The sequence below is a fragment of the Ignavibacteriota bacterium genome, assembly GCA_016708125.1.
Classification (GTDB): Bacteria; Bacteroidota; Ignavibacteria; order Ignavibacteriales; family Melioribacteraceae.
Genome location: JADJGF010000001.1, coordinates 1 through 230686 on the forward strand (window position 1 = coordinate 1; position 230686 = coordinate 230686).

At 28.8% G+C, this 230686-nt stretch carries 217 protein-coding genes, 1 tRNA gene and 5 pseudogenes (1 of these 223 cut by a window edge); 22 read left to right on the forward strand and 201 right to left on the reverse strand.

The features are described 5' to 3' along the window. From IPH62_00005 to IPH62_00025, 5 genes are all read right to left on the reverse strand, one after another. A partial coding sequence (locus IPH62_00005) for a linear amide C-N hydrolase (protein MBK7103654.1) occupies positions 1 to 834 on the reverse strand: 834 nt, incomplete at its 3' end. Positions 835 to 1093: 259 nt separating this feature from the next. Beyond that, positions 1094 to 1681 carry a hypothetical protein gene (locus IPH62_00010; GenBank protein MBK7103655.1) on the reverse strand — a complete coding sequence of 196 codons (588 nt, stop codon included), beginning with the start codon at positions 1679 to 1681 and terminating at the stop codon, positions 1094 to 1096. A gap of 366 nt (positions 1682 to 2047) precedes the next feature. Next, positions 2048 to 2563, reverse strand: coding sequence for a hypothetical protein (locus IPH62_00015; protein MBK7103656.1), 516 nt, complete (start codon positions 2561 to 2563; stop codon positions 2048 to 2050). A gap of 298 nt (positions 2564 to 2861) precedes the next feature. After that, positions 2862 to 3173, reverse strand: coding sequence for a type II toxin-antitoxin system RelE/ParE family toxin (locus tag IPH62_00020; protein ID MBK7103657.1), 312 nt, complete (start codon positions 3171 to 3173; stop codon positions 2862 to 2864). A gap of 2 nt (positions 3174 to 3175) precedes the next feature. Continuing rightward, positions 3176 to 3460, reverse strand: a complete 285-nt coding sequence (locus IPH62_00025) for a type II toxin-antitoxin system Phd/YefM family antitoxin (GenBank protein MBK7103658.1) — start codon at positions 3458 to 3460, stop codon at positions 3176 to 3178. A gap of 365 nt (positions 3461 to 3825) precedes the next feature. On the opposite strand from IPH62_00025, the gene IPH62_00030 reads away from it, so the two are divergent. Then, complete coding sequence (locus tag IPH62_00030) at positions 3826 to 4098, forward strand: type II toxin-antitoxin system Phd/YefM family antitoxin (protein MBK7103659.1); 273 nt, start codon at positions 3826 to 3828, stop codon at positions 4096 to 4098. Beyond that, the gene (locus IPH62_00035) at positions 4085 to 4393 is read left to right on the forward strand and encodes a type II toxin-antitoxin system RelE/ParE family toxin (GenBank protein MBK7103660.1); all 309 of its coding nucleotides are present in this window, start codon (positions 4085 to 4087) and stop codon (positions 4391 to 4393) included. Before IPH62_00030 ends, IPH62_00035 begins: the two co-directional genes overlap by 14 nt. 246 nt (positions 4394 to 4639) lie before the next feature. Here the strand turns inward: IPH62_00035 and IPH62_00040 are convergent, their stop codons facing one another. The 22 genes from IPH62_00040 to IPH62_00145 all read right to left on the reverse strand — a co-directional run bounded on the left by IPH62_00040 (position 4640) and on the right by IPH62_00145 (position 20962). Next, positions 4640 to 5356, reverse strand: a complete 717-nt coding sequence (locus tag IPH62_00040; GenBank protein ID MBK7103661.1) for a caspase family protein — start codon at positions 5354 to 5356, stop codon at positions 4640 to 4642. A gap of 10 nt (positions 5357 to 5366) precedes the next feature. Further along, the gene (locus tag IPH62_00045) at positions 5367 to 5798 is read right to left on the reverse strand and encodes a hypothetical protein (GenBank protein MBK7103662.1); all 432 of its coding nucleotides are present in this window, start codon (positions 5796 to 5798) and stop codon (positions 5367 to 5369) included. Between the two features lie 1435 nt (positions 5799 to 7233). Beyond that, on the reverse strand, positions 7234 to 7512 hold the full coding sequence (locus IPH62_00050; protein ID MBK7103663.1) for a BrnA antitoxin family protein: 279 nt from the start codon (positions 7510 to 7512) through the stop codon (positions 7234 to 7236). Continuing rightward, complete coding sequence (locus IPH62_00055) at positions 7481 to 7798, reverse strand: BrnT family toxin (GenBank protein MBK7103664.1); 318 nt, start codon at positions 7796 to 7798, stop codon at positions 7481 to 7483. The genes IPH62_00050 and IPH62_00055 overlap by 32 nt, the downstream gene beginning before the upstream one ends. Positions 7799 to 8085: 287 nt before the next feature. Continuing rightward, positions 8086 to 8565, reverse strand: a complete 480-nt coding sequence (locus tag IPH62_00060; GenBank protein MBK7103665.1) for a hypothetical protein — start codon at positions 8563 to 8565, stop codon at positions 8086 to 8088. Positions 8566 to 8904: 339 nt separating this feature from the next. After that, on the reverse strand, positions 8905 to 9216 hold the full coding sequence (locus tag IPH62_00065; GenBank protein ID MBK7103666.1) for a type II toxin-antitoxin system RelE/ParE family toxin: 312 nt from the start codon (positions 9214 to 9216) through the stop codon (positions 8905 to 8907). A 2-nt stretch (positions 9217 to 9218) separates the two neighbouring features. Continuing rightward, positions 9219 to 9503 carry a type II toxin-antitoxin system Phd/YefM family antitoxin gene (locus tag IPH62_00070; protein MBK7103667.1) on the reverse strand — a complete coding sequence of 95 codons (285 nt, stop codon included), beginning with the start codon at positions 9501 to 9503 and terminating at the stop codon, positions 9219 to 9221. Positions 9504 to 9824: 321 nt separating this feature from the next. After that, the gene (locus IPH62_00075) at positions 9825 to 10103 is read right to left on the reverse strand and encodes a type II toxin-antitoxin system RelE/ParE family toxin (protein ID MBK7103668.1); all 279 of its coding nucleotides are present in this window, start codon (positions 10101 to 10103) and stop codon (positions 9825 to 9827) included. Next, on the reverse strand, positions 10096 to 10338 hold the full coding sequence (locus tag IPH62_00080) for a CopG family transcriptional regulator (GenBank protein ID MBK7103669.1): 243 nt from the start codon (positions 10336 to 10338) through the stop codon (positions 10096 to 10098). The genes IPH62_00075 and IPH62_00080 overlap by 8 nt, the downstream gene beginning before the upstream one ends. Positions 10339 to 10654: 316 nt before the next feature. Beyond that, positions 10655 to 11374, reverse strand: a complete 720-nt coding sequence (locus IPH62_00085; protein MBK7103670.1) for a hypothetical protein — start codon at positions 11372 to 11374, stop codon at positions 10655 to 10657. A 236-nt stretch (positions 11375 to 11610) separates the two neighbouring features. After that, on the reverse strand, positions 11611 to 12378 hold the full coding sequence (locus IPH62_00090) for a hypothetical protein (protein MBK7103671.1): 768 nt from the start codon (positions 12376 to 12378) through the stop codon (positions 11611 to 11613). Positions 12379 to 12625: 247 nt separating this feature from the next. Further along, positions 12626 to 13027, reverse strand: a complete 402-nt coding sequence (locus IPH62_00095; protein ID MBK7103672.1) for a carboxypeptidase-like regulatory domain-containing protein — start codon at positions 13025 to 13027, stop codon at positions 12626 to 12628. Positions 13028 to 13316: 289 nt separating this feature from the next. Continuing rightward, the gene (locus IPH62_00100; GenBank protein ID MBK7103673.1) at positions 13317 to 13538 is read right to left on the reverse strand and encodes a hypothetical protein; all 222 of its coding nucleotides are present in this window, start codon (positions 13536 to 13538) and stop codon (positions 13317 to 13319) included. A gap of 189 nt (positions 13539 to 13727) precedes the next feature. Beyond that, entirely contained in the window at positions 13728 to 14156 is a 429-nt protein-coding gene (locus IPH62_00105; GenBank protein MBK7103674.1) for a hypothetical protein, read from the reverse strand. 284 nt (positions 14157 to 14440) lie between these two features. Next, positions 14441 to 15946 (reverse strand): hypothetical protein, encoded by a 1506-nt coding sequence (locus IPH62_00110; GenBank protein ID MBK7103675.1) that lies wholly within the window; start codon positions 15944 to 15946, stop codon positions 14441 to 14443. Between the two features lie 317 nt (positions 15947 to 16263). After that, positions 16264 to 17163, reverse strand: coding sequence for a T9SS type A sorting domain-containing protein (locus tag IPH62_00115; GenBank protein MBK7103676.1), 900 nt, complete (start codon positions 17161 to 17163; stop codon positions 16264 to 16266). A gap of 248 nt (positions 17164 to 17411) precedes the next feature. Further along, a complete protein-coding gene (locus tag IPH62_00120) occupies positions 17412 to 17882 on the reverse strand; it encodes a DUF4279 domain-containing protein (protein ID MBK7103677.1) in 471 nt (156 codons plus the stop codon). A 251-nt stretch (positions 17883 to 18133) separates the two neighbouring features. Further along, the gene (locus tag IPH62_00125) at positions 18134 to 18655 is read right to left on the reverse strand and encodes a hypothetical protein (GenBank protein MBK7103678.1); all 522 of its coding nucleotides are present in this window, start codon (positions 18653 to 18655) and stop codon (positions 18134 to 18136) included. 308 nt (positions 18656 to 18963) lie between these two features. Next, positions 18964 to 19323 carry a hypothetical protein gene (locus tag IPH62_00130; protein ID MBK7103679.1) on the reverse strand — a complete coding sequence of 120 codons (360 nt, stop codon included), beginning with the start codon at positions 19321 to 19323 and terminating at the stop codon, positions 18964 to 18966. Between the two features lie 249 nt (positions 19324 to 19572). Continuing rightward, positions 19573 to 19992, reverse strand: a complete 420-nt coding sequence (locus IPH62_00135) for a hypothetical protein (GenBank protein MBK7103680.1) — start codon at positions 19990 to 19992, stop codon at positions 19573 to 19575. A 246-nt stretch (positions 19993 to 20238) separates the two neighbouring features. Beyond that, positions 20239 to 20391, reverse strand: coding sequence for a hypothetical protein (locus IPH62_00140; GenBank protein MBK7103681.1), 153 nt, complete (start codon positions 20389 to 20391; stop codon positions 20239 to 20241). Between the two features lie 13 nt (positions 20392 to 20404). After that, on the reverse strand, positions 20405 to 20962 hold the full coding sequence (locus tag IPH62_00145) for a hypothetical protein (protein ID MBK7103682.1): 558 nt from the start codon (positions 20960 to 20962) through the stop codon (positions 20405 to 20407). Between the two features lie 917 nt (positions 20963 to 21879). Between IPH62_00145 and IPH62_00150 the strand changes: the two genes are divergently transcribed. Further along, positions 21880 to 22050, forward strand: a complete 171-nt coding sequence (locus tag IPH62_00150) for a hypothetical protein (protein ID MBK7103683.1) — start codon at positions 21880 to 21882, stop codon at positions 22048 to 22050. Between the two features lie 1000 nt (positions 22051 to 23050). On the opposite strand, the gene IPH62_00155 is transcribed toward IPH62_00150, so the two are convergent. The 4 genes from IPH62_00155 to IPH62_00170 form a co-directional block, all read right to left on the reverse strand. Then, positions 23051 to 23320 carry a hypothetical protein gene (locus IPH62_00155; GenBank protein ID MBK7103684.1) on the reverse strand — a complete coding sequence of 90 codons (270 nt, stop codon included), beginning with the start codon at positions 23318 to 23320 and terminating at the stop codon, positions 23051 to 23053. Continuing rightward, positions 23298 to 23471 (reverse strand): hypothetical protein, encoded by a 174-nt coding sequence (locus IPH62_00160; GenBank protein ID MBK7103685.1) that lies wholly within the window; start codon positions 23469 to 23471, stop codon positions 23298 to 23300. The genes IPH62_00155 and IPH62_00160 overlap by 23 nt, the downstream gene beginning before the upstream one ends. Positions 23472 to 24284: 813 nt before the next feature. After that, complete coding sequence (locus tag IPH62_00165; GenBank protein MBK7103686.1) at positions 24285 to 24974, reverse strand: hypothetical protein; 690 nt, start codon at positions 24972 to 24974, stop codon at positions 24285 to 24287. A gap of 279 nt (positions 24975 to 25253) precedes the next feature. Next, positions 25254 to 26255: a hypothetical protein gene (locus IPH62_00170; GenBank protein MBK7103687.1), complete on the reverse strand. Its 1002-nt coding sequence runs from the start codon at positions 26253 to 26255 to the stop codon at positions 25254 to 25256. Positions 26256 to 27262: 1007 nt separating this feature from the next. On the opposite strand from IPH62_00170, the gene IPH62_00175 reads away from it, so the two are divergent. Then, positions 27263 to 27445, forward strand: coding sequence for a hypothetical protein (locus IPH62_00175; protein MBK7103688.1), 183 nt, complete (start codon positions 27263 to 27265; stop codon positions 27443 to 27445). A gap of 335 nt (positions 27446 to 27780) precedes the next feature. Here IPH62_00175 and IPH62_00180 read toward each other — a convergent pair whose 3' ends face one another. Continuing rightward, positions 27781 to 28251 carry a DUF4279 domain-containing protein gene (locus IPH62_00180; GenBank protein ID MBK7103689.1) on the reverse strand — a complete coding sequence of 157 codons (471 nt, stop codon included), beginning with the start codon at positions 28249 to 28251 and terminating at the stop codon, positions 27781 to 27783. Positions 28252 to 30347: 2096 nt separating this feature from the next. Then, positions 30348 to 30875 carry a hypothetical protein gene (locus IPH62_00185; GenBank protein MBK7103690.1) on the reverse strand — a complete coding sequence of 176 codons (528 nt, stop codon included), beginning with the start codon at positions 30873 to 30875 and terminating at the stop codon, positions 30348 to 30350. Between the two features lie 851 nt (positions 30876 to 31726). Between IPH62_00185 and IPH62_00190 the strand changes: the two genes are divergently transcribed. Together IPH62_00190 and IPH62_00195 are read left to right on the forward strand one after the other, a co-directional pair. Then, on the forward strand, positions 31727 to 32017 hold the full coding sequence (locus IPH62_00190) for a BrnT family toxin (protein MBK7103691.1): 291 nt from the start codon (positions 31727 to 31729) through the stop codon (positions 32015 to 32017). A gap of 1 nt (position 32018) precedes the next feature. Continuing rightward, entirely contained in the window at positions 32019 to 32228 is a 210-nt protein-coding gene (locus IPH62_00195) for a BrnA antitoxin family protein (GenBank protein ID MBK7103692.1), read from the forward strand. Positions 32229 to 32470: 242 nt separating this feature from the next. Here IPH62_00195 and IPH62_00200 read toward each other — a convergent pair whose 3' ends face one another. From IPH62_00200 to rhaM, 62 genes and pseudogenes are all read right to left on the reverse strand, one after another. Then, positions 32471 to 33196, reverse strand: a complete 726-nt coding sequence (locus tag IPH62_00200; GenBank protein MBK7103693.1) for a T9SS type A sorting domain-containing protein — start codon at positions 33194 to 33196, stop codon at positions 32471 to 32473. Between the two features lie 254 nt (positions 33197 to 33450). Beyond that, positions 33451 to 33933: a hypothetical protein gene (locus IPH62_00205; protein ID MBK7103694.1), complete on the reverse strand. Its 483-nt coding sequence runs from the start codon at positions 33931 to 33933 to the stop codon at positions 33451 to 33453. Positions 33934 to 34188: 255 nt separating this feature from the next. Further along, positions 34189 to 34872, reverse strand: coding sequence for a hypothetical protein (locus IPH62_00210; protein MBK7103695.1), 684 nt, complete (start codon positions 34870 to 34872; stop codon positions 34189 to 34191). An 824-nt stretch (positions 34873 to 35696) separates the two neighbouring features. Then, positions 35697 to 35930, reverse strand: a complete 234-nt coding sequence (locus tag IPH62_00215; protein ID MBK7103696.1) for a hypothetical protein — start codon at positions 35928 to 35930, stop codon at positions 35697 to 35699. Positions 35931 to 36217: 287 nt separating this feature from the next. Next, entirely contained in the window at positions 36218 to 36784 is a 567-nt protein-coding gene (locus IPH62_00220) for an outer membrane beta-barrel protein (GenBank protein MBK7103697.1), read from the reverse strand. Between the two features lie 30 nt (positions 36785 to 36814). Next, positions 36815 to 37144 carry a hypothetical protein gene (locus IPH62_00225; protein ID MBK7103698.1) on the reverse strand — a complete coding sequence of 110 codons (330 nt, stop codon included), beginning with the start codon at positions 37142 to 37144 and terminating at the stop codon, positions 36815 to 36817. A 359-nt stretch (positions 37145 to 37503) separates the two neighbouring features. After that, positions 37504 to 37923 (reverse strand): hypothetical protein, encoded by a 420-nt coding sequence (locus tag IPH62_00230; protein ID MBK7103699.1) that lies wholly within the window; start codon positions 37921 to 37923, stop codon positions 37504 to 37506. Positions 37924 to 38744: 821 nt separating this feature from the next. Beyond that, positions 38745 to 39473 carry a hypothetical protein gene (locus IPH62_00235; protein ID MBK7103700.1) on the reverse strand — a complete coding sequence of 243 codons (729 nt, stop codon included), beginning with the start codon at positions 39471 to 39473 and terminating at the stop codon, positions 38745 to 38747. 253 nt (positions 39474 to 39726) lie between these two features. Further along, positions 39727 to 40380 carry a hypothetical protein gene (locus IPH62_00240; GenBank protein MBK7103701.1) on the reverse strand — a complete coding sequence of 218 codons (654 nt, stop codon included), beginning with the start codon at positions 40378 to 40380 and terminating at the stop codon, positions 39727 to 39729. Between the two features lie 577 nt (positions 40381 to 40957). Beyond that, positions 40958 to 41131, reverse strand: coding sequence for a hypothetical protein (locus tag IPH62_00245; protein ID MBK7103702.1), 174 nt, complete (start codon positions 41129 to 41131; stop codon positions 40958 to 40960). A gap of 669 nt (positions 41132 to 41800) precedes the next feature. Beyond that, positions 41801 to 42157: a hypothetical protein gene (locus tag IPH62_00250; protein MBK7103703.1), complete on the reverse strand. Its 357-nt coding sequence runs from the start codon at positions 42155 to 42157 to the stop codon at positions 41801 to 41803. A gap of 53 nt (positions 42158 to 42210) precedes the next feature. Further along, complete coding sequence (locus IPH62_00255; protein MBK7103704.1) at positions 42211 to 42639, reverse strand: hypothetical protein; 429 nt, start codon at positions 42637 to 42639, stop codon at positions 42211 to 42213. An 893-nt stretch (positions 42640 to 43532) separates the two neighbouring features. Then, positions 43533 to 43898 carry a hypothetical protein gene (locus IPH62_00260; GenBank protein ID MBK7103705.1) on the reverse strand — a complete coding sequence of 122 codons (366 nt, stop codon included), beginning with the start codon at positions 43896 to 43898 and terminating at the stop codon, positions 43533 to 43535. 271 nt (positions 43899 to 44169) lie between these two features. Beyond that, on the reverse strand, positions 44170 to 44787 hold the full coding sequence (locus tag IPH62_00265) for a hypothetical protein (GenBank protein MBK7103706.1): 618 nt from the start codon (positions 44785 to 44787) through the stop codon (positions 44170 to 44172). Between the two features lie 286 nt (positions 44788 to 45073). After that, the gene (locus IPH62_00270) at positions 45074 to 46870 is read right to left on the reverse strand and encodes a hypothetical protein (GenBank protein ID MBK7103707.1); all 1797 of its coding nucleotides are present in this window, start codon (positions 46868 to 46870) and stop codon (positions 45074 to 45076) included. A gap of 268 nt (positions 46871 to 47138) precedes the next feature. Then, the gene (locus tag IPH62_00275) at positions 47139 to 47648 is read right to left on the reverse strand and encodes a hypothetical protein (GenBank protein MBK7103708.1); all 510 of its coding nucleotides are present in this window, start codon (positions 47646 to 47648) and stop codon (positions 47139 to 47141) included. Between the two features lie 275 nt (positions 47649 to 47923). After that, a complete protein-coding gene (locus IPH62_00280; protein MBK7103709.1) occupies positions 47924 to 48526 on the reverse strand; it encodes a transposase in 603 nt (200 codons plus the stop codon). Then, positions 48514 to 49068, reverse strand: a complete 555-nt coding sequence (locus IPH62_00285) for a transposase zinc-binding domain-containing protein (protein ID MBK7103710.1) — start codon at positions 49066 to 49068, stop codon at positions 48514 to 48516. The genes IPH62_00280 and IPH62_00285 overlap by 13 nt, the downstream gene beginning before the upstream one ends. Before the next feature lie 280 nt (positions 49069 to 49348). Next, on the reverse strand, positions 49349 to 49741 hold the full coding sequence (locus IPH62_00290) for an energy transducer TonB (GenBank protein ID MBK7103711.1): 393 nt from the start codon (positions 49739 to 49741) through the stop codon (positions 49349 to 49351). 263 nt (positions 49742 to 50004) lie between these two features. After that, a complete protein-coding gene (locus IPH62_00295; protein MBK7103712.1) occupies positions 50005 to 50238 on the reverse strand; it encodes a hypothetical protein in 234 nt (77 codons plus the stop codon). A 275-nt stretch (positions 50239 to 50513) separates the two neighbouring features. Continuing rightward, positions 50514 to 50717, reverse strand: a complete 204-nt coding sequence (locus IPH62_00300; GenBank protein MBK7103713.1) for a hypothetical protein — start codon at positions 50715 to 50717, stop codon at positions 50514 to 50516. A 20-nt stretch (positions 50718 to 50737) separates the two neighbouring features. After that, positions 50738 to 51163, reverse strand: coding sequence for a hypothetical protein (locus IPH62_00305; protein ID MBK7103714.1), 426 nt, complete (start codon positions 51161 to 51163; stop codon positions 50738 to 50740). A 250-nt stretch (positions 51164 to 51413) separates the two neighbouring features. Next, the gene (locus IPH62_00310) at positions 51414 to 51947 is read right to left on the reverse strand and encodes a hypothetical protein (protein MBK7103715.1); all 534 of its coding nucleotides are present in this window, start codon (positions 51945 to 51947) and stop codon (positions 51414 to 51416) included. Positions 51948 to 52237: 290 nt separating this feature from the next. Continuing rightward, positions 52238 to 52669, reverse strand: coding sequence for a hypothetical protein (locus IPH62_00315; protein MBK7103716.1), 432 nt, complete (start codon positions 52667 to 52669; stop codon positions 52238 to 52240). A 248-nt stretch (positions 52670 to 52917) separates the two neighbouring features. Then, a complete protein-coding gene (locus tag IPH62_00320) occupies positions 52918 to 53277 on the reverse strand; it encodes an SdpI family protein (GenBank protein ID MBK7103717.1) in 360 nt (119 codons plus the stop codon). A gap of 300 nt (positions 53278 to 53577) precedes the next feature. Beyond that, positions 53578 to 54006 carry a hypothetical protein gene (locus tag IPH62_00325; protein MBK7103718.1) on the reverse strand — a complete coding sequence of 143 codons (429 nt, stop codon included), beginning with the start codon at positions 54004 to 54006 and terminating at the stop codon, positions 53578 to 53580. A 259-nt stretch (positions 54007 to 54265) separates the two neighbouring features. Then, positions 54266 to 54664 (reverse strand): GIY-YIG nuclease family protein, encoded by a 399-nt coding sequence (locus IPH62_00330; GenBank protein ID MBK7103719.1) that lies wholly within the window; start codon positions 54662 to 54664, stop codon positions 54266 to 54268. 276 nt (positions 54665 to 54940) lie between these two features. After that, entirely contained in the window at positions 54941 to 56086 is a 1146-nt protein-coding gene (locus IPH62_00335) for an IS91 family transposase (GenBank protein MBK7103720.1), read from the reverse strand. 269 nt (positions 56087 to 56355) lie between these two features. Then, positions 56356 to 56715 (reverse strand): tyrosine-type recombinase/integrase, encoded by a 360-nt coding sequence (locus IPH62_00340; protein MBK7103721.1) that lies wholly within the window; start codon positions 56713 to 56715, stop codon positions 56356 to 56358. A gap of 52 nt (positions 56716 to 56767) precedes the next feature. After that, complete coding sequence (locus IPH62_00345) at positions 56768 to 57094, reverse strand: tyrosine-type recombinase/integrase (protein ID MBK7103722.1); 327 nt, start codon at positions 57092 to 57094, stop codon at positions 56768 to 56770. Positions 57095 to 57156: 62 nt separating this feature from the next. After that, on the reverse strand, positions 57157 to 57357 hold the full coding sequence (locus IPH62_00350) for a phage integrase N-terminal SAM-like domain-containing protein (protein MBK7103723.1): 201 nt from the start codon (positions 57355 to 57357) through the stop codon (positions 57157 to 57159). Positions 57358 to 57826: 469 nt separating this feature from the next. Continuing rightward, the gene (locus tag IPH62_00355; protein MBK7103724.1) at positions 57827 to 59776 is read right to left on the reverse strand and encodes a T9SS type A sorting domain-containing protein; all 1950 of its coding nucleotides are present in this window, start codon (positions 59774 to 59776) and stop codon (positions 57827 to 57829) included. Positions 59777 to 60016: 240 nt separating this feature from the next. Further along, positions 60017 to 60508 (reverse strand): hypothetical protein, encoded by a 492-nt coding sequence (locus IPH62_00360; protein MBK7103725.1) that lies wholly within the window; start codon positions 60506 to 60508, stop codon positions 60017 to 60019. A 50-nt stretch (positions 60509 to 60558) separates the two neighbouring features. Beyond that, complete coding sequence (locus IPH62_00365; GenBank protein MBK7103726.1) at positions 60559 to 60771, reverse strand: hypothetical protein; 213 nt, start codon at positions 60769 to 60771, stop codon at positions 60559 to 60561. Positions 60772 to 61368: 597 nt separating this feature from the next. Beyond that, positions 61369 to 64539 carry a DUF4981 domain-containing protein gene (locus tag IPH62_00370; GenBank protein ID MBK7103727.1) on the reverse strand — a complete coding sequence of 1057 codons (3171 nt, stop codon included), beginning with the start codon at positions 64537 to 64539 and terminating at the stop codon, positions 61369 to 61371. Between the two features lie 133 nt (positions 64540 to 64672). After that, positions 64673 to 66319: an alpha-L-fucosidase gene (locus tag IPH62_00375; GenBank protein ID MBK7103728.1), complete on the reverse strand. Its 1647-nt coding sequence runs from the start codon at positions 66317 to 66319 to the stop codon at positions 64673 to 64675. Positions 66320 to 66481: 162 nt separating this feature from the next. Then, on the reverse strand, positions 66482 to 67534 hold the full coding sequence (locus IPH62_00380) for a zinc-binding dehydrogenase (protein MBK7103729.1): 1053 nt from the start codon (positions 67532 to 67534) through the stop codon (positions 66482 to 66484). Between the two features lie 32 nt (positions 67535 to 67566). Next, positions 67567 to 68568 carry an aldo/keto reductase gene (locus IPH62_00385; GenBank protein ID MBK7103730.1) on the reverse strand — a complete coding sequence of 334 codons (1002 nt, stop codon included), beginning with the start codon at positions 68566 to 68568 and terminating at the stop codon, positions 67567 to 67569. A 260-nt stretch (positions 68569 to 68828) separates the two neighbouring features. Then, the gene (locus IPH62_00390) at positions 68829 to 69965 is read right to left on the reverse strand and encodes a galactose mutarotase (GenBank protein MBK7103731.1); all 1137 of its coding nucleotides are present in this window, start codon (positions 69963 to 69965) and stop codon (positions 68829 to 68831) included. 50 nt (positions 69966 to 70015) lie between these two features. Beyond that, positions 70016 to 71986, reverse strand: a complete 1971-nt coding sequence (locus tag IPH62_00395) for a glycoside hydrolase family 127 protein (protein MBK7103732.1) — start codon at positions 71984 to 71986, stop codon at positions 70016 to 70018. Positions 71987 to 72025: 39 nt separating this feature from the next. Continuing rightward, a pseudogene (locus IPH62_00400) lies at positions 72026 to 72888 on the reverse strand (hypothetical protein). Positions 72889 to 73015: 127 nt separating this feature from the next. Further along, entirely contained in the window at positions 73016 to 75040 is a 2025-nt protein-coding gene (locus IPH62_00405) for an alpha-N-arabinofuranosidase (protein ID MBK7103733.1), read from the reverse strand. 58 nt (positions 75041 to 75098) lie between these two features. Then, entirely contained in the window at positions 75099 to 77285 is a 2187-nt protein-coding gene (locus IPH62_00410; protein MBK7103734.1) for a sodium:solute symporter family protein, read from the reverse strand. A 28-nt stretch (positions 77286 to 77313) separates the two neighbouring features. After that, positions 77314 to 78699 (reverse strand): glycoside hydrolase family 28 protein, encoded by a 1386-nt coding sequence (locus tag IPH62_00415; protein ID MBK7103735.1) that lies wholly within the window; start codon positions 78697 to 78699, stop codon positions 77314 to 77316. A 32-nt stretch (positions 78700 to 78731) separates the two neighbouring features. Further along, on the reverse strand, positions 78732 to 79745 hold the full coding sequence (gene iolG, locus IPH62_00420) for an inositol 2-dehydrogenase (GenBank protein MBK7103736.1): 1014 nt from the start codon (positions 79743 to 79745) through the stop codon (positions 78732 to 78734). An 18-nt stretch (positions 79746 to 79763) separates the two neighbouring features. After that, the gene (locus tag IPH62_00425) at positions 79764 to 80663 is read right to left on the reverse strand and encodes a TIM barrel protein (GenBank protein ID MBK7103737.1); all 900 of its coding nucleotides are present in this window, start codon (positions 80661 to 80663) and stop codon (positions 79764 to 79766) included. 19 nt (positions 80664 to 80682) lie between these two features. After that, positions 80683 to 82152 carry a CoA-acylating methylmalonate-semialdehyde dehydrogenase gene (locus tag IPH62_00430; GenBank protein ID MBK7103738.1) on the reverse strand — a complete coding sequence of 490 codons (1470 nt, stop codon included), beginning with the start codon at positions 82150 to 82152 and terminating at the stop codon, positions 80683 to 80685. Between the two features lie 14 nt (positions 82153 to 82166). Further along, positions 82167 to 84026, reverse strand: coding sequence for a 3D-(3,5/4)-trihydroxycyclohexane-1,2-dione acylhydrolase (decyclizing) (gene iolD / locus IPH62_00435; GenBank protein MBK7103739.1), 1860 nt, complete (start codon positions 84024 to 84026; stop codon positions 82167 to 82169). Continuing rightward, the gene (iolC, locus tag IPH62_00440) at positions 84026 to 85045 is read right to left on the reverse strand and encodes a 5-dehydro-2-deoxygluconokinase (protein ID MBK7103740.1); all 1020 of its coding nucleotides are present in this window, start codon (positions 85043 to 85045) and stop codon (positions 84026 to 84028) included. Before iolC ends, iolD begins: the two co-directional genes overlap by 1 nt. Continuing rightward, positions 85038 to 85931, reverse strand: coding sequence for a 5-deoxy-glucuronate isomerase (gene iolB, locus IPH62_00445; protein ID MBK7103741.1), 894 nt, complete (start codon positions 85929 to 85931; stop codon positions 85038 to 85040). Before iolB ends, iolC begins: the two co-directional genes overlap by 8 nt. Before the next feature lie 56 nt (positions 85932 to 85987). Beyond that, a complete protein-coding gene (locus tag IPH62_00450) occupies positions 85988 to 88228 on the reverse strand; it encodes a GH92 family glycosyl hydrolase (GenBank protein ID MBK7103742.1) in 2241 nt (746 codons plus the stop codon). A 296-nt stretch (positions 88229 to 88524) separates the two neighbouring features. Then, entirely contained in the window at positions 88525 to 89556 is a 1032-nt protein-coding gene (locus IPH62_00455; protein MBK7103743.1) for a LacI family DNA-binding transcriptional regulator, read from the reverse strand. A gap of 67 nt (positions 89557 to 89623) precedes the next feature. Continuing rightward, on the reverse strand, positions 89624 to 91240 hold the full coding sequence (locus IPH62_00460) for a glycoside hydrolase family 28 protein (protein ID MBK7103744.1): 1617 nt from the start codon (positions 91238 to 91240) through the stop codon (positions 89624 to 89626). Between the two features lie 52 nt (positions 91241 to 91292). Beyond that, positions 91293 to 92990: a T9SS type A sorting domain-containing protein gene (locus tag IPH62_00465; protein ID MBK7103745.1), complete on the reverse strand. Its 1698-nt coding sequence runs from the start codon at positions 92988 to 92990 to the stop codon at positions 91293 to 91295. A gap of 47 nt (positions 92991 to 93037) precedes the next feature. After that, positions 93038 to 96034 (reverse strand): TonB-dependent receptor, encoded by a 2997-nt coding sequence (locus tag IPH62_00470; GenBank protein ID MBK7103746.1) that lies wholly within the window; start codon positions 96032 to 96034, stop codon positions 93038 to 93040. A 387-nt stretch (positions 96035 to 96421) separates the two neighbouring features. Further along, a complete protein-coding gene (locus IPH62_00475; protein MBK7103747.1) occupies positions 96422 to 97672 on the reverse strand; it encodes an MFS transporter in 1251 nt (416 codons plus the stop codon). 63 nt (positions 97673 to 97735) lie between these two features. After that, a complete protein-coding gene (locus tag IPH62_00480) occupies positions 97736 to 100429 on the reverse strand; it encodes a hypothetical protein (protein ID MBK7103748.1) in 2694 nt (897 codons plus the stop codon). 143 nt (positions 100430 to 100572) lie between these two features. Next, positions 100573 to 101853, reverse strand: a complete 1281-nt coding sequence (locus IPH62_00485; protein MBK7103749.1) for a glycoside hydrolase family 88 protein — start codon at positions 101851 to 101853, stop codon at positions 100573 to 100575. Positions 101854 to 101861: 8 nt separating this feature from the next. Further along, entirely contained in the window at positions 101862 to 103640 is a 1779-nt protein-coding gene (locus IPH62_00490) for a hypothetical protein (protein ID MBK7103750.1), read from the reverse strand. A 682-nt stretch (positions 103641 to 104322) separates the two neighbouring features. Further along, positions 104323 to 104535, reverse strand: a complete 213-nt coding sequence (locus IPH62_00495; protein MBK7103751.1) for a hypothetical protein — start codon at positions 104533 to 104535, stop codon at positions 104323 to 104325. 145 nt (positions 104536 to 104680) lie between these two features. Beyond that, positions 104681 to 105601 carry an alpha/beta hydrolase gene (locus IPH62_00500; protein MBK7103752.1) on the reverse strand — a complete coding sequence of 307 codons (921 nt, stop codon included), beginning with the start codon at positions 105599 to 105601 and terminating at the stop codon, positions 104681 to 104683. 20 nt (positions 105602 to 105621) lie between these two features. Next, positions 105622 to 105935 (reverse strand): annotated as a pseudogene (rhaM, locus tag IPH62_00505) (L-rhamnose mutarotase). Between the two features lie 264 nt (positions 105936 to 106199). Here rhaM and IPH62_00510 point away from each other — a divergent pair. Beyond that, the gene (locus IPH62_00510; GenBank protein MBK7103753.1) at positions 106200 to 108302 is read left to right on the forward strand and encodes a hypothetical protein; all 2103 of its coding nucleotides are present in this window, start codon (positions 106200 to 106202) and stop codon (positions 108300 to 108302) included. A 53-nt stretch (positions 108303 to 108355) separates the two neighbouring features. On the opposite strand, the gene IPH62_00515 is transcribed toward IPH62_00510, so the two are convergent. The 7 genes from IPH62_00515 to IPH62_00545 form a co-directional block, all read right to left on the reverse strand. Beyond that, complete coding sequence (locus IPH62_00515) at positions 108356 to 111487, reverse strand: hypothetical protein (GenBank protein MBK7103754.1); 3132 nt, start codon at positions 111485 to 111487, stop codon at positions 108356 to 108358. A 113-nt stretch (positions 111488 to 111600) separates the two neighbouring features. Then, entirely contained in the window at positions 111601 to 113439 is a 1839-nt protein-coding gene (locus IPH62_00520; protein MBK7103755.1) for a chorismate-binding protein, read from the reverse strand. A 90-nt stretch (positions 113440 to 113529) separates the two neighbouring features. After that, positions 113530 to 116559, reverse strand: a complete 3030-nt coding sequence (locus tag IPH62_00525) for an efflux RND transporter permease subunit (GenBank protein MBK7103756.1) — start codon at positions 116557 to 116559, stop codon at positions 113530 to 113532. A gap of 51 nt (positions 116560 to 116610) precedes the next feature. Continuing rightward, on the reverse strand, positions 116611 to 116973 hold the full coding sequence (locus tag IPH62_00530) for a four helix bundle protein (protein ID MBK7103757.1): 363 nt from the start codon (positions 116971 to 116973) through the stop codon (positions 116611 to 116613). 104 nt (positions 116974 to 117077) lie between these two features. Then, positions 117078 to 118112, reverse strand: coding sequence for an efflux RND transporter periplasmic adaptor subunit (locus IPH62_00535; GenBank protein MBK7103758.1), 1035 nt, complete (start codon positions 118110 to 118112; stop codon positions 117078 to 117080). Between the two features lie 50 nt (positions 118113 to 118162). Continuing rightward, positions 118163 to 119533, reverse strand: coding sequence for a TolC family protein (locus tag IPH62_00540; protein ID MBK7103759.1), 1371 nt, complete (start codon positions 119531 to 119533; stop codon positions 118163 to 118165). A gap of 57 nt (positions 119534 to 119590) precedes the next feature. After that, the gene (locus IPH62_00545) at positions 119591 to 120226 is read right to left on the reverse strand and encodes a TetR/AcrR family transcriptional regulator (GenBank protein MBK7103760.1); all 636 of its coding nucleotides are present in this window, start codon (positions 120224 to 120226) and stop codon (positions 119591 to 119593) included. Between the two features lie 139 nt (positions 120227 to 120365). Between IPH62_00545 and IPH62_00550 the strand changes: the two genes are divergently transcribed. Continuing rightward, positions 120366 to 120590, forward strand: a complete 225-nt coding sequence (locus IPH62_00550; GenBank protein ID MBK7103761.1) for a hypothetical protein — start codon at positions 120366 to 120368, stop codon at positions 120588 to 120590. Further along, on the forward strand, positions 120550 to 120993 hold the full coding sequence (locus IPH62_00555) for a PIN domain-containing protein (GenBank protein MBK7103762.1): 444 nt from the start codon (positions 120550 to 120552) through the stop codon (positions 120991 to 120993). The genes IPH62_00550 and IPH62_00555 overlap by 41 nt, the downstream gene beginning before the upstream one ends. Positions 120994 to 121023: 30 nt before the next feature. Here IPH62_00555 and IPH62_00560 read toward each other — a convergent pair whose 3' ends face one another. Both IPH62_00560 and IPH62_00565 read right to left on the reverse strand, forming a co-directional pair. Then, positions 121024 to 121872, reverse strand: coding sequence for a fructosamine kinase family protein (locus IPH62_00560; protein ID MBK7103763.1), 849 nt, complete (start codon positions 121870 to 121872; stop codon positions 121024 to 121026). A 55-nt stretch (positions 121873 to 121927) separates the two neighbouring features. Further along, entirely contained in the window at positions 121928 to 122422 is a 495-nt protein-coding gene (locus IPH62_00565; protein MBK7103764.1) for a low molecular weight phosphotyrosine protein phosphatase, read from the reverse strand. A 239-nt stretch (positions 122423 to 122661) separates the two neighbouring features. Between IPH62_00565 and IPH62_00570 the strand changes: the two genes are divergently transcribed. The 4 genes from IPH62_00570 (at position 122662) to IPH62_00585 (ending at position 125860) form a co-directional block, all read left to right on the forward strand. After that, on the forward strand, positions 122662 to 124104 hold the full coding sequence (locus IPH62_00570; protein ID MBK7103765.1) for an ATP-dependent DNA helicase RecQ: 1443 nt from the start codon (positions 122662 to 122664) through the stop codon (positions 124102 to 124104). A 48-nt stretch (positions 124105 to 124152) separates the two neighbouring features. Next, positions 124153 to 124596, forward strand: a complete 444-nt coding sequence (locus IPH62_00575; GenBank protein ID MBK7103766.1) for a hypothetical protein — start codon at positions 124153 to 124155, stop codon at positions 124594 to 124596. A 10-nt stretch (positions 124597 to 124606) separates the two neighbouring features. After that, positions 124607 to 125077 (forward strand): hypothetical protein, encoded by a 471-nt coding sequence (locus IPH62_00580; GenBank protein ID MBK7103767.1) that lies wholly within the window; start codon positions 124607 to 124609, stop codon positions 125075 to 125077. A gap of 117 nt (positions 125078 to 125194) precedes the next feature. Then, entirely contained in the window at positions 125195 to 125860 is a 666-nt protein-coding gene (locus IPH62_00585) for a septal ring lytic transglycosylase RlpA family protein (protein MBK7103768.1), read from the forward strand. Positions 125861 to 125911: 51 nt separating this feature from the next. Here the strand turns inward: IPH62_00585 and IPH62_00590 are convergent, their stop codons facing one another. The 10 genes from IPH62_00590 to IPH62_00635 are packed head-to-tail and all read right to left on the reverse strand — an operon-like array spanning position 125912 to position 133926. Further along, positions 125912 to 126130, reverse strand: a complete 219-nt coding sequence (locus IPH62_00590; GenBank protein ID MBK7103769.1) for a hypothetical protein — start codon at positions 126128 to 126130, stop codon at positions 125912 to 125914. Next, positions 126130 to 127191: an FAD:protein FMN transferase gene (locus IPH62_00595; protein ID MBK7103770.1), complete on the reverse strand. Its 1062-nt coding sequence runs from the start codon at positions 127189 to 127191 to the stop codon at positions 126130 to 126132. The genes IPH62_00590 and IPH62_00595 overlap by 1 nt, the downstream gene beginning before the upstream one ends. Further along, the gene (locus IPH62_00600; protein ID MBK7103771.1) at positions 127160 to 127624 is read right to left on the reverse strand and encodes a CBS domain-containing protein; all 465 of its coding nucleotides are present in this window, start codon (positions 127622 to 127624) and stop codon (positions 127160 to 127162) included. Before IPH62_00600 ends, IPH62_00595 begins: the two co-directional genes overlap by 32 nt. A gap of 54 nt (positions 127625 to 127678) precedes the next feature. Further along, on the reverse strand, positions 127679 to 128071 hold the full coding sequence (locus IPH62_00605) for a DUF4870 domain-containing protein (protein MBK7103772.1): 393 nt from the start codon (positions 128069 to 128071) through the stop codon (positions 127679 to 127681). Positions 128072 to 128109: 38 nt separating this feature from the next. Then, complete coding sequence (gene nqrF / locus IPH62_00610; protein MBK7103773.1) at positions 128110 to 129345, reverse strand: NADH:ubiquinone reductase (Na(+)-transporting) subunit F; 1236 nt, start codon at positions 129343 to 129345, stop codon at positions 128110 to 128112. Between the two features lie 11 nt (positions 129346 to 129356). Beyond that, the gene (gene nqrE / locus IPH62_00615) at positions 129357 to 129968 is read right to left on the reverse strand and encodes an NADH:ubiquinone reductase (Na(+)-transporting) subunit E (protein ID MBK7103774.1); all 612 of its coding nucleotides are present in this window, start codon (positions 129966 to 129968) and stop codon (positions 129357 to 129359) included. A 3-nt stretch (positions 129969 to 129971) separates the two neighbouring features. Further along, on the reverse strand, positions 129972 to 130592 hold the full coding sequence (locus IPH62_00620; GenBank protein MBK7103775.1) for an NADH:ubiquinone reductase (Na(+)-transporting) subunit D: 621 nt from the start codon (positions 130590 to 130592) through the stop codon (positions 129972 to 129974). 1 nt (position 130593) lies between these two features. Then, positions 130594 to 131385, reverse strand: a complete 792-nt coding sequence (locus IPH62_00625; GenBank protein MBK7103776.1) for a Na(+)-translocating NADH-quinone reductase subunit C — start codon at positions 131383 to 131385, stop codon at positions 130594 to 130596. Further along, positions 131372 to 132577 (reverse strand): NADH:ubiquinone reductase (Na(+)-transporting) subunit B, encoded by a 1206-nt coding sequence (locus IPH62_00630; GenBank protein ID MBK7103777.1) that lies wholly within the window; start codon positions 132575 to 132577, stop codon positions 131372 to 131374. The genes IPH62_00625 and IPH62_00630 overlap by 14 nt, the downstream gene beginning before the upstream one ends. After that, positions 132577 to 133926: a Na(+)-translocating NADH-quinone reductase subunit A gene (locus tag IPH62_00635; GenBank protein MBK7103778.1), complete on the reverse strand. Its 1350-nt coding sequence runs from the start codon at positions 133924 to 133926 to the stop codon at positions 132577 to 132579. The genes IPH62_00630 and IPH62_00635 overlap by 1 nt, the downstream gene beginning before the upstream one ends. A gap of 213 nt (positions 133927 to 134139) precedes the next feature. Here IPH62_00635 and IPH62_00640 point away from each other — a divergent pair, with 213 nt between their 5' ends. Both IPH62_00640 and IPH62_00645 read left to right on the forward strand, forming a co-directional pair. Next, a complete protein-coding gene (locus IPH62_00640) occupies positions 134140 to 135612 on the forward strand; it encodes an aminotransferase class V-fold PLP-dependent enzyme (GenBank protein ID MBK7103779.1) in 1473 nt (490 codons plus the stop codon). A 122-nt stretch (positions 135613 to 135734) separates the two neighbouring features. After that, positions 135735 to 136987: pseudogene (locus tag IPH62_00645) on the forward strand (IS256 family transposase). Between the two features lie 25 nt (positions 136988 to 137012). On the opposite strand, the gene IPH62_00650 reads toward IPH62_00645, so the two are convergent. The 6 genes from IPH62_00650 to IPH62_00675 all read right to left on the reverse strand — a co-directional run bounded on the left by IPH62_00650 (position 137013) and on the right by IPH62_00675 (position 141877). Beyond that, on the reverse strand, positions 137013 to 137249 hold the full coding sequence (locus tag IPH62_00650) for a hypothetical protein (GenBank protein MBK7103780.1): 237 nt from the start codon (positions 137247 to 137249) through the stop codon (positions 137013 to 137015). A gap of 262 nt (positions 137250 to 137511) precedes the next feature. After that, complete coding sequence (locus tag IPH62_00655; protein MBK7103781.1) at positions 137512 to 138942, reverse strand: hypothetical protein; 1431 nt, start codon at positions 138940 to 138942, stop codon at positions 137512 to 137514. 854 nt (positions 138943 to 139796) lie between these two features. After that, on the reverse strand, positions 139797 to 140252 hold the full coding sequence (locus IPH62_00660; GenBank protein ID MBK7103782.1) for a GyrI-like domain-containing protein: 456 nt from the start codon (positions 140250 to 140252) through the stop codon (positions 139797 to 139799). A gap of 263 nt (positions 140253 to 140515) precedes the next feature. Then, the gene (locus IPH62_00665; GenBank protein MBK7103783.1) at positions 140516 to 141004 is read right to left on the reverse strand and encodes a hypothetical protein; all 489 of its coding nucleotides are present in this window, start codon (positions 141002 to 141004) and stop codon (positions 140516 to 140518) included. Between the two features lie 295 nt (positions 141005 to 141299). Then, entirely contained in the window at positions 141300 to 141674 is a 375-nt protein-coding gene (locus IPH62_00670) for a type II toxin-antitoxin system VapC family toxin (GenBank protein MBK7103784.1), read from the reverse strand. Next, positions 141671 to 141877 carry an AbrB/MazE/SpoVT family DNA-binding domain-containing protein gene (locus IPH62_00675; GenBank protein ID MBK7103785.1) on the reverse strand — a complete coding sequence of 69 codons (207 nt, stop codon included), beginning with the start codon at positions 141875 to 141877 and terminating at the stop codon, positions 141671 to 141673. Before IPH62_00675 ends, IPH62_00670 begins: the two co-directional genes overlap by 4 nt. A 429-nt stretch (positions 141878 to 142306) precedes the next feature. Here IPH62_00675 and IPH62_00680 point away from each other — a divergent pair, with 429 nt between their 5' ends. Beyond that, a complete protein-coding gene (locus tag IPH62_00680; protein MBK7103786.1) occupies positions 142307 to 142477 on the forward strand; it encodes a hypothetical protein in 171 nt (56 codons plus the stop codon). A 434-nt stretch (positions 142478 to 142911) separates the two neighbouring features. On the opposite strand, the gene IPH62_00685 is transcribed toward IPH62_00680, so the two are convergent. From IPH62_00685 to IPH62_00765, 17 genes are all read right to left on the reverse strand, one after another. Continuing rightward, positions 142912 to 143427, reverse strand: a complete 516-nt coding sequence (locus IPH62_00685; GenBank protein MBK7103787.1) for a hypothetical protein — start codon at positions 143425 to 143427, stop codon at positions 142912 to 142914. A gap of 287 nt (positions 143428 to 143714) precedes the next feature. Beyond that, positions 143715 to 144023, reverse strand: a complete 309-nt coding sequence (locus IPH62_00690; GenBank protein MBK7103788.1) for a hypothetical protein — start codon at positions 144021 to 144023, stop codon at positions 143715 to 143717. A gap of 229 nt (positions 144024 to 144252) precedes the next feature. Then, complete coding sequence (locus IPH62_00695; GenBank protein ID MBK7103789.1) at positions 144253 to 144564, reverse strand: type II toxin-antitoxin system RelE/ParE family toxin; 312 nt, start codon at positions 144562 to 144564, stop codon at positions 144253 to 144255. 2 nt (positions 144565 to 144566) lie between these two features. Further along, complete coding sequence (locus IPH62_00700) at positions 144567 to 144851, reverse strand: type II toxin-antitoxin system Phd/YefM family antitoxin (GenBank protein MBK7103790.1); 285 nt, start codon at positions 144849 to 144851, stop codon at positions 144567 to 144569. A 308-nt stretch (positions 144852 to 145159) separates the two neighbouring features. Continuing rightward, complete coding sequence (locus tag IPH62_00705; GenBank protein MBK7103791.1) at positions 145160 to 145657, reverse strand: hypothetical protein; 498 nt, start codon at positions 145655 to 145657, stop codon at positions 145160 to 145162. A gap of 261 nt (positions 145658 to 145918) precedes the next feature. Then, on the reverse strand, positions 145919 to 146317 hold the full coding sequence (locus IPH62_00710; GenBank protein ID MBK7103792.1) for a hypothetical protein: 399 nt from the start codon (positions 146315 to 146317) through the stop codon (positions 145919 to 145921). A gap of 429 nt (positions 146318 to 146746) precedes the next feature. Next, positions 146747 to 146971, reverse strand: a complete 225-nt coding sequence (locus tag IPH62_00715; protein ID MBK7103793.1) for a hypothetical protein — start codon at positions 146969 to 146971, stop codon at positions 146747 to 146749. Between the two features lie 647 nt (positions 146972 to 147618). Further along, complete coding sequence (locus IPH62_00720; GenBank protein ID MBK7103794.1) at positions 147619 to 147813, reverse strand: hypothetical protein; 195 nt, start codon at positions 147811 to 147813, stop codon at positions 147619 to 147621. A gap of 327 nt (positions 147814 to 148140) precedes the next feature. After that, positions 148141 to 149247: a hypothetical protein gene (locus tag IPH62_00725; GenBank protein MBK7103795.1), complete on the reverse strand. Its 1107-nt coding sequence runs from the start codon at positions 149245 to 149247 to the stop codon at positions 148141 to 148143. Between the two features lie 838 nt (positions 149248 to 150085). Beyond that, positions 150086 to 150733 (reverse strand): hypothetical protein, encoded by a 648-nt coding sequence (locus IPH62_00730; protein MBK7103796.1) that lies wholly within the window; start codon positions 150731 to 150733, stop codon positions 150086 to 150088. Between the two features lie 251 nt (positions 150734 to 150984). Further along, positions 150985 to 151491, reverse strand: coding sequence for a hypothetical protein (locus IPH62_00735; protein MBK7103797.1), 507 nt, complete (start codon positions 151489 to 151491; stop codon positions 150985 to 150987). A gap of 248 nt (positions 151492 to 151739) precedes the next feature. Next, entirely contained in the window at positions 151740 to 152243 is a 504-nt protein-coding gene (locus IPH62_00740) for a hypothetical protein (protein ID MBK7103798.1), read from the reverse strand. A gap of 801 nt (positions 152244 to 153044) precedes the next feature. Next, a complete protein-coding gene (locus IPH62_00745) occupies positions 153045 to 153905 on the reverse strand; it encodes a hypothetical protein (GenBank protein MBK7103799.1) in 861 nt (286 codons plus the stop codon). A gap of 390 nt (positions 153906 to 154295) precedes the next feature. Then, entirely contained in the window at positions 154296 to 154688 is a 393-nt protein-coding gene (locus IPH62_00750; GenBank protein MBK7103800.1) for a hypothetical protein, read from the reverse strand. 297 nt (positions 154689 to 154985) lie between these two features. Next, positions 154986 to 155528, reverse strand: coding sequence for a hypothetical protein (locus IPH62_00755; protein ID MBK7103801.1), 543 nt, complete (start codon positions 155526 to 155528; stop codon positions 154986 to 154988). A 261-nt stretch (positions 155529 to 155789) separates the two neighbouring features. Beyond that, positions 155790 to 156053, reverse strand: coding sequence for an antitoxin (locus IPH62_00760; GenBank protein MBK7103802.1), 264 nt, complete (start codon positions 156051 to 156053; stop codon positions 155790 to 155792). 1 nt (position 156054) lies between these two features. Continuing rightward, entirely contained in the window at positions 156055 to 156333 is a 279-nt protein-coding gene (locus tag IPH62_00765) for a DUF4258 domain-containing protein (GenBank protein MBK7103803.1), read from the reverse strand. Positions 156334 to 156757: 424 nt separating this feature from the next. Here IPH62_00765 and IPH62_00770 point away from each other — a divergent pair, with 424 nt between their 5' ends. Then, positions 156758 to 156940: a hypothetical protein gene (locus IPH62_00770; protein MBK7103804.1), complete on the forward strand. Its 183-nt coding sequence runs from the start codon at positions 156758 to 156760 to the stop codon at positions 156938 to 156940. A 454-nt stretch (positions 156941 to 157394) separates the two neighbouring features. Here the strand turns inward: IPH62_00770 and IPH62_00775 are convergent, their stop codons facing one another. The 39 genes and pseudogenes from IPH62_00775 to IPH62_00965 all read right to left on the reverse strand — a co-directional run bounded on the left by IPH62_00775 (position 157395) and on the right by IPH62_00965 (position 192695). Beyond that, complete coding sequence (locus tag IPH62_00775; GenBank protein ID MBK7103805.1) at positions 157395 to 158399, reverse strand: hypothetical protein; 1005 nt, start codon at positions 158397 to 158399, stop codon at positions 157395 to 157397. A 265-nt stretch (positions 158400 to 158664) separates the two neighbouring features. After that, a complete protein-coding gene (locus IPH62_00780) occupies positions 158665 to 159102 on the reverse strand; it encodes a hypothetical protein (protein MBK7103806.1) in 438 nt (145 codons plus the stop codon). Positions 159103 to 159363: 261 nt separating this feature from the next. Further along, the gene (locus IPH62_00785) at positions 159364 to 159834 is read right to left on the reverse strand and encodes a DUF4279 domain-containing protein (GenBank protein MBK7103807.1); all 471 of its coding nucleotides are present in this window, start codon (positions 159832 to 159834) and stop codon (positions 159364 to 159366) included. 249 nt (positions 159835 to 160083) lie between these two features. Further along, entirely contained in the window at positions 160084 to 160476 is a 393-nt protein-coding gene (locus tag IPH62_00790; protein ID MBK7103808.1) for a hypothetical protein, read from the reverse strand. 306 nt (positions 160477 to 160782) lie between these two features. Next, positions 160783 to 161466, reverse strand: coding sequence for a hypothetical protein (locus IPH62_00795; protein ID MBK7103809.1), 684 nt, complete (start codon positions 161464 to 161466; stop codon positions 160783 to 160785). Positions 161467 to 161716: 250 nt separating this feature from the next. Then, positions 161717 to 162859, reverse strand: coding sequence for an AP2 domain-containing protein (locus tag IPH62_00800; GenBank protein ID MBK7103810.1), 1143 nt, complete (start codon positions 162857 to 162859; stop codon positions 161717 to 161719). Between the two features lie 809 nt (positions 162860 to 163668). Next, on the reverse strand, positions 163669 to 164532 hold the full coding sequence (locus tag IPH62_00805) for an NAD(P)H-binding protein (protein MBK7103811.1): 864 nt from the start codon (positions 164530 to 164532) through the stop codon (positions 163669 to 163671). A gap of 271 nt (positions 164533 to 164803) precedes the next feature. Then, entirely contained in the window at positions 164804 to 165280 is a 477-nt protein-coding gene (locus tag IPH62_00810) for a hypothetical protein (protein ID MBK7103812.1), read from the reverse strand. Between the two features lie 242 nt (positions 165281 to 165522). Further along, positions 165523 to 165918: a PIN domain nuclease gene (locus IPH62_00815; protein ID MBK7103813.1), complete on the reverse strand. Its 396-nt coding sequence runs from the start codon at positions 165916 to 165918 to the stop codon at positions 165523 to 165525. After that, entirely contained in the window at positions 165915 to 166109 is a 195-nt protein-coding gene (locus IPH62_00820; GenBank protein ID MBK7103814.1) for a type II toxin-antitoxin system VapB family antitoxin, read from the reverse strand. Before IPH62_00820 ends, IPH62_00815 begins: the two co-directional genes overlap by 4 nt. 859 nt (positions 166110 to 166968) lie before the next feature. After that, positions 166969 to 168804 (reverse strand): protein kinase, encoded by a 1836-nt coding sequence (locus IPH62_00825; protein MBK7103815.1) that lies wholly within the window; start codon positions 168802 to 168804, stop codon positions 166969 to 166971. Positions 168805 to 168806: 2 nt separating this feature from the next. Continuing rightward, a complete protein-coding gene (locus tag IPH62_00830) occupies positions 168807 to 169457 on the reverse strand; it encodes a hypothetical protein (GenBank protein MBK7103816.1) in 651 nt (216 codons plus the stop codon). Positions 169458 to 169709: 252 nt separating this feature from the next. Continuing rightward, positions 169710 to 170225 carry a hypothetical protein gene (locus IPH62_00835; protein MBK7103817.1) on the reverse strand — a complete coding sequence of 172 codons (516 nt, stop codon included), beginning with the start codon at positions 170223 to 170225 and terminating at the stop codon, positions 169710 to 169712. Between the two features lie 226 nt (positions 170226 to 170451). Further along, entirely contained in the window at positions 170452 to 171459 is a 1008-nt protein-coding gene (locus IPH62_00840) for a hypothetical protein (protein ID MBK7103818.1), read from the reverse strand. A gap of 250 nt (positions 171460 to 171709) precedes the next feature. Next, the gene (locus tag IPH62_00845; GenBank protein MBK7103819.1) at positions 171710 to 172102 is read right to left on the reverse strand and encodes a hypothetical protein; all 393 of its coding nucleotides are present in this window, start codon (positions 172100 to 172102) and stop codon (positions 171710 to 171712) included. 809 nt (positions 172103 to 172911) lie between these two features. After that, positions 172912 to 173379, reverse strand: a complete 468-nt coding sequence (locus IPH62_00850; GenBank protein ID MBK7103820.1) for a hypothetical protein — start codon at positions 173377 to 173379, stop codon at positions 172912 to 172914. A 362-nt stretch (positions 173380 to 173741) separates the two neighbouring features. Continuing rightward, on the reverse strand, positions 173742 to 174647 hold the full coding sequence (locus IPH62_00855) for a hypothetical protein (GenBank protein MBK7103821.1): 906 nt from the start codon (positions 174645 to 174647) through the stop codon (positions 173742 to 173744). Between the two features lie 240 nt (positions 174648 to 174887). Further along, positions 174888 to 175085, reverse strand: a complete 198-nt coding sequence (locus tag IPH62_00860; protein ID MBK7103822.1) for a hypothetical protein — start codon at positions 175083 to 175085, stop codon at positions 174888 to 174890. Continuing rightward, entirely contained in the window at positions 175082 to 175321 is a 240-nt protein-coding gene (locus tag IPH62_00865; GenBank protein ID MBK7103823.1) for a hypothetical protein, read from the reverse strand. Before IPH62_00865 ends, IPH62_00860 begins: the two co-directional genes overlap by 4 nt. Positions 175322 to 176134: 813 nt before the next feature. Next, positions 176135 to 176710, reverse strand: a complete 576-nt coding sequence (locus IPH62_00870; protein ID MBK7103824.1) for a hypothetical protein — start codon at positions 176708 to 176710, stop codon at positions 176135 to 176137. A 2-nt stretch (positions 176711 to 176712) separates the two neighbouring features. Continuing rightward, positions 176713 to 177192, reverse strand: coding sequence for a DUF4352 domain-containing protein (locus IPH62_00875; GenBank protein MBK7103825.1), 480 nt, complete (start codon positions 177190 to 177192; stop codon positions 176713 to 176715). A gap of 268 nt (positions 177193 to 177460) precedes the next feature. Further along, complete coding sequence (locus tag IPH62_00880; protein ID MBK7103826.1) at positions 177461 to 177985, reverse strand: GNAT family N-acetyltransferase; 525 nt, start codon at positions 177983 to 177985, stop codon at positions 177461 to 177463. Between the two features lie 255 nt (positions 177986 to 178240). Beyond that, positions 178241 to 179404 (reverse strand): transposase, encoded by a 1164-nt coding sequence (locus IPH62_00885; protein ID MBK7103827.1) that lies wholly within the window; start codon positions 179402 to 179404, stop codon positions 178241 to 178243. Then, positions 179382 to 179708, reverse strand: coding sequence for a hypothetical protein (locus tag IPH62_00890; protein MBK7103828.1), 327 nt, complete (start codon positions 179706 to 179708; stop codon positions 179382 to 179384). The genes IPH62_00885 and IPH62_00890 overlap by 23 nt, the downstream gene beginning before the upstream one ends. A 310-nt stretch (positions 179709 to 180018) precedes the next feature. Beyond that, positions 180019 to 180795, reverse strand: a complete 777-nt coding sequence (locus IPH62_00895; protein ID MBK7103829.1) for a LamG domain-containing protein — start codon at positions 180793 to 180795, stop codon at positions 180019 to 180021. Between the two features lie 283 nt (positions 180796 to 181078). Continuing rightward, a complete protein-coding gene (locus IPH62_00900) occupies positions 181079 to 181579 on the reverse strand; it encodes a hypothetical protein (protein ID MBK7103830.1) in 501 nt (166 codons plus the stop codon). Positions 181580 to 181902: 323 nt separating this feature from the next. After that, positions 181903 to 182076 carry a hypothetical protein gene (locus tag IPH62_00905; GenBank protein ID MBK7103831.1) on the reverse strand — a complete coding sequence of 58 codons (174 nt, stop codon included), beginning with the start codon at positions 182074 to 182076 and terminating at the stop codon, positions 181903 to 181905. Between the two features lie 65 nt (positions 182077 to 182141). Beyond that, positions 182142 to 182408: a hypothetical protein gene (locus tag IPH62_00910; GenBank protein MBK7103832.1), complete on the reverse strand. Its 267-nt coding sequence runs from the start codon at positions 182406 to 182408 to the stop codon at positions 182142 to 182144. Between the two features lie 282 nt (positions 182409 to 182690). Continuing rightward, entirely contained in the window at positions 182691 to 183167 is a 477-nt protein-coding gene (locus IPH62_00915; protein ID MBK7103833.1) for a hypothetical protein, read from the reverse strand. 247 nt (positions 183168 to 183414) lie between these two features. Continuing rightward, complete coding sequence (locus tag IPH62_00920) at positions 183415 to 183942, reverse strand: hypothetical protein (GenBank protein ID MBK7103834.1); 528 nt, start codon at positions 183940 to 183942, stop codon at positions 183415 to 183417. Positions 183943 to 184278: 336 nt separating this feature from the next. Further along, positions 184279 to 184605: a hypothetical protein gene (locus IPH62_00925; GenBank protein ID MBK7103835.1), complete on the reverse strand. Its 327-nt coding sequence runs from the start codon at positions 184603 to 184605 to the stop codon at positions 184279 to 184281. A 342-nt stretch (positions 184606 to 184947) separates the two neighbouring features. Continuing rightward, positions 184948 to 186093 carry an IS91 family transposase gene (locus tag IPH62_00930; GenBank protein ID MBK7103836.1) on the reverse strand — a complete coding sequence of 382 codons (1146 nt, stop codon included), beginning with the start codon at positions 186091 to 186093 and terminating at the stop codon, positions 184948 to 184950. A 305-nt stretch (positions 186094 to 186398) separates the two neighbouring features. Continuing rightward, entirely contained in the window at positions 186399 to 187544 is a 1146-nt protein-coding gene (locus tag IPH62_00935; protein MBK7103837.1) for an IS91 family transposase, read from the reverse strand. Between the two features lie 268 nt (positions 187545 to 187812). Continuing rightward, complete coding sequence (locus IPH62_00940) at positions 187813 to 188280, reverse strand: DUF2569 family protein (protein ID MBK7103838.1); 468 nt, start codon at positions 188278 to 188280, stop codon at positions 187813 to 187815. Positions 188281 to 188555: 275 nt separating this feature from the next. Then, the gene (locus tag IPH62_00945; GenBank protein MBK7103839.1) at positions 188556 to 190118 is read right to left on the reverse strand and encodes a DUF4105 domain-containing protein; all 1563 of its coding nucleotides are present in this window, start codon (positions 190116 to 190118) and stop codon (positions 188556 to 188558) included. Between the two features lies 1 nt (position 190119). Continuing rightward, positions 190120 to 190737, reverse strand: a complete 618-nt coding sequence (locus IPH62_00950; protein ID MBK7103840.1) for a PEGA domain-containing protein — start codon at positions 190735 to 190737, stop codon at positions 190120 to 190122. Between the two features lie 330 nt (positions 190738 to 191067). After that, entirely contained in the window at positions 191068 to 191388 is a 321-nt protein-coding gene (locus IPH62_00955; protein MBK7103841.1) for a hypothetical protein, read from the reverse strand. A gap of 306 nt (positions 191389 to 191694) precedes the next feature. After that, a pseudogene (locus tag IPH62_00960) lies at positions 191695 to 191912 on the reverse strand (tyrosine-type recombinase/integrase). An 18-nt stretch (positions 191913 to 191930) separates the two neighbouring features. Continuing rightward, positions 191931 to 192695 (reverse strand): integron integrase, encoded by a 765-nt coding sequence (locus tag IPH62_00965; protein ID MBK7103842.1) that lies wholly within the window; start codon positions 192693 to 192695, stop codon positions 191931 to 191933. A gap of 474 nt (positions 192696 to 193169) precedes the next feature. Between IPH62_00965 and IPH62_00970 the strand changes: the two genes are divergently transcribed. Both IPH62_00970 and IPH62_00975 read left to right on the forward strand, forming a co-directional pair. Beyond that, entirely contained in the window at positions 193170 to 193367 is a 198-nt protein-coding gene (locus IPH62_00970) for a hypothetical protein (protein ID MBK7103843.1), read from the forward strand. 89 nt (positions 193368 to 193456) lie between these two features. After that, positions 193457 to 194371 (forward strand): hypothetical protein, encoded by a 915-nt coding sequence (locus IPH62_00975; GenBank protein MBK7103844.1) that lies wholly within the window; start codon positions 193457 to 193459, stop codon positions 194369 to 194371. 132 nt (positions 194372 to 194503) lie between these two features. Here the strand turns inward: IPH62_00975 and IPH62_00980 are convergent, their stop codons facing one another. The 5 genes and pseudogenes from IPH62_00980 to IPH62_01000 all read right to left on the reverse strand — a co-directional run bounded on the left by IPH62_00980 (position 194504) and on the right by IPH62_01000 (position 199845). Then, the gene (locus IPH62_00980; GenBank protein ID MBK7103845.1) at positions 194504 to 194767 is read right to left on the reverse strand and encodes a hypothetical protein; all 264 of its coding nucleotides are present in this window, start codon (positions 194765 to 194767) and stop codon (positions 194504 to 194506) included. Positions 194768 to 194969: 202 nt separating this feature from the next. Further along, positions 194970 to 196672: pseudogene (locus IPH62_00985) on the reverse strand (AMP-binding protein). Between the two features lie 221 nt (positions 196673 to 196893). Beyond that, a complete protein-coding gene (locus tag IPH62_00990; protein MBK7103846.1) occupies positions 196894 to 198348 on the reverse strand; it encodes an aminoacyl-histidine dipeptidase in 1455 nt (484 codons plus the stop codon). Between the two features lie 27 nt (positions 198349 to 198375). Next, positions 198376 to 199455: a redox-regulated ATPase YchF gene (gene ychF / locus IPH62_00995; protein ID MBK7103847.1), complete on the reverse strand. Its 1080-nt coding sequence runs from the start codon at positions 199453 to 199455 to the stop codon at positions 198376 to 198378. Between the two features lie 81 nt (positions 199456 to 199536). Then, the gene (locus tag IPH62_01000) at positions 199537 to 199845 is read right to left on the reverse strand and encodes an ATP-dependent Clp protease adaptor ClpS (GenBank protein ID MBK7103848.1); all 309 of its coding nucleotides are present in this window, start codon (positions 199843 to 199845) and stop codon (positions 199537 to 199539) included. Between the two features lie 94 nt (positions 199846 to 199939). Between IPH62_01000 and IPH62_01005 the strand changes: the two genes are divergently transcribed. Continuing rightward, entirely contained in the window at positions 199940 to 200542 is a 603-nt protein-coding gene (locus IPH62_01005) for a bifunctional nuclease family protein (protein MBK7103849.1), read from the forward strand. Positions 200543 to 200549: 7 nt separating this feature from the next. On the opposite strand, the gene IPH62_01010 is transcribed toward IPH62_01005, so the two are convergent. From IPH62_01010 to IPH62_01105, 20 genes are all read right to left on the reverse strand, one after another. Next, positions 200550 to 202019, reverse strand: a complete 1470-nt coding sequence (locus IPH62_01010) for a DUF2851 family protein (GenBank protein MBK7103850.1) — start codon at positions 202017 to 202019, stop codon at positions 200550 to 200552. Between the two features lie 73 nt (positions 202020 to 202092). Next, complete coding sequence (gene pyrF, locus IPH62_01015) at positions 202093 to 202914, reverse strand: orotidine-5'-phosphate decarboxylase (protein MBK7103851.1); 822 nt, start codon at positions 202912 to 202914, stop codon at positions 202093 to 202095. Between the two features lie 15 nt (positions 202915 to 202929). Next, on the reverse strand, positions 202930 to 204159 hold the full coding sequence (rodA, locus tag IPH62_01020; GenBank protein ID MBK7103852.1) for a rod shape-determining protein RodA: 1230 nt from the start codon (positions 204157 to 204159) through the stop codon (positions 202930 to 202932). 2 nt (positions 204160 to 204161) lie between these two features. Further along, complete coding sequence (gene mrdA, locus IPH62_01025) at positions 204162 to 205949, reverse strand: penicillin-binding protein 2 (protein MBK7103853.1); 1788 nt, start codon at positions 205947 to 205949, stop codon at positions 204162 to 204164. A 1-nt stretch (position 205950) separates the two neighbouring features. Continuing rightward, entirely contained in the window at positions 205951 to 206415 is a 465-nt protein-coding gene (gene mreD / locus IPH62_01030; GenBank protein MBK7103854.1) for a rod shape-determining protein MreD, read from the reverse strand. 17 nt (positions 206416 to 206432) lie between these two features. Beyond that, the gene (mreC, locus tag IPH62_01035) at positions 206433 to 207269 is read right to left on the reverse strand and encodes a rod shape-determining protein MreC (protein ID MBK7103855.1); all 837 of its coding nucleotides are present in this window, start codon (positions 207267 to 207269) and stop codon (positions 206433 to 206435) included. Further along, positions 207269 to 208294, reverse strand: a complete 1026-nt coding sequence (locus tag IPH62_01040; GenBank protein ID MBK7103856.1) for a rod shape-determining protein — start codon at positions 208292 to 208294, stop codon at positions 207269 to 207271. The genes mreC and IPH62_01040 overlap by 1 nt, the downstream gene beginning before the upstream one ends. Positions 208295 to 208302: 8 nt before the next feature. Continuing rightward, a complete protein-coding gene (purH, locus tag IPH62_01045) occupies positions 208303 to 209817 on the reverse strand; it encodes a bifunctional phosphoribosylaminoimidazolecarboxamide formyltransferase/IMP cyclohydrolase (protein ID MBK7103857.1) in 1515 nt (504 codons plus the stop codon). 2 nt (positions 209818 to 209819) lie between these two features. Further along, the gene (locus tag IPH62_01050; GenBank protein MBK7103858.1) at positions 209820 to 210443 is read right to left on the reverse strand and encodes a phosphoribosylglycinamide formyltransferase; all 624 of its coding nucleotides are present in this window, start codon (positions 210441 to 210443) and stop codon (positions 209820 to 209822) included. A 59-nt stretch (positions 210444 to 210502) separates the two neighbouring features. Continuing rightward, complete coding sequence (locus IPH62_01055; protein ID MBK7103859.1) at positions 210503 to 211996, reverse strand: tetratricopeptide repeat protein; 1494 nt, start codon at positions 211994 to 211996, stop codon at positions 210503 to 210505. Further along, the gene (locus IPH62_01060; protein MBK7103860.1) at positions 211993 to 213621 is read right to left on the reverse strand and encodes a CTP synthase; all 1629 of its coding nucleotides are present in this window, start codon (positions 213619 to 213621) and stop codon (positions 211993 to 211995) included. Before IPH62_01060 ends, IPH62_01055 begins: the two co-directional genes overlap by 4 nt. Positions 213622 to 213722: 101 nt before the next feature. After that, a complete protein-coding gene (locus IPH62_01065) occupies positions 213723 to 218495 on the reverse strand; it encodes a GNAT family N-acetyltransferase (protein MBK7103861.1) in 4773 nt (1590 codons plus the stop codon). A gap of 102 nt (positions 218496 to 218597) precedes the next feature. After that, positions 218598 to 219917, reverse strand: coding sequence for a citrate (Si)-synthase (locus IPH62_01070; protein MBK7103862.1), 1320 nt, complete (start codon positions 219915 to 219917; stop codon positions 218598 to 218600). Between the two features lie 129 nt (positions 219918 to 220046). Then, positions 220047 to 221333, reverse strand: coding sequence for an oleate hydratase (locus IPH62_01075; protein MBK7103863.1), 1287 nt, complete (start codon positions 221331 to 221333; stop codon positions 220047 to 220049). After that, a complete protein-coding gene (locus IPH62_01080) occupies positions 221318 to 222175 on the reverse strand; it encodes a phytoene/squalene synthase family protein (protein ID MBK7103864.1) in 858 nt (285 codons plus the stop codon). Before IPH62_01080 ends, IPH62_01075 begins: the two co-directional genes overlap by 16 nt. Then, complete coding sequence (gene hpnC, locus IPH62_01085) at positions 222175 to 223047, reverse strand: squalene synthase HpnC (protein MBK7103865.1); 873 nt, start codon at positions 223045 to 223047, stop codon at positions 222175 to 222177. Before hpnC ends, IPH62_01080 begins: the two co-directional genes overlap by 1 nt. A 34-nt stretch (positions 223048 to 223081) precedes the next feature. After that, positions 223082 to 223165 (reverse strand) — tRNA-Leu (locus IPH62_01090). A 117-nt stretch (positions 223166 to 223282) separates the two neighbouring features. Continuing rightward, the gene (locus tag IPH62_01095; protein ID MBK7103866.1) at positions 223283 to 225568 is read right to left on the reverse strand and encodes a PBP1A family penicillin-binding protein; all 2286 of its coding nucleotides are present in this window, start codon (positions 225566 to 225568) and stop codon (positions 223283 to 223285) included. Beyond that, positions 225568 to 226290 (reverse strand): UDP-2,3-diacylglucosamine diphosphatase, encoded by a 723-nt coding sequence (locus tag IPH62_01100; GenBank protein MBK7103867.1) that lies wholly within the window; start codon positions 226288 to 226290, stop codon positions 225568 to 225570. The genes IPH62_01095 and IPH62_01100 overlap by 1 nt, the downstream gene beginning before the upstream one ends. 64 nt (positions 226291 to 226354) lie before the next feature. Beyond that, positions 226355 to 228064 carry a M1 family metallopeptidase gene (locus tag IPH62_01105; protein ID MBK7103868.1) on the reverse strand — a complete coding sequence of 570 codons (1710 nt, stop codon included), beginning with the start codon at positions 228062 to 228064 and terminating at the stop codon, positions 226355 to 226357. A gap of 107 nt (positions 228065 to 228171) precedes the next feature. Here IPH62_01105 and glgC point away from each other — a divergent pair, with 107 nt between their 5' ends. Next, positions 228172 to 229407, forward strand: a complete 1236-nt coding sequence (gene glgC / locus IPH62_01110) for a glucose-1-phosphate adenylyltransferase (GenBank protein MBK7103869.1) — start codon at positions 228172 to 228174, stop codon at positions 229405 to 229407. A gap of 74 nt (positions 229408 to 229481) precedes the next feature. Continuing rightward, a protein-coding gene (locus IPH62_01115; GenBank protein MBK7103870.1) for an excinuclease ABC subunit C crosses the window boundary here: on the forward strand, positions 229482 to 230686 show its 5' portion. It continues 628 nt past the right edge of the window; 1205 of the gene's 1833 nt are visible here — the first part of the coding sequence; the start codon lies at positions 229482 to 229484; the stop codon falls past the right edge of the window.

Consider the following 230686-nt stretch of genomic DNA (forward strand, 5'->3'; position numbering starts at 1 on the left):
GGTTTCTATTATAGTAGGTGTTTCAAAAATCTTAAAATATACTTTCAGATTTTTAATGTCATATACTATACTCCACTTAGTGCTGTAACCTTGTGCAACAGATTTTAGAATATCAAATGAATAAGCAATATCATCACTAACTTTATTACTTGAATAATTCTCAATCATCTTGGAAGCTGTGCAAAAGTTATATAATGACCTATCATAAGTGGTGTTTGCTTTTGTGACAAAAGATGTTATCGATTCCTCATAAGTGCTATTAGCCAACGCTGCCAAGGAAAGCTGCTCTCCAGCTTTTACTACCATTGTGCCGTTCAAAAATTCTATTACTGCAACGTTTCCTAGTCTATCGCAAATGAGAAAATGAAATAACGATATTTTATCAACAATTCTTAAAAACTTATCACTATTAATTACATCTTCAATTGTAGCGCAATTATCGAGTTGATATTGTATCCATTGACAAGCTTGTATTGATTGACGATTATCCTTTGCTGGATACTTTGTTTTTGGTAATGACATATGTTCGACAACCAAACCGACTTCATTCATTCCTCCATATGGAAGGTCTCTCCCTACTTGATTAAATGTTATACTTCCATATTTTGAAATCCACTTAATTGGATTTTCAACTGAATCAACCAAAGCTACTTTTTCAATATTTCTTTGATTAGTAATTAATAGTCCAGTGCCGATATGCCAATCAAGGTTTCTGCCAAATAGAAGACTTCTATCATTTTTTAAAACGAATGTCGTACAAGGATAAACCCAAGAATAATTGAACAGAAGTAGAATACATATAAGAATTAAAAGTAAATTATTTTTCTTTTTCAATTTTAAACTCCGATTTTATTAAGCATATAACGGCGGCGCAAATAACCCGTCCGCCAAAAACTACAATTTTATTTAATAACGAATGATTTATTTAAAGAGCAGTTTTTATTTTTCATCAGCAAAAACTGCGACTCACTTTTCTGAATTGTTCTACACTTTTACAAAAAAACTAAAATTAACTTTCCAACTTTCTGTTTACAAACCAAACCAGTATTGAGCGAAGCGGTCGGGTTGATTTGTTTGTTATATAGCATTTATTTTATTTGTTTTGGTAAATACTATTTTGCCAACCATCACCACCACAATTTTCACATTTTTCTTCATGTTTTAAATATAAAGAAGTTGTATAGTTATGATTTTTCCCAGTTCCATCACAAGAATAACAAGTACTTTCTATATTTTCAATTAACCAATCTATATCAATTTTTGTTAAAGTATACTTTTCCATAATTAATACTTTTTCATGATCCAAACCAGAAGTCATACTATTTGTTTTTACAATAACAATTGCTCTTGAATCACTCTGAATTTCAACATTATCAATTGAATTGTTTTCTGAAAATATTTTCATATTCTTTTTTAAACGATCATTTTCAATGTTTTTTAAAGTATCTGAAGCTTCTTTTATAAAAGTGGAATATAATTTTAAACGATTTTCTAACAAAAATTTTTGCAGAATATTAATTGAACTTGTATCAATCCATGTAGAATATTTTAAATAAGATTTAACAGTTTTATCTGGAGTCGAAGTATCAATTTCTGGATAATTGACAGAATTAATTTCTGAGTTTTCACTCTTGCATGAAAATATTATAATCATAAAAACGATTAGAATTATATTCTTCATATATAATCTCCAAATATGCTATATAACGGCGCACGCTGCTAAGCAGATTGGCTGCTTAATTCTGCTTGAGCAGTTGGTTATCCATAGCCTCTGGCGATGGATAGTTTACAACTGCTGTAAGGTTAGCTAAAGTATCAAAAATTTGAATGCGTAAAGACGTTAATTATTCAGCATCATATAAATTTTACAAAATATATTATTTAAGTGGAAACAAAATAGTGGATATTAAAAAACTTTCAACAAATAAATTTAGGCAAAAAGCATTAAAATTTTTTAGCAGCGTGCGCCGTTATCCACAGGCTCAGACACGGTCAGTTATTTGCCTAATCGTTATCTAAAAACCATAGGAGCAAAGCGATGTTAAATTCAATAGTCAAAAACGTTCCAATCATTTTTTATACGTCGGCTATTGACGTGTGGTTCATACTTATAATTTTGATTTTCAATTATTATCTCATTTTTACATTGGGGACAATAATAAATATGATTAGGGATGTTTCCTTTTTTTTGAATTTGCAAAATAGATTCCTTCGCCTCATTGTTGAAACAATTCGTACAAAGCCAATGAGTAGTTTGGGGAGATTGCACACTTTCCTCAAGGATATAGACAAAAGAACCGAAAGCTATATTATACAATACATATTTCTCCTTTGTGCGATTCCAATTTTTCATCTTCATAATCTTTTGTTCAAGTTTTGTTTTACTTTGAACAATATTGTCATAAGAAGATTGGAAGTCAGACATCTTAGATTGGAGAGTGAGAATGATATTATTTAATTCAACTTTAGCAGAAGAAACTTCGGCATCTGTTTTCAATGCAGAAATATTTTTTATAATGGATAAAGCTCCATTTATGGAGGTAATAAATAAGGTTAAATCCATAATCAAATTCCTATATGATTTTTATATAACATCGCTTTGCTTGCCAATGCGTAACGATAACGGCAGAGGCTGTGGATAACGGCGTGGCAAATAACTTGCCGCCCAATACTAAAATTTTATTTAATAACGAATGATAAATTTACCAAAAGCAGTTTTTAATTTTAATCAGTAAAAACTGCGACTCACTTTTCTGAACATTGTTCCACTTTAACAAAAAACTAAAATAAAACTTCCAAACTTATTTTTTACAATTTCCTCCAAACCAGAACGGCGGTCAAGTTGATTTGTTTGTTATGTGTTAATTACTTTTAATTTGATTAACTAAGTTTTCTTTGTCCAATAATTTATGACCTTCAAACACAGTCAAAATATCAATCGAATTTTTCTTAATTAAATAAACTATTCTATAATTTTTATGTAATATTTCTCTTATTTGACTTATAGATAATTCTGGGACTATTCTTCCTTTTTCTGGAAATTCTATTAAGTCTTCAACAAGTGAAATTAGTTTGTCAGTTAATTTAATTGCAGCATTAGGATTATCTTGAGAAATGAAATCTTCAATTTCTTGAAGATTAAGAAGTGATTCTTTTGTCCAATTAATTTTCATTTTTATTTTATAACTCTGTGTTTTTTCAATTCAGTTCTTAATTGAGAAGTAGATAAAACTTCTCCATTTTCTGAATTTGCTAGTCCTCTTGAAATTGAATCAATAAATAGTTTTGTTTCTCTGAGTTCATCAAATTCTTTTGGTGAAACTAAAACTCCAGCTGGTTTTCCATTTTGCGTAATAATTAAAGAATTTTTACGAATTTGTAGATCCTTTAAATACTTCGCCAAACTAGACTTAAATTGTCCTACTGGAATTATGTCAGTTGAAACTGATATATTTCTCATTTTATGCCTTTCTATTTGCCTAAATTTTAACTCTAATTTAATGCTAAATTACGACTTAAACAATAACATTTTTAACACATAACGGCGGCGCAAATAACCCGCTGCCCAAAACGACAATTTTATTTAATAACGAATGTTTTATTTAAAGAGCAAAGTTTAATTTTTCTTTAGCAAACTTTGCGACTCACTTTTCTAAATTGTACTTTACTTTAACAAAAAACTTAAAATTACTTTCTAACTTTTATTTTGCACAAAACCCAAGCCGGAACGGCGGTCGGGTTGATTTGCTGGTTATATTGCTATTTTTTAATATTGACTTTAGCATAATTATGATATATTTTTGATACATATTTTTTGGAGTAAATATGCCAATAATTAAACCAATTTCTGATTTGCGAAACAAATCAAATGAGATTTCTGAATTAGCTCATAATTCTAACGAACCAATTTACATAACGAAAAATGGTGAAGGTGATTTGGTTGTTATGTCAATAAATCATTATTCAAATATGCAACTTAAACTTAATCTTCTTTCTAAACTTTCTGTAGCCCAAAATCAAAAAGCTAATGGAGATTCTGGAACTTCACTTAAACAAGTTATGATTAATATTCGGAAATCAATTAATGTCGGGAAATAATTACCAAATTAAACTTCTGAAAATTGCAGAAGAAGATTTCACAGAAATTGTTTCTTATATTGCAGTCGATAATTTCAATGCTGCAAATTCACTTGCTGACAAAATTGAAAAGAACTTAGAATTATTATCAGAAAATCCAAACTTAGGAAGAATTCCAAGAGATGAAGAAATTCGAAATCTTGGATATAGATATTTAATTGTTCAAAATTATCTTATTTTTTACACTATTGAAGAAAGAACAATATTAGTACATAGAATTCTACATAGTGCAAGAAATTATAAATCACTTCTTTAATTTCTTAGCAATATAACGGCGTGGCAAATAACCCGTCCGCCCAAAACTACAATTTTATTAAATAACGAATGGTTTATTTTACAAAGCAGTTTTTATTTTGCTTTTAACAAAAACTGCGACTTACTTTTCTAAATTGCACTTCATTTTAACAAAATACTAAAATATACTTTCACACTTTCTGTTTACAAACCAAACCCAATTGAGCGAAGCGGTCGGGTTGATTTGTTTGTTAGGCTACATAATAATTTAAAAATATTTACTTTTACGCAAAGATGGATTAATACTCAAGATTAATTCTTGACTAGACAAACATCTTGGTAGTATTGCATCCGGAGTTTGATTAGGTTGTTCTTTCTTTGTCAAAATTTTTGCCACCTCATGTGCTTTTCCAACTGACATAAAATCTGTATCTATTGATCTTGCTGCTTTAAGTAAATTCTTTGAATAAACTCCACCTTCTGAAGTGTCGTTTGCAGTTTCTCCAACAGAACAAGCATATAGACTTATTTGTTGTTGTATAGCTTCCATTATTCGCTTTTCATATAATTGTCTAATTTCAGAACTAATATGAGCTGACTTATAAAGGACTCTGTCATAACTTTCAGAAAATTCAGTTAATGAATAAGCTCTGCAACAATCATAAATAGTAATTTGGCGTGTTGAAATATTTTTTAATTCAGATTCATAAATAGTTTCATTTTTTTCATTAATTTCTAAAATTGTCTCTCTTTCTTGACCAGCATGCCCACTAAATATTACAATAATAAAATCAAGGTAACTATTTTTAAGATTCTTAATTTCATCTTGTAAATCACTTTTTTTAGGGTTCATTTTAGAAATAATTTCATTTTCATACCAATTCCCACCTATTTCGCTCATAAAAAAAGACTGATAATTTAAAAAGTCCTTTTGAACTCCAGGCAATCCGTTATTATTACCAATAAGTAAAATTTTCTTTTTCATATTTCTCCTTTCATTTTAAATAATAATTTATGAATTCTCTAAACTTTTCATCATAACTATCAATATTTTCATAAGATGTTTCTGGATTCTGCCAATAATCTTTATGAATTCTGATCCAATCTTTAATTGCAATATAATTTTCAATTTTCTTTTTATCGTATTTATAGAATGCCGAAACACGGGATAGAAAATTGAACAATAAAATGCAGTAAGCATCATATCGAAGATATTCTTCCTTATTAGAATTTTTATTAGGAATCCATGTCGTAGTAAAAGTTAAACTTTCTAAGTAAGGATATTGAATTGATATTTTGATTATTGCATCTAGTTGATCATCAATATGTCTTTTCTTATTGTCGTTACTCAATAATAAAGTTACTAAAGCTGAAGTTAAAGCAGATATTAAAGTTGCAATCGCAGCGGATGTAATTGTAAATTCCATGTAACTCTCACATAAATTTGGATAATTAAAGAATTTTATTATAAGAATATATTTTATTATCATTCTTGTAGCCTAACGGCGTGGCAAATAACCCGTCCGCCAAAAACAACAATTTTATTAAATTACGAATGATTTATTATAAAGAGCAGTTTTTAATTTTCATTTACAAAAACTGCGACTTACTTTTCTGAATTGCACTACACTTTAACAAATTACTAAAATGAACTTTCAAACTTTTTATTTACAAACCAAACCAGAATAGAGCGAAGCGGTCGGGTTGATTTGCTTGTTATACACTTTTATACAAATTTTTTGTTTTAACTTTTTTTAGAAAATTTATTTAACAGATTTTTTTTAATCTTTTACGAAATATTAATTTATTTGAAAATTTTAACAGCTCTAAATTTTAAATACATTTTTTGAGTGAAAAACTTGAACAGCAATTTTACGTTTTGAAAAATGTAAAACTTAGAAAAATGTTTAGCAAAAATATTCAAAAGAACGAAAACTAATTTTTAGAAATATTTTACGAATTTATATTTTTGCAAAAAACTAAAATATGATTTTACAAAAGTTTGAAAACATAAAATTTTACAAAACTTTAAAGATAATTTTAAATAATTTTCAAACCGTGTATAACGGCGGCGCAAATAACCCGTCCGCCAAAAACATTTAATTTTATTAATAACGAATTTAGAATTTTACAAAACAATGTTTAACTTTTTTCACAAACATTGTTTTGAAAACTTTATGAATTGTACTTCACTTTAGCATAAAGCTAAAATTGACTTTCAAAATTTCTATTTACAAACCAAACCCAAACGAGCGAAGCGGTCGGGTTGATTTGCGTGTTATACACTTTTATACAAATTTTTTGTTTTAACTTTTTTAGAATATTTATTTAACAGATTTTTCTTAAATCATTTTGAAAACATTTATTTATTGAAATATTTTAACAGTTCTAAATTTTAAATACATTTTTGAATTGAAATACATGAACAGTAATTTTAAGTTTTAGAAAAATGTAAAACTTAGAAAAATGTTTAACAAAAATATTTAAAAGAACGAAAACCTAAATTTTGGAAGAAATAACTTTTTAAATACTTTACAACAAAATTAAAATTTGATTTTACAAAAGTTTGAAAACATAAATTTTTACAAAACCCAAAAGACAATTTTAAACTGATTTTAAGCCGTGTATAACGGCGGCGCAAATAACCCGTCCGCCCATAACAACAATTTTATTAAATATCGATTGATTTATTTTAAAGAGCAGTTTTTAATTTAGTTTTACAAAAAACTGCGACTAACTTTTCTAAATTGCACTTCACTTTTACAAAAAACTAAAATTGACTTCTAAACTTTCTGTTTACAAACCAAACTGGAATTGAGCGAAGCGGTCGGGTTGATTTGTTTGTTATATGGCATTTTTATATTAAGCAGAATTTCTTAATTCAAAATCTATTTTTTCTTTTAAGATTATTTTTATTAAAGATTGATATGGTACATCTCTTTTATTTGCAATTATTTTTAAGTCATTTAATAAAAATTCTGGTAGTCTTAATGAAATTGTTCTTGTGGATGGTTTAAGATTTGGAAAAGATGTCGATTTGGATTTCTCCCAATTAATATATTCTGTAGAGTCATTTTTTGACCAAAACTCTCTTTCTTCTTCTTCTGTTTTAAATTTTGGAATATTTTTTAATTTCTTCATTGTATTTTCTTTTCTCTTTTTTATTCATATCTCTTGCTGAAATTATTCTAATTAAGTTTTTTCTTATTGTAAAAACAGTAAATATTTTTCTATCTGAATCTGTTCTTCCTAAAGCGAACCAACGATTTTCTTTTTCTGAATGATTAACATCATCTGCAACAATTAATGGTTCATTGAAAAATATTTGTTCACATTCAATATGTAAAACTTGATGTTTTAACCAATTTTTCTCAATGTTTCCATTATCCCATTGAAATCCTTCAATATTATCAAAAGTATTTTTCATACAGCTGTATATTATAAAAACATACTTAATTTTGCAATACCAATTTTCTTATTTGCCATATAACGACGTTGCGCTTAACCCGCCGCCCATAACAAGGAAGCCGAGTAAAACACAACTGATAAATATTTAACAGCCGTTGCGTAAATTGCGTCAGCAACGCAAACGGCTGTAAGTTAATTAATTAGAACGAACACTTAGAACAAAATGCTTAACAAAAACCAAACGCCAATAATTACAAATTCGCCGAACTAAAACGGCGGTCGGGTTGAGGCGCTGGTTAGGTGGTTTTATTTTGTACAACAACTATTAATGCTTAGTAAATTTTCAAATGAAGAATCTTGAAATATATGCAAATCATTTTCTGTGCATTTCACACTATCCTCATTTTCATAATTTGTCGCTAACAAAGAATCTATTTTCAACTTAACTAACAATTTGTTTTTATTTTCTATAAATAATGAATCGTTAAATATTAATTCGCCAATGAACTTATCGACTTTTATAGAATCTAAATTATTATTCTTTGGGCTTGAAGTAATTTGCTCAGAGAAAGGAATTAATTCAAAATTATATTTTAAAGAATGCTTACTTATTGAAGTTAATACGAGTTTAGAAAAAATTGAATCGCTTCTGCTAGTAAAATTCAATGAATCAAGGAAATTATTTAATTCAATATCATCCTTTGGAAATCTATTATAGGTTTTATAATAGCAAGATATATTTTCTTCTAAATAATTTAATTTAGAATGGCTTACGAACATCACCATCATTATTCGAGTGTTGTTTTTATAAAGCCCATTAAAAACACCACAACTAAGAAAAATGAATGGAATAAAAAATATTAAAATTAATATTTTTGTTTTTCTTGGATTCATAGCCACCTAACGGCGTGGCAAATAACCCGTCCACCCAACACAACAATTTTATTAAATAACGATTGGTTTATTTTAAAGAGCAAAGTTTAATTTTTATTTAGCAAACTTTGCAACTTACTTTTTTGAATTGCACTTCACTTTTACAAAAAACTAAAATTGAAAACTAAGCTTTCTGTTTACAAACCAAACCAGAATTGAGCGAAGCGGTCAGGTTGATTTGTTGGTTATGTGTTAATTACTTTTAATTTGATTAACTAAGTTTTCTATGTCCAACAATTTATGACCTTCAAACACAGTTAAAACATCAATAGAATTTTTCTTAATTAAATAAACTATTCTATAATTTTTGTGTAATATTTCCCTTATTTGACTTATTGATAATTCTGGAACTATTCTTCCTTTTTCTGGAAATTCTATTAAGTCTTCAACAAGTGAAATTAGTTTGTCAGTCAATTTAATTGCAGCATTAGGATTATCTTGAGAAATGAAATCTTCAATTTCTTGAAAATTGAGCAGAGATTCTTTTGTCCAATAAATTTTCATAATTATTTTGTAAATCTATGTTTTTTCAATTCAGTTCTTATTTGAGAAGTTGTTAAAACTTCTCCATTTTCTGAATCAGCAAGTCCTCTAGAAATTGAATCGATAAATAATTTTGTTTCTCTGAGTTCATCAAACTCTTTTGGCGAAACTAATACTCCAGCTGGTTTTCCATTTTGTGTAATGATTAAAGAATTTTTACGAATTTGTAAATCCTTTAAATACTTTGCTAAACTTGATTTAAATTGTCCAACTGGAATTATGTCACTTGAAACTGATATATTTCTCATTTTACACCTTTCTTTTTGTCTAAATAATATCTCTAATTTAGCTCTATATTACGACTTAAGCAATAAACATTTTTTAACACATAACGGCGTAGCAAATAACCCGACGCCAATAACTACAATTTTAATAAATAACGAATGGTTTATTTTAAAGAGCAGTTTTTATTTTTCCTTGGCAAAAAACTGCGACTCACCTTTCTAAATTGTACTACACTTTAACAATAAATTAAAATGAACTTTCAAACTTATGATTTACAAATTCCCGCCAAATTAGCGGAGCGGTCGGGTTGATTTGCTGGTTATACCTTTAAAGATTTTTAATATTTAGTAAGCATCTTTTCTTTGATCAATCGAAAGTATATATATTATTTTTTCTTCTTCATCAATAACATAAAATAATCTATACTTTCCAATTCTATATCTCCATGTTTCAGGATTGTAATTAACCAACTTTTTAATGTTATTTCCATAATGAGGTTCTTCTTTTAACTGAGGGAATATATATTCGGTTAGTTTTTTCTTAATGAATACTTGATCACTTTTTGTAACTTTTTCAATTTTCTTTATGAATTCATCCGTTTCAAAAATTCTATATTTAATCAACGAATTGTCCCTTTTTTGATTTCATATCTGATAAACCTTTTTTAATACTTTTATTTAATTCAGTATTATTTCTAATTTCTTCCATTTCAAATTCATCGACATAAATATTATGTTCAATAAATCTTTTTACCGCTGTTTCTATAAAATTTGAAATTGGTCTATTATCTCTATCTGCAAGTCTTTTATATTTTTTGTAATTATCGTCACTTAAACGAAGAGTTATTGTTTTAGACATTTAATTTACCTTGAATGATTATCATTTTATTGTATTCTAATGTATTCATATTTATTAATATTTTCAATAAATTTTTTCAAAAAGGTATAACGGCGTGGCAAATAACCCGACGCCCTAAACAACAATTTTATTAAATAACGATTGATTAAATTTTTGAAGCAAAGTTTAACTTTTCTTTAGCAAACTTTGCGACTCACTTTTCTGAAGTGTAATACACTTTAACAAAAAACTTAAATGAACTTTCCAACTTTTTGTTTACAAACCAAACCGGAATTGAGCGAAGCGGTCAGGTTGATTTGCTGGTTAGCTGGTTTTTTTAAAATCTTAAAGTATCTTCTATAAAATCATATGGATCAATTAATTTACTTACAAAGTACTGTTCCAAATTATTACATAAATTGGTCATAATCTTTTTTAACATTCCCATCGGATATAACAAATGTAAAGAAGGTTCATTAATATATGAATGATAAATTGGGAAATCCTTCTCATAACTCATAAATTCCATACCGTAACCAGGTTTTCTTGCTTCATGTACTAAATAATTTCGATATCTATAAAGAATTGAAAAATGTTGATAAAATAATATTGCCTCTTCTTCTTTTTCATTTAAAGCATATGAATTCAGCTCGGAAACTGATAAATCTATTTTAGAAGCTCTTAACCAATTACCTTTGTATTCATTTTTCTCCATCAGAGATTTTAATTCATTAAACAACAACCCATTCAAATTTTTTGTTTTAAGATGATCAAATAGAAATGGAACTGAGACAAGTTCTCCTTCAATCCAATCTGAATATTCAGTTAGTAATCTAACAAATCTTTCTCTATGACGTCTTGCAAATTGAGGATAGTTCTGTTTGTTAAATCTTGCATTTGAAAGGCTATCAATTAAACTAACTAATAAAGTTTGTTTTTCAACATAAAGTTTATCTGAACCTTTAATATTTGTTGTAAGTCCATCAATAACATTAATTTGATTTCTGAAGTAATCAAAAAAATATTTTATTTCAGCTATTTTTTCTTCTTTTGTCATATCCATCCAGCTAACGGCGGCGCAAATAACCCGTCCGCCAAAAACTCAATTTTACTAAATAACGATTGGTTTATTTTACAAAGCAGTTTTTAATTTGTCTGTAGCAATAACTGCGACTCACTTTTCTGAATTGTACTTCACTTTAACAAAAAACTTAAATTTACTTTCAAACTTTTTGTTTACAAACCAAACCCACACGAGCGAAGCGGTCGGGTTGATTTGTTGGTTATGCAATTTTACTTACCAAATGAAATATATAACCCAAATGTGTTTCTATTATTAATTGCTAAATATTGAAAACGAACTCCTATTAACATTTCATAATATTTTATTTTTAAACCTAATCCCGGTGAAAAATAAAAATCACTTTTTGTTGATGTATCAATATATTTAATATCGTAATGATTTGTCGATACTTCATTCCCAACTTGATATGTTCCTTCTCCAATACTTAAAGTTGGTTCAAAAACTAAATTTTTTGTATCTATTCTAATTCCAATTTCTGGTCCCCATAAAAATAAAGTACCATATCCATCCAATGATGAAACATCTTGAATCCCCAAATGATAAATTGATGTTGCTCCAAGTTCAAATATATCTGAAATTAAAATATTTGCTCTGACTCCAAAACCAATAAATCTTTCATAATTAAATCCTTTACCCATCATGAATTCTGCCGACAAATTTTCTAAAAATGTTTCTTTTTTAATTTTTGGAGCTGGTAGAACTATAAATGATTTATTTTCTTGTAACGAGTCATAAACTTCAATTGATGAAATAAAAGATATTTCATTCCAATAAATTTTCTTTTCTCCAATATTTTCATTTTTTAAAATTAAATATTGTTGATTTGTATAAGTAATTTCTCCTTTTAATCTACCTCCATTATTTAATCGAACCAATAATGTGTCAGTTTGATTTGCAAAACAAACTAACGGGAAAAAAATATTTATAAAGAAAAACTTCATTAAATTCATTTTAAAATCGTCCTCGATATTATTCATATTTTTTTTGTTTTTTTAATTGCATAACGGCGTGGCAAATAACCCGACGCCCTAAACAACAATTTTATTAAATAACGATTGATTTATTTTAAAGAGCAAAGTTTAACTTTCTTTAGCAAACTTTGCGTCTTACTTTTCTGAATTGCACTACACTTTTACAAAAAACATGAATTTACTTTCAAACTTCTTATTATGCACAAAACCCAAGCCGGAACGGCGGTCGGGTTGATTTGTTGGTTATACATAATTAATTTTTCTTAATGTACTCATTATAAATATTTTGAATATTTATTATTTTTTTATTGTAAAAAACATATGATATTTCGATTGAATCATATTCTGATAAATCAAAGTTAAGATTAAATTCCCCTTTTAAGTCAGTTGATGTTCCTTCAACATTTTCTTTTCTAGGTGATAAAAGTAAATTTGCTCCAACAACTGCTTCTTTGTTTTTCTGATTTATTAATTTGCCGCTCAATTCTAAAATATTAGTTTCTGAATTATATTTTGTTGAATTAATTAAAAACTCAAAGTTCCCATATTTTGATGGATCTACATTTTCATCAAATGTTATAATATTTTTTTTTGAACAACATGACATACTAATAATTGTAAGAAAAATCCAAATGATAATATTTATTTTTTTCATTATGTATAACGGCGTGGCAAATAACCCGTCCGCCCATAATTGCAATTTTATTTATTAACGAATGATTTATTTTAAAGAGCAGTTTTTATTTTTCTTTTACAAAAACTGCGACTTACTTTTCTGAATTGTACTACACTTTTGCAAAAACCTTAAACTTACTTTTCAACTTTCTGTTTACAAACCAAACCCAAATTAGCGAAGCGGTCGGGTTGATTTGTTTGTTATACCGTTTTTATTAGAATTGTTTAATCATTATAAATTTTTCATTAACAAAGTTACTAAAAGTAGTCTATCTCAAAGTATGTCCACAAAGCGGACAATGTAAATGTCTACTTGCACAAGAATGACAGATATAGTGGCCTTTGGAACAAGACTTACCGCCAGATGTATCTTTATCCTGACCACAATTGTCACAGACACGATGACCCATTTCTACCATAATATTGTTGTTATGAATTTGTAAAGATTCCATTTCAAAAGCTATAAATTCATGAGTATCAATCTTTTTCATAGCACTCCCTTGATTTAATAAATAATTTATAAATTATAGTTATAATTACCTTATTTTTTTTAGCAAAATTAGCATCATTAAATAACCAATATTTGATGTAAATAAAATTAAAATAAAGAAGATTCTTTATTTTCACATTATATTCTTTTAAATAGAACATACTGAAATCAAATTGACTATTTACATCAATTACAAATTCAATCCCTTTCGCGGGTCATTTTCCACACGATACCGACTAACAGCGAGATTTACAGCCTCAGATACACTTATAGCAATTTCTTTTGGGAACATTCGTTTATTGTCAGTACCTTCATCAATGGTTGATCCAGATTTTAGAAAAATAAATACCCAGTATTTATTTTTCACAAAGAATACGAGAATTGGATTACTTAATAACAATAAACCAAGAATACTCCATAAACTAAATGTTGTCACTAACCAGAGGCCAATCACACCAAAAACAACAGCAAGAAAATATTCTTTTGCACCATCAGAATTAGACCAAGAGGCATGTTTAATAGATTCGATATTAGTCACTTCCTCACCATATATTAATCTTTTGTTAGTAACGGTTACCTTATGGGTATCACTATTGAATAATACTTCTTCGTTTGACATATCTACTCCTTTTTTTGTTTACGGTATAACGGCGGCGCAAATAACCCGCCCGCCCAAAACACAATATTATTTAATAACGATTGGTAAATTTACCAAAGCAATGTTTAATTTTTCTTGCAAACATTGCGTCACACTTTTTCCTTTAATTGCACTTCACTTTAACAAAAAACTTAAATTAAACTTTCAAACTTATTGTTTACAAACCAAACCCGAATTGAGCGAAGCGGTCGGGTTGATTTGCTTGTTATAACACATACTTATAAACTAGGAGGAAAGATTTTGTTTTAATATTCACGTACTTCTATTAATTTTATGTAACCGGAAAATGCACCTATGCCAGCACAAATTACAGCACTAAGAATAATTGTTATAAACCAAGTGCCGACATCCATAGAGAATGTGCTTATGGTACAACCTCTGAAAAATCCAACAACAAAACCAATTGCTCCACCCAAAAACATTCCAGTCGAAGCATTGTCTTTAATAAAAATATTTTTAAGCTCCTCTTTAAGTGCTTCTAAATCATTTGCACTTTTATTCTCGTTATTTATTAAATCAATTATTTTTATAGGTCGATTTATTATTGTATTTCTTATATTCGTTCCTCCGATTGAATAATTTGGATATGGAATTTGATAATCCTTGTCCAACAAATCTAAAGCATACATACCAGCTAAATAGTTATTCTTATTAATTTGATGACCAATAATATCTAAAACCTCTTTTGCTTTGCTATTTGTGCTTATAATAGATTGACATTTTTGATATCGGTTTTGAGCGGTTAAGATAGTTCCCTCCTTGAAATTTTTAAGAAGTTTAAGAACCAAATGTTTAGAAGTAAGGTCTCTATCCGAGAGAGTTTTAACAGAATAATAGCGATCTTTTTTTATAACGGTTTCTAACACTTTTACGCATTCTTCAATTTGATCATTAGCTGCAAGGTATTTTGCTTGTTCAAATCCAGCTTCAATAAAATCGGGAATCAGCACATATGCTTTTTCAGAATATTTTATTGCATCAGTTAATTTTTGTTGCAAGTAACAAGTTCGACTTGCATAAAGATAAGCTTCTGCTGTTGCTGACTTAAAATAATCTTGTGATGACTGTATAGAATTATATCCAGAAGGGGATAAATTATTTGATGTAGTTGTCCCACCAACATTAGCTTCAGCAAATGCTTCTCTTGCCGATTTTAAAAAATATTCCTCAGATAAAGGAATATTCATATGTTTCTCTGAAAAAAGAAAAATTTGTCCAATCCTATTTAATGTAATAAAATCTTTACGTTCAATTCTTTCTGCTTCCTTAAAACTCTCGATTGCATCGTCGTAAAAAGAACTACTAATACCTTCAATAATTGCATTTTTGAAATACTTTAAACCTTGCTCAATATGATAGACTCGCTGCTTTTGGCTATCTGGTATTCTAAGAAGTTGTGCAATATTGCCTAACAATTGATTTGTGAGACGCTGTTCTTCAATTAGCATCGAAAGTTTCCAATCTAGCATTGAAGACATAGCACTAATTTCACTTCTTAATTCACCTAACTCATATTTGATATCATTAAGATGAGAACTGATCAGCCCAAACCCATCTTCAAGATTTCCACATACTTTTTGTATGACATCTTTCTGTTCAGCAGAAGCTGATTGAATTGTCAATTGAAGTTCTTGTTTGTTTTTTGAAATAATCCCATCAATATCTTTGATATAAGATTGAGTTTGTAGGTGTTTTGTCCACTGTGAATAAATATTATCAGTTGAAAAACTATCATAATAAAATGTAGCCATTTTCATTCCCCTTGTATTGGTGAACAGTATTGAAAATACTTATACTCAATTCATTATATATTTTAATGGTGTTATAACGGCGGCGCAAATAACCCGTCCGCCCTAAACAACTATTTTATTTAATAACGAATGGTAAGTTTTACAAAGCAGTTTTTAATTTTTCTTTAGCAAAAACTGCGACTCACTTTTATAAATTGTACTTCATTTTAACAAAAAACTAAAACTTGCCTGCTGCAAGCAGGTTTACTTTCAAACTTTTGATTTACAAATTCCCGCCAAATTAGCGAAGCGGTCGGGTTGATTTGCTGGTTAGGCAACTATTTTAATAGTAACATTTTCCTAATTAAAGTTACATCCTCATTTTGAACTACATAATAATATATTCCACTTGAATATTGAATTCCATTGAATTCGACTTCATAAAAGCCGGGATTTTTATAGTCATCAATTAATGTTTCAATAATTTCCCCGAGTGGATTATATATTTTTAATTTAACATTCTGTCCTTTTCTAAGAGTAAAACTTATTGTTGTATTAGGATTAAATGGATTTGGATAATTTTGGTTCAATATAAAATTATTTGATATAGTTTTTTCTAATTCCACTGAAACTAATTCTCCATATTCATTCCCACTTATTTTTGCATATACCAAGCCGTATTCATACTTTTCCATTTGAGTAGCATCTCCATAATAGGTGTATGTAAGTCCTAAACCTTGTGAGATTTCCCATCCATAATAATCATAACTTGAAACCCAATATGGAATATAGCGTTTTGTTAGTCTCTCATTTCCAAGAATATTTTTTGTTGTTAAGTCAACTAATCTGAAGTAATGTGTAGAGTCATCTATATTTGCTAATAAACTATCAACTACATATTCATCATCTGTTGTACTTTTACCATAAACTATTCCACTGGTTGAATCTATCCTTAAGTACTTTGTTTTTAAATGGTCTAGAACATAATAGTTGTTCATATTCTCAAACTTTTTTTGAAAATATCTTTTCCCATTTTCTAAAACTGTGTCTCCAACAATTTCAATACTTGCATATCCAACATGCTCATAATTAGAACCGGCTAAGTGAGACTTAGTTAGACTATATTTCCAATAATCCCCAATATGTAAAGGATAATATAATATGGCTTCATTAAGTTCATTATTTTGAGGAAAAATAATGTTCAAATTTAGAAATATTAGAATGATTATTTTTTTCATAAAGTTGCCTAACGGCGTGGCAAATAACCCGTCCGCCCAAATCCGTCAGCTGACGGAACAATTTTATTAAATAACAATTGGTAAATTTTAAAGAGCAGTTTTTATTTTGCTTTTAACAAAAACTGCGACACACTTTTCTAAATTGTACTTCACTTTAACAAAAAACTAAAATTTACTTTCAAACTTTTGATTTACAAACCAAACCGGAATTGAGCGAAGCGGTCGGGTTGATTTGTTTGTTATGTGTTTTATTTAATATTTCTGAATTCAAAATAATTTGAATATTCCAATAACTCTTTTAGTAATTCAGATTCAGCACCTAAACCAAAATATTTTTCATTTATTTTAAGATAAACGAAAATAGATATTTGAGTATTCTCTGAATCTTGTAATAATTGCTTAATTTCATCTTTAACTTTCCTAATTCTTTTTAGTAAATAAAAAGCATGATTTTCGAAGCGTTGAACTTTAATTTTATTTTCAGTGGAATAAACCCAAAGTGTAAACTGACGAATCTTTTTTACTTTTTTTACTTTTTTAGATTCTTCATCTAATTCTTTTCCAAAATAAATTTCACCTTTATTAAAATATCTAAGGGGTTTTAATTTTAATATTTTAGAAAGTTCATTCTTTTTATAAGTATTTGAATGTATACCATATTCAATATGAATTTCATTATAATCATAAAAGCTAAATTCTTGCAATAATTTTGTTTTCATAAGATTCTCTTTTTAAAACACATAACGGCGTGGCAAATAACCCGTCCGCCCAAAACAACAATTTTACTAAATAACGATTAATTAAATTTTTTAAGCAAAGTTTAAATTGCCTTTATCAAACTTTGCGACTAACTTTTCATAATTGCACTTCACTATAACAAATATCTAAAATTTACTTCCCAACAATTTATTTACAACCAAAACAGAACTGAGCGAAGCGGTCGGGTTGATTTGTTTGTTATAATGCATTTTTATTTTTTAAGTTTTTTCGCAATTACCAATAAAATTCTTGAATCAAATCTTACATCGTATTTTTTATTAGTTCCTCCACTTGATATAATAAATGATTTTTCTATTTTGTTTATTGTATAGTCTAAGATTGTTGGTGTATTTAACCCTATTGATGAGAACATAGGTAAAAATGATCCGAGATATATTCTTTCTCCTTTTGCAACCAAAATGAATGGTATACCAAAAACTTTAGAAAATACTCTTGTTGAATCTTTGCCAAGATAATTTGAAAGATTATTTCTAAGAAAAACTTTATGATTTTCAAAATCATACAATACTATATCATCATATGTCAAAATTGGTTCTGATCTCAATTCTAGCTTATTGATTGATATGTTTTCAACATCATTTGTTCGTAATGAATCTTCTTTCAGTAAATAAATTGCAAATCTTTCATCAAATTCTGGAGAAACTGAATTACTACAAGAAAAAGAAATAATTATTATAAATTGAGCAATCAATATTTTCAATATTATTTTCATATTTATCTCTTATTTGCATTATAACGGCGGGGCAAATAACACGCCGCCCATAATTACAATTTTACAAAATAACGAATTTTTATTTTTACAAAACAATGTTTAACTTTTTGCCACAAACATTGTTTTTTAATTTGCTGAATTGCACAAACTTTAACAAAAAACTTAAATTAAACTTCCAAACTAATTTTTTACAAAATTCCGCCGAACAAAAACGGCGGTCGTGTTGATTTGTTTGTTATGCGTTTATTAATTTATTTTTTTATTAAGTTTTTTCAATTTTTCAAGATTTGTATCTGATGCTGAAATCCTTATAAGTTTAACCCAAGAAAAATAACTGCATCAAAACCACCACTTTTAATTTTTTCTGCTTCATTTAAAATTACTAATTGGTCATACGACAAATTATCATACTGCCTATCTAATCTATCTTTAATGCTATCAAAATAGTCCCTTTTAGTAATTAGATGTTGTCCTTCAGTTCCAGTAAAAAATCCTATTTTTTTATTTGTAAAATCAAAAGATTTCCGTTCCTTTTGAAAGGAATTATTAAAATAATCAGATTCATATTTTGTTAATACTAAATTACTATCTAATCCAAGAAGATTAAAATCTTGAGAATAAGTTTTATTATAAATAAGTAATAAAAGAATGATAAAATATATTTTCATAATGTCACCTAAAATTGACGCATAACGGCGGCGCAAATAACCCGTCCGCCCAAAACAACAATTTTATTTAATAACGATTGGTAAAATTACCAAAGCAGTTTTTAATTTGCCTTTGGCAAAAACTGCGACTCACTTTTCAGAATTGTACTTCACTTTTACAAAAAACTAAAATTTACTTTCTAACTTTTATTTTGTACAAAACCCAAACGAGCGAAGCGGTCGGGTTGATTTGTTGGTTATGTGTAATTTTTAATATTTCATTTTGGAAATAATAATTTTATTGTTCTCTACTTTAACAATTGGTTTCTTTGTTATAAATAATTTATTTGTAAAATAAATAGATGTAATTATTATTAATATTGTTGGAAAGAAAATTAAAATAATTGTTTGCTTTGGAATTTGATTTAGTAATGGATCTAATAATATTTTTATCAAAACATACGAAAAATATATTGCTGCGATTGGTAAAATAAAAAGTAATATTTTTCTTATAATTTGTTGTGAATTAGTTAAAGATATTTTTTCAATTTCATTGTTAACTTTTATCAATATTTCATTCATTTCAATTTGATTATCATTTTCAACAATAAATTGTTCATTCGATTTAAAAAGATTTATGAGATTTTTATTCCAATTTACAGAAGAAGTTTTTAATAAAACATCACTCATAATTTCTCCATTTTATTACACATAACGGCGTTGCAAATAACCCGCCGCCCAACACTACAATTTTATTTAATAACGATTGATAAATTTACCAGAGCAATGTTTAATTTTTCCATAACAAACATTGCGACTTAACTTTCTGAATATTGTTCCCTTTAAACAAAAAACTTAAATAAAACTTTCGAACTTTCTATTTACAAATTCCGCCGAACAAAAACGGCGGTCAAGTTGATTTGCTTGTTAGGCAGATTATTTTCTTAATTTATCATCATTATCACTTTTCTCAAGAATATCATTCTCAGGTTGAATGTCCCAATCATCATTTGATATTTCTTCAGTGTCATCATTTTCATTAACTTCTTCGTCATCTGAACTATTGTTAAATTTTATTTCTTCAGTCATATCAAACCTCTTTTTATTTTAAATAAATTATTATTGAATATAAAACTAAATTTGCTAAAACTAAAAACAGTGAAATTTTTAACCAAATCGAAATTAATTTTACCTTTTTTGATTTTTGAATATTTATTTCTCTAACATTTTCTTCAGAATCTGATAACGAATTAATTATATAAATAATTAATTTTCTTTGACTTTGCTTTTCAGTTTTTTCAATATTTCTTAAATAATTTTTAACTTTATTAATTTTTGAAGGGTCAACTACTTTTTTTATTGAAAGAGCACTTAATGAAAAATAAAACGAAGTCGAAATTGCAATTAGTAATAATAAAATTAAAAGAAGCCAAATAATATAATGACAATTTAATTCTTTAATTGATTGGAAAAATTCAGATGTTAGACTTTGATAAACAAATCCAGAAATAACTGTAAATAAAATTCCAATAAAAGTAGTTAATCTTGAACTTTTAGAATCTAAACTTTCAAAAAAATTATGTTGAATATGATACTTTTGCCAAGAATAATCTAAAAGTATTTTAAGTTCATCAATATTTTCTGAGTATGTTTTATTCATAGTTTTATAAAGCTGCCTAACGACGTGGCAAATAACCCGTCCGCCAAAAACAACAATTTTATTTAAAAACGAATTTTATAATTACCAAAGCAAAGTTTAACTTTTCTTTAGCAAACTTTGCGACTAAACTTTTTGAATTGAACTTCACTTTAACAAAAAACTAAAATTTACTTTCCAAATTTCTGTTTACAAACCAAACCCAAACTGAGCGAAGCGGTCGGGTTGATTTGCGTGTTATACACTTTTATACAAATTTTTTGTTTTAACTTTTTTGATAATTTATTTAACAGAATTTTCTTAAATCATTTTGAAAACATTTATTTATCGAAATATTTAAACAGCTCTAAATTTTAAATACATTTTTTGTATAGAAAAACCAAAACAGCAATTTTACGTTTTGAAAAATGTAAAACTTAGAAAAATGTTAAACAAAAATTATTAAAAGAACGAAAACTAATTTTAAGAAATTTTTTACGAATTTATATTTTTACGAAAAACCAAAATATGATTTTACAAAAGTTTGAAAACTTAAAACTTTACAAAACTTTTAAGATAATTTTAAATAATTTTTAAACCGTGTATAACGGCGCACGCTGCTAAGCAGATTGGCTGCTTAATTCTGCTTGAGCAGTTGGTTATCTGACAGGCGATGCCGTCAGATAGATTCTAAACTGCTGTACGATTAGCCAAAGTATCAAAAATTTGAATGCGTAGAGACGTTAATTATTTAGCATCATATAAATTTTACAAAATATATTATTTAAGTGGAAACAAAATAGTGGATATTAAAAAACTTTCAACAAATCAATTTAGGCAAAAAGCATTTAAATTTTATAGCAGCGTGCGCCGTTATCCACAGGCTCAGACACGGTCAGCTTTATGCCTAAGCATTATTAAAAAACCATAGGAGCAAAGCAATGGACTACTTAATATTATTAGCTATAATTGGGTTGTACTATTTAATAATCAAAAATTCTAAGAAAAATATTTTAATAACCACGAAAATGACAATGGGACAAAGGGAAAATTTTATTCGTGGTTTTGAAAATTATATTTCAAATAATCCAAAAATTGATGGTAATCATTAATTAACTCATTATAGATGGAGTTTTCTTCTTTATCCTCCAATTTAGAGATAATCTTAGATTGGACTTTAAGGACAAACTCAGTGTTAGCTATGATAAAATTTCCTAATTCAGTCATATTGAAATGGATTTCTTGTTTCATATTATTCCTCAAAATATAAGAGACATTGCTTTGCTTAGCCAATGCGTAACGATAACGGCAGAGGCTGTGGATAACGGCGTGGCAAATAACCCGTCCGCCCGAAACAACAATTTTACTAAATAACGAATTTGTAATTTTACAAAACAATGTTTAACTTTTTTCAAAAACATTGTTTTTAAACTTTCTGAATTGCACTTCACTTTAACAAAAAACTATAATTTATTTTTAAACTTTTTGTTTACAAACCAAACCGGAATTGACCGAAGCGGTCGGGTTGATTTGCGTGTTATACACTTTTATATAAATTTTTTGTTTTAACTTTTTTTAGAAATTTTATTTAACAGATTTTTCTTAAATCATTTTGAAAACATTTATTTATTGAAATATTTTAACAGTTCTAAATTTTAAATACATTTTTTGAATTGAAATACATGAACAGCAATTTTACGTTTTGAAAAATGTAAAACTTAGAAAAATGTTTAACAAAAATAATTAAAAGAACGAAAAACTAAATTTTGGAAAAATTAACTTTTTGAAAACTTTACAACAAAATTAAAATTCGATTTTACAAAAGTTTGAAAACAAAAATTTTTACAAAACCTAAAAGACAATTTTAAATAGTTTTTAAACCGTGTATAACGGCGGGGCAAATAACACGCCGCCCATAATTACAATTTTACAAAATAACGAATTTTTATTTTTACAAAACAATGTTTAACTTTTTGCCACAAACATTGTTTTTTAATTTGCTGAATTGCACAAACTTTAACAAAAAACTTAAATTAAACTTCCAAACTAATTTTTTACAAAATTCCGCCGAACAAAAACGGCGGTCGTGTTGATTTGTTTGTTATGCGTTTATTAATTTATTTTTTTATTAAGTTTTTTCAATTTTTCAAGATTTGTATCTGATGCTGAAATCCTTATAAGTTTAACCCAAGAAAAAATAACTGCATCAAAACCACCACTTTTAATTTTTTCTGCTTCATTTAAAATTACTAATTGGTCATACGACAAATTATCATACTGCCTATCTAATCTATCTTTAATGCTATCAAAATAGTCCCTTTTAGTAATTAGATGTTGTCCTTCAGTTCCAGTAAAAATCCTATTTTTTATTTGTAAAATCAAAAGATTTCCGTTCCTTTTGAAAGGAATTATTAAAATAATCAGATTCATATTTTGTTAATACTAAATTACTATCTAATCCAAGAAGATTAAAATCTTGAGAATAAGTTTTATTATAAATAAGTAATAAAAGAATGATAAAATATATTTTCATAATGTCACCTAAAATTGACGCATAACGACGTGGCAAATAACCCGTCCGCCAAAAACAACAATTTTATTTAAAAACGAATTTTATAATTACCAAAGCAAAGTTTAACTTTTCTTTAGCAAACTTTGCGACTAAACTTTTTGAATTGAACTTCACTTTAACAAAAAACTAAAATTTACTTTCCAAATTTCTGTTTACAAACCAAACCCAAACTGAGCGAAGCGGTCGGGTTGATTTGCGTGTTATACACTTTTATACAAATTTTTTGTTTTAACTTTTTTGATAATTTATTTAACAGAATTTTCTTAAATCATTTTGAAAACATTTATTTATCGAAATATTTAAACAGCTCTAAATTTTAAATACATTTTTTGTATAGAAAAACCAAAACAGCAATTTTACGTTTTGAAAAATGTAAAACTTAGAAAAATGTTAAACAAAAATTATTAAAAGAACGAAAACTAATTTTAAGAAATTTTTTACGAATTTATATTTTTACGAAAAACCAAAATATGATTTTACAAAAGTTTGAAAACTTAAAACTTTACAAAACTTTTAAGATAATTTTAAATAATTTTTAAACCGTGTATAACGGCGTTGCGCCTAACCCGCCGCCCATAACAAGGAAGCAGAGCTAAAACGAAATGCCAATGATTAAACAAACTGCACTTAACTTGCATCAGCAAGTGCAGTTTGTAAGTTAATTAATTAGAACGAACACTTAGAACAACAAACTATAACTAAAACACAATTTCAAAAATCACAAAATCGCCGAACTAAAACGGCGGTCGGGTTGAGGCGCTGGTTATAGTACCTTTAAGAAGAAACGATTTTATCTGATTTTTCTTTTGAACTTTTTTTTATTTCTTCCATTTCTTTTTTAAGTAACAGCAGTTCTGCATCATATTTTTTATGGAATGATTTATCATAACCTTTATAATTTTTTTTGAATATTTTTCTAAAAAAGGAAGCCTCTTTTTTTAAGAGAACTCTACAACGAGCAATTATGAATTCTGTTCTTTCCATCGAGTCAACACAAAATTTTCTAAAAAGTTTAAGACTTTCTGCAAATCGTAACATATTTTCGTTATAATTCTCTGGGGTTATCTGGCCAGTTAAGCGTGCCATTTTCATTGATTCGTGGAAATGGTTGATATTAGTAACATCATTATTATGTCTATCTACTAAGATAATGTAAGAGAAATATTCATTAATAAAATCATCACTTTGCAAATCTAGGATGATATCTTTATCAATCGATATTTTATCCAGTCGATTTGCTGAAAAAGGATTTTGTGACTTTTCGTTTGCTAATTTAATGACACCTAAAATCTGATCTATATTATAAAGTGTATCGTATAATGAATTATAATTTTCATTGCCAAATAATTGAATTTTACCTAAAGCTCTTATGTTTGATTTTTTCTTTTCTTTCTTGGCTTTTACTCTTTCTGCTAATCGAATAAATAAATAGGCAAATAATGCTCCAGCAAATGGTGCAATCAATAACTTTATTACTTCGTATGTGTTGTCGTGATTATGCATATTTAGGTACTATAACGGCGTGGCAAATAACCCGTCCGCCGAAAACAACAATTTTATTAAATAACGAATGGTTTATTTTAAAGAGCAGTTTTTAATTTTGTCAACAAAAAAACTGCGACTAACTCTACAAAATTGTACTAAACTTTAACTAAAAACTTAAATTAACTTCCCAACTTTTTGTTTACAAACCAAACCAGAATTGAGCGAAGCGGTCGGGTTGATTTGCTGGTTATACACCTTTTAATTACTAAAATAATTTTTCAAATCCTCATTCCACACAAAAAACGATGATGCGACATTACTCCATTTTTCGACATCAACTTCAGAATCAACCTGGAAAACCTTAACTCGTTTACCAATTTTTCCAACGTCTTTTACGTGACAATTTATTCTTTTTTCAATCTCAGACTTATTATAAATTCTTATTGCACCATCAAAATGTTCAATTTTATTAGTTTCTTTATTAAAAATTGTATGAAAATATCTGCTTGCACGACAATCATAAAAATTAGTTTTGGGAACTTCTTCAAAAATAATATGTACTTCATTTTCTTTTGGAATCCACACAGCATCTGTAAATTGTGTTTGAGAAAAATCATAACGATCATCCATCCATCTAACATGGGTTATCTCTTTTAAAGAATTAAATGAATTTAACTCTGGAGGTTTTCCATAAATGAACATTCTATAGTTCATTTGACTAAAGCTATCTTTATCAAAAACCAAAAACGGATCCAATCTGACTTTTACCTCACATGTTTTACTCAAAGTAAATAAATGCCCTGCACACCAATACATAGAATTTGGAACGGGTAATGTTAAAAGAATTTGAAATACTTTTTTACTTGATTTAAGAATTTCATGCATTTTTGAAATTGAGATTAATTTATTATCGTCAATTTCAACTTCTCTAAACTCTGACAAATCATAAGGCGGAGTGGGATTACTATCATCATTCAACAGAAAATCTAAACGAAATCTTCCAACCTCTTTATCTAAATTTAATTTTGCGTAAGAGATTTTTGCATTATCACTCCAACTTAATAGTTTCATTTGTTTCCCAAATAATTTGTATTCTTTATTTGAAAGAATTTCATTTATTTCGGTATCACCAATATTTTCTAAATAGTAATCTAAGTTTTCTTTTTGTGGATGGTTATTGTGAAATACTATATCATTAATTTCAAAAAACAATGGTTTATCAATTGATGCTAAATATTTTATTAACTCAATATTTGACATATTTTTACTGGTGTATAACGGCGTGGCAAATAACCCGACGCCAATAACTACAATTTTAATAAATAACGAATGGTTTATTTTAAAGAGCAGTTTTTAATTTTGTTTTACAAAAAACTGCGACTTACTTTTCTGAATTGTACTTCATTTTAACAAATAATTTTAATGAACTTTCAAACTTTTTATTTACAAACCAAACCGGAATTGAGCGAAGCGGTCGGGTTGATTTGCGTGTTATACACTTTTATACAAATTTTTTGTTTTAACTTTTTTAGAAATTTTATTTAACAGATTTTTCTTAAATCCTTTGAAAAAATTTATTTATTGGAAATTTTAACAGCTCTAAATTTTAAATACATTTTTTGAATAGAAAAACTGGACTGCAATTTTACATTTTAGAAAAACTAAAACTTTGATAAATGTTTAAAAAAATTAATAAAAAGAACGGGAACTAATTTTTAGAAATATTTTACGAATTTAATTTTTTGCGAAAAACCAAAATATGATTTTACGAAAGTTTGAAAACTTAATATTTTATATAACTTTAGAGATAAAGTTAAATAATTTTTAAACCGTGTATAACGGCGGCGCAAATAACTTGCCGCCCATAATTTAAATTTTATTAAATAACGATTTTATAATTACCAGAGCAAAGTTTAATTTTTCTTTAGCAAACTTTGCGACTCACTTTTCTGAATTGAACTTCACTTTAACAAAAAACTTTAGTAAACCTTTCGAACTTTCTTTTTACAATATTCCGCCAAACCAGAACGGCGGTCAAGTTGATTTGCTGGTTAGGTGTACTATATAATATTATCACAGAAAACATAATTATCTGTGTGCTATATTTTCAAAACGTAATAAATGCAAATAGCGGGCATAAGAAATAGAATAGTAAGACCATAATATTTCCATACAAGGGTTCATCATTTTTATATTTTTTAAATAGAGTAGGATAATTGTTTTTGATAATGAAATTTCTGTAATTGAGATAATAAATGGAAACGAATATGATAGAAACAATTATTTTTAAAACAATTTCATTGATAATGTCAACTTTAAGATTTAATTCATTAGTTAGAATGATTATAAGTAATATTAAATATAAAGATATGATAAATGTTACAAGCGACATTGCTTTAAATTCTACTTCAAAATCTCCAATTTTCTTCATTGTTGAACAAGTTTTATAAAAAAGATAATTATAATAATTGTGCATAATTTTTAGCCAATTGATTTTATAATTTTATGAATATAATTTGCAAATCTATTTAATATTTGAATACACCTAACGGCGTGGCAAATAACCCGTCCGCCCAAATCCGTCAGCTGACGGAACAATTTTATTAAATAACAATTGGTAAATTTTAAAGAGCAGTTTTTATTTTGCTTTTAACAAAAACTGCGACACACTTTTCTAAATTGTACTTCACTTTAACAAAAAACTAAAATTTACTTTCAAACTTTTGATTTACAAACCAAACCGGAATTGAGCGAAGCGGTCGGGTTGATTTGTTTGTTATGTGTTTTATTTAATATTTCTGAATTCAAAATAATTTGAATATTCCAATAACTCTTTTAGTAATTCAGATTCAGCACCTAAACCAAAATATTTTTCATTTATTTTAAGATAAACGAAAATAGATATTTGAGTATTCTCTGAATCTTGTAATAATTGCTTAATTTCATCTTTAACTTTCCTAATTCTTTTTAGTAAATAAAAAGCATGATTTTCGAAGCGTTGAACTTTAATTTTATTTTCAGTGGAATAAACCCAAAGTGTAAACTGACGAATCTTTTTTACTTTTTTTACTTTTTTAGATTCTTCATCTAATTCTTTTCCAAAATAAATTTCACCTTTATTAAAATATCTAAGGGGTTTTAATTTTAATATTTTAGAAAGTTCATTCTTTTTATAAGTATTTGAATGTATACCATATTCAATATGAATTTCATTATAATCATAAAAGCTAAATTCTTGCAATAATTTTGTTTTCATAAGATTCTCTTTTAAAACACATAACGGCGTGGCAAATAACCCGTCCGCCCAAAACAACAATTTTACTAAATAACGATTAATTAAATTTTTTAAGCAAAGTTTAAATTGCCTTTATCAAACTTTGCGACTAACTTTTCATAATTGCACTTCACTATAACAAATATCTAAAATTTACTTCCCAACAATTTATTTACAACCAAAACAGAACTGAGCGAAGCGGTCGGGTTGATTTGCTTGTTATACACTTTTATACAAATTTTTTGTTTTAACTTTTTTTAGAAAATTTATTTAACAGATTTTTTTTAATCTTTTACGAAATATTAATTTATTTGAAAATTTTAACAGCTCTAAATTTTAAATACATTTTTTGAGTGAAAAACTTGAACAGCAATTTTACGTTTTGAAAAATGTAAAACTTAGAAAAATGTTTAGCAAAAATATTCAAAAGAACGAAAACTAATTTTTAGAAATATTTTACGAATTTATATTTTTGCAAAAAACTAAAATATGATTTTACAAAAGTTTGAAAACATAAAATTTTACAAAACTTTAAAGATAATTTTAAATAATTTTCAAACCGTGTATAACGGCGTGGCAAATAACCCGTCCGCCAATAACAATAATTTTATTAAATAACGAATGATTTATTTTTAGGAGCAGTTTTTAATTTATCTTTTGCAAAAACTGCGACTCACTTTTCTGAATTGCACTTCACTTTAACAAAAAACTAAAATAGATTTCCAAACTTTTTGTTTACAAACCAAACCAGAATTGAGCGAAGCGGTCGGGTTGATTTGTTGGTTATATAGCATTTTTAGTAATTGCTCTTTCTCATAATATTAATCCGGCATTAACATTACGAGAGTTTTTATAAACAATATGATTGAGAATATAAATGTTAATGAGCTAATTAACATTAAATATTTCTTTTTATGGGTAAATCCGATTAATAAATTTATTGCAGTTGAAATTCCTATTCCTAAAATCAAATAAGTAAAAAAACGAATTGATGATAAATTTTCAGAAGCAAATGTATGAAATTCAGATAACATTGATAATTTTTGTAATCTAAATAAATCGGAATAAAGTAAATAATAAAAACTACGAAAAGAATGAATCCAACAAATGTTAAAAATGTTGCTAATGTTAACATTGAAAATATTCTTGAAATTACTGAATTTGAATGATTATCATCCAATGAGAAATGGATAGATTTAGAGTTACCGATCATTTGATCACCTCTTTTTATAAATATATATTTATTTAATCTTTCAATTCATATTTGCTATATAACGGCGTTGCAAATAACCCGTCCGCCAAAAACTACAATTTTATTTAATAACAAATGGTTTATTTTAAAGAGCAGTTTTTAACCTTGCCTACCGGCAGGCAGGTTTGGTTTTACAAAAAACTGCGACTTACTTTTCTAAATAGCACTTCTCTTTAACAAAAAACTTAAATTTCCTTTCAAACTTTCTATTTACAAACCAAACCAGAATTGAGCGAAGCGGTCGGGTTGATTTGCGTGTTATACACTTTTATATAAATATTTTGTTTTAACTTTTTTTAGAAATTTATGTAACAGATTTTTTTCATTTTTTTTTGAAAACTTTTATTTATTGAAATTTTAAACAGCTCTAAATTATAAATACATTTTTTGAATTGAAAAACTTGAACAGCAATTTTACATTTTAAAAATCTTAAAATTTGAAAAATGTTAAACAAAAATATTTAAAAGAACGAAAACTAATTTTTAGAAATGATTTACGAATTATAATTTTTGCAAAAAACTAAAATTTGATTTTACAAAAGTTGGAAAACTTAAAACTTTACAAAACCTAAAAGACAATTTTAAATATATTTTAAACCGTGTATAACGGCGGCGCAAATAACCCGTCCGCCAAAAACAACAATTTCATATAATAACAAATAGTTTAATTTTAAGAGCAGTTTTTAATTTAGTTTTACAAAAAACTGCGACTTACTTTTCTGAATTGCACTTCACTTTAACAAAATACTTAAAATTACTTTCTAACTTTTATTTTGCACAAAACCCAAACGAGCGAAGCGGTCGGGTTGATTTGCTTGTTATACAACTATTTTATTATTAAGTCAGTATTTGGTTTTGAACAATAATTTGAAAAATTAAATTTTATCTTTTGCATATTTGTATCCATTGTTAGATTTATCCATGCAGTATAAAAAGAATCTCTGCTATAGATTTGAAGACCCAAATATGTAGTTTTACCAGGAAGTGATCCTAACCAATAATGAAATGAATCAATATTTCTCCTAACAGCGATAGTTGAATCAATTGTTGACCAATTATAACTTTCTGAATATTTAATTGTGTCTCCAATGTTGAGTTTAGCAATTCTGTTATCTCTATGAAATATTTTAGTTTTATCTTGTAATAATAATAGATATTTCTGATCAACTGTATCAACTCCAGTAAAAGTTAATACTGATTGAATGTCTTTTACTCCATTGCCATCTATATCAATTTTAGTTTCATTATTATAATATTTTTTTTCAACTTCATAATTATGAATAGTTTCATTTGGATTTTCTGAACATCCATAAATGAAAAATATTATTGTGATAATATGTTTTATTAATTTCATATTCTTTTTAGTTGTATAACGGCGTGGCAAATAACCCGTCCGCCCAAAACAACAATTTAACTTAATAATGTATGATTTATTTTAAAGAGCAGTTTTTATTTTTCCTTTACAAAAAACTGCGACTTACTTTTCTGAATTGCACTTCACTTTAACAAAAAGCTAAAATTAACTTTCAAGTTTTCTGTTTACAAACCAAACCAGAATTGTGCGAAGCGGTCGGGTTGATTTGTTTGTTATACACTTCTATACAAATTATTTGTTTTAACTTTTTTGAAAATTTAATTTAACAGATTTTTCTTAAATCTTTTTGAGAACATTTATTTATTGAAATTTTTAACAGCTCTAAATTTTAAATGCATTTTTTGTATTGAAAAACTTGAACTACAATTTTACATTTTAGAAAAACCTAAACTTTGAAAAATGTTTAACAAAAATATTAAAAAAAACGAAAACTAATTTTTAGAAATGATTTACGAATTTATATTTTTGCAAAAAACCAAAATATGATTTTACAAAAGTGTGAAAACTTAAAACTTTACAAAACCTAAAAGACAAATTTAAATAGTTTTTTAAACCGTGTATAACGGCGTGGCAAATAACCCGTCCGCCAAAAACTACAATTTTATTAAATAACGATTGGTTTATTTCACAAAGCAGTTTTTATTTTTCATCAGCAAAAACTGCGACTCACTTTTCTAAATTGCACTTCACTTTTACAAAAAACCAAAATTTACTTTCAAACTTTTTATTTACAAACCAAACACAAATTAGCGAAGCGGTCGGGTTGATTTGTTTGTTATGTGCTTTTTTATTAATTTATTTCATCATTATAATATCATTATATAATCTATATGAATAATATTCATTTTCAATGGGATCAAAAGAAAAATATTGAAAATATTAAGAAACATAAAATTTCTTTTGAAGAAGCCAAAACTGTTTTCTTTGATGAAAATGCAAGGGTTATTTCAGATCCAGAACATTCCATTAATGAAGATAGATTTATCATTTTAGGCTTTTCAACAAAACTTAATCTCCTAGTTGTTGTTCATACTTATAGAGAAAATGATGAAATTATTAGAATTATTTCTGCTAGAAAAGCAACAAAAACAGAAAGTAAATATTACCAAGAGGTAAAATAATATGAAAAAAGAATATGATTTTTCAAATTCCATAAAAAATCCTTACATCAAAAAACTGAAAAAACAAATATCAATTCGTATTGAAGATGATACAGTAGAATATTTTAAGAAATTGTCAACAGAAATTGGAATTCCATATCAAAATTTGATGAATATGTATTTACGTGAATGCGCTGATAAAAATATGAAGCCAAATATTAATTGGCAATAATTTAATCTTTTATTTAGCACATAACGGCGTGACAAATAACCCGTCCGCCCAAAACAACAATTTTATTAAATAACGAATTTATATTTTTACAAAACAATGTTTAACTTTTTCTTACAAACATTGTTTTTAAACTTTCTGAATTGACTTCACTTTAACAAAAAACTTAAAATTACTTTCTAACTTTTATTTTGCACAAAACCCAAGCCGGAACGGCGGTCGGGTTAATTTGTTGGTTATGCGTTTTATTTTAATACTATAAATTTTTGAATTTTTGTATATTTATTTGAGCTTACTTTTATAAAATAAATTCCACTTCTTAAATCATCTACTGAAAATTGCAATTTATAATTTCCAGCTACAACTCTTGTTTCACTAAGGATTTTTATACTACGTCCAAGAATATCAATAATTTCTATTTTTATATTTGTTTCCTTGTTAACTGAATATTCAATAATAGAAATTGGATTACAAGGATTGGGATAAATATTACTAATATTTAATTCATCTTTCTGTTCTTTTTCAATTGATGTTGACAATTCAGAAACTGTAAACTCATTTGATTTTAATGAATCATAATTTGTTAAATTCGAATCTAAATTGTAAAAAAATACTAATCTGTAAATTCCAGGTTCATAAAATATTGTAAAATATGATGAATAATATTTTCCCGCTTCAACTTTTATATTTTGATAAGCACTAAAACCATCACAAATAACTCCACCAAATCTTTCCCAAATATTATCCTTTCTTTTTTGGATTTCAAACTTGATATTACCACAAATAAAAAAATATACATCTTCAGTAGAATTATTTATTATAGAGAAATAACTCATTGAAGAATCTTTTCTAATATATTCTGTTGTATCTGTTAAGATAATCAACTCGCTTAAATCAGAATTTTGTGCATATATTTGAGAATAGATCAATGTAATAAAAAGTATAAAAATAATACGTTTTAATTTTTCCATATTATCTCCACTTTTATTAACGCATAACGGCGGCGCAAATAACCCGCTGCCTAAAACAGCAATTTTAAGTTTATTTGTTTCCGCCAAAGTTTATAAAAACTGTTGTTAATTTATTTTCTGCAACAACAGTTTTTTGGTTATTTAAATTTACTTTCAATATTAAACAACAATTTTAAACGAACTTTCCATTTTATTTTTTACAACAAATGCCAGACTGCGCACGCAGTCGGGTTGATTTGTTGGTTATGTTGCTTTTAAATTGAAATACCAAACGAAATTACAATTGGACTTACTTTGTTTATTTCATCTATACCAAAAAATCCTTTGCCAATCGATATAATTTTTTTCTGATAAAAATATATTCTTGGTTCAAAAAATATATAAGTATTTTCATTTAAATCGAAAGATAATTGCATTCCCAAAATTCCAACAATTGAAAAAGGCATTCCAAAAGTTAATCCAGCTCCACCTTGAAAAGTAGTTTTAATATCGGAATTAATTCTAAAATTAAATCTATATGTACCAGATGCAATTGGTAATCCTAACATTATCAACTCTTGTGAAATTGAAATATATTTTGAAAAATAGAAATTTCTTCCAATTCCAAATGTTGGTACAGTTCGATTTATTTCTGCCCCAATTTTGATTTCATATTTATTTAAATAATCATAACTATTTTGAGAAAATATTGGATTGTTAATTAAAAGAAAAATGAATTGAAGAATTATTATTTTCATATTTTTTTAGCAGCATAACGGCGTGGCAAATAACCCGTCCGCCCGAAACTACAATTTTATTTAATAACGAATTTCAAATTTTACTAAAACAATGTTTATTTTGATTTTCTAAAAACATTGTTTTTAAATTTGCTGAATTGTACTTCACTTTAACAAAAAACTAAAATTTACTTTCCAACTTTTATTTTGCGCAAAACCCAAGCCGGAACGGCGGTCGGGTTGATTTGCTGGTTATGCCATTTTTATAATTTGAAATTACTTATCTATGATTTTTACTTCACTTAGAACTTTCTTAACCCTTGTAACACCATGCCAAATTTCTTCTCTGCCAATAAATCCTAATTTTGGAGAATAATATGTTCTTGCTCCAGTCTCAGAAGAATCTTTAAATTCATAAACAATGCAATCAATCTCACCAAATGGTGTCAAAAAAGGCTTGTTTAATGCTAAACATTTTACCTCTGTGCTACCACTTGTATAAAAAGCAGTATCTTGTGTCGTCACATACATGTTATAATACCAATCCCAAGTTTCATTTTGATTTATTGGATATTTAGCATATAAAGAAAGTGGATCATAAATAGTTGTATCATTTCCTCGTATACTTCCATATAAGTTAAATCCAAACTCATTATTTGCGCATAAAAACTTAGCTGAGTCTATTGAATTAGACCACTTCCAAGTATAAAGTGTATTCTTCTCTCCATTAATAAATAATTCTACAATTTCTGTCACTTTGACACTTGAATAACTAATTCCCGTATATACGCCATCAATATTAAAAATCGAGTCAATATATTTCCATTCATTACCTACCGTTAAAGGAACTATCTCCCCATCTTGAACATTTGGAATGTCTTCAATTGGATTTGAATCATCGCCACATGACCAAATTATAATAAATAAAATGATGATTGTGAAATTCTTAATATTTTTCATATTTTTTTCTTTTATGGCATAACGGCGGCGCAAATAACCCGTCCGCCAAAAACATTTAATTTTATTAATAACGAATTTAGAATTTTACAAAACAATGTTTAACTTTTTTCACAAACATTGTTTTGAAAACTTTATGAATTGTACTTCACTTTAGCATAAAGCTAAAATTGACTTTCAAAATTTCTATTTACAAACCAAACCCAAACGAGCGAAGCGGTCGGGTTGATTTGCGTGTTATACACTTTTATACAAATTTTTTGTTTTAACTTTTTTTAGAATATTTATTTAACAGATTTTTCTTAAATCATTTTGAAAACATTTATTTATTGAAATATTTTAACAGTTCTAAATTTTAAATACATTTTTTGAATTGAAATACATGAACAGTAATTTTAAGTTTTAGAAAAATGTAAAACTTAGAAAAATGTTTAACAAAAATATTTTAAAAGAACGAAAACCTAAATTTTGGAAGAAATAACTTTTTAAATACTTTACAACAAAATTAAAATTTGATTTTACAAAAGTTTGAAAACATAAATTTTTACAAAACCCAAAAGACAATTTTAAACTGATTTTAAGCCGTGTATAACGGCGGCGCAAATAACACGCCGCCTTTAATTTAATTTTTGCTAAATAACGAATTTCTAATTTTACAAAACAATGTTTAACTTTTTTCACAAACATTGTTTTTAAACTTTCTGAATTGCACTAACTTTAACAAAAAAGCTTAGTTAAACTTCCAATATTTCTGTTTACAAATTCCCGCCAAGTGAAAATGGCGGTCGTGTTGATTTGTTTGTTATACCGTTTTATTTTAGTGAATTTCAATTTCCATTTTCTTCAATAATTTTATCAATCAAATCATTTTCTCCAACTATATTTTCATTTCCCAAAAATCTTGAAACTTCCATATGTCCATCTTCAAAAACGTCAATTTCTGTTCTTTCTCCAACAAGAGTTAAAGTAACAAGAATTGTATCTGGTCTTGATCTTCCTAACGTAAAAAAAATATGAGCGTCTTCAAGTTTTTTTAGCAGTTCATAAATTGGATGAATCATTTTTTGTCCAAATTATTGGTATGAAATAATATATATATTAATAATTTTTTCAACGGTATAACGGTGTTGCCGATAAGCGGCGCCCCAGAACAGGGATGCCACTTAAAAAACAACTGCCGATAATTTAGCAAACTGTGCTTAATTTTCATCGTAAGCGCAGTTTGCAACAATGTTATTTAATAGAACTACCTTTAAAAAGTTAGCCGAAACGGAACAACTAACTTTATAATTACTAAAATGCCAAATGCGAAAACGGCGTCCGCTTGATTGGCTTGTTATACCGTTTTCTAAAACAAACCGAAATTTACTCCAGCATTTATTCCGAAATAAGAAGTTTTTATATCGGAATTTTCTAAATTTTTGGTAATATAATTGTAGTTAACATTTAAGTCTAAATAGATATTATCATCTATTTCAAACTCGTAGCCAAATCCACTTGAAATATTAAAATTTTCATCTGAAGCAGAGGATGAATAAGAACTTTCCATAAATGAATAATTTACTTCATAGCTTAAAAAATGCATTCCAAATGTAGCGAAGAAATAAGGTCCAACTTCATCAGGTATAAAATTTACCTTTAAACCAGTATTTAACAAAAATGAGTTAAAACTTATATGATTTTTTTCAGACCAAGTTATGTAACCAGCTTCACTTTGCCAGCCAACATTTTCACTGAACATCCATATATATTTCGCTTTTATACCATATCCAGTTCCAGCATAATCACTAAAATCACCAGTCGGAATACTCAGGACAGCACTAGCACCTAATGCAGATTCATAATTTCCCCATTGTGAAAATAGAGGAGAATTATAAAATAATATTATAGTAAGAAAAAGTAAGATAGATTTCATTGTTACTCCATTTTAAAAAATGTTTTTAAATTATCTTGTAATTCTTCCAACAGAGCCCATTATATCAGTCTTTAATGTCGTTAATAATCGGGTATCATAACCAACATAATCTTTGTAGAAAGCTTCTGATTTTACATCTACACTTTTGCGATGTTCAGGAAACTTTACTGTAACTCTGACGCGGTAGTAATCAGTATATTTGCCAGTCCAAGTGTAAATCCAACCAGTTCTAATATATCCATTTTCCTTTTGTGCAATTTCAATATCAAATGTTCTACTTAACAAATCATATATGCTTGTCCAAGCTTTATCGTAAGAAACATCTTCTCGTAATTCAATTGTAGTCCAACCAGGTTCCATAGTCCTAATAAATGTTTCTGGTGTCCTACAACCACTTAAAATTACAACTGAAATAAAGAGAATTGAAAAAAAAATAAAAGATTTCATTTTTTACACCTTTCGTTTATTGAATATTATTATTTGAATTAACGGTATAACGGCGTGGCAAATAACCCGACGCCTTAAACAACAATTTTATTAAATAACGAATTTTATAATTACCAAAGCAAAGTTTAATTTTATTTTAGCAAACTTTGCGACTTCATTTTCTAAATTGCACTTCACTTTTACAAAAAACTAAAATGAACTTTCATACTTTCTGTTTACAAACCAAACCCAAATTAGCGAAGCGGTCGGGTTGATTTGTTTGTTATATTGTTTTAATATTTTGAATTTTCTGAAAATATTTCCTTTGAGTTAATTTTTTCACCTTTGATGTTATGAAATATTTCACCAGCTTTTAAGGTCATTTCTCTATAAGATTCCAAACCATAAATTTCATTATCTATTAAAACCTTAAAATATTTTATTGCTCTTTCAACAATTATGGAAGAAACATAAATCAAAAGATATTTTTGATTTTTATTTGTGTTCCACTTTTTCTTTTTACTTCTTTCTGATGGTGTAGATAATATAAATTCTTTAACTTCTTCACAGTTGTATTCATACCATTTATCTAATTCAGTTTTGTCTAATGAAAAGATATGTTCTTGAGCTTCAATTTTTTCGTTTTTATTTAGAATTTTATGAAGTTCATTGTATTGCGATTTACAATTTCCATGATAAAGGCGAATATCCATTTCAATTTTATACCTTATTATAAACAATATAACGGCGTGGCAAATAACCCGTCCGCCTAAAACAACAATTTTACTAAATAACAAATGTTTAATTTTAAAGAGCAAAGTTTAACTTTTCTTTAGCAAACTTTGCGACTTAATTTTTTGAATTGTACTTCACTTTTACAAAAAACTTAAACTTACTTTCCATAATTTGATTTACAAATTCAGCCCAAACAAGCGAAGCGGTCGGGTTGATTTGCTTGTTATACACTTTTATACAAATTTTTTGTTTTAACTTTTTTGAGAAATTTAATTTAACAGATTTTTCTTAAATCATTTTGAAAACATTTATTTATCGAAATATTTAAACAGCTCTAAATATTAAATACATTTTTTGAATAGAAAAACTTGAACAACAATTTATAATTTTAGAAAAACTAAAACTTTAAAAAATGTTAAACAAAAATATTTAAAAGAACAAAAACTAATTTTTAAAAATATTTTACGAATTTAATTTTTGCGATAAACTAAAAATTTGATTTTACAAAAGTTAGAAAACTTAAAACTTTACAAAACTTTAAAGACAAATTTAATAGATTTTAAACCGTGTATAACGGCGGCGCAAATAACCCGTCCGCCCAAAACTACAATTTTACTAAATAACGATTGGTAAAATTACCAAAGCAGTTTTTAATTTTCACTCACAAAAACTGCGACTCACTTTTCTGAATTGTACTTCACTTTAACAAAAAACTTAAACTTACTTTCCAGCTTTCTATTTACAAACCAAACCAGAATTGAGCGAAGCGGTCGGGTTGATTTGTTTGTTATGTGTTTATTTATTTATTTATTAAATGTTCTTTTAATTTTTCTTCATAATCATCAAGCTTATATAAGTATGGATATAATAACTTTGCCCTTTTATCAGACCATACTCTTTTAAATGCGCGTGTATTTAATAAAACTGTATCAATATTACTTGTTGCATATACTTTAATTTCTAAGTCTGATTCAAATAAATAAACATATTGAATCCTTAAAATTTCAGTAATAGTGATTAATAAATCATTAATCTCTTCATTGCTTAATGGGAACTTAATGTAAAGATCATTGGGATCATTAAAATATTTTGCATCTGAATGAGCAAGAGCTTTGTCACGTCTTCCCTTAATACGCTCAATAATATCTTTTTTTGAATTGATTATTTCTGATTGTTCAGTAACAATTTTTTGATATTCTTCACTTTTTATAATTTCTCGTTTGTTAGTGTCCGAATTATAAATTGTTGGTTCAATAACCTTTGAATTTTCTTTAGCTTTAGATAACCAATCTAATAAGCATTTATTTTCTCTATCGTCCAATAGCATACATAATTCTATTAGTATTGTTCTATTAAAACTAAAAGAAACAAGCTTAAAGAAATATGCTCCAGTTTCCAATGCTATCATTCGGTTTGGTGTTTCCCACTCTTTCAATAACTCTAATTGGTAATTCAATCCTTTGATGAATAATAAACGATGAATAAGTTTTTTTAAATATTCTCTTAATTCAACTTTTGGATTTAGCATATTAAAATACCTTTTATCAAACACATAACGGCATTGCGCCTAACCCGCCGCCCATAACAGGGAAGCCAAGCTAAAACACAAATGATAAATATTTAACAAACTGTACTTAACTTGCATCAGCAAGTGCAGTTTGTAAGTTAATTAATTAGAACGAACACTTTGAACAACAAACTATAACTAAAACACAATTTCAAAAATCACAAAATCGCCAAACTAAAACGGCGGTCGGGTTGAGGCGCTGGTTATATAACCTTTAAAGATTATAGCAAATACCTATTGAAAAATTACTTTGTAAAAAATTAAAATTATAATCGTTCAATTTTCTTTCACCGCCAATTTTCCATACCGAATACAAATATCGTAATCTAAGATTACTAAGGATTGAAATTCTTCCGTCATCAGCAAATGGTAATCTAAATTGGACTAAACCATTTGCTCCTAAAGCAAATAAATTTATTTTATCTTCTAAAGGTTCACGATTAAATGGTTGATTTGTTGTAATAGTGTGATTGATTCCTTCAAATGATAAACCTAATCCTACATCAAAATGTTCTAATAAATTTTTTGAAATAGTTATGTCGAAGGGAAATGAATATTGCGTTAAATCGAAATCATATTTTAGTGCATCGAATTGAGTAAAATAGGTAACAGTTGATACATCGCTTGCCTTCGAAAAATAATAACCAGTTTCTAAAATCAGCTTATATTCAGTATTAAGATTATGAATTACTCCAATATTCGTTCCAAAACCATAGTTTAAATTTTTGTCTTGAGTAATTGGTAGTGAATTGTCATAGTGGTAAACAAAATTACCAACTGTTCCGTTTACATAAATTGAATTTTGTGCGTAGCTGATATTGCAAAGTGTAATTAGAAATATTGAAAAAACTAAAAATTTATTTCTCATCTGTATACCACGATGTAAGTAGAACGTTTTACAAATTTCTGATTAATATAAAGCTCGATATAATAGGTACCTTCAACTATTTTATTTTTGTTTTGGTCCTCAAAATTCCAATGAACCTCATAAATCCCAGTGTTATTGTAGAAGGAGTCAACTAATGTTACAATGAAAGTATTGTAAGAATTAATTACGTTAACCTTAACATTTGATGGTTCGCTTACATTAAACCGATAAGTCGATGAAGTACTCAGTACTAAATTTGGGTCAGTAACTTCACAAGCGACAAGTGAAATTAGTAGACTGATTGCAATTAAATGCTTTGTTATCATTCATTTCCTCAGGTTATATAACGGCGTGGCAAATAACCCGTCCGCCAAAAACTACAATTTTATTAAATAACGAATGGTTTATTTTAAAAGCAGTTTTTAATTTTGTTCTACAAAAAACTGCGACTCACTTTACTTAATTCCACTACACTTTTATAAAAAACTAAATTAAACTTTCAGACTTTAATTTTGCACAAACCCCAAACGAGCGAAGCGGTCGGGTTGATTTGTTGGTTAGCTGTATATTTAAAATATTATTTATAAAACTCTTTAAAGAAAGTTTTTTCCATGAAATCTACAAATTCTGGAAATGTAAGATAATCTTCGCGTATGCCCCATTTATCCCAAAATTCCCATAAACCCTTATTATCTGTAGTTACTTCACTAAGTTCTATACCTCCAACTTCATTTTGAATATTTTCTTCCAATTTAAAACTTCTGAAATATGTACCAATTATTATAGCTGAAAATGCCCTTCTTTTTAGAAAATCTATTAATGTATTCTTTTCTGAGAATTGTTTTTTAATATATGAAAAGTTTCTGGTTCAATCCATAATTCACTCATTTCAGGATGTTGCAACATATACTCATCAATTTTTAACCAAATCATTGCGAAGTCATTTTTTGTTTTAATATTTCTTTCTTCTCTCATTAGCGTTATTTGTTTATTTACTTGTTTGATGCTTTTGTTAAAAAATAAACAGTAATCACTATTAATACTAAATTTAAAGAAGTCATTATTATACTTATTAAGTCCATACTAACACCTTATATTATATTATTTTATATATTTATTTATAATGTTGTATACAGCTAACGGCGTGGCAAATAACCCGTCCGCCCATAATTGCAATTTTATTTATTAACGAATGATTTATTTTAAAGAGCAGTTTTTATTTTTCTTTTACAAAAACTGCGACTTACTTTTCTGAATTGTACTACACTTTTGCAAAAACCTTAAACTTACTTTTCAACTTTCTGTTTACAAACCAAACCCAAATTAGCGAAGCGGTCGGGTTGATTTGTTTGTTATACCGTTTTTATTAGAATTGTTTAATCATTATAAATTTTTCATTAACAAAGTTACTAAAAGTAGTCTATCTCAAAGTATGTCCACAAAGCGGACAATGTAAATGTCTACTTGCACAAGAATGACAGATATAGTGGCCTTTGGAACAAGACTTACCGCCAGATGTATCTTTATCCTGACCACAATTGTCACAGACACGATGACCCATTTCTACCATAATATTGTTGTTATGAATTTGTAAAGATTCCATTTCAAAAGCTATAAATTCATGAGTATCAATCTTTTTCATAGCACTCCTTGATTTAATAAATAATTTATAAATTATAGTTATAATTACCTTATTTTTTTTAGCAAAATTAGCATCATTAAATAACCAATATTTGATGTAAATAAAATTAAAATAAAGAAGATTCTTTATTTTCACATTATATTCTTTTAAATAGAACATACTGAAATCAAATTGACTATTTACATCAATTACAAATTCAATCCCTTTCGCGGGTCATTTTCCACACGATACCGACTAACAGCGAGATTTACAGCCTCAGATACACTTATAGCAATTTCTTTTGGGAACATTCGTTTATTGTCAGTACCTTCATCAATGGTTGATCCAGATTTTAGAAAAATAAATACCCAGTATTTATTTTTCACAAAGAATACGAGAATTGGATTACTTAATAACAATAAACCAAGAATACTCCATAAACTAAATGTTGTCACTAACCAGAGGCCAATCACACCAAAAACAACAGCAAGAAAATATTCTTTTGCACCATCAGAATTAGACCAAGAGGCATGTTTAATAGATTCGATATTAGTCACTTCCTCACCATATATTAATCTTTTGTTAGTAACGGTTACCTTATGGGTATCACTATTGAATAATACTTCTTCGTTTGACATATCTACTCCTTTTTTTGTTTACGGTATAACGGCGGCGCAAATAACCCGTCCGCCAAAAACATTTAATTTTATTAATAACGAATTTAGAATTTTACAAAACAATGTTTAACTTTTTTCACAAACATTGTTTTGAAAACTTTATGAATTGTACTTCACTTTAGCATAAAGCTAAAATTGACTTTCAAAATTTCTATTTACAAACCAAACCCAAACGAGCGAAGCGGTCGGGTTGATTTGCGTGTTATACACTTTTATACAAATTTTTTGTTTTAACTTTTTTTAGAATATTTATTTAACAGATTTTTCTTAAATCATTTTGAAAACATTTATTTATTGAAATATTTTAACAGTTCTAAATTTTAAATACATTTTTTGAATTGAAATACATGAACAGTAATTTTAAGTTTTAGAAAAATGTAAAACTTAGAAAAATGTTTAACAAAAATATTTAAAAGAACGAAAACCTAAATTTTGGAAGAAATAACTTTTTAAATACTTTACAACAAAATTAAAATTTGATTTTACAAAAGTTTGAAAACATAAATTTTTACAAAACCCAAAAGACAATTTTAAACTGATTTTAAGCCGTGTATAACGGCGTTGCAAATAACTTGTCCGCCCTTAATTATAATTTTACAAAATAACGAGTGGCAAAATTACGGGAGCAATGTTTAATTTTCCTTGCAAACATTGCGACTTAACTTTTCTTTAATTACACTTCACTTTAACAAAAAACTTAAATTGGATTACTAAATTCTCTATTTACAAATTTCCACCGAACCGGAACGGCGGTCAAGTTGATTTGCTGGTTAGGCAGCATTTTACTTTATTTGAGTTATTATTCATTATCTTAAATCTATTTGTAAATAGTAATTATGGATATTAATTACTAACTAAAATTCAAACTCTTCAACTTTTTCCCCATTAATAAAGATACTAATTCGATAATCTGTCTCTGTGCTTGTTGCATTATTGCCCGTATAAACTTCATAACTTTTTTTATATCCACTCATAACTATTTTTCTTTCTTGAAATACAGCACTTTTCTCAAAACTTTTACTGAATAATCCAAAAGACTCCTCTACTACTTCAATATCATTTATCTTACAGATAAAAGAATTTGTAATAGGCATTTTTACAACAGAAATTTTCCAAGGAGATGCTTCTTCAGTTGGTTTATAAAAAGCAAGTTGCGAAGAAGAACATGAAACTATAAAAAATACGACTAAAGCTATAATCAATAGAAAATAATTTTTCATACATTTGCCTAATAAAAATGATATACATAATAAATATATTTTGATGCCTAACGACGTTGCGCCTAACCCGCCGCCCAGAACAAGGAAGCCAAGCAAAACACAACTGATAAATATTTAGCCGAAGGTGCGTAACTTGTTTTCATACGCACCGAAGGCAAGTTAATTAATTAAGTAAGAACACTTAGAGCAAAATGCCGAACAAAAACAAAACGCCAAAAATTATAAATCCGCCAAACTAAAATGGCGGTCGGGTTGAGGCGCTGGTTAGGCATTAATTATTTAAACTTTTATTCTGCAAATCATATATAAAATAATGTGTTGTATCAATTCCGTTACCCGTAGTAAAAACAAGCTTATGTCTTATTAAACCAATATTGACTGCGAAATACATAAAAGGGAAATATGGATTTAAGTTCTGATTTATATATCCATAACAAATATAATTTTGATTGCCGATTATTAGGTTTTGCTTCTTAACTGTAATATTCAGAATACTATCGGTATTCGGAATTTGATATTGATAAGTCTCGTTGTCTTCAGCAGGGTATTTATAAAAGAAAGGAGAAACAAAGCCATTAGTGGAATCGTAAATGGATAAGAATAAACCATTAGATTCATTTTGGGCAACAAAATAATTATCAGCAAATCCAGTTGAAGTAATTAAAAAATATTCTTTACCTTCAATTGAAATCTTTTCAATAATTTTCCAAATGACTTGCCCAGTAGAATCAGATATTTGGTTATAAAGTTTGTAATTCCAAGTATTCCCAACCGCAAGCGGAAGTAAAGAGTTGGTCTTATCTTCAATTGGTTCAGTACTTTTATCTTCACAGCCAATAAAGAAAGAAATAGAAACAAAAACTGCGAACAAAACAGATGTTCTAAACATATTACACCTCATTAGTAATTGTTAATAAATTATTTACTTCGCAATCACGAAGAAGTAACAATTCTACTAAACAACCTCCAAATCTATTTATGCCTAACGGCGTGGTTGCTAAGGCGCAGCCCATAACAACACAGCCATATTTATTAAATAACTTTTATTTACTTCAAAATTTACTTTTATTAACAAAGTCGAAAAGCAAAGCCAAAACGGTAATACATACACTATTATTATACAAATGCCGAAAGCGAAAACGCTGTCGCCTTGAGCAACATGTTAGGCATAATAATCATCTTGTTTTTCGATCTATCATTCCACTCTTAATGCTTTCTAACTTTCTTATATTCTCCTTAAGATGTTCGGGTGTCCAGTATTGATTGTAAATGTATAATGACTTGTTCGCATATTCTTTCGCTAATTCTTTTTCATTACTATTACTATATAGAACAGCGAGATGTTCATAAGTGACAGCAAGAAAATATTCACAGTTAATTTTGCTCTCGGATGCAAGTTTGTATTGATCAATAGCACCTTGATAATGTTTCTGCTCCTCAAGCACCCGTCCTTTTTGAAAATACCCGGTAATTATATCTGGATATTTATCGATAAGCTTTTGAGCGTAAATCAGTGATTGAACAGGTGATTTATAATAATCAAGATATGTTTTGGAAAGAAAATTAAGTGAGAAATAATTTTCTATCTGAGATTCAATCACTGAATCCAATAACGATCTAACATTAGAACTATCACGCCAATCGCAAGCTTCATATTTACCATATACATTATTCAACTTGGCAAGTAATGGATCGCTCAACCTCGGGTCGGCTTCTTTATAAACGCTAACTTTTCGGGTTATATAGTTATACTTAAGCCAACTATTCCAGGAGGCATAGTGTGAATAATAAGTAAAATAGACAGTCGAATCAGCCAAATCGAAGATTACCGATTGATCTGTTTCATAATTGTGAAGCGATTCGATATGAACGGTGATATGATCTGAATAATGATAAAAACTTGTGTTACTAAGAATACCTATTATTTCATCGACCATATTTTGTTTAGATGTATCAATAAGTTCCGCAAATTTAACCACTCGTGCTTCCTCGTGAAATTTGCCGGCATAAATTGTCTCGGACTTTTTTCCCAATTCTTTCGAAACGGTTCTGTTGGCGATAAATTTATAACCATCAACTTTTGTTGCAGCTTTTGTTGAACCGATAAAATCATAAACCGCAGCTTTCTTTTCTTTGCTGCTGCCAATTGTAAAAATAATACCAACCGGAAATTTGAGTGTATTGGCAATCGAATCTACTTCTTTCAGATTATGAGTCTCCGTGATCAATTTACTTTTTTCGGAATAAAGAGTGCAATCTTCTTTATCGAATCCTCGTGGATTATTATTCCCATTTTCTGATATCGATAATCCAGATTCATTGAATGCTGTTGTAGTCATCAACAAACCGGTAAAACCAAAATCAGTATACTTTTGTTTTCCATCTATCTCATAGTTAACAACAACCGGATACTTTGACAGCATATTCAACTGTGCCGGTTGATCAAGATTATGAGCATGATAAGTATGATTGCCTTTTTCTATTATAACCGCTTCACAACGATTTGAATACATATCGTAGAATACTAGTAACTGCTTAAAAAAAGATTCAGGCAGATCGGAACTTTCCGATGCGCCTTTTATCTGTTCCAAAATATCGGGGTTTAATCTATTAGCATAACCATTTATTTTATATTTAAAAACCATTGAACCGAAAATATTTGCAAATACTCTAGTATACCAGGGTAAATAACTTATTTCCTTATCGAGGAATTCCTCTTTAAATTGTTCAAAAACCTCGTAAAAAGATTTCAATTCATTTTTTAACAAGTAACCATACTGATAGCCAACCTCATAATCGGTTCCCTTTAAATAAAGGAAGGGAATTCCAAAATGGTCTTCTCTTTGTGCGTTCTTCAAATACTTTTTTGTGTAATCATTGTCTTGTGCTTTAATACAATTAGTAAATAATATTGATACCAACGTTATTGCAAAAACAGTAAGGAAGAATTTGATACAGAGGTTACATTTCATTTTTTACCTTAATCTATAATTGAGTATATGCCTAACGGCGGCGCAAATTACCCGCTGCCTAAAACAGCAAACTTAAATAAATTTGTTTCCGCCAAAGTTTATAAAAACTGTTGTTAAATTATTTTCAAAACAACAGTTTTTTGATTATTTAATTTTACTTTCAATTTCAAACAACAATTTATAATGAACTTTCTATTTTAATTTTTACAACAAATTTCAGACTGCGGTACGCAGTCGGGTAGATTTGCTGGTTATATGCGTTTTAAATTTATATTCTGTAAAATATTCTAAAACCAAAATTTATTGGGAATAACGAATCTACATCACCTTGTGGACCAAATTCTTCCATTTTATTCTTAATATTTTTATTTATTTCTACCATTGTACCTATATTTAAATCAAACCCAATTTTACTTGTAATATTAATTTCCCTACCTATTCTTAATAATGCAAATTGATATTTTCCGATTTTTCTATTTGTTTCATATTTCAAATAATTAATTCCATACATAATATACCAGCAACGTCTTTTTGATAATTCAGATATTTCTCCTAAATGAAATCGAACATCACTTGAAATAGTAAATATATTTTCATTTGGCCAACTTCCCACAGTTATTCCTAATTGCGTTTGATAATATTGATAATATAATCCGATATTTAAAAGTTCAGAATAGCCAATTCCAGAAGAAATGTTAAATTCACTTTGCCCAGAATATTTAACTGGTGAAAGTATATAAATTAAAAAAATTGATAATAAATATGATTTAATTTTCATAACTATCTCACATTTTATTTAGCATATAACGACGTTGCCAATAAGCTGCTGCCCAAAAGAGCAATGCCAAATAAGCAACACAATGATTTATATTTAGCCGTGCTTAACTTTACATGTAAGCACGGCGGAACTAAACTTCAATAATACTGCTAATGTTAATAGCAATGCCAAACAAACTTTTAATCTTTATTTCTGTATTCAACCCGAGCAATTACGGCAGTCAGCTTGATTGGCGGGTTATATTAAGCTTTTATTTATTAATTAAGCTCTCAACTTCAACCATACCCACTCAACAATACTTTACTTTCACATTCCGGACATACACATTTAACTTTTTCTTCCAACTCATTTATTATTTCTTCAACTTTTTCTTTTAATTTTCCAAGTTCACTCTTTATTTCTTCTTCTATTTTATTCAGTGAGTCTTTCTTTTTATTTGGAGCAAAGATTCCTCCATACCTTATCTTTCTAAATCCTTCTGGTAGTATATGTAGTAAAAATCTTCTGATAAATTCCGTGTCTTCTAATGGTAGTATTTCTTTCTTAGCTATGCCTCGTTTATCTTGCTTCTTGTAGTTCTTATATTCAAATCTTACTACTCCTTTTTCATAACTCTTTATTCTGCTATTGGATATTGCTACTTTGTGTGTATATCTCGATATATATTCTAACGTCCTTTCTCCATTGCTAAATGGTGCCTTCGAATATATTACCCATTTCTTTTGACTCAATTTATATAGGTAATTGTTAAACTCTTTTGATCTTGATAGTATTTCTATCTTTCCCGGAAATCTTAATTTCCCTTCCTCATACTTTTCTTTTAGTAACTCTATAAATTTTCCCATCATAACTTCTGACATCGCCCCTACCGGAAACATAAACTTCTTCGAATATGGTAATTTCTTAAATCTCCTTCTTTCAGTCCTCCACTTAATACCATATAATGTATATGTGGATGATATAACATCTGACTTCCCCATGTATGCAATAAACCGATGTAACCTATTCTTCCTCCAAAATGTCTTTTATCCTCTGAAAATTTATTTAGTACATAAAAGCTGCTCTTGAATAATATATCATATAATATCTGCTGATTGCATATTGATAGATTATTCAACTCCGATGGCAACGTGAATACAACATGAAAGTATGGTAATGGCAGATAATTCTTTAGGACATTTATTAACCATTTTATTTTCTTATTCTGGTTACATCTATTACAATGTCTGTCTCTGCATGGTCTTTTCTTTTCTTCTTCATATCCACATTCTTCATTTGTGCACTTAAATTTAACCGGTGACACGTTATCTGAAAAACAATTGATAATCTTTGTGATTACCTTTCTCTGTTTGTTCGATATGCCTTTGTGCTCCAAATATCTCTCTATTCCAGACTTTAATATATCTGATACTTTTATCATTAGAGCTTAACTTATTCATATTTTCAATGAACTGCCAATGCTTTTTTGGCTTAATATAACGGCGGCGCAAATAACTTGCCGCCCATAATTACAATTTTATTTAATAACGAATGGGAAAATTACCAAGAGCAGTTTTTAATTTATCTTTAGCAAAAACTGCGACTAAACTTTCTGAACATTGTTCACTTTTAACAAAAATGCCAAACAAAACTTTCAAACTATGTTTTTACAATTTTTCCCGACTGAGTTCGGTGGTCAAGTTGATTTGCTTGTTATGCTTTTATTTAAGTATAAATTTAATTACGAGAAACATTCTAACTTTTACAGATTTTGAATTTATTTTACCAGGTTCAAAGTCTGGAATATTTTCAAATAAAGTTTTAGAATATTCATCACAAATTCCACCTAAGCTTTTAACAATTTTTATATTTTCAACTTTCCCTTTTTCATCGACAATATAAGAAACTAATACTTCTCCAATTGCACCAACATTGTTAGGCCAGATAAATTTTTCATCAATATATTCTGATAATTTTTTGTTTTGAAAATTAAATTGAGGAATTTTATCAACTTCATAATATTCATAAACTTTACAACTATCTTGAATTTGACAAAATGTATTTTCAATTAATAATTGATTTAGAATGAAAAAGATGAAAATAAAACATTTCATAATTCTATTATTTTTTTCAAAAGCATAACGGCGGCGCAAATAACACGCCGCCTTTAATTTAATTTTTGCTAAATAACGAATTTCTAATTTTACAAAACAATGTTTAACTTTTTTCACAAACATTGTTTTTAAACTTTCTGAATTGCACTAACTTTAACAAAAAAGCTTAGTTAAACTTCCAATATTTCTGTTTACAAATTCCCGCCAAGTGAAAATGGCGGTCGTGTTGATTTGTTTGTTATACCGTTTTATTTTAGTGAATTTCAATTTCCATTTTCTTCAATAATTTTATCAATCAAATCATTTTCTCCAACTATATTTTCATTTCCCAAAAATCTTGAAACTTCCATATGTCCATCTTCAAAAACGTCAATTTCTGTTCTTTCTCCAACAAGAGTTAAAGTAACAAGAATTGTATCTGGTCTTGATCTTCCTAACGTAAAAAAAATATGAGCGTCTTCAAGTTTTTTTAGCAGTTCATAAATTGGATGAATCATTTTTTGTCCAAATTATTGGTATGAAATAATATATATATTAATAATTTTTTCAACGGTATAACGGCGTGGCAAATAACCCGTCCGCCCAAAACAACAATTTTATTTAATAACGAATGGTTTATTTTACAAAGCAGTTTTTAATTTTGTTTTACAAAAAACTGCGACTCACTTTTCTAAATTGCACTTCACTTTTACAAAATACTTAAATGAACTTCGAAACTTTTTGTTTACAAACCAAACCAGAATTGAGCGAAGCGGTCGGGTTGATTTGTTTGTTAGGCATTTTTTTTATTTAATATATTTTCCAAAATAAAGTAAACAGCATTTAACAAAGAAATTAATTCTCTTTTTTCTTTATGATTAAAACTATTTGATATATTTAGTTCATTTAGAATTTCTTTTTCAATTGAGTTTAATTCTTCCTCTGAATTTCTTGAAAATGCTTGAATTGCTTTTTGATATAATTTATCAAATGACATATTAAAATCTCCTTTATTTTTTAGTAAGGATAATAACCATTACCCATTAAATAAGCACTTGCAAATTCAGAACCGAGTTCATGTTTATAGATATCAGATTTGTATTTATTAGTTTCTATAATTTCTTCTCTATCTAAGACATATGGTTTAAGTTTGTGTTTTTTTTTGCTACCATAATTGTCATAACCGTTTAAAGTAAATGTTATTTCTATCTTTCTCGAATCTTTATATTCTTTAGCAATACGCCAAATTATAAGTGATATTTCTTTTGCAGTGGTTGAAAAATTATCAAAATCAATATCAGATTCTGCTAATATTATACCATTTTTTTCTTCTATCACATCATAACCATCACCTTTAATTATATTTATTATAGTACTTATTACAATAATTAAAATTATAATTGATAAACAACCAATTTTTTTTTGTTTCGTTTCTGCATTCATTTTACCACCTTTAATTTTCAAATGCCTAACGGCGGCACAAATAACACGCCGCCCATAATTTAAATTTTACTAAATAACGAATTTTAAATTTTACAAAACAATGTTTAACTTTTTTTTACAAACATTGTTTTTAACTTTGCTGAATTGCACAAACTTTAACAAAAAACTCTAATTAAACTTCCAAACAAACTTTTTACAAATTCCGCCGAGTGAAAACGGCGGTCGTGTTGATTTGTTTGTTATGCAGCTTTTAATATATTTCTTCAAGTGTTTTATCTGAAATTGTTAATAAATATTTGATTGATTTTCTATTCTGATGCTCATCTGTGTAATCGATTTGAAATTTATATTGATCTCTTATTTTTTCTTGGGTGATAATTATAAACCCACTAGTCTTATTGGCTATTTCAGAATTTGGTTCAATAGAAATATTCCCATTGTCATTTAGATGAATATTTATATTTGTTGCCATTCCACCTATATTTGAAAAATAAATTGAATACTTATTTGGTAATTCAATTATTTTAAGTAATTCAAGTTTAATTGGTTTTACAAAAGTCTGATTCATAAATTGAATATTTTCATCAACATCATTTAATTTATATCTTGATGAATATTCTGATACTTTGTTTTTCAAATCAATATTTTGTTTAATTCTTTTTTCTTGTTTCCATTTCTTAAAACCAGATATCATTTCCATTACAACTTGAAATCGAAATATTATATAAGCTATTGCAATTAAAACTGCCAAGATTTTTAGAATAAAATAATGTTCTGTTAACATTTCTTTCCCTATTTTACAAGCTGCATAACGACGTTGCGCCTAACCCGCCGCCCATAACAAGGAAGCAGAGTAAAACACAACTGATAAATATTAAACAGCCGTTGCGTAAATTGCGTCAGCAACGCAAACGGCTGTAAGTTAATTAATTAGAACGAACACTTAGAAAAAAATGCCGAATAAAAACTACACGCCAATAATTAGAAAACCGCTGAACAAAAACGGCGGTCGGGTTGAGGCGCTGGTTAGGCACTTTTTATTTATAATTTGAATAGTGTAAAAGTAAAATGTATTTATTTTTTAACTACAAAAACACCTTCGATTACATTGTTAGCTTTATCAGTTTCTTTCAATCTGTTTTTTGCATCAACCACTAATTTATAAGTATGTTTCCCCAACTTTTTAGGTATATATCTTGAGTCACCTTCAGTTGAGTATTCTACAATGCCATTTTTAAATTTCAATTTTGGTGTAGAGTAGTCCCAGTTTATTAATTTATTATCAACATAAAACTCTACATCATAAGATTTTGCGGGCACTTCTTGTTCACCACTATTTTCAATTCTATAATTAAATTCTACAGGATTATCCAGAGTTATATTTTCTGGGGAGTATTTGACATATGTAGCTTTGATATCATATATATCTTTTGATTGAGAAATAATATTTGTGCTTAGAACCAAAAATACACTCAGATAAATTGATATTCTAAAAATGACTTTCATAAATATCCCTTTCATTTGTGCCTAACGGCGTGGCAAATAACCCGTCCGCCCAACACAACAATTTTATTTAATAACGATTGGTAAAATTACCAAAGCAGTTTTTAATTTAGTTTTACAAAAATCTGCGACTCACTTTTCTGAATTGTACTTCACTTTTACAAAAAACTTAAATTTACTTCCCAATTTTTGATTTACAAATTCCCGCCAAATTAGCGAAGCGGTCGGGTTGATTTGTTTGTTATACATTTTTACTTTAAAACAGTTTGAATTTTCTTTTTTGATATTGTTGTTGCCAATTTACTCGATTTTATTGTGACGCCAATTACACTTACGTATATAAATATTGTAATAAATATGAAAGCATAAATATTTGGAATTATTTTTTGGAAATATAAAACCATACTTATAATTACAATGATAACGCCATTATTAAATAAGTATTTTCCACCTAATCTGTTAGTTTCAAACCAAACTTTTTCATCTTTCATCGTTTCTGGTAATCTTATTCCGTACCAATGATTAATTTTTACTTTTTGCAATATTAATGGAATTGATAATGCAATCATTAAAATTCCAACAAAGCCAGAAATTAGAAATAATATTTCCATATTTCCTCCAAATGTATAACGGCGGCGCAAATAACCCGCTGCCCTAAACTACAATTTTATTAAATAACGATTGATTTATTTTAAAGAGCAGTTTTTATTTTATCTTTAGCAAAAACTGCGACGCACTTTACTGAATTGTATTTCACTTTTACAAAAAACTAAAATTTACTTTCAAACTTTATTTTTACAAATTAAACCCAAATTAGCGAAGCGGTCGGGTTGATTTGTTGGTTATGTTGCTTTTTTTTACTCACGAATTAATATAATTTCATTAGTTACATTCCCATCTTGTATTGCATTTTATACAATCATATCTGGTGTTTTAAATTCAAATCTAAATTTTAATGGGGAATTCTCTGGATTAGTAATTATAATTTCGCCTTTATTTTCTGATGTGAACCAAGCTTGGCAAAGTTCCATATTTGTTAAAGATTCTTTTAATTCTGCTATAGTAAATTTATCAGCTTTTTTATCATAACCATAAAGTTGAATTACTCTGTCAAGTATTTTTCCGTTCTTTATTACTTTGCTATTACATAATAAACCATTTCCAAACTTCTCATTTTCAGAAATAAATATTGTTTCATCATCAAATTCACATTTCCAAGTTCCAATAAATTGTTTCATCAATTCAACTTGATCAAGTTTTTCATTCATACTCTGTGCCTTATTTAAATTTACAACAATTAGTATAAATCCTAAAATCACTAAAGTTTTACGAATTACCATAATTTATAAGATTCCATTTATTATTTCTATTGCAACATAACGGCGGCGCAAATAACTTGCCGCCCAAAACAACAATTTTACATAATAACGAATGGTAAAATTACTGGAGCAATGTTTAATTTTCTTAAAAAACATTGCGACTTAACTTTTAAAACATTGTTCCACTTTAACAAAAAACTAAAATAAAACTTCCAAACTTATTTTTTACAATTTCCGCCAAACCAGAACGGCGGTCAAGTTGATTTGTTTGTTATGTTGCTTACCATTTTTCTAAATTATTATCTCTAACTTTTACAAGTTTTTTATATTGCCTTTGTTGATTAAATGGATTTGCATTTTTATCATATCTGTAAATGTGTCTGAGTAATCCTTCCAACTCTTCAATTTCTTGAATTGAAATATTATCGTGAACTTCAAATAATGAAAAGTGTGTCCAACTTGATCCTTTTGATTTGCTTCTTGAATGTGAATTTAATCTTCCATGAATCCCAGATTTATCTCCTCTTGCCATTCCTACATAAATTACACTATAATCTTTATTGCTGTTTTTTTGCAGTAATAAATATATCCCTCTAGTATTTGAGGGAATATTTCTTCTTTCTTCTTTGGGAATAAATTCCGCACACCTTTTAATAAATTTCATTTTTGATACTGGCATATTTCCTCACAATTTTTGTTTGCAACATAACGACGTTGCCAATAAGCTGCTGCCCAAAAGAGCAATGCCAAATAAGCAACACAATGATTTATATTTAGCCGTGCTTAACTTTACATGTAAGCACGGCGGAACTAAACTTCAATAATACTGCTAATGTTAATAGCAATGCCAAACAAACTTTTAATCTTTATTTCTGTATTCAACCCGAGCAATTACGGCAGTCAGCTTGATTGGCGGGTTATATTAAGCTTTTATTTATTAATTAAGCTCTCAACTTCAACCATACCCACTCAACAATACTTTACTTTCACATTCCGGACATACACATTTAACTTTTTCTTCCAACTCATTTATTATTTCTTCAACTTTTTCTTTTAATTTTCCAAGTTCACTCTTTATTTCTTCTTCTATTTTATTCAGTGAGTCTTTCTTTTTATTTGGAGCAAAGATTCCTCCATACCTTATCTTTCTAAATCCTTCTGGTAGTATATGTAGTAAAAATCTTCTGATAAATTCCGTGTCTTCTAATGGTAGTATTTCTTTCTTAGCTATGCCTCGTTTATCTTGCTTCTTGTAGTTCTTATATTCAAATCTTACTACTCCTTTTTCATAACTCTTTATTCTGCTATTGGATATTGCTACTTTGTGTGTATATCTCGATATATATTCTAACGTCCTTTCTCCATTGCTAAATGGTGCCTTCGAATATATTACCCATTTCTTTTGACTCAATTTATATAGGTAATTGTTAAACTCTTTTGATCTTGATAGTATTTCTATCTTTCCCGGAAATCTTAATTTCCCTTCCTCATACTTTTCTTTTAGTAACTCTATAAATTTTCCCATCATAACTTCTGACATCGCCCCTACCGGAAACATAAACTTCTTCGAATATGGTAATTTCTTAAATCTCCCTTCTTTCAGTCCTCCACTTAATACCATATAATGTATATGTGGATGATATAACATCTGACTTCCCCATGTATGCAATAAACCGATGTAACCTATTCTTCCTCCAAAATGTCTTTTATCCTCTGAAAATTTATTTAGTACATAAAAGCTGCTCTTGAATAATATATCATATAATATCTGCTGATTGCATATTGATAGATTATTCAACTCCGATGGCAACGTGAATACAACATGAAAGTATGGTAATGGCAGATAATTCTTTAGGACATTTATTAACCATTTTATTTTCTTATTCTGGTTACATCTATTACAATGTCTGTCTCTGCATGGTCTTTTCTTTTCTTCTTCATATCCACATTCTTCATTTGTGCACTTAAATTTAACCGGTGACACGTTATCTGAAAAACAATTGATAATCTTTGTGATTACCTTTCTCTGTTTGTTCGATATGCCTTTGTGCTCCAAATATCTCTCTATTCCAGACTTTAATATATCTGATACTTTTATCATTAGAGCTTAACTTATTCATATTTTCAATGAACTGCCAATGCTTTTTTGGCTTAATATAACTATTTATTAAGCAGAATACCCGTCTCTTATTAAATGGAGCAAAAAAAGATGTTTATTCTACTTTTGGTTTTTCTAATATCTACTTAAAATTTTTATATCTTATTATAAACTATAATTTTATACAAAATTTTCAAACTTAAATTTGGTTCGCTATACTGAATTTTCTTCCGCTTTCCATTCCCAAATATCCAATTATTTCCTTCCGTTTTTCAATACCTAATATTTGCGTCTAACGGACTTCTTACACCGGTTCCGCTATTTAATACATGCGTATAAATCATTGTTGTTTTAACAGAACTATGTCCAAGTAATTCTTGTATTGTTCTAATATCGTAACCATTTTCTAGCAAATGGGTTGCAAAGGAATGTCTAAAAGCATGCGAACCGGCATGTTTTGTAATCTCAGCTTTTTTTAATATTTCTTTAATTTTTTTCTGAACTGTTGTTTCATGTAAATGGTGTCTGTAGTAAAAATTATTTTTTTCGGATAAAACAAATTTATCCGATGGAAAAATATACTGCCATCCAAATTCTTTTCCGGCGTTTGGATATTTTTCTCTTAATGCCATCGGCAAAATTGTTTCGCCTTTTCCGGCTTTAAGATCATTTTCGTGAAGCTTTTTACTTTTTAAGATGGTTTATTATCTCCGGAATTATTGAAGTCGGCAAAATTGTTTGTCTGTCTTTTTCCCCTTTGGAATCACGAACGGTAATCATTTTATAATCCATATCAATATCTTTAACTCGCAGCCTTAAAGCTTCTCCTAATCTTAAACCGCCTCCGTATAAAACCGAAATAATTATTTTTGTAACTCCGCTTAATTGTTTGAATATTTCCGAAATTTCATTTTTAGAAAATACTGTTGGTAATTTTAAATTTCTTTTTGCTCTTTTAACATTTTCAAGCCAGCCTAATTCTATGTTCAAAACTTTGTTATACAAATACATAATGGCATTCATTGCTTGGTTTTGCGTTGATGCAGAAACCTTTTTATTTACTGCTAAAAATGTTAAGTATTTTTCAAGATCTTTTTATCTAATTCCTTTGGATGTTTTTTGCCGTTGAATAAAATGTAATTTTTAATCCATCTTAAATATGCTTCTTCTGTTTTTCTGCTGTATCTGTGGGCTTTTAAAGTTAAGCTTACTTTATCAAGAAGTTTAGGATTTTTAGTAACTACTATTGCACTATTTGCTTTTTTTTCTATCAATTATTTGATGATAAATTAGTTACACAAAATTAAATAAATTATAGTTAAACTTCAATTATTTAAAATTGATTTTTATAATTATTTGCTTTCAAAAATTCTTCTTCGGGCTTGATTAAAATAAGATATAAAATACTATTTATTTTTTTTACTGCTCCGCACAATCAGTTACAATAACTAAATATTATATTAGTTTAATAATTTAATTTAATATAATGAATAATTTACCTTTTGTAAATACGTATAAATACTTACAAGTTAATTTTTCATTACATTAAATTTTATACTATTCTTAAGTTCTAAGTGAAATTCAATCTAATTTGATTTATCGATTTGAAAGAAGGAAGATATGTTAAATTTTTAATTGGAATTTAATGATTGTTTGTGAAGATAGTTACTTCTCTTTTGCAAGGGTTTGTATATCAATGTTTTTGTTGATTACTTAATCGATTGATAAAAATAATTCAAGATTTTATTTGAGTATTATAAGCTTTTTTGTTTCCATAAATTCACCCGATTTTAAAACATAAAAATAAACTCCGGAAGTTAGATTTGTTCCATCAAATTGAATTTTATAATTACCGGGTTTTTGAAATTGATTTACTAAATATTTTATTTCTCTTCCTAAAATATCATAAATGATTAATTGCACATTTGATGTTTCAAAATTCAGATTTGAAGGGATTGAATATTCTATTGTTGTATTTGGATTAAATGGGTTAGGATAATTTTGACTTAGGTAAAATTTATTTGGAATTTTTTCTTCAATATTTTTTTCAACATTTACTAAGGTTTCACCTTCAAGCAGCAAATATATTGCGGAATAAGGCGGGCACTCGATCTTTAAAGAATCATCTGTAGTAAAGGAATAAGGAGCAATTTCCAAATAGTTTTCTGGTCCACCGGAAACTTGGCTTGAACTTTCTCCGTTTACAAAAACCTTACTTGAAAATGTACCATCCCCATTTTCATCTTGAAGTTGAAACCAATAAATACGTTCACCAACTTCATAGTTTTTGAGATCGAGTTCTACAATTCTATTGTTCGCAGATTTATTTATTAATGTAATTCCAGCATGATTAGATGAGAAGTTGGACGCAAATGCAACAATATCTAATTTTGAATTACTATTCACTTTACTAACTTCAGATTTTACTAAAACATCACCAAAGTATTTTTGTAAATACATCATATGATAGAATGCCGGGTAAGGAGTAAAATCACTTACATTTGGTTCGCCTCTTGAAAACATACCATGATCATTACCTTCACTAAATCCATTTGATAAGTCCCATCTATTAACTAATCCATATCCTTGTTTTATTGCTTCACCAAGAACAAGTGTACTATGCATTCCGTTTATATGCGAAATCATTTGTTTTGAACCTACCGCAAAAATATTATACTCTGTTAAAGCAATTGGCTTTGGAGCAAGTCTGAATTCAGTAAGATCTTTTAGAACTTGATTCTTAAAATTTGATGTTCGTGTATATGAATCTAATATTACACTTGCATTAGAATTTTGGTCATATGGAGTGAAATAATTATGAACAATATAGAAATCGGGAACTTCTCCAACAACTGCCATCATTTTCTCATTCCAAGAAGTTTGTATTGCATCCCACGAAGTTTCCTCTTCGAAAGCTTGGAATCCTATAAAAATTTCATGACCAATTTCATCTGCGGCAGCTTTCATAGAATCAGCAAATACTAATCCTTGCTGACCATATATTTCGCCATTAATAAATTTTGGCTGCCCGTCTTTATTTAATGTTTGATCTATTTCATATCCTTTATTCCAGTTTCCAAAATTTTCATTTCCTATTTCCCAAAATTTTGTGCGACCATTATCATGTCTTACCCATTCGGCGGCATAATGTGCCGCTTGGGCAACCGGATTTGCTGAAGTTCCATAACGTGCATAAGCATAATTTACAGTAATTATTCCGGTTGAATTTACTGAATCAAGTAATCTGTAATAATTGTCAAGTGACATTGTCCAGTTTTCTTCATTCTTTCCAAACCAAACATTTACATCATTTGGGATATCCGATGGTTTATTGTTTGGAGCACGATCCCAGAAATATTCATTTGAGAGATTACCGCCTGGATATCTTAGAATATGCGGATTAAGATTTCGCAAGTTATTTACAACTTTAGCATTATCCCACATAATAGTTGAATAAGTATTGGCATTATTTCCATAAATATATTTTGGGATTTTTGTTATTGTATCGCCAAAATCAACGGTAACAACAAAATCAATTATTCCAGAAGGCTTTTCTACGTTTGTAAAATAATTTGGACTTTCAATTTCTTTCGGCTCCCAATCATTAAGAAAAAAATCTTGTTGGGAAAAATTAGTTTGCACAAAAATTAGAAAATTTATTTGTAAAAAAAGTAAAAGTCTAATTTTATTCATGAAATAATCCAAGAAATTTTATTAAAAGTAAATTTAAGTAATTCATATTATATACAATAATTTATAATCTGTCGCTTACAAACAAAAAATTATTGCGGCAATTAAGTATATGAAATTCAATTGAAGAGGTTTTCTGAGCACTATTAACTTTCTAAACATAAATTTAGAAATATTTTTTTACTTCTTTATTTTTAATGCAGTTAAGCTTACGGGACCCAACAATCCGGATTCATTTGGCTCCTAATTTTTTGCTGTAAACACACCATTTTTATCTAAGTTTTTCGATTCTTTTGCGGCAAAATTTATGTTGTAAAACTTTTTATAATTCTTCCCTTTTCTTTCCAAATCTATAATTCTGTTAGCCATTAGGTTTGTTACTAAAATCTCAAGTTTATTATTTTTTTTATATTTTGTGCAATCAATGTTTACTTTAAATAATGGCCCAACCAATGTAGAAATTTTTTCATCATTTAAATAAACTTCTGCCGATTCTAATACTTTGCCTAAATTAAGTTCACAATAATCAGTATTGAAAGCGGGATTTTCAAATGTTGTTTTATATTCAGCTGTGCCCGAAAACCATTTATGTTCTTCCGAAATTGATGTCCAAGTTTTCAATTCTTTTGTTGTAAAAGATTTGGGAATTATTGATCCGCCTTTAATAAACTCAATTTCCCAATTCCCATTTAAAGTTAAAGTGCTATTTGTAAATTCATAAATTGGATATTCCATAATATTTTGTTTGGTATTATACCACTGCAGAATTAAAGATTCTCCTTTCGCTAATTGAAGATAAACTTGCGAACTGTTTCTCCATGTGAAATAAATTTAATTTTAATTTTTAGTTTTCTATATGTCTCTTGTCTTTCGTTTAAATTAAAGAGACCGGGAACATCATTTGGAAAATTATTTTCAAAAATTATTTCTGCTCCATTTTGTGCAAGATCTAAAATTTTCTGTATAGTTTCTAAAGGAATAAACCTGCCTTCAGGCACAATAATCGTTTTATATTCAGCACCAGTAGAGATAATTTTTTCATCATCAAATTTTAATTGTTGAATTTGTTTATCTGAGATATAATTAAAAGTATATCCATTCTTTTGATAAAAAACTTATATCATCTTTTTCAAATCCTTTTACTCCATAAATTGGTGTTATTTCAACTCCGCCAAAACCCGCATTTTTAATTTCTTCAAGATTTGCAGTTAAATCTTTTTTATTTACTGCGCTTCCATGCCACCACCATCTTATCCAAGGTTCTGTTTCATTATTTACTTTCGGCCATTTAGCAGTAGTATTTTTCTTAGATGAAAATGAATAAAAAAAGTCATAAATATTACAACGAGAATTAAGTAAGATAGGATTGGTCTTAAACTTTTTATTTTCTCAACCATTGCAGAATAATTCAAAGAAACCTCTGAATCCGTTAGCTAACGGATTCAAAATATCATTCCGGCCAGCCTGCCAGTAAGCAAGTTTGCGTTTATTGCAAGACCGGAATCCAAAAATCTTATTCTGGATTCCAGAACTTTAACAACGGATCGAGCGAATGACAATCACAATTGATTAATTTTTCTGAAGTTACTTGTAATTTATTTTGAAATAGGAGTTATCTTAAATGAATACTCGTATCCTTTCTTACTTGGGAAAATTAAATATTCATTATGCGGCATAGCTCCCCAGCTATCGTCACTTCCCAAACCCATCATTTTATGATCAATATGTAACTGAATCAAATCATTTTTTACAATATCCTTTGTGTGCCTTAAATCTTTGTCTTTATCAAGACCCGCATCAAAATCACTTATATAATTATGTAGTGCATTAAATTCAAATAATTTTTCTGATTCAAACTTTAAACCTATGCCATCTTCATTTACTAATTTTAGACAAGACACATCTGTTCGATGTCCATTTTCTTGAGGTCGGATATAAGGAACATACATATCGCTTACTTTCGATTTATATAATCCAAAATGTGTTGAGTATTTTCTATCTGTATAATTTTCAATCGGGCCTCTTCCAAAATATTCTATGTTTTCAAATTCTGAGGGAAGAGTTGCTTTCATTCCAATTCTTGGAATTACGTCTTTTGAAGTATCATTGCTAAAAAATTTATTATTAACATTAACTTCACCATCTGCATAAAAAGTATAATCAACATTCCATGTTGAGTTTACATTTTCGAAATCATATATCAAAGAAACATTATAAGATCCATCGCCATTTTCTGCAAGATTATGAGATTTAATTTTTAAATCACTTTCAGAAGCAACTTTCCAAGGTTGACATTTAACTGCCATTTTCCAACCGTAATCGTTATCGGTTGGTGCGCGCCAGAATGTTGGTCTAAATCCTTCAACGTTTTTAATAAATTCTTTTCCCTTAAAATTATAAGAAGTAATTATTCCTTTGTTAAGATCAATTGTTGTTTTATAATTTTCGCCGGAAATTAAAATTTCATCATCATTTTCATTTACAGAAATTTCACTATTATTTTTTGATGAATTAAGAATAGGTTTAGTTTTTATAGGAATTCTAAATTGTTCATTTGCAACTTCATAATCATTTGGAAGAATTGAACTTTCATCTTTAATAATTTTTACGGAAAGATTTAAGAAATAATTTTTACCAATATTTTTTTCTAAATCTTCAACATTAATTTTAAATCTTTTTTTGGCTTGAGGTACTATGCCAATATTTTCTTCAGTTCCTTCTTTTATAATTTTTCCGTCAACTTCAATTGACCAATCAAGATAATAGTTCTTAAGTGTTTTAAAGAAATAATCGTTTGAAATTTCAAATTCTCCGTTCAATAAATCTATTGGTTGAAATGAAATATCTTGGTAAACTTTTTTCACTTCATAACTGTGAGGCTTTAGAGTTCTATCCGGATAAACAACACCGTTAATTAAAAAATTTCCATCCGAAGGAACATCTTTCGGTCCGTAATCTCCGCCGAATGTCCAATATCTTTTATCGCCAACTTTTTTCAAAATTCCTTGATCAACCCAATCCCAAATAAATCCGCCTTGTAGATTTGGATATTTTTTAATCATATCCCAATAATCCTTTAAATTTCCCAAACTGTTTCCCATTGCATGAGCATACTCACATTGAATCAGCGGACGATCGTGATAATTTTTTGCATAATTTTCCATATCCCAAATTCTATCATACATTGGAACATAAATATCGGTGTTCCACTCCATATTTGCTCTTTCATATTGAACTAGTCTAGTTTCATCACGTTGTTTAATCCAATTGTAAGTGTTGTAAAAATTATAACCGTTACCGGCTTCATTTCCTAAAGACCAAATTATTACGCTTGGATGATTTTTATCGCGCTCAACAGCGTTTTTAGTTCTGTACAAATGCGCTTCTAACCAATTCGGATTATTACCAAGAGTTTGACCATTTTGAAGATTATATCCCATTCCGTGGGATTCGATATTTGCTTCGGCAACTAAGTAAAGTCCATATTTATCGCATAGCTCATACCATAAATCCGGTTGAGGATAATGACTCGTTCTTACCGCGTTTACGTTTAACTCTTTCATTCTCTTAATATCCAACATCATAGTTTCTTCATCAACAACTTGACCGGTTAATTGATTAAACTCATGAAGATTTACACCTTTAATTAAAATTGGTTTTCCATTTACCAATAACAATCCTTCTTTAATTTCAACATTTCTAAATCCAAATTTGTAAGGAATAATTTCTTCAACTTTTCCAGTTGATGATTTTAAATAAATAAGCAGCGCATAAAGATTTGGAATTTCGGCCGACCATGATTTTACATTTTTAATTTCATTTTGCAAATTAATTTTCTGAATACTATTCTTTTTAATATTTAATGATTTATTTTCTGAAAATATTTTTGTTCCGGATTCATCTATCAATTCATAACTGATTTGCTTTTGCATATTTTTATTTAGATGATTTTTTATTTCAACATCAATATTAATTTTTCCATCTTTGAAATTATTTATCAATGTTGATTTCACAAAAAAATCTCTAACTCTAACTTTTGGCTGAGAATAAATAAAAACATCTCTTGTAATTCCGCTTAATCTCCAAAAATCTTGGCATTCCAAATAACTTCCGTCAGTCCACTTAATTACTTCAACAGCTAAATTATTATTTCCATTTTTAACAAAGTTTGTGATGTTAAATTCAGCCGGAGTTTTGCCGTCTTTTGTAAAACCAACTTTCTTTCCGTTTATCCAAATGTAACCGGCAGATTTAATAGATCCAAAGTGAATGAAAATTTCTCGGTCATTCCATTCATTCGGCATTTCAAATTCTCTTTTATAATATCCAAAATAATTATTTTCCATATCAACAAACGGCGGAACTTGAGAATTATCAAAAGCCCATTCGTATCTTATATTTGTATAAATCGGAATTCCATACCCCTGAATTTCCATATTTGAAGGCACGGGAATTTTATCCCATTTTATTGTGCTAAAATCCGTTTCACCAAAATTTTCAATTCTATTATTTATTCCTTGACGAAAGTTAAAATCCCAAATTCCGTTTAACGAAATCTGCCATTCCGAATTTTCTCTTCGATTTGTTTTTGCTCTATCAATATTGGTGAAAGTCATAAATGTAGAATGTGGTTCTTCTTTATTTATACTTTGAATATTAGGATTCTCAAGTTCCGGATGAGGTAATCGATCATATTTTTTTTGTTTCTGAGCAAAGTAAACATTTGAAAATATTATAGCAGCCAATAAAACATATAGTAATTTCATTAAACTCTCCAAAGATTAATTTTCTTTAAGTACACTACAATTTTTTACAAAAAATTTTAAATATTTTTTAATGTGAGTTTTTAAATAATTTTCAAAATCTATTTTATTATTAATTATTTACGATTACGAATTTTCAGATAGAATTCGTTTCAATTTTAAATACAATAGAATGATCAGAAGTGAAATTTTCCGGAATAATAATTTTAAGTCCGTTTTCTTCTTGCATCCAATTAATTTTTTCTGAACTTCCAAGTAAACTAATATTTAGTAGTTGACAATTTTCTAATAGATTAGAAATTGATGCTAATGCTTTGATTTCAATAGATTTATTTTTAGGAATTCCTAATAAGAAAACATAAAGCACATTATCTTTTTTGGTAAATCGAATATCTTCGGATGTGAACTTAGTTTTATTTTCATTGAACATTCCGCTCGCTACTTTTGAAGGTCCTTCTCCATAAATTTTCCAAGGACGCGTTCCGTAAATAGCTTCTCCATTTATTTTCATCCAAACAGAAATTCCTTTCAGAAATTTTTCTTCAAGAGTATCAATTGTTCCATCGCCTTTAATTGGAATACTTAAAAGTAAATTTCCATTTTTACTAACAATATCAATTAATTGATGAACAACTTGCTCAACAGTTTTATATTTGTTTTCATCAAATATTTTTTTGCTATAATGCCAACTACCTATGCAAGTGCAAGTCTGCCAAGGGTTTTGTTTGAATTCATTCGCAAAACCTCTTTCAATATCTTCCACCAATCCAGCATTATGATTGCCTTTCATTTCTTTAGCATTAACAACTGCTTCAAGTTGTCCCTTATTCCATAACATACTTGAATTATAGTAATGGGCCGTTATATCCATTCCATATTGCCTAAGTGGAAGTTCAAAATTATCAAAATAAAGAAGATCCGGTTTATATGTATCAATCAAATCTTTGCAGCGAAGGAACCAATTTTCTGCAAATTTTTTATTATCTGGAATTTCTTCAGTCCAAAGTCTATCATTATTATCATGCCAATCATTTATTTCACTTATTGAATTTAATCCATTTGGCATAACCATATTTGGTCCGGTATATAAATCTTGCGGATCAAGCCCTTCCCACCATTTACATTTTCCATCATCTTTTGATAAAGAAGCTGCATCATATCTTATTCCGGCGTTTGATCCTTCACCATCATATCCGTAAGCTGTTTGAAACCAATGCCAAGCATGAGCTGAGTGATTACTTACTCCAAAATAAATTCCATTTTGTCTTGCAAGTTTTTCCCAAATTCCAACAATATCTTTTTTCGGACCAATTTTTGTTGAATTCCAGTCGTGATATTTTGAATTATAATTATCAAAATTATCGTGATGATTTGCTAATGTAACAAAATATTTTGCTCCGGCATCAACATATAATTTCATAAGAGAATCGGGATTCCAATTTTCTGCTTTCCACAAATTATCAATTTCCATAAATCCAAATTTTGAAGGATGACCATATTTTTGCAAATGAAAATCATATTGATTATTTCCTTGAATATACATATTTCGTGCATACCAATCGCCTTGTTCCGGAACACATTGCGCCGACCAGTGTGCCCAAATTCCAAATTTTGCATCACGAAACCAATCCGGACATTTATAATTTTTCTCAAAAGATTCCCAAGTAGGTTCAAATATTCCACTCTGAATATTAAAATCTTTCTGTTCTTGGGCTATAATTTTACTTGTAAAAATTTGAATAGAAAAAATAATAACGATTAGAATCTTTGAAGTTAAGTTCATTATGAAACCTATTTAATTATTATTGAATCACTAATGATTATGAAACTTCTAAAAAATTAAATTAAAGGTACTTGTCATTCCCACGAAAGTGGGAATCCAGAGAGAATTCAATAGATTCCCGTTTTCACGGGAATGACATTTTGAATATTTCAGAAGTCTCGATTATTTTAATTCCTCATCGAAAACAACGGCAACTTTACCGCATTTACCGGAAGCCATTACTGCGTATGCCTCTTCAACTTTTTCAAGAGGAAATCTATGAGTTATTAAATCTTCCGGGTGAATTCCCCATCTTACAATTCGTTCAACAAGTTCTTCCATTCTCCAAATATTAGTAACCCAAGATCCATAAATTGTTTTTTGATCATGTATAATATCCGGCGATGGATTGAATGTACATGATCCGCCTTCTCCAACAAATACAATTTTTCCCCATTTTCGTGCAGCTTGAATACTTAACAGTCTTGCTTTATCATTTGCAGAACATTCTATTGATTTTTCAACTCCATATCCGCCGGTTAAATTTTTTATTTCATTAACATTATTATTTCCAGCTTTAAGAACATAATTGAACAAACCGGTATTTTGTGCAATTTCAATTCTTTCGTCAATAACTTCAACACCAATAATATTTTTTGAACCAAGAGCTTTGCATAACATTGCGGCAGCTAATCCAACCGGTCCCAAACCAGTTATTAATACAGCATCATTTCCGGAAATTCCAATTTTTTCAATTGCTTCATATACTGTTCCAAATCCGCATGCAACTTGAGCTCCATCTGAATATGATAATTCATCCGGCAGTAATACCAAATCTTTTTCTTCTGCTAGTAAATATTCTGCCATTCCGCCATCGCGCTGCCAGCCGTATGCCCTTCGATATTCGCTTGTGCACGAAATCATGTAACCTCTTCTGCAATCATTGCACACACCGCAACCCGAAATATGATAAACAATTACTCTATCATTTTCTTTAAATCTTCTGCAGCTGGGACCTACTTCAATAATTTGACCGCAAGGTTCGTGTCCGGCAATCATACCGGATTGATATCCTTCCGGACCTTTTCCCAAATGTTCGTGATAAATGCATCTAATATCTGAACCGCAAATTGTTGACGATTTAACTTTTATTAAAACTTCTCCATGTCCAGGTTTTGGAATATCAAATTCCATTAACATTGTTGAACTATTGCCCGGTAAAACTGCTCCTTTCATTTTCATTTAAAAATTTCCTTAAATAATTTTAGTTAAGAGGGAATGTTTCCATTTAGGTCCCAAAGATCTTCCCAAGATTGATTATCTTTCCAAAGAAATACTTGACCTTTTATTAATCTGCAATTCTTATCAATTTTAGAAATTTCTTCGATATCTTCATTAGTAAGCTGAGTATTTATAATAGCATTTAGATTTTCCATATAATGATTGACAGAAAATGGTATTGGAATTTGTCCACGCTTAACTGCCCACGCTAAACTCACGTCGGATGGTCTTACATTTAATCTTTTAGAAATTCTTTGTATTACTGGATCTTCTAAATCAACTGTATCATCATTTGTTCTATCGCGATCCGGTCTTCCGGGTGAACCAAGCGGACTATATCCAATAGGTTGAATATCATTTTCAATGCAAAAATTAAAAAGTTCCGGCTGCTGAAAATGCGGATGCAATTCCATTTCATTACATGATGGTTTAATTTTACAATCTCTTAAAACCAATTTCAATTTTGGGATTGTCATGTTTGAAGTGCCAATATTTTTTACTAATCCCATCTCAACTAAACTTTCCATTTGCTGCCAAGTTTTCATGTAGTTTTCATGAATATAGGGTTTTGCATTAGAGCTTCTTGCACTTACATCACATTTTGGTGGATGGTAATTTGGAAATGGCCAATGAACTAAATATAAATCTAAATAATCTAACTGAAGATCACTCAAAGATTGTTTGCATGATTCAATTACTTGATCATGTTTATCATTCCAAACTTTTGATGTAATCCACAATTCTTCCCTTTTAACAATCCCTTCTTTCAAACATTCATTTATTTTCTTGCCAATTTCTTTTTCGTTTCCGTAAACAGAAGCACAATCAATATGCCTATATCCGCCAATGATAGCATTTTTAACAGTTTCGGCAACTGTTTCAGAATCGACAGAATCTGATCCGAATGTTCCTAAACCAATTACAGGTATTTCACTTCCATTATTTAATATTTTAAGTGGTACATTTTTAGGTTTAATTTCTGAATTCATATTTTTTCCTAAATTTTAGACTAACCAATACGTTAATTTTTTCCACCTTTGGTTTTTATTTTATGAGGCTTCCGACAAATTAAAAAGTGAGAATTTCATAGTTTACAATCCGTCTGCTGACCGCTAACGCCAATAATACTTTGAATCAGTTAGCTAACGGATTCAGAAGTAACCATAAGCTAAAAATCAATATTTATAAATCTAACAGTTGAATAATCTTTCGTAAAAATCCAAGCAATAAAAAATATTTTCTAAAATATTTATTTAATTGAAAATCGATAAATAGTAATCTGTTTATACGTTTCACCGGGTTTTAATATTGCGTTTGGAAAATCTTTTTTATTTGGTGAATCCGGATAAACTTGAGACTCAAGACATAAGCCAGTTCTAAAATTATATTTTATATTATTTTTCCCAATTGATGTTCCATCCAAAAAATTTCCGGAGTAGAATTGCAATCCAGGCTGATCTGATAATATTTCCATAAATCTTCCGGAAGTTGAATCATACAAACTTGCAATATTTTTCAAACTTCCATCATAATTATTAATTGCCCAGTTGTGATCATAACCTTTTCCGAATTTTAATTGTTCAAAATCATTATTAATTCTTTCTCCAATTTTTGTAGGTTTTCTAAAATCCATGGGAGTGTTTTCAACTTTTTCTAATTCACCGGTTGTAATTAATCCCTTATCAACCGGAGTAATATAATCAGCATCAATCTTCAGCTTGTGATCCAAAATTGTATTTTCAAATGATCCACTTAAATTAAAATACGAATGATGAGTTGGATTTGATATCGTTGGTTTATCAGTCGTTGCAGAATACTCAATTTTAAGTTCGTTGTTATTTGTTAAAGTATAAGTAACATGAATATTCATATTTCCCGGATATCCCTCTTCTCCATCTGGACTTGTGTAAGAAAGTTTTAAACTTTCACCTTCTTTATTTTGAATTAACTCGCTCTTCCATAAAACTTTATTAAATCCAATTTTACCGCCGTGTAAATGATTTTCGCCATCATTAATTGTAAGTTGAAATTCATTTTCATCAATTTTAAATTTTCCTTTACCAATTCTATTTCCGTAACGTCCAACTGTTGCACCGAAGTAAGAAGTTCCGTTAACATAATTTTCAAGATTATCATATCCCAAAACAATATCTTCAAATTTTCCATTTTTATCCGGAACGAAAAGCGAAACAATTGTTGCACCATAATTGATTATTTTTGCTTCAATGCCTGAAGAATTTTTTAATGTAAATAGATAAACTTCACGACCGTCATTTAGTTTTCCAAAAAGTGTTTTGTTTTTTTGTGTAACTTTTTTTTCATCGGAGCTGCATGATATTATAGTTAATAACGTAAACATCAAAAAAAATAAATTTAGTTTTATCATTTTATTTCCCGCTGGTTTGATTTAATAATTAAGATTGTGTTTTTATAAAGTTATTTTCTTTTTAACCAAACTGACATTTCACCAATTCCTCTATGCGACCAAGCATAATATGGAATTAACTTAAGCTCAGTCTGCTTACCGTTTTCTCTCTCAACATTTCCTTTTATTTCAACTATTCCATTTAGATTGGCTTCATTAAATTCAGCAGAAAAATTTGCTTCATCCGGAACAACTATATCAAATATTTTTCCTTCGTTATCTATCCCTTCAGCACAGTAAACAATTGGTCCTCGTTCAATTGCCACCATATTTTTATCATCTATTACACTTTCATTTGCAATAACTTTTTTAATTTCCATAGGCAGATTAAGTTCTAATAAAACTCCACTTTTCCACTTTCTATCTAAAGTTAAATATCCTTTTTGAAAATTATAATCAATTATTTCATTATTCAACTTTATTGAATATTTATTTTCTGTTTTATCGATATAAGAATATAAATTGCTTGGAATTGGAGAATTTTTTGTCCATCCGGGAATTCTAATTTTTAGAGTGAATTTAATTTCTTGTTCGGTTTCAATCTTAAAATTTATTTTTCCATCCCAAGGATAATTATTACTTTGGATAATTTTAAATTCATTTTCACCAACTTTAATTTTTGTCTCATTTGCAATAAATAAATTTACATAAACCGTATCACTATTTTGAGCGTAAATATAATCGGAAACCGAAGGTAAGAAGCGGATAATATTAGAGGGACAACATGAACAATCAAACCATTCTTTTCTTGTTAACGCACCTTGATTGAATTTATAATTTCCATCCGAAGTAAGGCAGTTCGGGTAAAAAAACGAATCTCCGCTTAATGAAACTCCGGCAATCATTCCGTTATAAAGAGTTCGTTCTAAAACATCAATATATTTTGAATCGCCGTGTAAGAGAAACATTCTGTAATTCCAATAAACATTGCCTATTGCAGCGCAAGTTTCATTGTACGCCGTTAAATTTGGTAATTCATAATCATTTCCAAATACTTCACCGTGATGCAATGCACCAATTCCGCCGGTAATATAAATTTTCTTCGATACAACATTTTCCCAAATATTATTAATTGCACTCAAATAATTTTTTTCATTCATCATGGCGGCAATATCTGTCATTCCAGCATACATATAAACAGCTCTAACTGCATGCCCAACTGCTTCGTTCTGCATTATAACCGGTAAATGATCTTGATTATATGAACCATATAATTTATGTCCGGTAGAATCACCGCGAATATCCAAAAAGAATTTTGCTAAATTTAGATATTTAATATTATCCGTAGCTTTGTACAATTTTATTAATCCGGTTTCGATAATTTGATGTCCCGGCGGAGTAAGAAGTTTTTCATTACCGAATGTATTATCAATCAAATCTGCATTTTTCAAAGCGATATTCAGAAAATTTATTTTTCCGGTTGCACGATAATGAGCATAAGCAGCTTCGTATAAATGTCCGGCATTATATAATTCATGGCTTGCACCTAAATTAAACCAACGCGGACCGTGCTTAACCCAATTTGCGGGTGTTGTTGTAGAATCTATAGTTTTCCAAGTTGTTAAATATCCGTCGTCTTCTTGTGCGGCAGCAATTTTCTCAATTATATCATCAATATATTTATCCAAAATTTTATCGGGATTTGTCTGCAAAGAATATGAAGCACCTTCTATTATTTTGTAAACATCGGTTTCATCAAAAGGCATTAACCCTTCATATTTTCCTTCAAGTAAACCGCCGGCTCTTTCAAAATTTCTAATTCTGCCTTCTTCTTCACATTTATTAAAACCAAATGGAATTGTAATTTCACGATTTGTATTAACTCTTTCATTCCAGAAATTATCTGTTAATTTTACTTTTGTAAATGGTACAGTTGAAATTGGATAATTATTTTGAGGAGGTTCAATTTGAAAAGCATAGTAATTAATAAAAAATATTAAACAATAAATTAAAATAAACTTAACTTTTTTTATAAATTGCATTTTTTCAGCCGAATTAATATTAGAACAATTAGAGTTTAATTAATTTTTTGATACACGTATAAGTTCTGCACTGTGCTCTTTTATTTCAAATGAAATTGAATTTTCAAATGAACCAATATCTTTTTTTTTCCAAAGATTTCTTACACTATAATTTTTATCAGTCAATCCTAATTTTTCCCACTCCAAGATAACATTTTTGTTACTATCATTAATATTAAAAACTCCAATATATTTATCATCTGAATCTGGAATATCTGCCATCCAGACTATAATTCCATTCTCATTATAAACTTCATGATTATTATAACTATTTTGATTTACTTCAAGAACCTCTTTATTAGAAATTAATGAAAGTGTAAAATCATCATTGTCAGAAAGATTTCCGCCAAACATTAAAGGTGATCTAAAAATCGATTACAAAGATACTATAATTCAATTATTAAATTATTGTATGCTTGTCCGCCATCATTATTTTTTAAGGAATACATATCTGTATTCCAAGGATAAATACTATTCCTATCGGCTATTTCATTTGCTTTGTTATTTGTATTCTTAATTTGCAAATTTTGCTATACGGCTTGTCGCGGAATACCTCGCATAATGTGAATTCCAAATATTAATCCTAAACTATGAATATAATCCGCAAGCGGCTTGAATCCTTTTCCATTTGATGAAGAAGGGAAACGATTTTCAGCCGGAATTAATCTTCCAAATTCATCCATATCTAATTTTGTAAATTTTCTATATCCATGTGATTTTGCATTTGGTTCATACCATTGAATATCGACAACAATATATTGCCATCCATATTGTTTAAGATATTTTACCATGTAATCGACATTTGCTTTTACTTCATCTTCCGAAACTGTTGTACCAAAACAATCCCAGCTATTCCATCCCATCGGCGGAGTTACATTTAATAAAAATTTATTTACCTCAATTTTACTTGTAGAACATGAAAATGTTAAAAATGCGATAAGTATTAAAAATCTATTTTTTATTGTAAAATTTATTTATTAAAATAATTTTTCACTTCGTTTCATGAAAAAACATTTCAGCCGGAATTATTTGTTTTTTCATTCCCGGACCTTCAATACTTGCATTTAATTCTAAACCGCCGCCGGCTTGAAAAAATTCAAGTTCAATTTTATGGAAACCTTTTTTCAACGAAGCAAAACCTTGAACTTCAATTGGGGCATGTCTTCCGTCGTTGCTAATTAATAATTTTCCATCAATATATAATTTTGTTCCGTCATCAGAATTTGCATAAAAATTATAAAAGCCGTCTTGTGGAATTTTAATTAAACCGGAATATTTTACGGCAAAATCAGACCCATCGCTATTTTCGGGAATTTTAATCTGATCAATAAGTCCTTCACTAACTAATTTTAATTCGTCAAAGTTAGGAAGATTCAATAGCGCTTTTTTATAATAATTATAATTTAATTTTGGCTTAGGATTCTTAACATCAATAGCATTTCCAATACTTGAATTTAATTCACCATCTAATTTTAAAACTACTACAGATTTAGAAGGTAAATTAACAGTTAAATTATTTTTTGATATTTCAAAATCTGAAAACTCAGTTGGTTCAACATTATTTTGATTATCAAATGAATTTAAGGCGTTCATTTCATCGGAAGTTAAAATTCTTCCGGTAACTTTGCCGTTTATAAATTTCTCTAAATTAATTTTTACATTTTCATTGTGGTTAGGATTTACATTACATAAAGAAATGTGAACAACTCCATTTGAATTTATTGATGCAGTTGCATTAACAGAAGAAATAGATTCTCCACCAATAGAATATTGAGAAGAATGCAATTCAATAGGCAAATTTATTGCACCTTTATGAACTTTATACATTTCAAAGACATGATACGTTGGAGTTAAAACCATTTTTTCATTATCTGTTAAAATCATTGCTTGAAGTACATTAACCATTTGCGCAATGTTTGTCATTTTTACTCTATCTGTATATTTATGAAAAATATTTAAATTACTTGCCGCAACAATTGCATCTCTCAAAGTGTTTTGTTGATATAAAAACGATGAATTTGTTCCGGGTTCTACGTTATGCCAAGTTCCCCATTCATCAATAATCAATGCAACATTTTTTGCGGGATCATATTTATCCATTACCTTTGTATGCATTTGAATAAGTTCATCCATTCTCAAAGTTTTTTGAATAACAGAAAACCAACCGCTTTCGTCAAAATCTGCTGCCGTTTTTGAATTATTTGTGTAATAATGCATACCGATTCCATTAATAACTTTACCGGCAATTTGCATAACATCATCAGTCCATAATGTATCATCAACATTGGGACCAGAAGCAATTTTATAAATTTGATTGCCCGCATAATTTTTTGCATACGTTGAAAAAACTCTTGCCAAATCTGCGTAATACGCTGGTCTCATTCTTCCGCCGCATCCCCAACTTTCATTTCCAATTCCCCAATATTTTACTTTCCATGGTTTTTCTCTTCCATTTTTTTTTCGTAAATCAGACATCGGATTTCCGCTTTCAGAAGTTGTGTATTGAATCCAATCTGCAAATTCTTCAACTGTTCCGCTACCAACATTTGCACTGATGTAAGGTTCTGCTCCAATAATTTCGCATAAGTTTAAAAATTCATTTGTCCCAAAACTATTATCTTCAACAACTCCGCCCCAATTTGTGTTAACCATAGATGGACGATTTTCTTTTGGACCAATTCCATCCATCCAATGATATTCATCGGCAAAACATCCGCCGGGCCAACGTAAAACCGGAACCTCCAATTTTTTTAATGCTTCAAGAACATCATTTCTGTATCCATTTGTATTAGGAATTTTTGAATTTTCACCAACCCAAATTCCGCCATAAATACAGCTTCCTAAATGTTCTGCAAACTGTCCATAAATGTTTGGATCAATATGACAGCCGAGTTTATCTAAATCAATAATGATCTTTGTCTCATTCAGATTTTGTGATAAAATTGGATTTGTACAAATAAAAAGCACAGTTAAAATTGAAATAATTTTACTGATATAAAGTTTTGAAATTCGCATTTAACATTCCTTAAATTTTAAAAAACCTTTTTAACCTAATTTATATATGATTAATATTTTAATAAATTTTAATTACAGCAAACAAAGTTCCAATCACAATAAATGCAATAACAACCGACATTAAAAATCCGAACCAATCTTGCTTATTCCATTTGTACATTTCTAATTGAGTATTTGGAAAAAGTAAAACTTCTTTAGTTTTCTCCGGATTTGCTAATGATTTATTTATATCATCTATATCAATTTGCGGACCTAAACCTCTTACTCTTGTTCTCATTTTCATAAAGAAATTATGACTAATTTTTTCATCATCGGGTTTTGTTAGCAATGAAACTAAAATTAACACTATGAACGGAAAAAATAGTCTTATCATTAATCTTAAAGTTTCATTTAATGCATAAGGATATTTATTAAGTTCGAATCCAATTGTTTTAAGAAACATTAGTTCCGGAAAGAAATAACCTTGTGCTTCTAAAATTCCTTCATCATTTACTTTTGGTTGTTTTGACCAGAAAACAGATTTTGAGATTTGTACAAATTCTTTTGAAAACTTTTCACCAACTTCTAAAGTTTTCGGTACAACTAAATTTAAATCTCCATTTTCAATTTTTTGGTTAATTAATTCAATTTCAGCGTTTCGTTCTTGCACATCAATTTCTCTTGCGATATAAGTTCTAACAACTGGTTCCGGTTCTGTTTTTAAAAGCATCCATTCACTAATTCTAATATCTGCTGAAAGACTTGATATGAGAACGGGAATAATGTAAAATAAAAATAGTGTTATTAAAATTGAAGTCCACGCACCAATTTTATTTGATCTTCTCCATTTTAGCCCTAACCAGAAAGCTGCAACAAAAATGACAAAAAATTCCCAAATAAATTTCAAGATTTCAAAAATGTTACTAAACTGAGTTGCAATTATTGCACTTCCAATAAAAAAAACAGCACCAAAAATTCTTCCTATCCAGACATAATGAATTTCACTTTTTCCATCAAAGATTGGTTTGTACACATTATGTAGTAATAAACCAGAAACCGTTAACATCAATGCTGTAGCAGTTGACATAAGAGCAGCCATTAAAGAGGCAATCATTATTCCAACGAGACCAAATCCAACCGGACCAAGTAAATCGCGTGTTGCATAACCCCAAATTAAATCTGAATTTTGAATTTTGCCTGAATAAAGAAGAATTGCTGCTAATCCTAATAATCCCCAAAGAATTGTACAAAACCTTTTTATAAAAACTCCCGTAACAAAACCAAATCTTGCAGAATTTTCATCTTTTGCAGCAGCATTTGTAACTAATTGATTTGGCTGTGTTACAACAGTTAATCCAGCAACTAATGCAGCTGCTATAATAAAATACCAAGTGAAATCAATTAAATTTGGTGAACCAAAAATTTCAAAAAATGATTCCGGTAATTTTTGGTGCAAAATTTCTAATGCAGATTCATTTTTACTGGTTCCATAAATTTCAGTAATTCGCATCCAAGAAAATGGAATTAAAATAATGGATAATAAAATAATAAATGAACCTTGAAGTAAATCTGTGTAGAAAGCAGCTTCCAAACCGCCCATTACTGCATAAAGTAAAGTAATAATACATACTACCCATATTAACATACTTTCATTAATATGTGAAAATAAACTGTTGGGATTTAAAGTTCTTAGTTCATTTATACGTTTTGTTTCAATATCCGTAAGATTTTTAGCATCTTTTTTTTCAAGTTCTGAAAGTTCCATGGCAAGATTGTATTCAGTCTTCTCTTCTTGAGTAAATTCAGAAACTGTTTTGGGAGTTATGGCTAAAATTGTTTTGCTCATTGCAGAATATCCAAGTGATACTAATCCCATCATTCCAATACTGGCAACAATAGCATATGTTGCTGCCATTTTCTTTGAACCGTATCTTTCTTCATAAAAATCAGCCATTGTTAAAACGCGCATTCTTCTTTGCCAGGGTGAAGTAATCCAATAAAGAGGAGTAGAGAAAACCATTAAAAGTGAGCTCCAAATTCCGGCGGCTCCGTTATGAAATGTTGTAGTTGCTGTGCCAACGGGACCATCAGCAGAAGTGGCTTGACCAAAGCTTGCAAATGTTTGTATCAATTTCCCAAACTTTCTTCCGCCAAGTAAATAATCTTCTTGATTTTTAATTCTTTTGCTTGCCCAGATTCCAATTCCAATTACAACTAAAAAGTATATCAGTATTACTACTAAATCCAGAATGTCTAATCCAAACAATTTTAACTCCTATTTTGAAATTTTCTTACTAACTGTTATTAATAAATATTGGTTCTAAATTTTCTATGGCTGATTGACCTTTAAAGTTTTCAATTGTTAAATGAGGTATATTATTTGCATAAATTGCAAACTTGTAATATTTCGCAATATTTTTTCCCCAAGAAACTGAGCAATTATTAATTGCAATTTTTTGTGCTGTATCAAAATAAAACCCGCTGATTTCAGTTTCCAACAACACAATTGTATCTGAAGGTCTTAAGTCGTAAAGATTTCCTTTATATTTTGTTGTTTTACTAATTTCTAGTTGAACATTATTGAATTTTAAATTACTGATTTTATCAGCTTCTCCGCCGACAAAAATTCCATTTTCACTTTTGCAATTAATATTTGAAAAAGTAATATTTGAAACTTTCCCAACTTTACCTTCTGTTTGACCTTTTGCAAATCTCCAATTTGAATCTTTATGGTTTTCTGATTTTCTTTTATATGCTGTTATATAAATTGGCTCGGCTTTTCCCCACCATACATCGTCAAATAATCTGCTTTCAATAATAATATCTTGAAATAAAATATTTTCTACAATTCCTTCATCTCTGTTTTGAATTCCAATTCCGCGATTACTATTTTTTATTATACAATTTGAAATAATAATATTTCTTATTGCATCCATATTTTCACTGCCCAATTTTATTGAGCAAGAAGTAGATGTCATAATACAATTTGATACAATAATATTTTCTGTTGGTCCGTATTCTTCATACTCTCTTCTGGTTTTGAAGCAAATACAATCATCTGCCGATTCAATATAACAGTTACTGATTGTAACATTTTTGGAATGATCAAGATCAATTCCATCAGAATTTCTAATTTTAAGATTATTCAAAATTGTAATGCCATCAATTTTTACATTTTCACAGCCAACAATATGCAAACACCAATATGCAGAATTTTTAAAAGTTATATTTCGGATTGAAAGATTTTTTACATTAACTAAAGTTAAGAGATGTGGTCTTGGATCAATTTTATCAAATTCTTTTAGAACAAATGCCGCTTTCTCTTCCGGACCCATAAACTCAATTCCGTTACCATCAATAATCCCGGAGCCTTCGATACTAATATTTTGTAAATTTTCTCCTCCAATCCAAATTGTTCCTTCACCTAAATTTTCACGGAATGCACTTTTGGTATAAACTGATTCATCAGGATTTGCAATTAATACTGCATTAGTTTCAACAAATAGTGTAACATTTGATTTTAAATCAAACGGACCCGACATAAAAATATTTTGTGAAGGTATTATAACTTTTCCGCCGCCATTTTCAGAGCAATTGTTTATTGCTCTCTGAATTGCTTGCGCGCTATCTTTTATTCCATCGCCTTTTGCGCCAAAGTCAATTATATTATATTCTAACATTTGATTCAAAATTAATACTGAGAAAATTTTACTTATAATATTTCAGATAATTTAATTGAACGATTTTCTTTTACGGATTTTTTCGCTGCTAATCCCACAACAACTGCTTTTAATCCATCATTTCCATCAACAGAAACTGGTTTATTATTTATAACTGCTGAACAAAATTCTTTCATTTCTCTTGAATAAGCTTCGGTATATCTATCCATAAAAAAGTTAAGAGGTAAAGATGCGTGCACACCGCTATCGCTATAATAATTATGATTATCCGGAGCATTATTATCAACTTTAATCATTCCTTTTGAACCAAAAATTTCAACTCGCTGATCATATCCATAAACAGCTTTCCTACTGTTATCAATTACACCTAATGCACCGTTTTCGAATTTAAGATTTATTATTGCCGTATCAACATCGCCATTTTCACCAATTTCGGGATCAATTAAAACATTTGCATTTACATATACTTCCGAGATTTCACTTCCTACAATGTACCTTGCCATATCAAAATCATGAATTGTCATATCAAGAAACATTCCTCCAGAAACTGAAATGTACTCAGCCGGCGGAGGTGCGGGATCTCTTGATGTAATTTTTAAAATATGTGGTTCACCAATTTTATCATCTATAACCATTTGTTTAATTTTGATAAAGTTTGAATCAAATCTTCTGTTAAATCCAACCATTAGTTTTACACCACACTCGTTTACAACATTAATAACATTCTGTATAGTTTTAATATCTAAGTCGATGGGTTTTTCGCAAAAGATGTGTTTGCCGGCTTTAGCTGCCTCAATTGTATATTGCGCATGTGTATTAGTCGGAGAGCAAATTACAACTGCATCAATTTCCGGATTGCTTATAATATTTTTATAATCTGAAGAAAAATTTTTAATATTAAATTTTGCAGCTAACTTTTTTGCTTCATCTTCATTAACATCAGCTATTTCTACAATTTCAGCATCCGGTATATTTTGCACAATAGTTTCAGTATGTACTTTTCCTATTCTTCCCGCACCAATAATTCCTATTCTTAGTTTTTCCATTTTTATTTCCGTAATAATTTATAAACCTAATTTTTTAATATAATCCCTATTATGCTGAGCACATTCTTTAGGATTGCCCATTCCGGGTAAAACATCTTGCTCAACAACAATCCATCCCTCATAATTTATATTTTTTAATTCTATAACAATCGATGGAAAATCTACTGCACCTTTACCCAATTCACAGAAGACTCCATTCTTTACTGATTCAAAATAATTCCATTTTTCTTTACGTGATTTTTCTGCAATATTATTTTCACAATCTTTAAAGTGAATATGCCAAATTCTATTTTCATGTTTTTTTAAAGCTATTAGCGGATCTCCACCGCCAAACATGTAGTGTCCCATATCCAAAACTAATCCCAATAAATTTGGATCAGTAAGTTCCATCAATTTATCAACTTCAGATGGAGTTTCTACAAATCCAGCACAATGATGATGAAAAACCGTTCGAAGTCCGGTTTCATCTTTCACAGCTTTTGCTAAATTGTTTGAACCCTCAGAAAATATTTTCCATTCATCATTATTTAAACCAAAATCTGGTGTAATTCTTCCGGCATTTTTTGTACGATAATCAACTTTCCCATTGTCATCTGCAAGAACAATAAATGCATTTTCATATCCCGCATTTTTCATCAAGTTTGCTGTTTTTATTGCAACTGCAATTCCATCTGCATGTGCAGATTTATCTTTTAGGAATACGGGAACAAAAGCCCCCACCATTGTTAATTTACGTTTTATTAATTCTTCAGCTAATTCTTTTGGATCAGTAGGCATAAATCCCCAATCACCAAGTTCAGATCCGACATAACCGGTTTCTTTAATTTCATTTAATACTTGAATATAATCCGGAGCTTGTCCTTCCAAATCAAATTCAAGTACTCCCCATGAACATGGAGCATTTGCAATTTTTATCATAGTTCAACTCCAATTTTAATTAAAATTTTCTTGTCCATTCACTATACCATCTTTCAATCACAACTTTTGTTTGAGTATAAAATTCCACCGCATGGTTTGATTGAGCATGAAGATCTCCGTAGAAAGATTCTTTCCAACCACTAAACGGAAAGAAAGCCATTGGCGCGGCAATTCCAATGTTTACGCCAATATTTCCCGCAACAACATCGTGCCTAAATTTTCTTGCGGCAGAACCATCTGATGTAAATATACAAGCAGCATTTCCGTATTTGCTTGAATTAATAAATGAAATTGCTTCATCCAAATTTTCAGCATATTTTAAATTCATTACAGGACCAAATATTTCTGTCGTTGCTGCGTCAGTATCAATCGGAGCATTTTCAATTATCGTCGGGAATACATAATTTCCGGTTTCATAATTTTCAACATTTTGATTTCTTCCATCAAGTAAAACGTTTGCGCCTTTTTCTTCAGCTTCATTTATAATTTTTAAAATTCTCTCTTTACTTTCTTTAGTAATTATTGCACCCATTTGTGAAGCTTTATCTAAACCATAACAAGTTGTTTTTGATTTAGCAGAATCAATTAATTTTTGCACAAATTTATCTTTTGCTTCGCCAACTAAAATAACGGTTGATGCAGCTAAACATCTTTGTCCCGCGCATCCGTAAACACTATCCGAAATAATATTTGTAGTTGTTTCAACATCTGCATCCGACATTATTACAACGGGATTTTTTGCACCGCCTTGCGCTTGAACTCGTTTACCATTTTCAGTTCCTTTTGAGTAAACATACTTTGCAATTTTTGATGAACCAACAAAACTAATTGCTTTAATTTCCGGATGTGTTAAAATTCCATCAACTGTTTCTTTTCCGCCATGAACCAAATTTAAAACTCCTTTAGGGAGATTCAATTCTTCCAAAAGTTCAAATATTTTTGTCATTGTTTCCGGAACTTTTTCCGATGGTTTAACGATGTAAGTATTTCCACATGCTATTGCGTATGGCATAAACCAAAATGTAATCATTATAGGAAAGTTAAAAGGAGCAATGCATGAGCCAACTCCCAAAGGCTGACGAATTACATACTCATCAATTCCGCTTGCAATATCTTCAGAAAATTCACCTTGCATTAATGTTGGAATTCCGCATGCGACTTCAATATTTTCAACCGCTCTAACAATTTCTGCTTTTGATTCGGCAAAAGTTTTGCCGCATTCTTTTGTACTTATTATTGCAATTTCATCGGCATTGTTTTCAAGAATGGTTTTCATTTTGAATAAATATTGAATTCTCTTTTCTGCCGGAGTATTTCTCCATTCTAAAAATACCTTAGAAGCAGACGCAGCAGCAAATTTAACATCTTCAGCGCATCCTTCCGGAACTTGACTAATTACTTCACCATTGCCGGGATCAACAACATTTAAATATTTATCTGATTTACTTTCGACCCATTCACCATTTATATAATTTTTTAATTTTTTCATTTAGATAAAATCCTTTATAAATAATATCGCTGTTCTTTTTTATGCACTTTATATTCTTCGTAAGCTTTTTTTACCGAATCTATATTGGATACTTCGGAAACCGCAACTTCCCACCAGCTATAGCCTTCAACAGTTTTTTCTAAATTTGTTTCAACATAAATTACAGTTGTTTTATCTGCATTTTTTGCTTTACTTAGACATTCGGTAAGTTCATTATAACTTTTTGCAACTAAAACATTTGCTCCTAAGCTTTCAGCGTTCTTAATAAAATCGACTGGTAAAATATCGCCGTCTAAACTTCCGGATTTATCATTTCTATATCTGTACTTTGTCCCGAATCTCTGACCGCCTAACGATTCTGATAATCCGCCAATGCTTGCAAAGCCGTTATTATTTAATAGAATAATTGTAAATTTTATTCCTTCTTGAATTGATGTAATAATTTCGTGATTATTCATTAAATAATTTCCATCGCCGATCATTACATAAATTTCTCTATCCGGAGAAGCCATTTTTACACCAATACCGGCTGCAATTTCATATCCCATTGTTGAATAACCATATTCAAGATGAAAACTTTTTTCATTTTGTGTTCGCCACAATTTATGCAAATCGCCGGGTAAACTGCCAGCCGCACAAATCACAACATCTTTGGCATCGGAAAAATTATTTACAGCACCAACAACTTCTGCTTGTGTCATTGGAAATTGTTTTTTGTCAGAATAATATTCGGAAACTTTTTTATCCCAAGTTTTATTAAATTCTATAGCTTTATTTCGCCATGAAGTTTCAACTTTAAAATCTTTTAACATTTCAATTAATTCATGTAACGCAGCTTTTGCATCGCTGATTAAAGGCAATGCAGAATGTTTGTGTGAATCAAAATCGGTTACATTTATATTTATGAATTTAACATTCGGATTTTTAAAAGCGGTTTTTGATGAAGTTGTAAAATCACTATAGCGTGTTCCTATTCCGATAATTAAATCTGCTTCAGCAGTCATTTGAACTGCCCCCGGTGTTCCCGTTGCTCCCACGGCTCCAAGATTTTCCGGTTTAGCATAACTAATTGAACCTTTACCGGCAAATGTTTCCGCAACCGGAATTCCGGTTAAATCAATTAATTTATTTAACACAGTTGTTGCTTCGCTATAAATAGTTCCGCCGCCGGTAATTATAATTGGTTTTGAACTATTTTTTATCATTTCTACAGCTTTTAATAGAAGCTCTTTATCGGGTCTAATTCTTGGAATTTTCCAAATTCTTTCGTTAAACAAATCTATTGGAAAATCATAAGCTTCAGCTTGAACATCTTGAGGCAAAGCTAATGTTACAGTTCCCGTTTCAGATGGCGATGTTAAAACTCTCATCACTTCGGGCAATGCTGTAATTAATTGCTCGGCTCTATTTATTCTATCCCAATATTTTGAAACTGGTTTGAAGCAATCATTTACAGAAATATCTTGAGTACTTTGTGATTCTAATTGCTGCAATACCGGAGCGACATTTCTTCTTGCAAAAATATCTCCGGGAATTAATAAAACCGGTAATCTATTGATAGTAGCTGCGGCGGCTCCGGTCAGCATATTTGTTGCTCCCGGTCCGATAGATGTTGTACAAACAAAAGTTTCCATTCTGTTTTTCATTTTTGCATAAGCTGCAGCAGTATGAACCATCGATTGTTCGTTTCTTGTTTGATAATATCTAAATTCCGGATTTTCTTGAAGAGCTTCACCAATGCCGGCAACTATTCCATGACCAAATATTCCAAAACATCCGACAAAGAATTTATTTTTTTTTCCGTCTCTTTCGACATATTGGTTCATTAAAAATTTTATTACAGCTTGAGCAACTGTGAGTTTTACAGTTTCCATTAAAATCCTCCGTGAGATTCAATAAATTGCATAACTTCATCATGAGTTGGATTAAAATTTGCGCAACCATGTTTGGTAACTAAAATTGCGCCGCAGGCATTAGCAAGTCTGCAGCTTTTGTACCAATCCCAACCATTTAAGTAGCCATAAATAAATCCAGCTGCAAAAGCATCTCCGGCACCAAGAATATTTATTACTTCAACGGGAAATCCCGGAACATCAATTCTCTTTCCATCTTGCAAATAATAAGATGAACCTTTTGCTCCGCGTTTTACAATTAATGCTTCAACTCCGGTTTTTAAAATATTCTCAATTGCTTCATCAATATTGCCGGTTATTTCCGGTGCAGATATTTGCTGATTCTTAATGCAAATTTGTGTTGGGTCTTTAAGCATTGTTGCTAATATTTCTTCTTCAGTTCCGATTGCTAAATTTGCATAATTTAAAAAAGCACGCGTTGTTACTCCAAAAGCTCTTGCATCATACCACTGATCTGCGCGAAAATCCAAATCAATTAAAACTGGAATTTTATTTTCACGTGCTTGTTCTGCGGCAAAAAATGCAGCAGATCGACTTGGCTCAATATTCAAAGCGGTTGCAGAAACTTCAAGCAATCTCGTATTTGAAATATTTGCATTTATTACATCATCAATATTAAATTTTGAATCGGCGCAATTATCACGATAATAAACTAACGGAAAATTATTCGGAGGTTCTATTCCCAATATTACCGCGCTTGTTCTTGCACCGTCTTTAATCGGAATAAATTTTGTTTCTACATCTTCCTTTTTTAAAAAATTAAGAAGGAATTTTCCGACTTGATCATTTCCCACGGCAGAAAGTAATGCCGATTTTAATCCTAATCTTCTTAAACCAACGGCAATGTTTAACGGCGAGCCGCCGACAAAAGCCCCAAATTCTTTAATATCAATAAACGGCACACCAATATTATTGCTGTACAAATCTATTGACGAACGACCGTATGTAAAAACATCATATTTTTTTTCTGAATTATTCATTGTTCATTTCCAAAGTTACTAAGGGAAGTCTTTCATCCATTTTTTCCCAAGTTCCGTAAATCCATTTATGATCCGGATCATCAGTATTTGCTAACGATTGATCGGAACCCGCTAAAAAGTTTAGGTAATATGTATTGTAGCCATGTCCGGCTGAAACCGGATGATATCCTTTAGGAATTAATACAGCATCGTTATTATGCGGTTCTGCAATTTCGTTTAAATCTCTGTTATCCGTATAAACTTTTTGCAGAGCAAATCCTTGAGGTTTTTCGAATTTATAAAAATATATTTCCTCTAATTCTGCTTCAAGTAATTTTCCATTTGGATCAACTTTTCTTTCATCATGTTTGTGTGCGGGAAAAGAACTCCAATTTCCGGAAGGAGTATAAACTTCTACACAAACAAGTTTACCGCACGCAGAGCCAGGAGGCAATATTGAATTTATTTGTCGTGATGCATTATCACCGCCTCGTAATTCAATTCCATAATTTTTTACCATTTGAGGTGTAATAAAATAGCCGTCATAATCATTTTGCGATTTGCAATAACCGAACGCAAAATCGACTTCATCACTTTGACATTTTAAAATAAATTCTGTGTTAGGAGGTAAATAAGCTGCATGCGGCAAACCTTTGAAAACATTTTTCCTTCCGTTTTCCGTAAACCATTTTCCGTATTTTGATTCTATTGAAAACTTTCCGCCGAGCAATACAATACAAATTTCATTTTGTTCTGTATTACTTTTCCAAACATCACCTTTAAATAATTTTTGTGCACCAAAGTTTAAATACTTCCATACAATATTTTCAGAAGTTAAATCATGATATCGACTTGAGCCAATATTATTAGGATGAATCAATAATTTACATTTTGTATCAATATTCATCTGTATAAATTTTTATTATTATGATTAATTAATTCTAACATTTCTATTCTCAACTTTTATTCTAAAACAAATTCTAAAGTCCCGCCGTTGATAATATCAGAATGATTAATAATATTTTTATCTAAAATTTTGTCATTAAATAAAATTATTTTTACTTCATCATTTGTATTTGAACCAGTTTTTTTAATTGTAAAATTCTTTCCGTTTCCAATATCAATTATACTCTTTTCATGATTAGGCAAAAATATTGAATATTCATCTGAACCGGGACAAACCGGATATAATCCCATCGAAGCAAAAACATACCAAGCCGACATTTGGCCGGCGTCATCATTCCCGCTTAATCCACCCGGGTCCGCGCTATATTCCTCGTTGAGAATTTTTGAAATAATTTTATTTGTTTTATTTTGTTCACCACTGTATGAAAATAAAAATGGAATTTGATGACTTGGTTCATTTCCATGCCAATAATTTTCACTTTCAAAAAAGTTTGATAACTCCATATTAAATTTTTCTTGACCACCCATTAAACTTATTAATCCATTTACATCATGCGGAACATACCATGTATATTGCCAAGGAGTTCCTTCGGTTATATACGGCATTCGTTTATCCTTTACAAAATCTTTTGTAAAAGTTCCATCTTTAAATTTTCCTCGCACACTTTTTACGTTTGCATCATACACATTTTTATAATTTTTTGATCTATTAAAGAAATATTCAAAATCTTTTGTGTATCTCTTTTTTTTTGCAATTTGACTTAAAGCAAAATCATCATAGGAATATTCTAAAGTTCTGGAAACTTGTTCTTGCTGATGGAAAGATTCTTTCACACTGTCTTCAAGCGGAATAAAGCCATACTGCATATAGGATTTTAGAGCTCTTCTACCTTTTCCATTTACATAATCTTTAAATTCTTTCGGTGATTCAGTAGCATTTTTTTTTAGATATGAATATTCGTTTTCATTAAGATCAATTATATTTTTGATATATGCATCCGCAATTAACGAAATTACATGATCGCCAATCATAGCGGATGTGTAACTATTCCAACATGGAAAAATTGGAAGCCAACCGCCTTGCTCAGCCATCTGCAAAAGTGAATGCATCATTCCTTTACTTTTATTTGGCAAAATTATATTAAACAATGGATGAAGCGCACGGTATGTATCCCAAACTGAAAAATCAGAATAATAATTTTCTTTACCGGAATTTTTTATTCCCTTACCGCCGTTAAATGAAGGATATTCGCCGTTGCAATCGCTATAAATTCTTGGATGTTGAAGTGAATGATAAAGTGCTGTGTAAAATTTAACTTTATCTTCTTCTATACTTGTTTCAATTTTTATTTTTGATAAATATTCATTCCAAATATTTTTCAAATTTGTTTTTACTTCATCAAAACTTTTATTACCAATTTCTTCGTCTAAATTTTTTCTTGCATTTTCTATACTTACAAATGAAGTTCCAATTCTTACATTAATAATTTTATTTGATGAATTTGAAAAATCGATAAACGCACCAATTTTTTCTTGATTAGAAATTTCATATTTATTTTTGAAAATATTTTGTCCTTGATAAACTCCGAATTCTTGAATCGGTACTTCAAACCGAATAACAAAATAGCCGCTAAATCCGGCACTTTCTCCCCAGCCTTGATAAATTCTATGTACCGGATTATATCCAACTATTTCATTTTGCTCCGGAATTACTTTTATAAATCCTTCATTCTCATCGCTGTTTGGTTCAACAATAATATATTTTTCTTCATTATTATTGAATGAGAATTTTAGAAATCCGCATCGTGTCGTTGCAGTAATTTCACAATCAATATTATAATTCTCTAAATTAATTTTATAAAAGTAAGGAGTTGAAATTTCATTTGAGGGAGAATAATTCGAACCTCTATTTTCCAGCAAATGATTTAATTTTCCAGAAATAGGCATAATTGAAAAACTGCCGTAATCTTGTGTGCATGAACCGCTTAACCAATGTGTACCTCTAAATCCGGTAATTAAAGAATCTTTATAATAATACGGCGCAACACATTTTGTTTCAACATTTTTTGTTTGCGGAGTCCAATTTGTCATTCCAAACGGAACTGTAACCGAAGGAATTACTTGAGCATTATTTTCGGTTCCTTCACCATGTTTAAGTGCGCTGATTGTTCGAGAAGGAGCTGTGCCAATTAACGGATTTACATATTTTACAAAATCATATGAAAAATTATTTTGCGAATAAATAATATTTACTATCATAAAAAAGAATAAAATATTTTTCGTTAAAATTCTAAACATGACATTTTTTCTTTATCGAAAAGTTATAATAAATATTATTAGGAATTATTCAATTTATTAAAAAATTGAAACGGTATTTATTTCAAATATTGAATTCAAAATCTAATATTACTAAACCGATTCATTTTGAGTTTTTTAATATAAATCTAATTAATTTATAATCTTTGGTTGAGAAATAAAAATTTTACTATAACGCTTTAGTTATTTAATTATTTTTGATTTTAAAATCAAGTATTATTTTGAATTTGGAAGGATTTCTATTGCGAAACAGTATTAAAATTCAATGAAACTATTTTTTAATTTTGATTAACAAGTGAATTTGCACATGTATTTCTTTTTACAACTTTATGTTCAATTATTACTTTTTCGTTTTTAATTTCACCTTTTGATTGTATTACTTTTATCAACAACTTTGTGGCTTCTTCACCTATTTTATGCGCCGGCATATCTATTGTTGATAAAGGAAATTTTAAATATTTTCCAAAATCAATATTATCAAATCCAAAAACCGAAACATCTTCCGGGACTTTGATATTCAATTTTTCCAAAGCATTAATTACACCAATTGCCGATAAATCATTATAGCAAAATACTGCGGTTGGTAATTCCTTTTCCTTTTTTGAAAATAATTCGTAAGCCAAATTATAACTGTCTTCAATATTTGGTCCAACAACAAAAATAAATTCTTCGTTTATGGGAATTAAATTTTCATTCATTGCATTTTGATATCCCAACAATCTTTTCTGAGCATGCCCGGAATGAGGTGGACCTCCAAAGTATGCAATTTTTTTATGTCCTAATTTTATTAAATGAACTACTGCTTCATATGCTGCTTTTCTATTATCAATATCTACGCTATTTACGGTATAATTATCAATCATTCCGAGAATTACAAATGCAATATTATTGCTCATTAAATTTGCGAGAGAAATAAAATTCCTTACATCATTTTGAATTGGTGAAATTATTAATCCATCGACTCGTTTGCTGAGCATTGTATTTATAATTTCTGCTTCTTTTTCGGCTTTTAATTCAGAACTTCCCAATAAAACTGAATAGCCAAATTCCGAGGCAGTATCATAAACGCCTTTCATCACTTTTGCAAAATGCGGATTATCAATTTCTTTGATTATTAGTCCGATACTTTTTGTTTCTTTTAAAGCAAGTGATTGAGCAATTTGATTAGGATTAAAATTATATTTTTCAATTACTTTTAAAACTTTCTCTCTGGTTTTATCAGAAACACCGGGTTTATTGTTCAACACAATAGAAACAGCGGAAACTGAAACATTTGATAATTTTGCAATATCAACAATTGTTAATTTCATTATTTATTCACCAAGAAAACTTCGTTAATTTATTATCTCAAATTTAGCAATCTATTCAATAAAATATTTACTTAATATTTTCGGATTCTTTTGCAGAATATTCATCTATTTCCAATCCTTCAGTATTTTGAAAAATAATTTGTTTCTTCGAAATATTTTCTTCCAAAATTTGAATTTTTTCCAACGCAAGTTTTTTTACATCATCAAAAACAAATGCTGGTCTGTAATCCGGATTTTCTGCAACAACATATATATTTTTCATTTTCAGATTTTTTACATGACGAATATAAAAAGCCCACGATGGTAATTCACCAAACATGTGAAATTCCGGATACTCACTTTCATTTTCGGGAACATCGGATAATCTGCTTAACGGAATATTTGCTAAACCATTATTTCCCTTTCCGGGATAAATTATTTCTATATCTTCCAAAGTAACATTTTCAACGTAACAATCTTTATATCCGGTTATTGATGACGGAAACGGATTATGGAAAAACGGTAATTCCGGACCGCGAATTTCATAATTTTTATCCGGCACATCAAAAGGAATATGAACTTTTAAATCTTTAATTTTTACATTTCTTAAAATTCCGACTTTTTCATCTTTATTTCTTTTGCCAAGTTTTATAAAAATAGCATTTCGGGTATTATAAGCTCTAATATTTTTAATTGAAATATCTTCAATAATTCCGCCGTCAACAGACTCCAAAGCTATTGCAGATCTGAATGTATCAAAAACTTTTATATTATTAATAGTAACTTTTTTAAATCCGCCGGCAGATGCAGTTCCAAATTTTACTGCGCTTGCACTTGATCTAACTGTGCAATTTTCAATTACAATATTTTCATTGTAAGAATCAGCATTTGTTGATTTAAGGCAAATTCCATCATCTGCAGAATTTATGTAAGAATTTGTAACCCAAACATTTTTGCAATTATCAATATCCAAGCCGTCATTATTCCAATAGGCATCGCTAATTACTTTTATATTATCGATTTTTAAACTATCGCATAATTCATATGTCTGAACCCAGCAAGCGGAGTTTTTCAATGTAACATTTTTAATTATCACATTATTACATTTACTAAATTCAATTAATTGAGGTCTTGCAAATTCGTTTGGTCGTTTTCTTTTTTTGTTGTAAAATAATGAATCAAGTTTTCCGGCATAATAAAGACTATCAACTTTTAAAGCTAATGTTCTGCCTTGACCATCAATAATTCCTTCTCCGGAAATTTTTATATTTTTTTGATTTTCAGCTAATATTAATGATTTCCATCTATTCATATTTTTATAATCACTAATATCCGTACTTCCTAATAGAACTGCGCCACTTTCAAGAAAAAGTTCAACGTTTGATTTTAATATTATTGAACCCGTTAAAAATATTCCATTAGGAATTATTACTTTTCCTCCGCCGTTTATATTTGCATCATCAATTGCATTTTGAATAAAAGTTTGGTTTAATGTCTTGCTATCAGCTTTTGCTCCGTAACTCAAAACATTAAATATCTTTTCTTGAGCAATAGTGATGTTGGAAATTGTAGTTGAGATAAAAACAAATGTAAGGAGATTTTTTTTGAGCGAAATAAATCTTAAAAAATATTGAAATGTAAATGTTCTATTTAAATTAAAAATCCACAAAAGAATACCTTTTCTATTAAATGAAAAGTACAACAAAAAAGTTTCTCCATAATTTATATGGAGAAACTCCCTTTAAACATAAATCAGATTACTTTAATAACATCATTTTCTTTGAAGCTACAAAATTATCAGCTTTTAATTGATAGATATATAAACCGCTTGCTAAATCGGAAGCGTTAAAATCAAAACTATAATTACCGGCAGTTAGTTTATTATTTACAATTGTTGCAACTTGCTGACCCAATATATTAAATATAGTTACATTTACATTAGCAGCATTAGGAATACTGAAATTAATTGTTGTAGTCGGATTAAAAGGATTTGGATAATTTTGCTGTAAAGAATATTCAACTGGAATTGATTCATTTTCTTGAACATCCGTTAACCATTGAGATTTTTTATCTGGGAACCAATTCAAATCGCCAAGTGGTAAACCTTCGGTACTTGCAGTATATTGAGCTAATGAAGTTGAATATGAACAATCTAAAGTATCTCTAAAATATGTAGTTTTTCTTCTGTCCATATCTACAAAAGCTGAACCTCCGCTGGAATTTTCTCCTGCACCTTCTGGTAATGGAGAAAGATTCCAATTAACTAAACCTACCATTGTGTTTGGAACATTTGCAAATGAGAATGGATCAATTTTTGTAAATGCATCTGCACTTACTTTAGTTTGGATAAAATTTGACATTGGTGCTGGCATATGTAAAGTTGGGTTTGGAACACGAGTTATAAGATCAGCCCACAGATTTGTAATATCTGATGTATAAGCATATTGATTATTTGAGATTTCAAATTGTAATGTATTATCTATTGATGTTGCTGATGTATCTTTTTGATGATAGATCATAACATGATTTGCTTTAGCCGGAATTTCTGCACTGTAAGATTCTTTGCTTTCTAAGAAATCATATTGACGAGACGAAGCAGTGTCGGCACCAAATGCCATTGGATCTAAAAACAAATTATTCTTAATTTGAACTTTAGTATCTTGTCCAAGTAAACCTAAAGCCATAACGCCATATCTACCACCATTATTTACAACTGTATTATGTTCAAAACGGAAGTAATTCAAACTTGCAGTACTTGAAATATGTCTAACAACTCTATCTTGTCCATTAACAAAAGTGTTATTTATCATAATAAGTGAATCGCAAGAAGTTTTTCTTAGATCAACGGCTCTGCCATCACCCATGTTATCAAATGTGCCTGTACCACTATTTGCAAATATAGTATTTGTTACTTTTATTGAACGAATACCCGAAAAAGTTCTTAGATCTGCTTGATATGCGTGCATAAGAATGCAACCATCTACTACTAAAGTATAGTCTCCAGAAACATTCCAAACAACTAATTCTCTTGGTGCATTATGCTGCCAGTTTGTATAATCAGGATCAAAATCAGAAATACCATTTACAACAATATTTTTAAGAAATACACTACCTTGAGAATCAATAAAATCGATAGGAACTACAGTGCTATTTTCAGCTACAGCTCCATAAATTATTGGTTTAGGACCATCAGCATCTTCAGCTTTTATTCTTACATCCCAACCAATATTTTTTATTACATCGTTAAAAAACCAGATGCCTCCACGTTGTAAAACATAAACTCTTTCTAAATCTACACGGTTACCATCAGAAAGAGTATCACCCATAATAATTTTATTAATATAGGTTACTTCTGTTGGGGCGCTTAGATACATTTCATGTGATTGAGCTAAAATATTAACACTCAAAAACATTACAAATACCGCAGAAAAAAGAAAGCGGAATATTTTTTTCATTTGAACCTCCATCTTGTTAGTTGTGATTAAATTATTATTTATTACAATTACATTGTTATTCTAAACCAAAGATCAGCTGTTGTGCCATATCTATAGCTAGATGCGTCTAATGTATAACCATAAATTATGTCTTCAAGAAAAGTGCCTTCTTTTACATTAGTTAGATTATTAACATTCAAACCAATAGATAAGTTGTTAATAATTTCTTGTTTAAGAGATAAATCCAATCTGCCAAATTGCTTTTGAATGTTGTTAGATAGCCCATCAGCTGAAAATCCATTATAAAATTCACCTTGATAGAAATAAGAAATACGACCTGAGAAACCGCCAATATCATAACCTAATGACACATTTCCAAAAATATCGGGCGAATCAGTAATTCTTGTTTTCTTTTCATAGTATATTATCCTCGTTCTTTTAGTCGGAAAAGGTTGTCCGGGAAGTTGGACTAAATATTCTTCGGTTTTAATAGAAGGAGTATAGGTTTCTGTTCTTATAATAGAAAAATTATAACTAAGTACTATATTGCTTAACAAGCCAGGTAAATATCTTAAATTTGCTTGATGTTCAACTTCAAAACCCCAAACACTTGTAGGTTTACTTGAATTATAGGGATAAATTAGTGAATACGGTGAGCCACTAAATGGCGGAGTATCATTAATAAACTTTATACCTAAACTATCTGAAGTTGCTTTATTAATAATTGGAGTATGCCAAAGTTGATGTACTTCATTTTTAATCTTTTTATAGAATGCTGACACAGAGAATAATCCTATTGTGTTGCTAAATAATTGCGTATTTACTTCAAAATTCCAAGCTTCTGCATTTTTCAAATTTGTATTACCTAAGATGACAAAAGCTTTATCGTCAAATGCAGAGCCTTGATTTCCAATTACATAAGTTGGAAGTCTGAAGTTAAAGTTTGGTCTCTCCAATCCTCTAAAAGCAGCAAATCTTACATTTAAGTAATCAGTAGGTTTTAATATTAAATGTATATTTGGTAAAAGAATTGCTTCTGCATGATTTTTGGTTGTGTCAGTGAAAGTAGACCATTCTGTTAGAATATAAGGTGAATAAAGTGCATTATATGTATTATTATCTGATTCTATTCTTAATCCGGTAATAAGTGTTGCAATTGTTCCAAAATTCAGCGTATTCATTAAATATCCGGAAGCAACATCTTCATTAAGGTTATAATTGGTACCATCTTCGGAATGATCTGGTATATATTCATGTACATGAGTTATAGGATTAATTCCATTAATATTCATTTCATACCAGGCTCTTGCACGTTCTACATCAATCATTGGATTCAATAAATATTTACCATAAATATCGCGTGTTTTATCATTGATGAAATTTGGAAGAAGAATTAAACCGGATAACATCTGCAAATTATCATAACCATATTTGGAAAGTTCTTTTTGTTTATAAGTTCCATCAGGAAGAAGTATAGAATTATAAAAACCAAGTCCAAGGTAATATCTCGCTTGAGTTAATGTTGAATTTCTTTTATGATATTTAGAACGATATTTAACTCCGAATTTTACTTCTCCAGACATATCCAAAAAATTATAATCATTCTTTAAATCAACGAAAAATGTTTTTTCGTTATCCAAATTTTCCGATGTCCTTGCTTCTGTTCTATTAAAATAAGCCAACCCAAAGTTATTTATAGCAAAAGGAATAAGATCTTCGTATGACGTAGTTTGTCTTAAATCATTTGGAACAAATTCCATACCCGATATTGGGACTCCATTTGAAGATGAATTAACTTCGTTTAAATGCATTGTATTACTATATGGGGTTTCAGAATTGGATTCAGAGAAAGAAAAATTCCAATTTATTTGCCAGTTGAATAAATTATTCTGCCCTTGCAATGAAATATTTTTAATGTCAGTATTAATATCCGCCCCAAAAAAATCATACCCAACATCCGCCCCGGTTACTGGATAATTTCTTGATATTGTTGAAAATCTTCTTTCGGTTCTGTTATAATCTGCATTAAGTTTTATTATACCATTATCTGGAGTTCTAAAATCTAAAAGAATTTTCCCGCCGAATCTTTTCCTAGTTTCTGGTGTATAGGTAAGTGAAAAATTTTGAATTTGATAAGTCGATCTATTATTATAAAAGTCATAACCAATGCCATAATTTTCACTACTACGATTTCTTTTTTCAAGATTACCAAATGCTTGAACACCAAGAAGATTATCAAAAAACCTCTCTCCGTATCGTCCTAAAAAATTATATTGATTATATGTATCATCGATTGATCCATACGATCCGAAAGCGTCAACCTGAATCTCTCTGATTTCAGGAGCAGTTTTTGTAACAAAATTAACATTTCCAGCAATTGCTTCTGCTTCCATATCTGAAGTAATAGCTTTTGATAATACTATACCAGATAAAGAACCTTGAGAAATTGTACTTAGATCAATACCTCTTGAATCTGCATCAGTTGGAGACAATTTAATTCCATCTAATGTTATTGTAGTGAGATTTTGATTTAAACCACGTAGTACAATTTTACTTGCCTCACCGCCAGAACGAACAATTGAAACACCTGGTAAGCGTCCTAAAGCTTCCGCAGCATTTGCATCGGGTAATTCCTTTATTTTTTGTTCAGAAATAACGTTCACAATTGTATTTGATGTTAATTGCTGATTTATTGCTGCTGCTTGTCCAAGAGCTTGGGCAGTAACAACAACTTGTTCACCTTCAACAGACATATATATAAGTGAAAAATTGATTTCAAGAGTTTTATCATCAATAATAGTTATAGAAATTTCCTTTGGTTCATAACCAATATAAGAGCATTTCAATTTATAAATTCCGGCTGGTATTGAAGTGATATAATATTGTCCTTCAATATCGGTAGCTGCACCAAGTGAAGTTCCATCAAGAATTATGTTAGCGCCAACAAGTGTTTCATTGGAAAGAGAATCTGAAACTATTCCTTTTAATTTACCATTTGAATATAAAAAAGTTGGAATTACCATTAATAGAAACAATGAATTTTTAAAAAATGTTAATTTTTTCACATATTCACCTTTACTTAATTATTTGTTTATTTGTAAACTATTTTATTTTGCTTTTTAAAATTATTAACCATATTCATAATTATTCCCAATAGGTCTTCTAACAAGTAACAATAAAAGTAGTGACTTAATATAATGGACATCAAGTGATATTTATTTATAAAAAACCGTTATAATAAAAGTAAATTGTGCCAAATTATTTAATTAAGTAAATATTTGTGGATAAATTAAATATTTTACTAAAACGTTTTAGTTAATTACCATTTTTTAATTTTAAAATCAAGTACTTTTTTTCTCGAAATTATTTTTTTACAACTTTTTGAATAATCATATCAAATTTTGCGTATAGAGATTTATATTTTGAAGTTAACAAAAACTGAATTGTAAAAACTATTTATCGCTTCTCATAATTTTTATCGTTTCATTATTTATAATTGGTTTTGCCCAAATTCCTATTGTGAAAATATATGCAAGAGTTAAAAAGATAAACATCATTCCAATTCTTAGACCAAAAATATCACCAAGCCAGCCGATAATTAATTGTACAATTGCTCCGCCGATTATTGCTGTACATAAAATTCCGGCAAAAGAACCATGATGATTTTCAAGTGAGTTTAACGCGAGAGAAAATATTATTGACCACATAACCGAAATAGAAAAACCAACTGCCGGAAATGAATATAGCGAAATTGCGCTTGATCCAAATAATGCCAAAGCTAAAAATATTGCCGAAATAATTGAAGCACCGATTAGAATTTTTCTGCTATCAAAAAGTTTGAGTAAACCCAAACCAACAAGACATCCAACCGACATCATTCCCCAAAACCATCCAACGATTGATGATCCAATTGTCAGCGGATCAAAATTATGGTAAGTGTAAAGGAATTTGGAAATCCAGTAAGATACTCCCTGCTCAGTTCCCACATAAGCGAATATTCCAAAAAAGTATAAAATCACAGTTTTATTTTTGAATAAATTTTTATGTGTATTCCAATTACCGGATTTTTCATCATCAATTCTTTTTACTTCAGGAAATTTGGAGAAAAAAATTACTGTTATCATAATTATTAGAATAAGTGTAAAGATTACATAAAGAGAAATCCACGGAAGATTTGAAGGAATAAAGCTTGAGAAAATTGATTTAACATAATTATTTGTATAAGGTTCATTTAAATTTGTAACGAGATATGTTAATAACATTGGAGAAAGAAAAGATGCACCGCCAAAAACTAATTGTGCTACTACCGAATTAAATGCAAAATGTTCTTCACCTCCGGAAACTCTTAATAATGGATTGATTGCTACTTGAAGCATTGCCATTCCTGCGCCCATTAAAAATAGTGAAGGAAGAAAAACAAGGTAATGGGGAAAAATTGAAAAAATTAAAGAGCCGACTAATGCAAACGAAAATGCAACAATCATAGTTTTCTTTTCTTTATACTTTTCCACTAAAATTCCAGCCGGAATTGACATTACGCCGTATGCAATAAAAAATGCAAAAGGAAGAAATGCGGAAAGTGTTAAACTTAATTTGAAACTATTTATTACATCCGGGTTTAACGCACCAAGAATATTTGTAATTAATGAAATAACAAAAAATGTCAAAAAGATTAAAACTACAATGTAGAAGTTTCTATTCATTTTATTTCCACGCTATAAATTTCATATGAAAAATTTTAGTTATTATCATCTATTATTCTTCTTTCATTTCTTAACTACAATTTCCAACTTTCCATTTTTAATTTTTTGAACTGTTAAATCAATACTTAAAGTTCCTTGCGAAAGAAGATTATATTGAATCGATTCGTCATTCCATTTAACAAGATAATTATAATTCGGATTCATACATGCAATTACAGAAGTTTTTGAATTGTGACTTTCCGTAAATGAAAGATCGGCAGAAAAATTTGAGAAAGTTTCATCAAATATTTTATTCTCAACCCAAACATCAAATCCGGTTGTAAAATTTCCCGGGCGAAAATACGCTGAATACCAAATTACTACCGGTGCAGATAAAGCTCCAAACTCATGCCAGCCGGCTCCTCTTCCCGTTTCAATTATAAAATGTTCCATACAATTATAAGATGTCTCAACTTCATTTTTCCAAACATCCAAAGCAGTTTTTGCTATTTTATATGCAAATTCAGATTCTCCTAAATCAAGCATTGTTTTCCAAAAAAACCATTGATGCGCCATCCAGACTGTACCATTCCAATATCCATCTATTTTATAATATGGAGCTGATTGATCTACAGCCGATAATCCAACATTTGACCAAATATGTTTATTGGATTTTAAAGACGTCAAAATTTTTTCTTTTTGAACAGAATTACAAATTCCGGCAACTAAAGGATAAGCTCCGTCGAAAGTCATATTGTAATTTATTTCATCATTGTATTTTAAAATATTTTTCGGATTTCCATTTTCATCGTGAACCACATATCCAAAATATCCGGATTCATCATCCCAAGAATATTTCTGAAGTGCATTTGTAAAAATTTTAATATCATTATCAAACTCATTAATATCATCATTCAATCCAAGATTCTTTGCAGCCATTTTAAGAATTTTTGCTGTTCTAATTACTTGAGAAGTAGTAATAACCGGCGCAACTGTTTGTTCTAAAGATTTATCTCTAACTAATTTTTGAGGTGGCAAATCATCCCATCCGCCAGAATTGTAAAAATAATCCCAAGTTTTTAGGATGTTTGATTTAAATATTTTTGTAGTTGAGCTTCCAAGTCTGCCCGCTAAAAATTCATGATACTGTTTGAGTTTGGGATAAAAATATTTTAATAATTCTGTTGATTGAGTCTTATTCCATAATTCAAGAAATAAATAATGTTGAGTTGGAACCGGAGTTCCGTGATGGACAAAAGCCGATTGTTCACCTGGTTCTTGAACATATGCATTTAAATTTTCTATTGCCTTCTGCGTACTTGTTTGAAGATATCCCATTCCAATAAAACCGGAATCCCAAGTGTAAAGACAATCCCACCACCTTCCGGGTGCGCTGTGCCTAATATATTGTTTCTGCGTATAAACCGGATAAACAACATTACAATTAAGTGCGGCATTCATTCTTTCAATACTGAATTGATATTTTTCGCCATCCGGATTTCCATTCATTTTTACAACATTACTTTTCGCATCTAAATAAAAATCCTCAAATTCATTTTCCGATTTATTTAATTCATTCAAATTATGTTCAACTTTTTCTTTTGAACCGCAGCTAACAATTCCATAAATAACTTTTTTAGTTTTCGGCAGCATTACTATTGGTCTGATGAAAATATTTGTATAATGACCTTTTCCTTCTCCTTGAAATTCTGTTTGCACATGTTCGTTTACCATTTGTTTAAAATAGTCTGAGAGATCTCTTCCGTTCCATTCTCTAATTTGGAAATCGTCATTTTTCCAAAATATTCCATAGTACAAATCAACATCATCATACTTTAGAATTATTGAATTTTTATTTGGTCCATCAATTATTTTAGGAGTGGGATTCCATTCTTTTTTAGTAAATCCGATATTATTTACTTCGGTTTTTTCAACAATAATAAATCCGTCAAACTGTATTCCGCTTCCGCCTTTTGAAATTAATTGAAGTTCATAGAAACCTTTATTTAGTTTACCCAAATCCATTTCTTCAAGATTGAAATCATTATCACCTTTAAAATTTATTTCACAATTTTTTATTCCGGAAAGTGCAAAAGTAACTTTTTGATTTTCATCTAATTTATATCTAATAAGTAGTTGTGCATTTTTAAAGTTTTCATTTACCTCTAGTTTATAACTAACCAAATCACCTTTATCCAAACCAAAATTTAATCCAATTCCGGAACCGTTAACAAAACCGTCGGCTCTAATTTCACCTCTCATTTTTCCGTCGTAAACCAAATTATCAGTTGGTCTTGGAACTGCGAATTTCAAATCATTATAGTAAAGAGCATCAAACCATTGCGCACTTTTGGGTAAAGTAACTACTGCGGGATAAATTGGAGTATATGGACTATATTCTTTTACCGGAGGGAAATTTAAATATGCCATAAAATTTAAAGCCAAATTCTGATTCTTATCAGTATTATTTACGCATTCAACTCTTATTAAGCGGGATTCCGATGTTATTTCTGAATAAGAAATATCTGCGTAAACTTGATCTTTCCATTCCAATTCATGTCTAAAACTAAAATATTCCAAATTTGGAGAAGCATCCCAAGGATGAAATTCATTTTCGTAAAGTACATTGGGAACTTCAACTTTTCTTCTATAAAAACTTGGGAAAACACTAAGATCAAATCTAATTCCGCTTTTTACATTTGGAATGTGAGAAACACCAATATATCTTTTTGTGTACGGACCCCAATCGGGTAAATTGAGATCATGCTGATATGCCAATGAATTTAAAGATTCACTTGTAATTAAAGTTTGAGGAAATTGTTTTTCTGCTAAAATCAAAAATGAAAAAATAAAAATTGCTAGTAATTTTTTTTTCAAGGTAAAACTCCAATTGTTTATTTGTTAGAAAATAATTTCTAAAATTAATTATCTTCCAATTGTATTGAACCTTCTACAATACTGAATTTATTATTTTGAAGTAAACGAATAATCTCGGCTCCAGCTAAAAACATTGTTCCGTAACCATGTGCGGCAAATTTATTTACCGGACGATGATAATAGAAAGCTGAATCAAATCCCATTCCCGTGCCGACACAAGTTCCTTCAATTTGACCGCTATTATTTATTTTTGTACTTATTGCATTCCATCCAAGTATTGCAATTGGTGCAAAAGCTAATTTATCAATTAAGCCTTCGTTAATTGCTTTGCATATTGAATATGTAATAATCGCAGTTGCAGAAGTTTCTAAATAACTATCCGTTCTATTTATTAATTGATGCCAAAATCCGGATCCCGATTGAAAAGAAATTAATCCGTTTAAATGATTTTTAAATTGATCCAAAACCGAGGAATATTTTCTATGATTTTTGGGCAAAACTGTTAAAAGTTCTACCAACGCCATAACAGCCCAGCCGTTTGCTCTTGCCCAATAAAATTTAGGCTTCGTATTCATTTTTTCAACCCAGCCGTGAAAATACAAACCATTTTCTTTTTCAAACATTAGTTTTGAAAATTGTAAAACTTGTTTTGTTGCATCATCAAAGTATAATTTATTATTTGTAATTTTTCCCATTAATGCAAGCGCTGGAACACTCATAAATAAATCATCAAGCCATAAAGTATTTTTATAAGGTCTATTTCTTGCTAACGTTCCATCGCTAAATCTGTATTGTTTTTTGCTTATGTAATTAATAAAATTATCTATCAATGGGCGTATGTTAAAATCTAATCCGAACAATTCAGCTTTTATCATTGATGCACAAATTGCACCGGCGTCATCCAATGCAGCGGGATTTACTACAGAGTAAATTGTAGATTTTTCATCAATTATATTTTCTTTATTATTTAAATAAAACTGACTCAAATCAGAAATCAATTTCAATCTTTTTTTTGTATAATTACTAAATTTTTCTATGCCGGTAATTTCACCTAATTGCAATAATCCGGCATAAGTTACTCCCCACTCATAACTTGTTAATCTAAATTGACTTTTTGGAATTATTGTATTTTCATCAATAACAACTTTACCGCCGATTTTTTTATTATTTAAGTTGTTCTCCAAATTTGATGGCGTTGATTTTTCAAGAAATTCTAATACTTTTAGTAATTTTTTTACAATATGATTTTCTTTAGGAATTTGATACGGAATGCTGTAATCCGGTCTTAATAAATGTAACGGTGTATTTGAATCATTTATTTTCATATTACACACTATTGAATTGTTATTGAATGTTTAAAAGGGACAAGTCCGGTAATATATAAATGTTTTCCCTTACCTTTTATTGTGCCAAAATGTGTTGAATAAACTTCACCATCCAAAAAGTATAAATTATTATGTTCTGCTTTTCCCGGACCTATTTCAATTGTATCATTTCCAATTGTATATTTTGCAAATCCGTTATTAAGAAAATAATCATTTTCATTATCACCTTTTTCAACACCTTCCAAATTGCCTTCTTGATCAAAACATAAATCCAAAGTAATTTCAACATTTTCCGGACCATCAATATCAAAATCAATTTTGAATTTATTATTTTCTTCTTGAATAATAATTTTTGAACTTAACGTTAAAGTTGTTACCGGTCTTGAATTAAAATCCATTTTACTCCAAAATCTTCCGTCTAAAGATTCTGTTAACTTGTAATCACCATTTTTATTTCTCTTTTCCGAAGGAAGCGGATGATAATAATATGCTTCTTTTTTTTCTGAAAGAATATATTTATTTGAATCAATTTCAATTCCGTCACTTCTAAAATAACCCATGCTGAAAAATGAAGTTGATAATCTCGCATATTCAAGAATTGCTTTACCTTTTCTAAATGTAAAAAAAGTGGGGTTGCACGAACGACCGGAAGCAATTATTAATGGTTTATCATTTCCGCCAAATATAGATGCGGAAATTGTATCACGTTTAATTCTTACCAAATTAGATTCATGAAAAATTTTCGTATAATTTTTCGGCAGAGTTTCACTTTTGGGCAATTCATTGAATAAAATCGGATCAGCCATAAAAAAAGGTAGTGTTCTGCTTAAAATAGTTTTTTCAAAATCATTCAGCAATTCAATTTTTCGCATAACAGCAGATAAAAATCCATCATTTTCGTGAATAGCAATATATCTATAAGTTAAATATCCCCTTAAAATTGAAATTGGATTAAACTGATCCTGACGACGTGAATTTAAACTTACAAGTTCTCCATCTTCTTCTAAATAATAGTAACTTGAAATTAAATTTTTCTTAGCAATTTCAAATAACTTAGGCTGATTTAAAACTTCACCTAAAGTTATAAAAGCATTGTTTTCAACAATTGCATAATTTCTGCTTCGCTCGGGATAATTATCATCGGCATCAATAAAAATACCTTCATCCATCCATTCGTTAATTCTATCTAAATATTTTACATCTTTAAAAATTGAATATAATTGAGCCAGAACCGATGCTATTTCCCATCTATGATTTGGTGTATGAACTCCGCCGTTTTTTATTCCATCACAGGCATTGATTAAAAATTTATCAAGTTTACTTTTTACATTTTTTAATTCATCAAAATTATACAAGTTAATAATTTTTGCTGCCGGACAAAGTGATTCCAATAAAAATGCTGTATCAGGCGGAGATTGTCTATTTCCGGCAGAATCAAGTGTTCCATTTGGATATTGCAATTTTAAAAGTTTGTCAATTATTAATTCTAGACTTACAATTACATTAGAGGATTTAAAATAGGTCGATTTATCATTGCAAAAAGCCGCAGTTAAATTTGCAAATGGTCCACTTAAATTTCTGTAATATTGTCTTTGCTGCGTTTCGTTTTGCTGCTGAAGTAATTTTTCAACTGTAGAATCATTTCCTTTTATTAAACGAATGATTAATTTTTCATCAAGTTGTGGTTTTTTATCATCAACAAAACTGATTAAATTACCCGGAACAAAGACTGTTGCTAATGCCAATGAACTTGTTTTTAGAAAATCTTCCCTGCTCATTTTTTTCATAATAATCTCCAAAATTAGTTAAAAATTATTTCGTTTATTGGATTTAACTAAACCACTTTATTTTTTAACTAAATCATTAACCTATTATATTACAACATATTATCTGTAGATATAATCAAAGTTACTAAATCGTTTTAGTAATTTATATAATATTATTTTTTCTTGCAATTTTTTTATTTGATGGGAAAAAATATTTCCAGAAAATTGAGATTTGAGATGTGAATTAAATTTTAGATTGCAGTAAATCGTTGAATAAATTTTATCATAAATTTTTATTTGAAATTGAATCGATTTTAATTTGATCTTTAAGTTTAATTAATAACTCATCTTTAATCTTGTAATTTAATTTTATTACATCGGCAGTTTCAAATGGATCAATTTTAAGATTGTACAATTCTTCATATCCTTTATTTATTGAATTCCCAAAAGGAATTAATTGCCAACCACCTTTTCTAAATGTAAATTAATTATTTGTCCTTAAGTAGAGTTCCCTTTCCTTATTTTTTTTTGAGCCGTTTATTAAATCCCAAATATTATTTCCATCAAAATTAAAATTCATTTCCAATATAGAATCAATCAAAGAAATAAATGTTGGAAATATATCTTTTGCAATTTCTGATTAGGCGTTTTCAGTTTGCTCAAGCGCCCATTGCATATTTGATTGTCCGGAATAAAGTCAAACTTAAACAATCATAATATTTTTAAGAGCGCTATCATAAATTGTAATTGTATAAGGTCCGCCTGTTATTTGGGTTTTAATCTTTACAAACCATTCACCATTTTCGTTTGTTTCTGCACTATAAATTGAATTATCCCAACTTTTTGAAATTAAAATTTTACTATTTGGTTTTGCCCAGCCCCAAATTGGAGTATCAAATTCTTGCTGTAAAACCATATTATTTGAAATGAATGACGGAGTTCAAATTTGTGCGTGTAGTGAAAATGTATGTATAAGAAAAAGTAAAAATATTTTAGAATTCAGAACTGAAAATTTTCATTTTTAATTCCTTAAAATTTTTTAAAAAATAATCACCACAAAACTAATTTGAAGTAATACTTTTAATCCAACTAATGCATAAATCTTTCCACTTCTCTAATCTGCCTTTGCCTATTGCCAATCCGAAACCGTGTCCGCCTTTTTCAAAAATATGTATTTCACTTGGGATTTTATACTTTTTTAAGTTTTTATAAAACATCAAACTATTTTCAACTGGAACACCTCCGTCATCTTCCGCATGTACCAAAAAAGTCGGTGGAGTATTTTCCGAAATATGCAACTCATTCGAATAATAATTTATCAAATTACTATCTGCATTTTCACCTATAAGATTTGTTCTTGAACCGGAATGTAAATTTGGTGTTTTAAATGTTATAACTGGATACATTAAAATCATAAAATCGGGTCTGCAGTTTATTGAATCAATTTTATCAGTCGTAAAAAAGTTATCTTCAAAATGAGTCCCTAAAGTTGAAGCTAAATGTCCGCCGGCAGAAAAACCCATTATTCCAATTTTATTTGAATCAATTCCCCAATCTTTTGAATGAAATCTTGTTAACCTAAGAGCTCTTTGAGCGTCCAAAAAAGGAGAAAGCCTTCCTTCAATATTATTCGGTGTGTGAGGTAATCTATATTTCACGACTATTCCCGCAATGCCAAATGAATTAAGCCATTTGGCAACATCTGTACCTTCATAATCATACGCTAAAATTCTATATCCGCCTCCCGGAAAAATTACTACGGCTTCACCGGTTGCATATTTTTTTTCTGGCAAATAAACTTCAATCATAGGTTTATCAACTTCGGTAATCCGCATAATATCTGTTATTTGAATTTTTTCATCAACTTTGATATCATTTTGGTTGGGAACATTTTTTTCCCAAAGTGGTAACTTGAAATTTTGACCTAATAATATTGTAGAAAAAGTTCCGTAAATAATTACGAGCAGAAAATATTTTTTCATTTTTTCACCTATAAATAATTTTACTTTTCAATATGAAATACTTCTTCCAATTTTTTTGATACGGGACTTTTATCTTCATTAACTTCCATTAATGGAGCCATATAATGCCCCATTTTTTACATAACAAAGTTTTCCCAATTTCTTCCCATCTTTTTAAATCTTCAATTTCTGCATACGCAAATAAAACATCAGTTTCTTTATCATGAAAAATTGAATAAGTTTTTACACCATGTTCTAATATTGTTTCTTCAAACTCAGCCCAAATTGGATTGTGTCTTGTTTTATATTCACCTTCATTACCTTTATTTAATTTCATTTTAAACGCTACTCTCATGTCAAAATTTTCCTTGTAATTTTATTCAAAATATTTCAATAATAATATATTTTAAAAAATCATTCAACTTTCGAAATTAAATTTAATAATTGTATAACTAAAGAAATTGAATAATTAATTGATCTTCTTTAAAATTTGAAATTATATCTTAAATATTATTTACAGAAAAATATTCATATCTTATTTTTTTATATGAAAAATTATTTTTATTAAATATTTTAAAAAAGCTTTTTAATTGTGCAATTACATAAGCATTGACTTATAATGTTAAATTCCTTTAATCCATTTGAACTTGAAAAACTTCGATTAAATCTCATCGAATTCAGAAAACATTATTCATATCTTCATCTAAACTTATTTAATTATAACGAATATTTTTCAACAGTTCTTCAATTTGATGATATAAATACAGCCGAAGCATTTCTCTTAGAATTTATTGATGAATACAAACTAGCCGTTTCAAAATTTGATGTTTATGGAATCAATCCGGAATTCACCGAAACAATAATTGAACAGCTAAGAAAAATTAATTTTTACAAAACTATTTTAGAACAATTATCTTTTTTAGAATCTGAAATAATCCGAATAGAAACAAATTTTATAAAATTAACTTCGGTTATAAATGGTAATAAAATTGCAGAAAAAAACTATAATATTTATTTCCCGTTGATTTATAAACCTTCGAATGAAAATTATTACGGAATTTTAGAATCAATAAAAGTTAGAATAAATAAATCGACAGATAAAAATCATATCATTATTGTACCAAGCGAAAAAGAAATTGAGGATTTAATTTTAACTCAATGCAGTAAATCATGGGAGCTTGCATTAAGAATTTCAAATAAGTACGTCAAAAAATTATATCCTTTCCATGAAGTAATAATCAGCTTTTCAAAAAAAATTGGTTTTTACGAAGGAAATTCTTTAGGCATAGTTTTAACGATTTTATTTCTTGAACAAATTTTAAAATTTTATAACCCGACTTATACCATAAAAATTATGGAGCAAGTTGGATTTACCGGCGGAATTTCTGAAACTGGAAATGTATTAAGAATGGGCAATGAAATTATTATACAAAAAATTAGAACTGTATTTTTTTCTGAGTTAGAACTTTTTGTATTTCCGAAATATGAAGAAACTTATGCATTAAAAGAACTTTCTAACCTTAAAGAAAAATATCCGAAAAGAAATTTAAAATTAATTCCGGTTGAAGAGATAAATGATGTTTTAAATAGAAGAGATTTAGTTGATATTAAAAAGCAAAATATTCTAATTCGCTCGGCAAAGTTTATTGAAAAGAATTGGATTAGTGCAGCTGCAACTTTAATCCTTTCTATAATTTTTGCTTATTTATTTATTGTTGATTGGGATGATAATCCAAGTATTGTTAAAGCTGATGGAAGATTACTCTATATAAATAATAAGAATGGAAAAACACTATGGACTTTTGAAGCTTTCGCAAATCGAAATGAATTATCTAGTAATTTTCAAAGACAAATTATTAAAATCGTTGATATCAATGGTGATGGCTTAAATGAAGTAATCAGCACAAAGCAAATCAATGATTTGAAAAACATTGCTCACAATTATAACATTATTACTTGTTATGATAAAAATAAAAATATTATTTGGACATATAAATTTAATGATATTGTTGAATCGGAAAGAGGTACATTAAATAATGAGTATTCTTTCAATATTCTTGACACACTAACAGAAAATAAAATTAAATCATTAATACTGTTTTCAAGTAATATAACATCTTTTAGTTCTGCTATTTATCGTTTAGAATTAAAAACCGGGAAAAGATTACCCGGAACTTTTTGGGCTTCCGGTCATGTAGTTGATGGAATAATAAAGAATATAGATCAAGTTGGAAAAAAAGAAATCATTGGAATTGGTTATGATAATGGATATGAAGATTTAGTTTTTTTTGTTTTTAATTTTGATACATTAACAACCGTCCGACCCACAACTAATGAATATTTAATCAGAAATTATCCCGTCTGTAATATGAAAGCATATATTCGCTTTCAAAAATCAGATTATGATAAATATATTGGAGTTAGAACACCAACATTTAATTTTGGAAGTTTTTATGAAAACGAGGGAAGTGCAAAAATTTGTTTTGCATCAGCAATAGGTTTGAACCAAGAAGAACGAGCAATTGGTTATGAAATAAATTCTAATTTAAAAGATATAGATATTGTAATTGTAAGTACATATAGAGTTAGAAGAGATTCTCTAGTAGTTCATGGAAAACTAAAACCGCCACTTACAGATACTGATGAATACTGCAATATTTTAAAATCTCAAATAAAATATTGGAACGGAAAAGAATTTGTATATCGAAAAGATTTGGACTGATATAAAATCCAGTGCAAATTTCTCAATTTTTTAATAATCAAAATTTCTAAAAATTATTTTACTTCATACAATTTAATATCACCGAACAAACCATAATCCAATAATTGATATTGTTTCCCGGAAGGATAACCTACCGTGCCTCTCCAATGCCATGGACTTACTAATCCCGGAACCGGATTTTTATGATGCGGTCCAAGAAGGTTTTTCAAACTTCCAATAATTTTAACATCAATTTGATTATTTCCGTTTACCAAAAATTCTGTAACATTTAATTTATCAGAATCAAGAGCAATAACTCCAGCGTCTTTTCCATTAACAATAATTGATGCAACTGTTCCCTTCCAAGCATTAAGTTTTATAAAATATTCAGAATTCGATTTTGTTACATTGAAATCTTTTACATAATTAATTCCCCAAGAATAAAACGGCAATCCTTGATCTTTCCAACTAATTAATTTCAATTCATTTATTGGAGATTTAATTTCCCAACCTTTAACTGATGCTTCAACTGAAAAATCTCCAACAATGTAAATTGGTTCAACTTCGGCGTGTATATTCATCGGGAAACATTTTATTTCAATATTATTTTTGCCTTGTTTTACAAAATTGCCAATATTAAAAACTCCAAAATCTCTATCTAACCACCATTTATTTTTTTCGTTTACAACTTTTTGGTCGTTAATAAATACTTCCCAAATTTCCGGTCTTTCAACAATTGCTTTCATATTGGTAAAATTAAATTTATCATTTATGAAAAAATTATAAATTGCAGAAAAACCACTTTCTTTGGGAAAGTTTGATTTATCTAAAATTGAAGTTTTATACTGAACCGAAGTATTCCACGGATTTCCATTTTCAAATCCGTTTTCTTTAAATGCTTTTGTTCCCGCATCATAAACATTTAATTCATTAAAAGTTTTTCCGTTGATTTTAAGATCACAAAAGTCAATCATTAAAGCGTTGTCTTCAATTCGGTTAACTTTTATTTCAGATGTAGAATTTATTTCAACAAATTCATTTTTATTTCCAATTGAAGAATATCCGGTTAATTCAGAATCTGAAATAAATAAAAGTAAACTTTGAACTGGTTCTAACTCAACTGATAATTTTATTTTATCATTAATTTTTGTTTCGGAAAAATCACTAATTTCTCCGGTAAACGAATTTAATATTTTTGCATCTTTTCCGTTAATTAAAATTTCAACGAGTGACTTTTCATCCATACTGGAATTAACCAAAAACAATATTTGTCCGTCATTTAAAATTCTTCTGTGATGATAAAAATTTCCTCCAGTAAATTTGAATTGAACGTTTTTATCCGCAAAATGATTTTTAATAACTTCGCTATTTAATTCAGTATAATTAAATAAGTTTTTATTTTTTTCAGAAAAGAGTTTTATTAAATCTTGATTAATTTCACCATCAATTAACTTCGGAATTGAGAATGAAATTACCTTTCCGCCTTCGGAAATAAATTTCTTTAATAAATTAAATGTACTCAAATTCATGTTTTCAAAATTTGCTGGAATTACGACTGTTGTGTAGCTTCTTTCTCCAACAACAAATTTATATTCATCAATTGATCCATGATTTTTAATAATGTCTTCCGAACCAAGATCGTATTCAATTTGATTTTTTTCCAAAGTTGTAACAAATTTTTGAAATGTTAAACCAATTTCGGTATTCATTTTATTAACTGACTCATTGATATAAGAATCATAAAGCCACGCAGATGTAGTCGGTTCTATAATTAAAATATCATTTTTTTGTTCACCGGAAGAAAGTACAAATGATAATCTTTTGTAATAATCATTCAGATATTTATAATTTTCCCAATAAGGAGTGTGATAAGAAAATGAAGGCGGATAATCATATTTTCTTGCGCCGGTAAGAGTGTAATGAGAAAGATGCTGATTCATAAAATTTACACCGAGCACATATTCCCAATCGCCAAGTCTTTTAAAATCTTTAAAAGTTTCTTCCCAACCTCCGCCGCCGTATGTTTCCGATAATGTTCGTTTTCTTCCAAGTTGATTTGCAACGCTAGCCAATTCTTTAACGGCTCTAATATTTCCAAATTGAGCACGATTTGAAACTTCATCAAATTGATTGAAAAGCATATCGATTCCAGGCATCTGATGATAAGCATACATTGCCATATTATCACCGCCAAGTTTCATACTTGGCCAGCCGTGCTCCCAATAATGTCCGGTAAAAATTAAATTATTTTCTTCACAATATTTATTTTGCGGCTTTGACCATCTTTCTATAAATAATTGCAGCAAAGTTTGAGTGTAATTATGTCGAACTTTTTTCCAATCGCCAACTTCTTTATAGAGTGAAGGAAAATGATCTTGTAAATCATAATTCCATAGTTTTTTAAAATACTCAAATAAATCCGGAGTCCATCTAATTCCTCCGTGAGTATTGATTTCCGGTTCATCAGTAAAAACTCCTTTTATTGATTTACCAAAATCTTTTCCGGCAATATTTTTGTAACCCGTCATTGTAACATCAATAAATTTCTCTGTAACTCCAGGATGCAAAAGATCAACATAAGACCATCCGCCGAACCATCCGGATTTTTCATAATACATTTTTTTTAGTAAAGAATATTCTCCTTTTACACCAACTTTATTTGATGCAACATTTGTGATGTTTTTATATTCACTTCCAACTTTTTCATAAATCAAAAAATAATCTTTATAATTTGTGGGAATTACGTTTGTGTCAATTGGTTCAAATCCTTGTCCATTTTCATATGATTCCGACATTTGTGCTGGAACATGTCCGCCGGCAAAACCGCTTGGATATGAGTTCTCATCATAAATCCAAATATTTAAGTTAAGCTCTTTAGCCTTTTCCACAGTGTGGGCAAATAATTCAAACCAATCTTTTGAAAGATATTCCGTTATAAGTCCAGGACGAGGGTGAATAAAAACTCCGCCAAATCCAAGTCGCTTATAATCTTTTAAATCTTGTTCAATTCTCTCTTTTGTAATTTTTCCATTCCAGACATAAAATGGAACTGTTCCATAATCTTGATGCGGATTTGTAAAATTTTCACTAATCGATTTAAAATCAGCAGAATCATTTTTCACATTTTTATTTTCTTTGTTTGAACAACTAACATTTACTATTAACAAAATTATGAATGAAATATTTAAGAAATATTTCCATCTGATATTTTGATTTTTTCGATTCACATTATTCTCAAGAATAAATTAAAAATTTATTTTATTGTTTTTTTTAATTAACAATTTTTCATCATGTAGTTTGTTCTAAAAATAGTAATATTTTATTGAAACTTGCGTAACAATTTAAAATTAGAATTATAAATTTCACTAACAATAATTTCTTTCCTTATTGAATTGCATAGAATAATTTTGTTTGCATTTTTTAAATCAGAAATTGTTAAAATTTTTTCTTCACATTTTTTTTCATCAATCATAAATTGTCTATAACATCCATTGAGAATTCTTAATTTTATTGGTGGAGTATATAGTTTTCCATTTTTTTCTAAAATTAAATTTGTGATTGCGCCTTCTAATAATTCATTTTTTTCATTTATAAAAATAATTTCATCAAATCCTTTTTCCCTAAATTTGATATACTCTTTATCCCACGGTCTAAATGTTGTTTTGTGAAATAAATATTTTTCGTCATCACATCTTTCTGCATTACTTAAAATTACTTTCACACATTTTGAAATATTGTTCAATTCATCAAATGCAATTTTTACATTTCCCCATTTATTTAGAAGAAGTCTTATTTTATATTTTTTTTCTTTACTTAATTTCTGAGTAATTTTTTGTAAACTATTTTTAATTTTAGTTTCATCAAATTTGAATAAAAAATATTCCGCCGAAGTTTTTAATCTTTGAAGATGATAATTCAATAAAAAATATTCTCCGTTCTCAAACAGAATTGATTCCAATAATTCAAAATACTTTGGTTTTTTACTTATAAATTTTCCTTTAAGTAAAACTTCTTCATACTCTTTTTCCGGATTACTATCCCAAACAACACCGCTTCCTAAGCCGAGTTCACCGACATTCGTTTTTTTATTTATGCTTATTGTTCTAATTGGAATATTAAAAACAGATTTGCGATTTGTAATTATTCCAATTGCTCCTGTGTATAATTTTCTTGAAGATTTTTCTAACTCAGCAATTATTTGCATTGACCGAATTTTTGGAGCGCCGGTAATTGATCCGCTTGGAAATAAATTCTTAATTATTTCACTCAATTTATTTGATTTTAATTTACCAATAACTGTTGATGTTAATTGAAACAGAGTTTCATACTTTTCAACTTCATATAATTTTTCAACTTTTACAGAATTTACTTGAGAGATTTTCCCGATATCGTTTCTAAGTAAATCAACAATCATAACATTTTCAGCTAAATTTTTTTCATCATTTTGAATTTGATTAATCAAACTTTTATATTCACTCGGATTTCCTTTTCTTTTAATTGTTCCTTTCATTGGCTTGCAGATTATTGATTTATAATCAGTTTCAAAAAATAATTCCGGTGAAAAAGAAAGTATAAACTCCTTATCTGTATTGATTAAAACCGAATAACCCGCAGACTGATTAAATATTCCATTTAAGAAAAGTGAAGTTATTTCTCCAATGAAATTAAATTTAGCTTTTGAAGTAAAATTAATTTGATAAGTATCACCTTTTTCAATAAAGTTTTTTATTCTTTCAATATTTTTTACATAATTACTTTTGGAAATATCTATCTTATAATTCTGAATATTTTGTTTCCCAATAAATTTTTGAACTTCATCAAATTGTATTTTATCTGATCTGAAAATTTCTACATTCTTTTTTTCATAAAAATTAAATTGAATTTCCTCGTGATTTATGTAAGATTTTTTAATCACTTTTGGCTGAAAGAAATAACCAATTTCATACGGAATTGTTGCAAATCCGAAAAGATTTTTCTTTTGAATTAATTGATCAACTTTTTCAAGAATTGCACTTACTTCATTGTGTGTTGCGCCTTTTAATATTTCTATAGGATTTTTAAAGAAGAAAGATTTTCCATCATTATAAATATTTGGAGTGTAAAAAAATGCGGAGTTTTTATTTACTTCAACTTGTTGTAAAATTTCTATGATTTGCATAATCCAAATTTACATTTTCAGAAATAAATAAATCAAAATATTTGTTCAGAAATCAAAACAATTTTAAGTAAATAAAACTTTTCTCTCACATCATTTTGTATATAATTTATAAAGAACGGGAACAACAATTAATGTCAAAATTGTTGAAACTAATAATCCGCCGATAATTGTCCAACCCATTGGCGCCCACATTGTTCCGCCGCCTAATGTTAAAGGAAAAAGTCCGACAATAGTTGTTCCGGTAGTTAATAAAATCGGCATAAATCTAACTTCGCATGCAGAAATTAATGCATCAAATATTTTCATTCCTTCTGTTCTTAATTGATTTGTATAATCAACAAGAATGATTGAATTATTTACAACAATTCCTACCAAACTTGTTAAACCGACAAATGCCGTAAATGAAAATGTATTTCCGGTAATTAATAAAGCTATTATTGATCCAATTATTGCTAATGGAATTGCAGAGAAAACTATAAACGGTTGTTTGTATGATTTGAATTGTAAAACCAAAATTCCAAAAATTCCAACAATTGCGATAATCATTGCTTTTGCCATTCCGCCAAATGATTCTTGCTGACTTTCTTTTTCACCGCCGACGTAAAATGTATAACCTTTCTTTAGCGGAATCTTTTCAACATTTTTTACAATTTCATTTGTTACTGCATTTACAGAATAATTTGAAATTACATCAGAAGTAATTGTTACTGTTCGTGAAAGATCAAAATGGCTAATAGCCAAAGGTGTTTTAGTAAATTCAATTCTGGCTAATTGCTTTAGCGGAATTTGTTCGCCGGTTACTGATGAAATAAAGATTCTATCAAATTTTGCAAAGTCTGAATTTTCTACAATTGGTGCGCGTAAAATTATGTTAAACTCCTTTCCGTTTTCATCTCTAAAATTTGTAATTGTTAATCCATTTATTGAAGCTCTGACTGTTCTATCAATCTCTGCTATCGGAACTCCTAAGATTGCAGCTTTCTCTTTATTTATTTTTACCGATAAATCCATTTTGGTTGTGTTCAGCGGATTGTTAATATTTACAGTACCTTTTGTTGATTTAAATATTTTTTCAACTTCCAAAGAAACTTTTCTTAATTCGGAAATATTTTCACCTAAAATTTTAATTGCAATCGGAGCTTCAATCGGCGGACCTTGTTCAAAATCTTTTACTTCAATTTCTGCTCCGGCAATTTGGGAAAATTCGTTTCTTAATTCATTTAAAAAATTATTAAACTTAGAATAATTATATGATTTTAATTCAACATAAATTTGTGAGTGATTTTTAGCATTTCTTTTTCCAACTACATTGTAATAAATTCTTGGATTTCCATTTCCTATATTTGTCGTAAAATTTAGAATCTCATCTTTATTCTTCAAAATATTTTCAACTTTTAAAGCATATTCAGATGTTCTTTCAATACTTGAACCTTCCGGTAAATTAATATTTATCATAAATTGAGGCTTTTCTGCTTTTGGGAAAAAGCTTACTCCAACTAATGGAATTAAGGATAAACTTAACAAAAATATTATGATAGATATTGCGATAATTAATTTTGGATTATTCAAAGCAAATGTTAATCTTTTTTTATACAAATTATGGATTACATGATTTACAACTTTTCTCATTTTCTTTTCATGAGAAATTGATTTAATACTCATCAAGTTTTTTGATAATAATGGAGTTAAAGTTAGAGCTAACATTAATGATGCAAATAATGTATAAGTTACAGTAACCGGCATACTTCTTATAAAATCTCCGGTTACATCTTGCATCAACATCATTGGAATAAAAGCAAAAACTGTTGTTAACGTTGAACTGATAATTGGCCAAGTAATTTGTGAAACTCCTTTTACTGCAGCTTCCATATTTGATAATCCAAGTGAAATATATCTTGCAATATTTTCTGTAACAACAATTGAATTATCAACAAGCATTCCTAACGCAATAACCAAGCCGGCAATTGACATTTGTTCCAATCCGTAATTGGATAAATCTAAAAATCCAATACCAATAATAATTGCAATTGGAATTACTGACATAACAATTAAAGCTGTTCTTAAATCAACAAACAAAAACATTACAATTCCGACAAGCAATAAACCTTGTAATAGATTTAGAAAAAATCCGTTCAATCTAATTTCAACACTTTGCGATTGATCAAAAACTGTTTCCAATTTCATTGAACTCGGAAGTGAAGTTTTAAATTCCTCAATTTTTTCTTTCATTCCATTTGAAACATCAAAAATATTTGTTCCCGGTTTTTGATCTGCAGTAATAAACACAGATCTCTTTTGATTAAATTTAGCAATGTAATTTTCATCTTCATAAGTTTTCGAAACTTTTGCAACATCCTTCAAATAAAGTATATTTCCGTTCAAAGCATTAATTATTACGTTTTTAATTTCATTTATATTTTTAAAACTACCGCTTGTTTTAATGCTGAAGTTTTTTCCACCCAAATCAATTTCACCACCGGGAATATTTGCGTTTTCCGATTGCAAAATTTGAATGATTTTGGATAATGGAATTTTATACTTTGATAATTTTTCTAAATTAATTTCAACTCTAATTTCTTGCTTTGGAAATGCTAATGTTTGAACACTTTTTACGCCATTTACTTTTTTTAAATTATCTTCTAAATGTTCAGCTTCCTTTTCTAATTTAGAATATTCATCAGTCTCTGAAATTAAAGCTAACTGTAGAATTTTCACATCGGAAATTGACCATTTTAATAAATCGATATCATAAATTTCTTCCGGTAATTTATTTCTAATACTGTTTACTTTTTGAGTAACATCTGAATATTTTTCATCGGCATCATTTCCGGCAATAAATTCAATATCAACAACACCGTAGCCATCACGAGCATAACTTTTTATATTCTTAATATCATCAAGTTCGTTAAGCGCTTCTTCTATCGGATTTATAACCATTTCCTCAACATCACTTGGAGTTGCTCCGGGATAAACTACAATTACAGATGTTGCCGGAGGTGATACTTGCGGATCTTCCGATCTCGGCATTGTAAAAAATGAAACAATTCCGAGTAACAAAAAAATCAGAATTATTATAATTGAAAATTGGTGATTCTCTATTGTTAATTTTGATAAGTTCATAAAAACTCCAAAAAATAGAAACCGGAAATCGAAAACGGAAAACCGATTTACCTAAAATTTTTCTTTTCTTGTTTTAATTAATTTAGATAACATTGCAGAAATTTTTCGAGTTAATTCCACAATATTATTGCATTTATTTTCATCTAATATTTTTAAATTCTTTAACAAATAAAGCTGCGTTCTTAATTCACCACATGAACCTTTTGCGATATAAAGAAAATGTATAAATTCCTTATTTGTATTGCGTTCAAAACCCTCTGCGATATTTGACGGAATTGAAATTGCCGCTCTTTGCATTTGATCTTTTAATCCATAATCTTTGCTATTAGCTAATTCATTATAAATTATTTCGACTAAATTCATTGATTCTTTCCAAACATTTAAATCTTCAAATTTGGATATAGAATTTTCCATTTTAATCCTTATTCTTTTAAGTTTTTATTTCTCAGTTTTCGGTTCCCGTTCTTCTGTTTCCATTCTCCCGTCTCCGGATTCCGTTATACCTTTTTCTGTTTCCGTTACTTCAAAATTTTTACTTTTATTCCATCTTTCAAATATTCTGCACCATCAGTTATAATTTCATGAATACTTTTGTCTTCAATTTTTACTAAAACATATTCATCATAAATCTCACCGATTTCAATTTCCTTCTTAACAGCTTTGTTATTGTGAATAATGAAGATATTACCAGTTTTTCCTTCCGTATCGACTAAAGACTTTATCGGAATTTTTTTATAATTATTTTTCTCAGATGAAAAAATATCCACACTTGAAATCATTCCAGATACAAATTGATTGTAAGAGTCTTTTATTGATAATTCAATTTCGTACATGCCATTCAAAGGATTTGCAGCTCCGGCAATTTGTGTGACTTCTCCAGAAAATTCCTCATCAAACGAATCAAATTTTATTTTTGCATTATTGCCTATTTTAATTTTATGAAAATCATTCTCTGTAATTCCACAAACAATTTTCCACTGCGAATCTTTTGAACCCATTATGAATATTGGTGTTCCGGGTGAAACCATTTCATTTGCATCAATTAATTTCTTATAAATTTTACCAGAGAAAGGAGCAGTAATTGTTGAATATTTTAAATTGAATTTCGCAATATTTAAACCGGAACTTGCAGCTTCCAATCCGGATTTGGCATTTTGATATTGCTCCAAAGTTACAACACTATCTTTGTACAAATTTTCAACTCGATTAAAATCACGTAAAACTTTCTCGTAATTAATTTTTGCTTGATTAAACTGAGCATCAATTTCATCTAATTTTAATTTTGCTAAAATTTGTCCTTCTTTAACAATTTCGCCTTCTTCAACAAAAATATATGAAATTATTCCACCGGTTTTAAATGCAAGTGAAATTTCCTTTTCCGCTTTTAATATTCCGCTTGTATGAATTGGCAATGAAAATTCTTCCTCAATAATTTTTTCAACTTTAACCGGAATTATTTCCTCCGAATTAATTTCTGTTTTATCTTCACTACAATTTGTAAATATTATTATCCCCAATAAAATTAAGCTCAAAACACTTATTTTATTTTTCATATTTATTCCTAAAATTTATTAATTGACTTTTCATTTTTTACTTCCAAAATTTATTTTCCTAAGAAATCTTTTAATTCAATTAAAGCAGAAGTTTTTTCTAACTCCGATATTTTTTGTTGTAAATCATATTTTGTAATTATTTCATTTATTTCTGTCTGCAAAAGTTTATTTCTCGAATCAAGATATTCCACAAAATTTATCATTCCTTCTTTATACTTTTTATCAACAATTCTAAAAGATATTTTCATACTATTAAGCATTTCTTGTGATGATTTTATTGATTTTTCCGCTAATTCATAATTTTTGTAACTCTGCAAAACTTGAAGCGAAATTTGTTTTTTTATTTCTTCAATTTGAGTTTCAACTTTTTTCTTTTCTAGTTCAGCTTGCTCACTTTTTGATGCATCTTGAAATCCGTTGAATAAATTCCAATGTAAAACCAAAGATGCCATCCAGTAATCATCTTTATCGGTGAATTTATAATCTTCTCCTTGAAAGCCGTAATCTGCGGCAAAAATTAGCGATGGAAAATAATTTGCGTTTGATATTGATTTTTTATTCTCATAAACATTTTCTAAAAAATTAAGCTGTAAAATTTCCTCTCTATTATTTATTGCGCTGGAATGTGTTAGATCAAAATTAAGTTGTGAATTTTTCGCAACTGAATTTGTGTCAAAAATAATTTCACTTTCCAAAGGTTTGTTGAGAAGAAAATTAAAATATGATTGCGCCAACTCCCTATTATTATTGGCTTCCAGAAGTTTTTGCTCAATTTCAGATACTTCAGCTTTTGCACGATAAACAACATCAACGGTAATTTTATCATTTTTGTGCAGACTCTCGCAAACACGTAAATTTTCATTTACCAATTCTAAAGTATTTTCATATATTTTTTTTACACTCTCTGTCTTTAAAAAGTTATAATATGAGTTTTTAATTTGAGCAATTAATGAACGAATATAAATTTGTTTATCAAGTGAAGAAATTTCCGCAAGATTATCTTGAATTTTATAATTGAAAAATATTGCCGGTTGAATAATTGGCTGAACCAAACTTATTTTTGTTTCGTGTTCTTGTTCACGAAGAAATGGAATATTTTCATTTTGAATATTTGTGGGAAATAAATTTTGCTGCATCAAATAATTTAAAGAAGCGTGAATGGGATTTACAATATTTCCAATCGGGAAAATAATTTCGCGACCTCCGCCGGCTCTTGTGTATCTTGCGTTAATTCCTATTGATGGATAAAACATTCCTTCAGCTTCATTTAACGAGTTTAAACTTTTTTCAAGATCAAACTGTTTTTGCTTTAGTGCAAGATTATTTGCTAATCCAAATTTTACATAATTTTCAATCGTTTCGTTTTGAGGAAAAATTATTGACGAAAAAAAAAGAATTGTTAAAATTATTTTTACTTTCATAAAACCTCACTAAACAATAATTATTAAATGACTGTAAGTCATTATTTAACAAAATTTTTATGCTTTTAATGCGTTATACGTAAATTCAAAAAAGTAGGAAATTAATTCTTCAGATGTGCAACTCATTTTATTGCACAAAATATCGCCTTTCAAAGTTACTAATTGCAAAACTCCAAGTGATTCTCCCCAAAGAATTAAAGCTGTTTTTTCCGGATCTAAATCTTTCCTTATTGAACCGTCATTCATTCCCTCAATTATAGTTTCGACAAGAATTTTATTAGTTTCCATTTTTATTTTAAGAATATTTTCATCTTCCGAATCTGTTTCAATTTCCCTAACTTTTTGAGTTTCTTCAAACATTAAAGCATTATAATAATTGGGGAAATCATAATAAAATTTTATATAAGCTTCACCAATTGCTTTAACTTTTAAGAGTCCGTTTGGTTGATTTTTAGTAAATTCAATAAACATTTCCAACTGTTTTGAAATTCCCCTTTTTACAAAAACCTTAAACAATTCTTCTTTGCTCTTAAAATAAAGATACAAAGTACCTTTGCTCAATTCAGCTTCGGCAGCAATATCATCCATTGTTGTATTTGCAAAACCTTTTGAGAAAAATACTTTTTCCGCAGCAAGAATTATTTCTTGTCGGCGCTGCAATTTTTCTCTTTCTTTTCTTTCAGAAATTCCCATAAAATGAATTATATTATATTTACTGACTATTAGTAATTATTTTACGCAAAGTTAATTTTTTATTTTAAGTTTGTCAAGTTTTTATTGACAAAAGATAATTTACACATTATATTGCACACATAATATGTGGAGAATAAAAATGCCAAACTTAACTTTGTCATTTAATGAAGATTTACTTAACAAAAGTAGAAAATATGCTGAAGAAAAAGGAATTTCTTTAAATAAGCTTATTAGAGAATTGCTTACAAAAACTGTTCAAAATGATTCAACAAATTGGTTAGATGATTGTTTTAAAGTAATGGATAAAAGTTCAGCAAATTCATATGGTAAAAAATGGAACCGCGAGGATTTATATAATGAGTAAAATTTTTATTGATACAAATATTTTAATATATTCTTTAAATAATAATGATGAAATTAAAAAAAATTCCGCGAGAAATATTTTGAAAAATTTAATTAAAAATCATCAATTAGTAATTTCTACTCAAGTTATTCAAGAGTTTTATGTAACTGCAACAAAAAAGTTAAATGTCGACGCAATAATTACAAAAAGTATAATTAATTCATTTCAGAATTTTGAAATTGTTACAGTTAATTATGATTTGATTAACAATGCAATTGATTGCAGTATTCTAAATATGTTATCTTTTTGGGATTCTCTAATTATAGTTTCAGCACAATTTTCAAAATGCTCGGAAATTTATACGGAAGATTTGAATTTGGGACAAAACATTTTGGGAGTAAAAATTATAAATCCATTCAAATAAAAATTAACATTTCATTTGTTCATTTAATTTCTACAAAATTCTATAACTTTTTATTAATTCCAAACATTGCGAATAATAGCCCATTCCAAAAAGATTAAGATGATTTAAGATATGATAAAGTTTGTAAATATTTTCTCTATAACTCCAATTTTCAGCAAGCGGAAATTCTTCATTGTAAGCAGAATAAAAAGTTGAATCAAATCCGCCGAATAATTTTGTCATTGCCAAATCTGCTTCTCTATTTCCATAATAAATTGCGGGATCTATCAAACATGGATTTCCGTTTTCATCAGAAATATAATTTCCGCTCCATAAATCGCCATGAAGCAAAGAAGGAATATTTTCACTTCCTTCTAAAATTTTGTAAATATTTTTTTCGATTTTTGAAAACTCATTTTGCAATTCTAATTTTACGAATTCATTTTGTTCAGCAAGATTAAATTGAAATTTTAATCTTTTTTCGAAATAAAATTCTATCCAATTTTCACATTTCGGTAAGTTTTTTTGAGGAGTAGAACCGCAGAAATTATCTTCATAAAATCCAAATTTATTAGAAGTGAATTTATGCATTTGTGCAAATTGTCTTCCAAAAATTTCACTAAAATTTTTCACTTTAGATTTTTGTTCAACATATTCCAAAACTAAAATTTCTTCATCTACAAAAATTACATTTGGAACTCGAATTGTCTTGGATTTAGCAATTTCATTTAATCCATTTGCTTCAGCAAAATTTATTTTTGGGTTGGAATAATTTTTAACAAAATATTTTTTACCATTTTCAGTTTTAATAATTTTGGAATCAGCAATACAACCACCGCCAACATTTTGTGAGGAAATAATTTTTTCTTGAAGAAAATTTTCTAAATTATTTTTCCACATTTTTTAAATAAAATTTAAAAGTTGAATAAGGAAATTTAAAAAGATGACATCTTTATTAATTACTTATTTTTTTCACAAGATTGTGATCAGAAATAATTTTGTTTAACAAACCATAGCATGAATCTTCTAAAATATCCAAAACTAATTCAAAACCTTCCGGACCGCTATAATAAGGATCGGGAACTTCATTATATTTATTTTCAGAAGAGAAATTTGTCATCATAAATATTTTTTTCGCAAATTTTTTTTCAGTATCGAGCGAAAGCAAATTCCTAAAATTATCTTTATCCATAGCAATTATATAATCAAAATTCTCAAAATCAATATTTCTAAATTTGCGTGCAATACTTGTAATTCTGTAACCGCGTTTTATTGCATGGCGTTTCATTCGCGCATCAGCTTGTTCACCTTCATGATAGGCTATTGTTCCGGCAGAATCACATTGAATTTCATTTTCTAATCCGGCTTTCTTAACAAATTTATTCATAACTGCTTCGCCGCTTGGCGATCTGCAAATATTTCCCATACAAACAAAAATTACTTTTATCATTTTTCCCTTATTTTTTACTAAATACAATTAAAATAGTTTTAGTAAAACTCAAAAAATATTATGTATATTATTTTTATTTTACATTTATAAATTACAATTACGATTTGTAAATTCCCAATCCAGAATTGAGCTAAATTGTTATTTCAACAAATTCCGCAAATTAGAATTACGTTTTAAGAAATTTCATCTAAATAATTATCTTTAGTTAAATAAAAAATATTATTAGGAAAATATTTTGTATGGATAAAGCTTTATCAATTCTTCAAGAAAAATTTGGACATAAAAGTTTTAGAGGGCAGCAAGAAAAAATAATTAACGAGCTTGTTGTTAATAAAAATAATTGCTTGGTTTTAATGCCAACCGGCGCCGGAAAATCTATTTGTTATCAAATTCCGGCATTATTGTTTGATAGTGGGACGATTGTAATTAGTCCATTGATTGCCTTGATGCAAGATCAAGTTGATGCATTAAAAGCAAAAGGTATTTCCGGTGAATTTATTAATTCTACCTTAAACCCAAATGATAGAGAAAAACGCTTAAGCGATTTTATAAACGGCAAAATTAAATTTTTATACGTTACGCCGGAAAGATTTAGAAAAAAAGATTTTGCTGAAAAAATTAAATCAGCGAAAATTTCTTTGCTTGCAATTGATGAAGCCCATTGTATTTCTGAATGGGGACACGATTTTAGACCAGACTATTCAAGGATTTCAGAATTCAGAGAATTGCTTGGCAATCCGCTCACAATTGCTTTAACCGCAACTGCAACAATAGAAGTTCAAAAAGATATTATTGCAAAACTTGGTTTGAAGAATGATCAAATAAAATTATTTCATCAAGGAATTCAACGACCAAATCTTAGGCTTGAAACTGAAGATGTTTATGATGAAAATGAAACAATGGTTCAAATAGAAAATGTAATTCAAAAATATAAAGGTTCCGGAATTATATATTTTGCTTTAATAAAAAAATTAGAAAGATACTCGCAACTTTTAAATGATAGAAAAATCCCGCATACAATTTATCATGGAAAACTTGAAGCAAAAAAACGAAAACAAATTCAGCAAGAATTTATTTCCGGAAATCAAAAAATTATTCTCGCAACAAATGCCTTTGGGATGGGAATTGACAAACCGGATATAAGATTCGTAATTCATGCGGAAATTCCCTCTTCAATTGAATCTTATTATCAAGAAATTGGTCGAGCCGGTAGAGATGGTAAAGACTCTTTGTGCAAATTATTATATAATCAAAGCGATCTTTACACTCAAATGGAGTTTATTAAATGGGCAAATCCAAATGCCGATTATTACGAAAATATTTACAATTTGATTAGAGAAGATATCAGCAGAGTAAATGGATTTGGTATTGAATTTTTAAGAGAACGAATGAGTGATAGAGATAAAAATGATTTTAGAGTTGAAACCGTTCTCGCAATGCTGGATAGATATGGAGTTACCGAAGGCTCCTTAGAAAATAGTAATCTTTCTCTGCAAACAGATCTTCCGGAAGAATTGTGTAACGATGAAAGTTTAAAAGAAAAGTTAATGAACGACAACAAAAAATTATTAGCGGTTGTAAATTATTTCAAAACAAAATCATGCAGAAGAATTTATATTTCAGAATACTTTGGATTTTTTGATCAACCACCTTGCCATAATTGTGATAATTGTATTGAATAAAATTTATGTATAAATTTCAATATCATAAAGTAAAATAGTGAAATTATAATGGCGAAGAATTACAATGAACCAATGCACACAGCTGAACATATTTTAAATCAAACGATGGTGAGAATGTTCAATAAAGGTAGGTCTTTCAGCGCACATCTTGAAAGAAAAAAATCCAAATGCGATTACCACTTTGATAGAAATTTATCAGATATTGAAATTACAGAAATTGAGGAAAAGGTAAATAATATTATAAAAATGGATTTAGATATAACTGAAGAAATTATTGATTTCGCAGAAGCTGAACAAAAATATAATCTTCAAAAGTTGCCGAATGATGTTACCGAAAAAGTAAGGATAATAAAAGTCGGTGATTACGATGCGTGTCCGTGTATTGGTCAACATGTAAGCAATACAAGTGAAATTGGAAGATTTAAAATTATTTCCACAAGTTTTGAAAATGATATTTTACGTTTAAGATTTAAATTGGAAGAAACAAACTAAAGGAGTTAAAATGAAAATCATTATAAATATATTTTTTCTCGCAATAATTTTATTTATAAATTCTTTCTCACAATCAAATTCCGAAGAAGTTTTCGACAGCTTAAAAGCAAAGAAATACGGAGCTGATGACTACGGAATGAAAACTTACGTTATGGCATTTTTAAAAAAAGGTCCAAATAGAAATTTAGATTCTGCAAAATCTGCCGAGTTGCAAATGGCTCATTTACAAAATATTTTCAGATTAGCAGACGAAGGAAAATTAGTATTAGCTGGTCCTTTTTTTGGCGATGGCGAAATTAGAGGAATTTACATTTTTGATGTAACCACAGTTGAAGACGCAAAAAAATTAACCGAAACCGATCCGGCAATTCAACAAGGAAGTTTGGTTATGGAATTAATTCCTTGGTATGGAAGCGCAGCATTAATGGAAGTAAATCAGATTAGCAAAACTTTAACAAAAAAATCAATCTTAGGAAATTAGATAATGAATTATATTTCAAAATTTTTATTTCTTATAAGATTTCTAAATTATTCAAAATGTCATTCCCGTGAAAACGGGAATCTATTGAATTTTTTCTGGATTCCCACTTGCGTGGGAATGACAAGCAAGATTAATTCAATATTTCACAAGTTTCTGATTATAATAATTTCACTTTATATAATTTCGTGTTCAAGTTCAAAAGAGTTTTCAGAGTTTAGAGATGTCGAAGGAATTTTAATTGAAGACGGAATTGCAAGTTGGTATGGAAAAGAATTTCATGGAAAATCTACAGCAAATGGTGAAACTTATGACAAAAATGATTTCACCGCTGCACACAGAACTTTACCGTTTGGCAGTATAGTTCGAGTTACAAATTCTGAAAATAATAAATCTGTTATTGTAAGAATAAATGACCGTGGACCTTTTGCAAAAAATAGAATAATTGATTTATCTCAAAAAGCTGCGCAGAAAATTGAAATGATAAGTTCCGGTTCCGCAAAAGTGGAATTAAGATTGCTTAGTAAAAGCAGCAATTCTAAAATGCCAAATGATTTAAAAGTTCCGAATTATTCTGTGCAAGTTGGTTCATTCAAAAATAAAAATGAAGCATTAAAAGTAAGCTCAGAAATTGAAAACTCGCGCGTTGAAGAAGCGTTTGTAAATGGTGAAAAATATTTTAGAATTTATGTTGGATTGTTTACAAATAAAGATGAAGCTTCCAAATTAAAAGATGAACTAATGAATAATGGAATTGATGGATTTGTTAAACAAATTGAAAATTAAAAAGCCCAAATAAAATTGGGCTTCGCAAAACATAACAAATCTATAAAATTATCATTTAACTTTCAATTCGCCGGATTTAATTTTCTCATAGTTATCAACAAATTCACTTTTCGATGAATAACATGAATGTTGACTTCCGCCCGAATCACAATGTCCGCCGCCGCAGCAGCCGGCATTTTCTCTTTTCTTATATTTACTAAAATGCAGCCCAATTGCAAAAATTAAAATTGCTAAACTAAAAAATCCGACCATAGCTAAAATTTGATACATTATAAATTTTCCTTTCTAATAAATTCCTCAAATTGAGGAGTCATTTTTTCAATAAACTTATCATTTTCTCTTACAATCATAAAAACCGGAAGTTTCATTTTCAATGCAAATTCATATCCGGTTTCCGGACCTAAAACATCAATTGCGGTTGCATAAGCATCAGCGTTTTCACAATTTTGATGAATTACGGTTACACTTGCTAATTTATGAGTAATTGGTTTTCCGGTTTTAGGATCAATTGTATGAGAATATCTAATTCCGTTTTCTTCAAAATAATTAAAATAATCTCCGGAAGTTGCAACTGAATAATTTGAAATTTCTAAAACTTTTTGCAATCCATTTGAAGCCGGTGAAGATATTCCAATTTTCCAATTTTCATTATTTTTATTTTTACCTTTTGTTCTTACTTCTCCGCCAATTTCTATCATGTATTCATTTAATCCAATGCTTTCCAAAAATAATCCAACTTTATCAACACCAAATCCCTTTGCAATTGCGGATAAATCACAATAAATCTCTGGTATATTTTTCTTTATTTTCTTTCCAGAAAAATCTATTTCAATATTTTTAATTCCAACTTGTTTAAGTGTTTCATCAATTTTTTGCTGATTAGGAATTATACTATCTTTTTTTATGGGACCAAATCCCCAAAGGTTTACAAGCGGTCCAACCGTAATATCAAAACTGCCGTTACTTTCTTCAGAAATTCTTTTGGAAGTATTTATTACTTGAGTTAAATCATTGGAAATAGTAATCCAATCAGTTGAAGTTGATTGATTAAAAAGTGATAATTCAGAAGTAGGAATATAAGTTGACATTTTATTATTAACATCAACTAAAACGCTGTCAATTTTTTTATCAAGCCTAATTAATTTTTTAGAATTTTCCGGCTCAATAACTTTTAGAGAATAAGTTGTTCCCATTGTAGTTCCGGCAAGAGAATAAATATCTCTTTGAATAGGAGAACTGCATCCAACAAATATTAGCGAAAATAATATAATTGCGGAAAAGCTTAACTTAATAAAATTTTTACTGATTTTTATTCCATTTCCAATTTTCATAATAATCCCAATCAGCCATTTTATTAAGTTCTTCTAAGTCTTTAGATTTTTGAATTAAATTTGCCCGAGTTAAATCTCCGGCAGAAAGTAATCCAATAAATTTTCCATCCTTCTCAATCAGCAAATGTCTTAAACGCATTCCAAGACATTTATCCATTAATTGATATAATGATTCTGTGTGTGAAGCAAATATTAAATTTGTTGACATTACGTCTTTGATTTTAGTTGTTTTGGAGTAAAACCCTTCTGTAATAACATTTTTCATTAAATCTCTTTCGGTCCAAATACCTTTAATTTCATCGCCGTCTTTTATAAGAATTGCACCAATTCTATTTTCAATCATATAGTGTAACGCTTCAGCAACAGTCGAGTCAATATTTACCGAAATTAATTTTCCCCCTTTATTTGCTAATATTTCACCGGCTGTAATCATATTTTACTCCTTTCTAAATTATAAATAGAATTCAAAAATAATTTTGTAAAATTATTATTTGATAAGTCTTATCGTTAACGGATATCTGTACGCTTTTCCATCATAAGAATTAATGGATGCAATAATAACAAAGATAAGAACAAAAATAGCTAAAGCAATCAAAATCGGAATTCCAATTAGCAGAAAAACTAAAATAATTGAAATGAAGGCATAAATTGTTACACTAATTTGGAAATTCAGCGCTTCTTTCCCTTGATCATTTATAAATGCGGATTCATCTTTTTTAAGAATCCAGATTAACAAAGGAGCAATAACATTACCAAAAGGAATTACAAAACCAACAACTGCACTTAAATGAGCAATCATCGCCCACATTCTTTCATCTTTTGTGTAACCAGAATTTTGAGGAAGATCTTGATTTAACCCAGAATTACTGTAATTATCCATTTGACCCCCTAAAGTTTAATTTGAATTAGATATATGTTTTAACCGCCAAAATCGTCAAGCATAATATTATCTCTTTCAACACCAAGATTTTCCAACATTTGAATAACGGCATTATTCATCATTGGTGGACCGCACATATAATATTCACAATCTTCCGGTGCCGGATGATTTTTGAGATAATTTTCAAATAAAACTTGGTGAATAAATCCGGTGTAACCTTTCCAATTATCTTCAGGCAATGGTTCTGATAAAGCTAAATGCCATTTAAAGTTTGGATGTTCAGCCGCAAGTTTATCAAATTCTTCATTATAGAATGCTTCCCGCATACTTCGTGCACCGTACCAGAAAGACATTTTTCTATTTGTATTAATTCTTTTTAGCTGATCAAAAATATGTGAACGCATTGGCGCCATTCCCGCACCGCCGCCTATAAAAACCATTTCTGCATTTGTGTCTTTTGCAAAGAACTCGCCATATGGACCAGAAATTGTAACTTTATCACCGGGCTTCAAATTAAAAATGAACGATGACATTTGTCCAGGTGGTACATCCGGCATTCTCGGAGGTGGAGAAGCAATACGAACATTAAGCATAATTAAACCTTTTTCCTCTGGATAATTAGCCATAGAGTAAGCTCTTAAAACCGGTTCGTTAACTTTTGAAACAAATCTCCACATATTAAATTTATCCCAATCGCCGCGGTATTCTTCTTCAATAATAAAATCAGAATAATTTACAACGTGAGCAGGAGCTTCAATTTGAATATATCCGCCAGCTCTAAAATCTACACTTTCCCCTTCCGGCAACTGAAGTTTTAATTCTTTTATAAAAGTTGCAACGTTAACATTTGAGATAACCGTGCAATTCCATTTTTTAATTTCAAAAACTTCTTCCGGAACATGGATTTTCAAATTACTTTTTACCGGAACTTGGCATGATAATCTGTAATGATCTCTAATTTGCTTTCTGTTTAATTTAGAAGTTTCTGTTGGTAGAACATCGCCGCCGCCTTCAAGAACAACGCATTTACATTCTCCGCAAGTACCGCCGCCGCCGCATGCAGAAGGCAAAAAAACATGATTTGATGCCAAAACATTTAATAATTTTCCGCCAATAGGAACAGTTAGTGAATGTTCTTTGCTATCATTAATATTGATATTTACTGTACCGCTTGCAACCAATATTGATTTTGCATATAAAATTAAAACAACTAAAAGTAAGACTATAAGCGTAAACATAAATACGCCTAATAGAACTAAATTTAATCCAGTCATTTAAAAAACCTCTATAATTGAATTCCAGAAAATAACATAAAAGCTATTGCCATTAAACCCGCAGTAATAAATGTAATTCCCAATCCGCGTAACCCTTTAGGAACATTGCTATATTTCATTTTTTCTCTTATGCCCGCTAAAGCAACAATTGCTAAAGCCCAGCCAGTACCTGAACCAACTCCGTAAACAACACTTTCGGGAAAAGTATAATTTCTTTCAACCATAAATAATGAACCTGCAAGAATTACACAGTTAACGGTAATTAAAGGTAGAAATATCCCAAGTGAATTATAGAGAGATGGAACATATTTATCTAAAGTCATTTCCAATATTTGAACAATTGCGGCAATAACACCAATGTAAGTAATCAATCCAAGAAAAGTTAGATCAACACTTTCCAATCCAGCCCAACTTAAAGCACCTTCCTTTAAAACATTTTGATAAAGAAAATTATTTGCCGGAACAGTAATTGCTTGAACTCCAACAACTGCAATACCCAAACCAATTGCAGTTTCAACTTTTTTAGAAACGGCGAGAAAAGTACACATTCCTAAGAAAAAGGCTAACGCCATATTTTCTATAAAAACGGATTTTATAAATAAACTCAAATAATGTTCAACCATAAATTAACTCTCCTCAACTTGATCTGGTTTCCAAGTTCTTATTGCCCAAATAATTAATCCGATAAGAAAAAAAGCGCTTGGGGATAATAAAAACAATCCGTTTGGAACGTACCAGCCGCCTTCAGTATTTAAAGTAAATATTGTAAATCCTAATAATTTTCCCGAGCCAATTAATTCTCTAACAAATCCAACAGCTAAAAGAACGAACGAGTAACCCAATCCATTTCCAATTCCATCAAGAAAACTTGCAACTGGTGGATTCTGCAATGCGTAAGCTTCCGCTCTACCCATTAAAATACAATTTGTAATAATCAATCCAACATAAACGGAAAGTTGTTTGCTAACATCATATGCAAAAGCTTTAATTAACTGATCAGCAACAATTACTAATGAAGCAATAATCGTCATTTCAACAATAATTCTGATACTGCTTGGAATATGTTTTCTTATTAAGCTGACTGAAAAATTTGAAAAAGCAGTAACAAGTGTAACGGCTAAAGACATTACAATTGCCGTTTCCAATTTTGAAGTAACTGCTAATGCTGAACAAATTCCAAGAACTTGAAGCGCAATTGGATTGTTTTTAAATATTGGGTCGAGAAGAATTTCTTTGTATTTAGTCATGTTAAATATCCTTCCTTAAATTTTCCAAAAATTTAGCATAACCATCATTTCCCATCCAGTATTTAATTGTATTATCAACACCTCTTGTAGTTAAAGTTGCGCCGGAAAGTCCATCAATTTGGCTATTTTTATTTGAATCATTTGGATCAACTTTTCCTTTTAATATTTCCAAAATTTGTGAGCCATTTTGGTCAAATAATTGTTTGCCTTTCCAACTTGCTTTCCAACTTTGATTATCAATTTCGCCGCCTAATCCGGGAGTTTCACCGTGTTCATAAAACGTAATTCCCTCAACGGTTTTCAGATCTTTGTTAAGCGCAAGAAATCCATACATAGTTGACCACAACCCCTTTCCAAATATCGGCAGAATATATTTTTCAATTACTTGATTTTCATTAACAACCTCATAACCAAGCATGAAATTTGGTCTTTTTTTAATGTTTCCCAAATCTTTATCCGGCAAAATATCAGTTCCAAATTTTTTACTTTCACTTAAAGTTTTAATATTAAAAACATCTGGATTTAGCTCAGGTGAATATTGTGATTTATCAATTACAGAACCATTCTCCAAATCTATTATAATTGAAACTATTTTATCTTTGAATACTTCTTCGGCATTTTTTTCATTGAACGATAAATTCCCAGCTTGAAGAATATTTTTCATTTTATCAAGCTTTTTGTTTTGCTTCTGAATTGAATCCAACGCAACTGTAGCCGAGGAAACAAATACCGAACAAGCTAGACAAACACCTAATGCAACGCCAATTGTTTTTTTTGTACTATCGGATGACATTTCTTGCAATCCTCCTTTTAATATTTGCATTGATAAATATTTTATCAATGGTCGGAGCAAACATGTTCATAAATAAAATAGAAAGCATCATTCCTTCCGGAAAAGCCGGATTTACAACTCTGACCAAAACAACTAAAACACCAATTAAAAGTCCGTAAACAATTTTTCCGTTTTCAGTCATTGCCGCACTTACCGGATCTGTTGCCATAAAAACTGTTCCAAATGCAAATCCGCCTAAGACCAAATGCCAATATGGAGAAACTCCAAACATTGGATTTGTTGAGCTTCCAATCAAATTAAATATTGATGACATTATTACCATTCCCAAAACTACATTTAGCATAATTCTCCAAGAACCTATTCCGGTTGCAATTAAAATTACTGCTCCAATTAAACAAGCTAAGGTTGATGTTTCGCCCATTGAGCCGGGAATTAAACCAACGAAAGAATCCCACCAACTAACAGAAATCTGCATTGTTGCATCTTTTAATTCTGCTAAAGGAGTTGCTCTGCTTAAACCATCAACAGCAACCCAAACTTTATCACCGGAAATTTCTGCGGGATACGCAAAAAATAAAAATGCGCGTGCGGTTAATGCTGGATTCAAAACATTCATTCCAACGCCGCCAAAAACTTCTTTTCCAATTACAACTCCAAATGAAATTCCAAGTGCAACTTGCCAATATGGAATATCCGGAGGAAGTATTAATGGAAACAATAAACTAGTAACTAAAAATCCTTCTGCAATTTCATGTTTTCTTACTGAAGCAAAAATAGCTTCCCAAGTTCCGCCGACTGCAAGCGTAATTATATAAACCGGAAAGAAATATAAAGCTCCGTGAATTATATTTGCAAAAATACTATTCGGATTAAAACCAACACCAAGTACATTTAGAACAAATTGCTGCCAGTTTGTCATTTCAAAATTAGTGAGTTTTGAAATTGCTAAATTTGCTTGATAACCGGTATTGTATAAAGCCATAATTACAACGGGAATTAAAGCAAAAACCACCGTTACCATCATTCTTTTTAAATCAAGTGCATCTCTAACATGAGAGCCTTGTTTAGTTCTTGTAAGCGGAGTAAACAAAAAAGTATCGCCGGCTTCATAAAGCGGAAATAGCTTTTCTAACTTTCCCCCTTTGTGAAAATGCTTTTCAGAACTATCTAAAATTTTTCTAAGAAATTTCACTATCCTTCCTTATCTATTAAATTTAAATTTCTTCTTAAGTTTTGCGCATGATCAATTTTTGATGGACAAACAAAAGTACAAAGCCCTAAATCTTCTTCATCTAATTCCAAACATCCTAATTTTTCAGAATCTTCAATATCATCAACAGCTAAAGATCTTAGTAAAAAAGTTGGTAAAATATCAAGCGGCATTACTTTTTCATAACTTCCGCTTGGCACAATTGCTCTTTCACCGCCATTTAGTGATGTAGAAAAATTATATTTCAAACTTTTACTTAAACTTGTAAACATTACATTCTTAACTGAAAATTGTTTTTGTGCCGGATTCATCCATCCTAAAAAATCTCTACTATTATGTTCTTCAATTACGGAAATTTGCTGATGATATCTTCCTAAATAATTTTCTTCTTTTGTAGTTTTCCTTCCCGAAAATACTGAGCCCGAAATTATTCTATTTTCTTTTTCGTTCAATTCATTATTACAAATTTCAGAAATTGTTGCGCCTATTCTTGTTTTAATATATCTTGGATTTTTTACGGAAGGTCCCGCTAAAGTTATAATTCGCTCTACATCAATTTTGCCGGTTGTAAATAAATTTCCAATTGCTGCAACATCTTGTGCATTTATATACCAAACTTTTTTTGTTCTGCTAACCGGATCTAAAAAATGAATATGTGTTCCAGCTAAACCTTTTGGATGCAATCCGGAAAATTCTTGCTCTGTTAAATTTGGTAATTGTACGGATGGAATTTCACTATTTTCTTCTTTGCATAAAAATAATTTGCCATCGGTTAATTTGCTTAAAACTCGCAAACCATTTTTAAACGAATTTTCTTTTCCTTTGAGTATAAACGAAACATTTGGTGCAAGCGGATTTGAATCAATTGCTGTAATGAAAATTGAACTTGGAACAATTTCCGGATTTGCAATTTTACTCATTGGTCGTTCACGTAAAGAAATCCACATACCGCAATTTAGCAATTGTTCTTTTATTTCATCTCTTGTTAAAGAAGGAATTTGAGTTTCAGAATAATTCTTAAAAACAATTTCATCATTTCCTTCAACATCAATTACAATAGATTGAAATATTCTTTTTTCACCTCTGTTAATTTCTGTAACAGTTCCTGAAGCTGGAGATGTAAATTTAATACTTTCATTTTTTTTATCAGAAAATAATACTTGTCCTAATTTTACCTTTTCGCCAACTGCTACAGAAAAAGTTGGTTTTAATCCAACAAAATCATTTCCTAAAATTCCAACCTTGCTAACTTTCTTAGTTGAATCGATAAAATTTGCTGGTTCACCGTTGATCGGCAGATTTAATCCCTTTTTTATCTTAATTACACCCATAATGCGTTTCTCTTAAAATTTATTGAAAGATTTGAATGGTATGTAGAAAACAAATTAAAATGTCTTTTTATTTTTGTAAAATATGAATGTTAAATTAAGACATAGAGAACGAAATATCAAACAAATTTTATTTTATGATTTACACTGTAAAATAGTTAATTGGTAAAATCAATTCTAATGTATAATTTTAGTGTAAAATTTTAAGTGAATTAAATGACAGAACTGGAAAAATATTTTACAAAATTTCGAGAAAAAATAATCGGAATTGACCAAGAATTTGAATCTTCTTATGGAATTAAGAAAATTATTTATGCAGATTGGATCGCAAGCGGAAGATTATATTCTGATATTGAAGAAAAAGTTATAAATACTTTTGGACCATTTGTTGGTAACACACATTCCGAATCCAGCATTACCGGAACTTTAATGACAAATTCTTATCACAAAGCTCAGCAGATTATAAAAAGACATGTAAATGCAGATAAAAATGATGTAATTATTTCTGCGGGATTTGGAATGACGGCTGTAGTAAATAAATTGCAAAGAATTTTGGGATTAAGGATTTCGGAAAAATTTAGAGATTGCGTAAAATTAAATGATGAAGAAAAACCAATTGTTTTTATTACTCACATGGAACATCATTCAAATCAAACTTCTTGGCTTGAAACAATTGCTGATGTAAAAATTATCGAACCAAATGAATTTGGTTTGGTTAATTACGAAAATTTGGAAAAATTGTTAGGGGAATTTCAACACAAAAAAACAAAAATTGGCGCATTTACGGCTGCTTCAAATGTTACGGGAATTAGAACAGATTATCACAAACTTGCAAAAATTATGCATGAAAACGGAGGATTGTGTTTTATTGATTTTGCTGCATCGGCGCCGTATGTTGATATTAATATGCATCCGGAAAATCTTCTTGAAAAACTTGATGCAATTTATTTTTCGCCGCACAAATTTTTAGGCGGACCCGGAACTTCCGGAGTTTTAATTTTCGATAAAAATTTATATAAAACAAAAGTTCCGGATCATCCCGGCGGCGGAACTGTAGATTGGACAAATCCTTGGGGTGAACATAAATATATAAATGATATTGAATTAAGAGAAGACGGCGGAACTCCGGGTTTTCTTCAAACAATTAAAACTGCACTTTGTATTCAGCTTAAAGAAAAAATGTGTGTTGAAAAAATTCTAAAACGTGAAGAAGAACTTTTAGAAATTGCTTTTAGTGAAATTAATAAAATTCCTCAAATACATATTCTTGCTTCGGAAGTTCAAAATCGACTTGGAGTTTTATCATTCTATATTGAAGATATTCACTATAATTTAATTGTGAAAATTTTTAATGATAGATTTGGAATTCAAGCCCGCGGCGGTTGTTCTTGCGCGGGAACTTACGGACATTATTTGCTTCACGTTGATCCAACTCGCTCGCATAGAATTACTCAAAAAATTTCCGAAGGTGATCTTTCCGAAAAACCCGGCTGGGTTAGAATGTCTCTTCATCCTACAATGACAAATGATGAACTTTATAAAATAATTGATGCATTAAATCAGATTGTAAAAAATATTGGTGAATGGGAAAAAGATTATTCTTACAGACCAACAACAAATGAATTTTATAATAAAAATGAAAAAAGTTTGGATTCAATTATAAATAATTGGTTTGAGAAGGTAGTGTAAAAAGTTTTGTGTAAATGGTTAATAAAGAGGTTTAATTAAATGCTGTGAAGCGTAGCGGAACAGCATTTAATTATGCAAAAAAATCACTAACTTATTAACCAAATCCGAAAGGAGATTACACAATGGAGCTCACCGAAAAAATGATCGAGCAACTAAAAGCCGATCTTACCAAAGCAAAAACATACGATGATTTAATGGGTAAAGACGGAGCTATTAAAAAACTATTAGCTGGAACTTTAGAACAAATGTTAGAAAGTGAACTAACCGAACACTTAGGATATGAAAAATATTCACCAGTTGGCAAAAACAATGGTAATTATAGAAATGGGAAAACACATAAATCACTCAAGAATGATCCGTTAGCTAACGGACGGTGAAATTGAGATTTCTGTCCCCAGAGACCGCAATGGTGAATTTGATCCAATAATTGTAAAAAAGTATGAAAAAACAATTGGGCCAATAGAGAATAAAATCATATCCATGTATGCAAAAGGAATGACAACTCGAGACATACAAACACATATTACAGAACTTTACGGAATAGATATTAGCCCTACTTTAGTTTCGAATATTACAGATAAAATAGTTGTACTTGCCGAACAATGGCAAAATAGAATTCTTGAGAAAATATATCCTATAGTTTTCTTCGACGCTATCCATTACAAAGTAAGAGATGAATCAAAGAAAGTAGTATCAAAGGCTGCATATACCTGTTTAGCGGTTGATATAGAAGGACACAAAGATCTACTTGGATTATGGGTCGGTGAAGCAGAAGGATCAAACTTCTGGCTTAATGTTTTAACAGAACTAAAGAATCGAGGTGTTGAAGATATTTTCATTGCATCAATTGATGGATTGAAAGGATTCCCCGAAGCAATAAATTCTGTTTTCCCAAAAGCTGAAATCCAGCTTTGTGTTATTCACCAAATTAGAAATACCCTAAAATATGTTGCTTCAAAAGACCAAAAGAAATTTATGAATCAACTAAAAGAAGTTTATAAAGCTCCAACTGAAGAAGCTGCTTTATTAAATCTTGACTCTTTGGAAGAAAACTGGACAAATAAATATTCTCTTGCTATCAGATCTTGGAGAAATAATTGGAATAATCTTGCTACATTTTTCAAATATCCCCAAGAAATTAGAACGGTCATTTATACCACGAATGCAGTGGAATCTGTGCATCGTCAATTTAGAAAAGTAACTAAAAACAGAGCTCTTTTCCCAAACGATGATGCTCTTAAAAAAATGTTATATTTGGCTTACAGAGATTTATCTAAAAAATGGACGATGCCTCCGTTAGCTAACGGATCATAATTGGGCGCTTATTCTTTCTAATTTTTCTGTTTATTTTAAGGATAGATTTCAGGAATTTTAATCATGATAAATCCCATTTACACAAATTATTTTACAGACTCTAAGATCTCTAATTGGTTACCATTTAGTATAATATTTGCTTTTGTTTCACCAGATGAATCCATTCTTTCGGTTATTTCATTTAACGGGTTATTATGAATTTTAGTTTCTCTCTCTAATATTTCATCGTGAATGATTTTAATTCTCTCAGGATATTTTTGTTTGTCTAAAGAATTAAGAGCATCTTCTAATTGACGAAGATTATAATTTTTGTAATCAGGCATATTATAAATGTTGTTTAATAACTATTTCGCACATAACGGCGTGGCAAATAACCCGTCCGCCCCTAACATTGATTTTACTAAATAACGAATTTTATAATTACCGGAGCAAAGTTTAACTTTTCTTTAGAAAACTTTGCGACTAACTTTTCTGAATTGTTCTTCACTTTAACAAAATACTAAAATTTACTTTCCAACTTTTTATTTACAAACCAAACCAGAATTGAGCGAAGCGGTCGGGTTGATTTGTTTGTTATACAACAATTTAATTTAGATATTTTCTTATTTCTTCCTCACATTTTAAATCATGTGGTCCTAAAGCATAAAAACTTATTAACTTACTATCTTTATCAACTAACATATAATTAGGTACCCAATTAATATTTAGAAATTTTAATATTCTTGAATCAAATCCTTTTACAAGTCTATAATGATTTTCATTAGTTAATGAAACTTTATATACTTCTTGCCAAAGATTATCAAACTTGTTATCTGTGGTTAAGTATACAAATTCAATTGGGTAATTTTTCAACTTTTCTTTTAATTCTTTTGATCTTGGCATATTTGCAATACAAGGACCGCAACCTAAACTCCAAATATCTAAATAAACAAGTTTCCCCTTGTACTTCTTTATCATATTCTCAAATAATATTAGATTGCCTTTATCATCTTCCAATTCAGTTTTATTGAATTCTTCATTCAGTGGTTTATTAATTAGTTGTTGTTTTAATACATATTTGTCGTAACTTTTTTTAACAATTTTTAATGCTAGTGAATCTTTGATTTCTTTTTTAAATCGGTCATAGATTGTTGTGTCATAAATATTAAAATTAAAATCATGTAATAGCCAATCGGCTATCGCGTATGATTTTGAATAACCTTTTAGTGAATCAAAAAGTAAAATTTGTACAATGCTTTGCATTTTTGTTTCTGTTTTTTGAGGAGATGTTTTCATAAAATTACTAGTCTTTGCAAAAATGAAGTTTCTCATATTATAAAAATATTCAAAAGTTGATAATTTTGAATCATCAATAAAATATTCAACTAAGTTTATTTTTTCTAATTCTTTTTTAATTTCTAATGAATCTTCAACTTTGTCATTTTTTTTATTACTAAAATTTTTGTAATACATTAAAAATCCTTCATATGAAGATAAATCGTTTAGTTTAAGAAAATTTACAAATTCCGAACTAAGATTATATTTGTTTTTATTTTCTTCTATTATTTTAGCAAACCTTATTTGTTCTTCTTTAGCTAAAATTATTGAATGTTTTGTTGTATCATTATTTTGTAAAATTCTTGAATAGTGGTATAAACCATTTTCTTCAACTACGTGGTAAAGAAAATTATTTTTCTCTGAACCTTGTCCGGAATAACTGATAGTGTCTTGTTCATTTGTAATAAACAAATCATCATTTGGCGATAGAAATATTTTGTGATAAAAATTACCTATATGAATATTTCCATATAGACTTATATCAGATGAGATTTTAAACGAGAATGTAGAATCTTTTTCAACTTTTGCAAAATATTCAATATTATTGATTGCAAGATCAGTTGGATATAAATTTAATTTAACTTCTTCAATATCTTTATCCAATAATTTACCAGTTATTAATATTTCATTTGATTTTTTATTATTTGCACATGAATTAAGAAGAATAAGAATAAAAAGAAACGCCAAATTATTTTTCATATTTTCCTCTTTTTGATTTGTTGTATAACGGCGTGGCAAATAACCCGTCCGCCCAAATCCGTCAGCTGACGGAACAATTTTACTTAATAACGAATGATTTATTTTAAAGAGCAGTTTTTAATTTTCCTTGGTAAAAACTGCGACGCACTTTACTGAATTGTACTTCACTTTAACAAATTACTAAAATGAACTTTCAAACGTTTAATTTACAAACCAAACCCAATTGAGCGAAGCGGTCGGGTTGATTTGCGTGTTATACACTTTTATTGAAATTTTTTGTTTTAATTTTTTTGAATATTTTTTTATTAGATTTTTTAAAATCTTTTACGAAATATTAATTTATTTGAAATATTTAAACAGCTCTAAATTTTAAATACATTTTTTGAATAGAAAAACTTGAACAATAATTTTACATTTTTTGAAAAACTAAAACTTTGCAAAATTTTAAATAAATTAATTAAAAGAACGAAAACTAATTTTTAGAAATATTTTACAAATTTATATTTTTGCGAAAAACCAAAATTTGATTTTACGAAAGTTTGAAAACTTAAAACTTTTCAAAACTTTTAAGACAATTTTAAATAGATTTTAAACCGTGTATAACGGCGTGGCAAATAACCCGTCCACCCAAAACAACAATTTTATTTAATAACGAATGGTTAATTTTACAAAGTAGTTTTTATTTTGCTTTTAACAAAAACTGCGACTTATTTTTCTAAATTGCACTTCACTTTTACAAAAAACAATAATTTACTTTAAACTATTATTTTGCACAAAACCCAAACGAGCGAAGCGGTCGGGTTGATTTGTTGGTTATATGGCTTTTAGTTTGAACAAAAACATTATTGCAATTCCTAGTTAAGAATCACGGGGCAACATAACTCAATTCTAATCTTATTTATATCTGAAATATTTTCAATTATTCTTTCTAAAGCTTGATGATGTCCAATTCTATATTTGTTATCTACACACCATTTATATAATGCTTGCCAAGTTTGAAACATATTTTCAGCACCAATACATTCAGCAATAGCATAATTTCCTCCGTGATATTCAATTATACGAACATCTTCTTCTGGTCTTTCATCTATATTAACTTTAAACCAAAATTCATATCCATATTCTGATATTTCCGGAGTGGGATTTGGATTATTAAATCCATAAATTATATTCTCTCTATCATCAATATTGATGTTTCGCTTTTGACACCACCTTAATAATTTGTTCATAGCTTCTTCTTCCGGCTGTTTGCCAAAACCATAAAAACTTGCGAATCTATTTGGTTCAATTTTCTTAATATTAACTTCCATTTTTTTCTCCTATGAATGTTAATTATGTTTAGCCATATAACGGCGTGGCAAATTACCCGACGCCCAAAACAACGATTTTATTAATTAACGAATGATTTATTTTAAAGAGCAGTTTTTAATTTGCCTTTAACAAAAACTGCGACTCACTTTTCTATATTGCACTAAATTTTAACAAAAAACTTATAATTACTTCCAAACTATTATTTTGCACAAAACCCAAGCCGGAACGGCGGTCGGGTAGATTTGCTGGTTATATTTGCTTTTTAATCATAACCCCCATTTTTTGGAGGTAAAGATTTATACTCTGGTTTTGATTCTATAATTCTTTTAATAAATTCTGATAATTCTATTATTGATTCATATTCTTGTATTCGATTTTCTTCCAGAACATATTCCCAAGTAATATCTTTTTCTTGTCCGTTTATTTGAATTTTCAAATATTGTTCAAAGTTTGGACTTATTTCAACTGGACCATTATCAAAGATTGTATCTGGTAATGAATAAAAATTAGTTTCAATGATTTTTTTTTCAATTTTTTGTTGTTCTTCGGTTGTAAACCAAAACTCCACCTTTTTCAATCCATCTAATACTAAATCCTTAACTAAATAGTTGTCATAAGTATTTAGTTCATCTTTATAATTATATTTTAATAAGATTTTTACATATTGATCTTCAGGTTGAACACTATTTTCATTGCAAGAAATTACGAGTATTGCAAAAATAAAATTAAAAATTATTTTTAAAGTTTTCATATTTACCTCAAATAATTTATTTTCTTTCCTTTATTTATTTCTTGCAAATATAACGGCGTGGTAAATAACCCGTCCGCCAAAATCCGTCAGCTGACGGAACAATTTTATTTAATAACGATTGGTTTATTTTAAAGAGCAGTTTTTAATTTTCCATAACAAAAACTGCGACTTAACTTTCTGAACATTGTTCACTTTTAACAAAAATGCTAAAACAACTTTCAATTTATATTTTTACACAAAACCCAAACCAGTACGGCAGTCGGGTTGATTTGTTTGTTATACTGCTTGTAAATAATTATTTTTTTACAAAATATTTAACTGATTCCAATTCTTTGAAATCGGAATCTTGTGTCCATACAATTGCATCATTAATTTGTGCAGTAGTGTAAATAATACTATCAGCCATTGGGATATTTTTTTCATAACTTAATTTTGCAGCTTGTATAGCTATTGATGAATTAACATCTATAACCCTTGCTTGTCTCATTAATCCAATTATTTGCAATGCAGTATTTTCATCTTTTTCTTTCAAGATTTTCTTATAAATTTCATAAATATTTATCGAAGAAACTAAAAGCTCTTCTGTGTTTTCTATTGCCTCGGCAAAATTCTTCGCATTTTTGCTATCTGATAAATATTCCAACCAACCAGATGAATCTACTAAATTCATATTCTATCTCCTTCTCTTGCAATATTAGTATCTATTCCTTTTAAATATCCACGAGCATCTTTTATATTTTTAAGAAGAAGAAATTCTATCCTATTTCCAAATTCAAGAATTTGAAGTTTCTGACCAGGACGTAAATCCATTTTTTCTCTAATTTCTTTTGGAATAACAACTTGATATTTTGGTGATATTTTTACTGTAGTCATAAAATCTCCGATTATGTTTTACAATAAATATATCGATAATATTTATGTATGTCAACATATAATCGTTTGAGTTGCAATATGTTTTTAGCAGTATAACGGCGCACGCTGCTAAGCAGATTGGCTGCTTAATTCTGCTTGAGCAGTTGGTTATCTGACAGGCGATGCCGTCAGATAGATTCTAAACTGCTGTACGATTAGCCAAAGTATCAAAAATTTGAATGCGTAGAGACGTTAATTATTTAGCATCATATAAATTTTACAAAATATATTATTTAAGTGGAAACAAAATAGTGGATATTAAAAAACTTTCAACAAATCAATTTAGGCAAAAAGCATTTAAATTTTATAGCAGCGTGCGCCGTTATCCACAGGCTCAGACACGGTCAGCTTTATGCCTAAGCATTATTAAAAAACCATAGGAGCAAAGCAATGGACTACTTAATATTATTAGCTATAATTGGGTTGTACTATTTAATAATCAAAAATTCTAAGAAAAATATTTTAATAACCACGAAAATGACAATGGGACAAAGGGAAAATTTTATTCGTGGTTTTGAAAATTATATTTCAAATAATCCAAAAATTGATGGTAATCATTAATTAACTCATTATAGATGGAGTTTTCTTCTTTATCCTCCAATTTAGAGATAATCTTAGATTGGACTTTAAGGACAAACTCAGTGTTAGCTATGATAAAATTTCCTAATTCAGTCATATTGAAATGGATTTCTTGTTTCATATTATTCCTCAAAATATAAGAGACATTGCTTTGCTTAGCCAATGCGTAACGATAACGGCAGAGGCTGTGGATAACGGCGTGGCAAATAACCCGTCCGCCAATAACAACAATTTTATTAAATAACGAATGGTTTATTTTAAAAGCAGTTTTTAATTTTGTTCTACAAAAAACTGCGACTCACTTTACTTAATTCCACTACACTTTTATAAAAAACTAAATTAAACTTTCAGACTTTAATTTTGCACAAACCCCAAACGAGCGAAGCGGTCGGGTTGATTTGTTGGTTATGCAATTTTTAATTATATAATCCGTTAGCTGCCGGTAATGATTTGTATTCTGGTTTTTTATATATTATTTCTTCAATGGTATTTGTTAACTCAATTATTTTATTATGTTCTTCTGGATAACTATTTACTAAATACCAATATATATTTTTCTCTTTGTTTTCATAATTTATTTTTAATATTTGTTTTCCAGGATCTGGATCAAATTCTAGTTTTGTTGAATCTGATTCAGTCCATGTTAATGAATCTGGCAAATTAAAAAAATTTATTTCTTCTACTTTTTGAATTATTTTTTCTTGTTCTTCCTTAGTAAGCCAAAAGTCTGTTGTGATTGTTCCATCTAAAACTAAATCTTTTGTATATTTGAGTTTATATGTATCAAGTTCATTTTTAAATGAATATTTATAAAATATTTGTATTTCTTGAACTGGAGCAATTTTATTTTGGGATTCATTTATTGATTCTGAACAAGAATTTATTAATGTTACAGTTATTATAAAAACTAATATCTGAAAATACTTTTTCATATTTACCTCCTTTTAAATTACATAACGGCGGCACAAATAACCCGTCCGCCCAAATCCGTCAGCTGACGGAACAATTTTATTTAATAACGAATGATTAATTTTACAAAGCAAAGTTTAACTTATCTTTAGCAAACTTTGCGACTCACTTTTCTAAATTGCACTTCACTTTAACAAATGACTAAAATTGAAAACTAAACTTTTTGCTTACAAATCAAACCAGTATTGAGCGAAGCGGTCGGGTTGATTTGCTTGTTATGTGTATTTTTTAAATGATATGAATAAATCATTTAATCATTCTCAAATTTTATTTTCTGAACAATCTCATCTTTTATTTTAGAATCAATATTTTCCCAAACAGTATTTTCATCGATGACTAAATTAATATTGCATTCATTTTTTACAGCATTAATAATTTGTTCAAAACATTTTTGATATGACCACTCACGTGGTTTTGGAGAAAATAAAACTTTTCTTTTTTCATCCCAATTCACTTCCATCGCAGCTCTATAAATATATGAGAAAGTTTCAATTTCTGGCTTTACGAAAAGTCTATCAAATTCATCAATCCCTAATAATATTATTTTTTCTTTTTTCATACACATAACGGCGTGGCAAATAACCCGTCCACCCAACACAACAATTTTATTAAATAACGATTGGTTTATTTTAAAGAGCAAAGTTTAATTTTTATTTAGCAAACTTTGCAACTTACTTTTTTGAATTGCACTTCACTTTTACAAAAAACTAAAATTGAAAACTAAGCTTTCTGTTTACAAACCAAACCAGAATTGAGCGAAGCGGTCGGGTTGATTTGTTGGTTATGTGTTAATTACTTTTAATTTGATTAACTAAGTTTTCTATGTCCAACAATTTATGACCTTCAAACACAGTTAAAACATCAATAGAATTTTTCTTAATTAAATAAACTATTCTATAATTTTTGTGTAATATTTCCCTTATTTGACTTATTGATAATTCTGGAACTATTCTTCCTTTTTCTGGAAATTCTATTAAGTCTTCAACAAGTGAAATTAGTTTGTCAGTCAATTTAATTGCAGCATTAGGATTATCTTGAGAAATGAAATCTTCAATTTCTTGAAAATTGAGCAGAGATTCTTTTGTCCAATAAATTTTCATAATTATTTTGTAAATCTATGTTTTTTCAATTCAGTTCTTATTTGAGAAGTTGTTAAAACTTCTCCATTTTCTGAATCAGCAAGTCCTCTAGAAATTGAATCGATAAATAATTTTGTTTCTCTGAGTTCATCAAACTCTTTTGGCGAAACTAATACTCCAGCTGGTTTTCCATTTTGTGTAATGATTAAAGAATTTTTACGAATTTGTAAATCCTTTAAATACTTTGCTAAACTTGATTTAAATTGTCCAACTGGAATTATGTCACTTGAAACTGATATATTTCTCATTTTACACCTTTCTTTTTGTCTAAATAATATCTCTAATTTAGCTCTATATTACGACTTAAGCAATAAACATTTTTTAACACATAACGGCGGCGCAAATAACCCGTCCGCCCTAAACCCATTTTTATAAAATAACGATCGATTAAATTTACGGAGCAAAGTTTAACTTTTCTTTAGCAAACTTTGCGACTTACTTTTTAAAATGTACTTCACTTTTACAAAAAACTTAAATGAACTTCCAAATTATCTGTTTACAAAGCAAACCATAATTGTGCGAAGCGGTCGGGTTGATTTGTTTGTTATATGCATTTTTAATTTTCATTATTAATTGGGTGAATAATATACTCTGTTTCATCATATCTATTAAGTGGTAATGGTATTTTACCATAACCACCTAATTCATAAATAGTATTTTCATCCAAATTCCATATCTTACTATATGTAAAATATGGATATATTAATAGTCCTAAAAACGGTGTAATACTATATCCATAGTAGATATTTTCCCTTTCTAATAATAGTGTTGGACCAAAATCAACTCCACCAAAATATAAAAAACCCTCAATCCCAATATGCAGTTTTTGGTAATTTCTACCAATATCGTAACTGAGAACACTTCCATAATTCCAAATTCGATCTTGATCCACGGAAATATATGAAACTTCAAATCCATAGACAAATCCTCCATTTTCACCAAATGCGTAACCCAATTTTATCCCCGGACTGATTATATTTAAATGTTTTGGGAATTGACCTCCGTAAATATTAGGGAAGGAAATAATTATAAAAAGTATTATTAATTTCTTCATAATTTTTTTATGCATATAACGGCGTAGCAAATAACCCGACGCCCAAATCCGTCAGCTGACGGAACAATTTTATTAAATAACGAATGATTTATTTAAAGAGCAGTTTTTATTTTTCCTTGGCAAAAACTGCGACTCACTTTTTGAATTGTACTTCATTTTAACAAAAAACTTAAGTTAAAATTCATATATTTCTTTTTATAAAATTCCGCCAAATGAAAACGGCCGTCGGGTTGATTTGTTGGTTATACTTACTTTATTAACTTATAATTCTATTCCAAGTGAAATAAATCTGAATGGGAATCCTCTTACATGTTTACGAGGAAGAAATGCATCAAAACCATCCATAGCAGAGTTTTGATTAATTTGTTTAAATTCAATAATTAAGTTATAGTCAGCATCAACCTTATATCTAATTATGCCACCAAACTGTGTTGAAACATTTAAAAAAGGTACAAATGGGCTGAAAGCAAAAAATTCTAATCCTCCCTTAATTGAAATTGATAATTTATCACCAAGAATAATTGGCATAGTGATTAGGTTCGGTGAAATACTAGGAAAACTTAATAAGCGAACATCAATACCAAATGCAAATGCATGCGATAATGGAAAACTATAATTTCCTTCAAAATTTGTTATTTCTTTATTATAACTATAACCCATCTTTATCTGAAAGTTCTTAAATAAAGCATACCTTTCTGAATAAAGCTCACTTTCAGATTCTTGTGCAAATAAATGAGTTGAAATTATTAAAATAGTTATTACAGTAATTGTTATTTTTTTAATTGCTTGTTTTCCTTATTCTATATGAAAATAATATATAAATACTTAAAATATTAATTATCACTTATTTTGTAAGTATAACGGCGTGGCAAATAACCCGTCCGCCCTATACTACAATTTTATTAAATAACGATTGTTTAATTTTAAAGAGCAGTTTTTAAATTTGTTTTACAAAAACTGCGACTCACTTTTCTAAATTGTACTACACTTGAACATAATACTTAAATTTACTTTCAAACTTTCTGTTTACAAACCAAACCCAAACGAGCGAAGCGGTCGGGTTGATTTGCTGGTTATATAACAATTTTATTATTCAACCGCAAAATCTTTTTTGTTACAATTCCACTCTGGTTTTAATCCGAGAATACCATTTTTAAAAGCATCTTTGGGACTTAAAGTAATATTTGGATATGGTTCAAATAAGATTAAATCATTAATTTTATTTTTGGGAATACATAATTTAGTAGGATATTTCCCGTCATTAGCTTTTATAAAATCGTCTATTAGTTTTTTGATTTTAAGTTTGATATCCATTTAATTTTTCTCCTTTATTATCACTTGTTATAATTTTTTCTGACCTACTTTTACTCCAATTTTAAATGCTGCCCTAACAACTTTGTTAGCATGTTTTGCTGGAAATTTCCGAAAAGTATGACCAACAGTTTTAGCTGCTTGTAGAGTTGTAGGGTTAGAAATAAATTTCAAAATTGATTGAATTATTTTTATTATAGTTTATCTCCTTTTCATTTTGTTATATAACGGCGCACGCTGCTAAGCAGATTGGCTGTTTAATTCTGCTTGAGCAGTTGGTTATCCATAGCCTCTGGCGATGGATAGTTTACAACTGCTGTTCGGTTAGCCAAAGTACCAAAAATTTTGATGCGTAGAGACGTTAATTATTCAGCATCATATAAATTTTATAAAATAGATTATTTAAGTGGAACCAAAATAGTGAACATTAAAAAACTTTTAACAAATCAATTTAGGCAAAAAGCATTAAAATTTTTTAGCAGCGTGCGCCGTTATCCACAGGCTCAGACACGGTCAGTTTTATGCCTATGCGTTATCAAAAAATCATAGGAGCAAAGCGATGAAAGCCATAACCCCAATCGAAGAACTTAGATTTAGAATAATTGAAATTCTTATAGAAAATAATCACAATAGTAAAAATACAATTGAGATTATACAGGCAGCTTCTCTTCTTCTAAAATTTGTGTTAGATCAAAACCAAGAGTAGCTTTATAGCACTTACGATAAAGAATGAGAATATCCCTTTCATTATAATTTTTATCCGAACGTGAAAGTATAAATTTGGCTAAATCTAACGCAACTTGTTCTTTGGAACCATTTGAAATATTGATTTTTGGATCAGTCACAATAAACTCCTTTGTTGATTGATAAAAAAATAATCGCTTTGCTCTGCCAATGCGTAACGATAACGGCAGAGGCTGTGGATAACGGCGTTGCAAATAACCCGTCCGCCAAAAACTACAATTTTATTTAATAACAAATGGTTTATTTTAAAGAGCAGTTTTTAACCTTGCCTACCGGCAGGCAGGTTTGGTTTTACAAAAAACTGCGACTTACTTTTCTAAATAGCACTTCTCTTTAACAAAAAACTTAAATTTCCTTTCAAACTTTCTATTTACAAACCAAACCAGAATTGAGCGAAGCGGTCGGGTTGATTTGCTGGTTATATGGTTTTAATATTTTACCATTTTTAGCAAATCTGTTCTTAATACTAATATTTTATATTTTGCGACTAAATTATAATTTGAATCTTGTATTTCTAAAATTTGATTTTCAGATTTATAATTCCAATAACCTAATTCATAGTGATGTGCATCTTTCGGATCTAACACAAAATATTGACAGACATTATTATCAGCAAAAATATATTTTTGCCTATAACTTGTAAGTGGGAATTCTTTATAATCATATGGTCTGAAAATTTTAATAGAGTCTATTTCCTCTTCAAATGAATGATACCATTCCTTTTTAATACTATTGGAATAATCATTGGAATTAGCATTTCCAACTCCTTTTAAAGTGATATTTCCCTTTTTACTTTCTAAATATAAATTTCCTTCACCATTATTTAATATTCCTTTGACCTCTTTAGTTGATTTAGAAATAATGTTAATATTTAAATTTTCATAAGTAGTTGTGCAACTTTCTGTTTTCAAGTGAATATTTAATGTTGAATTATTTGGTATCTCCAAATAAATATCTCCAGTTTCAGAATAACATCTACAGAATCCATTAATTGGCAAATATATTGAACTTGATATTTTACCACTTGTTGAATGTGCTTCTAATGAACCATTATGATTATTTACTGAACAATTATAATTATCAGTTTCAGCATAGATCTCAGAATAGTGATTCGAAATTGTCACACCACCATTTGAATTCTTAAAAATAATTGGTTTGTGATATGGTACAATAAGGCTAAGATTACATTTCTGAGTATTATCATCAATTGATGAAATTACTTTACAAATAGTTGTATCGTCTTTTAGAATTGAATCTAAATAAATTTTGTTAAAGGCATCTTGTGCTAATGATGAATTTTTAACTTTAACTGTTTTATCAAGAGTATAACTAACCTCTGAAGAATTCGAACCACCGGATATGTTTACGAAACCAATAGAATTTTCAATAACAAGTACTTTCGCAGTACTTTCAAAATAAAAACTATTTGAAGTGCGTTCTTGATATTCTAAGAGTATTTCTTTTTCTACAATTGTAGAATCATCAGAGCAAGAAATTAATAGTATAAATAAAAACAAAACCATAAGAATTTTCATAAATACTTCTCCATTTTCAAACCATATAACGGCGTAGCAAATAACCCGTCCGCCCAACACAACAATTTTATTTAATAACGAATGGTAAATTTTACAAAGCAGTTTTTATTTTTCCTTTACAAAAAACTGCGACTAACTTTTTGAATTATACTACACTTTTACAAATAACTAAAATTTACTTTCCAACTTTCTGTTTACAAACCAAACCAGAATTGAGCTTGCCCGCCGTGGCGGGCAAAGCGGTCGGGTTGATTTGCGTGTTATACACTTTTATACAAATTTTTTGTTTTAACTTTTTTTTGAAGAATTTATTTCACAGATTTTAAAACTTTTATAAAATATTTATTTATTTGAAAATTTAAAACAGCTCTAAATTTTAAATACATTTTTTGAATAGAAAAACTTGAACAGCAATTTATAATTTTAGAAAAACCTAAACTTTGAAAAATGTTTAACAAAAATAATTAAAAGAACGAAAACTAATTTTTAGAAATATTTTACAAATATATATTTTTGCAAAAAACTAAAATATGATTTTATAAAAGTTAGAAAACTTAAAACTTTACAAAACCCAAAAGACAATTTTAAATAGATTTTAAACCGTGTATAACGGCGTGGCAAATAACCCGTCCACCCAACACAACAATTTTATTAAATAACGATTGGTTTATTTTAAAGAGCAAAGTTTAATTTTTATTTAGCAAACTTTGCAACTTACTTTTTTGAATTGCACTTCACTTTTACAAAAAACTAAAATTGAAAACTAAGCTTTCTGTTTACAAACCAAACCAGAATTGAGCGAAGCGGTCGGGTTGAGGCGCTGGTTATATGCTTATTGTTATTTATAAAGAATTCTTAAAATACTATCTGAAGTTTCTAAGATTGCATCAATGAAACTTTTAGGCCGATTTAATTTTTCGCTACTACTTTTGATTGAATTAACTTCTGCTATAATTTCCGCTAGAATTTCTGAATTTTCATCAACTGAAATTTCTTGATCAAGTACTTGCAACTGCTTTTTATAGGTTACATATTGTAATAGTAATTTACTAAGCTCTTTATTCTCATCTTTAATTTCGTTTATTCTATATTGGGTTCTTTCGAATTGGTCTTTTAGAAATAATGCCATACTTGCTTTTCTTACAAGCAATTCAATTTCACTTTTTTTTATTTCAAGTTCCATTAACTCTTTTTCTTTTGTATCAAGCTCAAGTTCCTTGTGTTGAAGTTCTTCTTCTTTCTTTTTCAATTCTTCGGATGATTCAACAACTTTTTTAAAATACTCAATACCAACATTTTCAATATCTTCTTTTTTCAGACGTGAAGATGCAAAGGCTAATAAACCAGAAACTGAAGCAACACCTCCGATAATAGCTGACAGAGTTAAATAAAGATCTTTATCGAACCACTTTAATAAAACTGCAACGAAACCGAAGATAAAATAGCCTAAAGCAATGATCACAATTGAAATTAGAATTCTTTTCATTTACAGCTCTTTTTGTTTTAGCATATAACGGCGTGGCAAATAACCCGTCCGCCAATAACAATAATTTTATTAAATAACGAATGATTTATTTAAAGAGCAGTTTTTAATTTATCATTAGCAAAAACTGCGACGCACTTACTGAATTGTACTTCACTTTTACAAAAAACTAAAATTTACTTTCAAACTTTTGATTTACAAATTCCCGCCAAATTTGCGAAGCGGTCGGGTTGATTTGTTTGTTATACATTATTTTATTTAAAGTAATTCTCAATTTCTAATCCCTTTAATTCTTTACAACTTATTTTTTTATAAACTTTTCCATCAAATTTATAAGTTGTCACAAATGAACTTTCTGCACCATTTCGTTCATATGTTTCAATTGCATAAAAACCTAAACTCTGACTTTTCAATACTTTGATAATTTTGCCAAATATTTCACCAAAATACTCACCATTTTCTCCAATTATTAACCAAGGACAACCACCACTTCCACACAAAAATTCATTTGTATAAAAATGTTCTTGTAAATTATTATTATTTAAGTCAAACTGATAAGAATAAATTGAACTATCTTGAAAATCACAAAGAAAATTTGTTTTATTTATTTGCCAGTCTGGAATTATATCATTACTTTGAATAAACAAAGTATCTCTCTTTGCATCCCAAAAATCAAAACTTTTGACAATATCATTTTGTGCAAATAAAGAATAATTTACAATTAAAATTATTAGAAGAATGAAATAATTTATTTTCTTCATAATGTATAACGGCGGTGCAAATAACCCATCCGCCCAAATCCGTCAGCTGACGGAACAATTTTATTAAATAACGATTGGTAAAATTACCAAGAGCAGTTTTTATTTTTCATTTACAAAAACTGCGACTTACTTTTCTGAATTGTTCTACACTTTAACAAAAAACTAAAATTGAAAACTAAACTTTCTGTTTACAAACCAAACCCAAATTAACGAAGCGGTCGGGTTGATTTGCTTGTTATGTAGCATTATTATTTTTGATATTGTTCAACTATTTTTCCAGTATAATATTTTCCACATTCTTTTGATTTTATTTTTGTTGAATATGAAAAAGTTAGTTCATTTTCTGCATAATTATATTCAATTATTGTGGTTGGAGAACCCCCACTTGGATGTAAAGTAATAACATTTTCAGTTGAATTTGAATCTATTGAATACAAACAAAATGCATAATATGGTTCAGCATAAAATATTGTTTTAAAAATATTAAGATTATTAATTTTTATATTTTTGTTTGTATCTGGGATTTCGTAATAATTTTCTAAATGTTCTATTTTTCCCATTTCATTATAGAAAATTGTATTCTTTAAATTCCAAGTTCCAGTTAATTCAGTAAAACTTGTACCATTATTACTAAAATCTAAATTAAGATCATTTGCTTTGAATAAATTTTCATCACAATTATTTTCATTCGTATTTTCACAACCAAAGAATAAAACAAATAAAATTATTACAAGTTCTAAATATTTTTTCATATTTTAATTCCACTATATTTCTTTTTAGCTACATAACGGCGGCGCAAATAACTTGCCGCCAAAAACAACAATTTTACTAAATAACGAATTTGTAATTTTACAAAACAATGTTTAACTTTTTTCAAAAACATTGTTTTTAAACTTTCTGAATTGCACTTCACTTTAACAAAAAACTTAAAATTACTTTCTAACTTTTATTTTGCACAAAACCCAAACGAGCGAAGCGGTCGGGTTGATTTGCGTGTTATACACTTTTATTGAAATTTTTTGTTTTAACTTTCTTAGAAAATTTAATTTAATAGATTTTTTTTAATCTTTTACGAAATAATAATTTATTTGAAAATATTAAATAGCTCTAATTTTTAATACATTTTTTGAATAGAAAAACTTGAACAGCTATTTATAATTTTAGAAAAACGAAAACTTTGAAAAATGTTAAACAAAAATAATTAATAGAACGAAAACTAATTTTTAGAAATGATTTACAATTTATAATTTTTGAAAAAACCATAATTTGATTTTATAAAAGTTAGAAAACTTAAAACTTTACAAAACTTTTAAGACAATTTAAAATAGATTTTAAACCGTGTATAACGGCGTGGTTTTTAAGCCGCCGCCCAACACAGCAATGCAGCTTCGAAAACCAATGCCAATGATTTATTAATTACTTTGTTTACTAAACAACACTCAAAGAGCAACATACTTTTACAACGCAACTTTATAACCGCACAATTGCCGCAACGTTTAAAGCGGTCGGCTTGGAAAACTGGTTAGGCGCATTATGGATATTGTTTTCTGATTTTATCTGCTTTCTATTAAAAATACACCAAAAGTTATTAATATTGTTGCAATCCACTGCATTTTAGTAACCTTAGTTCTTGCACCTTGGGGAAATAAAAACATTAAGAGAATTACAAATAATCCTTGTACTCCACTCATTGCAGTTACATAAGCAGCGACTGGAGCAATGGCAACAGCAAGCACACTAAACAAATATGATGCTTCAGAAAATGTCTCATTTAAGAGACTTAAGCCTAAAAACCTTTTACCTTGGTGCTTGATTCTGTAAACAAACCCATCTCTATACTTTTGTGCAAGAAGAAATAAAACTATTCCAATTAAGCCAGTTGAAATAAGTTGCCAGAAATAAATTGCAGTTGTTGACCCAAATTCAGATGCTTTTCTGACGACAAATAAAGTTATTGCCCAGGTTGATGTTGTAGGAATTGCTATTAATAAAAGTTTGGTAGGTATTTTCCATTTGAAAGTTCCAGAATCAAGAATATAGGCACCGTACATAAGCAAAACTATACCCAGCAAGCCAAGAATTGTAATTGAGCCACCAAAAATCAATTCCATTACCAATAACCAGATTGAGCTTATTTGATTTAATGGAACTACTTGATGAACTGAATATAATTGTAATAAATAAAAATATGAGATCCAGTAAGCAACCATTGTGACGGCAGAAATACTTGCCAATCCAAAGGGTAATAAATTAAGTGTCGTGTCTTTTGTTATAATTCCTAATATAATTGCCCCACCAAAACACATAAATGTAGATGCTATTAACACGCTACCAATCTTAGTGTGAATATCTGCTTTTGGAGGAAGTTTATTATTTGTTGCTAAGTGTTCATCCGAGACATTTACAACTGCCATTAAAAAAACGTGTATAAGTGAATATATAAACCACATATTAGTAAAATATCATCCACATGCTTTTAGATATATAACGCAAGTTTTTTTGATTAAACGTAGTGGCACTTAACAAAAACTTAATATAATGCACGAAACAGAGCGAAACTATTAAAATCATTATGTGCGCCTAACGGCGGCGCAAATAACACGCCGCCCTAAATTTAAATTTTACCAAATAACGAATTTATATTTTTACAAAACAATGTTTAACTTTTTTCACAAACATTGTTTTTAACTGTGCTGAATTGCACAAACTTTAACATAAAACTTTAGTTAAACTTCCAATATTTCTATTTACAAAATTCTGCCGAATGAAAACGGCGGTCGTGTTGATTTGTTTGTTAGGTGTTTTTAGGGAACGACCTCAAAAACTGTTTCTGAGTTATAACCAAATACAAGATTAATTATTTTCAATCCAATATCATAAACTTTATCTTTTGATTGACCAGCATTTATTCTGTAAACCGGTGCATTCAATTCAGAGGTATAAAACGGTTTATTACCATAAGTTATTTTAGAAACTTCATACCCAATATCTTTACAAGCTTTCTTAAATTTTTCCCCAATTTCTTTTTGTTCTTCTATCATAACTTCAAAATCAATAAAAAAGGAATTGAATTCATAAATAAAATAAATACAGTCGGTTGGATTTTTACTTAAGCCAAAGAAATCATATTCCAATTGGTTTTTCTCTAATTTATTTAGTAAAGTTTTTGATTCAGAATATTTAATTTTCTGTGCCATTATAAAATGATTTTGTGAAAAAATATTTTGATTTAGTATCAAAATAAAAATTGATATATAAAATTTCATCCAAAACACCTAACGGCGGCGCAAATTACCCGCCCGCCTATAACAACAATTTTACTAAAACAATGTTTATTTTGATTTTTCCAAAACATTGTTTTTTAATTTGCTGAATTGCACTACTCTTTAACAAATGACTAAAAATAACTACCCAACTTTTTATTTGCACAAAACCCAAGCCGGAACGGCGGTCGGGTAGATTTGCTGGTTATACAACCACTTTATAGTTATTTATTAATTTCCCTCTCTATTCATTGGTACTATTTTCCCAGTAGCTTTATCATAACCAAATAGCTCAGTGTCCCCATCATACCATTTTAATAATTCCGATATTTCGGTTATGTTCTCAATGGTTCCAGGAAAAACATCAAAATGACCGAGTTCATTTTTATTAAATCTACCTCTTAATTCTACATATCTACAATCCAATCGTTTAATATCACTTTGAGAATCTAAAGTTAAATCTCCTTGATTAGAATAGTGGACGGTTAAGGAGTCTGAATACTCTAACCAAATAGAATTTTCGATTATTCCAAAGTCAGCATGATCCTTTGAAAAATATAAAGCAGAATCTTCTAATTTATTATGGAGAAATCCAGAAACTGTAACTATCTGATTGTGATATTTTTCTGGATTTGAGAGAAGTTGAAGTATAGATATTTGATTAAATTTAAGGTTTTCCACTACTACTAAATTACTATCCAATAAATTTTGAGAGAAACAAAAATGAGACAGTAGAATGACAAATAAAAATATTTTAATTAAAAATTTTAACATAATTTCCTTTTGGTTGTATAACGGCGTGGCAAATAACTTGTCCGCCCAAATCCGTCAGCTGACGGAACAATTTTATTTAATAACGATTAATTCATTTTAAAGAGCAGTTTTTAATTTGCCTTTAGCAAAAACTGCGACTTACTTTTATAAATTGTACTTCACTGTTACAAAAAACTAAAATTTACTTTCTAACTTTTATTTTGCACAAAACCCAAACGAGCGAAGCGGTCGGGTTGATTTGCGTGTTATACCGTTTTTTTCTTAAGTAGATTTTAATTCACCTTTATTGTATTTATGAATTAAACTTGAGATTAATGTTTGATATGGAATACCTTCTTCAATGGCTTTAATCTGAATATCGTTATAATCTTTAGTTGTTAAACGAATATTAATACGTTTATTTTTTGCTAAACTTGCTTTGGCTGATTCAACATAAGCTTTTTGATCTTTCTTTTTAATTGATTTCCATTCACCTTTTTCAAAAGATTCAACCAATTCTTTTTCTTCTTTATCTAAATATTTCATTTTATTCCTCATTACTTAAGTAAATTTTTGTTGCCTCTCTGCTTGGATAAATTGTTTTTAGAAAATATTTTTCATCATCTTCAACAAATGGAACGATATAGGCATAATTATTAATTTCAACAATAAAGATTTTTTGATTTGGATATTTCTCTTTATTAGGATGTTCAAAAATATCTAATATTTTTTCATTTGAGATAGCAAAAACAATTTCTTCAAACGAAATATTTCTTTTCTCTTTTAAGATATTATTTTTATCTTCGTCCCAATCAAAGTATTTCATAAATATCCGAAATGTGTGCCTTATAGGTATACAATTTACAAAAGTGTGATTAATTTGTCAATATTATGTTTGATTTTTTTGAACGGTATAACGGCGCACGCTGCTAAGCAGATTGGCTGCTTAATTCTGCTTGAGCAGTTGGTTATCTGACAGGCGACGCCGTCAGATAGATTCTAAACTGCTGTACGATTAGCCAAAGTATCAAAAATTTGAATGCGTAGAGACGTTAATTATTTAGCATCATATAAATTTTACAAAATATATTATTTAAGTGGAAACAAAATAGTGGATATTAAAAAACTTTCAACAAATCAATTTAGGCAAAAAGCATTTAAATTTTATAGCAGCGTGCGCCGTTATCCACAGGCTCAGACACGGTCAGCTTTATGCCTAAGCATTATTAAAAAACCATAGGAGCAAAGCAATGAAAATCAATCAATCTTTAAAACAATTGGAAGAAATATTGTCCCCGATTAAACCGGAAAACCAAAATATAAAAATATCTTCAGTAAAAATTGAAGATGCCATGTTGGGCAAAATAAAAATCAGTGTGGATTATATCGTTTCTCCACTCGAGACAGAATTTGAAAATAAAGATTATAAATAAAATCAACTCGTTCACTTATAAGTGCAGAATTATTCTGATCCTTAATTTCAGAAAACGAGAATTCTTTTAATAATGATTCAAATGCAATAGCGGTTATTTCTTTGGCAATTATATGTTCATAATATTCATTCATAAAAATGTTCCAATAATGTTTATAAATAAAAATATTTCATTGCTTTGCTTAGCCAATGCGTAACGATAACGGCAGAGGCTGTGGATAACGGCGTTGCGGTTAAGCTGCTGCCCAAAACAAGAATGCAGAATGAAACCACAACTGCAAAAGATTAAGCAAACCGTGCTTAAATTTCCGTTTACGTAAAGCACGGTTTGCAAGTTAATTAATTTAGTTTGAACAATTTTAACAACAAACTTAAAACGGAGCACTTAACATCAAAATTTGTAAAACGCCGAATGCGAAAGCGCAGGCAGCTTGAACCGCTGGTTAGCTGTATTTTTATTTGTTCACAGAATATAAATCAAATATTTTTTCTTCCTCGCCAACAAGGGAATTATAAGTTTGAATAAAATGTTTGGGCCCATGTAAAAACAATTCCTTAAATGCATTTCTCCCTAATTTATTATCAATCTGGCTTGCCATTTTACATCCAACCATATAAAATGCTCTCTCCATTACACCAATTTGAATTAGATTTTTCTGCATCTCCATCGGTGTTTTTAAAAGATTTGGGATGTCTCTATAAAAGTTGTTCAGTTTAGCAAAAAGATTTTTAACACTTTTTTCATTTTCCAGTAGTTGATAATCTTTTTGTAATAAAGGATCGACATTTGGAAATTTTTCTAAAGCTTTGTATCCAATATATGTTGCTGTTCCTTCTGCCCAAAGTAATAAATAAATTTGGTCTAATTCATTGTTCAGGGAATCTGATTTACTAAGTATTTTACACGCTCTTTGACATCTGTGAAATAGTTCATGAATTATTAGATTTTCTTTATCAGCATTCTCTCCATAAATAACAAGGTCATTTCTTATTTGAAATCCATTTGGAATAATTGCAGTTGTAAAATAAATTGTTGCATTAATTGAAGGACAATTTTCTGGAAGGAAGGAATATAAAAAAGGAATTGCTCGCTCTTCGAAATGATTTTCATTTTCTAAAACTTGTGATGATAGCATGAGTTGGGCATTATTTTGTCTTTCATTCAATGGAACTTCTAAAAATGATTTTAAACTATTTTTCCATTGATCCATATTTATAGGAAAGGATGCTTGTTGATGCCAAAGCTTGTAAAGTTTATATGCTGAATCGTTCTCCCAAAATGATTCTGAGTTGTTTAAGACTGTTTCTGGATCAAGAACAATTTTTTTAAGTGAGGAGTTATCAAATTTGATTCTTGATTGCAAGAATGAAATCTCATTAGCCGCGTCTTTATTTTCTAATTGTGCATATAAACATTGACTAATTATTACAAACAAAATAAATAAAAAATTCTTATTCATATAAAATATCCTTATTTATAAAATTTACCTTCAATACAGCTAACGGCGTGGCAAATAACCCGTCCGCCAATAACTAAAATTTTATTTAATAACGAATGGTAAATTTACCAGAGCAAAGTTTAACTTTCTTTAGCAAACTTTGCGACTAAACTTTTTGAATTGTACTTCACTTTTACAAAATACTTAAATGAACTTCGAAACTTTCTGTTTACAAACCAAACCAGAATTGAGCGAAGCGGTCGGGTTGATTTGTTTGTTATACAACCTATTGTATTTCAAAATTTACTGACGAATTTGGTTTCGTTTCTATATCGTAATAACCAGTTAATTTATATTTCCCAATTGGCAATTCTTTTTGTTCGTTTGTTTGAAGCTTTTTTTTAAACTTGAATACTAAAGTGTCATTACTTTTTATTTTAATTTTACTTACAACTTGTATATATGAATTATCTATTTCATATTTAAGTTGATAGTCATTACTAATTATTAATCCATATTGTTTTGAATCATTAAATGTAAAACTCATAACTTCATCTGAATTATTTAAAACAATAAATTCTCCTTCAAAACTTTCTCCAACATTGAAAATATTTTTAAACAATTTTAGTTCAACTTTAGGTTCATTATTTTCTGATACTAAAAAACAACCTTTTGATAGAATTATTACAAAACCGAATAAATAAATTATTTTAGAAATTTTCATATTCTTATTTTTTTTGGTTGTATAACGGCGTGGCAAATAACCCGTCCGCCCAAATCCGTCAGCTGACGGAACAATTTTATTAAATAACAATTGGTAAATTTTAAAGAGCAGTTTTTATTTTGCTTTTAACAAAAACTGCGACACACTTTTCTAAATTGTACTTCACTTTAACAAAAAACTAAAATTTACTTTCAAACTTTTGATTTACAAACCAAACCGGAATTGAGCGAAGCGGTCGGGTTGATTTGTTTGTTATGTGTTTTATTTAATATTTCTGAATTCAAAATAATTTGAATATTCCAATAACTCTTTTAGTAATTCAGATTCAGCACCTAAACCAAAATATTTTTCATTTATTTTAAGATAAACGAAAATAGATATTTGAGTATTCTCTGAATCTTGTAATAATTGCTTAATTTCATCTTTAACTTTCCTAATTCTTTTTAGTAAATAAAAAGCATGATTTTCGAAGCGTTGAACTTTAATTTTATTTTCAGTGGAATAAACCCAAAGTGTAAACTGACGAATCTTTTTTACTTTTTTTACTTTTTTAGATTCTTCATCTAATTCTTTTCCAAAATAAATTTCACCTTTATTAAAATATCTAAGGGGTTTTAATTTTAATATTTTAGAAAGTTCATTCTTTTTATAAGTATTTGAATGTATACCATATTCAATATGAATTTCATTATAATCATAAAAGCTAAATTCTTGCAATAATTTTGTTTTCATAAGATTCTCTTTTAAAACACATAACGGCGTGGCAAATAACCCGTCCGCCCAAAACTCAATTTTATAAAATAACGATTGATTAATTTTAAAGAGCAGTTTTTAATTTGGTTTTACAAAAAACTGCGACTCACTTTTCTAAATTGACTTCACTTTAGCAAATAACTTAAATGAACTTTCCAAACTTTATGTTTACAAACAAAACCCAAACGAGCGAAGCGGTCGGGTTGATTTGTTGGTTATACTGTTTTTTCAATTTACAACAAGAATTGTTACACGTTTGCTCACACTTTGACCGCCTTTTCCATCCCGAACCGAACAGCTAATCCATGCTGAATCTGTTGGTTCATCTTTTCCTTTTGTTGGATAGAAGACTCTTGTATTTTCTCTTGTGTGATACAAGATAGATTCATTTCCATTATCTTTTATTTTTAATCTTGAATCTGTAAACCAATCATAAAATATACTATCTTCATCCGGTTCAACCGCTTCACAAATTACAATAACAGAATCTTCAGAATTAACAATTTTGGGAAAAACTTGTAATGATAATAATATTGGATCATTGTTTTTTGACTCAGTAGAATTTTCATTACAAGATATTAGAATTATTATTAAGAGAACTCCAAATATTTTTATTTTCATCTTAATTCCTTATTTAATTACTCATCTTAATATTTAGTAATTAATTCTTTTGTGATTTTTAACAGTATAACGGCGTTGCAAATTACCCGTCCGCCCAAATCCGTCAGCTGACGGAACAATTTTATTAAATAACGATTGGTTTATTTTACAAAGCAGTTTTTATTTTTCATTTACAAAAACTGCGACTCACTTTTCTAAATTGCACTTCACTTTAACAAAAAACTAAAATTAACTTCTAAACTTTCTGTTTACAAACCAAACCCTAATTAGCGAAGCGGTCGGGTTGATTTGCTTGTTATACCACTTTTAAAAAAATATTGATAATCCTAAATTTACTCCAACTCCAGATAAATACTTTATGTTTTTTTGACCAGTTTTTTCATTAATATAATTCGAACTTGGATCATCGAAAATAGTATTTTCTATTGTCTTAATATCTAAATTACCTAATGTCAATGCTAACCCATATTCTCCAGATAGAAAAACATTTTTATATAGTTTATATTCAACTCCCATGAGTAATTCTATACCATAATTCAATCCCTTCTCACTACTTTTCCTAATTCTGGTTAAACCAATTTCTGGATATTCATAAGAATACTCATCTTTGGTATAACCAATAAATGTTCCTCCTCCAATGATTAGAGAAAATTTTTCAAAGTTTAATATACTTTGTAGATATTGAATTGATAATTTCATATCATAATCTTTGGTTGTTTCCGCTGAATTATAAATATTATTTTGAAGATTTTGATCAGCATCAATATCTTGATCTCTAATTATTGTTAGTATTCCTAAACGCAATCCAGATTTCTCTGATAGCAAATATCGATAAGCAAGTGTATAAGAATTAAAATTAGTGAGAGAAAGTGATCTAATTTGAAATTGAATTCCATGTCTTAAATTATTTTTTTCAACATTGCAACTATCTTGAGCATTGATTGTTATAAATCCAAAAAATAATAAAATCAGAATAATTAACTTTTTCATATTTCCTCTATTTTTTAAGTGGTATAACGGCGTGGCAAATAACCCGTCCGCCCAAAACTACAATTTTACTAAATAACGAATGGTTTATTTTAACAAGCAGTTTTTAATTTTATTCAGCAAAAACTGCGACTTACTTTTCTAAATTGTAATTCACTTTTACAAAAAACTAAAATTTGCTTTCAAACTTTCTGTTTACAAACCAAACCAGAATTGAGCGAAGCGGTCGGGTTGATTTGCTTGTTAGCCATTTTTAAAACATTGGTTTAATATCAATACTAGACTTTTCAACCTCTCTCTCAATACCGTAATTTTTTGATATTTTTTTAACTAAATTATAAAACCAAAGCGGTGATTGAGGAGCAACATAAATTTTTCGTATAAAATAGTTTAGATTTATTTTTACCCAGATTCCTTTTAATTCTGCAAATTCTTTTTCATTTAAAAATTTTTTATTTTTTTTATCAGATAAATCAATTATTGCTCGTAATTCGTTTTCATGCTTGAATGAGTCTCGTTTATAAAAGAAGGGATTGTAAATATTATCTTCAGGTATCCAATGCTTATTGTAATCAATATACTTTACTTCTCCAATTTGAAAATTTGATTTCAAACATTTTCTTAACGATTTATATGTTGTTTGAATACAAATTGCTTCATTAGTTTGAGCATATAATTTCCACATTGCAGCAGATTCTTGATTTCCCTTATACCAACAACTTAATAGAATATATTTTTTTATTTCTTTTATTCTATCAATTAAATCTTGTATAGACTGTTTATTTTTACTTCGACTATAGATGAAAGATCTTAATTTACTATTCCAACTTGAAAAAGTACCTTCAAAATAATCATCCATTAATTCAACACTTGGGAAAAATAATCCACCATTTTCTAATATTGAAACAAATTTAGTAAAATCCATATATCGCCATATTTTAACATCGCTTGGATTGGGAGGTAAAAATAATGTGCTAACTGTTGAAGTAGTCTTTATAACATTTTGTCCATCTAGTCTAGCTTGAATTGCAAGTGTTCTTGCTTTTTCATCGCCAAAAATATGAATAGGAAATCGTTTTGACTTTTGCTTTTTATTAACAGTCCAGTAAGCTTGATAATACCAAGTTTCACTTATAATATTTCCATTCTCGTCTTTTCTTGTATCACAAGTTTTATTAACACCGATTGGAAGTGTATCATCATGTTTTCTTTTCTGATCAAGATTATTTTTATTTAAAAAGTTTTCTCGATCATTAATCGCTGCTTTTTTCGCATTTTCCTTAGAGCCGTAGTCAATAGTATGAAATATCTTAGAATATCTTTTATAACCATGATATTTTATTTGTAAATAATATCCTAAACCAGTTTCTTTAATATATTTATTTTCTTTACTCATATTAAATGGCTAACGGCGTGGCAAATAACTTGTCCGCCCAAATCCGTCAGCTGACGGAACAATTTTATTTAATAACGATTAATTCATTTTAAAGAGCAGTTTTTAATTTGCCTTTAGCAAAAACTGCGACTTACTTTTATAAATTGTACTTCACTGTTACAAAAAACTAAAATTTACTTTCTAACTTTTATTTTGCACAAAACCTAAACGAGCGAAGCGGTCGGGTTGATTTGCGTGTTATACACTTTTATACAAATTTTTTGTTTTAACTTTTTCAGAAAATTTATTTAACAGATTTTTCTTAAATCTTTTGAAAACTTTTATTTAGCGGAAACTTAAACAGCTCTAAATTTTAAATACATTTTTTGGATAGAAATACTTGAACAGCAATTTTACGTTTTAGAAAAACTAAAACTTAGAAAAATGTTTAACAAAAATAATTGAAAGAACGAAAACTAATTTTTAGAAATGATTTACAATTTATAATTTTTGAAAAAACCAAAATTTGATTTTACAAAAGTTAAAAAACTTAAAACTTTACAAAACTTTAAAGACAATTTTAAATAGTTTTTAAACCGTGTATAACGGCGGCGCCGATAACCCGCTGCCCAGAACAGCAGTGCAGATTAAAAAGACAAAGCCAAAGATTTAGCAAACTGTACTTATTTTTCATTGAAAGTACAGTTTGCAACAATGTTAATTAATAGAACTACTTAGAGCAACAAACTTAACACGGAACAACAAAGCCAAAAATTTAAAAACTGCCAAATGCGAAAAGGCAGTCGGGTTGATTGGCTTGTTAGGCATACTTATTTAATATTTCCTTTAAAATAATCACTTAATGAAGTATTAAGCGTTACTAAGTTTGCATTGTTATTCTCTGCTATCGCTTTACCATCAATTACTGCTTCAATCATTTTCACAAGATTTTTGGTTGCATCCTCACTAAATCCAATTTGTTTAATAGTATCTTCCCATTTTTCTCTTTCTATTTGTTGAACTTCAATTTCTTTATTTAAAATATCTTTTAATATTTTTGCAACATCTCTCGTGCTGTATGATTCAGGTCCTTGTACTTCAAATATTTGTGATTCATCAAAATCTTTGATAATAATATTTGACACAAATTGTGCAACGTCCATCGGTGATATCATTGGTATTTTCAAATCAATTGGGAAAAATGTTGGTAAAACACCATATTCCTTTACTAATGGTAAATATGGTAACCAATTGCTAAAATAATAGGCTGGTCTTACAAATATTTTCAGTACTGCAATATTATTAAATGAATGTTCAAGCAGATATGACATTTCAAGATTTCCGGTTCCGTTTGGATGTTGAGCTCCCATAGATGACAAACCTATAATTTTACTTATTCTTGAAGATTCAATAGCAATTTCTAGATTTTTTAATATTTTTTTGGTATCTCCAATAACATCATTTGAATGACTGGCTTCGGGAGTTAGTACAAAAATTACATCACCATCTTTCAACGATTCTTTTAATGCTGGCAAATCGAAAAAATCTGCAACTGAAACTTGAATACCATTACTTAATAATTTGGCTGCTTTTTCTTTATTTCTAACAACTGCTTTAATTTGAGCGTGTTTTGTCATTAAATTTTCAACGACGGCATTTCCAACTTGCCCAGATGCCCCTAAAATAATATTCATATATAAAATCCCTTCTTTAGTTTAGAATTATTCTTGTATGCCTAACGGCGTGGCAAATAACCCGTCCGCCCAAATCCGTCAGCTGACGGAACAATTTTATTAAATAACGAATGGTAAATTTTGCAAAGCAGTTTTTAATTTTCCACCAGCAAAAACTGCGACTCACTTTTCTGAATTGCACAAACTTTAACAAAAAACTTAAGTTAAACTTCCAAACAAACTTTTTACAAAATACCGCCGAGTGAAAACGGCGGTCGTGTTGATTTGTTTGTTATATGGTATTTTTTTGTAATTCTATCTTATATCTATTAAACTTTTTGTAATTAAAATTAAACTCATTATCCTTTCCAATTATGAATTTTTCGCATAAATAAAATAGTTCATTTTTTATGTTGGTTAATAATTCATCAATTTTGATTTTACTTAAATATTCTGAATTTTCCGTCAATGCAAAATCAATCTTTTTATCTGACTTATTTTTTAAAATAAACCAAAATGGTATTGCTTGAGTTAATAATATTTTTTGCTTTATAATTTCTATAGAAAGATAATAAGGATAATCAGTTGGAAATAAACTTACACTAAATTTTATAATTCTTTTCTTTTTTTTATATTCAATTATGAAAGAATCATTTCGTATTTCTTCGTTTTTTTTAAAACCTAAAGTAAAGAATTGTTCATCAAAATATAATTTGATAGTTGTAAATAGTAGTTCTTTATATTCAAATTTTTCATTTTTATTATTCATTTTTATACCATATAACGACGTGGCAAATAACCCGTCCGCCAAAAACAAAAATTTTATTTAATAACGAATGTTTTATTTAAAGAGCAGTTTTTAATTTTCATCAGCAAAAACTGCGACTTACTTTTCTAAATTGCACTACACTTTTACAAAAAACTAAAATTGACTTTTATACTTTCTGTTTACAATCCAAACCAGAATTGAGCGAAGCGGTCGGGTTGATTTGCTGGTTATATGCGGTTTTTTTACTTGTTGTAAACTTTTAACTTTAGATATTTTTCAAATGGTTCGAAATCTTTATCGTTATGTAATAATGAAAAATTATTTTCTATACAAAATGTTGCAATCATTGCATCAATCGTTTTTCTAATTGTTACACCCTTTTTTCTTAACAAACGATAATTAGTTGCACTTTGAATTGCTATTTCCTTGCCACCAATATCAAAACAAGGAAAGGATAATAGAATGGTTTTCGCTTTTTGAAAATCTTTATCATTTTTAAAACCTTGTAACACCTCTGTCAACACATAATCGCCAATAACAACTAATTCTCTTCCAAGTATTGAATCTAAAACTTCAACTTGCCAATTATTTTTTCCATTAAAATAATCAATAAGAACTGTTGAATCTAAGAAAATCATTTATCAACTCGCATTTTCTCAATATCTCCTTCCCATTGAAGTTTTCCACGAAATACTTTTAATTTTGATTGATTTTTAATTTTAATTAATGCTTTTAATCCTTCTTCAACAACTTCTTTTTTTGTTTTAAATCCAGTTGATTCAAGAGCTAAGTTCATTAATTTATCATCTATTACTATATTTGTTCTCATAATTTTGTCCTTTTTGTAATGTGTAATAACTATTGTAAAGATACACATTTATCAACATTTTTACAATTTCTTTTTTCGCATATAACGGCGTGGCAAATAACCCGTCCGCCCAAATCCGTCAGCTGACGGAACAATTTTATTTAATAACGAATGGTAAATTTTACAAAGCAGTTTTTATTTTTCCATTAACAAAAACTGCGACTTACTTTTCAAAATTGCACTTCACTTTAACAAAATACTAAAATTTACATTCAAACTTTTTATTTTGCACAATACCCAAACAAGCGAAGCGGTCGGGTTGATTTGCGTGTTATACACTTTTATATAAATTGTTTGTTTTAACTTTTTTTGAAGAATTTATTTCACAGATTTTAAAACTTTTACAAAATATTTATTTATTTGAAAATTTAAAACAGCTCTAAATTTTAAATACATTTTTTGAATAGAAAAACTTGAATAACAATTTATAATTTTAGGAAAACTAAAACTTTGAAAAATGTTAAACAAAAATAATTAAAAGAACGAAAACTTAAATTTTGGTAGAAATAACTTTTAAACAACTTTACAACAGAATTAAAATTTGATTTTACAAAAGTTAGAAAACTTAAAACTTTACAAAACTTTTAAGACAATTTTAAATAGTTTTTAAACCGTGTATAACGGCGTGGTTGCTAAGGCGCAGCCCAGAACAACTCCGCCAATTTATTAAACAACTTTTTATTTACTACAAAACTTACATTTACAAATACAGCCAAACAGCAAAGTCGAAACGGTACAACAAACTTTATAAATTACATAAAATCAGAAAGCGAAAATGCTGTCGCCTTGAGCAACATGTTAGGCATATAAATTAGTTAATCTATGAATCAATAATGTCATAGTTTATGAATTCAACAAAGGGACTTATTCCTTTATCCCTCTTAAATCGGTGTTGTAAAAAATACCCATTTGATTTTGAAAGATGATCTTTGTAGTCGCCAATTGTAGAAGAAAATGAATTTATATCCTTTATTTGATACTGTAATGAAATTTCTTTCGAAATATTAAAAATTTGTTGTATCTCAGAATAGATGTAAATTATAATATCATCTTCTGTTAATTTACGTTCATATTTTATTTGAAGACCACATTGATCTCCATCAAGGATTAGGTAACTAGATGTTTTTTTCAAGGGATTTTTTACACATATATTTATTGTGTTATTACCGTCTTTAATTATTTCGTCAATTGTGTAGAATTTGAAATTAAGTTTGGAATAATCTATCTCATCATATAAAATGGGTCTATTCAACCTTTGAATAGGGCCTAAGAATTGTTTTAATTCAACTTCCCATAGATTTGCTTCTTTTAGTTGTGGAGAATATAATTTAAAAATTGATCCTAAATTATGTGGGGTCGGAAGTGCGAAATAACATTCTTTGAAGTAAATATTTTCTCTTTTCTCATCAAAAACATTTATCGCAATCATAATTACACCAACCAATTCGCTAATTTGAATAAAGTTTAGTTCTTGTTTTACTTGTCTAATTAAGATCTCTAATTCATTTCTATACTCATCTATATCATTGTTTGTCGCAATTGATTTCAAAGTCAGTGAAATTATTTTCTGTGAATAGTAAAATGGTATTTTATATCTCTCGCCCATTAATTTCACCAGATTATAATGTTCTTCGAGTAATTTAGGATTTTCTTTGTTTTCAAATAACTCAATATATAACTGACTTATTTTATGGATAAAAAACAGTAAGTTCTCATTTACTAAATATTTATTCCCACCATTTTTTCTTATATAACTTTTTAGTTCATTGGAATAAATTTTTTTCATTTTTTTTAGTTTCTCAGGGTAATTACTTAATATTTCCAGTAAATCATCAATGGTCTTCACACGAGTTCCTTTGGGTTGTAAACACTTGATAATTACATCTCTTACTAGTTTGTCAGTTATATTAAAGTGATGCAATATTTCATTTATATTTAATTTTTTTTCATTGCAGAGTATACCAAGTGGTGGAATATTATCCTCAAGAATACTGTTATGATCATAAAGTGATAATATTAAATGCCCAAGTTGCCATAAATCGGTTTGCTTATCTTGTCCTAAATCATTAAAACTCTCTGGCGAGGAATTTCTTGATTTAGATTTTAGAACTGAATCTGGTGCACTATCAATCTTTGCTAATCCAAAATCTGATAAAATAATTTTTCCACTGAGGACGTCGTAAAAGACATTGCGAGTTGATATATCCAAATGGGCAATATTTTTTTCATTATGTAAATACCTCAATACCTCAATTAAGCTATAAATTATTAAATAAATATCATATTCAGCTAATTGACAATTTTTTAGTAATAAACTTAAATCATTTGAAGAAATCTCAAAGGATATATATGGTTGTTTTGTTGAAGAAGATTCCTTTAACTTAATAATGTTTGGATGATTTAAAGATTTTAATATTTTAATTTCATTCTTAAACTGTAACTTAGCTTGGTAGAGTAATTTTTTATTGAGCAAATAGGAAGAAGCCATACTTGGGATATAAGGAGAAAAGATTTTTCTTACTTTTATTTTGTTATCTTCAAACATTTGTAAATTGGTTTCAAAATCAGTACTCAATCCATTTTTACCAATGTCGAATTCTAAAAATATTTTAGAGAATGCACCTCTTGCAAATGGTTCAGGTGTAATTATTTTCATTTTCAATACCTCACGCTAATTTTTATAAATTTAATATTGATATCGTCGTAGCCCATTTCTTTTGTAAACAATGAAGCAATTGTAAAAGTGTTATTCCCTTTTATTAAGAAAGAGGCTGGAATATCAAAACTGAAATCGGAATAAGTTTCAAACATTTCTTTTTCAGGTGGGTAATTAGCAATTTCATTTAAGAAACTAAATGGCTTTTTGTTTACTAACATTAATACGGGACCATTTTCGACAACTGGATCAACGTGTTTTGCGATTATCATACCAATGGCTTCTTCAGGATCATCGGTTAGTCTAAAATTCCAAGTATAGAATGTGCTATCAGGTTTATTTGGAATAAAATTACTCATATCAACATCCCCAATATGTACCCGAGTATCATCTTCAAAAACTATTTCAAAACCGGTAAACTGTTTTTCAATTATGAATGAGGTAAATATTATTCCGCAATAGAGAATCAACAAATAGTAAGGATATTTTTTGTATTTAATTAAGTATGCGGATGCTATTAAAAATAAAAAAATTGAAATAAAAAAAGTGATAATTAAATTTTCACTAATAAATTTTGTTAAGAAGATTACCACAATGGTAAAAATCAGGTTTAATAGAAAATAGATAAATTCAGATGGAAATTCTTTACTCATACTCAACCAATTTAGTTTATGCCTAACGGCGGCGCAAATAACCCGTCCGCCAAAAACTACAATTTTATTTAATAACGAATTTTATAATTACCGAGCAAAGTTTAATTTTTCTTTAACAAACTTTGCGACTCACTTTTCTGAATTGCACTTCACTTTTATAAAATACTATAATTGAAAACTAAACTTTTTGTTTACAAATCAAACCAAAATTGAGCGAAGCGGTCGGGTTGATTTGTTTGTTAGGTTGCATTTTTAATATTGTAAATATTTTTCGTTTTCTATTTCATGAATTATTCTTAGATAATTCTCTGCTGTTTTTACAATTTTTTGATCTTTGTTAGACAAGAATAATTCTATTTTATTTATAATGGTTTTTGATTCCAATTCCGAAATGATTTTAGAAGAAAATGCAAATTGAGCAACAACTTTTATTTCTTCATATTTTAAATCTCTTGATAACATAATTACAAGATTTGTATAATGTGTTATTAATTCTGCCCAATCAACGGAAATGTATTGAAACAAATTATATCTTTCTTCACTTGATAATTTTAGTAATTTATTAAAAACTAAAGTATCACCTTTTTTTATTTCCAAAAACGACTTTTCAATTATTGACCACCAAAGACTATCTGGAAAATGACGAATATTATAGTGATCCAAATAATAAATCATATTGTCATAACTCAAATTATTTTTTTGACAATAATTTTCATTTGGAAATATTATAAGATGCGAAATTAAAATAATTATATATATCAATTTCATCATGCAACCTAACGGCGTGGCAAATAACCCGTCCGCCCAAAACTACAATTTTATTAAATAACGTATGGTTTATTTTAAAGAGCAGTTTTTAATTTGGTTTTACAAAAAACTGCGACTCACTTTTCTGAATTGTTCTACACTTTAACAAAAAACCAAAATTTACTCTCAAGCTTTCTGTTTACAAACCAAACCAGTATTGAGCGAAGCGGTCGGGTTGATTTGTTTGTTATACAACATAATTTCCAACTTCTTGCTTTAAAAACCAATATTCTAAATACTGAACTGATTTTGTCCAATTAGTCACAGTTTGAATATTAGGAATTTTTTGTTCATTTGTTTCAATGTCTCTATAATCTAAAGAACCGTGATGTGCAATTTTATTTCTACATCTAAAAAGATTTTCGAGATTCTTAAAAATTTTAGGCTGTTCTTCTGCAAAACTTTTCCCAAACGCCTCTGATGCAACTATTTCTATTATATTTGTTGGTGAATTTTTTTTGTTCGATTTATATTTATATTCTTTTCCATCATTTAATTTGAAAGTTCTTTTTACCATTGATTCGACTGATATTGCAAGCTCAAAAACTGACCGATGCAAATTTAAATCAAAAAGTGAAGATACTGCACCCGACAACATTTGTGAATGAAATTGAGGTTTAGGAGATAAGTCATTTTGTAAAATAAATTTAAGTTGATTTGAATTTTTTAGTGATAATTTTTTTGAAGGTAAATAATTTCCAAGTATGTTCTCTAAGTCGTAAACTTCTAATAGATGAGCTTTATTTGTGCCTCCACCAATTTTTTCACCTTTTTCGTTTTTCCATTTTGCATTGTAAAAAAAAGCGTGATCCCTTGGATATTCAATGAGGTAAGGATTGTAAAGAACGTATTTTAAATAAAAAATTATTCTTGAATAAGCTTCAAAAGCAACATTTGAAAATTCTGGTAAAATATTATCAAAAAATATAATTCTTTTTTCATAGTCTTGAACTTTTTCAATTTTAGGAATGTCAAAATTACCTTTCTTTGAAACTTCTATTTTTATTTCAAATATTGGTTCAGTAAAATGTTTATCTCCTTCATTCTTGAATTTACAAGAAAAACATTTTTCGAAATTAACTTTAACATCAGAGTCATTAATATTACTAAAAAAAGAAATCTCAGAATCTTCAGGCCACATAACCATAATGTGATTTTTCAATTTAATGCTAAATGTAGCTACCAGTTTTTCCATTTTTTTTGTTGTATAACGACGTTGCGCCTAACCCGCCGCCCATAACAGGGAAGCCAAGCTAAAACACAACTGATAAATATTTAACAAACTGCACTTAATTTGCATCAGCAAGTGCAGTTTGTAAGTTAATTAATTAGAACGAACACTTAGAACAAAATGCCGAACAAAAACTAAACACCAAAAAATTCAAATTCGCCGAACAAAAATGGCGGTCGGGTTGAGGCGCTGGTTATATGCAATAAACTAGGAACTATGAACAAAGAGAAATAAACTTTTTACGAAACTCTGGATTAAAATAAATTGTATTTAACATAAAACATTTTTGGTTATTGCAAATTTTATAAGTGAAAGAGCCAAATAAACGAGTTTCTATAAATGTAAAAGAATCATAACCAGCAATTGATTTGATTTCAGTTATTTTAACTTTTGATTTCTTAAACCAGCTCTGAAATATTAATTCATCATCATTTAATACAACAAACAATCTAAATGGAAGAAATAAAAAGTAAATCAGAACAGAGAACCCGATTAGTAATAAAAAAACTTCTCTAAAAACAATTCCACTGACAATAAAAAGGACAAAAAGAATAACAAAAATATACTTGTAACCAGAAGTAAATTTCCAGGAAGCTTTGTATTTCATATTTGCATATAACGGCGTGGCAAATAACCCGTCCGCCCAAATCCGTCAGCTGACGGAACAATTTTATTAAATAACGAATGGTTTATTTTAAAGAGCAGTTTTTATTTTTCTCGGCAAAAACTGCGACTCTCATTTTGAATTGTACTACACTTTTACAAAAAACTTAAATTTACTTTCCAACTTTTTATTTTTTACAAAACCCAAACCAGCGAAGCGGTCGGGTTGATTTGCGTGTTATACACTTTTATATAAATTTTTTGTTTTAACTTTTTTTGAAGAATTTATTTTACAGATTTTTAAACTTTTACGAAATATTTATTTATTTGATAATTTTAAACAGCTCTAAATTTTAAATACATTTTTTGAATAGAAAAACTTGAATAGCAATTTATAATTTTCGAAAAACTAAAACTTTGAAAAATGTTTAACAAAAATAATTAAAAGAACGAAAACTAATTTTTAGAAATGATTTACAATCTTTAATTTTTTGTAAAAAACTAAAATTTGTTTTTACAAAAGTTTGAAAACTTAAAACTTTACAAAACTTTAAAGACAATTTTAAATAATTTTCAAACCGTGTATAACGACGTTGCGCCTAACCCGCCGCCCATAACAGGGAAGCAGAGTAAAGCACAAATGCCAATGATTAAACAAACTGCACTTAACTTGCGTCAGCAAAAGTGCAGTTTGTAAGTTAATTAATTAAAACGAACACCTTGAACAAAATGCCGAACAAAAATACAATTCCAAAAATCTCAAATCCGCCGAACTAAAAAGGCGGTCGGGTTGAGGCGCTGGTTATATTGCTTTTATAATTTAATATTGAATTTATTAATTACACTTAAAAAATTATTACAACCAAAATATTTAATAATAAAATTATTAGTTTGTTGACATTCAAAAATATCTTGGATTACATTAAAATTATCATCTTCATACCATTCCGCTTGACTCAGTATTTCAAAGTTTTCCGAAAATTGAATTAGATGATATTTTCTGCTCATTTTATTTTGCACACTATCGTAACAACTAAAAAAGAATGAATAGAAATTAGTTCTACCATTTGAGTCAAAATAATATTGATGTCCTAAATACCATTGATTTGATTTGTTATATTCGGTTGTTGATAAATAAATCGGTGATTTGATTGAATCGAAAATAATCTCGTAGATTTCAGTGTAATAATGTTCCAATTTATCACGTAAAGATATTTCAATAGGATTTTCATTCCCTTCTACTTTTTGGAATGTTCGAATAGAAAAATTAGCGTTATCCATTATTTTTGAAACAACTAAATTTAATTCATTAAATTTGATCACTAAAGTGGTATCACGTATTTGTGCGAAAGACCAATTAGTTACAAATAAAAAAAGGAAAAATGCTATTTTCATACTAATGACTTTTAGCAATATAACGACGTTGCGCCTAACCCGCCGCCCATAACAAGGAAGCCAAGTAAAACACAAATGCCAATGATTAAACAAACTGCACTTAACTTGCATCAGCAAAAGTGCGGTTTGTAAGTTAATCAATTAGAACGAACACTTAGAACAAAATCTTTAACTAAAACACAATTTCAAAAATCTCAAATTCGCCGAACTAAAACGGCGGTCGGGTTGAGGCGCTGGTTAGGCTGTTATTATTTTAAAGAATTAACTTCTTCCCATTGATTATTTATAATTAAGTATTTTTTTGTATCAATGACTTTATAATTAGTATCATAAGAAAAAACTTCTTGTCTTAAATACTTCAAACATTCTCCCCAGGGTCCACAATTGTAAATATCACTTGCATACATATCTTCACTTATATTTTTATTAACATTAGTAAGCCAATTTATTTCTGTTAATAATAAAGAATCGTGAATAAAACTGTAACAATTAATAACTATAATGGAGTTGCCTTGATCATCTTCAAACCAATCTTCTTCCGTTAATTGAGTTGTTCTCAAAACACCATTAATAATCTCCTTGTGTTCAAAATTATTACGATTAGAATATTCTGATTCAATTAATGAAAGATGTCCATCCCTAATTTTGTATTTTTCCAGTAGTCCACCTCGTCCACCCATAAATTGAGCGTAAGATTCTATTATTTGATTTTCATAGTCAACAGAATATTCATTTAAAGTGCTAAATTCTTGTGAATGAATGAAGCAAGATTTTATAGGATCATAAATCCAAAAAGAATAATTTGGAACTAAATTGGTATGACCATCAGAGATTTCGACATCTAGATAATTGTCGAGATTTATATCAACAAATTTTAATGGCGGTATACAATAGTCTAAAGTATCATAAATTATCTGAATTAAAGAATTTGATGATAAATCGAAAACTTTTGCTTTGAAAACGTAATTACAATAATCATATATGGAATCTTTAATAGTATCACATTCTGAAATAAAAATTAAAGAGTTAATTTTATTGTTGATTACTACTGTGTCTTTTTTAATGATATCTTGGCAGACTGCTTTAGTGAAGACCATTGGATATGTTAGGTTAATAAAAAAGAATGCAAATAAAAGTAAATATTTCAATTTCATAAAGTATTTACAGCCTAACGGCGACGCAAATAACCCGTCCGCCCTAAACTTCGATTTTATTAAATAACGAATTTTATAATTACCAAAGCAAAGTTTAACTTTTCTTTAGCAAACTTTGCGACTAAACTTTTTGAATTGAACTTCACTTAAACAAATAACTAATAATTACTTTCAAACTTTTATTTTGCACAAAACCCAAATTAGCGAAGCGGTCGGGTTGATTTGCGTGTTATACAACTTTTACTTTATTATAAACTTTTTGGAAATAGCTGACGAATTATTATCTAATAAATATCCCTCAAGTATATATTCACCATTTGCTAACTCAAAAGAATTTTTATCATAAAGTGATATTGTAAAACTGAATTCTCGAGTTTCATTTTTATTTAGTGAAAATGAAGTTAATACTGATAAACAACCTTCTGGGAAACTTCTCACCGTATTTTTATTTTTTTTATTTCTATTCCAAATTGACATCCAGAATTAAATTTATAAATAACTGTTTCATCTGAATAATTAGTTACTTTCAAAACTCCTTTTAAAGAATCCGATTTGGACAAACTATATTTTTCTAATTCCAAATTAAGATTGGAATCATTCTCAAATTCTACTGAGTTACAATTTGTAAAAATTGTTAAAAAAATAAGAAATATCATAATTAAATATACTTTCATAATATCTCCTTCAAGTTGTATAACGGCGTGGCAAATAACTTGTCCGCCCAAATCCGTCAGCTGACGGAACAATTTTATTTAATAACGATTAATTCATTTTAAAGAGCAGTTTTTAATTTGCCTTTAGCAAAAACTGCGACTTACTTTTATAAATTGTACTTCACTGTTACAAAAAACTAAAATTTACTTTCTAACTTTTATTTTGCACAAAACCTAAACGAGCGAAGCGGTCGGGTTGATTTGCGTGTTATACACTTTTATACAAATTTTTTGTTTTAACTTTTTCAGAAAATTTATTTAACAGATTTTTCTTAAATCTTTTGAAAACTTTTATTTAGCGGAAACTTAAACAGCTCTAAATTTTAAATACATTTTTTGGATAGAAATACTTGAACAGCAATTTTACATTTTAGAAAAACTAAAACTTAGAAAAATGTTTAACAAAAATAATTGAAAGAACGAAAACTAATTTTTAGAAATGATTTACAATTTATAATTTTTGAAAAAAACAAAATTTGATTTTACAAAAGTTAAAAAACTTAAAACTTTACAAAACTTTTAAGACAATTTTAAATAGTTTTTAAACCGTGTATAACGGCGGCGCAAATAACCCGTCCGCCAAAAACTACAATTTTATTAAATAACGATTGGTAAAATTACCAAAGCAGTTTTTAATTTGGTTTTACAAAAAACTGCGACTCACTTTTCTGAATTGTACTTCACTTTAATAAATTACTAAAATTTACTTTCAAACTTTTAATTTGCACAAAGCCCAAACGAGCAAAGCGGTCGGGTTGATTTGTTTGTTATATTTTAATAAAATTCTTTGTATGTAAATGTTTTCAAAATTGTATTAGGTGTTATGATAAAAGTATTAACAACTTTAGGCTCAATTGTTAATTGCTGAAATTCAATTTGATTAAAATTAACAACTATGTCATTGAACCAATTTGTAAAATATTTTTCATCAATATTGTTTTGATAAAAATAAAGTGCAATTCCAAAATCAAGTTGAGAATTATAGCTTAATAATTTTTTAATATCTTCCTTAAAAACTCCACATCTATCGTAGTTTATTGAACCAAGTTTTAGTTCAATTATTACAGACAAATCCAAATTATAAATATTATTAAGACTATTTTTTTTTACTTGAACAATGTCATGTTTTTGTTTATTTGCTAAACTACTTGGATATTCACATTTAATCGGCGAAGTAATAATTTTGTTTTTTAAATGATCAATTTCAATATTTTTAAACTTACTTTTAAGAATTTGTGCTAATTCAACACGAACATCCTCTTCATAAAAAAAATAAAATGGATTATTAGCAAATTTAGAAAATAGTTCTTTAAGAGAACTTTCAAAAATTAATAAATTATTTTCTTCCATAATTATTTGACTAATCTAATAAGTCTTTTTTGACCAGTTCCAAAACCTCCAGAGACTTCAAGAGTATATACATCATTTGAAGTTGGGATTTCAAATGGCATAATTATTTTCTTGGGAATTTTTGGTTGAAATTCCTTTAACATAAATATTTTATCTTGGTCTTTTAAAATCATCACAATCATTGCATCTTGAGAAGTATCAAATTCATAATTGTCTGAATCATATACTTTGAACATCGAATTAGTAAGTGTACTTGGCTCACGGTCAAGATTTGTTATAGTTAAATGAACAATTAAAAGTGTTCCATTCGATTTAAAAGAATTTAAACCATTAGATACTTCTTTCTTATACTCGATATTATCCACACGATACTTAAAGTAACCTAATTGAAATTCATCACCCAACTTATATTGTGCATTAACTTGATTAGTAAATATGATAAATATAAAGCTTACTACTATGCTTGTTAAAATGTTTTTCATAGTTTTTCCCTTTTCTTAAAATATAACGGCATGGCAAATAACCCGACGCCCAAATCCGTCAGCTGACGGAACAATTTTATTTAATAACGAATGATTTATTTTAATGAGCAGTTTTTATTTTTCATTTACAAAAAACTGCGACTTACTTTTCTAAATTGTACTTCACTTTTACAAAAAACTTAAATTTACTCCCCAATTTTTGATTTACAAATTCCCGCCAAATTAGCGAAGCGGTCGGGTTGATTTGTTTGTTATACCGTTTTTAAAATTATTTTGCAAATTCAAGTTTCATCATTATATCTAATTGTTCATCGCTGCCTAATTTAAATGTATGTTCACCAAATTCAACAAATCCATTCTTTTTATAAAATTTTATTGCTCTTAAATTCTTTTCCCAAACTCCTAACCATATATATTTTGCTTTTCTTTTATTAGCAATTTCTATTGCTTTTTCATACAATTTCTGTCCAACATTTTTTCCGTGAAATTCTTTTAGAACATAAATTCGTTCTATTTCAATTGATTCATCTTCGTGTATTTCTGTTTGCGATTTCCCAAAATTTATCTTTAAATAACCAACCTTATTATTTCCAGATTCTGCAAAATAAAATTCTGAATCTTTGTTTTCAATCTCGGCAGTGAGTTTTATTAAGGAAAAATCTTGTTCCAAATATTTTAGCATATTTTCTTCAGTATTACTTTCTGCAAAAGTTTCAAAAAAAGTTTGTTTACCAATTTTTTGCAATTGATAAATATTATTTAATGTCACTCTTTTTATTTCAATATTTTGCATTCTTTTTATTTAAGTAATATTCTGAAATGAAAATTTAATTTGTTTTTTACGGTATAACGGCGTTGTGTTTAAGCGGATGCCCAACGGTTTACGCCGCCACATGCCACGATTTATTGTTAATGTTACTTAGTTACTTCCCACCTCAGAATAACAAGACCAAACCGAACTGCAAGTATTGGGATTTACTGAAGCATTCCGCTTGAGACACTTGTTATATGAAGGTGCTGTTTATTAATACAGCCTTCAACATGATCTTCAACTTGTGTTAATGCAATAAAAGTTGAATAAAAGTTTTTCTTCACATTTCGGACATAGAACATCAATGTATTTTCTTACTCTGTTATACCAGATTTCTGTCTGCTGATTGAGAGTTTCAATTATATCTTTGAAAAAATCTTTAATGATTGAGATAGATTCCTTCTTTTTATTTGAAGCAAATATCCCACCATATCTTAGCTTTCTAAAACCTTCTGGCAAAATGTGTAAGAGATACCTTCTGATAAACTCTTTCTCGGTTAATGTCATCAACTTCTTTTGTGCAACTCCTTTCTCGTTTCTGTCTTTGTAATCTTTGTACTCAAAAGTAACTCTACCATCCGAGTATTTTTTTATCCGGTGATTGCTTATTGCAACTTTGTAAGTATAGCGTGATAAATACTCAAGAACTTTTGGTGAACCGTTCAACGGAGCCTGATTATATACAACCCATTCTTTCTGACTTATTTCATACAAAAAATTATTGAAAGCATTTTTTGTTGATAGTTTACTAATGTTACCAGCAAAGAGCAAGTTGCCATTATTGTATTCGAATTTAAGTTTTTCTATAAATACTCCCATCATAACCTTCGACATAGCGTTAACCGGGAATAGAAAATTCTTACTGTAAGGAAGTCTGCAATATCTGCCGTTTTTAATGCCTCCGCTCAATACTATAAAATGTAAATGAGGATGATAACTTAACGTTTGGCCCCACGTATGAAGCAGACCGATAAAACCTATCTCTCCTCCGAAATACTTTTCATCTTTGCTGAACTTTTTGAGAACATCAAATGCCGACTTGAAGAACAAATCATATATTACTTCTTTGTTGCAGACGATAAGATTGCGAAGCTCGCTTGGCAATGTAAATACAACATGATGATAACAAAGCGGTAGAAACTGTGTGATGATCTTTGATAGCCACTTCAACATCTTGTTATTATTACATCTGTTGCAATGACGATCTCCGCAAGGTGTTCCTCTTTCAACCGTATAATCACAATTACTATTTGAACATGAAATCCTTTGTCTGGAAGAATAAGGCGAGCAGCAATTAATTATTTTGCCAACAACCTTTGTTTGCTTCCACGATAACTTGCGATCCACAAGATAAGAAGGAAGCCCTTGTTCTAATATGTCAGCTACTCTTATTCTGTCCACTTATTTCCTTTTGAAGAAATGATATTAACTTTGGTAAATTATCTATTGTCATCCCCCATATCCATTGCGTATTTATCCCGAATTCCTCACTCAATATTGCTTCTTCCAAATCTTCAAAATCTGAAAATACAATCTCTTCAAACTTTTTTTTATAAGTAACACCAACTTGATTGCTGTATTCAACTAGTGTTTTATAATATTCGATTAACTCTAACTGTAATTTTATGTTTTTATAATAACGTCTGTACTTTAGTCCTTCCAGCTTTTTATAAGCGTTTTTGGATATCTTCAGTAATTCGATCAATTTATTTTTTGCGTCAATCTTTATCTTCTCGGCTTTTACTGTCCCGTATTTTGGGACTTCATATAACGGCGTAGCAAATAACCCGTCCGCCTAAAACAACAATTTTATTAAATAATGAATGATTTATTTTAAAGAGCAGTTTTTAATTTGGTTTTAAGAAAAACTGCGACTCACTTTTCTAAATTACACTTCACTTTAGCAAAAAACTTTAGTTAAACTTCCAAATCAACTTTTTACAAAATTCCGCCAAGTGAAAACGGCGGTCGGGTTGATTTGTTTGTTAGCTTTACGCCTTAATTAAAACTATTTACTATTCCCAATTATAAAGTTGTAATACTTCTTCTTCATTAAGAGCTCTATCATATATCAATAAATCATCTATTTCTCCTTCAAAATATTTATATCGAGATGAAAATAAACTTTTTCCAATATACAATGATTGATTATTGTTGAATTTTATATAATCATCTGGAGTGTAAATGATTTCCTCAACAGGATATCCATCTGAGTATTTTGTTATTGTACCATCAGAAAATGTTATTGCAAGGAAAATATATTCTTCTCTTGGAATTTGATTAGTACGCCAAATACCTCCTGATTGAAAATATTGATCCTTTATTTCAAACCAAAAACTATTAAAACCATGAATACTGATCACATAACCTTTTCCTGTAGTATCTGTATTAGAAATGATTGATGATTCATCATATTCTTTGATCTCTAAGATTTTTCTTAACCAAAAACACAGTGTACCACTATTTTTGCTAGTATATTTAAATCCTGGAATCTCAACAAAATCATCATTTCCATCAAATTTTAGTGATCCATCTGGTTGCCCGAACCTACCTATAGAAGAAGAAACTCCCTTTACAATTCCATGCATTTTATTTTCACTGTAATCTAAAGCGTCCGCATTAAAAGGATAATATGCAATAAGTCCACTTTTTACAACATTGCCATATTCCAAATAATTTTTTGGTTCCACAATTGAGTTGTAAATCTCTTCTTCACAACCACCAGACAGTAATATGGAAATAATAATAAATATAAAAATAGATTTGTGGAATTTGTTAATAACTAAATACATCTTTCTAAAATTCTCCTCTGAGTATAATTATAACATATAATTTTTACAGTAAAGCTAACGGCGTGGCAAATAACCCGTCCGCCCAAAACTACAATTTTATTAAATAACGAATGATTTATTTTACAAAGCAGTTTTTATTTTTCCTTTAGCAAAAACTGCGACTCACTTTTCTGAATTACACTACACTTTTACAAAAAACTAAAATTTACTTTCAAACTTTTTATTTACAAACCAAACCAGTATTGAGCGAAGCGGTCGGGTTGATTTGTTGGTTATGTTGCTTCTAGAAACAATATCCTATACTTACGCCAATCCATGGAACTAACTTATTTAAGTCTAAAATTGGAATAAAGGATATTCTAAATAATATCCCTTCATTTTCAGGTTGGTATCTATAACCAATTATTCCATATGGATTAATTGCAAATTTTTCTTTTTCTACCCCTTCAATTCTTTGACCAACAAACTTTAAAACTAAACCCGCACCAAAATCAATTTTTGATGTATTTGTAATATCAAACAGATAATTGTATGATATTGGCAGTAAAAATAATTGGTTAGCTTTATAAAAACTATCATCAAATGTACTTCGTGGAATATAGCCTAATCCAATTCCCAAAACAGATTTATCGGTAATAAATTTTTCATAATTTATTGAAAACAACCCACCTCTACCTAACAATTCTAAATAAATATTATTTCTTTGATTATACAAGTTTTCTTGACCGATTATCAGATTTGAAAATATTATTAATGATATTACAGCAATTAGTATTCTTTTCATTTTAACCATTTATTATTATGAATATGTTATTAATATTTAATCTATATTCTAATAATTTTCAAATCAATTATTTATGACCTTAAAGCAACATAACGGCGTGGCAAATAACCCGTCCGCCAAAAACTACAATTTTATTAAATAACGAATGGTTTATTTTAAAAGCAGTTTTTAATTTTGTTCTACAAAAAACTGCGACTCACTTTACTTAATTCCACTACACTTTTATAAAAAACTAAATTAAACTTTCAGACTTTAATTTTGCACAAACCCCAAACGAGCGAAGCGGTCGGGTTGATTTGTTGGTTAGCTGTATATTTAAAATATTATTTATAAAACTCTTTAAAGAAAGTTTTTTCCATGAAATCTACAAATTCTGGAAATGTAAGATAATCTTCGCGTATGCCCCATTTATCCCAAAATTCCCATAAACCCTTATTATCTGTAGTTACTTCACTAAGTTCTATACCTCCAACTTCATTTTGAATATTTTCTTCCAATTTAAAACTTCTGAAATATGTACCAATTATTATAGCTGAAAATGCCCTTCTTTTTAGAAAATCTATTAATGTATTCTTTTCTGAGAATTGTTTTTAATATATGAAAAAGTTTCTGGTTCAATCCATAATTCACTCATTTCAGGATGTTGCAACATATACTCATCAATTTTTAACCAAATCATTGCGAAGTCATTTTTTGTTTTAATATTTCTTTCTTCTCTCATTAGCGTTATTTGTTTATTTACTTGTTTGATGCTTTTGTTTAAAAAATAAACAGTAATCACTATTAATACTAAATTTAAAGAAGTCATTATTATACTTATTAAGTCCATACTAACACCTTATATTATATTATTTTATATATTTATTTATAATGTTGTATACAGCTAACGGCGTGGCAAATAACCCGTCCGCCCTACACAACAATTTTATTAAATAACGATTGGTTAATTTTACAAAGCAGTTTTTAATTTTGTTCTAAAAAAAACTGCGACTCACTTTACTAAATTGCACTTCACTTTAACAAAAAACTAAAATTTACTTTCAAACTTTTTATTTACAAACCAAACCGGAATTGAGCGAAGCGGTCGGGTTGATTTGCGTGTTAGGCAGCTTTATAGAAATTGATTTCTAAATTTTAATTTTATTTTTTTGCTTATTTCACTTTCCACCTTTATACTGTCAATTTTTACATATTCAATAATTGGTTCTGAAATTGCATCGATTAGGAAATTGCTTTTATATAAATTAATATTTGTATAAACGTCATTTGAATACCAAACATAAATTGTGTCAGATATAAATATTACTTCCTTATTTATTTTTGGTTCTTCCGAAATACTTCCATAAGAAACATATAGTTTTAAAGATATTAGTTCATTGTTGTCATTATTCTGTATAAATATATAAGGAATTGAATCGGTTGGATTTTGATAATATTGCAAAACTATATTTAAAGTATCTGATTTTTCAACAATCAGAATTTCATCAGTTAGATTTCCTTTATATAAATGACCACTACCAGTATTTTTCATTTCGTCACAAGATATTGTAAAAACTAACAAAACAATTATTATAATTTTCTTTCTCATAAATTTAGCTGCCTAACGGCGTGGCAAATAACCCGTCCGCCCATAACAACAATTTTATTTAATAACAAATGATTTATTTTAAAGAGCAGTTTTTAATTTGCATTTACAAAAACTGCGACTTACTTTTCAAAATTGCAAAACACTTTTACAAAAAACTAAAATAGACTTTCAAGTTTTCTGTTTACAAACCAAACCAGAATTGAGCGAAGCGGTCGGGTTGATTTGTTGGTTATGCTAATTCTTTAATTTATATTTTATTCCAAGGATTTTTATTTACGATTTGGTTAATAAACTTCTCAGTTTCTGATTTATTAATTATTTCTAATTTATTGCTTCTTATTGTTCTAAATTGTTTTAAATATTCTCCAGATACATATTCTTTTACATTAACTTCGTCTGTATTTGATGTATTTATTATTCTATTATCTTCTGATGTATAAAATATTTGTGCTTTTTTGCCAATTTCAATTGATTCTTTTATCATTGTTTCAAGTTCAACAATTGATATTACAATATTATTATTATCAATTTCTTTTATTGTAAACATAATTTCAATTTGAAAATCATCTTCTGAAAATAAATTATTTTGTTCAAGTGAACTTTTAAATTTTTTAATAAAATTATTTTCTATTTCTGAATAATTCTGAGTTACAGGAAATACAAAAAAATTAATTTTATTTGTTTCTTTATTTGAATTTTGCTGACTAAAAAGACAATTGTTCGATAAAATTAAAAAACTGAAAATTGCAACGAAAAGATTTTTTTGATTGGACATCACACACCTCATAAATTGATTAATAAATAATTTGTGAATTAGAGATGGTAAAAGTTTTTTTTACATAATATCCTTCAATATTTTTTATTAGCATAACGGCGGCGCAAATAACCCGCTGCCCTAAACAACAATTTTATTTAATAATGAATGTTTTATTTAAAGAGCAAAGTTTAACTTTTTTTAGCAAACTTTGCGACTTAATTTTCTGAACATTGTTCACTTTTAACAAAATAGTCAATACAACTTTCAAATTATATTTTTACACAAAAACCAAACCAGTACGGCAGTCGGGTTGATTTGTTTGTTATGCACTTTTTTTAATTTTATTATATTTAGTTATTTATTTACTTCTTTTTTTTTCTTATTAAGAAGTTCTGTTTTAAAATCTTCTCGTTTTGAATTTGGCAATATTTCAAATTTACTGTTTGATGAATCTGACGGTGGTAATGGAATCATTTCATAGTTTTCTTTTTGTATGTTTTTCTTCTGTGATTCTAATCTTAATTGATTTAATGATTTATATAATTGTTGTTTTTCTTGTTCATTTTTTTGAAGTAATGAAAGTTTATTTTGCAACGAATCCAGCTTGTATTGATATTTACTTTGTGAAAATATTGATATTGATAAAACAAAGATTAAAGAAATTAAATAGTTTATTTTCATTTTAAACCTCATTCTTATTTCTCAATAAATCTTTTACTAATATTTATAATTTATGTTTCACTAATCTTCCAAATCTCAAGTCTTTGAAGTGCATAACGACGTTGCCAATAAGCTGCTGCCCAAAAGAGCAATGCCAAATAAGCAACACAATGATTTATATTTAGCCGTGCTTAACTTTACATGTAAGCACGGCGGAACTAAACTTCAATAATACTGCTAATGTTAATAGCAATGCCAAACAAACTTTTAATCTTTATTTCTGTATTCAACCCGAGCAATTACGGCAGTCAGCTTGATTGGCGGGTTATATTAAGCTTTTATTTATTAATTAAGCTCTCAACTTCAACCATACCCACTCAACAATACTTTACTTTCACATTCCGGACATACACATTTAACTTTTTCTTCCAACTCATTTATTATTTCTTCAACTTTTTCTTTTAATTTTCCAAGTTCACTCTTTATTTCTTCTTCTATTTTATTCAGTGAGTCTTTCTTTTTATTTGGAGCAAAGATTCCTCCATACCTTATCTTTCTAAATCCTTCTGGTAGTATATGTAGTAAAAATCTTCTGATAAATTCCGTGTCTTCTAATGGTAGTATTTCTTTCTTAGCTATGCCTCGTTTATCTTGCTTCTTGTAGTTCTTATATTCAAATCTTACTACTCCTTTTTCATAACTCTTTATTCTGCTATTGGATATTGCTACTTTGTGTGTATATCTCGATATATATTCTAACGTCCTTTCTCCATTGCTAAATGGTGCCTTCGAATATATTACCCATTTCTTTTGACTCAATTTATATAGGTAATTGTTAAACTCTTTTGATCTTGATAGTATTTCTATCTTTCCCGGAAATCTTAATTTCCCTTCCTCATACTTTTCTTTTAGTAACTCTATAAATTTTCCCATCATAACTTCTGACATCGCCCCTACCGGAAACATAAACTTCTTCGAATATGGTAATTTCTTAAATCTCCCTTCTTTCAGTCCTCCACTTAATACCATATAATGTATATGTGGATGATATAACATCTGACTTCCCCATGTATGCAATAAACCGATGTAACCTATTCTTCCTCCAAAATGTCTTTTATCCTCTGAAAATTTATTTAGTACATAAAAGCTGCTCTTGAATAATATATCATATAATATCTGCTGATTGCATATTGATAGATTATTCAACTCCGATGGCAACGTGAATACAACATGAAAGTATGGTAATGGCAGATAATTCTTTAGGACATTTATTAACCATTTTATTTTCTTATTCTGGTTACATCTATTACAATGTCTGTCTCTGCATGGTCTTTTCTTTTCTTCTTCATATCCACATTCTTCATTTGTGCACTTAAATTTAACCGGTGACACGTTATCTGAAAAACAATTGATAATCTTTGTGATTACCTTTCTCTGTTTGTTCGATATGCCTTTGTGCTCCAAATATCTCTCTATTCCAGACTTTAATATATCTGATACTTTTATCATTAGAGCTTAACTTATTCATATTTTCAATGAACTGCCAATGCTTTTTTGGCTTAATATAACGACGTTGCCAATAAGCTGCTGCCCAAAAGAGCAATGCCAAATAAGCAACACAATGATTTATATTTAGCCGTGCTTAACTTTACATGTAAGCACGGCGGAACTAAACTTCAATAATACTGCTAATGTTAATAGCAATGCCAAACAAACTTTTAATCTTTATTTCTGTATTCAACCCGAGCAATTACGGCAGTCAGCTTGATTGGCGGGTTATATTAAGCTTTTATTTATTAATTAAGCTCTCAACTTCAACCATACCCACTCAACAATACTTTACTTTCACATTCCGGACATACACATTTAACTTTTTCTTCCAACTCATTTATTATTTCTTCAACTTTTTCTTTTAATTTTCCAAGTTCACTCTTTATTTCTTCTTCTATTTTATTCAGTGAGTCTTTCTTTTTATTTGGAGCAAAGATTCCTCCATACCTTATCTTTCTAAATCCTTCTGGTAGTATATGTAGTAAAAATCTTCTGATAAATTCCGTGTCTTCTAATGGTAGTATTTCTTTCTTAGCTATGCCTCGTTTATCTTGCTTCTTGTAGTTCTTATATTCAAATCTTACTACTCCTTTTTCATAACTCTTTATTCTGCTATTGGATATTGCTACTTTGTGTGTATATCTCGATATATATTCTAACGTCCTTTCTCCATTGCTAAATGGTGCCTTCGAATATATTACCCATTTCTTTTGACTCAATTTATATAGGTAATTGTTAAACTCTTTTGATCTTGATAGTATTTCTATCTTTCCCGGAAATCTTAATTTCCCTTCCTCATACTTTTCTTTTAGTAACTCTATAAATTTTCCCATCATAACTTCTGACATCGCCCCTACCGGAAACATAAACTTCTTCGAATATGGTAATTTCTTAAATCTCCCTTCTTTCAGTCCTCCACTTAATACCATATAATGTATATGTGGATGATATAACATCTGACTTCCCCATGTATGCAATAAACCGATGTAACCTATTCTTCCTCCAAAATGTCTTTTATCCTCTGAAAATTTATTTAGTACATAAAAGCTGCTCTTGAATAATATATCATATAATATCTGCTGATTGCATATTGATAGATTATTCAACTCCGATGGCAACGTGAATACAACATGAAAGTATGGTAATGGCAGATAATTCTTTAGGACATTTATTAACCATTTTATTTTCTTATTCTGGTTACATCTATTACAATGTCTGTCTCTGCATGGTCTTTTCTTTTCTTCTTCATATCCACATTCTTCATTTGTGCACTTAAATTTAACCGGTGACACGTTATCTGAAAAACAATTGATAATCTTTGTGATTACCTTTCTCTGTTTGTTCGATATGCCTTTGTGCTCCAAATATCTCTCTATTCCAGACTTTAATATATCTGATACTTTTATCATTAGAGCTTAACTTATTCATATTTTCAATGAACTGCCAATGCTTTTTTGGCTTAATATAACGGCGTAGCAAATAACACGCCGCCCATAATTAGATTTTACTAAATAACGAATTTATAATTTTACAAAACAATGTTTAACTTTTTTCACAAACATTGTTTTTAACTTTTCTGAATTGCACAAACTTTAACATAAAACTTTAGTTAAACTTCCAAACAAACTTTTTACAAAATTCCGCCAAGTGAAAACGGCGGTCGTGTTGATTTGCTGGTTATACAACATTAAAAGTATACTTGACTCTTTTTGAATATGTTAGATATAAATACCAAATTAAAAAGAATATTATTTTAGGTAACTGAAAAATTATTTGATAAAATAATGTTTCGAGAAAATTTGAACTCATAAGTGAATTATTTAGCCAACTATCTAAAAAATAATAGATGCCAGTGATTAAATAAATACTTATGTAAAAGATTAAAAATTTCTTTGTCGTCCTAATTGCATTTTTATCTTTTTTGAAAATATTGTATCCACAATAAAAACTGTATAATCCAATAATAATTGAGATTAAGGAAAAGATTATCCCTTCATAAAAATATCTATCTAAATTAGTACCATCCATATAAAATAAATATCCAACACCAGTTAGAATATTGTAAACTCCAAGAACAAAAAGATTGATATATAAAAATATTAACCAACCTCCAATTTTTTCTTTACAGCTTTCTTCAAATGTCATATTGATTCACAAATTATTATTAAAAATATTCTTCTATTTATTTTTTGTTGTATAACGGCGGCGCAAATAACCCGACGCCCAAAACAACAATATAATTTAATAACGAATGATTTATTTAAAGAGCAGTTTTTAATTTTCATAAGAAAAAACTGCGACTCACTTTTATAAATTTTACTTCACTTTTGCAAATAACTTTATTGAACTTTCCAACTTTATGTTTAGAAACCAAACCCAAACAAGCGTAGCGGTCGGGTTGATTTGTTGGTTATGTTGCTTTAATTAATATAGTGATTTAATTTTATTGAATACGAAATATTCTCTTTTGAATATTTTAATTGCATATAAAGTATATTTAATTTTGGCAATTCAATTCCAAAACTTGTTTCATTAAAAATAACATCTTCAAGTTTTTTTGTAGTATTAAATGTAACCTTAAAGTTGTGCATTAATTTTACTCTATTTGAAAGTTTTGCTTGAATTATTAACTCGGGTCCAAATAAAACTGAAAAACCATAATTTTGTAAATAAACTGGTGAAACTTCCATTAATGCAGATAAATTAAAACTATTTTTAAGTATTGAAATCGAATATCCTATCCCAGCAAATAATCCATACGTCAAGATATTATTAACATATTCAGATTTTCTTTGCAAACCTAAACCAATTCTCCATGATAAATAATTGGAAAGTACTGAAATGGGCTGTAAACTTAATTGATTAAAAAGATAGAATTCATCAATGAATATTTTTTTTGTTGAAAAACCAATATCAGTTTTAAACAATGACAAATAATCATTTGCTGGATAAACATCATAACTTTCAAAAAAATCGTGTAAACCAAGACGAAAATTAAGTAAATATGTTGGTGAATTATTATGAATTATTTTTATACCGCCACCTAATAAAACAGATGGATGTATATCAAATTCTTTGTTATAGTTCTTAAATATATTAATAGTAGCTTCTTCTGATTTTGAAACTAAAATTCTTAATTTTTTTATTATTTCGATTTCGGTTTCAGTAAGATGTTCTTTTTTATTTGAATTTTTCCATTCTAAAAAATTCAGCAACAATGCGATTTCTGAATTGGACAATTCAGTTAAATTGAAATTTTCTTCAGAAAAATCCAAAGGTAATTTATAAATGCTTTCATTAATAATATTACTAGTACTTTCTACAAACATTGGCTCGCCAATCCTACCCTTCCAATTATCAATTATTGTTTTTGGAAAGAAGAAAACTCGATTAGAAATATTAGTTTTATTAAAAGAAATATTAAATATTGAATCAATTTGGCTTGCACAATTTTTATTTGCAAACAAATAAGGAAAACTTTTATTTTGTAAATTGAAAAAATTTTTAAGAAAACTCAATTTTTCAGCTTCATTCAATTCAATTGGGAAAAGCCACAAAGGTCTTGATTCAATAAAAGTATATTCTCTAAATTTCTCAAAAAAAGGGACTATTCTAAACTCGCCTACAAGACCACCAAAAATACCTTTTAAGAAAAATTCAAATGAACCAATACCATCTGTTGTAGCTGAAAAATCTAATGATGGCCATAATAAAAATGGTCGCTTTTCTTTTGGTTCTAGTAAAACAAATAAATGTCCAAAAGATGAAGTTGGACTTGCTGGATATGGCCCAGCAAAAACTAAATACAACTTTTCAATTGAATTTTCTTTTAAAAATATTTCTAAAGAAACTTTCTCTGATAAAGTATCAATATAATTTTCACTTAAATTTTTTGTGCTGTATTCAGCAGAAAAAATTGTAATACTAGATAGGAGAATAACTAAAAGTATTTTTGTTATTCTCCTTTGAATTTCTATACCCAATTTAGATATTTAATAATTTTTCGATTTCTATACCAAAAGTAACTTGATCACCATTTGATTTTATTAAAATGTTTTTTACCATTTGGGTTGAATTTTCATTTTGTTCTAAATTAGCTAAATATAAAAGTGAATTTAAATAATTACCATTGTTATTTGATAAATCAATGGCAATATTTGACATGTTAACCATTGCAAATTTTTTCAATTCATATTTTTTCTTGAAATCATTAACTGATAAACCGTTTGCAATTAATTCAACTTGATAACTTGCGGGTGAATACTTATAAGCGGCACCAGTAGCAAAGTCTGTAATACTTCCAAGTGTTCCACCAATAATAATATTTCCCCAAAACATACCTTCCATCGTTGTACTTAATGCAATTTGATGAGTTTTATAACCTTCCATTTCGATAGTAATAAGTTTACCATTTTTTTTAATTTCACCAGTAAATGGAGTTTTACCTACTGAAACACCATCTAATTTTACATCAGCACCTTCAACGTTACTAGTAATGGTTACTAATTGCGAAGTACCAGTAGCAATTGTAGCACAACTTGTTAAATAAATACTGACAACTAAAACAATTAAAGAAGCAGTAATAATCGATATTTTTTTCATTTTTTCTCCTTTGATGAATGATAATTAATTGATATAGATTTTGTTGTGTGTTTTTATAGAGCATTTTTGAAATATTTAGCAACATAACGGCGGCGCAAATAACCCGCTGCCCTAAACAACAATTTTATTTAATAATGAATGTTTTATTTAAAGAGCAAAGTTTAACTTTTTTTAGCAAACTTTGCGACTTAATTTTCTGAACATTGTTCACTTTTAACAAAATAGTCAATACAACTTTCAAATTATATTTTTACACAAAAACCAAACCAGTACGGCAGTCGGGTTGATTTGTTTGTTATGCACTTTTTTAATTTTATTATATTTAGTTATTTATTTACTTTTTTTTTTCTTATTAAGAAGTTCTGTTTTAAAATCTTCTCGTTTTGAATTTGGCAATATTTCAAATTTACTGTTTGATGAATCTGACGGTGGTAATGGAATCATTTCATAGTTTTCTTTTTGTATGTTTTTCTTCTGTGATTCTAATCTTAATTGATTTAATGATTTATATAATTGTTGTTTTTCTTGTTCATTTTTTTGAAGTAATGAAAGTTTATTTTGCAACGAATCCAGCTTGTATTGATATTTACTTTGTGAAAATATTGATATTGATAAAACAAAGATTAAAGAAATTAAATAGTTTATTTTCATTTTAAACCTCATTCTTATTTCTCAATAAATCTTTTACTAATATTTATAATTTATGTTTCACTAATCTTCCAAATCTCAAGTCTTTGAAGTGCATAACTATTTATTAAGCAGAATACCCGTCTCTTATTAAATGGAGCAAAAAAAGATGTTTATTCTACTTTTGGTTTTTCTAATATCTACTTAAAATTTTTATATCTTATTATAAACTATAATTTTATACAAAATTTTCAAACTTAAATTTGGTTCGCTATACTGAATTTTCTTCCGCTTTCCATTCCCAAATATCCAATTATTTCCTTCCGTTTTTCAATACCTAATATTTGCGTCTAACGGACTTCTTACACCGGTTCCGCTATTTAATACATGCGTATAAATCATTGTTGTTTTAACAGAACTATGTCCAAGTAATTCTTGTATTGTTCTAATATCGTAACCATTTTCAGCAAATGGGTTGCAAAGGAATGTCTAAAAGCATGCGAACCGGCATGTTTTGTAATCTCAGCTTTTTTTAATATTTCTTTAATTTTTTCTGAACTGTTGTTTCATGTAAATGGTGTCTGTAGTAAAATTATTTTTTCGGATAAAACAAATTTATCCGATGGAAAAATATACTGCCATCCAAATTCTTTTCCGGCGTTTGGATATTTTTCTCTTAATGCCATCGGCAAAATTGTTTCGCCTTTTCCGGCTTTAAGATCATTTTCGTGAAGCTTTTTTACTTTTTTAAGATGGTTTATTATCTCCGGAATTATTGAAGTCGGCAAAATTGTTTGTCTGTCTTTTTCCCCTTTGGAATCACGAACGGTAATCATTTTATAATCCATATCAATATCTTTAACTCGCAGCCTTAAAGCTTCTCCTAATCTTAAACCGCCTCCGTATAAAACCGAAATAATTATTTTTGTAACTCCGCTTAATTGTTTGAATATTTCCGAAATTTCATTTTTAGAAAATACTGTTGGTAATTTTAAATTTCTTTTTGCTCTTTTAACATTTTCAAGCCAGCCTAATTCTATGTTCAAAACTTTGTTATACAAATACATAATGGCATTCATTGCTTGGTTTTGCGTTGATGCAGAAACCTTTTTATTTACTGCTAAAAATGTTAAGTATTTTTCAAGATCTTTTTTATCTAATTCCTTTGGATGTTTTTTGCCGTTGAATAAAATGTAATTTTTAATCCATCTTAAATATGCTTCTTCTGTTTTTCTGCTGTATCTGTGGGCTTTTAAAGTTAAGCTTACTTTATCAAGAAGTTTAGGATTTTTAGTAACTACTATTGCACTATTTGCTTTTTTTTCTATCAATTATTTGATGATAAATTAGTTACACAAAATTAAATAAATTATAGTTAAACTTCAATTATTTAAAATTGATTTTTATAATTATTTGCTTTCAAAAATTCTTCTTCGGGCTTGATTAAAATAAGATATAAAATACTATTTATTTTTTTTACTGCTCCGCACAATCAGTTACAATAACTAAATATTATATTAGTTTAATAATTTAATTTAATATAATGAATAATTTACCTTTTGTAAATACGTATAAATACTTACACCATATTTTTGTCCTAAATTTTCATGTTGCTCTAAAAAAAATATTTCCCTAATTTGTAACAGAAATTTAACTTAGATCAAGTTTTACGATGATAACAAAAAATTCATTCGTAACAAATTTTAGCTTTCTTTCCCACAACATCCTCAGCTTGCGCGGCACCTTTATAAATAAATTTTTTCCATTAACTAAAATAATTTTTCAATTAAAATTAGGATGAAAAAATGACTCACATTTGTTTTCATGCCAGAGCAGATCATCATGATCAATTTGCAGATACTTTTGAAGAAGCTAAAAAAATGGTGGATGTTTGGGTTGATGAAGGCGATTCTCATATTCAAATTTTCAAATTATCGGCTGATGAAGTAACTGATTATATTGATTTGGATGAAGAATTAATTTATACCGAGAAAGGAAATTAAATTATTCAAATAATTTTTCCGGCATTTGGATACAAAAATTGTAAAAATATTTTATCTTACTTTAAATTAAATTTATAAGTTTTTTCTAAATGCCAAATACTCTTGTTCACATTGGAATAAATGGATTCCTTACAAAATCCATAAGTAAAAAGTATAATCTTTTTTGGATTTATTTGGGTTCTATAATTCCGGATATTCCTTGGATTTCAAAAAAGTTTTTGGAATTCTTTATCCCGCAGATTAATGGCTACGATCTGCAAGCATATTTAATAATTCAATCAACTTTATTCTTCAGTTTAATTCTAAGTTTTGCAATTTCACTTTTCTCAAAAAATCTTTTCAGAACTCTTCTAATTCTTTCACTTGGATCTGTTTTACATTTATTGGCTGATTCTATTGAGACAAAATGGGCAAACGGAGTTCATTTGTTTGCTCCGTTAAATTGGAATCTTTTAAATTTTGGAATTATTTGGCCGGAAAATTTTATAATTCATTTGCTTGGTTTTTTAGGAATTGCATTTTTTGTTTGGAATTGGAGAGATAGTAAAAATTTTTATCCGGATTTTCTGATAAACAAAAGTCGTTTTCTATACTTTATAATTATTTTTTTATTCTATATTTTTCTTCCGTTTCTTTTCACTAACAAAGTTTTCGATTCCGATAATCATTTTATTCAAACTCTTAAAAATCAAAATTCCAGAATTGGTAAGTATGTTGAGTTAGATAGAAAAACAATTTTTTTTGATGAGAACTCCGGTAATTACTACTTTAAATCTTTCAACAAAGATATAATTGAATTAACAAATATTGGAAAATTAAATTCCGATAAGGTTTCGGTAAAAGGAAAATTTATCAAAAATAATTTAATTGAAGTAATTGAATACAAAGAAAGTTTAGGAATTTTAAGAGACGGCGCTTCGTATATTGGCTTATTTTTAATCTTACTTTTTAATGCAAATATTTTACTTAGAAAAAAATTCGCGGCAATAAATTCAAATTTGTAAATAATTAATTGAATCCTCTCAAATATTTAAAGTGCTTGTCATTCTGAGGAGTCCGTCAGTTGACGGGCGACGTAAGAATCTCATAATTTGAGTAAAATGAGATTTCTTTAATTTCTTAATTTTTAGAACTTCCTAATTTATAATTTGATTGGCAAATGCTTCATCATTTTCTAAATCATAATCTTCAAAAAAACTGTGAGCTACATAATATTTCAATAATTCGCGAGTTCTTTTTTCATCATAATTTGATTCAATTATTTTAACGCATTCTGTAATTATCTTATTGGCATTTCCGTTTTTTACACTGATTTCCGGATTTTCATTTATCGATAGTTTTTTCGTTACTTCATTTATTAAAAAATATGCAGAAATAGAAGGTTCAAAATAAGCATTCATTTTGCCGCCGTTTGTTTTTTGTGGTAATTATCGGCTGAAGTGGGAATTACTTGAGTTTAGAAAATTTTAATTGTTTTACATCACAATATCTGTATCAGTTTTTATATTTATTAGCATTGTCTTTAAAAGACTTCCTTTTGATTTGTTGGTCCTCAATGGCTCTAAGTAAATTTATTTAGAGCCATTTTTTTTTGCCCAAAACTTATTCAACTAAATATCTTTTAATTTTTTGCGTTGTTGTTTTCACAAATTCATTTTCGCGAATGTAGAATTTTACAATTTTTTTATGCGATGCAAGATTTTTATTCACTTTTGCAACTTCTTGTTCAATAGTTTCATTAATTATTTTATCATTTATCTGAACTTTATTTTCTTGCGAATATAAAATAAAAGCTTCCGCATCAACCACAATTTGCGCTGCAATTATTTCATCTTGTTTTTCAGTTTTTTCTCCGTAAACTAAACATTCTAAAATATACGGACTGTGATTTAGCTGATCTTCAATTTCTTCCGGAAAACATTTTTACCGCTTTTAGAAATTATTACATTTTTCTTTCTTCCGCTTATGTGCAAAAATCCATCGGAATCAATATAACCTAAATCTCCGGTTTTAAACCATCCATCGGAAAATGCATCTTTTGTTTTTTCCGCATCTTTGTAATATCCAAGCATCACATTATTTCCCTTTGCATAAATTTCACCAATTCCGTCATCATCTTTATTTACGATTTTTATTTCAACATTAGGAAGCGGAACTCCGGCAGCATCGTTCTTAAAATTATTTATTTGGTTTAATGCTAAAATTGGCGAAGTTTCCGTTAAGCCGTAACCTTGTAAAAATCCAAATCCGAAACCTTGTAAACCTTCAGCAACAACCGGATCGGCAGCAGCGCCGCCAACAATAAATATTCTTATTGCTCCGCCAAATTTCTCTTGAAGTTCTTTAAAAATTTTTTTCTTTAAATCTTTCACTCCAAATTTTTGTGTGAGATTTGTAAACTTTATTAATTTAGGGACTAAAAATGCTTTCTTTTTATCCTCATTAATTGCTTTCATAACTTTTTTAAACATTTTATCAAAAAGAAGCGGAACACCAAGTACAATTGTGGCTTTAACTTTTTGCATATCTTCGGCTACTGTTTTTAATGAGCGCGCATAATGAATTGATGAACCGGCGTAAAGCGGACACAGCATTCCGCAAGTGCATTCATAAGTGTGATGAATTGGAAGTACCGATAAAAATCTATCTTCGGGATACATCATTAACATGCTCAACATATCTGATAAATTTGATGCTAAGTTTTTTTGAGAAAGCATTACGCCTTTTGCTCTTCCCAATGAACCGGAAGTAAAAATTATTTCTGCTAAATCTTCCGGATTAATATTTGGAAGAATTGTTGTGTCACCAATAATTTGACTGTCAATAAGACTTTTCATACTTAAAAATTTACCGTCTGGATCGGCTTTATCCATATTGATAAATATTCTTAATTTTTTTAATACATTTTTATTTTCAGTAATTATGTTTGAAAATGTATCGGAAAAAATAATTCCTTCTGAATCAGATTCGTGAATAATATTCAGAATTTCATTTTCGGTAAGATTTTTATCGATCGGAACTACAACATAATTAAAACTCATTAATGTTAAATATGAAATTGACCATTGAACTCTGTTTTCACCAATAAGCGCAATGTGATTTCTTTCGCCTAATCCCAAAGCCTTAAGTGCCTTACCGAATTTTAAAATATTTTCCTTAAGCTGAGAAAAAGTAACTTTAGAAATTGGATAATTTTGTAAATCTTCAAGGGCAAGTTTATCTTTGTAAACTTCGGATGATCTCAAAATCATTTCCTGCACACTTGAAATTTTGGGAACATCAAATAATTTAATTTTACTTTTCATTTTCCCCTCTTAATATATTTTGATTCAAATATCCGAATATAAAAAAAACTTTTTCTAAATTTATTTTTAAATCGATCACATAATTTTAAGATATTTTTGAGAATAAAAATTTATTCAATCGAACAATTCAAAATATCCATATTTTATTTGCATTGAGATTCTTCATCCCGCATTCAGCGGGATTAAGAATGACATGTATAATAGAATTTCAGAACTACTTTTCAACTTAATTCTTTTAAAATCCCTTTTAATAAATTGTAGAATTTTTCTACATCCTTAATATTTACTTTTTCATCCGGTGAATGTGCGCCTTGAATTGTTGGACCGAAGGAAATCATATCAAGTCCGGGAAATTTTGCACCCAGCAATCCGGTTTCTAATCCGGCATGAATTGCTTTAATCTCTGGTTCTTTTTTAAACATTTGTTTGTAAACTTTTTTAGATACTTTTAATAAATTTGAATCCATATTTGGCTGCCAGCCGGGATAACCATCGCCTTCCGTTAATTTTGCATCGGCAAGTTTGAAAACGGATTTAACTGAATCTGCAATTTTATTTTTCGCACTTTCAATTGAACTTCTTTGACTTGTGCCAATTGTTAAAACTTTTTCTTCAATTTTTAATGTTGCAAGATTTGTAGATGTTTCAACTAAATTTGGTATATCCGGACTCATAGAAATTACACCATGAGGCAGCGCAAGTAATACATTTATTAATTTTTCCTTCAATTCACTTTTAAATACTTTGGATATTTTATTTTCAGATTTTTTTAAAATTATTTTCAAATCCGGATCAACAGTTTTAAATTCCAATAAAGATTTTGAGACAAAGTCTTTAATAATCTTTTTAAGATTTGCTAAATTCTTTGGATCAATTAATATTATAGCTTCAGCTTCACGCGGAATTGCATTCCTTAAAGAACCGCCGTTAATTTGTGCAATTTGAAATTTAAAATTTAATTGTGATAAAAAATGTCCGAGAAGTTTTATAGAATTTGCTCGTTGTTGAATTATGTCTAAACCAGAGTGACCGCCTTTTAATCCGGTAATTAAAATTTCATAAGCCTCAAATTCTTTCTTCGCTTTTTTATAATCAATCTTAAAAGAGCCGGCTGTATCTTGTCCGCCGGAACATCCGACATAAAATGCGCCGTCTTCTTCAGAATCCATGTTTAATAAAGTTTTTCCGGAAATAAATTTTGGCTGAATTTCTTTAACTCCGGTCATTCCGGTTTCTTCATCAATTGTGAAAAGTAATTCTAACGGACCATGGACAGAAGTTTTATCCAAAGCTACCGTCATTGCTGCTGCAACGCCAATTCCGTTATCAGCCCCAAGTGTTGTTCCGTCTGCTTTTATCCATTCTCCGGTGTTTATAAGTTTAATCGGATCTTTATCAAAATCATGTTTGGTTCCTTTATTCATTTCGCAAACCATGTCGACATGTCCTTGCAAAACAATTGTGGGAGATTTTTCTTTTCCTTTTGATGCCGGAACAAAAATTAAAACATTCCCAACTTTATCTTCTTTAAATTTGAAATTATTTTTTTGCGCAAATTGTTTTACGAATTCTACAGCTTTATGTTCTCGTTTAGATGGTCTTGGAATTTGACTAAGTTCATAAAAATGCTGCCATAACAATTCCGGTTTTAATTTTGCAATTGCTTTTTGTGACATAATATTCACCTTTTTATTTTTAAAATTTTAACTGTGTCTTATATTTAAAATATCGCCGTCTTGAACAATATATTCCTTTCCTTCAAGTTTCCAAACACCGGCTTCTTTACATTTTGCAAAAGTTTTATAATTCATAAAATCATTATATCCAACAACTTCTGCTCGTATAAATTTGTTATAAAAGTCTGAATGTATAACTCCCGCTGCATCTTGCGCCGTATAATTTTTTCTAATTGTCCAAGCTCTGTTTTCATCTTCTCCAACAGTAAAAAAACTTTGTAAACCTAAAGCTTCGTAAGAGGCTTTAAGAATTTTGCTTAAGGCAGATTCTTTAATTCCATAATCTGCCATAAACATTTCTCTATCTTCGTCTCCAAGTTTGGAAAGTTCTAATTCAAGTTTTGCAAAAAACGGAATTATTTTCACATTTTCATCTTTCAATAAATCTGCAACTTTTTGAATTTCCGAATCAACAATATTCATCGATTCATCATCAAAATTAATTGCAATTACTAATGGCTTCAAAGTCATCAATTGATAACCGGAAAGTAATTTTCTTTCTTGTTCATCCAAACCCAAACTTCTTAACGGTTTTTCTTGTTCAACATGATGCATACATTTTTCAATTACCGGAATTTCTCTTTTTAGTCTGTCATCTTTTATCTTCAGAATTTCACGTTTAATTTTTTCAATTCTGGTTTCCAAAAAAGCCATATCGTGAAATAAAAATTCATTTTCCAAAAAAGTAATATCTTCGCAAACATCAATTTTATTCATTGGATGAGGAACAGAATCTTCTTTAAATTTTCTAATCACATAAAAAAGTGCATCATTATTTTTTACTTCATTTAAGAACGAAGAAGTAATTCGTAATTTTCCATCGTCTGCGGTTCGCAATCCGGGAATATCAAAAACTTCAATTGTGGCGTTTACAGTTTTTTTTGGATTGAATATTTCGGTAAGCAAATCCAATCTTTCATCCGGAACTTTCACAACTTCTATTGATGCTTTATCAGAAACAATATTTGGATTATTTTCTGTTCCGGAAAGAATATTAAAAAGTGTAGTTTTGCCCGAAAATTGTAACCCGACTAAACCAATCTGCATAATCTAAAAATCCTTGTTTGAATTATTGTGAGCACAAATTTAACAAAACCATTTTGCAATTACGATATTTATAAACCATGTTTATCCAACAATTTGAGTATGAAGTCCAATTTCTTCTAAAATTGAAGAAACTTTTAAGCAATTTACCATTTCTCCCGCAAAAACCATTGCTCTACCTTTTACATGAACTTCAAATGCAAGCGTTCGTGCTTTTTCAAAAGAACAATTTATAGCTTTGATTAGCTGTAAAATAACTTCTTCAAACGTATGAATATCATCATTAAATAGGAAAACTCTATAAGCAGTATCAATATTTGTATCATTAAAAATTTCCGGCTTTATCTGCTGATCGGGATATTCAAGCTCAAATTTTTCTATTTTATTATCCATTTTGCTTAAGAGATTAAATATTATATTAAGATGTTTTTTTTTATATTGCTCATACAAATTAGTAATTTTAAATATATTAAGGTACAGTTTAGGTTTGGAAAAAGTTCAAGTAGATATTTTAGGATTATCATCAAGTCCTTCTGCCGGAGGAGCTTATGCTTTGTTGTTAAAAGAATCTTTCGGAACAAGGCGACTTCCAATAATTATTGGCTCTTTCGAAGCTCAATCAATTGCTTTGGAAATTGAAGGAATAAAACCGCCGCGACCATTAACTCACGATTTGATGAAAAATTTAGTTGATGATATGGGTGCAACAATTTTGGAAGTTTATATTGATGAACTTAGAGATAATACATTTTATGCAAAAATTGTTCTGGAAATTTCAACATTAACAAATACAATTGATGCAAGACCAAGCGATGCAATTGCATTGGCGGTTAGAACCGGTTCACAAATTTTTGTTGCGGAAGAAGTTATGCGCGCAGCATCATTTGTTCCATCGGGCGAAGAAAATGACGAAGCCGAAGAATCTTTTGAAATTGCAAATGATTTTGAAGCAAAACAATTTCCGAAACAATCTTCAGAAACAAAAGTTGCTTCATTACAAGATCAATTAAGAGAAGCTTTGGAAAAAGAAGATTACGAACGTGCCGCAAAACTTAGAGATGAAATAAATCGGTTAAAAGGAAATAATTAATTTTCAGCTAATTAAAAATTGTTTTACCAATTTCACATTCCAAACATTTATTTTTGCTGCAATAATTTCTAAAAATTTCAATCATTCCTTGTGCATAAATTGTTTTCTTTTCGAGACCATTAATTTGCAAAGCTTTAGAAACGTCTCTAATTATTTTGTTATCAATTTTCTGATCATATTCATTGTAAATTTTTAGAACTTTTTTAGATAAATTCTGATTTCCGAACAAATCAAAATAGACTGATAAAAACGGCAAAATTACATTAACAAAAATTTCATCGGCGCGTGAAAGTCCAATTAGATAATTAAGTTTTATATTTGTTTCTTTTTCAAAAACATAATGATCCCGCCAATATCCGTTTGCTTTAATAATTAACAACGATCTTATTGAGTTTATAAGAATTGTATCTTTTTTAATTTCAGTAAATTTTCTAATTATTTGTCCAATAAAATTGTGATGCAAAATTGCTTCAATAATTTTAACTCCGCCGGCAATTCTTATTGTGGGAAAGTTTTGCGGACGCTGTCCTAAAAAATGCCACTGTGTTTCATCAAAATATTTTCCATCGTAATTTTGTTTTTCATTTTGCCAAATTATATGTAAGTCTTTTATAAACTCATTTTCACTAGAATTATTTATTTCCGGCAATAAACCGGAAACTTTAAAAAGAATTGCTTCAACTTTTTTTGAAAAATTATCCTCAAAATTAATTTGTGAAAGAAATTTAAGATTTACATTCTGTGCTAATCTTTGCATAATTTTTTTATTTTTGGAATAACCCAAAGCTTCAAAAATAAATTCGTACAAAAGTTGTTTCCAAATTTCTTTATCCCTAAAATCACTTTGCAGAAATGTTTTGTTGTTAAAATCTTTTGTCAATTCATATCTAATTACCGGTTCATTAAGTTTCAATTCACTTATAAATTTAAGTTCTTTTAATCGCGAAAAAATATTAGAACATTTGCTTTCGAATCTTTTAATTCCGTAATTCAGCAAAGTATTTTCCAATAACTTTTTATCAACAGAATTTATTTCAGAAGAGCATTTTAACTCAAAGTTATTCTCAACATTATGTTTATTAATTTTCTGATAATCTACAATATTGTCGGCGGAAATATAATTTTCAATTGTTAATGAAGGAACTTTTCTTCCGTCACTTGTATAAACGTAATTTTGTTTTTGAGGATTTGAAAAGCAAATGTGCAGAATTGTTTTATTATAATTTCGATTTATATTATGACCATGTCGTTTCCAATCCGAATAATCTTGGTCGATTTCAACATCACCGATAAAAGTTAAATTACCTAATTTAATTCTGGCGTGTTTAAAATCCGGACCGGATTCATCAATATTATAATCACCTGGAAATAAAACCGTTATTTCTTCGCCGGAAAGAGTTTTAAGTTCTTCGGTAAAATCTTGGGTTGCCCAAATTTTGTGGAATTGTTTTTCAGATATTTTTTCTTGAGATTGCATTTATTTTATCAATAATGATTGAACAAATCGCAAATCAATTATATTCTAAAATAATTTAATTCTTAATTAAATACTATACTTTCAATTCATCAATTTGATTTTTTACAATATTATTCAATGATTCAATTTTGCCTTCAATGCTATTTCTAAAATCTTTTGTATCATCTATAAATAGCAAACCACGACTCATATTTACAATAAAATTTTTATTTTTATTTGAATAAAACGTTTTAACAACATCTTCTAAACTTCCACCTTGAGCACCAACTCCAGGCAATAAAACCGGCATATTATTAAAATTATTTATGTTTTGAATTAATTCTTCAAGATTTGTTGCGCCAAAAACTACGCCGCAATTTTTATTAATATTCCATTCATTTATTTTTTTAATAACTTCCTGATATAAATAATTTCCATTCTCTAATTTTAATTTTTCAAAATCTTCCGCACTTTTATTTGATGTTAATCCTAAAATAAAACTTAATTTATTTTTGTATTCCAAAAAAGGACTAACCGATTCTAATCCCATATACGGATGCAAAGTAATTGAATCGAATTTAAAATAATCAAAAATGGATTCTGCATATTTCTGCGAAGTATTTCCAATATCGCCTCTTTTTGCATCGGCAATTATAAGTACATCATCACCAATAAAATCAACGGTTTTTTCAATAATTTCAAAACCTTTTGTTCCGTATTTTTCGTAAAAAGCAAAATTGATTTTATACGCCGCAGCATAATATATTGTTGCATCAATTACAACTTTATTAAATTCCAAAATCGAATCTAATGATTTTGCAAAATGATTTGGAATAAGTTTCAAGTCAGTATCTAAACCAACACAAATGTGCAATTGATTATTAATTTTCGATTCGAGTTTATTTTGAGCCGTCATAAATTTTCCGAAAAGTTAAATTTGTTCTCGTCTATTTTTATAAAAATTTAAAGCAATTCCAATCAATATCATATTAACAATTAATGAGCTTCCACCGAAACTTAAAAATGGTAAAGGCAAGCCAATTACCGGAGCTACGCCAATGTTCATTCCAATATTTATTGCAAAATGTGTAAACATTAAAGCTAAAATTCCAACAACAACTGTACTACCAAAAATATTTTTTGTATGTGTTGCAATGTTTACAAGTTTAAAGAATAAAACTATAAAAAGTGCAATTGTAAGAATGCTTCCAACAAAACCAAATTCTTCACCAATTACGCAAAAAATAAAATCTGTCCATTGCTCAGGAATAAACCTTAATTGAGTTTGATTTCCATGCAAAAATCCTTTTCCCCATATCCCGCCGGATCCAATTGCTACTTTTGTCTGCATAATATTATAGCCGGCGCCAAGCGGATCAGCTAATGGATTGATAAATGTTTCAATTCTTTTTTGCTGATGAGGTTTTAAAAAATTTATTCCATAATCCATCAAATAAGCTGCAGAAATATTCAAAACAATAATTGATGCATTTACAAAAACATTTTTTTTGAAATAAACGAGAAGAGCAATTACTAAAATCATACAAATCAAAAATGTTGCAAGTCCGAATAATGAAGCGAAAACCACTACGACTGGAGAAATTAATAAAAAGAACAAGAACAAATCAACACCGCTCCAAAAAACCATAATTAAAGAAATGATTACATATACAATTGCGGTTCCCATATCTGGCTGCATTAAAATAAGTGCGACCGGAATTAGTGTAATAACAGAAATAATAAATAAATCATAAAAGTTATTTGGATTTTTTCTTTTTCTAGTAAGATAATAAGCCAAAAATAAAATTAACCCAATTTTTGCAAACTCGGATGGTTGAAATCCAATTGGACCAAAACTCACCCAACTTTTAGATCCGTAAACTGTTTTCCCAATAAAAATAACGGCTAACAAACTCAATAAAGAAATTACATAAACCGGAGCCGCAATAAATCGATAAGTTTTATAAGGAATTAAGTATGCAACAAAAAATAAAATAAATGCAATAATTCCGGAAATTAACTGTTTATTAAAATTACCATAAGCTGTTGGATGTGTATAAGTTGCACTATAAACTGCAGCCATACCAATTGCTGTAAGCAATGTTATTGCTGCAAAAACAACAAAATCAAATTTATCTAATATTTTATTTGATGGTTCCAAAATTATTTTGCGCTCGAAATTGTAAAATTATTACCTTCAATATTTTCTAAATATGCTTTAATTACTTTTTGTGCAATTGGTGCAGCGTGCGTTCCACCAAATCCAACATTTTCAACAATTACAGCGACAGCTATTTTGGGATTTTCATAAGGTGCAAAAGCAATAAATAATGCGTGATCTTCACCATGCGGATTTTGCGAAGTTCCGGTCTTACCGGCAATATTTATATTTGGAAGTTTTATATGTCTTGCAGTGCCGTATCCATTTACAACTTTAAACATTCCTTCTCTAACTATATCAAAAGTTCTCTGTGAAATATTTGCTATTTTATCTTTGTACTCAATATTATAATCTATGTTTTTAATTCCTTCAATGTAACCTTGCAAAACATGCGGAGTTTTAGTTCTTCCGGAATTTGCCAGCAAAGCTGCATATTGAGCTAATTGTAATGTTGTAACGCTGAATTCACCTTGACCAATTCCTAAACTAATAAGTGTGCCTTTTGTCCATTTATTTTTTCCAAATGCTCTGTCATAATATTCAGTGTTCGGAACAATTCCTTTTGTTTCAGCACCCAAATCAAAACCGGTTTTTTCTCCAAACCCAAACATTTTCAAATATCTTGCCCATCTATCCAAACCAATATCTAAAATTAGTTTATAGAAAAAAGTATTGCACGATTTTTCTATTGCCGGAATAACGCTAATGCTTCCATGATTGCCATGGCATTTAAAAAATCTATTACCAAATTGAAATCCGCCGCGGCAATAAACGGTTGAATTTATATCAATTAAATTTTCTTCTAATCCAATAATTGCTCCTAACATTTTATAAGTAGAACCAGGAGGATATATTGAATTTGCGGCTCTATCAAATAATGGTTTTTTAGGATCTGAACTTAATTTATTAATTTGTTCGCGAGAAGTGAAAGCTGCAAATGATTCTAAATCATATTCCGGTGCACTTACATAAGCTAAAATTTCTCCGGTCGATGGTTCTATTGCAACTAACGAACCGCTTAATCCTTCAAACTCAGCTTCTGCAATTTGCTGAGCTTTTTTATCAATTGTTAAAACTAAATCTTTCCCTTTTACCGGCTGAATATCATTATTTCCTTCAAGATATCTTCCGATTGTTTTACGTCTTGAATCAACGAGAATAAATTCATATCCTTTTGAACCTCTTAATAAATTTTCATATGATCTTTCTATTCCGCTTATTCCAATAAAATCACCTAAATCATAAAGGTTTTTTTCTTTCTCCAACTGAACTGAATTAATTTCTCGCAAATAACCAAAAATGTGCGAACCCTTTACGCCATATGAATAATCTCTCTGCATCTCTACAATAATTTCCACACCTTTTAAGTTTTCGCTATGTTCTTCAAACCAAACAACATTGTTATAATTCAAATCTCGTTTAATAATTCGTGGTAAATATTTGGAATATATTTTATTCTTTTCAAATATTTTATTTATAGTTCCTCTTTCTTCATTTATTATTGCTTCAATAGTTGAGCTATGAATTGTATCATAAACGGCTGGAGTAATTTGCAAATTATATGTTGGTTTATTGCTTACTAAAACATCTAAATTCCTATCAAAAAAAATTCCTCGCGGGGCTTGTAACGGTTTCTTTTTTATTGAATTATTATCTGATTGAGTTGTATAAGTCGTATGTTCCAAAATTTGCATTTTTATTAATTGAAATGTAAAAGTCATTCCAACAAAGGCTATAACAATCATAAAAATATTTTTTCTTAATCTTGAACCAAATATTTTTTCACTCATGTTATTTTTTGTTTTTATTATAAATTACAAAAGGAATGCTGATTGCAGATGTATAAATTCCCGGAAGAATTCCGCTCTCAAAAACCAAATATGATGTTGTTAATTTAATTTCTGAACTTGTTAAAAGTAAATAAAAAAATGAATTTACCGATGAAGATATAAAAACAATTAGTATAAAAAACATTGTTTTGATATTAAACTCAATTTTATTTTCATTATAAAAATACCCAGCAGCAAATCCGGCAATTGTTATTGAAAACATTGCACTTCCTAATATTCCTCCGGAAATTATATCAAATATAAATCCATAAAATGCACCCAAAATTGTTCCAAGTAATTGACCATAACTAAGTGTATAATAAACAAGTAAAATTATTATTAAATTTGGAACTATTGAGCCGATTGCAATCATCGGAATAAAAATAAATTGTAGAATCACAATCGGGAAAAAAATTAAAATTGGCAATATAATTTTGAAGTAATTTATTTTAATACTCCAATTGTTTTTGTAATTAATGAATCAAGTTGTAAATCTTCGCTTTTTTTTAAGATCAGAACATTTTTGATTTTACTTATATCAGCAAACGGTTTTACTTTAATGTTACTTAAAATTCCGGAAATGGTACTTTCTTTACTTGAAATAATTCCAACTGGAATTGCGGGTGGAATAATTGTACTTAGTTCTGAAATTATTACTCTATCGCCAACATCAATATCTTCTGTAGTTGGCACATTTTTAATAAGTAAATCCTTGCCATCCCAATTTAAAATTCCATCAACATTACTTCTCTGATCTCGAACGGCAACTTTGAATAAACTATTTTCCAAAGTTCTAACCGTTGAATAATTTTGAGAAACATCCGTAATAATTCCAACCAAACCTTTATCTGTTATTACGGGCAAGCCAATTTCAATACTATCAGCGGAACCTTTTGATATAATAAAATAGCCGCTAATTTTTGAAACTAATCTGGAAACTATTTGAGCGGAAATTAATTCAAAATTTGATTTATCTTTATACTCAATCTGATTTTTTATTTCATCAAATTCGTAAGCATAATCTCTAAGTTCGTTTACTTGAAGCATTAGTTGAGCATTGTTTTTTAGCAGACTTTCAACGTACTCTGTGTCTTCAAAATAATTTCCAAAATCCAAAATAATCTTATTGAATGATGCAAAAATTCCTAATGAAAAGAGTCTAACATTTTTAACCTTATGATTTTCATTTAAGGTTATAATAAGAAGGCTTAAAATAAGAAGTAAAATTAATACAATATATTCTTTAAAACTGTTTAAGAATGTTCTTACAAATTTTGACATCAGTAACTTCTTTTACGAATAAAAACTTTGGAATACTTATTCATATTTTCAATAACTTTTCCGGCACCATTTACAACAGCCAACAAAGGATTATCTGCAATGTGAACAGGTAAATTTGTTTCCATTCTTATTCTTTCATCTAATCCTTTTAATAATGCACCTCCACCGGTTATAATTACACCTCTATCCAAAATATCTGCAGAAAGTTCAGGCGGAGTTCTCTCTAATGACTGCTTTACACCCTCAACAATTTGTGTAATATTTTCATTTAGAGCATCTCTTATTTCAACAGAACTAACTTCAACGGTTTTAGGAATGCCTCCAACTAAATCTCTTCCTTTAACTTGAATTGTAATTTCCTCTTTTAATGGAACCGCAGAGCCAACTTCACATTTAATTTTTTCTCCGGTACGTTCGCCAATTAGAAGATTATAATTTTTCTTGAAGAATTGAATTATGGCATTATTCATTTCATCACCGGCAATTCTAAGTGATTCTTCGTTTACAATTCCGTCTAACGCAATTACCGCAATTTCCGTTGTTCCGCCGCCTATATCAAGGATCATATTTCCAACTGGTGCACTCACATCTATTCCAACTCCAATTGCTGCAGCCATTGGCTCTGCAATTAAATGAACTTCTTTTGCACCGGCATGTTCAGCACTGTCTCTTACAGCACGTTTTTCAACTTCTGTAACTCCGCTTGGAACTGCAACAACAATTCTTCTGCTCGAAAATGCACCGCGATTTACTTTCTTAATAAATTCTCTAATCATGCCTTCTGCAATTTCAAAATCTGCAATTACACCATCGCGCATTGGTCTTGAGACTCTTATTTGGCGATGTTCTCTTCCCATCATTTCTTTAGCTTTATTTCCAAGTGCAATAATTTTTTTTGTATTTCTATCAAATGCTACAATTGAAGGTTCATTCAATACAATACCTTTTCCTTTAACATAAATTACTGTGTTTGCAGTACCAAGATCAATTGCTATATCAGTTGAAAATATATCAAAAATTCCCATATATCCTCTTAATGTTTAAAATTTCTAATTCCGGTAAATACCATTGAAATATTTTTTTTATTTGCTGCAGCAATTACTTCATCATCTCTAACTGAGCCGCCGGGTTGAACAATTGCTATTATTCCGCTTTCTGCAATTTCTTCTACTCCATCTGCAAAAGGAAAAAATGCATCAGAAGCTGCAACTGCATTTTGTAAATTATGTCCGTTTTGTTTTGCCTTTTCAACTGCAATTCTTGATGAATCTACTCTTGACATTTGTCCGGCTCCAACTCCAATTGCCATTTGATCTTTACAGAAAACAATTGCGTTGGATTTTGTATGTTTGCAAACAACCCACGCAAATTTTAATTCTTTTAACTGATCTTCCGAAATTTGTTTTTCAGTTACAGTTTTTAATTCATTTATCGGAAAAATACTATTGTCCGGTTCTTGAGCAATAATTCCATTCGGGATACTTTTAAATTGCAACTTTGTATTACCACTTTCAGCAATAACTTTTATAACTCTTCTGTTTTTCTTCTGCTTCAAAATTTCTAAAGCTCCTTCTTCAAATGACGGAGCACAAATTACTTCTGTAAATATTTCATTTAATTTTTCTGCAGTTTTAATATTTACTTCATTATTGAAAGCAACGATTCCGCCAAATGCAGAAACGGGATCGCAAGATAAAGCTTTTTTGTATGCATCAAATACATCATTTCCGGTTGCGGCTCCGCACGGATTTGTATGCTTAATAATTGCACACGAATTATTATCGAGTTCTTTCACTAAATCTACAGCCGCAATTAAATCAATTATATTATTATAAGAAAGTTCTTTACCATGAAGCGGAATAAAATTCTCATATAAATTTCCATAAAGATAAGCTTTCTGATGTGGATTTTCTCCGTATCTTAATTCGCTATGCAAAGGAAAACTAATTCTTAAATTTTTCTGTTCTTGTATAACTTCTCGTTCAAAAAAATCTGCAATTATTTTATCATATTGAGCTGTGTGAGAAAATGCTTCACCAGCAAGTTTGCTTTTTGTTATTTCACTAATTTCAGATTTTTCTAATTCTTCAATAAAAGGTAAATATTGGGTTGGATTTGTTAAAACAGAAATAAATTTAAAGTTTTTTGAAGCAGCACGAATTAAACTTGGTCCGCCAATATCAATATTTTCAATTTTAGTCTGCTGATCTACATCTTGATTTACAACTTTTGCAAATGGATATAAATTAACGCAAACTATATCAATCGGATCAATCGAATTTTCACTCGCTTCAGATAAATCATTTTCGTTATCTCGTCTGTATAAAATTCCGCCAAAAATTTTTGGGTGTAAAGTTTTTAATCTTCCATGAAATATTTCCGGCGAGCCTGTGTACACTGATATTTCTATACACTCTATATTATTTTCTTTTAGAAGTTTAGATGTATTTCCGGTTGCTAAAATTTCATAATTATTTTTTATTAATGATTTCGCTAAATCAACAATGCCAGTTTTATCAGAAACACTTATTAATGCTTTCTTCTTCAAAATTAATCCCGATTTATTATTACTCTATTTTCAATTAAACAAATTTTATTTTCTGCAAATTTTTGAATTACATAAGGAAGTATTTCATGCTCAACTTTTAAAACTCTTTCAGCAATTTCTTCCGGTGATTTCACATCAGAAATATCAACAACTTTTTGATCAATAATTTTTCCATTATCATAAATTTCATCAACAAAATGAATTGTTGCGCCACTTGCTTTTGCCGAAGATTCGAAAACTGCTTTGTGAACATTTATTCCGTACATTCCTTTTCCGCCAAAAGCCGGAAGCAAAGCCGGATGTATATTTATAATTTTATTCTTAAAAGTATTTACGAAAGTAGTTGGAATTTTTTTTAGAAATCCCGCTAAAACTATTAATTCAATTTTTTTAGCAAAAAGTATTTTTATCAATTCATCGTAAATTATATATTCGGAATTTTCCGAAATACTACTTATAACAAATTTTTCAATTCCTTCAACTTCGCAAATTTCAAATGCTTTACAATCATTTTTATCACTTATAACTGCTAAAACTTCGGCATTTAATTTTCCGCTTTTAATTTTTTGAATTATTGCAGATAAATTTGAACCTCTTCCGGAAACAAAAACAGCTAATTTTAGCATAAATATTATTTTTTAATTAGAAGCTAATAATTTAGATAATTTCTTAGTTATTGTAAATTTTATAGTTTTTTACCTTTTAAATCAATTTTTATTTTGTTTAAATATGATTTTATTTGGTTTTTTCTACTGTAATTATCAATTTCAGAAACAGCTTGAACATATTGTTTTGCCGCAGAATATTTTTTTTCTGCCATATTAATTTTTGCCAAATTTACATAAGCCATTGGTTTTATCCAGAATGAACTTTGCAAATCATAATTTTTTAATTGATTGGCAATTTTTTTCGCATCAGAAAATTTATTTAATTCAATAAGTGAGGAAGTTTTATAATTTAATAAAAGTGATTTAATTTCTTCCGATTCAATTGTATCAACAATTTCATTTACACTTTCAATAACTTTTTTATTATTTCCGGCTAAGTATAAATTTTCAATTTTTATTTGAAATTCCCATTCTTTATTCAAACCATTTTCCAAAAATTTAAGACTTAGTTCTTTTGCATAATTATCATCTTCAATATCTTGATTTCCATTTGATGCCAAGACTGCATATTTTCTAAATTCATTTTGGTTATCCAAAAAATGATTACAAATTGCAGCTCTTAAAGATGCAATTCCCGTATAATCAATTGTCTTTGTCGTTTGTAAAAATTGCTGATAATATTCGAGAGCTTTTTCAAAATTATTTTGTCTAAAATAAACATCACCCAATAAAAATTTTGTAAAAGAAATTGTTTGTGAAAATTTTGGATGACCGTTTTTTAAAATTTCTTCTAAATCGATTTTTGCTTTATTCAAATTTTTGGATTTTATAAATTCAATTGCTCTTTGATATTGCAATATATTATTTTGTGGGAATTCTTCAACTAATGGATCGAGCAATTTTATTGCACTTTTATAATCTGCTAAATATTCATCATACAATTTTGCAAGATGAAACTGCAACTCAATTTTATCTTTCTTTCCTTTGTAATATGCTTTTTTTACTAACTCAAATCCGTTATTGTCGTCAGCAGAAAGTCCCGTAAAAGTTAAAGCCCATGAAAAAAAAGACGGTACATATGTTAGAGCATATTCAAAAATTCCAATTCCACCTTGCGCAGAATAATATGTTGAATCGATTTCAAGAACATCTTCATAAAAACCGACGGAAGTTTTTGTTGCCCAAAATGCATCTAACGAATTTGCATTAGCGGCGCTCATCATTGCTTTGTATTTGTAAATATTACCAAGCAAATATAAAATGTTGATATCGTTATTATCATCAATAATATTATTACATTTTGAAATGACAGAATCTGCGTAATTTTCAAAAAGTTTTAAATCGCTTGAATTGCTGCTTCCTAAATAATACCATAAATAAATTTTCGATAAAATTAAAAACGCTTCAGGTCTTTCACGTTTTTTTTCTATAGCAGAATTTAATAAATCGATAGCTTTTTCAAATTCATAATTGTAGATTAATCTATCACTTCTTTCAACTAAATTATGATAATTATTAAAACTTTGTCCAAAACAAACAGTGGCAAATAAAAATAAAATTATTTTAATCAATTCTCTTTTTTCCCTAACGAATATTCAACGGCAGCTTTCACAAAATCTCTAAATAGAGGGTGAGCATTAGTTGCTCTGGATTTTAATTCTGGATGAAATTGACAACCAACAAACCAAGGATGATCAACCAATTCTATCATTTCTACTAATTCGCCATCTGGAGAAATTCCGCTAATTAACATTCCGTTTTTTTCCAAATCATCTCTGTATTTATTGTTTACTTCATATCGATGTCTGTGACGCTCGTTAATTTTTTCTTTTTTATATGCACTTTTTGTTTTGGTTCCTTTTGTAACTAAACAAGGATAAGAGCCCAATCTCATAGTTCCGCCTTTAGCTTTAATTTTTAATTGCTCAGGCATAATATGGATTACGTTAAATTGATTTTTAACAAATTCCGCACTATTTGCTTTTTTAATTCCTAAGACATTTCTTGAAAATTCAATTACGGCACATTGTAAACCCAAACAAATTCCAAAGAAAGGAATTTTATTTTCTCTAACATATTTAATTGCAACTAATTTTCCTTCAATTCCCCGTTCCCCAAAACCTCCGGGAACTAAAACTCCATCCATTCCCTTTAAAAGATTTTCAGGTTTGCGTTTTATAAAATCTTCTGCGCTGATATATTTAACATGAACTTTAACATCATTTTCTGCACCGGCATGAATAAAAGATTCCGTAATACTTTTATACGCATCTAAATAATCCGTATATTTTCCGCAGACGGCAATATTAACAGAACCGGTTGGATTTTTAACTTTTGAAACAAATTCTTCCCACTTTTCAAGATGAATATTTATATCGGAAAGTTTTAACTTTTTCAAAACTAATTTATCAAATTCTTGTCTGTGGAGATTTAATGGAACTTCATAGATTGTTGAACAATCGTAAGCAGAAATTACTTCTTTAGAATCAACATTGCAGAATAATCCAATTTTATTTCTAATTTCTTGAGATAATTCCAATTCTGATCTGCATACTAAAATATTCGGCTGAATTCCTAATTCCAACAAAGCCTTTACGCTATGCTGAGTTGGTTTTGTTTTAAGTTCACCGGCTGATTGAATATATGGAACAAGTGTTACATGAATATTTATTGCATTTTTTCTGCCTAATTCAATCATCAATTGGCGCATTGCTTCCATAAACGGTAAACTTTCAATATCGCCAACGGTTCCGCCAATTTCTGTAATTATGATATCATATTTTCCTAAACTTGCTAGCAATAACATTCTTCTTTTTATTTCATCGGTTATATGTGGAATTACCTGAACGGTTGCTCCAAGATAATCTCCTTGTCGTTCTTTAGAAATTACTTCATGATAAACTTGTCCCGTAGTTGTATTATTAGCTTTTGACATATTTTCGTCAAGAAATCTTTCATAATGTCCAAGATCAAGATCGGTTTCCGCACCATCATCGGTTACATAAACTTCGCCGTGCTGAAAAGGGCTCATTGTGCCAGGATCAACATTAATATAAGGATCAAATTTTTGAATTGTAACGGAATAACCTCTTTGTTTAAGAAGTAATCCTAAAGACGCAGCGGTTATACCTTTTCCAAGTGAAGAAACGACTCCCCCGGTAACAAAAACAAACTTCACTTTTTTCTTAATTCTCATTTGAAAATGACCTTATATTTTTTAAAATAAGTGTAAAAATATGAATTTTTCATTTGCTTTAAAACATGTCCTAAACTATTTCATAAAAAAGTTCAACATTTTTAATTTTCTTTCAATTTCTTTACTAAACCGGAATATTTTTTTTCAATTTTGAAATTAAATTTGTAAAAATATTCGGGTCTGAAAAACCCGGTTGTAACATAGCCAAAACCTTCATCTTTCATTCTATTAAAAAATTCATTCATCAAAGCTTCACTAACACCTTTTCTTCTAAATCTATTTGATACAACAATTTTTTCCATATGAACAACTTCTTCTTCAAATTGATTATAAAACATTCCGCCAATAATAAATCCTCTATCGGAAATTGCCACCAAAAATTTATGCTCCGGTTTGAAGCTAACTTGCATATTTGCATCAATAAATAATTGGTACAATTTTGAAATTTCTTTTGGGCTAATCGGTTTCCTAATATAAAAAGGATTGCCTTCATGATCATCAACTTGCACAACTAAATTTGCCGCATGATCTCCTTCCGTTGCAAAATGTAAAAACGATGCTGAATCAGTTGGTTTAAGATGAGGATAACTTAATCTTGTTAGGAAATAAATTTCCTTATCGCTTAATTTAAATTCATTTTGGATTCTTGATAATTCACGTAAAAATTCTTCTTTGGAAAGTTTTCCATCATGCTGCAAATAACATAATTCTCTAATTAAATTTTTAAATTCATCATTAGATTCTTTGAATACGGTATGCACAAAAAATCTTGTTCTTGTTTCAGGGTGAATTTTTTCCAAGCTTACCAAATTATAAGTTTCGTAAAGTTCATTTAACATTTCAGCTTGGGCTTCAAACGAGGCTTCATTATTCAACTTACTCCATCTTGCAAATCGTTTAATTGCAAAATAAAGCTGCTTGGGTATATATCCATTATTTTTAATACTTTTTAAAAACTTTTCTAATTGAAAAATTATTTCTCGATTTTTTTCTTCATCACTTTTCAATTCCAATAAAAATAAACTTAATATTTCTACTCCTTCATATTCACCTTCGGCATTGATAAGTCCGGGGAAAATATATTTCCAAGATGAATCTCTTTTTACCCATGAATATTTTGATTCAATTGGAACAACGAATTTATTATGAAAATTAAATAACAGATTTGTGAAATTTGTAAATTCAGAACGATCCGATAATGAAGTAAACCTCGTTCCCAATTGGTAATCATGTGATGGAATAATTAATTTATCGGGAGCCGGATTTGTAAGCTGCATTCTTCCGGATGTTAATCGCCAAAAATTTATATACGCAGCAGTTGCATTCCAAATAAAGAAAGGCCAAATGTAAAAATATTTCTCCATTGCAATCTGCTCATCCTTTTTAACATCTCTGTAAAACAAACTTTCAACATTTAATCCGGGTTGATATTTTTGAGTCCAGATTTTAAAATCATCCCAATAACCGCCAAAATCCTCAACTAATTCCGTTACAAAAAATCTTGAGCCGGCAAGAATAAGCCAGTTTACTTCGGATTTTATTTCAGTAATATTTCTATTTTTATTTTGATGGAAAATAATATCGAATGAACCTTGGTGACGCGTCTGAACAGAAATTCTGTAAAGTGTTAATTGATCTTCATCCTTAATTTTACTAATCCAAATTCCTCTTGGCAAAATATTACTTAACCCGATTAAAACTCCTTTTGAAAATAGAAATACGGATTCTCTAATAATTACAGTTGAAGAAATAACTTTGTTTAAAAATGATTTCTCCAAATCAGTTAAATCTTCCTCAAAAATTAAAACATCATCCCAGCCGTATTCTTCATTGTTTTCGATATCAACAGCAACAGTTTCATTTACGCCGAGCCATTTCCTAAATCCTTTTCTCATTTTAGTTCTGTAATCTTGGGCTAATTTCGAAAGTTCGGGCCAATCTTCAATCAATTGAATTTTAACAAGTTTTCTTCGCATCTCCTCATAACGTGTTGGATGCTTAATTCCGGCTTGAGAAAGAATATCCAGCAAAGTTGAAATTATTGTTTCGTGCAGATTTTCAATTTTGAATTTTAGCTGAACATATTCATTAAGAATTTCATCCAAAATATTTAACGAATCCAATATTTTCCTATTGCTCACAATATTTTCAATAATATTTTCATCGAATAACGAACGTCCATCTTTTAAATAAATTTCAAAAATCTTTTTAATACTATTTTGCTTTGCATATTTTATTGCAAGAAGGAATAGATGTTTTTTAACTTCAATATTTTTTGCGAGAAAAGGTTTATCCAAAAAGTAAGAAGCAATTTTAAAAATTTCTTGGTGTTCATCTTGGAATAGTGAATTTAAATATTCAATTCCTAAGTTTCCATTCTCAAAATTTTCAGATTGAATTAAAAGTACTGCAAGATGCAATCCGTAAAGTGATTTTTCTCCCGCTTGAAGAATTTTATTTAACTGTAAATAACTTGCGGAATAATCAAATTCTTTTTTATTGCTGCTAATCAAATGAATGCTTTCATCTTCAAGATTTTGTCTGTACCATTGCAGAATTGTTTCATCGGTAAATTGTACAAATTCGTTATTGCCAATCCAGTAAATTGGATTTATTAAAAATTCATGAAGATCAATAAACGGTTTACTTATTTTAAAATTGAAATCACCGATTCTGAAATTATTCTTATCAATTTTTTGAATTGTAACTTTCTTATCAAGTTTAGGAATTACCAAATAATTATCTGAAATTTTTAAATCTCCGCTTAAACATCCGCGTTCGCGCAAAAACCAATTTGGGATTTTTATTTCAATATTTTCCAAATGAAGCGAGTAATAGTCTTTTTTGTAAAGCTGTTCGATTAAAGATTTATAATTTTCCTCAATAACTCTTCTTTTAAAAGTTCCTTTGGGAGTTAATTCACCATTTTCCAACGTAAATGAATTTTGAATAATTCTGAAATCAACAATTCTTTCAAACGGTGCTAAAAATTTATTTATTGTTACAATTAAATTTGAAAAATATTCATTCTTTTGATCTTCATTCATGTTAAGAAAAATTTGATTCTCATAATCAGGATGAATTAAAACTGTGTTAAAGGGACGATGATCACCAACAACAAACACTTGTTTAACAATTTCAAAATCTCTGAATAAATTTTCTATTCTTTGCGGAGCAATAGTTTCGCCTTTTATGTTTTTATAGATTTCTTTTTTTCTATCAATAATTTCTATAAATCCAAGAGAATCCATTTTCATAATATCGCCGGTTGGAAACCAGCCTTCTATAAATGTTTCTTCTTTTGTTTGATCAAAATATCCCGGCATTACATAATCGCCTTTTACCAAAAGTTCGCCGTCTTCGCCTAATTTTATTTCAATTCCGGGCAAAGCTTTTCCAAGTGAATTAGGAATATATTTTCCGGGTGGAGTCATTGTAATTCCACCGGTTGCTTCAGTCATCCCAAATCCGCTCATCAATTGAATATTATATTTCTGAAAAAATTGAAAAACTTCCGCCGGCAAATATCCGGCAGCTGATAATCCCCATTTTAAATTTCCGCCGGTAATATTTTTTACTTCGTTTAGAATTTTATCATCCGAATCTGATTCAACATCAACTTTTGTAGAAACAAATTCGAAAAGTTGTATCCACTTTTTTGGAATACTAATAAATACTGAAGGATGTACCAAATTCATATTTGCAATCATAGTTTCCGCAGAGGGATTTTCCATAAAAGCATAAGTAGCTCCCCAAAAAACACTTCCCATTAATTCAAGCCATCTTCCAAAGGTATGATAAAGCGGAAGAAATGCTAAGAATAAATCCTTATCACCAATTTCCGGCAAGGCTATTGCTCTGCAAAATCTTTTAAATACAATATTTTTTTGCGAAAAAATAATTCCTTTTGGTTCTCCGGTTGTTCCCGAAGTGTACATGAGTGTTGCGGGTTTTTCATTTTCCAAATCATTAAATATTAATTCAATTTTTTCTTTTGGATGTAAAGCTAAAAATTCATTGAACGAAATTACCCAATCTTCAGCGCTGGTTCCCTCAATTAAAATTCCTTTCTTCAGATATTTAAATTCTTTTTTTACGGATTTTAATTTTGCCAACTGTTTATCGTTTGCAATTAAAATTACATCGCATTCCGTTTGATTTAAAATGTAAGAAATATGCTGTGAAACAGAATTTGCGGGAATCATAACATTAATAATTCCACTGTTTAAGCAAGCTAAATCAAGCAAAGCCATCGTTAAACTGTTTTCCATTAAGAATGCAACGCGCGGTTTTTCAATGTGCGAACCAAGCAAAACTGAAAACGATTGCGAGTAACTTCCAATAATTTTATTTACTTCATTCCAAGAATAATCATGTACTTTTTCACCTTTTAAAACTTTAAATAAGACTTTTTTCCCATATTGATTAGTGCGCTGCTGAAACATTTTTCTGGTATTGAAATTTGTTACTTCAATAATTTTAGAAATTAAATTTGTCCAATTTTTATCTTCAGAAATTTTTCTTAAAAATTCTGAGTTTCTGATAAAATTTAGAAAATTTTGTAAAAGGTTTTCAAAAATAGATTTTGATGAATCTTCGCATTGATTGAAATTTTTAAGAAGTATTTCACCAAAATTATAAAATAACTTTTCATCAAAATTTGTAATGAATAATTTTGCAAAATCACCTTCGTTTATTGCATTTAATAAATTGGAAAGTTCATTCACATTATTAATATTTTCAAAAAAATTATTTTCAAGATTACTTATTAACTGAATCGCTTCGGAAATTATTTCATTTATTTCAGATTCAGTTAAAGTAGATTTTCCGGCTTGAAATTTTTGTTTCAGCTCAATTAAATTTTCTAAAACCATTTGTGAAATTATCCTCAAAATATTTTTAATGTTATAAAAAAAGGGATGCGAATACATCCCTTTTTTATTCAGTTTCCAGAATTTAGGAAAAATAAAATCCTTTTATGAATTTGCACTTTTAATTCCGGCAGCTTCTTCTAACATTTCTGTTGTTACAGATTTCGGTCGTTCTATTGGATAACCAAGACCACGATCCCAAATAATATTTGCAACTACTCCAAATGCTCTTCCAACAGCAAACAGAACAGTATAGAAATCATATTCTTTCAAACCGTAATACCATTGAATAACGCCGGATTGTGCATCAACATTCGGCCAAGGATTTTTAGCTTTTCCTTGTTCAAGTAAAACCGGAGGAACAACTTTGAATAGTAAATCTACGTATTGGAATAATGGATCGGTTGGTAAATGTTTTAGACAAAATTCTCTTTGCGCCATATAACGAGGATCTGTTTTTCTTAATACCGCATGACCAAATCCCGGAATTACTTGACCGCCTTTTAAAGTATCCCAAACAAATTGTCTCATTTCTGCTTCAGATGGAACTTTACCACCCATTTTATCATAAACACCTTGCAGCCAGCCTAATACTTCTTGATTTGCAAGTCCGTGTAATGGTCCGGCAAGCCCGTTTGTCATTGCAGAAATTGAATAATATAAATCAGATAAAGCACTTGCAACTAAATGACCGGCATGAGCACTAACATTTCCGCTTTCATGATCACTATGTAAAATAAAATACATTCTTGCAACATCATCATATGGTTTTGCAATTCCCATCATGTGTGCAAAATTTCCGCCAAGATCAAGTTTGGAATCAGATTCAATAAAATCACCATTTTTATATTTTAATCTATAAATAAAAGCTGCTATTCCGGGAATTTTTGCAAGAAGATTTAAACCGTCTTCATAAGTTGGAGCCCAATAATCATTTTTCTTTAAATGTCCCGAATTATATTCTTTTACAAATTCCGATTCTCTTTGCATTGCCAAAATTGCCGTTGAAAACATTACCATCGGATGAGAATCTTCCGGCATAGCTTTTAGAATATCAAAAACATAATTTGGAACAACATGACGATTGCTAAATTCTTCTGCAACAGCTTGAACATCTTCCATCGAAGGAATATCACCGGTTAGTAAAAAGTAAAAGAATCCTTCTACATAAGGCATTTCTGCTTCAGGAACTTTTGGCAGTTGATCCAACACTTCCGGAATTGTTAATCCGCGAAAGCGAATTCCCTCAAATGGATCAAGATAAGAAATATCCGTAACAAGACTTTTAATATCTCTCGCACCGCCAATAACTTGACCAATATCAACTTCATCAACTTTAACATTACCAAATTCTTTCAAAAGACGTGTGGTACGCGGGCGCCATGCTTCAATTTTCTTAAACAGCTTTTCTTTCAGATCTGACATGTAAACCTCCGGTTTCTTCAAATAAATATTAGTTAGTAATTATTATTTTATACTATAAAAATACTCCTATAACCTAATATAATATTTTCCAATAAATAAATACAGAAGAACATAAAAATTTGAAATATTTTATTTTTTAATTTGATTTGCAGCTTTCATTCCGCTGTAAATTGCACTTTCTATAGTTTGAGGTAAACCAGTATTTGTCCAATCTCCGATAAAGAAAACATTACTAATTTTTGCTTCTATTTTACTTCTAAAATTTTCAAATTCTAAATTTGATTTTATTGTTGCTCTTTTTTCTTTTATTACAAAACTATCGGTTATTAAATTTTTGTTAAAGTCCGAGAAATATTTTTGTAATTCTGTAATACAAATTTCAATGATTTGGTTTTGCGAAAGTTGGATTAAGCTATTTGCATCACTAATTACAAGAGTTATAAATTCTTCGTGATTAAAAACCCAATGAATTTGAGAATCAATTAATGAAATAAATTTTTCTGTGAAAATATTTTCTTTAAGTTTTAGATTTACAGAAATTATTGCGGAAGTATCATAATCGCCAAAATCGCTTTCCAATAATTTCTCATTGCACTTTATTTTACTTATTTGATGATACGGAATTGCTAAAACCAGATTATCAAATTGTGTTAAAGTTCTTTTATTTGTTTTAATTTCTTTAACAGAATTATTTTCAATTTTAATACTTTCTAATTTTTCAGAGACAGAATAACTAAATTTCATTTTATTTAAATATTCCAAAGTTGGTTCAACAAATATTTTACTTAAATTATCTTTAGGAATTAATATAGTTGATGATTTATTTCCGGTGAAAAATATTTTCAGCAGCATGTTTTTAAATAATATTGCGGAAGCGTCTTCAATATTGGTGTTTAACGCACTTACCGTTAAATTTGCCCAGAAAGATTTTATTGCATTTTCTGATTGTTTATTATTTTTTAACCACTCAGCAACAGTTAATTTTTCTAATTTGGAATTGCTTATAAAAGGAATTGAAATTACAAAATTTATAAAATGGAATTTCTCATTTAGGTTTAATGCATTAAAATTCCAAATTGCATTTAACAAGTTTAAAGGATAAAAATATTTTGAAGCATCAATTTTAAATTTTTCACTTTCTGTATTTATATAAACAATTTTTAAATTATCTTGAAATTCTAATTTATCGAATGCATTTATCAACTTTAAAAATTCCAAAGTTAATTTATAAGATCCCATCAATAAATGCTGGCCGTTATCAACTTCAGAATTAAATTTTTCGTTGAAAAAAGAATATGTTCTTCCGCCAAGTTTAGGTGAAGAATCAATTAATTCAATTTGGTGGCCATTTTTTGATAGGTAAACTGCTGCAGATAATCCGGCTAATCCGCCGCCAACTATTATACACTTAGCCATTTATAAAATGTTTTATATTTTATAAAAACTGAAAGAGCAATAAATATTTTATTGAGATTTGATACTCTAATTTTTTTGGAAAACACATCAAAATTTTCTTGCTCAATTTTATCGAGAAGTCGTAAATAAATATATTCCATTGCACGCGCCGTAAACATATTTGATTTATCTTTAGTCGATAAAAATTTATCTGCATCATTGTAAAATTTTCTTGCCCGTGTTGTTTGATATTTCATTAATTCAATAAACTTTTCATTGTAAACTGAATTTAACAAATCAGATTCCGAATAATTAAATTTTAGCAAATCTTCTTTTGGTAAATAAATTCTATTATTTTTTCCGTCGGTTTTTACATCACGAATTATATTTGTTAACTGAAGTGCAATTCCCAAATTAATTGCAAATTTTTCTGTGTCTTTAAGTTTATATCCAAAAATCGGGATTGTCATAAGTCCAACTGTAGAAGCAACATTATAGCAATATTTTTTTAACTCGTCAAAATTTTCAAATCTGTTTTTCTCCAAATCCATTTCAACGCCGTCAATTAAATCGAAGAAAGGTTTTACATGTATTTTAAATGTATCAATAACTGTTTTTAGTTCAACTAATATTGAATTATTTGATTTCTCTTTTAATGATAATTCAAATTCATCTTTCCACTTTTTTAATTTTTCAAACCGAGCTTCTTTCGATTCAAAATTATTATCAACAATATCATCAGTCATTCTGCAAAATGCATATACTGTTTTTATCGCCTCTCTTTTCTTTTTCGGTAAAAATGCAAAAGTATAATAAAAACTGCTTTTACTTTTTTTCGATATTTCGCTTGAAGTTTCTATAATTATTTTCCAAAAATTATCGCTGATGAAAAAATTTTAATGAAATCAATTTTACTTAATTTTGGTCTTTGATTTAACACATCATAATTTATATTTTCTAATTTATATAGAATTGCTTCGCCGCTTTTAATTGTAACTAAAATTTGCATGCGCAATCTAAATGGTAAAAAGTCTAATAATTTTCTTCCTTCTAAAAACATTTTTTTTGTTCGTTCAATTTGAAACTTCATTAACTCAACAAATTGAATATTGTTACTCGAAGTATTTTGAAAATCATTTTCGCCAACTGAAAATTTTTTCATTTCATTTTGTGGGATATAAATTCTTCCTTTTTTAAAATCTATTGAAACATCTTGATAAAAGTTTGTTAATTGCAATGCAGTACAAATTAAATCGGAATATTTTTTAGCTTCTTTATTTCTTATTTCATAAATTTCCAAAATTATTCTACCAACTGGATCAGCACTATTTTTGCAATAATTTAATAAATCATCAAAATCATTATATCTAAATTTTATCAAATCTTGTTTAAATGCTTTTATCAAATTAATAAAATTTTCTTTTGTTAAATTTTTTGAAATTATGGTATGATAAAAAACTTTCCAAAAATCATTTTTATAATTTTGATTGAAAGACTGAATCAATTCATTTTCATATTTCTCAAGTTCAATTAGTTTTTTTTGATTGGAATGATTTCCTTCATCAGAAATATCATCAGCTTGCCGAGCAAATTGATAAACTACAGCAACATATTTTCTTAATTTTTTAGGAACGAAAAATGATAGTACGGGAAAATTTTCATAATGAGAATTAGTAAAATCAATTGCTTGATTGTAAAGAAGTGTTAATTCAGATTTTATAATTTGATCACTCAATAATAATTAACCAGACCAATTCTAAGTTTTTTAGTGCCCGAAACAGGACTCGAACCTGCACAGGATTTCTCCCACTAGGACCTGAACCTAGCGCGTATACCAATTTCGCCATCCGGGCTTATTTTAATCAAACCTTTTAAAAATCTTTCCCAATTCCAGATTTTAAATATTTATCTCTTACAGATTTTAAAATTTTATTAAAAAAATATTCGAATCCTTTCTATAAAACATTTTATCATTCATCAATTTCTTGAGCTTCGTATGATAAACTATCAGGTTTATAAAATTTTGTATAAAGGTTAACTTTATTATCCCTACCTTTTATAAACGGCATTGGAATATCTTTAAGATTTATATAATCAATAACTTCGCCGGTTGAACAATCATTTGAGTATAATCTAGGATTTCCGAATTGATAAATAGATTCTTTACAAAATTTTACAGATGTAATATTTCCACTTTCCGGAAATGGAAATGATTGAAACGGAAAATCAAGCTGACTATAAACTTCGCGCATAAAATTTGACCAAATTGGGTTTGCTGCTTGTGAACCTTGTCCGTATTTTCCGGTAAATGAAATTCTTCTATCATCAAACCCAACCCAAACGCCCGCAGCTAATTGAGGAGTAAAACCCATAAACCATGCATCTGCATAATCTTGAGTTGTTCCGGTTTTTCCGGCTGCCGGTCGGTAAAATTTATGAATTGACCTTGTTCTAGTGCCAGTTCCTTCATTCATAACAGTTTCAAGCATATTTGTAATTAAGAATGTTGTTTCTGCTGATAATGCTTCTTTTGAACTATGCATAAATTGATCAATAATAATTCCATCTTTATCTTCAATTTTTAGAATTGAAATCGGCTCATTATATATTCCATTATTTGCTAAAGTTGCATATGCTGAAGTTAATTCAATAAGCGTAACTTCAGACGTTCCCAAAGAAATTGATGGCACTAAATTTAATTTTGTTTTTATTCCCAATTTACTTGCTAATCTTCCAACTTGCCAAAGTTCAACGTGTCCTTCAATAATCAACCTTGCACTAATAAGATTTTCCGAAGTTCTTATTCCGTCACGCAATGTCATAAATCCGCCGGTCGAATTATCAAAATTGTGCGGGTTCCATCCTCCGTAATTAAACTCTTGATTTATAATTGGGAATGCGGGATATAATCCATTTTCTAATGCGGCTGTGTAAACAATTGGTTTAAATGACGATCCCGGTTGTCTTTTAGTTTGCGTTGCGTGATTTATTCCATAACTAAAATCTTGATTCTTCCCGCCAATCATTGCTCTGATTTCACCGTTCGTCGCATCTAAACATACAAATCCAACTTCAATTGTTTGTGCTAAGGTTTTAACAGAATCAATAAATTTCTTCGAGTTTTTCAAAGATCTTAGAATTCTTTTCTTTTCTTCTCCTTTAGCCATTTGATAATTTCTATCATTTCTAATTGCTTTATTAACAAGATCATCCAGTGTTGATTTATTATTTGACCAATTCCAATTTTTATCAAATAATTTTTGATAACTACTTAAATGCTCGGCGGCGGCTTTGTTAGCTATTTTTTGCATTTTATAGTTTACAGTTGTATAAATTTTTAATCCATCTTCATAAAGATTATATCCGTATTTATCTGCCATTACCTCAAGTTGTTTTCTTACATATTCAACAAAATGAGGCGCAATAGAGCTTTGCATTCCATCATTTAAATTTTCTGCTGTAAGTTTTAATGGAATATTTTTCAAAGATTCATACTCTTCTTCGGAAATTAATCCATTATCCATCATATTATAAAGAACGACATTTCTGCGCATTAAAGCATTTTCCGGGCGGCGAATTGGATTATAATATACATGCGATTTTAGCAATCCAATAAAAACTGCAGCTTCCGGAAGCGTAAGTTCTTTTGCACTTTTCCCAAAATAATTTTGTGTTGCCATCTCAATTCCATAGGCTCTATTTCCAAAGAATGAATTATTGAGATACATTTGCAAAATTTCTTTTTTTGTATAAGTCTGTTCAATTTGAATTGCGGTGAACCATTCTCTAATTTTTCTTACACCGGTTTGAAATAAATTTTCGCGGGCAACTTTAAGATCATATAAATTTTTTGCTAACTGCTGTGTAATTGTACTTGCGCCTTCCTTTTTTCCAAGGAAAACAGTTTTGAACATTGCCTTGATAAATCTTCCTAAATCAACTCCCCAATGATCATAAAATTTTCTATCTTCGGTTGAAATTAAAGCATCAACTACAAATGAGGGAATACTATCAATACTAATTTCTCGTCTGTTTTCTCTATAATATTGACCAATAAATTCATTATCGAGACTAATTACATTACTCGCTAAACTTTGCTTTGGATTTTCAAGCTGATCCAACGAAGGTAAGCCCGAAACAATATGACTGTAAAATAAATATCCGAGCAGAAGAAATACAAATAAAAATCCTATTCCAATTGTATATATAAGCTGTTTATTTTTTACGTTTATAAATCCTTTTTTCTTTTTTGCCATTAACTATTCCATTCAATAATCTCAAAATTTTGATTTTTATAAATTCCGTAACATGGTTTATCCAGCCAAGTTCCTAAATTTATGTATTGCCCATTTTTGTAAATAACATTTTTCTGCTCATGCGAATGTCCGAATAAAACATAATCATATCCGTCATCAATAATTTTCTGAGCGGTTTTTAATAATCCATCAATTTCACCATAGGATTTTTGAGTTGTATAATTTCTGCTTGTTTTACTAGATGAACTTGCAAGCCAAATTCCTAAATCCGGGTGAATCAGTGAATATAATTTCTGAACATTTTTATTTCTTAAAACTTTTTTCAGAATTTTATAACCCAAATCATTTTCAACCAAACCATCGCCATGAGCAAGAAAAAATTTTTTATCATCAATTTCAATTTTCAATTCATTTTCATAAAGTTTAACACCTAATTCTTTCTCAAAAAAATCTCTGTGCATAAAATCGTGATTGCCGATTAAATAATGAACTTTTATTCCGGATTCAACCAAATCAGAAATTGCAGTTAAAGTTCTAAAATATCCTTTTTGAATTACGCGTCTGTATTCAAACCAATAATCAAAAAGATCGCCCAAAATGAAAAATTGGTCACACTCATTTTTTGCGAATTGCAAAAATTCAACGAATTTCTTTTCTCTTAATTTTTCAGCTTCGCGAGAAAGTAATCCAAAATGTAAATCAGAAATAAATATTGATGCCAATTAAATCTCTAATATTTTCAGAACTTAAATTTAACACTTTTTATTCATCTAATTTCTTAGAAAATTATTTTTCTTTTAAAATTTGCGCAGATCGGAAAGCCAGCCATCCGTTTGGATCAAGTACCAAATCTTTAACTTTTTTATCAAAATTAAATTTGAAAGCATTTTGTCTTTTCTTTATAAAAATATTTTCTATTTTGCTTGAATCATTTTCAAATTGGAATTTTATTTCAAGCGGAAAACGATATTCTTCATAACCTTTTTGAACTTGATTAACTTTTAACAAAATTTCATTTGTATTGTTTCCTTCGGGTGAAAAAGAATATTCAATTTCAATTAATCCATTTCCCTTAAAAATCCACTGATCAAAAAATTTTGTTAAATCATTTTTGCTGAAACTTTGCGCAAGTTTTATAAAGTCGTTAGTTGAAGCATTTTTATATTTAAATGATTCATAATATTTTTTGAGAAGTTTGAAGAAATTTTCATCACCAATTTCTTTTCGTAGCATGTGCAAGACCCATGCACCTTTGTTGTAAATAATTCTATCAAATAAATTTTCGGGATTATACAAAGTTGTTCCGTTAAAATCAGTCAAAAAAGATTTCATTGTAGATTGAAGTGAGCTAAACCCGCTTCCGTTTTCCCAATATAAAGCTTCAGAATAAGTCGAAAATCCTTCATTCAACCAAATATCTTTCCAGCTTGATAATGTTACTGCATTTCCCCACCATTGATGCGCAAGTTCGTGGACTAATAAATCTGTAAAAAATTGTGAACCACTTATAAAATTTTTTCCGACACCGGTAATTGTTTGATTTTCCATTGCGCCGAAACTCCACATAAATTCTGCAACTCCGTATTTTTCATTTATGAAAGGATATTCGCCGAAAGTTTGCGAGAAAAATTTTATTGCTTTTGGATGAATGCTGAAATCTTTTTTTGACTTTTCTAAATCTTCCGGAAAAACAAAATATTCAATTTTCATCGAATCGTTTTGCTCATTCACATAATAATCAGAAAATAATTTATACTTTGAAGCGGCAAAGAAAATTAAATATGTCGCAATTGGGTATTTTGTTTCCCAATGAAAAGTTTTTTTACCTTTTTCTGATTTAACACTTTTTAGAATTCCATTTGAAACGGCTGTTAAAGCTGAATCGCAAGTAATATTTACATCGGCAAAAACTTTGTCAGATGGCGAATCATTGCATGGAAACCAAGTTGACGCATAAATCGGTTCGTTCAAAGTGTAAATTACCGGATCAATATTATTTTTTGCAAATCTGAAGGAACCAAATCCCAAACTTTTGGGAGTTCCGGAATATTTTATTTTTAGCTGAAATGTATCAATCAAACTTTGATTTGTTGAAATAATAATTTTATTATCATCATACAAATAACTTGCAGATTTGTTGTTCAACTCCACTTTTGAAACATCAAAATTATCATGAAAATTCAATTCAATTTTATCCAGATTTTTACTTCTTGAAATTCCCGTAATTATTGTTGTTCCAAAGATTTCTTCTTTTTCTGGAAAAAGTTCCAAATCAATATTGTAATGTAAAATATCAAGTTTTTTTTGATTTGATGAAATATAATCTTCAATATTAGAAATTTGCGAAGGATTAAATCTAAAACCGTTTTCTACAAATGTAATTCCATCTTCCGTAGAAATATTAAAATTTTGTTTTATAATAAATATAAAAGCGACAACACTTATAAAAAATAAGGTTGAACATCCAAAAAAGAAATATTTTTTCTTGACTTTCATCGGCAAAAAAAGTAATTAGTGAACTAAAACAGAGTATATTTTTCCACAAATTTCAAATGACAATTCAATAATAGTAAATATATTTTGTAAAATAAAAAGAGCTCACTATGGCATTTACAGGTTCAGCACTTCAAAGAGAAACATTAACAATGATTTTAGCCGGCGGACAAGGTGAAAGACTTCATCCGTTAACCGGTATGCGTACAAAACCTTCTGTTCCTTTCGGCGGGAAATACAGAATAATTGATTTTGCTTTATCAAATTGTTTGAACTCCGGCTTACGAAAAATTTATGTTCTAACTCAGTATAAATCTGATTCGTTAAATCAGCATTTATATGAAGCTTGGAATATTTTTAATCCGGAACTTGGAGAATTTATTTATTCAATTCCACCGCAGAAAAAAACCGGAAATGAATGGTACCAAGGTACTGCTGATGCAATTTATCAAAATTTAAACTTAATGCGGCAAAGAGATTATACTTGGTGTTTGGTTCTTGGCGGCGATCATATTTATAAGATGGATTATATGAAAATGCTCCAATACCACATTGAGAAAAAAGCTGATCTTTCCATCGCAAATATTATTACACACAAAGAAGATGCAACTCGTTTTGGAATTATTGAAATTGATGAAGATTACAACGTAAAATCTTTCATCGAAAAACCGGCTGACCCGCCCGAAATTCCTGGCAAACCCGGATTCTCTTTTGCAAATATGGGAATTTATATTTTTAATGTGAAAGCATTAACCGATGTTTTAGAAGAACTTGTTGATCAGAATACTGCTAATTTAGATTTTGGAAAACATGTAATTCCTTTAATGGTTGAAAAACATTATAAAGTTCGCGCATTTAGATTTGAAGATGAAAATAATCCGGACAAGCCTTATTGGGTTGATGTTGGTACTATTGAAAGTTATTACAAAGCAAGCATGGATTTGCTAAGTGTAAATCCCGATTTTAATTTATACGATTCAAATTGGCCTTTGCGCACAATGCAGAGACAAATGCCGCCGGCAAAAACACTTTCGCATGAAGGTGAAAGAGTTGGAAGAGCAATAAATTCGCTTGTTACAGATGGAACAATTATTTCCGGCGGATTGGTGGAAAGATCCATTATTGGTCCAAATGTAAAAGTTAACAGTTACACTTATATTACGGATTCTATAATAATGGATAACTGTAATATTGGAAGACATACAAAAATTCGCCGAGCAATTATTGATAAAAATGTTCATGTTCCGGAAAGAGAAGAAATTGGTTTTGATCCGGATATTGATAGAAAACGATTTACAGTTTCTGAAACCGGCATTGTTGTTATTCCAAAAAATTATAAATTCTAAGATTACGTTTCATTAATAAAAATTTTAAATTGCGAATAGTTTGAAAAAATTATTCGCATTTTTTTTGCAATGATATGAATACCGAATTAAAAAATAAAATTTCTGCAATTCCTTCACTTCCCGGAGTTTACCAATTTTTTAATAATGAAGGAAAAATTATTTATATCGGAAAAGCAATAAACTTACGCAGCCGAGTTCAATCATATTTTAGAACAAAAGTAGATTCGCCCAAAACACAAGCGCTTGTAAGCAAAGTTGAAAATTTTGATATTATTGCGACAGAAAACGAAATTGAAGCTTTGGTTCTTGAAAATAATTTAATTAAAAAACACAAACCTCGTTATAACGTAAATTTAAAAGACGATAAATCTTATCCATACATAAAAGTTACGAAAGAACCTTTCCCTCAAGTTTATCCAACAAGAGATATAGTACAAGACGGATCAAAATATTTTGGTCCTTATACAGATGTAAAAAGTATGAAAAATTCTTTGAGAATGATTAATAAATTATTCAAAATAAGAAGTTGTTCGTATTTCATTGATCAAAATGTAATCGATCAAAAAAAGATAAAAGTTTGTTTGGATTTTCACATAAAGAAATGCGATGGACCATGCGAAGGTTTAGTTTCTGAAGAATCATATTCTAAAATGGTTAATCAAGTTGTAAAAGTTTTGCGAGGAAAAACTTCGGATTTAATTGATGAATTAAAATCAGAAATGCGTGAAGTTAGTTCAAAATTACAATTTGAAAAAGCCGCGGAAATTAGAGATAAAATTGAGCAATTAAAAGTTTATTCGGAAAGACAAAAAATTGTTACAAATGATTTTGATGATAAAGATATTATTGCTTTGGCAATTGAAGCAAAAGATGTTGCTTGCACAATTTTAAATATTCGTTCCGGAAGATTGGTTGGTAAAAGACAGCTAAAATTAAGTGTAGAAGTTGATGAAGAACTTGAAAAAATCTACAGTTCTGCAATTAAATTTTATTACGGCGAATATGTTGAAATTCCCAAAACAATTATTCTTGAAATTTTACCAGATGACGATAAAGCTTTGCTGGATTGGCTCAACTCCAAATCTGAAAAAAAAGTAAATTTTGTAATTCCAAAAATTCAGAGCGAAGCAAAATCGCTTTTAACAATGTGTAAACAAAATGCAATTTTGCAACTGAAAGATATTCAACTTCAGAAAATGAAAAAGGATGGAAATTTACCTTATGTTTTATCTTCGTTAAAAAGAGATTTGCGATTGAATGATCTTCCAAGAAAAATTGA

Excerpts from the sequence above, each read along its gene's own strand:
- IPH62_00560 (MBK7103763.1), bottom strand. The coding sequence starts at position 121,872 with ATGTGGAAAAATAATTTAGAAAATTTTCTTCAAGAAAAAATTATTTCC.
- IPH62_00975 (MBK7103844.1), top strand. The coding sequence starts at position 193,457 with ATGCCAAATACTCTTGTTCACATTGGAATAAATGGATTCCTTACAAAA.
- IPH62_00930 (MBK7103836.1), bottom strand. The coding sequence starts at position 186,093 with ATGATAAAAGTATCAGATATATTAAAGTCTGGAATAGAGAGATATTTG.
- IPH62_01050 (MBK7103858.1), bottom strand. The coding sequence starts at position 210,443 with ATGCTAAAATTAGCTGTTTTTGTTTCCGGAAGAGGTTCAAATTTATCT.
- IPH62_00790 (MBK7103808.1), bottom strand. The coding sequence starts at position 160,476 with ATGAAAATAAAAATATTTGGAGTTCTCTTAATAATAATTCTAATATCT.
- IPH62_01040 (MBK7103856.1), bottom strand. The coding sequence starts at position 208,294 with ATGGGAATTTTTGATATATTTTCAACTGATATAGCAATTGATCTTGGT.
- IPH62_00260 (MBK7103705.1), bottom strand. The coding sequence starts at position 43,898 with ATGAAAAATTATTTTCTATTGATTATAGCTTTAGTCGTATTTTTTATA.
- IPH62_01065 (MBK7103861.1), bottom strand. The coding sequence starts at position 218,495 with ATGGTTTTAGAAAATTTAATTGAGCTGAAACAAAAATTTCAAGCCGGA.
- IPH62_00305 (MBK7103714.1), bottom strand. The coding sequence starts at position 51,163 with ATGAATGCAGAAACGAAACAAAAAAAAATTGGTTGTTTATCAATTATA.
- IPH62_01000 (MBK7103848.1), bottom strand. The coding sequence starts at position 199,845 with ATGGATAATAAAATAGAAAAATTTGAGCTTGAATATCCCGATCAGCAG.
- IPH62_00455 (MBK7103743.1), bottom strand. The coding sequence starts at position 89,556 with ATGAAATTAACAATTGTTGATATTGCAAAATTATCAAATGTTTCAGTT.
- IPH62_00730 (MBK7103796.1), bottom strand. The coding sequence starts at position 150,733 with ATGAAAAGAATTCTAATTTCAATTGTGATCATTGCTTTAGGCTATTTT.
- IPH62_00990 (MBK7103846.1), bottom strand. The coding sequence starts at position 198,348 with ATGTCACAAAAAGCAATTGCAAAATTAAAACCGGAATTGTTATGGCAG.
- IPH62_00215 (MBK7103696.1), bottom strand. The coding sequence starts at position 35,930 with ATGATTCATCCAATTTATGAACTGCTAAAAAAACTTGAAGACGCTCAT.
- IPH62_00340 (MBK7103721.1), bottom strand. The coding sequence starts at position 56,715 with ATGGCATTAAGAGAAAAATATCCAAACGCCGGAAAAGAATTTGGATGG.
- IPH62_00570 (MBK7103765.1), top strand. The coding sequence starts at position 122,662 with ATGGATAAAGCTTTATCAATTCTTCAAGAAAAATTTGGACATAAAAGT.
- IPH62_00170 (MBK7103687.1), bottom strand. The coding sequence starts at position 26,255 with ATGTCAAATATTGAGTTAATAAAATATTTAGCATCAATTGATAAACCA.
- IPH62_00735 (MBK7103797.1), bottom strand. The coding sequence starts at position 151,491 with ATGAAGAAAATAAATTATTTCATTCTTCTAATAATTTTAATTGTAAAT.
- IPH62_00725 (MBK7103795.1), bottom strand. The coding sequence starts at position 149,247 with ATGAAAATTCTTATGGTTTTGTTTTTATTTATACTATTAATTTCTTGC.
- IPH62_00535 (MBK7103758.1), bottom strand. The coding sequence starts at position 118,112 with ATGAAAAATAAAATAAGTGTTTTGAGCTTAATTTTATTGGGGATAATA.
- IPH62_00100 (MBK7103673.1), bottom strand. The coding sequence starts at position 13,538 with ATGAAAAAGATTGATACTCATGAATTTATAGCTTTTGAAATGGAATCT.
- IPH62_00695 (MBK7103789.1), bottom strand. The coding sequence starts at position 144,564 with ATGAAAATTTATTGGACAAAAGAATCTCTGCTCAATTTTCAAGAAATT.
- IPH62_00065 (MBK7103666.1), bottom strand. The coding sequence starts at position 9,216 with ATGAAAATTTATTGGACAAAAGAATCTCTGCTCAATTTTCAAGAAATT.
- IPH62_00430 (MBK7103738.1), bottom strand. The coding sequence starts at position 82,152 with ATGAAAAAATTAAAAAATTATATAAATGGTGAATGGGTCGAAAGTAAA.
- IPH62_00205 (MBK7103694.1), bottom strand. The coding sequence starts at position 33,933 with ATGAAAATAATAATTCTTCAATTCATTTTTCTTTTAATTAACAATCCA.
- IPH62_00660 (MBK7103782.1), bottom strand. The coding sequence starts at position 140,252 with ATGGAAGTTAATATTAAGAAAATTGAACCAAATAGATTCGCAAGTTTT.
- IPH62_00750 (MBK7103800.1), bottom strand. The coding sequence starts at position 154,688 with ATGGCACAGAAAATTAAATATTCTGAATCAAAAACTTTACTAAATAAA.
- IPH62_00040 (MBK7103661.1), bottom strand. The coding sequence starts at position 5,356 with ATGAAAAAGAAAATTTTACTTATTGGTAATAATAACGGATTGCCTGGA.
- IPH62_00585 (MBK7103768.1), top strand. The coding sequence starts at position 125,195 with ATGACAAGCAAGATTAATTCAATATTTCACAAGTTTCTGATTATAATA.
- IPH62_00030 (MBK7103659.1), top strand. The coding sequence starts at position 3,826 with ATGCCAATAATTAAACCAATTTCTGATTTGCGAAACAAATCAAATGAG.
- IPH62_00510 (MBK7103753.1), top strand. The coding sequence starts at position 106,200 with ATGTTAAATTCCTTTAATCCATTTGAACTTGAAAAACTTCGATTAAAT.
- IPH62_01010 (MBK7103850.1), bottom strand. The coding sequence starts at position 202,019 with ATGCAATCTCAAGAAAAAATATCTGAAAAACAATTCCACAAAATTTGG.
- IPH62_00495 (MBK7103751.1), bottom strand. The coding sequence starts at position 104,535 with ATGGTTTTACAGCAAGAATTTGATACTCCAATTTGGGGCTGGGCAAAA.
- IPH62_00875 (MBK7103825.1), bottom strand. The coding sequence starts at position 177,192 with ATGAAAAACATTTTAACAAGCATAGTAGTAAGCTTTATATTTATCATA.
- glgC (MBK7103869.1), top strand. The coding sequence starts at position 228,172 with ATGGCATTTACAGGTTCAGCACTTCAAAGAGAAACATTAACAATGATT.
- IPH62_00520 (MBK7103755.1), bottom strand. The coding sequence starts at position 113,439 with ATGCAAATCATAGAAATTTTACAACAAGTTGAAGTAAATAAAAACTCC.
- IPH62_00240 (MBK7103701.1), bottom strand. The coding sequence starts at position 40,380 with ATGAGAAATAAATTTTTAGTTTTTTCAATATTTCTAATTACACTTTGC.
- IPH62_00130 (MBK7103679.1), bottom strand. The coding sequence starts at position 19,323 with ATGAAAATATATTTTATCATTCTTTTATTACTTATTTATAATAAAACT.
- IPH62_00970 (MBK7103843.1), top strand. The coding sequence starts at position 193,170 with ATGACTCACATTTGTTTTCATGCCAGAGCAGATCATCATGATCAATTT.
- IPH62_00745 (MBK7103799.1), bottom strand. The coding sequence starts at position 153,905 with ATGGCAGTTGTAAATGTCTCGGATGAACACTTAGCAACAAATAATAAA.
- IPH62_00425 (MBK7103737.1), bottom strand. The coding sequence starts at position 80,663 with ATGATAAAAATTGCAAATGCTCCATGTTCATGGGGAGTACTTGAATTT.
- IPH62_00095 (MBK7103672.1), bottom strand. The coding sequence starts at position 13,027 with ATGAAAAAAATAAATATTATCATTTGGATTTTTCTTACAATTATTAGT.
- IPH62_00825 (MBK7103815.1), bottom strand. The coding sequence starts at position 168,804 with ATGAAAATAATTACACCTGAACCATTTGCAAGAGGTGCATTCTCTAAA.
- IPH62_00925 (MBK7103835.1), bottom strand. The coding sequence starts at position 184,605 with ATGAAAATAAACTATTTAATTTCTTTAATCTTTGTTTTATCAATATCA.
- IPH62_00105 (MBK7103674.1), bottom strand. The coding sequence starts at position 14,156 with ATGTCAAACGAAGAAGTATTATTCAATAGTGATACCCATAAGGTAACC.
- IPH62_00015 (MBK7103656.1), bottom strand. The coding sequence starts at position 2,563 with ATGGATTTAACCTTATTTATTACCTCCATAAATGGAGCTTTATCCATT.
- IPH62_00830 (MBK7103816.1), bottom strand. The coding sequence starts at position 169,457 with ATGAGTAAAGAATTTCCATCTGAATTTATCTATTTTCTATTAAACCTG.
- IPH62_00715 (MBK7103793.1), bottom strand. The coding sequence starts at position 146,971 with ATGGATATCAAACTTAAAATCAAAAAACTAATAGACGATTTTATAAAA.
- IPH62_00850 (MBK7103820.1), bottom strand. The coding sequence starts at position 173,379 with ATGGATAACGCTAATTTTTCTATTCGAACATTCCAAAAAGTAGAAGGG.
- IPH62_00685 (MBK7103787.1), bottom strand. The coding sequence starts at position 143,427 with ATGAAAAAGTATTTTCAGATATTAGTTTTTATAATAACTGTAACATTA.
- IPH62_00605 (MBK7103772.1), bottom strand. The coding sequence starts at position 128,071 with ATGGATAATTACAGTAATTCTGGGTTAAATCAAGATCTTCCTCAAAAT.
- IPH62_00295 (MBK7103712.1), bottom strand. The coding sequence starts at position 50,238 with ATGATTCATCCAATTTATGAACTGCTAAAAAAACTTGAAGACGCTCAT.
- IPH62_00235 (MBK7103700.1), bottom strand. The coding sequence starts at position 39,473 with ATGCTAAATCCAAAAGTTGAATTAAGAGAATATTTAAAAAAACTTATT.
- IPH62_00530 (MBK7103757.1), bottom strand. The coding sequence starts at position 116,973 with ATGGAAAATTCTATATCCAAATTTGAAGATTTAAATGTTTGGAAAGAA.
- IPH62_00675 (MBK7103785.1), bottom strand. The coding sequence starts at position 141,877 with ATGACTACAGTAAAAATATCACCAAAATATCAAGTTGTTATTCCAAAA.
- IPH62_00565 (MBK7103764.1), bottom strand. The coding sequence starts at position 122,422 with ATGATAAAAGTAATTTTTGTTTGTATGGGAAATATTTGCAGATCGCCA.
- IPH62_00200 (MBK7103693.1), bottom strand. The coding sequence starts at position 33,196 with ATGGAAAAATTAAAACGTATTATTTTTATACTTTTTATTACATTGATC.
- IPH62_00550 (MBK7103761.1), top strand. The coding sequence starts at position 120,366 with ATGCCAAACTTAACTTTGTCATTTAATGAAGATTTACTTAACAAAAGT.
- IPH62_00230 (MBK7103699.1), bottom strand. The coding sequence starts at position 37,923 with ATGGATATTCGCCTTTATCATGGAAATTGTAAATCGCAATACAATGAA.
- IPH62_00490 (MBK7103750.1), bottom strand. The coding sequence starts at position 103,640 with ATGAAAAAAATGAGCAGGGAAGATTTTCTAAAAACAAGTTCATTGGCA.
- mrdA (MBK7103853.1), bottom strand. The coding sequence starts at position 205,949 with ATGAGTGAAAAAATATTTGGTTCAAGATTAAGAAAAAATATTTTTATG.
- pyrF (MBK7103851.1), bottom strand. The coding sequence starts at position 202,914 with ATGACGGCTCAAAATAAACTCGAATCGAAAATTAATAATCAATTGCAC.
- IPH62_00325 (MBK7103718.1), bottom strand. The coding sequence starts at position 54,006 with ATGGTAATTCGTAAAACTTTAGTGATTTTAGGATTTATACTAATTGTT.
- IPH62_00175 (MBK7103688.1), top strand. The coding sequence starts at position 27,263 with ATGATAGAAACAATTATTTTTAAAACAATTTCATTGATAATGTCAACT.
- IPH62_00310 (MBK7103715.1), bottom strand. The coding sequence starts at position 51,947 with ATGTTAACAGAACATTATTTTATTCTAAAAATCTTGGCAGTTTTAATT.
- IPH62_00330 (MBK7103719.1), bottom strand. The coding sequence starts at position 54,664 with ATGCCAGTATCAAAAATGAAATTTATTAAAAGGTGTGCGGAATTTATT.
- IPH62_00415 (MBK7103735.1), bottom strand. The coding sequence starts at position 78,699 with ATGTTAGAATATAATATAATTGACTTTGGCGCAAAAGGCGATGGAATA.
- IPH62_00785 (MBK7103807.1), bottom strand. The coding sequence starts at position 159,834 with ATGAAAACAAAATTATTGCAAGAATTTAGCTTTTATGATTATAATGAA.
- IPH62_00805 (MBK7103811.1), bottom strand. The coding sequence starts at position 164,532 with ATGAATATTATTTTAGGGGCATCTGGGCAAGTTGGAAATGCCGTCGTT.
- IPH62_00185 (MBK7103690.1), bottom strand. The coding sequence starts at position 30,875 with ATGAAATTAATAAAACATATTATCACAATAATATTTTTCATTTATGGA.
- IPH62_00780 (MBK7103806.1), bottom strand. The coding sequence starts at position 159,102 with ATGAAAATTTCTAAAATAATTTATTTATTCGGTTTTGTAATAATTCTA.
- iolG (MBK7103736.1), bottom strand. The coding sequence starts at position 79,745 with ATGGAAAAACTAAGAATAGGAATTATTGGTGCGGGAAGAATAGGAAAA.
- IPH62_00405 (MBK7103733.1), bottom strand. The coding sequence starts at position 75,040 with ATGCGAATTTCAAAACTTTATATCAGTAAAATTATTTCAATTTTAACT.
- IPH62_01075 (MBK7103863.1), bottom strand. The coding sequence starts at position 221,333 with ATGGCTAAGTGTATAATAGTTGGCGGCGGATTAGCCGGATTATCTGCA.
- IPH62_00580 (MBK7103767.1), top strand. The coding sequence starts at position 124,607 with ATGAAAATCATTATAAATATATTTTTTCTCGCAATAATTTTATTTATA.
- IPH62_00845 (MBK7103819.1), bottom strand. The coding sequence starts at position 172,102 with ATGAAATACAAAGCTTCCTGGAAATTTACTTCTGGTTACAAGTATATT.
- IPH62_00755 (MBK7103801.1), bottom strand. The coding sequence starts at position 155,528 with ATGTTAAAATTTTTAATTAAAATATTTTTATTTGTCATTCTACTGTCT.
- IPH62_00740 (MBK7103798.1), bottom strand. The coding sequence starts at position 152,243 with ATGAAAAAATATTTAGAACTTGTAATAATTTTATTTGTTTTATTCTTT.
- IPH62_00625 (MBK7103776.1), bottom strand. The coding sequence starts at position 131,385 with ATGTCATCCGATAGTACAAAAAAAACAATTGGCGTTGCATTAGGTGTT.
- IPH62_00085 (MBK7103670.1), bottom strand. The coding sequence starts at position 11,374 with ATGACAAAAGAAGAAAAAATAGCTGAAATAAAATATTTTTTTGATTAC.
- IPH62_00865 (MBK7103823.1), bottom strand. The coding sequence starts at position 175,321 with ATGAAAGTATATTTAATTATGATATTTCTTATTTTTTTAACAATTTTT.
- IPH62_00820 (MBK7103814.1), bottom strand. The coding sequence starts at position 166,109 with ATGAGAACAAATATAGTAATAGATGATAAATTAATGAACTTAGCTCTT.
- IPH62_00050 (MBK7103663.1), bottom strand. The coding sequence starts at position 7,512 with ATGAAGAAATTAAAAAATATTCCAAAATTTAAAACAGAAGAAGAAGAA.
- IPH62_00620 (MBK7103775.1), bottom strand. The coding sequence starts at position 130,592 with ATGACTAAATACAAAGAAATTCTTCTCGACCCAATATTTAAAAACAAT.
- IPH62_00190 (MBK7103691.1), top strand. The coding sequence starts at position 31,727 with ATGAATAATATTCATTTTCAATGGGATCAAAAGAAAAATATTGAAAAT.
- IPH62_00670 (MBK7103784.1), bottom strand. The coding sequence starts at position 141,674 with ATGAATTTAGTAGATTCATCTGGTTGGTTGGAATATTTATCAGATAGC.
- IPH62_00635 (MBK7103778.1), bottom strand. The coding sequence starts at position 133,926 with ATGGGTGTAATTAAGATAAAAAAGGGATTAAATCTGCCGATCAACGGT.
- IPH62_00815 (MBK7103813.1), bottom strand. The coding sequence starts at position 165,918 with ATGATTTTCTTAGATTCAACAGTTCTTATTGATTATTTTAATGGAAAA.
- IPH62_01070 (MBK7103862.1), bottom strand. The coding sequence starts at position 219,917 with ATGTCAGATCTGAAAGAAAAGCTGTTTAAGAAAATTGAAGCATGGCGC.
- IPH62_00835 (MBK7103817.1), bottom strand. The coding sequence starts at position 170,225 with ATGAAATTGATATATATAATTATTTTAATTTCGCATCTTATAATATTT.
- IPH62_00710 (MBK7103792.1), bottom strand. The coding sequence starts at position 146,317 with ATGGGTTATAGTTATAATAAAGAAATAACAAATTTTGAAGGAAATTAT.
- IPH62_00395 (MBK7103732.1), bottom strand. The coding sequence starts at position 71,986 with ATGCAATTTATAAAAAAAGTTAAGTTTATTTTAATTTATTGTTTAATA.
- IPH62_00070 (MBK7103667.1), bottom strand. The coding sequence starts at position 9,503 with ATGAGAAATATATCAGTTTCAAGTGACATAATTCCAGTTGGACAATTT.
- IPH62_00795 (MBK7103809.1), bottom strand. The coding sequence starts at position 161,466 with ATGAAAAAGTTAATTATTCTGATTTTATTATTTTTTGGATTTATAACA.
- IPH62_00345 (MBK7103722.1), bottom strand. The coding sequence starts at position 57,094 with ATGTATTTGTATAACAAAGTTTTGAACATAGAATTAGGCTGGCTTGAA.
- iolD (MBK7103739.1), bottom strand. The coding sequence starts at position 84,026 with ATGGAAACTGTAAAACTCACAGTTGCTCAAGCTGTAATAAAATTTTTA.
- IPH62_00120 (MBK7103677.1), bottom strand. The coding sequence starts at position 17,882 with ATGAAAACAAAATTATTGCAAGAATTTAGCTTTTATGATTATAATGAA.
- ychF (MBK7103847.1), bottom strand. The coding sequence starts at position 199,455 with ATGCAGATTGGTTTAGTCGGGTTACAATTTTCGGGCAAAACTACACTT.
- IPH62_00760 (MBK7103802.1), bottom strand. The coding sequence starts at position 156,053 with ATGAAATATTTAGATAAAGAAGAAAAAGAATTGGTTGAATCTTTTGAA.
- IPH62_00500 (MBK7103752.1), bottom strand. The coding sequence starts at position 105,601 with ATGAAAAAATATTTTCTGCTCGTAATTATTTACGGAACTTTTTCTACA.
- IPH62_00115 (MBK7103676.1), bottom strand. The coding sequence starts at position 17,163 with ATGAAAAAAATAATCATTCTAATATTTCTAAATTTGAACATTATTTTT.
- IPH62_00705 (MBK7103791.1), bottom strand. The coding sequence starts at position 145,657 with ATGAAGAAATTAATAATACTTTTTATAATTATTTCCTTCCCTAATATT.
- IPH62_00690 (MBK7103788.1), bottom strand. The coding sequence starts at position 144,023 with ATGAAAAAAGAAAAAATAATATTATTAGGGATTGATGAATTTGATAGA.
- IPH62_00810 (MBK7103812.1), bottom strand. The coding sequence starts at position 165,280 with ATGAATAATAAAAATGAAAAATTTGAATATAAAGAACTACTATTTACA.
- IPH62_00840 (MBK7103818.1), bottom strand. The coding sequence starts at position 171,459 with ATGGAAAAACTGGTAGCTACATTTAGCATTAAATTGAAAAATCACATT.
- IPH62_00280 (MBK7103709.1), bottom strand. The coding sequence starts at position 48,526 with ATGTTTCCGGTAGGGGCGATGTCAGAAGTTATGATGGGAAAATTTATA.
- IPH62_00575 (MBK7103766.1), top strand. The coding sequence starts at position 124,153 with ATGGCGAAGAATTACAATGAACCAATGCACACAGCTGAACATATTTTA.
- IPH62_00335 (MBK7103720.1), bottom strand. The coding sequence starts at position 56,086 with ATGATAAAAGTATCAGATATATTAAAGTCTGGAATAGAGAGATATTTG.
- iolC (MBK7103740.1), bottom strand. The coding sequence starts at position 85,045 with ATGAATAATTCAGAAAAAAAATATGATGTTTTTACATACGGTCGTTCG.
- IPH62_00770 (MBK7103804.1), top strand. The coding sequence starts at position 156,758 with ATGAAAATCAATCAATCTTTAAAACAATTGGAAGAAATATTGTCCCCG.
- IPH62_00010 (MBK7103655.1), bottom strand. The coding sequence starts at position 1,681 with ATGAAGAATATAATTCTAATCGTTTTTATGATTATAATATTTTCATGC.
- IPH62_00980 (MBK7103845.1), bottom strand. The coding sequence starts at position 194,767 with ATGAATGCTTATTTTGAACCTTCTATTTCTGCATATTTTTTAATAAAT.
- IPH62_00485 (MBK7103749.1), bottom strand. The coding sequence starts at position 101,853 with ATGAAAATAAATGATTCAAATACACCGTTACATTTATTAAGACCGGAT.
- IPH62_00390 (MBK7103731.1), bottom strand. The coding sequence starts at position 69,965 with ATGATAAAACTAAATTTATTTTTTTTGATGTTTACGTTATTAACTATA.
- IPH62_00665 (MBK7103783.1), bottom strand. The coding sequence starts at position 141,004 with ATGAAAACTTTAAAAATAATTTTTAATTTTATTTTTGCAATACTCGTA.
- IPH62_01105 (MBK7103868.1), bottom strand. The coding sequence starts at position 228,064 with ATGAAAGTCAAGAAAAAATATTTCTTTTTTGGATGTTCAACCTTATTT.
- IPH62_00870 (MBK7103824.1), bottom strand. The coding sequence starts at position 176,710 with ATGGAAGAAAATAATTTATTAATTTTTGAAAGTTCTCTTAAAGAACTA.
- IPH62_00275 (MBK7103708.1), bottom strand. The coding sequence starts at position 47,648 with ATGAAAATTAAATCATATTTATTATCAATTTTTTTAATTTATATACTT.
- IPH62_00450 (MBK7103742.1), bottom strand. The coding sequence starts at position 88,228 with ATGTTTAGAATTTTAACGAAAAATATTTTATTCTTTTTTATGATAGTA.
- IPH62_00950 (MBK7103840.1), bottom strand. The coding sequence starts at position 190,737 with ATGAAAAAAATATCGATTATTACTGCTTCTTTAATTGTTTTAGTTGTC.
- IPH62_00935 (MBK7103837.1), bottom strand. The coding sequence starts at position 187,544 with ATGATAAAAGTATCAGATATATTAAAGTCTGGAATAGAGAGATATTTG.
- IPH62_00955 (MBK7103841.1), bottom strand. The coding sequence starts at position 191,388 with ATGAAAATAAACTATTTAATTTCTTTAATCTTTGTTTTATCAATATCA.
- IPH62_00590 (MBK7103769.1), bottom strand. The coding sequence starts at position 126,130 with ATGTATCAAATTTTAGCTATGGTCGGATTTTTTAGTTTAGCAATTTTA.
- IPH62_00035 (MBK7103660.1), top strand. The coding sequence starts at position 4,085 with ATGTCGGGAAATAATTACCAAATTAAACTTCTGAAAATTGCAGAAGAA.
- nqrE (MBK7103774.1), bottom strand. The coding sequence starts at position 129,968 with ATGGTTGAACATTATTTGAGTTTATTTATAAAATCCGTTTTTATAGAA.
- IPH62_00195 (MBK7103692.1), top strand. The coding sequence starts at position 32,019 with ATGAAAAAAGAATATGATTTTTCAAATTCCATAAAAAATCCTTACATC.
- IPH62_00800 (MBK7103810.1), bottom strand. The coding sequence starts at position 162,859 with ATGAGTAAAGAAAATAAATATATTAAAGAAACTGGTTTAGGATATTAT.
- IPH62_00140 (MBK7103681.1), bottom strand. The coding sequence starts at position 20,391 with ATGACTGAAGAAATAAAATTTAACAATAGTTCAGATGACGAAGAAGTT.
- IPH62_00525 (MBK7103756.1), bottom strand. The coding sequence starts at position 116,559 with ATGAACTTATCAAAATTAACAATAGAGAATCACCAATTTTCAATTATA.
- IPH62_00180 (MBK7103689.1), bottom strand. The coding sequence starts at position 28,251 with ATGAAAACAAAATTATTGCAAGAATTTAGCTTTTATGATTATAATGAA.
- IPH62_00375 (MBK7103728.1), bottom strand. The coding sequence starts at position 66,319 with ATGAACTTAACTTCAAAGATTCTAATCGTTATTATTTTTTCTATTCAA.
- IPH62_00255 (MBK7103704.1), bottom strand. The coding sequence starts at position 42,639 with ATGTCAAACGAAGAAGTATTATTCAATAGTGATACCCATAAGGTAACC.
- IPH62_00655 (MBK7103781.1), bottom strand. The coding sequence starts at position 138,942 with ATGAAAAATAATTTGGCGTTTCTTTTTATTCTTATTCTTCTTAATTCA.
- IPH62_00765 (MBK7103803.1), bottom strand. The coding sequence starts at position 156,333 with ATGAAATACTTTGATTGGGACGAAGATAAAAATAATATCTTAAAAGAG.
- IPH62_00910 (MBK7103832.1), bottom strand. The coding sequence starts at position 182,408 with ATGGACTTAATAAGTATAATAATGACTTCTTTAAATTTAGTATTAATA.
- nqrF (MBK7103773.1), bottom strand. The coding sequence starts at position 129,345 with ATGACTGGATTAAATTTAGTTCTATTAGGCGTATTTATGTTTACGCTT.
- IPH62_00360 (MBK7103725.1), bottom strand. The coding sequence starts at position 60,508 with ATGGAATATCCAATTTATGAATTTACAAATAGCACTTTAACTTTAAAT.
- IPH62_00700 (MBK7103790.1), bottom strand. The coding sequence starts at position 144,851 with ATGAGAAATATATCAGTTTCAAGTGACATAATTCCAGTTGGACAATTT.
- IPH62_00090 (MBK7103671.1), bottom strand. The coding sequence starts at position 12,378 with ATGAATAATATCGAGGACGATTTTAAAATGAATTTAATGAAGTTTTTC.
- IPH62_00110 (MBK7103675.1), bottom strand. The coding sequence starts at position 15,946 with ATGGCTACATTTTATTATGATAGTTTTTCAACTGATAATATTTATTCA.
- IPH62_00650 (MBK7103780.1), bottom strand. The coding sequence starts at position 137,249 with ATGCCTGATTACAAAAATTATAATCTTCGTCAATTAGAAGATGCTCTT.
- iolB (MBK7103741.1), bottom strand. The coding sequence starts at position 85,931 with ATGAATATTGATACAAAATGTAAATTATTGATTCATCCTAATAATATT.
- IPH62_00150 (MBK7103683.1), top strand. The coding sequence starts at position 21,880 with ATGGACTACTTAATATTATTAGCTATAATTGGGTTGTACTATTTAATA.
- IPH62_00370 (MBK7103727.1), bottom strand. The coding sequence starts at position 64,539 with ATGAAATTACTATATGTTTTATTGGCTGCTATAATATTTTCAAATGTT.
- IPH62_00600 (MBK7103771.1), bottom strand. The coding sequence starts at position 127,624 with ATGATTACAGCCGGTGAAATATTAGCAAATAAAGGGGGAAAATTAATT.
- IPH62_00545 (MBK7103760.1), bottom strand. The coding sequence starts at position 120,226 with ATGGGAATTTCTGAAAGAAAAGAAAGAGAAAAATTGCAGCGCCGACAA.
- IPH62_00265 (MBK7103706.1), bottom strand. The coding sequence starts at position 44,787 with ATGTTTAGAACATCTGTTTTGTTCGCAGTTTTTGTTTCTATTTCTTTC.
- IPH62_01095 (MBK7103866.1), bottom strand. The coding sequence starts at position 225,568 with ATGGCAAAAAAGAAAAAAGGATTTATAAACGTAAAAAATAAACAGCTT.
- IPH62_00940 (MBK7103838.1), bottom strand. The coding sequence starts at position 188,280 with ATGACATTTGAAGAAAGCTGTAAAGAAAAAATTGGAGGTTGGTTAATA.
- IPH62_00125 (MBK7103678.1), bottom strand. The coding sequence starts at position 18,655 with ATGAAAATAATATTGAAAATATTGATTGCTCAATTTATAATAATTATT.
- IPH62_00315 (MBK7103716.1), bottom strand. The coding sequence starts at position 52,669 with ATGAAAGTCATTTTTAGAATATCAATTTATCTGAGTGTATTTTTGGTT.
- IPH62_00060 (MBK7103665.1), bottom strand. The coding sequence starts at position 8,565 with ATGGTGATGTTCGTAAGCCATTCTAAATTAAATTATTTAGAAGAAAAT.
- IPH62_00220 (MBK7103697.1), bottom strand. The coding sequence starts at position 36,784 with ATGAAATCTATCTTACTTTTTCTTACTATAATATTATTTTATAATTCT.
- IPH62_00145 (MBK7103682.1), bottom strand. The coding sequence starts at position 20,962 with ATGAATAAAACATACTCAGAAAATATTGATGAACTTAAAATACTTTTA.
- IPH62_00595 (MBK7103770.1), bottom strand. The coding sequence starts at position 127,191 with ATGAAAATTGGAAATGGAATAAAAATCAGTAAAAATTTTATTAAGTTA.
- IPH62_00135 (MBK7103680.1), bottom strand. The coding sequence starts at position 19,992 with ATGAGTGATGTTTTATTAAAAACTTCTTCTGTAAATTGGAATAAAAAT.
- IPH62_00680 (MBK7103786.1), top strand. The coding sequence starts at position 142,307 with ATGGACTACTTAATATTATTAGCTATAATTGGGTTGTACTATTTAATA.
- IPH62_00895 (MBK7103829.1), bottom strand. The coding sequence starts at position 180,795 with ATGTATTTAGTTATTAACAAATTCCACAAATCTATTTTTATATTTATT.
- IPH62_00855 (MBK7103821.1), bottom strand. The coding sequence starts at position 174,647 with ATGAAATTGAAATATTTACTTTTATTTGCATTCTTTTTTATTAACCTA.
- IPH62_00355 (MBK7103724.1), bottom strand. The coding sequence starts at position 59,776 with ATGAATAAAATTAGACTTTTACTTTTTTTACAAATAAATTTTCTAATT.
- IPH62_00640 (MBK7103779.1), top strand. The coding sequence starts at position 134,140 with ATGACAGAACTGGAAAAATATTTTACAAAATTTCGAGAAAAAATAATC.
- IPH62_00385 (MBK7103730.1), bottom strand. The coding sequence starts at position 68,568 with ATGAATTCAGAAATTAAACCTAAAAATGTACCACTTAAAATATTAAAT.
- IPH62_00380 (MBK7103729.1), bottom strand. The coding sequence starts at position 67,534 with ATGAAAGGAGCAGTTTTACCGGGCAATAGTTCAACAATGTTAATGGAA.
- IPH62_00920 (MBK7103834.1), bottom strand. The coding sequence starts at position 183,942 with ATGTCCAATCAAAAAAATCTTTTCGTTGCAATTTTCAGTTTTTTAATT.
- mreC (MBK7103855.1), bottom strand. The coding sequence starts at position 207,269 with ATGTCAAAATTTGTAAGAACATTCTTAAACAGTTTTAAAGAATATATT.
- IPH62_00210 (MBK7103695.1), bottom strand. The coding sequence starts at position 34,872 with ATGAAAAATATTAAGAATTTCACAATCATCATTTTATTTATTATAATT.
- IPH62_00540 (MBK7103759.1), bottom strand. The coding sequence starts at position 119,533 with ATGAAAGTAAAAATAATTTTAACAATTCTTTTTTTTTCGTCAATAATT.
- IPH62_00080 (MBK7103669.1), bottom strand. The coding sequence starts at position 10,338 with ATGTCTAAAACAATAACTCTTCGTTTAAGTGACGATAATTACAAAAAA.
- IPH62_00270 (MBK7103707.1), bottom strand. The coding sequence starts at position 46,870 with ATGAAATGTAACCTCTGTATCAAATTCTTCCTTACTGTTTTTGCAATA.
- IPH62_00045 (MBK7103662.1), bottom strand. The coding sequence starts at position 5,798 with ATGGAATTTACAATTACATCCGCTGCGATTGCAACTTTAATATCTGCT.
- IPH62_00225 (MBK7103698.1), bottom strand. The coding sequence starts at position 37,144 with ATGGAACCTGGTTGGACTACAATTGAATTACGAGAAGATGTTTCTTAC.
- IPH62_00555 (MBK7103762.1), top strand. The coding sequence starts at position 120,550 with ATGGTAAAAAATGGAACCGCGAGGATTTATATAATGAGTAAAATTTTT.
- IPH62_00915 (MBK7103833.1), bottom strand. The coding sequence starts at position 183,167 with ATGAGAAAGAAAATTATAATAATTGTTTTGTTAGTTTTTACAATATCT.
- IPH62_00775 (MBK7103805.1), bottom strand. The coding sequence starts at position 158,399 with ATGAATAAGAATTTTTTATTTATTTTGTTTGTAATAATTAGTCAATGT.
- IPH62_00465 (MBK7103745.1), bottom strand. The coding sequence starts at position 92,990 with ATGAAAAAAATATTCCGCTTTCTTTTTTCTGCGGTATTTGTAATGTTT.
- IPH62_00055 (MBK7103664.1), bottom strand. The coding sequence starts at position 7,798 with ATGAAAAATACTTTTGATAATATTGAAGGATTTCAATGGGATAATGGA.
- IPH62_00020 (MBK7103657.1), bottom strand. The coding sequence starts at position 3,173 with ATGAAAATTAATTGGACAAAAGAATCACTTCTTAATCTTCAAGAAATT.
- IPH62_00300 (MBK7103713.1), bottom strand. The coding sequence starts at position 50,717 with ATGTCATTTGATAAATTATATCAAAAAGCAATTCAAGCATTTTCAAGA.
- IPH62_00475 (MBK7103747.1), bottom strand. The coding sequence starts at position 97,672 with ATGAATAGAAACTTCTACATTGTAGTTTTAATCTTTTTGACATTTTTT.
- IPH62_00900 (MBK7103830.1), bottom strand. The coding sequence starts at position 181,579 with ATGAAAAGAATACTAATTGCTGTAATATCATTAATAATATTTTCAAAT.
- IPH62_00025 (MBK7103658.1), bottom strand. The coding sequence starts at position 3,460 with ATGAGAAATATATCAGTTTCAACTGACATAATTCCAGTAGGACAATTT.
- IPH62_00320 (MBK7103717.1), bottom strand. The coding sequence starts at position 53,277 with ATGGAAATATTATTTCTAATTTCTGGCTTTGTTGGAATTTTAATGATT.
- IPH62_00160 (MBK7103685.1), bottom strand. The coding sequence starts at position 23,471 with ATGAAAATATATTTTATCATTCTTTTATTACTTATTTATAATAAAACT.
- IPH62_01060 (MBK7103860.1), bottom strand. The coding sequence starts at position 213,621 with ATGAGAATTAAGAAAAAAGTGAAGTTTGTTTTTGTTACCGGGGGAGTC.
- IPH62_00880 (MBK7103826.1), bottom strand. The coding sequence starts at position 177,985 with ATGCAAAATATTGAAATAAAAAGAGTGACATTAAATAATATTTATCAA.
- IPH62_00290 (MBK7103711.1), bottom strand. The coding sequence starts at position 49,741 with ATGAAATGTTTTATTTTCATCTTTTTCATTCTAAATCAATTATTAATT.
- IPH62_00285 (MBK7103710.1), bottom strand. The coding sequence starts at position 49,068 with ATGATAAAAGTATCAGATATATTAAAGTCTGGAATAGAGAGATATTTG.